209 protein-coding genes, 2 tRNA genes and 2 pseudogenes (1 of these 213 cut by a window edge) are annotated in these 230,686 nt (G+C 42.7%); 84 read left to right on the top strand and 129 right to left on the bottom strand.

All coding sequences use genetic code 11. The features are described 5' to 3' along the window. On the top strand, positions 1-1,320 hold the 3' portion of the coding sequence (locus LKO26_RS11380; RefSeq protein ID WP_227587992.1) for a TonB-dependent receptor domain-containing protein. 1,239 nt of this gene lie to the left of the window's left edge; only the last 1,320 of its 2,559 coding nucleotides appear in the window; its start codon lies beyond the left edge, outside the window; the stop codon is at positions 1,318-1,320. 67 nt (positions 1,321-1,387) lie between these two features. On the opposite strand, the gene galE is transcribed toward LKO26_RS11380, so the two are convergent. The 3 genes from galE to LKO26_RS11365 form a co-directional block, all read right to left on the bottom strand. Further along, positions 1,388-2,407 (bottom strand): UDP-glucose 4-epimerase GalE, encoded by a 1,020-nt coding sequence (gene galE, locus LKO26_RS11375; protein WP_227587990.1) that lies wholly within the window; start codon positions 2,405-2,407, stop codon positions 1,388-1,390. A gap of 71 nt (positions 2,408-2,478) precedes the next feature. After that, positions 2,479-3,057: a hypothetical protein gene (locus LKO26_RS11370; RefSeq protein WP_227587989.1), complete on the bottom strand. Its 579-nt coding sequence runs from the start codon at positions 3,055-3,057 to the stop codon at positions 2,479-2,481. A 71-nt stretch (positions 3,058-3,128) separates the two neighbouring features. Then, positions 3,129-4,256: a DegT/DnrJ/EryC1/StrS family aminotransferase gene (locus LKO26_RS11365; protein WP_227587988.1), complete on the bottom strand. Its 1,128-nt coding sequence runs from the start codon at positions 4,254-4,256 to the stop codon at positions 3,129-3,131. 54 nt (positions 4,257-4,310) lie between these two features. On the opposite strand from LKO26_RS11365, the gene LKO26_RS11360 reads away from it, so the two are divergent. Further along, positions 4,311-5,918, top strand: a complete 1,608-nt coding sequence (locus tag LKO26_RS11360; RefSeq protein ID WP_227587987.1) for a S8 family peptidase — start codon at positions 4,311-4,313, stop codon at positions 5,916-5,918. A gap of 3 nt (positions 5,919-5,921) precedes the next feature. Here the strand turns inward: LKO26_RS11360 and LKO26_RS11355 are convergent, their stop codons facing one another. Both LKO26_RS11355 and rsmG read right to left on the bottom strand, forming a co-directional pair. Continuing rightward, on the bottom strand, positions 5,922-8,642 hold the full coding sequence (locus LKO26_RS11355; protein ID WP_227587986.1) for a PD-(D/E)XK nuclease family protein: 2,721 nt from the start codon (positions 8,640-8,642) through the stop codon (positions 5,922-5,924). A 41-nt stretch (positions 8,643-8,683) separates the two neighbouring features. Then, positions 8,684-9,319: a 16S rRNA (guanine(527)-N(7))-methyltransferase RsmG gene (gene rsmG / locus LKO26_RS11350; protein WP_227587985.1), complete on the bottom strand. Its 636-nt coding sequence runs from the start codon at positions 9,317-9,319 to the stop codon at positions 8,684-8,686. Between the two features lie 85 nt (positions 9,320-9,404). Here rsmG and LKO26_RS11345 point away from each other — a divergent pair, with 85 nt between their 5' ends. The 4 genes from LKO26_RS11345 (at position 9,405) to LKO26_RS11330 (ending at position 11,951) form a co-directional block, all read left to right on the top strand. Beyond that, positions 9,405-10,610, top strand: a complete 1,206-nt coding sequence (locus LKO26_RS11345) for a pyridoxal phosphate-dependent aminotransferase (protein WP_227587984.1) — start codon at positions 9,405-9,407, stop codon at positions 10,608-10,610. Positions 10,611-10,736: 126 nt separating this feature from the next. Continuing rightward, on the top strand, positions 10,737-11,375 hold the full coding sequence (locus tag LKO26_RS11340) for a peroxiredoxin (protein WP_227587983.1): 639 nt from the start codon (positions 10,737-10,739) through the stop codon (positions 11,373-11,375). A gap of 19 nt (positions 11,376-11,394) precedes the next feature. After that, positions 11,395-11,703, top strand: a complete 309-nt coding sequence (locus LKO26_RS11335) for a thioredoxin family protein (RefSeq protein WP_227587982.1) — start codon at positions 11,395-11,397, stop codon at positions 11,701-11,703. After that, complete coding sequence (locus LKO26_RS11330) at positions 11,703-11,951, top strand: DUF6952 family protein (RefSeq protein WP_227587981.1); 249 nt, start codon at positions 11,703-11,705, stop codon at positions 11,949-11,951. The genes LKO26_RS11335 and LKO26_RS11330 overlap by 1 nt, the downstream gene beginning before the upstream one ends. Positions 11,952-12,036: 85 nt before the next feature. Here LKO26_RS11330 and LKO26_RS11325 read toward each other — a convergent pair whose 3' ends face one another. Next, on the bottom strand, positions 12,037-13,071 hold the full coding sequence (locus tag LKO26_RS11325) for an acyl-CoA reductase (RefSeq protein WP_227587980.1): 1,035 nt from the start codon (positions 13,069-13,071) through the stop codon (positions 12,037-12,039). Between the two features lie 62 nt (positions 13,072-13,133). Here LKO26_RS11325 and LKO26_RS11320 point away from each other — a divergent pair, with 62 nt between their 5' ends. From LKO26_RS11320 to LKO26_RS11300, 5 genes are all read left to right on the top strand, one after another. Continuing rightward, positions 13,134-13,484 (top strand): 4Fe-4S dicluster domain-containing protein, encoded by a 351-nt coding sequence (locus LKO26_RS11320; protein WP_227587979.1) that lies wholly within the window; start codon positions 13,134-13,136, stop codon positions 13,482-13,484. A gap of 107 nt (positions 13,485-13,591) precedes the next feature. Then, on the top strand, positions 13,592-14,656 hold the full coding sequence (gene serC / locus LKO26_RS11315) for a 3-phosphoserine/phosphohydroxythreonine transaminase (RefSeq protein WP_227587978.1): 1,065 nt from the start codon (positions 13,592-13,594) through the stop codon (positions 14,654-14,656). A 21-nt stretch (positions 14,657-14,677) separates the two neighbouring features. After that, positions 14,678-15,637: a D-2-hydroxyacid dehydrogenase gene (locus LKO26_RS11310; protein ID WP_227587977.1), complete on the top strand. Its 960-nt coding sequence runs from the start codon at positions 14,678-14,680 to the stop codon at positions 15,635-15,637. Between the two features lie 5 nt (positions 15,638-15,642). Continuing rightward, positions 15,643-16,884, top strand: coding sequence for a DUF1015 domain-containing protein (locus tag LKO26_RS11305; RefSeq protein ID WP_227587976.1), 1,242 nt, complete (start codon positions 15,643-15,645; stop codon positions 16,882-16,884). 70 nt (positions 16,885-16,954) lie between these two features. Beyond that, positions 16,955-18,304 (top strand): M28 family peptidase, encoded by a 1,350-nt coding sequence (locus LKO26_RS11300; RefSeq protein ID WP_227587975.1) that lies wholly within the window; start codon positions 16,955-16,957, stop codon positions 18,302-18,304. A 91-nt stretch (positions 18,305-18,395) separates the two neighbouring features. Here the strand turns inward: LKO26_RS11300 and LKO26_RS11295 are convergent, their stop codons facing one another. After that, positions 18,396-19,433, bottom strand: a complete 1,038-nt coding sequence (locus LKO26_RS11295; protein ID WP_227587974.1) for a peptidylprolyl isomerase — start codon at positions 19,431-19,433, stop codon at positions 18,396-18,398. Between the two features lie 190 nt (positions 19,434-19,623). Further along, positions 19,624-20,697, bottom strand: coding sequence for a branched-chain amino acid aminotransferase (locus LKO26_RS11290; RefSeq protein ID WP_227587973.1), 1,074 nt, complete (start codon positions 20,695-20,697; stop codon positions 19,624-19,626). 84 nt (positions 20,698-20,781) lie between these two features. On the opposite strand from LKO26_RS11290, the gene mnmD reads away from it, so the two are divergent. Next, positions 20,782-21,468 carry a tRNA (5-methylaminomethyl-2-thiouridine)(34)-methyltransferase MnmD gene (mnmD, locus tag LKO26_RS11285; RefSeq protein ID WP_227587972.1) on the top strand — a complete coding sequence of 229 codons (687 nt, stop codon included), beginning with the start codon at positions 20,782-20,784 and terminating at the stop codon, positions 21,466-21,468. A gap of 37 nt (positions 21,469-21,505) precedes the next feature. After that, positions 21,506-21,925, top strand: a complete 420-nt coding sequence (locus LKO26_RS11280; RefSeq protein ID WP_227587971.1) for an NUDIX domain-containing protein — start codon at positions 21,506-21,508, stop codon at positions 21,923-21,925. Here LKO26_RS11280 and LKO26_RS11275 read toward each other — a convergent pair whose 3' ends face one another. Next, positions 21,926-22,627 carry a DUF4294 domain-containing protein gene (locus LKO26_RS11275; RefSeq protein ID WP_227587970.1) on the bottom strand — a complete coding sequence of 234 codons (702 nt, stop codon included), beginning with the start codon at positions 22,625-22,627 and terminating at the stop codon, positions 21,926-21,928. 51 nt (positions 22,628-22,678) lie between these two features. Between LKO26_RS11275 and LKO26_RS11270 the strand changes: the two genes are divergently transcribed. Both LKO26_RS11270 and rpe read left to right on the top strand, forming a co-directional pair. Next, a complete protein-coding gene (locus LKO26_RS11270; RefSeq protein ID WP_227587969.1) occupies positions 22,679-23,755 on the top strand; it encodes a M42 family metallopeptidase in 1,077 nt (358 codons plus the stop codon). A 32-nt stretch (positions 23,756-23,787) separates the two neighbouring features. Further along, complete coding sequence (rpe, locus tag LKO26_RS11265; RefSeq protein WP_227587968.1) at positions 23,788-24,438, top strand: ribulose-phosphate 3-epimerase; 651 nt, start codon at positions 23,788-23,790, stop codon at positions 24,436-24,438. Positions 24,439-24,508: 70 nt separating this feature from the next. Here rpe and LKO26_RS11260 read toward each other — a convergent pair whose 3' ends face one another. Then, entirely contained in the window at positions 24,509-24,718 is a 210-nt protein-coding gene (locus LKO26_RS11260; protein WP_227587967.1) for a hypothetical protein, read from the bottom strand. Between the two features lie 201 nt (positions 24,719-24,919). On the opposite strand from LKO26_RS11260, the gene LKO26_RS11255 reads away from it, so the two are divergent. Then, on the top strand, positions 24,920-25,312 hold the full coding sequence (locus LKO26_RS11255) for a hypothetical protein (protein WP_227587966.1): 393 nt from the start codon (positions 24,920-24,922) through the stop codon (positions 25,310-25,312). Between the two features lie 11 nt (positions 25,313-25,323). Here LKO26_RS11255 and LKO26_RS11250 read toward each other — a convergent pair whose 3' ends face one another. The 4 genes from LKO26_RS11250 to LKO26_RS11235 form a co-directional block, all read right to left on the bottom strand. Continuing rightward, complete coding sequence (locus tag LKO26_RS11250) at positions 25,324-25,743, bottom strand: nucleoside-diphosphate kinase (RefSeq protein WP_227587965.1); 420 nt, start codon at positions 25,741-25,743, stop codon at positions 25,324-25,326. 177 nt (positions 25,744-25,920) lie between these two features. Then, positions 25,921-26,847 (bottom strand): ribosome small subunit-dependent GTPase A, encoded by a 927-nt coding sequence (rsgA, locus tag LKO26_RS11245; RefSeq protein ID WP_227587964.1) that lies wholly within the window; start codon positions 26,845-26,847, stop codon positions 25,921-25,923. 8 nt (positions 26,848-26,855) lie between these two features. After that, the gene (locus tag LKO26_RS11240) at positions 26,856-27,935 is read right to left on the bottom strand and encodes a chorismate mutase (RefSeq protein WP_227587963.1); all 1,080 of its coding nucleotides are present in this window, start codon (positions 27,933-27,935) and stop codon (positions 26,856-26,858) included. Positions 27,936-27,950: 15 nt separating this feature from the next. Further along, the gene (locus LKO26_RS11235; protein ID WP_227587962.1) at positions 27,951-28,259 is read right to left on the bottom strand and encodes a hypothetical protein; all 309 of its coding nucleotides are present in this window, start codon (positions 28,257-28,259) and stop codon (positions 27,951-27,953) included. A 27-nt stretch (positions 28,260-28,286) separates the two neighbouring features. Here LKO26_RS11235 and LKO26_RS11230 point away from each other — a divergent pair, with 27 nt between their 5' ends. Beyond that, positions 28,287-28,478, top strand: coding sequence for a hypothetical protein (locus tag LKO26_RS11230; protein ID WP_227587961.1), 192 nt, complete (start codon positions 28,287-28,289; stop codon positions 28,476-28,478). Positions 28,479-28,561: 83 nt separating this feature from the next. Here LKO26_RS11230 and dnaX read toward each other — a convergent pair whose 3' ends face one another. The 7 genes and pseudogenes from dnaX to LKO26_RS11195 form a co-directional block, all read right to left on the bottom strand. Then, a complete protein-coding gene (gene dnaX / locus LKO26_RS11225) occupies positions 28,562-29,647 on the bottom strand; it encodes a DNA polymerase III subunit gamma/tau (protein ID WP_227587960.1) in 1,086 nt (361 codons plus the stop codon). A gap of 107 nt (positions 29,648-29,754) precedes the next feature. Next, entirely contained in the window at positions 29,755-29,991 is a 237-nt protein-coding gene (locus tag LKO26_RS11220; protein WP_227587959.1) for a YdcH family protein, read from the bottom strand. A gap of 292 nt (positions 29,992-30,283) precedes the next feature. Next, positions 30,284-30,559, bottom strand: a pseudogene (locus LKO26_RS11215) (type I restriction-modification system subunit M N-terminal domain-containing protein); the annotation flags it as partial. Beyond that, on the bottom strand, positions 30,556-30,747 hold the full coding sequence (locus LKO26_RS11210) for a helix-turn-helix transcriptional regulator (protein ID WP_227587958.1): 192 nt from the start codon (positions 30,745-30,747) through the stop codon (positions 30,556-30,558). The gene LKO26_RS11210 and the pseudogene LKO26_RS11215, both read right to left, overlap by 4 nt. A gap of 247 nt (positions 30,748-30,994) precedes the next feature. After that, a tRNA-Arg gene (locus LKO26_RS11205) sits at positions 30,995-31,066 on the bottom strand. A gap of 94 nt (positions 31,067-31,160) precedes the next feature. Next, positions 31,161-31,727, bottom strand: coding sequence for a hypothetical protein (locus LKO26_RS11200; RefSeq protein WP_227587957.1), 567 nt, complete (start codon positions 31,725-31,727; stop codon positions 31,161-31,163). Between the two features lie 65 nt (positions 31,728-31,792). Then, positions 31,793-37,678, bottom strand: a complete 5,886-nt coding sequence (locus tag LKO26_RS11195) for an alpha-2-macroglobulin family protein (RefSeq protein WP_227587956.1) — start codon at positions 37,676-37,678, stop codon at positions 31,793-31,795. Between the two features lie 187 nt (positions 37,679-37,865). On the opposite strand from LKO26_RS11195, the gene LKO26_RS11190 reads away from it, so the two are divergent. Both LKO26_RS11190 and recF read left to right on the top strand, forming a co-directional pair. Further along, positions 37,866-38,558, top strand: a complete 693-nt coding sequence (locus LKO26_RS11190; protein WP_227587955.1) for a hypothetical protein — start codon at positions 37,866-37,868, stop codon at positions 38,556-38,558. Between the two features lie 79 nt (positions 38,559-38,637). Next, positions 38,638-39,747 (top strand): DNA replication/repair protein RecF, encoded by a 1,110-nt coding sequence (gene recF / locus LKO26_RS11185; RefSeq protein ID WP_227587954.1) that lies wholly within the window; start codon positions 38,638-38,640, stop codon positions 39,745-39,747. Between the two features lie 30 nt (positions 39,748-39,777). Here the strand turns inward: recF and LKO26_RS11180 are convergent, their stop codons facing one another. Genes LKO26_RS11180 through LKO26_RS11170 form a run of 3 tightly spaced genes read right to left on the bottom strand, consistent with a single transcriptional unit; the run spans position 39,778 to position 42,641 of the window. Beyond that, entirely contained in the window at positions 39,778-40,572 is a 795-nt protein-coding gene (locus LKO26_RS11180; protein WP_227587953.1) for an alpha/beta fold hydrolase, read from the bottom strand. 47 nt (positions 40,573-40,619) lie between these two features. Next, positions 40,620-41,339: a pyridoxine 5'-phosphate synthase gene (locus LKO26_RS11175; protein ID WP_227587952.1), complete on the bottom strand. Its 720-nt coding sequence runs from the start codon at positions 41,337-41,339 to the stop codon at positions 40,620-40,622. 42 nt (positions 41,340-41,381) lie between these two features. Beyond that, entirely contained in the window at positions 41,382-42,641 is a 1,260-nt protein-coding gene (locus LKO26_RS11170; RefSeq protein ID WP_227587951.1) for a mechanosensitive ion channel family protein, read from the bottom strand. 181 nt (positions 42,642-42,822) lie between these two features. Here LKO26_RS11170 and LKO26_RS11165 point away from each other — a divergent pair, with 181 nt between their 5' ends. The 3 genes from LKO26_RS11165 to LKO26_RS11155 all read left to right on the top strand — a co-directional run bounded on the left by LKO26_RS11165 (position 42,823) and on the right by LKO26_RS11155 (position 45,072). Then, complete coding sequence (locus tag LKO26_RS11165; protein ID WP_227587950.1) at positions 42,823-44,013, top strand: carboxypeptidase-like regulatory domain-containing protein; 1,191 nt, start codon at positions 42,823-42,825, stop codon at positions 44,011-44,013. Between the two features lie 91 nt (positions 44,014-44,104). Further along, positions 44,105-44,590 (top strand): DUF456 domain-containing protein, encoded by a 486-nt coding sequence (locus LKO26_RS11160; protein WP_227587949.1) that lies wholly within the window; start codon positions 44,105-44,107, stop codon positions 44,588-44,590. Positions 44,591-44,601: 11 nt separating this feature from the next. Next, positions 44,602-45,072: a hypothetical protein gene (locus LKO26_RS11155; RefSeq protein WP_227587948.1), complete on the top strand. Its 471-nt coding sequence runs from the start codon at positions 44,602-44,604 to the stop codon at positions 45,070-45,072. Here the strand turns inward: LKO26_RS11155 and LKO26_RS11150 are convergent, their stop codons facing one another. Further along, on the bottom strand, positions 45,073-45,714 hold the full coding sequence (locus LKO26_RS11150) for a uracil-DNA glycosylase (RefSeq protein ID WP_227587947.1): 642 nt from the start codon (positions 45,712-45,714) through the stop codon (positions 45,073-45,075). It abuts the gene before it with no gap. 155 nt (positions 45,715-45,869) lie between these two features. On the opposite strand from LKO26_RS11150, the gene LKO26_RS11145 reads away from it, so the two are divergent. Further along, entirely contained in the window at positions 45,870-48,011 is a 2,142-nt protein-coding gene (locus tag LKO26_RS11145) for an endonuclease MutS2 (RefSeq protein WP_227587945.1), read from the top strand. Positions 48,012-48,105: 94 nt separating this feature from the next. Here the strand turns inward: LKO26_RS11145 and LKO26_RS11140 are convergent, their stop codons facing one another. Both LKO26_RS11140 and ychF read right to left on the bottom strand, forming a co-directional pair. Beyond that, a complete protein-coding gene (locus tag LKO26_RS11140) occupies positions 48,106-48,897 on the bottom strand; it encodes a glucose 1-dehydrogenase (RefSeq protein WP_227587943.1) in 792 nt (263 codons plus the stop codon). 154 nt (positions 48,898-49,051) lie between these two features. Next, complete coding sequence (gene ychF, locus LKO26_RS11135; RefSeq protein WP_227587942.1) at positions 49,052-50,143, bottom strand: redox-regulated ATPase YchF; 1,092 nt, start codon at positions 50,141-50,143, stop codon at positions 49,052-49,054. Positions 50,144-50,348: 205 nt separating this feature from the next. Here ychF and LKO26_RS11130 point away from each other — a divergent pair, with 205 nt between their 5' ends. After that, on the top strand, positions 50,349-50,819 hold the full coding sequence (locus tag LKO26_RS11130) for a hypothetical protein (protein WP_227587941.1): 471 nt from the start codon (positions 50,349-50,351) through the stop codon (positions 50,817-50,819). 252 nt (positions 50,820-51,071) lie between these two features. Here the strand turns inward: LKO26_RS11130 and LKO26_RS11125 are convergent, their stop codons facing one another. The 4 genes from LKO26_RS11125 to LKO26_RS11110 all read right to left on the bottom strand — a co-directional run bounded on the left by LKO26_RS11125 (position 51,072) and on the right by LKO26_RS11110 (position 53,993). After that, a complete protein-coding gene (locus LKO26_RS11125) occupies positions 51,072-51,410 on the bottom strand; it encodes an RNA recognition motif domain-containing protein (protein WP_227587940.1) in 339 nt (112 codons plus the stop codon). A 161-nt stretch (positions 51,411-51,571) separates the two neighbouring features. Beyond that, the gene (locus LKO26_RS11120; RefSeq protein ID WP_227587939.1) at positions 51,572-52,492 is read right to left on the bottom strand and encodes a ribonuclease Z; all 921 of its coding nucleotides are present in this window, start codon (positions 52,490-52,492) and stop codon (positions 51,572-51,574) included. A gap of 75 nt (positions 52,493-52,567) precedes the next feature. Then, on the bottom strand, positions 52,568-53,149 hold the full coding sequence (gene rdgB / locus LKO26_RS11115) for an RdgB/HAM1 family non-canonical purine NTP pyrophosphatase (protein ID WP_227587938.1): 582 nt from the start codon (positions 53,147-53,149) through the stop codon (positions 52,568-52,570). Positions 53,150-53,153: 4 nt separating this feature from the next. Next, complete coding sequence (locus tag LKO26_RS11110; RefSeq protein WP_227587937.1) at positions 53,154-53,993, bottom strand: CPBP family intramembrane glutamic endopeptidase; 840 nt, start codon at positions 53,991-53,993, stop codon at positions 53,154-53,156. Between the two features lie 76 nt (positions 53,994-54,069). Here LKO26_RS11110 and LKO26_RS11105 point away from each other — a divergent pair, with 76 nt between their 5' ends. Then, positions 54,070-55,662, top strand: coding sequence for a peptide chain release factor 3 (locus tag LKO26_RS11105; RefSeq protein ID WP_227587936.1), 1,593 nt, complete (start codon positions 54,070-54,072; stop codon positions 55,660-55,662). 81 nt (positions 55,663-55,743) lie between these two features. On the opposite strand, the gene LKO26_RS11100 is transcribed toward LKO26_RS11105, so the two are convergent. Next, positions 55,744-57,558: a T9SS type A sorting domain-containing protein gene (locus LKO26_RS11100; protein ID WP_227587935.1), complete on the bottom strand. Its 1,815-nt coding sequence runs from the start codon at positions 57,556-57,558 to the stop codon at positions 55,744-55,746. Positions 57,559-57,793: 235 nt separating this feature from the next. Next, positions 57,794-58,480, bottom strand: a complete 687-nt coding sequence (locus tag LKO26_RS11095; protein ID WP_227587933.1) for a TetR/AcrR family transcriptional regulator — start codon at positions 58,478-58,480, stop codon at positions 57,794-57,796. A gap of 198 nt (positions 58,481-58,678) precedes the next feature. On the opposite strand from LKO26_RS11095, the gene LKO26_RS11090 reads away from it, so the two are divergent. Together LKO26_RS11090 and LKO26_RS11085 are read left to right on the top strand one after the other, a co-directional pair. After that, positions 58,679-58,888 carry a hypothetical protein gene (locus tag LKO26_RS11090; protein WP_227587932.1) on the top strand — a complete coding sequence of 70 codons (210 nt, stop codon included), beginning with the start codon at positions 58,679-58,681 and terminating at the stop codon, positions 58,886-58,888. Between the two features lie 218 nt (positions 58,889-59,106). Further along, a complete protein-coding gene (locus tag LKO26_RS11085; protein WP_227587931.1) occupies positions 59,107-60,288 on the top strand; it encodes a DUF4349 domain-containing protein in 1,182 nt (393 codons plus the stop codon). A gap of 30 nt (positions 60,289-60,318) precedes the next feature. Here LKO26_RS11085 and LKO26_RS11080 read toward each other — a convergent pair whose 3' ends face one another. The 6 genes and pseudogenes from LKO26_RS11080 to LKO26_RS11055 form a co-directional block, all read right to left on the bottom strand. After that, positions 60,319-60,795 carry a DinB family protein gene (locus tag LKO26_RS11080; RefSeq protein ID WP_227587930.1) on the bottom strand — a complete coding sequence of 159 codons (477 nt, stop codon included), beginning with the start codon at positions 60,793-60,795 and terminating at the stop codon, positions 60,319-60,321. A 62-nt stretch (positions 60,796-60,857) separates the two neighbouring features. Next, a pseudogene (locus LKO26_RS12820) lies at positions 60,858-61,604 on the bottom strand (DUF6994 family protein). Between the two features lie 146 nt (positions 61,605-61,750). Then, positions 61,751-62,824, bottom strand: a complete 1,074-nt coding sequence (locus LKO26_RS11070; RefSeq protein WP_227587928.1) for a DUF2891 domain-containing protein — start codon at positions 62,822-62,824, stop codon at positions 61,751-61,753. 42 nt (positions 62,825-62,866) lie between these two features. After that, positions 62,867-63,118: a hypothetical protein gene (locus LKO26_RS11065; protein ID WP_227587927.1), complete on the bottom strand. Its 252-nt coding sequence runs from the start codon at positions 63,116-63,118 to the stop codon at positions 62,867-62,869. A gap of 100 nt (positions 63,119-63,218) precedes the next feature. Further along, entirely contained in the window at positions 63,219-63,560 is a 342-nt protein-coding gene (locus LKO26_RS11060; RefSeq protein ID WP_227588203.1) for a hypothetical protein, read from the bottom strand. A gap of 89 nt (positions 63,561-63,649) precedes the next feature. After that, positions 63,650-64,792, bottom strand: a complete 1,143-nt coding sequence (locus tag LKO26_RS11055; protein ID WP_227587926.1) for an acyl-CoA dehydrogenase — start codon at positions 64,790-64,792, stop codon at positions 63,650-63,652. Between the two features lie 133 nt (positions 64,793-64,925). Between LKO26_RS11055 and LKO26_RS11050 the strand changes: the two genes are divergently transcribed. The 7 genes from LKO26_RS11050 (at position 64,926) to LKO26_RS11020 (ending at position 71,441) form a co-directional block, all read left to right on the top strand. Further along, positions 64,926-66,704, top strand: a complete 1,779-nt coding sequence (locus tag LKO26_RS11050; protein WP_227587925.1) for an AMP-dependent synthetase/ligase — start codon at positions 64,926-64,928, stop codon at positions 66,702-66,704. A 329-nt stretch (positions 66,705-67,033) separates the two neighbouring features. Then, a complete protein-coding gene (locus LKO26_RS11045; protein ID WP_227587924.1) occupies positions 67,034-67,597 on the top strand; it encodes a Crp/Fnr family transcriptional regulator in 564 nt (187 codons plus the stop codon). 66 nt (positions 67,598-67,663) lie between these two features. Beyond that, positions 67,664-67,990, top strand: a complete 327-nt coding sequence (locus tag LKO26_RS11040; RefSeq protein ID WP_227587923.1) for a DMT family transporter — start codon at positions 67,664-67,666, stop codon at positions 67,988-67,990. Between the two features lie 88 nt (positions 67,991-68,078). Continuing rightward, positions 68,079-69,338: a CPBP family intramembrane glutamic endopeptidase gene (locus tag LKO26_RS11035; RefSeq protein ID WP_227587922.1), complete on the top strand. Its 1,260-nt coding sequence runs from the start codon at positions 68,079-68,081 to the stop codon at positions 69,336-69,338. Positions 69,339-69,853: 515 nt separating this feature from the next. Next, the gene (locus LKO26_RS11030; RefSeq protein WP_227587921.1) at positions 69,854-70,693 is read left to right on the top strand and encodes a hypothetical protein; all 840 of its coding nucleotides are present in this window, start codon (positions 69,854-69,856) and stop codon (positions 70,691-70,693) included. A 160-nt stretch (positions 70,694-70,853) separates the two neighbouring features. Beyond that, a complete protein-coding gene (locus LKO26_RS11025) occupies positions 70,854-71,063 on the top strand; it encodes a hypothetical protein (protein ID WP_227587920.1) in 210 nt (69 codons plus the stop codon). Between the two features lie 210 nt (positions 71,064-71,273). Next, positions 71,274-71,441: a hypothetical protein gene (locus LKO26_RS11020; RefSeq protein WP_227587919.1), complete on the top strand. Its 168-nt coding sequence runs from the start codon at positions 71,274-71,276 to the stop codon at positions 71,439-71,441. A gap of 430 nt (positions 71,442-71,871) precedes the next feature. On the opposite strand, the gene LKO26_RS11015 is transcribed toward LKO26_RS11020, so the two are convergent. Continuing rightward, positions 71,872-72,657: a zinc ribbon domain-containing protein gene (locus LKO26_RS11015; protein ID WP_227587918.1), complete on the bottom strand. Its 786-nt coding sequence runs from the start codon at positions 72,655-72,657 to the stop codon at positions 71,872-71,874. A 4-nt stretch (positions 72,658-72,661) separates the two neighbouring features. Next, complete coding sequence (locus LKO26_RS11010; RefSeq protein ID WP_227587917.1) at positions 72,662-73,759, bottom strand: Nif3-like dinuclear metal center hexameric protein; 1,098 nt, start codon at positions 73,757-73,759, stop codon at positions 72,662-72,664. A 48-nt stretch (positions 73,760-73,807) separates the two neighbouring features. Between LKO26_RS11010 and LKO26_RS11005 the strand changes: the two genes are divergently transcribed. Then, a complete protein-coding gene (locus LKO26_RS11005; RefSeq protein WP_227587916.1) occupies positions 73,808-74,671 on the top strand; it encodes an ion transporter in 864 nt (287 codons plus the stop codon). Between the two features lie 183 nt (positions 74,672-74,854). On the opposite strand, the gene LKO26_RS11000 is transcribed toward LKO26_RS11005, so the two are convergent. From LKO26_RS11000 to LKO26_RS10960, 9 genes are all read right to left on the bottom strand, one after another. Next, the gene (locus tag LKO26_RS11000) at positions 74,855-76,969 is read right to left on the bottom strand and encodes a T9SS type A sorting domain-containing protein (RefSeq protein ID WP_227587915.1); all 2,115 of its coding nucleotides are present in this window, start codon (positions 76,967-76,969) and stop codon (positions 74,855-74,857) included. A gap of 103 nt (positions 76,970-77,072) precedes the next feature. Further along, entirely contained in the window at positions 77,073-79,493 is a 2,421-nt protein-coding gene (locus LKO26_RS10995) for a GEVED domain-containing protein (RefSeq protein ID WP_227587914.1), read from the bottom strand. A gap of 188 nt (positions 79,494-79,681) precedes the next feature. Next, positions 79,682-81,235 (bottom strand): GEVED domain-containing protein, encoded by a 1,554-nt coding sequence (locus LKO26_RS10990; protein ID WP_227587913.1) that lies wholly within the window; start codon positions 81,233-81,235, stop codon positions 79,682-79,684. A gap of 169 nt (positions 81,236-81,404) precedes the next feature. Further along, entirely contained in the window at positions 81,405-85,043 is a 3,639-nt protein-coding gene (locus LKO26_RS10985; protein WP_227587912.1) for a fibronectin type III domain-containing protein, read from the bottom strand. A gap of 214 nt (positions 85,044-85,257) precedes the next feature. Then, positions 85,258-88,752, bottom strand: coding sequence for a fibronectin type III domain-containing protein (locus LKO26_RS10980; RefSeq protein ID WP_227587911.1), 3,495 nt, complete (start codon positions 88,750-88,752; stop codon positions 85,258-85,260). Positions 88,753-89,011: 259 nt separating this feature from the next. Further along, positions 89,012-92,167 carry an efflux RND transporter permease subunit gene (locus LKO26_RS10975; protein ID WP_227587910.1) on the bottom strand — a complete coding sequence of 1,052 codons (3,156 nt, stop codon included), beginning with the start codon at positions 92,165-92,167 and terminating at the stop codon, positions 89,012-89,014. A gap of 20 nt (positions 92,168-92,187) precedes the next feature. Further along, positions 92,188-93,243, bottom strand: a complete 1,056-nt coding sequence (locus LKO26_RS10970) for an efflux RND transporter periplasmic adaptor subunit (RefSeq protein WP_227587909.1) — start codon at positions 93,241-93,243, stop codon at positions 92,188-92,190. A gap of 4 nt (positions 93,244-93,247) precedes the next feature. Then, the gene (locus tag LKO26_RS10965; protein ID WP_227587908.1) at positions 93,248-94,579 is read right to left on the bottom strand and encodes a TolC family protein; all 1,332 of its coding nucleotides are present in this window, start codon (positions 94,577-94,579) and stop codon (positions 93,248-93,250) included. A gap of 2 nt (positions 94,580-94,581) precedes the next feature. Continuing rightward, a complete protein-coding gene (locus LKO26_RS10960; protein WP_227587907.1) occupies positions 94,582-95,175 on the bottom strand; it encodes a TetR/AcrR family transcriptional regulator in 594 nt (197 codons plus the stop codon). A 647-nt stretch (positions 95,176-95,822) separates the two neighbouring features. Here LKO26_RS10960 and LKO26_RS10955 point away from each other — a divergent pair. The 6 genes from LKO26_RS10955 to LKO26_RS10930 all read left to right on the top strand — a co-directional run bounded on the left by LKO26_RS10955 (position 95,823) and on the right by LKO26_RS10930 (position 101,322). After that, positions 95,823-96,806, top strand: a complete 984-nt coding sequence (locus tag LKO26_RS10955) for a hypothetical protein (RefSeq protein ID WP_227587906.1) — start codon at positions 95,823-95,825, stop codon at positions 96,804-96,806. 64 nt (positions 96,807-96,870) lie between these two features. Continuing rightward, positions 96,871-97,278 (top strand): hypothetical protein, encoded by a 408-nt coding sequence (locus LKO26_RS10950; protein ID WP_227587905.1) that lies wholly within the window; start codon positions 96,871-96,873, stop codon positions 97,276-97,278. Between the two features lie 10 nt (positions 97,279-97,288). Next, positions 97,289-98,008 carry a curli-like amyloid fiber formation chaperone CsgH gene (csgH, locus tag LKO26_RS10945; RefSeq protein ID WP_227587904.1) on the top strand — a complete coding sequence of 240 codons (720 nt, stop codon included), beginning with the start codon at positions 97,289-97,291 and terminating at the stop codon, positions 98,006-98,008. A 5-nt stretch (positions 98,009-98,013) separates the two neighbouring features. Beyond that, positions 98,014-98,424, top strand: a complete 411-nt coding sequence (locus LKO26_RS10940) for a curli production assembly/transport component CsgF (protein WP_227587903.1) — start codon at positions 98,014-98,016, stop codon at positions 98,422-98,424. A 23-nt stretch (positions 98,425-98,447) separates the two neighbouring features. Continuing rightward, positions 98,448-99,821 carry a CsgG/HfaB family protein gene (locus LKO26_RS10935; protein WP_227587902.1) on the top strand — a complete coding sequence of 458 codons (1,374 nt, stop codon included), beginning with the start codon at positions 98,448-98,450 and terminating at the stop codon, positions 99,819-99,821. Positions 99,822-99,825: 4 nt separating this feature from the next. Continuing rightward, on the top strand, positions 99,826-101,322 hold the full coding sequence (locus tag LKO26_RS10930; RefSeq protein ID WP_227587901.1) for a carboxypeptidase-like regulatory domain-containing protein: 1,497 nt from the start codon (positions 99,826-99,828) through the stop codon (positions 101,320-101,322). A 114-nt stretch (positions 101,323-101,436) separates the two neighbouring features. Here the strand turns inward: LKO26_RS10930 and LKO26_RS10925 are convergent, their stop codons facing one another. Beyond that, the gene (locus LKO26_RS10925) at positions 101,437-102,090 is read right to left on the bottom strand and encodes a response regulator transcription factor (protein ID WP_227587900.1); all 654 of its coding nucleotides are present in this window, start codon (positions 102,088-102,090) and stop codon (positions 101,437-101,439) included. A gap of 142 nt (positions 102,091-102,232) precedes the next feature. Continuing rightward, complete coding sequence (gene dnaE / locus LKO26_RS10920; RefSeq protein ID WP_227587899.1) at positions 102,233-106,870, bottom strand: DNA polymerase III subunit alpha; 4,638 nt, start codon at positions 106,868-106,870, stop codon at positions 102,233-102,235. A 337-nt stretch (positions 106,871-107,207) separates the two neighbouring features. Between dnaE and LKO26_RS10915 the strand changes: the two genes are divergently transcribed. Next, complete coding sequence (locus LKO26_RS10915) at positions 107,208-107,960, top strand: 4-hydroxy-tetrahydrodipicolinate reductase (RefSeq protein ID WP_227587898.1); 753 nt, start codon at positions 107,208-107,210, stop codon at positions 107,958-107,960. Positions 107,961-108,081: 121 nt separating this feature from the next. Then, complete coding sequence (locus LKO26_RS10910) at positions 108,082-110,157, top strand: thiamine pyrophosphate-dependent enzyme (RefSeq protein WP_227587897.1); 2,076 nt, start codon at positions 108,082-108,084, stop codon at positions 110,155-110,157. A 27-nt stretch (positions 110,158-110,184) separates the two neighbouring features. Here LKO26_RS10910 and LKO26_RS10905 read toward each other — a convergent pair whose 3' ends face one another. Together LKO26_RS10905 and LKO26_RS10900 are read right to left on the bottom strand one after the other, a co-directional pair. Next, positions 110,185-111,186, bottom strand: coding sequence for a glycosyltransferase (locus tag LKO26_RS10905; protein WP_227587896.1), 1,002 nt, complete (start codon positions 111,184-111,186; stop codon positions 110,185-110,187). Between the two features lie 27 nt (positions 111,187-111,213). Continuing rightward, positions 111,214-112,371 (bottom strand): class I SAM-dependent RNA methyltransferase, encoded by a 1,158-nt coding sequence (locus LKO26_RS10900; protein ID WP_227587895.1) that lies wholly within the window; start codon positions 112,369-112,371, stop codon positions 111,214-111,216. Positions 112,372-112,483: 112 nt separating this feature from the next. Between LKO26_RS10900 and LKO26_RS10895 the strand changes: the two genes are divergently transcribed. Beyond that, positions 112,484-113,254 (top strand): class I SAM-dependent methyltransferase, encoded by a 771-nt coding sequence (locus tag LKO26_RS10895; protein WP_227587894.1) that lies wholly within the window; start codon positions 112,484-112,486, stop codon positions 113,252-113,254. Then, the gene (locus LKO26_RS10890) at positions 113,254-113,955 is read left to right on the top strand and encodes a ZIP family metal transporter (RefSeq protein WP_227587893.1); all 702 of its coding nucleotides are present in this window, start codon (positions 113,254-113,256) and stop codon (positions 113,953-113,955) included. The genes LKO26_RS10895 and LKO26_RS10890 overlap by 1 nt, the downstream gene beginning before the upstream one ends. 105 nt (positions 113,956-114,060) lie before the next feature. Here the strand turns inward: LKO26_RS10890 and LKO26_RS10885 are convergent, their stop codons facing one another. Next, on the bottom strand, positions 114,061-115,503 hold the full coding sequence (locus LKO26_RS10885) for an OmpP1/FadL family transporter (RefSeq protein WP_227587892.1): 1,443 nt from the start codon (positions 115,501-115,503) through the stop codon (positions 114,061-114,063). A 39-nt stretch (positions 115,504-115,542) separates the two neighbouring features. After that, entirely contained in the window at positions 115,543-116,523 is a 981-nt protein-coding gene (locus tag LKO26_RS10880) for a prolyl-tRNA synthetase (RefSeq protein WP_227587891.1), read from the bottom strand. Between the two features lie 143 nt (positions 116,524-116,666). Between LKO26_RS10880 and proS the strand changes: the two genes are divergently transcribed. From proS to LKO26_RS10865, 3 genes are all read left to right on the top strand, one after another. Next, positions 116,667-118,142: a proline--tRNA ligase gene (gene proS / locus LKO26_RS10875; RefSeq protein WP_227587890.1), complete on the top strand. Its 1,476-nt coding sequence runs from the start codon at positions 116,667-116,669 to the stop codon at positions 118,140-118,142. 123 nt (positions 118,143-118,265) lie between these two features. After that, entirely contained in the window at positions 118,266-119,528 is a 1,263-nt protein-coding gene (locus LKO26_RS10870) for an OmpA family protein (RefSeq protein WP_227587889.1), read from the top strand. 112 nt (positions 119,529-119,640) lie between these two features. After that, a complete protein-coding gene (locus LKO26_RS10865; protein ID WP_227587888.1) occupies positions 119,641-120,984 on the top strand; it encodes an Nramp family divalent metal transporter in 1,344 nt (447 codons plus the stop codon). On the opposite strand, the gene LKO26_RS10860 is transcribed toward LKO26_RS10865, so the two are convergent. Together LKO26_RS10860 and LKO26_RS10855 are read right to left on the bottom strand one after the other, a co-directional pair. Continuing rightward, the gene (locus LKO26_RS10860) at positions 120,916-121,488 is read right to left on the bottom strand and encodes a thioredoxin family protein (RefSeq protein WP_227587887.1); all 573 of its coding nucleotides are present in this window, start codon (positions 121,486-121,488) and stop codon (positions 120,916-120,918) included. The genes LKO26_RS10865 and LKO26_RS10860 overlap by 69 nt on opposite strands. Further along, positions 121,488-123,587, bottom strand: coding sequence for a TonB-dependent receptor plug domain-containing protein (locus tag LKO26_RS10855; RefSeq protein WP_317206385.1), 2,100 nt, complete (start codon positions 123,585-123,587; stop codon positions 121,488-121,490). The genes LKO26_RS10860 and LKO26_RS10855 overlap by 1 nt, the downstream gene beginning before the upstream one ends. A gap of 150 nt (positions 123,588-123,737) precedes the next feature. Here LKO26_RS10855 and LKO26_RS10850 point away from each other — a divergent pair, with 150 nt between their 5' ends. The 3 genes from LKO26_RS10850 (at position 123,738) to LKO26_RS10840 (ending at position 126,395) form a co-directional block, all read left to right on the top strand. Further along, on the top strand, positions 123,738-124,277 hold the full coding sequence (locus tag LKO26_RS10850; protein ID WP_227587886.1) for a nucleotide exchange factor GrpE: 540 nt from the start codon (positions 123,738-123,740) through the stop codon (positions 124,275-124,277). 63 nt (positions 124,278-124,340) lie between these two features. Further along, a complete protein-coding gene (gene dnaJ, locus LKO26_RS10845; protein WP_227587885.1) occupies positions 124,341-125,456 on the top strand; it encodes a molecular chaperone DnaJ in 1,116 nt (371 codons plus the stop codon). 66 nt (positions 125,457-125,522) lie between these two features. Next, complete coding sequence (locus LKO26_RS10840; protein WP_227587884.1) at positions 125,523-126,395, top strand: alpha/beta hydrolase; 873 nt, start codon at positions 125,523-125,525, stop codon at positions 126,393-126,395. A 24-nt stretch (positions 126,396-126,419) separates the two neighbouring features. Here LKO26_RS10840 and LKO26_RS10835 read toward each other — a convergent pair whose 3' ends face one another. From LKO26_RS10835 to LKO26_RS10820, 4 genes are all read right to left on the bottom strand, one after another. Further along, positions 126,420-127,112, bottom strand: coding sequence for a DedA family protein (locus LKO26_RS10835; protein ID WP_227587883.1), 693 nt, complete (start codon positions 127,110-127,112; stop codon positions 126,420-126,422). 219 nt (positions 127,113-127,331) lie between these two features. Beyond that, on the bottom strand, positions 127,332-128,444 hold the full coding sequence (prfB, locus tag LKO26_RS10830; RefSeq protein WP_227587882.1) for a peptide chain release factor 2: 1,113 nt from the start codon (positions 128,442-128,444) through the stop codon (positions 127,332-127,334). A gap of 89 nt (positions 128,445-128,533) precedes the next feature. Next, positions 128,534-129,655, bottom strand: coding sequence for an NAD(P)/FAD-dependent oxidoreductase (locus LKO26_RS10825; protein WP_227587881.1), 1,122 nt, complete (start codon positions 129,653-129,655; stop codon positions 128,534-128,536). Then, a complete protein-coding gene (locus LKO26_RS10820; RefSeq protein ID WP_227587880.1) occupies positions 129,655-130,998 on the bottom strand; it encodes an AAA family ATPase in 1,344 nt (447 codons plus the stop codon). The genes LKO26_RS10825 and LKO26_RS10820 overlap by 1 nt, the downstream gene beginning before the upstream one ends. 243 nt (positions 130,999-131,241) lie before the next feature. Here LKO26_RS10820 and alaS point away from each other — a divergent pair, with 243 nt between their 5' ends. Continuing rightward, positions 131,242-133,899 (top strand): alanine--tRNA ligase, encoded by a 2,658-nt coding sequence (alaS, locus tag LKO26_RS10815; RefSeq protein WP_227587879.1) that lies wholly within the window; start codon positions 131,242-131,244, stop codon positions 133,897-133,899. Between the two features lie 174 nt (positions 133,900-134,073). Continuing rightward, the gene (locus LKO26_RS10810) at positions 134,074-134,949 is read left to right on the top strand and encodes a hypothetical protein (protein WP_227587878.1); all 876 of its coding nucleotides are present in this window, start codon (positions 134,074-134,076) and stop codon (positions 134,947-134,949) included. 61 nt (positions 134,950-135,010) lie between these two features. Here the strand turns inward: LKO26_RS10810 and LKO26_RS10805 are convergent, their stop codons facing one another. Further along, complete coding sequence (locus LKO26_RS10805) at positions 135,011-135,442, bottom strand: hypothetical protein (protein WP_227587877.1); 432 nt, start codon at positions 135,440-135,442, stop codon at positions 135,011-135,013. Between the two features lie 62 nt (positions 135,443-135,504). Continuing rightward, complete coding sequence (locus LKO26_RS10800) at positions 135,505-136,104, bottom strand: DUF5715 family protein (RefSeq protein ID WP_227587876.1); 600 nt, start codon at positions 136,102-136,104, stop codon at positions 135,505-135,507. A 92-nt stretch (positions 136,105-136,196) separates the two neighbouring features. Between LKO26_RS10800 and LKO26_RS10795 the strand changes: the two genes are divergently transcribed. Together LKO26_RS10795 and LKO26_RS10790 are read left to right on the top strand one after the other, a co-directional pair. After that, positions 136,197-138,641: a DUF5686 family protein gene (locus tag LKO26_RS10795; RefSeq protein WP_227587875.1), complete on the top strand. Its 2,445-nt coding sequence runs from the start codon at positions 136,197-136,199 to the stop codon at positions 138,639-138,641. Positions 138,642-138,658: 17 nt separating this feature from the next. Continuing rightward, entirely contained in the window at positions 138,659-138,895 is a 237-nt protein-coding gene (locus LKO26_RS10790; RefSeq protein ID WP_227587874.1) for a hypothetical protein, read from the top strand. A gap of 41 nt (positions 138,896-138,936) precedes the next feature. Here LKO26_RS10790 and folP read toward each other — a convergent pair whose 3' ends face one another. Next, the gene (folP, locus tag LKO26_RS10785; protein ID WP_227587873.1) at positions 138,937-139,764 is read right to left on the bottom strand and encodes a dihydropteroate synthase; all 828 of its coding nucleotides are present in this window, start codon (positions 139,762-139,764) and stop codon (positions 138,937-138,939) included. Between the two features lie 96 nt (positions 139,765-139,860). Here folP and LKO26_RS10780 point away from each other — a divergent pair, with 96 nt between their 5' ends. The 4 genes from LKO26_RS10780 to tpiA are packed head-to-tail and all read left to right on the top strand — an operon-like array spanning position 139,861 to position 142,713. Next, on the top strand, positions 139,861-140,406 hold the full coding sequence (locus LKO26_RS10780) for a DUF1599 domain-containing protein (RefSeq protein ID WP_227587872.1): 546 nt from the start codon (positions 139,861-139,863) through the stop codon (positions 140,404-140,406). A 26-nt stretch (positions 140,407-140,432) separates the two neighbouring features. After that, entirely contained in the window at positions 140,433-141,515 is a 1,083-nt protein-coding gene (locus LKO26_RS10775) for a BT_3928 family protein (protein WP_227587871.1), read from the top strand. 44 nt (positions 141,516-141,559) lie between these two features. Further along, a complete protein-coding gene (locus LKO26_RS10770; RefSeq protein ID WP_227587870.1) occupies positions 141,560-141,910 on the top strand; it encodes a TerB family tellurite resistance protein in 351 nt (116 codons plus the stop codon). 41 nt (positions 141,911-141,951) lie between these two features. After that, positions 141,952-142,713, top strand: a complete 762-nt coding sequence (tpiA, locus tag LKO26_RS10765; protein ID WP_227587869.1) for a triose-phosphate isomerase — start codon at positions 141,952-141,954, stop codon at positions 142,711-142,713. Between the two features lie 124 nt (positions 142,714-142,837). On the opposite strand, the gene clpP is transcribed toward tpiA, so the two are convergent. Further along, on the bottom strand, positions 142,838-143,521 hold the full coding sequence (clpP, locus tag LKO26_RS10760; protein WP_227587868.1) for an ATP-dependent Clp endopeptidase proteolytic subunit ClpP: 684 nt from the start codon (positions 143,519-143,521) through the stop codon (positions 142,838-142,840). 79 nt (positions 143,522-143,600) lie between these two features. Continuing rightward, complete coding sequence (dnaG, locus tag LKO26_RS10755; protein ID WP_227587867.1) at positions 143,601-145,517, bottom strand: DNA primase; 1,917 nt, start codon at positions 145,515-145,517, stop codon at positions 143,601-143,603. 146 nt (positions 145,518-145,663) lie between these two features. On the opposite strand from dnaG, the gene tsaE reads away from it, so the two are divergent. From tsaE to LKO26_RS10740, 3 genes are read left to right on the top strand one after another with little or no spacing between them, the layout of a single operon-like run. Further along, the gene (gene tsaE / locus LKO26_RS10750; protein ID WP_410681713.1) at positions 145,664-146,065 is read left to right on the top strand and encodes a tRNA (adenosine(37)-N6)-threonylcarbamoyltransferase complex ATPase subunit type 1 TsaE; all 402 of its coding nucleotides are present in this window, start codon (positions 145,664-145,666) and stop codon (positions 146,063-146,065) included. A 57-nt stretch (positions 146,066-146,122) separates the two neighbouring features. Next, positions 146,123-147,316: an alanine dehydrogenase gene (locus LKO26_RS10745; protein ID WP_227587865.1), complete on the top strand. Its 1,194-nt coding sequence runs from the start codon at positions 146,123-146,125 to the stop codon at positions 147,314-147,316. Positions 147,317-147,319: 3 nt separating this feature from the next. After that, positions 147,320-147,691, top strand: coding sequence for a hypothetical protein (locus tag LKO26_RS10740; RefSeq protein WP_227587864.1), 372 nt, complete (start codon positions 147,320-147,322; stop codon positions 147,689-147,691). A gap of 68 nt (positions 147,692-147,759) precedes the next feature. Here the strand turns inward: LKO26_RS10740 and LKO26_RS10735 are convergent, their stop codons facing one another. The 8 genes from LKO26_RS10735 to LKO26_RS12740 all read right to left on the bottom strand — a co-directional run bounded on the left by LKO26_RS10735 (position 147,760) and on the right by LKO26_RS12740 (position 155,999). Further along, positions 147,760-149,178, bottom strand: a complete 1,419-nt coding sequence (locus LKO26_RS10735) for an L-serine ammonia-lyase (protein ID WP_227587863.1) — start codon at positions 149,176-149,178, stop codon at positions 147,760-147,762. A 91-nt stretch (positions 149,179-149,269) separates the two neighbouring features. Further along, the gene (locus LKO26_RS10730; protein ID WP_227587862.1) at positions 149,270-149,953 is read right to left on the bottom strand and encodes an alpha/beta hydrolase; all 684 of its coding nucleotides are present in this window, start codon (positions 149,951-149,953) and stop codon (positions 149,270-149,272) included. A 231-nt stretch (positions 149,954-150,184) separates the two neighbouring features. Beyond that, entirely contained in the window at positions 150,185-150,778 is a 594-nt protein-coding gene (locus tag LKO26_RS10725) for a YceI family protein (protein WP_227587861.1), read from the bottom strand. A 225-nt stretch (positions 150,779-151,003) separates the two neighbouring features. Continuing rightward, a complete protein-coding gene (locus LKO26_RS10720; protein WP_227587860.1) occupies positions 151,004-152,056 on the bottom strand; it encodes a glucokinase in 1,053 nt (350 codons plus the stop codon). A gap of 97 nt (positions 152,057-152,153) precedes the next feature. After that, entirely contained in the window at positions 152,154-152,747 is a 594-nt protein-coding gene (locus tag LKO26_RS10715; RefSeq protein ID WP_227587859.1) for a hypothetical protein, read from the bottom strand. A gap of 251 nt (positions 152,748-152,998) precedes the next feature. After that, positions 152,999-154,675, bottom strand: coding sequence for a formate--tetrahydrofolate ligase (locus LKO26_RS10710; protein ID WP_227587858.1), 1,677 nt, complete (start codon positions 154,673-154,675; stop codon positions 152,999-153,001). Between the two features lie 109 nt (positions 154,676-154,784). Continuing rightward, on the bottom strand, positions 154,785-155,702 hold the full coding sequence (locus LKO26_RS10705) for a hypothetical protein (protein ID WP_227587857.1): 918 nt from the start codon (positions 155,700-155,702) through the stop codon (positions 154,785-154,787). A 174-nt stretch (positions 155,703-155,876) separates the two neighbouring features. Beyond that, positions 155,877-155,999: a hypothetical protein gene (locus LKO26_RS12740; RefSeq protein WP_262907438.1), complete on the bottom strand. Its 123-nt coding sequence runs from the start codon at positions 155,997-155,999 to the stop codon at positions 155,877-155,879. Positions 156,000-156,290: 291 nt separating this feature from the next. Between LKO26_RS12740 and LKO26_RS10700 the strand changes: the two genes are divergently transcribed. Together LKO26_RS10700 and LKO26_RS10695 are read left to right on the top strand one after the other, a co-directional pair. Then, a complete protein-coding gene (locus LKO26_RS10700; protein ID WP_227587856.1) occupies positions 156,291-157,670 on the top strand; it encodes a tyrosine phenol-lyase in 1,380 nt (459 codons plus the stop codon). A gap of 60 nt (positions 157,671-157,730) precedes the next feature. Then, positions 157,731-157,880, top strand: a complete 150-nt coding sequence (locus tag LKO26_RS10695) for a hypothetical protein (protein WP_227587855.1) — start codon at positions 157,731-157,733, stop codon at positions 157,878-157,880. Positions 157,881-157,966: 86 nt separating this feature from the next. Here the strand turns inward: LKO26_RS10695 and LKO26_RS10690 are convergent, their stop codons facing one another. Then, positions 157,967-160,288 carry a polyribonucleotide nucleotidyltransferase gene (locus LKO26_RS10690; protein WP_227587854.1) on the bottom strand — a complete coding sequence of 774 codons (2,322 nt, stop codon included), beginning with the start codon at positions 160,286-160,288 and terminating at the stop codon, positions 157,967-157,969. A 160-nt stretch (positions 160,289-160,448) separates the two neighbouring features. Here LKO26_RS10690 and LKO26_RS10685 point away from each other — a divergent pair, with 160 nt between their 5' ends. Further along, complete coding sequence (locus LKO26_RS10685) at positions 160,449-160,799, top strand: DUF4260 domain-containing protein (RefSeq protein ID WP_227587853.1); 351 nt, start codon at positions 160,449-160,451, stop codon at positions 160,797-160,799. Here the strand turns inward: LKO26_RS10685 and LKO26_RS10680 are convergent, their stop codons facing one another. Both LKO26_RS10680 and rpsO read right to left on the bottom strand, forming a co-directional pair. Further along, positions 160,800-162,005: an acyloxyacyl hydrolase gene (locus LKO26_RS10680; protein WP_227587852.1), complete on the bottom strand. Its 1,206-nt coding sequence runs from the start codon at positions 162,003-162,005 to the stop codon at positions 160,800-160,802. Between the two features lie 173 nt (positions 162,006-162,178). Beyond that, positions 162,179-162,448 carry a 30S ribosomal protein S15 gene (gene rpsO / locus LKO26_RS10675; protein ID WP_227587851.1) on the bottom strand — a complete coding sequence of 90 codons (270 nt, stop codon included), beginning with the start codon at positions 162,446-162,448 and terminating at the stop codon, positions 162,179-162,181. A gap of 175 nt (positions 162,449-162,623) precedes the next feature. On the opposite strand from rpsO, the gene LKO26_RS10670 reads away from it, so the two are divergent. The 3 genes from LKO26_RS10670 to LKO26_RS10660 all read left to right on the top strand — a co-directional run bounded on the left by LKO26_RS10670 (position 162,624) and on the right by LKO26_RS10660 (position 165,320). Beyond that, a complete protein-coding gene (locus LKO26_RS10670; protein WP_227587850.1) occupies positions 162,624-163,193 on the top strand; it encodes a pyruvate decarboxylase in 570 nt (189 codons plus the stop codon). Between the two features lie 81 nt (positions 163,194-163,274). Beyond that, positions 163,275-164,594 (top strand): magnesium transporter, encoded by a 1,320-nt coding sequence (mgtE, locus tag LKO26_RS10665; RefSeq protein WP_227587849.1) that lies wholly within the window; start codon positions 163,275-163,277, stop codon positions 164,592-164,594. Positions 164,595-164,600: 6 nt separating this feature from the next. Next, positions 164,601-165,320 (top strand): ABC transporter substrate-binding protein, encoded by a 720-nt coding sequence (locus tag LKO26_RS10660; RefSeq protein WP_227587848.1) that lies wholly within the window; start codon positions 164,601-164,603, stop codon positions 165,318-165,320. Positions 165,321-165,325: 5 nt separating this feature from the next. Here the strand turns inward: LKO26_RS10660 and LKO26_RS10655 are convergent, their stop codons facing one another. Both LKO26_RS10655 and LKO26_RS10650 read right to left on the bottom strand, forming a co-directional pair. Then, complete coding sequence (locus LKO26_RS10655; RefSeq protein ID WP_227587847.1) at positions 165,326-165,775, bottom strand: GAF domain-containing protein; 450 nt, start codon at positions 165,773-165,775, stop codon at positions 165,326-165,328. Positions 165,776-165,785: 10 nt separating this feature from the next. Continuing rightward, positions 165,786-167,222, bottom strand: coding sequence for a TonB-dependent receptor (locus LKO26_RS10650; RefSeq protein ID WP_227587846.1), 1,437 nt, complete (start codon positions 167,220-167,222; stop codon positions 165,786-165,788). Positions 167,223-167,401: 179 nt separating this feature from the next. Here LKO26_RS10650 and LKO26_RS10645 point away from each other — a divergent pair, with 179 nt between their 5' ends. From LKO26_RS10645 to LKO26_RS10610, 8 genes are all read left to right on the top strand, one after another. Further along, positions 167,402-168,166: an MBL fold metallo-hydrolase gene (locus LKO26_RS10645; protein WP_227587845.1), complete on the top strand. Its 765-nt coding sequence runs from the start codon at positions 167,402-167,404 to the stop codon at positions 168,164-168,166. A 95-nt stretch (positions 168,167-168,261) separates the two neighbouring features. Continuing rightward, positions 168,262-168,342: transfer RNA gene (locus LKO26_RS10640), tRNA-Leu, on the top strand. 139 nt (positions 168,343-168,481) lie between these two features. Next, complete coding sequence (locus LKO26_RS10635; RefSeq protein WP_227587844.1) at positions 168,482-169,330, top strand: alcohol dehydrogenase catalytic domain-containing protein; 849 nt, start codon at positions 168,482-168,484, stop codon at positions 169,328-169,330. Further along, the gene (locus LKO26_RS10630) at positions 169,330-169,521 is read left to right on the top strand and encodes a hypothetical protein (RefSeq protein ID WP_227587843.1); all 192 of its coding nucleotides are present in this window, start codon (positions 169,330-169,332) and stop codon (positions 169,519-169,521) included. Before LKO26_RS10635 ends, LKO26_RS10630 begins: the two co-directional genes overlap by 1 nt. A gap of 450 nt (positions 169,522-169,971) precedes the next feature. Then, complete coding sequence (locus LKO26_RS10625) at positions 169,972-170,817, top strand: DUF2911 domain-containing protein (RefSeq protein ID WP_227587842.1); 846 nt, start codon at positions 169,972-169,974, stop codon at positions 170,815-170,817. Between the two features lie 516 nt (positions 170,818-171,333). Continuing rightward, on the top strand, positions 171,334-171,864 hold the full coding sequence (locus LKO26_RS10620) for a YceI family protein (protein ID WP_227587841.1): 531 nt from the start codon (positions 171,334-171,336) through the stop codon (positions 171,862-171,864). A 29-nt stretch (positions 171,865-171,893) separates the two neighbouring features. Continuing rightward, positions 171,894-173,228, top strand: a complete 1,335-nt coding sequence (locus tag LKO26_RS10615; protein WP_227587840.1) for a hypothetical protein — start codon at positions 171,894-171,896, stop codon at positions 173,226-173,228. A gap of 65 nt (positions 173,229-173,293) precedes the next feature. Continuing rightward, positions 173,294-173,794, top strand: coding sequence for a hypothetical protein (locus LKO26_RS10610; protein ID WP_227587839.1), 501 nt, complete (start codon positions 173,294-173,296; stop codon positions 173,792-173,794). Positions 173,795-173,815: 21 nt separating this feature from the next. Here the strand turns inward: LKO26_RS10610 and LKO26_RS10605 are convergent, their stop codons facing one another. Together LKO26_RS10605 and queG are read right to left on the bottom strand one after the other, a co-directional pair. Then, positions 173,816-174,493: a TIGR02117 family protein gene (locus tag LKO26_RS10605; RefSeq protein ID WP_227587838.1), complete on the bottom strand. Its 678-nt coding sequence runs from the start codon at positions 174,491-174,493 to the stop codon at positions 173,816-173,818. 357 nt (positions 174,494-174,850) lie between these two features. Next, complete coding sequence (gene queG / locus LKO26_RS10600; protein WP_227587837.1) at positions 174,851-175,783, bottom strand: tRNA epoxyqueuosine(34) reductase QueG; 933 nt, start codon at positions 175,781-175,783, stop codon at positions 174,851-174,853. Between the two features lie 65 nt (positions 175,784-175,848). Between queG and LKO26_RS10595 the strand changes: the two genes are divergently transcribed. Next, positions 175,849-176,139, top strand: coding sequence for a rhodanese-like domain-containing protein (locus tag LKO26_RS10595; RefSeq protein ID WP_227587836.1), 291 nt, complete (start codon positions 175,849-175,851; stop codon positions 176,137-176,139). 57 nt (positions 176,140-176,196) lie between these two features. On the opposite strand, the gene LKO26_RS10590 is transcribed toward LKO26_RS10595, so the two are convergent. From LKO26_RS10590 to mutY, 5 genes are all read right to left on the bottom strand, one after another. After that, a complete protein-coding gene (locus LKO26_RS10590; protein WP_227587835.1) occupies positions 176,197-177,135 on the bottom strand; it encodes an NAD(P)H-dependent flavin oxidoreductase in 939 nt (312 codons plus the stop codon). Positions 177,136-177,218: 83 nt separating this feature from the next. Then, entirely contained in the window at positions 177,219-178,586 is a 1,368-nt protein-coding gene (locus tag LKO26_RS10585) for a peptidylprolyl isomerase (RefSeq protein WP_227587834.1), read from the bottom strand. Positions 178,587-178,686: 100 nt separating this feature from the next. Next, positions 178,687-179,607, bottom strand: a complete 921-nt coding sequence (locus tag LKO26_RS10580) for a PfkB family carbohydrate kinase (protein WP_227587833.1) — start codon at positions 179,605-179,607, stop codon at positions 178,687-178,689. Positions 179,608-179,651: 44 nt separating this feature from the next. Further along, complete coding sequence (gene gldD, locus LKO26_RS10575) at positions 179,652-180,209, bottom strand: gliding motility lipoprotein GldD (RefSeq protein ID WP_227588201.1); 558 nt, start codon at positions 180,207-180,209, stop codon at positions 179,652-179,654. Between the two features lie 47 nt (positions 180,210-180,256). After that, positions 180,257-181,291, bottom strand: a complete 1,035-nt coding sequence (mutY, locus tag LKO26_RS10570) for an A/G-specific adenine glycosylase (protein WP_227587832.1) — start codon at positions 181,289-181,291, stop codon at positions 180,257-180,259. 47 nt (positions 181,292-181,338) lie between these two features. Here mutY and LKO26_RS10565 point away from each other — a divergent pair, with 47 nt between their 5' ends. The 6 genes from LKO26_RS10565 to LKO26_RS10540 all read left to right on the top strand — a co-directional run bounded on the left by LKO26_RS10565 (position 181,339) and on the right by LKO26_RS10540 (position 186,132). Then, complete coding sequence (locus LKO26_RS10565; RefSeq protein ID WP_227587831.1) at positions 181,339-181,635, top strand: HU family DNA-binding protein; 297 nt, start codon at positions 181,339-181,341, stop codon at positions 181,633-181,635. A 302-nt stretch (positions 181,636-181,937) separates the two neighbouring features. Continuing rightward, positions 181,938-183,497, top strand: coding sequence for a ribonuclease E/G (locus LKO26_RS10560; RefSeq protein ID WP_227587830.1), 1,560 nt, complete (start codon positions 181,938-181,940; stop codon positions 183,495-183,497). Between the two features lie 183 nt (positions 183,498-183,680). Further along, positions 183,681-184,310, top strand: coding sequence for an NUDIX hydrolase (locus LKO26_RS10555; RefSeq protein ID WP_227587829.1), 630 nt, complete (start codon positions 183,681-183,683; stop codon positions 184,308-184,310). A gap of 27 nt (positions 184,311-184,337) precedes the next feature. Next, a complete protein-coding gene (locus LKO26_RS10550) occupies positions 184,338-185,141 on the top strand; it encodes a lysophospholipid acyltransferase family protein (RefSeq protein ID WP_227587828.1) in 804 nt (267 codons plus the stop codon). A gap of 2 nt (positions 185,142-185,143) precedes the next feature. Further along, positions 185,144-185,584 carry a hypothetical protein gene (locus tag LKO26_RS10545; RefSeq protein WP_227587827.1) on the top strand — a complete coding sequence of 147 codons (441 nt, stop codon included), beginning with the start codon at positions 185,144-185,146 and terminating at the stop codon, positions 185,582-185,584. Between the two features lie 5 nt (positions 185,585-185,589). Further along, positions 185,590-186,132, top strand: coding sequence for a hypothetical protein (locus LKO26_RS10540; protein ID WP_227587826.1), 543 nt, complete (start codon positions 185,590-185,592; stop codon positions 186,130-186,132). Between the two features lie 85 nt (positions 186,133-186,217). On the opposite strand, the gene LKO26_RS10535 is transcribed toward LKO26_RS10540, so the two are convergent. From LKO26_RS10535 to LKO26_RS10325, 42 genes are all read right to left on the bottom strand, one after another. Further along, positions 186,218-186,601 (bottom strand): septal ring lytic transglycosylase RlpA family protein, encoded by a 384-nt coding sequence (locus LKO26_RS10535; protein WP_227587825.1) that lies wholly within the window; start codon positions 186,599-186,601, stop codon positions 186,218-186,220. A 333-nt stretch (positions 186,602-186,934) separates the two neighbouring features. Further along, a complete protein-coding gene (rimO, locus tag LKO26_RS10530; protein ID WP_227587824.1) occupies positions 186,935-188,236 on the bottom strand; it encodes a 30S ribosomal protein S12 methylthiotransferase RimO in 1,302 nt (433 codons plus the stop codon). 185 nt (positions 188,237-188,421) lie between these two features. After that, positions 188,422-188,967, bottom strand: a complete 546-nt coding sequence (rfbC, locus tag LKO26_RS10525) for a dTDP-4-dehydrorhamnose 3,5-epimerase (protein ID WP_227587823.1) — start codon at positions 188,965-188,967, stop codon at positions 188,422-188,424. Beyond that, complete coding sequence (locus LKO26_RS10520) at positions 188,942-189,934, bottom strand: MraY family glycosyltransferase (RefSeq protein ID WP_227587822.1); 993 nt, start codon at positions 189,932-189,934, stop codon at positions 188,942-188,944. Before LKO26_RS10520 ends, rfbC begins: the two co-directional genes overlap by 26 nt. Continuing rightward, positions 189,934-190,833, bottom strand: a complete 900-nt coding sequence (locus tag LKO26_RS10515; RefSeq protein ID WP_227587821.1) for an NAD-dependent epimerase/dehydratase family protein — start codon at positions 190,831-190,833, stop codon at positions 189,934-189,936. Before LKO26_RS10515 ends, LKO26_RS10520 begins: the two co-directional genes overlap by 1 nt. Continuing rightward, positions 190,830-191,645 carry a glycosyltransferase gene (locus LKO26_RS10510; protein ID WP_227587820.1) on the bottom strand — a complete coding sequence of 272 codons (816 nt, stop codon included), beginning with the start codon at positions 191,643-191,645 and terminating at the stop codon, positions 190,830-190,832. Before LKO26_RS10510 ends, LKO26_RS10515 begins: the two co-directional genes overlap by 4 nt. 5 nt (positions 191,646-191,650) lie before the next feature. Continuing rightward, positions 191,651-193,096: a hypothetical protein gene (locus LKO26_RS10505; RefSeq protein ID WP_227587819.1), complete on the bottom strand. Its 1,446-nt coding sequence runs from the start codon at positions 193,094-193,096 to the stop codon at positions 191,651-191,653. Next, positions 193,083-193,991, bottom strand: coding sequence for a hypothetical protein (locus LKO26_RS10500; RefSeq protein WP_227587818.1), 909 nt, complete (start codon positions 193,989-193,991; stop codon positions 193,083-193,085). Before LKO26_RS10500 ends, LKO26_RS10505 begins: the two co-directional genes overlap by 14 nt. A gap of 1 nt (position 193,992) precedes the next feature. Then, on the bottom strand, positions 193,993-194,820 hold the full coding sequence (locus LKO26_RS10495) for a glycosyltransferase family 2 protein (protein WP_227587817.1): 828 nt from the start codon (positions 194,818-194,820) through the stop codon (positions 193,993-193,995). After that, a complete protein-coding gene (locus tag LKO26_RS10490) occupies positions 194,821-195,855 on the bottom strand; it encodes an EpsG family protein (protein ID WP_227587816.1) in 1,035 nt (344 codons plus the stop codon). Beyond that, entirely contained in the window at positions 195,852-196,919 is a 1,068-nt protein-coding gene (locus tag LKO26_RS10485; protein ID WP_227587815.1) for a glycosyltransferase family 4 protein, read from the bottom strand. The genes LKO26_RS10490 and LKO26_RS10485 overlap by 4 nt, the downstream gene beginning before the upstream one ends. Further along, positions 196,916-198,175: an O-antigen translocase gene (locus LKO26_RS10480; protein ID WP_227587814.1), complete on the bottom strand. Its 1,260-nt coding sequence runs from the start codon at positions 198,173-198,175 to the stop codon at positions 196,916-196,918. The genes LKO26_RS10485 and LKO26_RS10480 overlap by 4 nt, the downstream gene beginning before the upstream one ends. 16 nt (positions 198,176-198,191) lie before the next feature. After that, positions 198,192-199,301 carry a DegT/DnrJ/EryC1/StrS family aminotransferase gene (locus tag LKO26_RS10475; RefSeq protein ID WP_227587813.1) on the bottom strand — a complete coding sequence of 370 codons (1,110 nt, stop codon included), beginning with the start codon at positions 199,299-199,301 and terminating at the stop codon, positions 198,192-198,194. Beyond that, positions 199,294-199,794 (bottom strand): acyltransferase, encoded by a 501-nt coding sequence (locus LKO26_RS10470; RefSeq protein WP_227587812.1) that lies wholly within the window; start codon positions 199,792-199,794, stop codon positions 199,294-199,296. Before LKO26_RS10470 ends, LKO26_RS10475 begins: the two co-directional genes overlap by 8 nt. Further along, positions 199,787-200,206 (bottom strand): sugar 3,4-ketoisomerase, encoded by a 420-nt coding sequence (locus LKO26_RS10465; RefSeq protein WP_227587811.1) that lies wholly within the window; start codon positions 200,204-200,206, stop codon positions 199,787-199,789. The genes LKO26_RS10470 and LKO26_RS10465 overlap by 8 nt, the downstream gene beginning before the upstream one ends. Further along, entirely contained in the window at positions 200,199-200,603 is a 405-nt protein-coding gene (locus tag LKO26_RS10460) for a sugar 3,4-ketoisomerase (protein ID WP_227587810.1), read from the bottom strand. Before LKO26_RS10460 ends, LKO26_RS10465 begins: the two co-directional genes overlap by 8 nt. 8 nt (positions 200,604-200,611) lie before the next feature. Continuing rightward, positions 200,612-202,969 (bottom strand): GumC family protein, encoded by a 2,358-nt coding sequence (locus tag LKO26_RS10455; RefSeq protein ID WP_227587809.1) that lies wholly within the window; start codon positions 202,967-202,969, stop codon positions 200,612-200,614. A gap of 15 nt (positions 202,970-202,984) precedes the next feature. Continuing rightward, positions 202,985-203,806: a polysaccharide biosynthesis/export family protein gene (locus tag LKO26_RS10450; protein ID WP_227587808.1), complete on the bottom strand. Its 822-nt coding sequence runs from the start codon at positions 203,804-203,806 to the stop codon at positions 202,985-202,987. A gap of 89 nt (positions 203,807-203,895) precedes the next feature. Further along, complete coding sequence (locus LKO26_RS10445) at positions 203,896-204,915, bottom strand: Gfo/Idh/MocA family protein (RefSeq protein WP_227587807.1); 1,020 nt, start codon at positions 204,913-204,915, stop codon at positions 203,896-203,898. A 198-nt stretch (positions 204,916-205,113) separates the two neighbouring features. Further along, positions 205,114-207,045 (bottom strand): nucleoside-diphosphate sugar epimerase/dehydratase, encoded by a 1,932-nt coding sequence (locus LKO26_RS10440; RefSeq protein ID WP_227587806.1) that lies wholly within the window; start codon positions 207,043-207,045, stop codon positions 205,114-205,116. A gap of 72 nt (positions 207,046-207,117) precedes the next feature. Beyond that, positions 207,118-208,257, bottom strand: a complete 1,140-nt coding sequence (locus tag LKO26_RS10435; protein WP_227587805.1) for a DegT/DnrJ/EryC1/StrS family aminotransferase — start codon at positions 208,255-208,257, stop codon at positions 207,118-207,120. Positions 208,258-208,270: 13 nt separating this feature from the next. Continuing rightward, positions 208,271-208,480, bottom strand: coding sequence for a hypothetical protein (locus LKO26_RS10430; RefSeq protein WP_227587804.1), 210 nt, complete (start codon positions 208,478-208,480; stop codon positions 208,271-208,273). A 275-nt stretch (positions 208,481-208,755) separates the two neighbouring features. Further along, the gene (locus LKO26_RS10425; protein ID WP_227587803.1) at positions 208,756-209,307 is read right to left on the bottom strand and encodes a sugar transferase; all 552 of its coding nucleotides are present in this window, start codon (positions 209,305-209,307) and stop codon (positions 208,756-208,758) included. 36 nt (positions 209,308-209,343) lie between these two features. Continuing rightward, on the bottom strand, positions 209,344-210,513 hold the full coding sequence (locus LKO26_RS10420) for an ATP-binding protein (RefSeq protein ID WP_227587802.1): 1,170 nt from the start codon (positions 210,511-210,513) through the stop codon (positions 209,344-209,346). Between the two features lie 96 nt (positions 210,514-210,609). Further along, complete coding sequence (locus LKO26_RS10415) at positions 210,610-211,773, bottom strand: ATP-binding protein (RefSeq protein ID WP_227587801.1); 1,164 nt, start codon at positions 211,771-211,773, stop codon at positions 210,610-210,612. A 195-nt stretch (positions 211,774-211,968) separates the two neighbouring features. After that, entirely contained in the window at positions 211,969-212,265 is a 297-nt protein-coding gene (locus tag LKO26_RS10410; protein ID WP_227587800.1) for a hypothetical protein, read from the bottom strand. Positions 212,266-212,373: 108 nt separating this feature from the next. Beyond that, a complete protein-coding gene (locus LKO26_RS10400; RefSeq protein WP_227587799.1) occupies positions 212,374-213,021 on the bottom strand; it encodes an acetyltransferase in 648 nt (215 codons plus the stop codon). A gap of 129 nt (positions 213,022-213,150) precedes the next feature. Then, on the bottom strand, positions 213,151-213,339 hold the full coding sequence (locus LKO26_RS10395) for a hypothetical protein (protein ID WP_227587798.1): 189 nt from the start codon (positions 213,337-213,339) through the stop codon (positions 213,151-213,153). A 24-nt stretch (positions 213,340-213,363) separates the two neighbouring features. After that, positions 213,364-213,972, bottom strand: a complete 609-nt coding sequence (locus LKO26_RS10390; RefSeq protein WP_227587797.1) for a sugar transferase — start codon at positions 213,970-213,972, stop codon at positions 213,364-213,366. Position 213,973: 1 nt separating this feature from the next. After that, positions 213,974-215,107 carry a glycosyltransferase family 4 protein gene (locus LKO26_RS10385; protein ID WP_227587796.1) on the bottom strand — a complete coding sequence of 378 codons (1,134 nt, stop codon included), beginning with the start codon at positions 215,105-215,107 and terminating at the stop codon, positions 213,974-213,976. Beyond that, positions 215,104-216,276 (bottom strand): glycosyltransferase, encoded by a 1,173-nt coding sequence (locus LKO26_RS10380; protein WP_227587795.1) that lies wholly within the window; start codon positions 216,274-216,276, stop codon positions 215,104-215,106. The genes LKO26_RS10385 and LKO26_RS10380 overlap by 4 nt, the downstream gene beginning before the upstream one ends. A gap of 2 nt (positions 216,277-216,278) precedes the next feature. Further along, positions 216,279-217,364 (bottom strand): glycosyltransferase, encoded by a 1,086-nt coding sequence (locus LKO26_RS10375; RefSeq protein WP_227587794.1) that lies wholly within the window; start codon positions 217,362-217,364, stop codon positions 216,279-216,281. Beyond that, positions 217,364-218,470, bottom strand: coding sequence for a right-handed parallel beta-helix repeat-containing protein (locus LKO26_RS10370; protein ID WP_227587793.1), 1,107 nt, complete (start codon positions 218,468-218,470; stop codon positions 217,364-217,366). Before LKO26_RS10370 ends, LKO26_RS10375 begins: the two co-directional genes overlap by 1 nt. Continuing rightward, positions 218,457-219,533: an EpsG family protein gene (locus LKO26_RS10365; RefSeq protein ID WP_227587792.1), complete on the bottom strand. Its 1,077-nt coding sequence runs from the start codon at positions 219,531-219,533 to the stop codon at positions 218,457-218,459. Before LKO26_RS10365 ends, LKO26_RS10370 begins: the two co-directional genes overlap by 14 nt. A 134-nt stretch (positions 219,534-219,667) precedes the next feature. Then, the gene (locus LKO26_RS10360) at positions 219,668-220,189 is read right to left on the bottom strand and encodes an acyltransferase (protein ID WP_227587791.1); all 522 of its coding nucleotides are present in this window, start codon (positions 220,187-220,189) and stop codon (positions 219,668-219,670) included. Next, entirely contained in the window at positions 220,170-221,051 is an 882-nt protein-coding gene (locus tag LKO26_RS10355; protein WP_227587790.1) for a glycosyltransferase family 2 protein, read from the bottom strand. The genes LKO26_RS10360 and LKO26_RS10355 overlap by 20 nt, the downstream gene beginning before the upstream one ends. Before the next feature lie 9 nt (positions 221,052-221,060). Then, complete coding sequence (locus LKO26_RS10350) at positions 221,061-222,170, bottom strand: polysaccharide pyruvyl transferase family protein (RefSeq protein ID WP_227587789.1); 1,110 nt, start codon at positions 222,168-222,170, stop codon at positions 221,061-221,063. Beyond that, positions 222,167-223,603 carry a lipopolysaccharide biosynthesis protein gene (locus tag LKO26_RS10345; protein ID WP_227587788.1) on the bottom strand — a complete coding sequence of 479 codons (1,437 nt, stop codon included), beginning with the start codon at positions 223,601-223,603 and terminating at the stop codon, positions 222,167-222,169. The genes LKO26_RS10350 and LKO26_RS10345 overlap by 4 nt, the downstream gene beginning before the upstream one ends. Before the next feature lie 77 nt (positions 223,604-223,680). Next, positions 223,681-225,087 carry a nucleotide sugar dehydrogenase gene (locus LKO26_RS10340; RefSeq protein ID WP_227587787.1) on the bottom strand — a complete coding sequence of 469 codons (1,407 nt, stop codon included), beginning with the start codon at positions 225,085-225,087 and terminating at the stop codon, positions 223,681-223,683. Between the two features lie 733 nt (positions 225,088-225,820). Beyond that, a complete protein-coding gene (locus LKO26_RS10335) occupies positions 225,821-226,795 on the bottom strand; it encodes an SDR family oxidoreductase (RefSeq protein ID WP_227587786.1) in 975 nt (324 codons plus the stop codon). Continuing rightward, positions 226,795-229,143, bottom strand: a complete 2,349-nt coding sequence (locus LKO26_RS10330; protein WP_227587785.1) for a GumC family protein — start codon at positions 229,141-229,143, stop codon at positions 226,795-226,797. The genes LKO26_RS10335 and LKO26_RS10330 overlap by 1 nt, the downstream gene beginning before the upstream one ends. Positions 229,144-229,147: 4 nt before the next feature. Continuing rightward, a complete protein-coding gene (locus LKO26_RS10325; protein ID WP_227587784.1) occupies positions 229,148-229,951 on the bottom strand; it encodes a polysaccharide biosynthesis/export family protein in 804 nt (267 codons plus the stop codon). Between the two features lie 483 nt (positions 229,952-230,434). On the opposite strand from LKO26_RS10325, the gene LKO26_RS10320 reads away from it, so the two are divergent. Then, a partial coding sequence (locus LKO26_RS10320; RefSeq protein WP_227587783.1) for a hypothetical protein occupies positions 230,435-230,686 on the top strand: 252 nt, incomplete at its 3' end.

The following is a 230,686-nucleotide window of genomic DNA, read 5'->3' as shown; positions in this document are numbered from 1 at the left end:
AACGGCCAGTTGCTTTCCGTGGCGACCAGCTACCAGACGAGCAAAAGCGACGGTACGTCCTTCATCACCGAGAATGGTTTTGACAATGAACTGGACCTGCCCACACTGCTGAGAAACAATATTCTGACCACGTCTGAAAACAAAAAATTCCTTGCAAAAGCTGATTACGAACTCCCGATTGGTGAGAACTCCAAACTGGAAGCCGGCGCAAGATTCGACTCCAATAATAATGATTATGATTATTATGTAGACCAAAGTCAGGATAACGGTCCCGCCGAAATTCTGCCGAACTTTACCAGCAAAACGTTCTACGACGAAAATATCCTTGCCGGATACGCCCAGTTTAAAAGTAAAATTAATAACTTCGGATATCAGGTGGGTCTGAGAGCAGAAAATACCGACATTGCCGTTAGCTTCCAAAGAGTGAACGACCCACAGCAAATCACGGTAGAAAAAAATTACCTGAAGTTCTTTCCGAGCGTTTTCATGAGCTATGACCTTGGGAATAATAACCAACTCCTGCTGAACTACTCAAGAAGAATCAACAGACCGCGGTCTTTCTTCCTGATTCCTTTTATGTCTTACAATAATAACCGTAACCTCTTCAGCGGAAACCCTGATCTGGATCCTACCTATGAAAACTCCTTCGAACTGGGATACAGTCTTGCCAAGTCCAAAATCACCTTCAACCCGACTCTCTATTTTAAAAAGTCTGAAGATGAGGTGAATATGTACCAGTACAGCGGAGTGAACGAAGACGGAAATACGGTAATTTATACCATGCCCGTAAATGCCGGAACCGAAAGCCAGTACGGACTGGACTTGAATGCAACGTTTGACCCGTTCCGCTGGTTGAAAATTATGGCCAGTGCAGATATCTACGGATATCGCTCAGAAGGTTCTTATGAAGATTTCGACTTCTCCGGTGACGGATTCTCCAACAGATTCCGCCTGACAACCACCTTCCGGCCAACGAGAACCACCAATATTCAGCTGCAGGGACACTACCGTGGTGCGCAAAATACCGTTTCCACTCAGCGTGAGCCTTCATACTCCGTAAACCTGGGAGCCAGCCAGACCATCTGGGACGGAAACGGAACCATTTCCTTTAATATACAGGATATATTCAACACCCGTGCTCGTGAGAATTTTGTGACGACACCTACCTATTCACAATACAGCTACCAGCAATGGAGCCCGCGGCAGTTCAGCATCTCTCTGAGCTACCGTTTCAAACAAGGTGAAAAAGTGGAACAGCCCAGAAGAAAGAAAGACATTAACAATAACGCCACCGGCGATGATGACGATATGCCAATGTAATGGAACCCCAATTATATACCAAAACAGACCTCATTTTGAGGTCTGTTTTTTTTTGCTGAAATTGCTATTATTGTGTTCTGCTCTCCAAATATTTCTGCCATTCCCAGGTAGTGCGGAGCGCCTCCTCCAGCGACGTATCGGCTTTCCAGCCCAGTTCTTTTTCTGCTTTATCGGCATTGGCGTAAGCAATGGTGATATCTCCTGCTCTTCTTTCGCAAATCTGGTACGGAACTTTGACGTCGTTTGCCGTTTCAAAAGCTTCAACGACTTCTAAAACTGATGAACCCTTTCCGGTTCCCAGATTGTAAATATCAATTACGGTATCCTGTTGCTCCGCCATGAGTTTCTTCAAAGCCGCTACATGTGCCCGGGCCAGATCTACCACATAAATATAATCTCGAACGGCAGTGCCATCTTCGGTAGGATAATCATTTCCCCAAATATTCAGCTTTTCGCGGATTCCGGATGCAGTTTGGGTAACGTAAGGAACCAAATTATTAGGAATTCCGATAGGCAATTCGCCCAGCAAAGCTGTAGGATGTGCACCAATCGGATTGAAATACCGCAACAACGAAACTTTCTTTCTATACGCCTGGGCGAAATCTTTCAGAATCTCCTCGCCCATCTGCTTGGTTTTACCATAAGAGGATTCCGGGGTCTTCAAAGGCGTATGTTCATCAATAGGCATCTCATCTGCCTGCCCGTACACCGTACAAGACGAAGAAAAAATAAAGTTGGAAATATTCCGTGATTTGAATTCCTGCAGAATATTTATCAGCGAGAATAAATTGTTTTCATAATAATCCAAAGGTTTCACCTGACTCTCGCCCACTGCTTTGAACGCAGCGAAATTGATACAGCCGTCTATCTGATGCGCATCAAACAGCTGAGTAAGCAATTCTTTACGCTTCAGATCAAAAGGATAAAATATTGGTTTTTTACCGGTTATTTTTTCAATATTCTCCAGAATAAACCGCTCAGAATTAGAGAGGTCATCTACGATGATTACCTCGAAACCGTTATGAAGCAGTTCTGTCACAGTATGGGAACCGATATATCCAAGTCCGCCAGTTACAAGTATGGTCATGATTAAGTGTTTTAAGGGGACTTTGTCAAAGCTTTCAGAAGTACTTTTGTGCTTTGACAAAGTTTTTTAGTTTATATGAATTGATGATGGTTAATAAAATTTTCACGGGTCCCGAAGATTGCCGCTATCCCGGGGTTTTCAGTCCATTCATTCGCTGCCAGTCCTCTATAAGTAGAATACGAATAACGCTCCCAGTCGAAACCGCTCTCAGAGGGTTTGCGATGAACCGCACAAATGGCGTCCCTGATTTGCTCTTCAGAATGCAGCGTAATTCTTTTAAACGGAGATTCAAAAAGGTTACCGGTTCTCGCCTTATTGAATTTATTAAATGCCTGAGTATAAGAACTGATGAGTTTCCCAAACTGCTTATTGATGGCGGCTGTAGCAGAATGCAGACCGTTTTCCTGAAACGTATGAGCGTGATTTCCTTTGGGGAATTCCTCCTGGCTCCTGATCTTAACGACAAAATAAAAAGCATGAGGCAAAAGACAATGCGCATAAATTTCACAAAAAGGAACAATATACAACTGAACTTTAGCCATAAAAAACCGATAATTTTCGTTTGTCACAAAAACATGCTCCCCATTCACACCCTGGTTGTAGATGTGATAAAAAGAACCGGACTGCAAAAAATCCTTTCTTGTTTCCATGGTGACGTTCCGGTCAATGCAAAACTTTGTCAAAGTATCTCCGCACCGCACAAAACTTTGACAAAGTCCCGTTACAGATTCATAAATTCCAGTACGGCTTCAGAAATATAGCTCAGCTGTTCGTCATCCAGTTCGGTATGCATAGGCAGTGAAATCACCTCATCCAGCAATTTATCGGTATTCTGAAAATCATCGGCATTACTTTCCTGGTAGTAGGCTTTTTGCTTTCGGAGAGCCACCGGATAATAAATCATGGCAGGAATTTCTTTATCTGCAAGAAACTGCTGCAATTCGTTTCTCTTACCATTGAGCACCCGAAGGGTATATTGATGAAACACATGTGAAGAATATTCACTTCTGGCGGGAATCAGCAGGTTTTCCTGACTGGAAAAAGCTTCATCATAGAAATCGGCTGCTTTTCTGCGGGCTTCATTATAGGAATCCAGCAGCGGCAATTTTCTCCGCAGCACGGTGGCCTGCACACTATCCAGGCGTGAGTTCACACCGATCTCATCATGATAATATCTTTCGTACATTCCGTGGTTTACAATTCCTCTCAGGCGGTGGGCTACATCATCGTCATTGGTAAAAAGTGCACCACCGTCCCCGTAGCAACCCAGGTTTTTAGATGGAAAAAACGACGTTGTACCGATGATTCCCATGGTCCCGGATTTTTTTACCGTTCCGTCTGAAAAGGTATAGTCTGCGCCAATGGCCTGTGCATTATCTTCTATAACATGGAGGTTATGTTCGGCGGCAATTTTCAGAATTTCTTCCATGGGTGCACACTGCCCAAACAGGTGCACGGGAATAATGACTTTTGTTTTTGGGGTAATGGCTCTTCTGATGGCTTCCGGACTGATGGTAAAGGTATCATAATCCACATCTGTGAGCACAGCTTTGAGTTTGAGAAGATGAATCACTTCTACCGTCGCCGCAAAAGTAAAATCTGCGGTAATGACTTCGTCTCCTTCTTCCAGTCCCAGTGCCATCAGTGCTATTTGCAAAGCATCGGTACCATTTGCACAGGGAATCACATGTTTTACGTCCAGATATTGTTCCAGTTCACTCTGAAAGGATTTCACTTCGGGTCCGTTTATAAATGCGGCAGTGTTCATGACATTCTGTACGGCATTATCCACATCTGCTTTTATTTTATAATATTGACTCTGAAGGTCAACCATCTGAATTTTTTTCATAGACTTTTACATTAAGTCGTAAATTTACATATATTTAAATACTTAAAAAAATTTATGAGAAAGTTTACTTTTTTATTTTTCTTGATATTTTCTGTGGGCATATGCGCACAGACGGAGTTGGTATTCATTTTTTTTAATGACAAACCCAACAAGGCCGCTTTTTATGCAAATCCCCTTTCAGAACTGACGCAAAAGTCGCTGGACCGGCGTACAGCATTGGGTATCCCCCTCAATGATCAGGATGTACCGGTAGAACCTTTATTCATACAATCTATTGAAAATCTCGGATTTACTGTAACCGATATTTCCAAATGGCTGAATGGTGTAGCGGTACAGGCCAATGCTGCGCAGATCAGCATCATTCAGAATCTTCCTATGGTGCAAAGTGTTGAAAGTTTTGCTAAAATTAGCGGTCCGGGAACCAAAATGGCGCCACAGCATCAGAACAAGTTCGGTAATTTTCAAAAATCTGCGCTGGCCAGTTTCAATTATGGGAACGGCTCTGCCCAGATCGACCAGATTAACCTTCGGAATCTGCATGTAGCCGGATTTACAGGCAGCGGAATCACCATTGCCATTATTGACACCGGATATCCGGCGGTGGATACTGCGAATGCCTACCAGCGGCTATGGGCCAACAATCAGATAAAGGGCGGATATAATTTTGTATCCAAAAATACCGATATTTACAACTCTGCACTCAATCCTCACGGATCGGTAGTACTGGGTGCAATCGGCGGTTACATAGACCATGTATTTGTAGGTTCTGCTCCGGATGCAGATTTTTATCTGTACATTTCAGAAAACACGGCAGTAGAAATTCCGGAGGAAGAGTTGTACTGGATTATGGCTGCGGAGGAAGCGGACCGAAAGGGCGCAGACATCATCAACACGTCGCTGGGATATAATACCTTCGATGATCCCAAATACAGTTATACGTACTCAGATATGAACGGCACTGCTTCCTTCATTGCTCGCGGTGCGCAGATTGCTGCAGAAAAAGGGATCATCGTGATGGTCGCAGCGGGCAATTCCGGGGCCTCTCCGTGGCATTATATTACGACTCCCGCAGACAATCAGATGGTTTTTACCGTTGGAGCAGTAGACGATGCCGGAAATTCCTCCACATTTTCGTCCTACGGGCCTAACGCCGCGGGAATAATCAAGCCGGATGCGGCAGCCAGAGGTACGGCGGCGGCTTCGGTATCGGTAAACGGACCCATTTCTTCTAATGGCACTTCGCTGGCCACACCTATTGCGGCGGGCGGTGTAGCGTGTCTTTTACAGGCCGTTAATCCTGCCACACCCAGAGCTCTTATTCGTAGCAGACTGAGGGAAACAGCATCATTGTTCCCGGCGCATACCGACCAGATGGGGTATGGCATTCTGAATTTTGGCGGCATACTGCAAACATTCCTAAGCACCCATGATGTTGAGAACCCTGCTGTAAAGGTTTATCCAAATCCGGTGGTTGATTATATTTATGTGGAACATACTATAAAAATGCGTACAGCCGAAATCTATGACCATCTGGGCAGAATGGTCAGAAAGTTATCGCCGGTACAAAATAAAATCTATGTCGGCGATTTAGTTTCCGGAGTTTATTATCTGAAAGTTCAGAGTGAAGGGAGCAGTTTTGCAGAAGAATTCATTAAAAAATAAACATTAGCGGTTAAACTCCACTTTCCGGTTTTCCGTGAAAGGAATTTCGGGATTCAGGATTTCCAGAATCAGATTCCGCAGGGAGATCATGGCATCATCCAGACTGCCTTTTTTAAATTCCAGACCTGCCACACCTCTGTTTACTTCCGCAAAGCTCCAGATTCCGGTAAGGATTTCTCTTCCGGCAAACTCCGGCATATTCTTTATGACATAGTGATAAATGCAGAGTTGCAGCGCCTGTTTTTTATTTTCGTTAAAGAAATAATGGTCCACATTTTTCTCGTCTATGGACACCACAAGATCTTTGGTTTTTCCCGTTTTATAATCAATGATTCGCAGTTTGCCGTCCAGCTCATCAATCCGGTCTATAAATCCGTAGAAACTGATTTTGTCCGTACGGTCCTCATTCAGATAAAAATCCACTCCTTCAAAATTCCGTTCCAACCCTATAATTCGCAGGCGATGTCCCGCTTTCACAAGATTCAAGTCATGTTCCACAATACGCTGCAGCGCTCTGGTAGCTAAAGATTTATGAATAAAATTGATTCCTTTCTCATAAAACTCCGGCTGGTGGTTGAGTTGATGAATGGATTGCAAAATAGCCTCATCAAAAGCACTTTGTGGCAAGGCAAGGTCTTTCTCGGTTAAAAAATCATTACCCAAACTTTCATAAATTACCTGAAGGGCATAGTGCACCAGATTTCCGTAATTCATGACCGATAGTTCTTCTTCGATTTGTTTGGACTCTCGGGTGTTCAGAATCTTAGACAGATAGAAGCTTATAGGGTCGTAGAGGTAAGACGTGAGATGTGTGGCCGCTACCCGATGCTTCCAGATTTGGAGCTGCTCCATCACCGCGGAAGTTTTGGCAATTTGCACCGGTTGCCGGGTCAGCGGGGTGGCAGGATTCTCAATGACAATATTTTCGATTTCGTGGTGACGGTCTTCAAACTGTAATTGGGTTACGAAGCGGCTTTTCTCGCCGGTATTCACACCGGATCCCAAGGCATTAAACAAGAGATGAACCTGCTCTGACTCCTGCAGCAGCCGGTAAAAATGGTAGGCATAAATGCTGTCATTTTCCAGAAAAGTATGCAAATCAAACTGTGCCCGCACATCAAACGGGATATAGGTATTCTGGCTGTTTCCCAGGGGGAGTTTACCCTCATTTACCGACAAGAGAATAATATTCTTGAAATTGAGAAGACGGGTTTCCAGAAGACCCATTACCTGCAACCCCTGCAATGGTTCACCCTCAAAATCAATAGTTTCAGAATTCACAAGTTGCTGAATCAGAACCTCCAGAGTTTCCATATTAACCAGAAACTGGTAGGGAGCCAACTGATTTTTGATGATTTTAAAGGACTTTTCAAAATGCGAAATATTCTCGTACTGAATATCGTCCAGTTCCTGAAATTTTAAATTAAAACAAAACTTAATCAGCAGATCCAGATAGGTCGGAATATCCTTCGGCACCAGCAGCAACGGAAAAAAAGAAAGCTCACCCAGCAATTCTGCAAGCAGTTTACCGGAGAGGTAAACGATATTCCGTTCTTCGATGAAAATTTTGAATTTTGCCACAATTTCCCGGTCCGGAGCTGTATGGGGAAGTTCGTCCAGAATGGTAAGCAGGTCATTATAATAATAAGAGCCCGGATTTTTTTCGAGTTGTTTTTGGAGATGAAAAAGGTATTTTACTGCATTACTGAAAGCAAGATTCTTCAGGGGAAAACCCATGGTAATATTCAGGTTCGGAACCGAATTTAATGAATCCAGTGTGGCCGGCAGTAGATTTTCATCCAGCAAAACCACGGCAGTATCAGACAAATCTGCAGATTCCTGTTGTAAACCGGACAGAATTCCCGGCAGAACTTTAGTCTGAGATACATTACCGGAAACCTCGTAAACTTTTATTTTTTTTGGACGAGAAAACTCATCTTCCACCCAGCTAAAAGGCCGGTGATCATTGAATTCCTTCCAGGTGCGGTGGTGTCTCATAAATTTACCTGCCTCTTGTCTTTCATCATTCACATAATATTCATCTGCATGGAAAAACACCTGCGCCTTGTCCCATTGCAACAAATTTCTCACCAGCAACTCTTCTACTTTGGTGAAGGCATTAAACCCGCAAAACACAAATATTTCTCCGGTGTTTTGGGCAAAATCGGCTATTGTACCGCGTACTTCCTGATGGATCATTCCGGATGTAGCCCAGTTTCGTTCACTCAATGCCTGCTTCAGTTCCGGCAGAAAAATGCGCATATTTCTCCAGAATCGCAGGTATTTTTTGCGAACTTTCCCTTCATCATCCGCATCATCACCCAGATGCTGAGCCCAGTCTTTGATCCGTTCTTCATCTACCAGATAATCCAGCACAGCGAGGTCTGAACCGGCAAACTTCAGCATATCATCCCAGTCTTTCATCACCGTAGGAAACCATTTCAGAAAACCTGAAAAATCATCTTTGGGGTGAAGTCCGGTATTGCTGTAAACCTCATAACCAAAGAGCCACAATGCAATGCCCTCCAGTTTCTGCCGGCCGGAAATTTCATGAATCAGGTCTTCTACGGTATAAAATTTGGGCAAAAAGCCGGAGTATTTTTTTTCTTTCAGAATCCTTTTGATGAAAACCACAGGACGCTTACCCGGCAGCACAATATTAAACCCCGATAAATCAGGGTTTTGACTCAATAATTCGGTGAAAATCTTCTCTAGAAACTTCAAAACGCAAACGTGAGATTAAAGGTTAAAGGGCGAAAAGGGAATTATGAATTGAAATTACCTTTGGATAAATATACCACTTTTTTAGTTTCAAAAAATTCACCGTCAAAAAATTTCTTTAAATCGAAAATCTCACAGCGCAATCCTGCAAGTTCCTCGGCCAGATCGCCGCCTTTCAGATAGAGAACACCATTGTGCTTGTCATTCAGTTGTTCTTTTTCAAATTTACCCTTCAGCCAACGTAAAAACTCCGGCATTTGCGTCACTGCCCGGCTGATGACAAAATGAAACTTTTCTTTCAGTTTCTCTGCACGGCCATGTACGGCAGTTACATTCTGAAGCCCTATCCCTTCTGCCACCGCCTGCACCACCGTAATTTTTTTTCCGATGCTGTCTATCAGGGTAAAGTGTGCATCCGGGTAGAGAATAGCCAGGGGAATTCCCGGAAACCCACCGCCCGTTCCCACATCCAGCACCCTGGTACCCGGCGAAAATTCCATCACTTTCGCTATGCCCAGTGAGTGCAATACGTGCTTTTCATACAGAGAATCCATATCCTTTCTGGATATGACATTGATTTTCTCATTCCATTCCCCATAGAGGGATTCCAGTTTCCGGAACTGGTCTTTTTGTGTTTCCGTGAGGTCCGGAAAGTATTCTAATATCAGGTTAACGCTCATAATTCAGCTAATTCCTACAAAAATAGTTTTCCTTTTATAACCCTCAAAATAAAATAGATATTACCTTTGCTATTTGCATTATTTTATGAACAAACTTTCAGACCGGATTCAGCGCTTAGGCTATTCCCAAACTTTTGTAATGAGCAATAAAGCCCGGGAAATGAGGGCTGCAGGTATAGATGTCATCAGCCTTACACTGGGCGAACCGGATTTTAATGTTCCGGATCTCATAAAACAAGCGGCACATGATGCGATAGACCAGAATTTCAGTCATTATTCGCCGGTTCCCGGATTTCTGGAACTGCGCGAAGCTATTGCCGAAAAACTGCATCGTGATAATAACCTGCAGTACAAACCAGGTCAGATCTGCGTTTCAAACGGTGCCAAACAAGCCATTCTGAATGTCTTGGCAGCGCTCATCAACCATGAAGACGAGGTTATTCTGCCTGCACCGTACTGGGTAAGTTATGCTGAAATGGTCAGAATGATGGATGGCGAACCCGTAATTCTGGACACTTCCTACCACAGTGATTTCAAAATTACTCCGGAACAGCTGGAACGGGCAATCACGCCGAAAACCAAAGCGGTTCTCTTCAGTACGCCCTGCAACCCTTCCGGAAGTTATTATACTTATGACGAATTGCAGTCACTGGCACAGGTTATTGCCCGAAATCCACAGGTTATCGTTATTTCTGACGAAATTTATGAATACATTAACTATGAGACCAAAACCCAGTCTATAGCAGCGTTCCCGGAGGTGTATGAACAAGTGGCCGTCATCAACGGGCTCTCTAAGGGCTATGCCATGACTGGTTGGCGCATCGGATATTCTGCCTGCCCGGAATGGCTGGCAAAGGCATGCGAAAAAATTCAGGGTCAGATGACCAGCGGACCAAACACCATTGCCCAGCGGGCAGCCATTACCGCACTGAAAACAGATCCGGCAGAATTTCAGTATATGATTGATGAATTCAGAAAAAGAAAAGACATTGTCTACGAATTACTCAAAGAAATCCCCGGATTCAAAGTCTTGCTTCCAAAAGCGGCTTTTTACTTCTTTCCGGACATCTCTTTTTATTGTGGCAAGCGCATCAACGGGCAACTGATTCATGATGCAGATGATTTTGCCATGTTCCTTCTGGATCATGCACATGTAGGCAGTGTAGGCGGAACATCCTTCGGAAGCCCGGACTGCATTCGTTTTTCATATGCCACATCTGAAGAAAATCTGCGCGAGGCCATCCGCAGAATAAAGGTTTGCCTGGAAGAATCCGTCATCACCCCTGCATAAAACTGACAAATATCAGCCATCATTTTCATGAGACCGATAGTTTTTATAAATGAAAATGAGTTGTTATAATAGATAAATTCCCGTACTTTTGTACTACGAATTTAATAACAATAAAAAATATTTATTATGTCATTAGTAGGAAAAAAATTCCCAAACATTACAGTAGATGCAATGTCTGAAATGGGAGACGATCTGAAGATCAACATTTTTGAAGAAGCCACCAAAAACAACCAGAAAGTATTGCTGTTCTGGTATCCGAAAGACTTCACTTTTGTATGCCCTACAGAATTGCACGCTTTTCAGGAAGCCCTTCCTGAGTTTGAAAAAAGAAATACCAAAGTAATTGGTGCATCTTGCGATACCAATGAGGTGCACTTTGCATGGCTGAACACCTCCAAAGACAACGGAGGAATAGAAGGCGTAACCTATCCGATTCTTGCCGATACACACAGACAACTGGCCAATACACTGGGCATTGTAGATCAGGATTTTGAATTTGATGAAGAAGGAAACGAAATCTTTACCGGTTCCAATGTAACGTACAGAGCTACTTATCTGGTAGACGAGGATGGAAAAATCTTCCACGAATCTGTAAACGATATGCCACTGGGCAGAAACGTAAAAGAATACCTGAGACTGGTAGATGCTTACACACACGTACAGAAAAACGGTGAAGTGTGCCCTGCAAACTGGGAAGAAGGTAAAGAAGCCATGAGCGCAAACAGAGAATCTACTGCAGAATACCTGGCAAAACACCAGAACTAATTATTAAAAAGAAGAAGCAATGTACGAAGAATTAAAAGAAGATGTCCTTCAGAATTTAGTAGCACAAAACGACAAAGTAGTGGTGCAATATGGTGCAACATGGTGCGGTAACTGCCGTATTATGAAGCCTAAATTTAAGAAACTGGCATCAGAAAACAGCGACATCCCGTTCTATTACGTAGATGCGGAGAAACTGCCGGAAAGCCGTAAACTGGCAAAAGTAGACAATTTACCTACCTTCGCCATTTTTAAAAATGGAGAACTGGTCAATCAGACACAAACCAACCAGCAGGAAAATTTAATTAACCTATTCAAAGAACTGAACTAATGAAATTACCCGTAATCAGACAATTTTACCAGAATCAGACGGTAGAAAATCTGGAAACTACACTGGAGGTTTTAGAATCTTTTTCAGAATTCAGAGGCACCTCAGAAGAAGAGCTGAATGTAGTAGGAGAATTGATTACCAATATTTGCGGTGCGCTGGAAACTCATCAAAATGTAAAAGATGGTATGACCGAGAGAGATGCTCTGAACGGCTTTGCACAAAAAGTTCTGGGATCAATAGACAAATAAAACACTTCCTTTTCATGATGAAACCGCGTCAGCAATGGCGCGGTTTTTTTTGTCGCCGTAACACGATACGGATTGCGATACTGTTTTAAATCACCTCCAGAAACCTCATGGTGTCCACATGATCTGCATACGTGTCCAGACCGGGATGCTGCGCCTGGCCGGGACTCACAGAATCCAGCTGAAGAGACGGCTTTGCCACCACCGCCTGGATATCTTGCTGATGATCATTCAGAAACGCTTTCACTTCTTCCAGATGGGTGTATCTTGTAAAATTAATGACGGATAAGGGAGAGAACAGCGCCTCATCCTCTTTCAGCATCACAAAATTATTATCCCAGAACTGATCCTGATTCAGCAGGTAAATCGCGCGGTTGTATTCGTAATTATTAGCGTATTTATTATGGTTAATAATATCCTGAAACGGAATAAAATTCTCAAACAAACGATCCAGTTTAAAATCTTCAGGCATCAAAATTCTGGTCACATTTCTGCATCCCAATCCGAAATACCGGAAAATATCTTCTGCCAGAAGTTTCAGTTCATCATCTGTTTCATCACCCTTCAACACAGCCACAGAAGTTCTGTTTTTCCGGATGATGCTCATATAATCTTTAAAATAAAACTCCAGATATCTGGCGGTATTATTACTGCCGGTGGCAATGACCGCATCAAAATCCTGCAACCGCTCGGTCAGTTCATACTCCACCTCTCCTTCAGCATATTCATTCCATTTTTTCAGCAGAAACGGCATCATCAGCTTATCTTTGGAAGACAATTTAATCACCGGGATATGATTGCTGAAAACCACAGACAGCACGTCATGAAGTCCTACCAGCGGGATATTTCCGGCAAGGATTAACCCCACCCTTTTGGATACTCCGGAAGGCTTATAACCCGACAGCCATTTGCGCAATGGTTCTTCTTTCAGCAATCCGGTCCACTGCTTCAGTGCAAATCTCTGATTTTCCTGCGTAAACCATGGATTTTCACTCTCAGATTTTTGCAGTATCGCAGAAAATTCCGCATCGGTATCATCATACAAATCAACCGCTTTATTCAGAAATTCCTGCAGGTAAATTCCTAGTTTACAAAGACCTAAAATTTGCTTTTCTATATTCATTTTGATGGAGAATTGGAGGATTTTTAGTAATTTTGTGCAAATTTATAAAATTAAAATCAGCAATGGCGATTAGAATAACAGATGAGTGCATTAATTGTGGTGCCTGTGAACCGGAATGCCCGAATAATGCAATATATGAAGGAGCTGTAGACTGGAAAGCATCAGAAGGCACTGCCCTGAAGGGAACGGTGGTCATGACTTCCGGACTCACCATAGATGCAGATGCTCCTCAGGAACCCGTAAGTGACGATGTTTATTTTATAGTAACCGATAAATGTACCGAATGTAAAGGCTTTCATGAAGAACCACAATGTGCCGCAGTATGTCCCGTAGACTGCTGTATCCCGGATGAAGACCATGTGGAATCTGAAGAAGCCCTCCTGGAGAAAAAAGCATTCCTGCACGGAGAATAATTCAATCCGCTCACAATTTGTGGGCGTTTTTTTTACAATTGATTTAGTTACAATCTGAAGACAAAACACTTTTATCACGGCTAAGCAGCCAAATAAACAGAAACAATATGAGCAAAAAACATAATTTCAGTGCCGGTCCATGCATCCTGCCTCAGGAAGTTTTTCAGAAATCTGCAGAAGCCATTCTGGATTTTAACGGAATGGGACTTTCGCTGCTTGAAATCTCACACCGGAGCAAGGATTTTGTTGCGGTAATGGATGAAGCACGGGCTATTGTAAAGAGATTATTAAAACTGGGAGATGATTACGAAGTACTTTACCTGGGAGGCGGTGCCAGCCTTCAGTTTCTGATGGTGCCCTTTAACCTTATGAAAGCCGGAAACGGTAAAGCAGCCTACACCGACACCGGCACATGGGCTGCCAATGCGATAAAAGAAGCTTCATCTTTGGGAACCGTAGAAGTGGTCGGCTCTTCCCGCTCAGAGAACTATTCATTTATACCAAAAGATTACCAGGCAGGCAGCGAATATGATTACTTTCACTGTACCTCGAACAATACCATTTACGGAACACAGATGAAATCATTCCCGAAAGTGGACACCCTCATGGTTTGTGATATGAGTTCTGATATATTCTCCCGGGAAATGGACTTCTCACAATTTGACCTTATTTATGCCGGAGCCCAGAAGAACATGGGTCCTGCCGGTGTGACCCTGGTCGTGGTAAAAAAAGAAATACTGGGCAAAACCGGTCGCCACATTCCGTCTTATCTGGACTATGCACTGCATATTGCCAAAGAATCCATGTTCAATACCCCACCGGTATTTCCGGTGTATGCCTCCATGCTCACCCTGCAGCATCTGGAAAACAACGGTGGTATTGCCGCAGCAGAAGCCAGAAATGAGGCAAAAGCCGCACTTTTGTACGGTGAGATAGACCAGAATCCGCTGTTTGAAACCTTTTGTGTGAAAGAGGACCGCTCGCTCATGAATGTATCCTTTAAACTGACGGATGAATCTAGAAAAGAAGCCTTCGACAAGGCATGGAAAGAAGCCGGAATAAACGGACTGAACGGTCACCGCAGCCTGGGCGGCTACAGAGCCAGCCTGTATAATGCTTTACCTCTGGAAAGCGTACAAGTCCTGGTAGATGTAATGAAATCTTTAGCCTGAATATAACAAAACAATGACACGATGAAAGTTTTAGCAAATGATGGAATTTCAGAATCCGGGAAAAATACACTGCTGGAAGCCGGAATTGAACTGGTAGAGGTCCGCGTGGCTCAGGAGCACCTGCCAAAGTTCATTAATGACAACCAGATTGATGTTTTGCTGGTAAGAAGTGCCACCAAAGTGTACGAAGAACTGATAGACGATTGTCCGGGACTGAAAATCATCGGCCGCGGCGGTGTAGGCATGGACAATATAGCGGTAGAATATGCCATTGAAAAAGGCCTGTATGTCATCAATACGCCGAAAGCATCGGCAAGATCTGTTGCAGAACTGGTATTCGCGCACTTCTTTTCTCTGGCCAGATTCCTGCATGAATCCAACCGCATGATGCCCCTGGAAGGCGATACACAGTTTAATGCGCTAAAGAAATCATACGCGGCTGCCGTAGAACTGGAGGGAAAAACTTTAGGCGTTATCGGATTTGGCGGCATTGGCCAGGAGGTTGTAAAAACCGGTATTGCACTGGGCATGAAGGTAAAGGTACTGACCCGAAAACCCCGCACAGAAACCATTTCCCTGTCCTTTTTTAACGGGCAGAAGGTGGATTTTGACATCACCTCCGGCAATGATATGGAGGCATTTTTAAAGGAGGTGGATTTCCTGAGCATTAACACCCCAAAAGCCACCAGCTACATCATAGACCGGCCGCAGTTTGAAATGATGAAAGACGGTATTTTTATAGTGAATACCGCCAGAGGCGGAGTGATTAATGAAGTAGAGCTGATTCATTTTATAGATGATGGTAAGGTAGCCGGTGCCGCGCTGGATGTTTTTGAAAACGAACCGCAACCGGAACTCCCCCTGCTCATGAATCCACAATTGTCACTATCTCCACATCTGGGCGGCAATACGCTGGATGCACAGGAGAAAATAGGAACAGAACTAGCTTCCCAAATTATAGAGATTAAAAAGATACTGTAGTACTTATGCCGATATTTAAACCCTTTCGTGGAATAAGACCCACAGAAGATTTTCTTGATGTTTTTCCCACGCACCCGCTGGATAATTTCACCCAGGAAGAAATCAACAAAAAAGCACAGGAAAACTCATCCTATATACAGATGGTGAAACCATATGTAGTTAGTAAGTCCAAAGATATAGACCGGAATCTTCGCAAAATCAGAACTAATTTTGAAGAACTCCTGCAGGAAAATGTGCTCATGCAAGATCCGTCTTCCTACTATTTATATGAACAGATCAAGCCGGACAAAACCGTATTCCGCGGACTACTCGGACTGGTTTCCGTGGAGGACTTCTGGAGTGGAAAAATCAAACGTCACGAGAGCACCATCCCCCGGAAAAAAGCAAAACTGGCGCATTATCTGGAAAAAGTAAGTCTTCAGGCAGAACCTGCACTCCTTACCTATCCTGCCAATTCCAAAGTGGAACTGCTCATGAATCATGAAGAAAAAAACATTCCGCTGCTCAGCTATCTGGACAGCAAGGGAATCCGGCACAAAGTATGGCGCATAGACAACCGCCTAAAGATGCAGCAGTTCAAGGAAGTTCTGGAGCAAATTGACTCCTTTTACATTGCAGACGGTCACCACAGAATAGGTTCCACCGCCCTGCACGCCAAAAACCAGAAGGAAAAAAATAAAAAACACACCGGAAACGAGCCTTACAACTATATTTACAGTTTCATTGTTTCTAATCAGTCCATTAAAATTCACGATTATAACAGAATTGTGAAGGACATGAACGGACTAACTGCCACTCAGTTCCTGAAAAAACTGCAAAAAAACTTTGACATTCACGAGAAAGGAGAAGCGCCGTATTATCCTTCAAGAAAATTCCATATTTCTATGTATCTGGAGGGTAAGTTTTATTCACTTCATGTGAAGCATGAACTCAGAAGTCCGGAGGTTTCTATGGACCATCTGGACCATCACCTGCTGGGCAAACACATTCTGCAGGATATTCTGAAAATAGAAGACACCGATAATTCTGAGAACATAAAATATGTAAAAGGCAACTCCAGCGTGGAAGGCATTCTGAAGATGAAAGAAAAAATAGATGCCGGTGAAGGCGTTCTGGGATTCGGAATCTACCCGGTAAGCTTTAATGAAATGATTAAAATTTCCGATAATAAAATCAGCATGCCGCCCAAGTGCACCTATATAGAACCGAAACTCATCACTGCATTGATTATGTACGACATGAAATAAAAATTTAACTATTTTTGATTCCTTAAAGGCTGATGTAATGACAAAACTCCTCTATATAATTCCACTGATAATGGGTGGAATTTTATTTTCTCAGAGCAAAACCACCGCAAAGCCCCGGACCGACCATGCCGGACAGTTCAAAAAAATATCAGATGAAATACTGCTGAACAGTAATGCGTATGACAATCTTCGGGAACTGGTAAAGGGAATCGGACCCCGCTTTTCTTCCACACCGGCTTATGACAAAGCAGTAGCCTGGGCAGAAAGAAAATTTGCAGAAAATGGTGGTGAGAACATCCGGAAAGAAGATGTAAAAGTTCCCATCTGGCGCCGCGGACGTGAAAGCGTGCAAATGAAAACCGGAAACGGAAGCTGGAAAACAATTCCGGCGCTGGCACTGGGCGGTTCAGAAGGCACCGGAGGCAAAGATCTGACCGGCGAGGTTCTCTTTGCCAAAGATCTGGCAGAGTTTAACAAACTCCAGAACCGCGATGTAAAAGACAAAATTGTATTTTTCAACTTTGCTTTTGACCAAACCGTTATCAACCCGGCAGAAACTTATCTTGTTGCCGGAAAATACCGCTGGTCTGCCCCTTCTGCCGCCAGCCGCAAAGGTGCAAAAGCCGTTATTACCCGTTCGCCTACCTCTGCTTTTGACGATGTTCCGCATACCGGGAGCATGTATTATGACCCTCTGGACAAGAACAAAATCCCGGCACTCTCCATCGGAGCGCTGAGTGCGGACAAGCTGGAAGAACTGGCAAAAAAGGAGAAGGTAATGCTGAAAATCAACACCACCTCCGGAACCACCGGCGACATGATTAACCACAATGTTATTGCGGAAATCCCCGGAAAGAAAAGCAAGAGCGTCATCGTAGTTGGGGCTCACCTGGACTCATGGGATATTTCTGAGGGCGCACATGACAATGGTGCCGGCGTGGTACAGGTGCTGGAAGTGTTGCGTGTTTTCAAAAAACTGGATTACCAGAATAATCATACCATTCGTTTTGTTCTTTTTGCCAATGAAGAAAATGGGGTTAGCGGTGGTGAAACTTATGCGGCCAATGTAAAAAAATCAGGCGAACGGCATATTTTTGCCATTGAAAGTGATGCTGGCGGTTATTCACCCAGAGGGATTTCCCTGGACATGATTCCGCAGCGCAGACGGCTGGTCTTTGCCTGGAAACCGCTTTTCCTGCCTTACGGCGTGTACGATTTTACCCAGGAAACCTCCGGACAGGACATTGCACCCCTCAAAAAACTGGCAGTTCCTCTGGCCGAGCTGGTACCGGATATGCAACGTTATTTTGACATTCACCATACCAGCCTGGATACCTTTGACAAAGTAAACCGCCGGGAACTGAATCTGGGTGCGGTAGCCATCGCACAAATGGTGTACATGGTAGATCAGAACTGGTAGCCTGCATAGAAGCCACACCATTCAGGTTATTTTACAAACAAAAAATTCGCCCCGTTTCCGGAGCGAATTTATTTTTATTCAGTGATGATGATCAGGGTACTTTTACCAGTTCCACATCAAATACCAGCCATGCATTCGGCGGGATCACCCCACCGGCACCATTGGCACCATATCCCAGTTCAGAAGGAATCAGCAATGTAGCGGTTTCGCCTTCTTTCAGCAGCATAATGCCTTCATCCCATCCTTTAATTACTCTGCCCATGCCTACGGGGAATTCCAGCGGCTGGCCTCTTTTGAAAGAACTGTCGAACTCCGTTCCGTCTACCAGTTTGCCCGCATAATGTACAGCAACATTGTCCCCTGCTTTCGGAGCTTTTCCGTCGGTCGTTTTAGTAATTTTATAGAATAATCCGGAAGCAGTTTTCTGCATCCCTGCAGCCAGCTCATCTGCCAATTTCTGCTGATTCGCTTTAAATTCTTCCTCTTTTTTCTTTTTCTCAGCAGCCTCTTTTTCCAGATACGCCTTATTGTTCTCGGCTATTTTGGATTTTCCTTCGGTAAAGATTTTTGCCGCATCATAATCTTTATAAGCATCTCCTTTGCCGAATACCGATACCTTCTGCAGAACTACATCGGTTTTCGGTTTGTCCTGAGGCCCTTTTTCTACTGCGGCAATGGTATCTACCACGTCTACGCCTTTCACAACTTTGCCAAAGATTGTATGACGGCCGTCCAGCCAAGGCGTAGGAACTTGAGTGATGAAAAACTGCGACCCGTTGGAGTTCGGTCCGGAGTTCGCCATAGAAAGTACCCCTTTCACATCATGCTTCAGGTCATTTTTTTCATCTTCGAATTTGTATCCTGGATCTCCCATGCCGGTTCCCTGTGGATCACCACCCTGAATCATGAAATTCTCTATCACCCGGTGAAAAATAGTTCCGTCATAAAAAGGCACTCCTTTCGCTTTGCTCTTGTTATCTATTTTTCCTTCTGCCAGTCCTACAAAATTAGCCACTGTAACCGGAGATTTCTGATCTTCTAATTTTACGATCATGTTTCCTTCAGAGGTCTCCAGATTAGCATAAAGACCGTCATTCAGTTCTTCGTACGTTTGTTTGTCTACATTCATTTTTTTATAAATTGGTGTACAGCTCAGCAGTGAGACACTTGCCAAACCTAAAATTAAATTCTTCTTAAGTAATGATGATTTCATAAATATGTAATTGGGTGAACAAGTTGCGAAAATACGGAATTCGCTTCACATATTAAAACAGAAAAAGCCAGACATCTGCCTGACTTTTTATGGTACATTTCAGAAATTAAACAGTTTCCAAAATGTTTTTCTCTACTTTTTCTCTCCACCCGAACGGATCCGGAGCTGCATTGGTCTGGATATCTACCAGATCCTTTTTCAGAATCATTGCATAACTGTCTTCAGGAGCCAGTTCAGGCAAAGCATAACGTGTATTTTCATAACCGAAAGCTTTGAAAGAAGTAGTCACTACAGCAGTTCCCACACCCCAGATTTCTTTCAGGGTTCCCTGTTTCTGCGCTTCCATTACATCTTTTACGGCAATTGGCTCTACACGAACATCCATCCCTCTGTGCTTGGCCAGCTGAAGAAAACTGTCACGGGTCACCCCATCCAGAATTTTCTCGGAGGTAGGCGGTGTGTATATGGTATCGTTAATTCTAACAAAAACATTCATGGTACCACTCTCTTCGAAATATTCGTGCGTAGCATCATCTGTCCAGATAATCTGCTCGTATCCTTCTTCTATAGCCAGTTGAGTGGGATAAAAAGAAGCCGCATAATTTCCGGCAGCTTTGGCAAAACCTACACCACCATTGGCAGCTCTGGAGTAATAATCAGAGATTTTCACCGATACAGGTTCAGAGTAATAACTCTTGGCCGGTGAAGCCACGATGGCAAACATATACTTATTAGAAATTCTGGCCTTCAGACCTTCTTCTGTAGCGAAAATCAGCGGGCGGATATACAATGAATTTCCTTCTCCGGAAGGAACCCATGCTCTGTCTACATCCATCAGGACTCTCAGACCATCTACAAAAACGTGTTCCGGGATTTCCGGCATCGCCAGACGCTTGGCAGATTTATTAATCCTTTCAAAATTCTTGTGCACGCGGAACAGGAATACCTCTCCTTCTGCATCTTTATAAGCCTTCATTCCTTCGAAGCAAGCCTGACCATAGTTAAAAGCCATATTGGCCGGCGAAAAAGGAAGCTGTCCGTAAGGCATTAATTTTGGCTCACTCCATTTTCCGTTTTCATACTCACAAATAATCATGTGATCAATAAAATGATCACCGAAAGAATAATTGTCCTGATCAAAAGTTGAAATTCTGGAATTCGTTGTTTTTTGGATTATCATATCTTAATTTTTAAAACGATTTTTTTATCGGGAAATTTATTCTCTAAATATACAAGTTTTAGTTTAATTTTGGGGGAAATTCATATGAAAAGAGAAATAAAAACAACCGGAGATGGCAGTAAAACCCTGTACATCAGTGAATTGAACGAAAGTTACCACTCGCAGCACGGTGCCCTGCAGGAAGCCAGACATGTATTTATCAACAATGGATTTATATTGATAAACGATTACGAAATTAATATTCTGGAACTCGGATTCGGAACAGGTCTTAATGTTTTCGTAACATTAGATGAATTTTTAAAAACTGATAATAATCATGTAGTCCATTATTATACGTTGGAAAAATATCCCGTTTCGGCAGCAGAAATTTCAGAATTGGGATACGATTCTTTATTTCCCGACCAGAAAATGAAAGGTTTATTTGAAAAAATCCATGCGGCCGAATGGGAAAAACCGGTTGAAATCACTCCCGGATTTCACCTCACCAAACTGCAATGTGATTTTTTTGATCTGGAGGACATGGAACTGCCGCCGGTCAATCTGGTGTACTTTGATTGTTTCGGAGCCAGAGTACAGCCCGATTTATGGGAAGAAAGACTGTTCAGTATGGTAGCTCAGAAAACAGCAGCAGGCGGATTACTGACCACATATGCATCTAAGGGCAGCGTGCGCCGCATCCTTCAAAAACTGAATTTTGAAGTTCAGAAAAAGCAAGGCCCACCCGGAAAACGCGAAATGATTAATGCCTGGAAGATGAAAGATGATTATTAAAAAATGTGTATTTTTAAATTCTTAATCTTTACAAATAATGATAGATAAAACAAACATCAGGATTTATGCCTGTGCGGTAAAAGACCGTAAAGTTTTGGTGCTTCACGAAGAATATGCCGGCGAATTACTGATGAAACTGCCCGGAGGCGGACTGGAATTCGGAGAAGGGATTCTGGACTGTCTGCACCGCGAATTTGAAGAAGAACTGAATGCCAAAATCCGGATTGTAGATCACTTATATACTCAGGAAAACTTTCAGCAGTCACGGTTCCGAAGCAATGAGCAACTGCTTGCCATTTATTATATTGTAGAAATTATAGACGAAACAGATTTCATCATCCTGGATCCCTGCATAGAAAAAACCGAATGGATTTCTATAGACACACAGGAGAATAATTTTCCGCTCCCGGTAGATCAAATTGCGTTTGAAAAACTAAAAGAACGATTCCGGAACTGATTATTTTTTCACGGTATAGGTGGAAGCCCCGGGATACGGCTGAAGGTACCCGTAATTCCAGTTGCTCTGCAGCAATGACTCAACAAAAAGATCTGTACGGTTTCTGTACGGATCATACGGATCTTTCAGATCCACATCTGCTATATTTCCTTTTACATTCCACCAGAATGCACTCCAGCCACCTCGTAATTCTTTAATGATTTCAAACACGGTTTTGCCGGTGGCACGGCTCATTAATTTTGCAAAAACACGCCCCTCGCTCACCGTAAGATCTCTCAACTGAGCCTCGTACTGGGAAGCCAACTCATTCTGCCGTACTTTCATGAACTTCTTCTGGTCCGCTTTACTCATAGAGTTCAGTTCACTCTGTACATCACGATACTGCTCCAGTGCCGTGAGAAACAGCGGATACACCCTGTTTAATTTTTTATTCAGAAAGTAGTAGTAATTGCGGTCCAGTTGATTATTGAAACGCGGGTTCTTACGAAGGAGTAATTCATCCATGACCACAACGGTCTCACCATTGATGTCATAAATTTTTGCTTTTTGCCTTTCATCATAATAATATTTCTGGCCAAACTCATCGGTCTTCAGCTGATCTTCGTCATAAGCACTCAGAGGTTTGGCTATTATGGTATCCTGCGCAGCAGCCATCCCACTGTACAAAACAAATAAAAGAAAAAAGTTTCTAAAAATTTTCATTAATTTTGCAATTCCAAAATCCTTAAGCAACACCAAAAATCATTCCTTTCTATGAAATTTAACAAAAAATCAATCAACTTTCTGGAAAAATACCTGAATACCGCCTCACCTACAGGTTACGAACATCGGGGACAGCAGGTATGGATGGATTATATAAAGCCTTTTGTAGACAAAGTGGAGTTTGACCATTACGGGACCTGCTATGGCATCATCAATCCCGAGGCAGACTTCAGAGTGGTCATTGAGGCCCATGCAGACGAAATTTCGTGGTATGTGAACTACATTACCGACGACGGTTTGATTTACGTTATCCGCAACGGCGGCTCAGATCAGATGATTGCACCGTCCAAGGTGGTATATATTCACGGTGAAAAAGGAATTGTTAAGGGACTCTTCGGGTGGCCTGCCATCCACACCAGAGGGGCCAACTCTAACGAACCGGTGCCCAAAATTGAGAATATTTTCATAGACTGCGGGGCCACCTCCAAGCAGGAGGTACTGGATCTGGGCGTTGAAGTAGGCTGCATGATCACCTATCCCGATGAATTCTTTGAACTGAATGACCGCTATTTCGTATGCCGCGCGCTGGATAACCGCATGGGTGGATTCATGATTGCGGAAGTTGCACGTCTTCTGAAGGAAAACAAGAAAAAACTACCCTTCGGACTTTACATTACCAATTCGGTGCAGGAAGAAGTGGGACTCTATGGTGCCGACATGATTGCAGATACCATCAAACCCCACATTGCCATTGTGACAGATGTGACGCATGATACCAGCACGCCCATGATTGAAAAGAAAAAAGAAGGCGACCAGAAATGCGGCAAAGGCCCGGTGGTATTTTATGCACCCAGTGTACACCATAACCTGCGTGAACTGATTATAGAAACTGCCAAAAAGAAAAAAATCCCCTATCAGAGAGCAGCCGCCAGCCGGTCTACAGGAACCGATACCGATGTATTCGCGCATTCCAACGGAGGGGTACCTTCTGCGTTAATCTCTTTGCCACTCCGCTATATGCATACTACCGTAGAAATGGTAGCAAAAGAAGATGTAACCCATGTCATTCAGCTGATTTACGAAACGCTTCTGAAAATCACCCCGGATATGAACCTCAAATACCATTAATCCGGAATAACGCTCAATCTAATTTTTTGAAAATGAAAACCAAATTAATTGCTCCTTCCCTACTTTCCGCAGACTTCGGGAACCTGCAGCGTGACATAGAAATGCTCAATAATTCCCAGGCAGACTGGCTGCATGTGGATGTAATGGACGGGCGGTTTGTCCCCAATATTTCCTTTGGATTTCCGGTTATGAAAACCATTCAGCAACATGCGCAGAAGTTTGTGGATGTTCACCTGATGATTGTGGAACCAGAAAAATATGTGGAAGAATTTATACAGCATGGAGCAGATTTGGTATCGGTGCATTATGAAGCCTGCACACATCTGCACAGAACCATCAAGCTGATTCAGGATCTGGGTGCCAAAGCGGGCGTTGTACTCAATCCGTCTACACCGGTACTGATGCTGGAAGACATCATTGCCGATGTGGATCTGGTACTGCTGATGAGCGTAAACCCCGGTTTCGGCGGACAGAAATTCATTGAAAACACCTACAAGAAAATTGCGGAAACCAAGGACATGATCCTCTCCAATAATTCTACTGCGCTGATAGAGGTAGACGGCGGTGTGAATCTGGACAACGCAGCAAAACTCTTTGATGCCGGCGCCGATGTTTTGGTGGCCGGAAACGCTGTTTTCTCAACAGAAAACCCTGCTAAGACTATTGAATTACTGAAGATTTAATGCAGAACCACAATCAATAAAAGGCAGATTCACCCGTGAATCTGCCTTTCTTCTTTAAAGAAATCTAAGGTCAGGGAATTTGTTGAAAATCAAAACTTAAATCGCCTGCATAGTAATCCTGAGGCCAATACTGTGGGAAAACCTGTAATGTTCCTGAGGCATAACCATAATTATGAATCACAATATTTCCGGCATGGATGGGGTAAGAAATCGTACCCGAACTCTTCTCCCGCATATACCAGTCATTGGAATTCATGGTAATCATATACTCTTTATCCATTTGCAATTCCAGCGGACTTATAGATTTGTGAGGCTTTTTGCGAAAAAATCGCAAAATTTAAAGTTTTCATAATAATTGGTTTTTATGGTTATTAGTACTACAAAGTAAAAAAAGTTCACAAAACCAAGAAAGGGAAAAACACTGTTTTATCAAAAAAACTGATGCGCTCATGTGAATTATTTACTTGTTTTTTGCAAGACAATGTACAGAAGCACAATACCTTCCGTATCCGGAGGTTTTGAAATCTGTAACTTTATCGGAACAGATATCGTATATTTAATAAAGACCCGTATGTTTGCTAAATTCATAGAATACATTTCTTTCTTCAAAATTGTGCTTTCGCCGCTGCTCATAGGCATCATCTGTGGATTTGCTTTGTATAATTATTTTGACGGGGACCGTACCGGATCCATCCTCTTTGCAACGTGCACACTCGCAGGTTTGGCCGGCGGAATAATCTGGGCCGTAAAAATTTCAAGAAAAACAGGTGCCACCACCTTCATTGCGCAGAAAGATGCCAGTCCGGATATTACAGATGCGGTGAGTGACCGGCATAAAAAAAGTCCGGAAAACTCCGGACCTGACTTATTCTGAAAAAAGGTCTTTTAGAAAATCTCTCTTCCTGAAAAGTGAAACTGCGCTTCAATCAGTGCATTCTCATCAGAGTCTGAACCATGAACTGCATTTTCTCCTACGCTTCTTGCAAACATTTTTCTGATGGTACCTTCTGCAGCGTCGGCAGGATTGGTAGCTCCAATCAGTGTTCTGAAGTCTTCCACAGCATTATCTTTTTCCAAAACTGCTGCTACAATAGGACCGGAAGACATAAAGTCTACCAGTTCACCGTAGAACGGTCTTTCGCTGTGTACCGCATAGAACGCTTTGGCATCAGCCACAGTAAGCTGGGTAAGTTTCATGGCTTTAATTCTGAACCCACCCTCAGTAATTTTGTTAAGGATAGCACCAATGTGGCCGTCTGCTACAGCATCCGGTTTGATCATGGTAAAAGTGATTTTTCCTGACATATATCTTTTTTATTTGAAAGGCAAATTTACGAAAACTTTTATATATTTGCACTGAAGGCTTAAACAAAATGAGTTTCGAATTATTTTTGGCACGCTTGTTGCAACATCTGTTTCGATTCTCATGTTTAATTTGAGTTTTCATGGTTATTAGTTTTTACCCAGCTTCGGCTGGGTTTTTTATTTGGCAGCATTCTCTTCTGCTTCTTCCATGAGTTTCAGGTACGTGATGTAGCGGGACTCTTCTATAGCGCCATGCTCCAGACCTTGCAGTACCGCACATTTGGGCTCGTTGATATGGAGACAGTTGTGAAATCTGCAATCGTGACTGGTTCTGAAAATCTCCGGAAAATAATGCTGTATTTCTTCTTTTCGCACATCTATCATGGCAAATTCACGTACACCGGGCGTGTCTATAACGCTGCCTCCAAAATTCCAGAAATGCATCTGTGCAAAAGTGGTGGTATGTTTACCCTTCAGGTGGGTTTCAGAAATTTCTGTAGTTTTCAAATTCAGGCCGGGCTGCAAAACATTGACCAGTGTAGATTTTCCCGCACCGGAGTGCCCGAAAAACACCGCCACTTTGTCTTTCAGTTTTTTCTTCAGCTCATCCAGATTCAGTGTGGAATAAGCCGAAATCTGTAAGGTCTGGTAACCAATTTCACGGTAGATGGTTTCAATAGCTTCCACTACCGTCTTATCTTGCTCATTCAGGGTATCCATTTTGGACATCAGAATCAGGGGCTCTATATTATACGCTTCGCAACAAGCCAGGAAACGATCCAGAAAACCGAGCGACGTTTCGGGAAATTTCAGGGTAAAAATGAAGCAGGCAATATCTACATTAGACGCAATAATATGTGCTTCTTTGGAAAGGTTTACTGATTTTCGGATTAGGTAATTTCTGCGGGGTTCAATCCGGGTAATCCAGGCTACGCCGTCCGGCTCCAGTTCAAATTCCACAAAATCCCCGACTGCCAAAGGATTGGTAAGTCTTGTTTTAATGAGTTTAAACTTGCCGCGGATCCGAGCCTCATATATTTTTCCGGTATCCTGCTCACGAACCTGATACCAGCTGCCGGTAGATTTAATGATGAGTCCCTTCATACTTCTGCTTATCTGGTTCGCATAATATTGTTCTGCACATCTACAGATTGTTCATGTATGGTTTTGAATATGCGCTCTATGAAATCTGCAGACATGCCGGTTTCTTCGGCTTTGCGCACCGCATATTCGGTAATAATCTTCCATCTTTCCGGTTGAAAAATGGTAACATTGTGATCGGTTTTCAGTTTTCCGATTTGTGCGGAGACATTCATCCGCTGGGAAAGCAGATCGATCAGCTGATAATCCAGCTCTGAAATCAGCGTCCGGTAACGCTCCAGCTCTTCATCAAAAACCGGCGCATCATTGTTTCTGACCTGTAAATTCCGGAGCAGCTCTGCCAGTACTTCGGGCGTAATCTGCTGTGAGGCATCACTCCAGGCGGCATCCGGATTACAGTGCGTTTCAATCATGACGCCTTCATAACCCACATTCAGTGCCTCCTGTGCCACCGCTTCCAGACCGGTTCTGTTGCCGCAGATATGTGACGGATCCACAATGAGTGGAATATCCGGATATTGATTTTTAAAATCCAGTGCAATCTGCCAGTTGGGAACATTGCGGTAATTGGTTTTCCGGTAGGTAGAAAACCCACGGTGTATGGCGGCCAGATTGGTTATACCGGCATTAGCAAGTCTTTCCAATGCTCCAATCCATAAGGCAAGATCGGGATTAACCGGGTTTTTCACCAGCACCGGCTTTCGGGTTCCGCTCAGCGCATTGGCAATTTCCTGCACAGCGAAAGGATTCACGGTAGTGCGCGCGCCAATCCACAACACATCCACATCTGCATCAATTGCGGCCTGTACATGATGCATATTCGCCACTTCCGTTGCGGTTTGAAAGCCAAAATCTTCTTTCACCTTCTTCAGCCAGGACAGCCCGATGACTCCTACACCTTCAAAACCATTGGGTTTGGTTCTCGGTTTCCAGATTCCGGCCCGGAATACAGATACGCGGGCCTCAGATTTCCGGATGCGTTCGGCAGTTTCCAGCATCTGGCTTTCAGATTCGGCACTGCAGGGGCCGGCAATAATCAAAGGTTGCGCAAATTGTGAAAACCACTCGTTTTGTATATTTTTTAAATCCATCAGGAATGATTCGTATTAATTAAAATCCAGTTTAAACTTCTCGTCCAGCTGTTTCAGCACGGGATTTATTTTGGCAAACTGCTCAAAAATGCTGCGTTTGGTCACAATTTCTTTCTTCAGTTTCACAGCATCCATGTGGTACTGAACCTGAATCCGGTAGTGGTGCACCTTGTGTTTGAAATGACTAAAAAAATCATGCGATACTTTGTCGAATTCTGCTTTTGCAGTAGAAGACGGATAGGTTACTCTGATGGTATTTTCATCCTCTTTATGCATGGTAAAGCCATGAATCGCATTAAAAACAACCACATCTCTGGTCTGCATTTTTTTCAGAAATTCTTTCCACTCGTTTTGAAGATCCGTTTCGCTGAAATGATTGGCGGGCAGATTTTCTTCCTGTGGCGCACCGGAAACCTGCTCTTCTTCCTCCTGTTTCTGGAGTTTTTTCTGAATACTGAAGCCGGATACCGGTTCTGCTACCGCATTCCTCAGTGGTACTGTAGCTTTTTGAATGACAATAATTTCCTTTTCAGAGGATTCTGATACAGCCGGTTTCTCAGCCCCGGGCTCAGCAGTTTCGGTGGACTGAGGCTTTTTTGCCTGACTACTGAAGAGTGGCGGCAGAATCAGATATTTTTTTTTTTTTCTGAAGTACCTGCGGCAGACAGACTTGCCAGTTGCATCAGTGCAATTTCTACGGTGAGTCTTGGATTTTTGGAATTTTTATAGTTGATGTCCGCATGATTGCAGATCTCAATTGCAGCAATCAAATTCTGGGGCGTCCATTTTTTGCTTTGTTCCCCGAATTTTACTCTGGTTTTCTCCCCTACCTCAATCAGATTCAGGGTAGAAGGATTCTGGGCCATCATCAGATCCCGGAAATGACTTCCCAGTCCGCCAATGAACTGATGGGGATCAAATCCTTTTTTCACAATGGCATCAAAAGTGGTCAGCACTTCAGGAATATTATTATCCAAAGCGAGATCCACAATATTCAGATACTGATCATAATCCAGAATATTCAGTACCTCTGCAGCTTTCTCCAGCGTAATATTTTTCTGGGAAAATGTGGAAAGCCTGTCAAAAATAGAAAGGGCGTCGCGCAATGCTCCGTCGGCTTTCTGTGCGACGAGATATAAGGCGTCATCTTCATACTGAATTCCTTCGGCATCCGCAATTTTCATCAGATGTTGCTGGATATCCTCAATGGTAATTCTTTTGAAATCATAAATCTGACACCGGGAAAGAATGGTAGGAATGATTTTATGCTTTTCTGTGGTCGCCAGAATAAAAATGGCATGAGCGGGTGGTTCTTCCAGCGTTTTCAGGAAAGCATTAAAGGCCGCCGAGGAAAGCATGTGCACCTCATCTATGATGTACACCTTGTATTTTCCGGTTTGCGGGGCAAAACGCACCTGATCAATAAGCGCGCGGATATCATCTACCGAGTTATTGGATGCGGCATCCAGTTCATGAATATTATAAGCAAATCCATCCTCTGAAGTGGCACCGTCCTTCTCATTGATTTTTCTGGCCAGAATTCTGGCACAGGTGGTTTTCCCTACTCCGCGTGGCCCGCAAAACAGAAGCGCCTGTGCGAGCTGGTTTTCTTCTATAGCATGATCCAGCGTATCGGTAATATGGGACTGCCCCACAACAGTATCAAACTCCTGCGGGCGGTATTTACGGGCTGAAACTATGAAGTTTTCCATTTGCCAAAAATACACGAAAAAAAACTCAAAACCAAAATCTCCCGTTCAAAAATAGAAAAAGCAGCCTTCTGCAAGCTGCTCTGAAAATTTTGTACCGGTACCTGTGCTTACTCTGCATGCAGAATGGCATACAAATCGTCTTTCAGGCGCACCCTTTTCTTCCTCAGTTCAGTAAGGTGTTCATCTGTGGTGTGGTTGATTCCGTCTTCTTCGTAATGCTGAATGAGCGCATTTACTTCTTCATAATTCACGTAAAGACGAAGAAACTCCGGATGCGCAGCCTTCAGTTGCTTGATTTTTTCTGCATACTCCGGGAATTCATTGGTAAGGATGTGGCTTTCCATAGCATGAAATTTAATGGATGAAACTGAGAAACCGTTTTAATTTCTCATCATAAAGATACTATTTTTTACCATTGCAGATCACATGAAAATTGTCATCTCTCTTTTGCAGATCAAAAATCGAAATGAAGATTATTCTAGTTCGGATTGCTGGATAGGGTCTGTCATAAAACACCGAAAGGTGCCCGCCATTTCCCGACCGGGAACATTCTCATTCAACAACTCGTTTTTGCCTTCCAGGAAATCATCGCTGCAAATTGCTTTTTTCTGGAGATTCATTATCAGAAAATCTTCAATTCACAAAAAGTTGGCTTGGATAAATGAAGTAACCTTTTGTTTTTATGGCATCGTCTTTTATTTCGGGAGATATTACATCATCAGATAATTTTGCATAATCAATACTATCATCACCACCTTCGATGTAATTGGTGAAGTTTTCACTAATGAAGCGATAGAATAGCGCACCTAAAACAAACTGTTTAAAGTCCCATCCATCCACAGAGCCACGAACATCGTTGGCTATTTTCCATATTTTGGTTTGTAATTCTTGTCGTTGTGCGATGCTTGTCATTTGTTATCTTTTAGTAATTCTTGTGGTTTAACGCCTAGTATTTTGGCAATTTCAAAAAGCACTTCAAGTCCAGGTTGCTGCCTGTTCCGGGCATTTCCATTAACAATGTTAGAGCTTTTGCCAAGTTGCTCTGTAAGCCCCGTTTGTTTAATGCCTTTTTGTTCTAACACCTCTTTAATCCTATTCATATGTAACTCATTATGAGTAGCTTGTTTGTTTTGAAATAAAATTTATAAAATATGCAATATACTGTATTTCGGTGTAATAAAGCACTGTTTTAAGGTGCGAATTTAACTTTTCAGCACTATTTCCTTAAACAGCTTCGTTGATCGGTCCGCCCGAATTAATGTAATCGCAAACCAGATATTTCAGATAAATAACGATTACTCCAAAAAAGAACAGGATAAACGAAAACACATTTCATTTATCCTGTAGTAGGCCCATGAGGAATCGAACCTCAACCTAAAGAACCGGAATCTTTAATTCTATCCATTAAACTATGGGCCCGGTTTGTGGCGGCAAAAATAGTTATTATTTCTGAATTACGCACGGAATTCTACAATTGCTTCAGAAAATACCTGATGCAAATTCACCGCGCTACTCAGTCCTGCCATCCCCACGGTCTTGCTGAGGATTGCACGGGTTTGGTAAGATCAAATTCTACCGTGAAAAGCAGGTCACTGCCAATGCGGTGCAGATTATAACTGAAGGTACTGTCCGTGAGGGTCATCCACCACACATTGGTACTGGCATAAGGAATACTGCTGGCTGTTTGGCGGTCTGCCGGAAACATCTGCAGGTGCGCAAATCCCTGATTGGCACTTTGCCCACCGTACTGCGTCACCTCCTCTTCCGAGCCGTCCCGGTGCCGGTGATCATGCTTCAGGGTGATGATCTGGTCTTCATTTTTGGTTAAAACCCAGGTGCGTGAACGGTCTGCACCTACATAAAACGGAATTCTGATCCGTCCCGGTTCGCAGGAAAGCACGTGCATTACCAGCTTTTCACCGGTAAAACCGTCACCTTCTTTGGCTCCGGCCGTAATTTTTCCTTCGTAGGATTTTCCGCAGTGTTGCCGGAGATTCTGCCAGAATTTTTCACTTTCTGCAACCTGGGCACTTAGCGAGCCCGCCATGGCCGTCATTAAAAACAATACAAAATATTTCATGGAATTTTCTTTAAATTTGATTAGAAATAACCCTTCCGCATCATGATCCGGAAGGGTTTTCTTATTTATTCAGAAATTTCTACGCGGCTTCCTGTGGTATGTGCGTTCATCTGCGGTGCATAGTAATTCTGCAACGTGGTAATTCCGTTGCTGAAGGTTCCGGAGGCATTACAGATATAATCATACTCAAAGACGTATTTCCCTTTCGGCATATACTGGATATAGAAATTGGTTGATGCGTCCTTGGTAGACTGATAATAACCCAGTCCGTTTTTCCACTGGTAACCGGAAAGCACATTCAGCGGCTCAAAGCCTGCGGCACGCATATCCTTGAGATGAATAAATTCCATATTGCGGTCGGTATTCAGCATCATGCGCACCGTAACCCGGTCCCCTACCTTCAGCGGAGTTTCCGGTGAAATTTTCATCAGTTCCTCGCCGTTTACGGTTTTCACCTTTTTATACAGTTCCTTAGTAATGGAAATATAGGATTCGGAGGATTTTATTTTATCCAAATCTTCATAATATTGCCAGAACAAACCGCCCTGCACCACGCCGGGACCCGGCTTAGTAACCGTAACCGTTCCGAGCGACGGATTTACCTCATCGTTTGTCATTGCAGATTTGATATATCCCGTAGCCGAAGTATCGGGTTCTATAAGCGGCTTGCCGCCCCAGATGACGGTGGCCCGGTCTGCTTCTGCACCTGTCCACGCTTTACCGGAATTGAGCAGGGTAAAAATAACTTCGGCGGTACCACGTGAGCTGCCCCAAGAATTGACTTCTTTCTGGGTAACGAGCCAGATTTTCATCTCTTCTATAAAGCGAAGATCACCCGGTACAAGTTTATTGAATGCTTCCAGTGCGCCGGCATGATTCACGGTTTTAGAAGTGTACCAGCCCCAGTCATTCAGATTCTGTTTCCAGTACACGCCCTGCGTTTCGGACTCCACGGCGGTTTCCTTCAGGTAGGTTATCAGTTTTTGGGAAACATCTTTCAGTCCGTATGCATCAAACAACAGCGCCGCGCGGTGAAGGCCGAAAAAAGTATATTCTTCATGTTTTGCACTGCGTGCATTAGACTTTATGTGTTTTTTCAGCTCTTCGCCTTTGCCTTTCAGCGGGAAATCCTTTTCCCAGTATCTGCGCGTATCCAGATAATCCAAGACGTAATTATTCCACACATTTTCTTTCTTCACATCCCAGTACTGATGTACTTCCCCATCTACATAATGAATAAGTTTTGAAACCAGTTGCTGCTGATTGCCGCTTTGGTATTCACTCAGATTTCCTTTCAGCCATTCATTGATTCTGCCTAAATTTTTTAAAATATACAATGAAGTATAGTAAGAACTCGGATAACCGGAATACCAGGAGAATCCACCATCAGGATTCTGAAGTTTGCGGAGTTCATCCCAATCGGTGTTAATGGAATTGCGCATGGTATTCACATCAAACAAACGGGCGAGCTTCTGCATCTGATCCTGCTCATTCTTGCTCTTCAGCACCCATGGAGTTTCTTCCAGAAGCAATTGTTTCAGCTCCTGATTTTTTTCGAGGTCAGACGTAAGGAGCCCTTTGCGCTGGTACTCATCAAACACCGTTTTCAGTTTCGGATTGGACTTGAAGATTTCTGCGGCCAGCACATCTGCAAACCATTTATTAAATACCACATCTGCAGAATTGTTCATGTCATTCTTCAGTGCGGGCAAGGCAAACATGATTTCCCACACCGGATTGGTGGTAAGTTCCAGTGTATTGGCCACATTACTCACGGTGGTGGAAGTGTTTTTTGTCAGATTCTGCAGAACAAAAGTTTTGGTTTGACCTTCTTTTACAAAAACCGGAACCGCGTCCGTTACCAACATTCTGTTGGGTAAAACTGCGACCGCTTTTTGCTCCCCGTCAGCGAAGTTTCCGGCTTTTGCCACTACTTTAATAATGATGGATGAAACATCTTTTGGAGCTTTTAATTTCCATGTTACAACACCATTGCCATTTTCTTCCAACTGAAAGGTTTGCTGCGCATGAGTCAACCCGAAGCGGGCAGAAATATCATCGTTGGTAAACGCATCCAGAATCTGCAGTTGTGCTGTACCACTGAGTTTTTCATTCACGAGACTCGATAGTTTGGACTGGAGATTCAGTTCATCGCCTTCGCGCAGGAATCTGGGATAGTTCGGCGTTACAGAAAACTCTTTCCGGGTGATGACTTCTTTCTCCAGCACCGCGGCCCGGGCATCCTTAGTATGCGCCAGAAACATAAGTTTCCAGGCGGTGAGCGCCTCCGGGGACGTAAATTCAAAGGTGACATGACCTTCCTCATCGGTAAGCAGATTTGGATAGAAAAATGCGGTTTCGTTGAGGTTTTCGCGAACCGGAATGTGATCCAAATTTTCCTCCTGCATAGTCGCATCATCGTCCAAACTGGATTTTCCACGGATAACCATATTGATACTTTCTGCTTGTGCATTTCCCTTCGCCTGAGTTGCCGTTCTTGAGTACCCCAGTACAACTACCTCTTCAATTTCGCTAACATTTGCGGTATCTGTAGCTTGTGCCCGGGGTGGCGCATACACAGGATTGGATCTGCCAGATCTGCCCACCTGCCCAAAAAAAACACCATTAAACCAGTCAAACCTCGGGAATTGAATCTGTTTCTGGCTTACATACCCGGTTTTCCCGGTAAAATATCCGTTAGCCAACCGGTCTGATACCGCATACCCATTGATTCTGAAATTGGGCTGATACAATTTTTCCCAGCGGTAACTATTCACCGCAAACTTATCCAGCGACTTATCATACATATTGGCAAGGACTTCTGCATTGATTGTCTCCAAGTCTTCTCCCAGAATTTTTACTGTCCATTTTTCCTTTTGTCCCGGTTCCAGACGATCGCGGAACGTCACCGTTTCTATACGCAAAGGTTTTTTATCTGAAACAATTTTCAGGTTCACCGATTCGGTAGCCACATCATTAAATGCCACCATCTGAAACTGTACATTCATCTGGTGTATGTTTTCGTCTTTTGGCAATGCCAGTTCATATTTCAGCACTCCATTTTTCAGATTTTTCTGTTCGGTATGGGTCTGGCCGTTTCCGTTTTGCACAAAAACATTTACAATACCATCCGGCACTGCAGAATAGACATACAGTTCCGCTTTTTCGCTCCGCTTATACTCGGGTTTTGGCAGCAACACTTTCAGGAAGGGTTTCTGACCCGCTGCCAGGGATTTTTTATTGAACAGTTCAAATGTCTGTTCGGTACGGATGGTATCCGTGCCTTCTTTATTGTAAATTTCCAGGGTATATTTGCCGGCCGGCAGTTTGCCGAGTTCCAGCATTGCGCCGCTGCGCTGTACGCCATTCAGCACAATGGTATGCACCTCTTTTCTCTTCTCGTCTTCACTAAAGTAATCATGCGGGAATTTCCGGATGAATTCCTCTTTGGAAAGTTTTGGCAGATCCTGAATATCATCTTCGAATACCGAACGGTAAATCCGCTCATCGGGTGTCAGCTTCGTCAATTTCACATGATAGGATTTATTCACCGGCTGTTCGTTGTAATTTTTAGTCTGCACTTTAATGCGTACCCGCTCATCGGCAAAGGCATCTCCTACTTCATCTGCCTGAATATAATGGGAAACTGAAGCGACTTTCACATTTTCTGTGGCACTCTGGGTTTCGCCGTTGATGTCTGTCACTGAAGCATTGATCTGATAATTATCGACTTGTATTCCTTCCTGTTTTTCATCTTTTTCCAGATTCACCTCAATCGTAAATTCTCCTTTTTCGTTGGTTTTCACCTCACCCAGAATGGAATTGACATTGTCATTTCCTGGCGGCAGCCACCAGAAATACCGCGAGCGGATGTCCTGTTTTTTAATTTCATATTGTACCGTGGCATTACTCAGCGCTACTCCGGAAAACATCATGGCTTTTCCATTCACCGCAATGGTTTGACCATATTTGTACTCCCCTTGCACAGGGTCAAAACTGACTTCAAACTTCGGACGTTTATACTCTTCCACACGGAAATACTGTTGACCGGTTGCCCCGGATTCAGTTCCTACTGATATGTGGAATTGTCCGTTCAGTTTCCCTTGCGGCAGGGTAAAACTACCATGTACAGAACCGAAATCATTGGTCACCAATTGCTCGGCACTCAGTTCCTCACCATTTGCATCATGCAATCTGACCGTCACCTTATCCCCTACCCGCAAACTTTCTTTTTTGGTTTGGCCGGCAAGACCCGTCACAATGGCTTTAAAATAAACCGTTTGCCCCGGTCTGTATATCGCCCGGTCCAGAAAAACCTGTGCCTGCCGGCGCTCACGCACGGGCTCCTCACCATAATTCCGGTTTCCATACAATTGCATCAGATTAAAATCATCTGAATCAGGCTGATGAACCAGGATATAGCGGTAGTAAGCACTTTCTTTAGTTTTGGGCAATGAAAATGATGCGGATTGACTGGTGACTGCTGCCGAACTGGTGAAAAGATCGCCCCGTGCATATTCAATAATCCGCAGGCTGTTTCCTGCCATTGCCTTGCCGGTTTGCCGGTGCACCAGTTTCAGAAGGTCGTCCTGAGTATTGCGTTCATCCTTCCGGGAGTACACGATTCTGCTTCGGGTGGCAATCATATAAAAATGGTTCACAACGGCACCATCCACCACATACTCCATCAGGTAGATGCCGGCCGCCAAAGGCTGAAGCTCCAGAGAAGTTTTATGACTGAGGAAATCAGCACTTTCAGGAAGTTCAAAAGTTTCTTTTCGCAGAAGCGATTTTTTTACGGCAGTGAATGCATTTTTCTCATTCGGACTGGATACATACTTCAGGAAACCCTGAACATCATTCTTAACTGCATATATATTGAGGGTAAATTGTGTCGCATTTTTGGCCTCTGCCACCAGATGTACAGGCAAATCTGCCTGCGTATGGGTTTGGTACCTGATATTCAGCACCGGCTTGGTAATGGCCTGTTCGCGGTTGATAATATGATTAAGAAATGGAGATTTCGGATATTGTTTTTTGGCCTGCACAGCCCGGGACAAGGCTTCCGGGTTTTTCTTTAAAGCAATGAGCTGATCCATAATTTCGGCAGCAATGACCAGCTTATAATCACCATCTGTGGTATTATTGTACAATGCTTCCAGTTTTTGAAGTTTGTCACTGCAATGATGATAAGCGCAATCATATTCCAGTTTTTGATGTTGAAAATAAAGCCTGGCATTTCCTGCATTAGCCAAAATCAGCCGCTCATATTGTCCTGAAATGAAGGCGTGATTTTCTTTTCTTTCATTGGGCGTGAAAAGATCCTGATCTTTTAAAAACTCGATATGATTTACCGCATTCCACTCCAGAAGTGTCGGGAAAAAGAGATAATCTGCCCCATTCTGAAATAAACTTTTGTAGGGCAAAAGGCTTACCTTCTTCAGATCTGCTTCCCGGGCGCTTAGTTTCTCATAATATCCTTTCAGGTAATTCTTAAAATCCAGCCGGCTCCAGGTTTCCATCTGGGCAAGATCCTGATTATTGATATTTGTCCGCTGCAGAATTCCCCAGCGTTCAGTCTTGTAATAATCATGGATAAAGTGACCCAGAAACACGTCAAATACCAACCTGGACTCCCCTTTCAACTGACCGGAAAATTCTGAAATTTTGGTATAAAATCTGGATGAATTGTCATTGTCTTCATCATCATCGATCATTTTAGTGATGCTGAATTCTGATTTCAGCGACTGGATAAGTTGCAATACATTGTCTTCTTTCATGGCATGGTTCTGAATTTCTAATATGAGCGGTAAAGTTGTTTTAAACTTCCCGGCGCGCAGCCCGTCTTCCACTTTTTTCCACTGGTTTTCATAGGAGAAATTCTGAGCAAAGAAAAAAGAAAAACTCAGGAGGCTGAGTAAGGTGAGAAATTTCTGATGAATATGATGCATAATTGTTTTTTATAAGATTTGGATTGTCCACCGGATAAACGGTTAAAACTGTGCCAAAAAATCCGGAAAAACCGTTTTACCCGGAATCTGTGATTCTAAATTTAAAATTACATTTAAATTTGCACCGATGCAGATTCTAAAATTAGCAAAAAAATATCTTATAAACAGTCAGATTTACGTTTCATTGATGGGAACTTTACTGGCCGTATTTTTTATGCTGCAACAGAACATCGTGAAAGCCCCCACCATCGCACTTATTTTCATCACCTTCCTGAGCGGTTATCTGTACACAAAATTTCAGATGAACCGCAGGTTGCTGTGGAAAATCATTGCATTCAATGTACTTTGCGGACTTATTTCTGCTGTGCTTATCATTCACAATCACAATATCGAAAGGCTTTTCCGGTGGGCGGTCATCGTACTGCTCGGATTATTGTACAACAGTTTTTTCCTGGACCGGTTCATCAGAAAAATTCCACTGTTAAAGGTCTTCTATGTGGGTTTAACCTGGGCACTGATCAATTCATGGCTGATTCTCCCGGAATTTGACGCCGCTGTTTTCACCATCAGCCTCCTCTTTGTTACCGCACTCGTGCTGCCGTTTGACATCCGCGACATGAAGGTGGATCATGTAGTGACTTTTCCGCGGCTGATTGGAGTCCAAAATACCCGGTATCTGGCGTATGTCCTGATTTTTTTCAGCCTGATGATCTCGGCTTTTCACCTGCAGACGGTTTATGCTGCGGCGCTGTTCATTACGGCGGTATTCACCTTTATCCTCATTTACTTTGCCGAAAACAGCAATCACGACTCCTATTTTTCAGTTTTAGTGGAAAGTTGCAGCGGTCTGCCGCTCGCTGTCCTGCTTTTGATCCAATAGATCCACCGGTAGTGCAGATCGGCACAGTCCATTCATTCATGATGCTTCAAATCAGACAATTTTTGAGTAATTTTGGCGCATGATCATCCAGAAACTTCAGCTCATCAATTTTAAAAATCATCCTGCTGCCACTTTTGACTTTTCACCCCGGATCAATTGTCTGGTGGGCAATAACGGCGCCGGTAAAACCAATATTCTGGATGCGCTGCATTACCTGTCTGTAGGCAAAAGTTTCCTGGGCAACACAGACGTGAACAACATCCGCAGCGGCGAAGATTTCTTCAGCATAGAAGCTGAAATTCACGATGGTGAAAAACTGAACATTCTGAAAATCCAGCAACCCCGCGAAGCAAAAAAAATCATTAAAAAGAATGATAAAGCCTACGACCGTATAGCAGATCACATCGGTTTTCTGCCGGGTGTGATGATTTCGCCTTACGACTCGAATCTGATTTCGGATTCCGGAGAGAGTCGCCGCAAGTTTCTGGATGCCATGATTTCACAGACAGATTCCGGGTATCTTTTTAATCTCATTCAATATCAGAAAACCGTACAGCAGCGAAATGCCCTGCTGAAAAACTTTGCCAAAAACCGCTATTTTGATGCTGAAAGTTTAGAGATTTACAACGAACCGCTCATCAAATACGGCACGGCTATTTTCACCCGGAGAAAACAATTTATGGAAGCCATAATGCCCCTGATTCAGAAGTATTACGAACTGATTTCCGGCGGAAAAGAGGCGATAACGGTGAACTATCAGTCAGATCTGAATGATGCCGGAAACGGAGACCTGCCTGCCTATTTCCAAAGCATCCTGGAATCTCATCTGGAAAAAGACCGTATCCTGACCTACACCTCACGCGGGATGCATAAAGACGATCTGATTTTCGGAATGAACGGTCATTCCTTAAAAAAAACAGGAAGCCAGGGACAGCAAAAGTCGTTTTTAATCGCCCTGAAACTCTCACAGATGAACCGCATACGGGAACTGACCGGCAAAACACCGGTTTTACTGCTGGATGACATCTTTGACAAACTGGACGACTTACGGGTTTCCCAACTGATTGAGCTGGTAAACCACGAGCATTTCGGGCAGATTTTGATCACCGATACTCATAAAGAAAGAACGGAGAACGTGGTGAAGAACATTAACGAAGAATCCCGCATTTTTGAAATCGGAACGGCGTAAATATTTTTAATTTTCCGGAAAAAGATTCTTTCAGGCTTTCCGCGTTTCCAGCAGGAAATCCTGAACTACGGAATTGAACTCTTTAGGATTTTCTGCCTGCACCCAATGTCCGGCATTGCTCACCTGCACTACAGAAGAGTCCGGGAACTGCTGCTTGATCTGGAAATTATCCTGCGGTAAAATATAATCTGATTTGGCACCCGAAATAAAAAGTGTTTTACCGCTGAACACACCAAACTTCACGGCATTACTTACAAATTCATCGTACTTTTCTGATAAAACGGGCAAATTGAACCTCCATGCCAGTATTTTATCATCGGTCCAGTACAGATTTTTTGTAAGAAACTGAATGACAGACATTTCGGGGATATAGATTTTCAGAGCTTCTTCCACTTCCTGGCGGGTGGTATCTTCTTCGAACTCCACACTTTGCAACGCCTTGATGATGCCCTGATGGTGTGGCGGATAGGCCTTCGGGGCAATATCTACCACAATCAGTTTTTCCACCTTTACGGGATACTTGATGGCAAACTGCATGACCGCCTTGCCGCCCAGTGAATGTCCCAGCAGATTTACTTTGGCCATGCCATGATGATCCATATAGTGGGTAATGTCATGCGCCATGGCATCATGGGACATCTCTTCGGAATGAAAACTTTTGCCATGGTTTCTGAGATCAATGAGGTGCACCGGGAAATATTCCCCGAAAATTTTTCCGAAACTCCCCCAGTTATCCAGCATGCCAAAAAGACCGTGAAAAACCAGCAGTGGTGTTCCGGGTTTGTCTTCACCGTAAATCTTTGAATGTAAAATATTGTGTTCCATGTTTTGTTCCGTTTGATGTGTTAATGATGTTCAAATAAAAGAGCAGGTTACCATTTTGCCAACCGCTTCAGATAGCCCTGCACGGTGTTTTCCATTCCCAGGTACAATGCTTCGGAAATGAGTGCATGACCAATGGAAACTTCGAGCAGATTGGGAATCTGTTCTGCAAAATAGCGGATGTTTTCCAGACTGAGATCATGTCCGGCATTGATGCCCAAATTGTATTTTGTAGCTTCCAGTGCAGTTTCATAATAATCCTTGATTGCTTTTTCCGGAGATTGCGGATATTCCCTGGCGTACGCCTCGGTGTAGAGTTCTATGCGGTCTGTACCGGTTTCTGCTGCAAATTTCACCATTTCCGGATCGGGATCCAGAAAAATGGAGGTCCTGATGCCTGCGTTTTTAAACTCACCAATAACGGATTTCAGAAACTCCTGATGCTTCCGGCAGTCCCAGCCGGCATTAGACGTGATGGCATCGTCTGCATCAGGCACCAGGGTTACCTGCTCGGGTTTCACCTCCAGAACCATATCTACAAACGGGCGGTGCGGATTTCCTTCGATATTAAATTCTGTGGTAATGAGCGGCTTCAGGTCGTACACATCCTTGCGGGTAATGTGTCTTTCATCTGGCCTGGGATGAATGGTAATGCCCTGTGCGCCGTATTCCTGAAGTTTTACAGCTGCCATGGTCACACTGGGAAGTTCGCCGCCCCGCGCATTACGAATGGTGGCTATTTTATTGATGTTTACACTTAGTTTCGTCATGACTGAAATCCGCAGTGGGATTATTTTATCTTTAAAAAAGGGTTATACTTTGGTTTGCATAATCTCCAGATCAAAAACCTTGGCAGAAGCCAGCAAATGGTCAAAAATATTGGCCTGAATATCTTCAAAATCTGCCAGAGCTGCCTGATTGGCAAAGCAGTAAAGCTCCAGGGGCATTCCCTGCGGCGTAATATCCAGCTGCCGCACCAGCACGATTTCATTCTGGTCAATCTGGGGATTTTGTTTCAGATACCGATGCACGTACTTCCGGAAGACCCCGATATTGGTAAGCTGCCGCCCGTTAATGAGGAGATCTGCATTGGGCATATGCTGACTTTGCGGGAAAATTTCAGCTTCCCGTTCGCTCAGGTAATCTTCAATGAGATTAATTTTCTTTAACTGATCAAAGGAATCTCTGTCAATAAATTTAAAGGAATTGATGTTAAAGTAGATTGATTTTTTAATCCTTCTCCGGTTGCCCTCGGCCATTACCTGCAGGTTTTTTATTTCAGTACTGAGCAGGTCATAGGTAGGAATCGTAGAAACCGTTTTATCAAAATTATGAATTTTGGTAGTGAGCAGGTTAATGTCTGCAATGGTTCCTTCAATATTGTATTTGGGAATCCCGATCCAGTCTCCCACCTTCACATTTCGGGAGAGCGATACATGGATTCCGGTGACAAAGCCGAGAATGGTATCCCGGAAGATGAGAATAATGACCGCTGTCATGGCTGTAAGGCTGGTCCATATGGAAGTTGTACTCACACCGAAGATTGCAGAAATTCCCAGGAATACGAAAATCAGACCACCAATAATAAGCAGTGTGGACGTAATAGCGCGTATGGCTGTAATGCGGTAGAAATCCTGGCGAAGAACGTAATACCTTTCAATGGAATGAAGCGCCCGCTTGTACATCACATAGCCGGCAATTATCATCAGCACTGTAAACGTGCGTTCCAGCAACGTATGACTGTTGGGATGCCTGCCCATGATGGGTTCTATAAGTTGCTGCCCGAAACCGAGTGCCATAAAATTGGCCACCGAATTCAGTACCTTACTCTCGTACAGAGATTGTATGACCGGCGTCTTTTTAAACTTCCGGTAAAAAGCAGAGTGAATTGCCTTAAAGAGTGTTTCGTAGATGAAATTCAGTACCACAATGATGACTACGAAAAACAACAGTTTCGCAGCAATCTGAGCAGTCAGCACCAATGCATCCGGCACATTCTGGGCTATAAAACGATGAATTTCATTGCTTAATGCCTCAAAAAAGCCCTGGGTTTCTTTCAGTTCATCTTTCATTCCCGCAAAATTACTAATAATCCCCGCACTTTAAAACAAAAAACCATTTTAATAACCATACAGCCAATTCGCATCATATTAAAATTATTGAAAATTTTAAGCGCCCTTTTATGATTAATTCATCATGAATATGTACATTTGTTATCAAATTAAAAAAACTAACCCTAAAACTCCACATCACATGAAGAAAATCTCCTACCTTTTTATGACGTGTGCGCTCCTGTTTCTGTACAGTTGTATCCGCACAGAAGACAACAGTGTACTGGTAAGCCACCCTGTTGAAGTCGAAGCAAAAAAAGCATCGGTTACCGGTAAAGTTTTTTCAAAGAATGGCATACAACCCGTGGGCGGCGCCTTGATTTTCACCTTTGATGCCCAACACAAAATGTACTTTACGCACTCTGATGCGCAGGGCGACTTCACTCTGGAAACCGTTCCCGGTTCACACACGGTCTATATCCAGACCGGCGACGGAACCAATTTTCGCACCGAGTTCAACATCAACCTGCCGGAAGGTCAGAATGTAACTGCAGATGCATCACTTACAAAATTGAACCAGATTGCTAATATGGCTTATGTAAAAGGCAGTTATGATGAAATTGAAGACATTGTACAGAACCTGGGATACACCATCACAGAAATTGATTATGATGACCTGAAAAACATGAACACCATCGCACTGTATGATATTATTTTTCTTAACTGCGGATCGCGCACCCAGACCAACTCCGGAACCAGCACGCCCAATTCCGATACCATGATTTATGACAATCTGGCGACCTTCGTGACCAACGGTGGTTCCATTTATGCCTCGGACTGGGATGTAGCCTACCTCACCGGCGGCCAGTCCAATTCCAATGGTTGTAATATCCCGGGTGGCTTCCTGCCCGACCCCCTGCTTTGTTCTACAAATAACGGCTCAGCCACTACTTACAGCAATGCAGATGTGACCAATGTGAATCTGGCCAACGCCATCGGGTTTAATACTTTGGACATCCAGTATGACCTGGGCGCCTGGCAGCGGATTACCGCTTATGAACCCACCTTTTGGGACGTAATGGTTCAGTACAATAATGAAGCGTTGATGATCCGGTCTAACAATTTTCAGAACCCGACTTCTCCCACCCTTACGGTAGGAAATCCGGCCAACAATAATATGGTGACCATCTGCCATGTGGCCGGCGGTACTCCTGTGACCATCACCATCAACCAGAATGCTCTCCCGGCACACGTGGGTCATGGTGACTCACTGGGTCCATGCTCCGGCACCTCAGCCAGCGGAACCATTTTCTATACCACTTTCCACAACCATGCTTCCGGAAATATAGGCAATACAGCACCGATTCTGCAGTATGTTATTTTGAATCTTTAATTCAGATTTTAAATATTTTTTAGTGAAAGGCGACGGAAATTTCTGTCGCTTTTTTATTTTTTTGATACATTTGATTCATCAATACAGCATTATGGACCACGGACTCATTACACTTGTTTGTTTTATTCTCCTCATTCTGGGCATGGCCGGAACCATTTTGCCCATACTTCCGGGTTTGCTGATGAGTCTCTGCGGGCTGCTGATTTACAAATTCGGCACAGAATCTGAGCTCTCCATGGTTTATATCTGGATTTTTTCTGCGCTCACATTGTTGTCCATTGTGCTGAATTATGTGATACCCGCCAAAACCAACAGGCGCTATGGCGGCACCCGCTGGGGAAGCATCGGGTCGGTCATCGGGACATTTGCAGGAATGTTTTTCATTCCGCTGCCCTTCGGATTTCTCATCGGAATGTTCCTTGGCGTTTTTGCAGGCGAGCTGCTGCACGATTCCAAAGACCCGAAAAAGGCTTTCAACTCCATGAAAGGTGCATTTGTAGGCTTTATTTTTGGCACCGGATTCAATTTTCTGGTGGGATTGGCAATGTTTTTGGTGGTTTTATTTGATGTTATTTAAAAATCAGCATTATGATTAACCACCTTTTCATCACCGGATTACTGACCATGTCGCTGATGTCCTGCCAAACCCAAAAAATCGCATCTAGCGATCCTGAAGCCGCTGAAACTCACGTAAATTCACAGAAAAATTCGGAATACATAGTTCTGAAAGAAGGCGAGAGGAAATTTCTGGATCAACAACAGATGAATATTGCTTTCAAGAAAGTTACAGAAGACAGCCGCTGTCCTGAGGGTGCCAATTGTGCCTGGGAAGGCGTGGCCACTGTAGAAATTGAACTGATGGGTGTGTACACAAGACCAAAAACTGTTCTGCTTTCCACACAAAGCAATGCGCAACGAGGTTATGTGGAAAACTTTGATTTTGCCGGATACCGGTTTACCCTTACCGAAATCACTCCTGAACCCACCACCCGGAGACCTGCAGAAGAAAACCGCGGTGAGTATGTCCTGAAACTGAAAGTCAGCCAGCTCTCCAAATGATTACCACTTAATTTCCGGGTGACCAGCATCCGCAAGATAATTGTTGATTTTGGAAAACGGTTTACTTCCGTAGAAACCCCGATATACCGAAAACGGAGAAGGATGTGCAGACTTAATCACCAAATGACGGGATTCATCAATCAGGACCGATTTTTTTTGAGCAAAAGCCCCCCAAAGCACAAAAACCACCTGGTCCCTGCGTGCGGAAATTTCACGGATGATGAAATCCGTAAACGTTTCCCAGCCCAGATCCTTATGCGAATTAGGTTTGTGTGCCTGTACGGTAAGCGTTGCATTCAGCAGTAACACACCCTGCTTCGCCCAGTCATCTAACTCCTGTGCAGAGCGCTCTATGCCCAAATCTGATTTCAGTTCGGTAAAAATATTCTTTAATGAAGGCGGCGCCGCTACGTGTTCGGAAACGGAAAAGCACAAACCATTGGCCTGGCCATCATTATGATAAGGATCCTGGCCGATGATGACCACGCGCACCTCCTCGAAAGGCGTTAGATCAAGAGCACGAAAAATCTGGTTTTTTGGTGGAAAACACTGGTATTGCGCATAATTTTCATTCACCTTCTCCCATAAATCTTTGAAGTAATCAGAATTATTTACAGGCGCAAGAATTTCGGTCCAGGTCATGAAAAAAGATTTTAAAATTGATGCGGGACAAATTTAAACTTTTAAAAGAAATAAAAGTTTCACTTCAAAATGAAAAACTCCCCTTCCTCATACAGAATGGCAAAGTTTTGATGCTAATCATTGTCATTTCATCGGTTTAAAACTAAATTTGCACCGTGCACATAGATCAAGAAGACTTAGACGAACTGGAGTTTCCGATTTTACTTTCGGAAATCACTCCCTATGCTTACTCACCTCGCACTGCAGAACACCTGATGCAACTGCGTCCGGTGGCGGTAGAGGAAGCAGAAATTTCTTTAAAAAAGACCGCAGAATTCCTGACCAGTTTTGAGAGTTCCAACGCCATACCCTTTCATGAATATGAGGACATAGAAACCGAACTGAAACTGATGGTGATTGAGAATTACCGGCTGGAAAACCAGGGATTCATGAAAATAAAAGCCATCACCGAACAAATAGGCAGACTGCAGAAGTTTTTTCCGGCGTTCGCAGAAACATTTCCCACGCTTCTGGGCGAGGTACAGCAACTGGAATTCCGGAAGGAAATCATTGACAAAACAGATAAGGTTTTCAACCGTTTCGGGGAAGTTAAAAGTGAAGCGTCGCCTGTACTGAAAACCCTTCGTGCAGAAATTCAGCATGCGAGGAAAGCCATTGATGAAAATTTCAACCGCGCCATGGGTCAGTTTTCCGATTTTCTGGAGGACATCCGCGAAACGGTGATTGATGACCAGCGGGTTCTTGCTGTAAAATCCGGGTTCAAAAAGCGGGTTTCCGGGCGGGTGCTGGGAATTTCCAAAACAGGCTCCATCACCTATATACAGCCGGAATCTGTGGTTCGGCATTATTTCAAATTGCGGGAAAATCAGGAAGAAGAAAAAAAGGAAACCGACAAAATCCTGCGCAGACTTACCGCTGAGATTGCCGAATATGAACCCCAGCTTGCAGCTTATCAACAGTATATTTTTGATCTGGATCTCACCCGCGCTAAGGCCAAATTTGCGGAAAGCATCAATGGCGTTTTGCCCAAAATAAACCGGCATAAAACCCTGAGACTGAAAGATGCCTATCACCCGCTGCTCTGGCTGCAAAACAAAGCAGAACAGAAGAAAATATTCCCTCAAACGCTAACTTTTACGGAACACAACCGCATCATCTGCATTTCCGGACCCAACGCGGGTGGAAAATCCATCACCCTGAAAACAGTGGGTTTGCTCCAGTTGATGATTCAAAGCGGAATACTGGTGCCGGTGCATCCCAAATCTGAAATGTTCTTTTTTGACCGGATCATGACGGATATCGGAGACAATCAGTCCATTGAAAATCACCTGTCCACCTACTCTTCCAGGCTTAAAAAAATGGCCGGCATCATTCGCGATGCAGATGCCAGCACCCTCTTGCTTATAGACGAATTCGGGACCGGGTCTGATCCTGAACTGGGCGGTGCTCTGGCCGAAGCTTTTCTGGAATATTTCTATGACAAGAAGAGTTTCGCCATCATTACCACCCATTACACCAACATTAAGCTCGTGATTGAGCAGTTGCCCAATGCACAAAATGCGGCAATGCTCTTTGATGAATATTCACTGGAACCGCTGTACAAACTGGAGGTAGGCCAGGCCGGAAGTTCATTTACATTTGAAGTGGCCGAAAAAAACCGCATCCCGCGATTCATCATTAAAAAAGCCCGCGAAAAAGTAGAAAAAGACGTGGTGAATCTGGATAAAACCATCGTAAAACTTCAGCAGGAAAAATTTGAAGTAGAAAAATTAAAATCCAATCTTACCGAGCAGAAGGAATCTGTGGAAGACAAGCGTGATAATCTGCAAAAACTGAATGAGCAACTGCAGCACAAACTCTTTAACTTTCAGAAACTTTATGAAGAGGAACACCGCAAATTACAGTTCGGAAACAAAATTGAAGGCTTTATAGACTCCTATGTCAAAGGGAAATCCCGCAAGGAAGTGGTAAAGGATTTCGTGAAAATTCTGGAGCAGGAAAAATACCGGAAACTGGGAAGTGATAAGGACGAGAGCAAGCGGCTGCAAGTAGTAAAGCGGAAGATCACCCAGCAACTGAAAAAAGACGAAGTAAAAGAAAAAATTGCTGAAGTGCAGGAGCAGATCGAAGAGAAAAAACAGCAGGAGCGGGCAGTCTGGCTGAAAACCGGTCAGCGCGTGCGGATTAAAGGATCGACGTCTGTGGGCACTATTGAAAAGATTTCAAAGGACAAAGTGACGGTGAATTACGGCACGTTTAAAACCCAGATTTCAGCCGATGAACTGGAGCGGATTTAAGCTGGCACCAGTTCGTATTGTCCAAAAACATTCCCCTAAATAAAAAACGGCTCCGCACATTACGGAGCCATGATCTTACTGCCAAGTCTGGAACTTACGGATTTCCGTACATATTGGACTCACCACCGTCTATGGCGATAATCTGCCCGGAAACGTAACCGTTTTCATCGCTGAGCAGATAGGCTACCAGGTTCCCTACTTCCTGAGGCAATCCCAGTCTGCGTGTAGGGTTGTGCGATGCGTATTCTGCTTCTGCAGCCTTAGGATCGTCCGGATTCACCTGCTTGAAAGCCTCTGCCACCATAGGCGTCAGAATTGCTCCCGGCGCAATGGCATTGGTGAGAATTCTGTCTTTACCATATTCCAGTGCGGCATTTTTGGTAATTCCCGCCACGGCGTGTTTGGTCGCGACATACGCAGTCTGGTTCAGCACACCCCGGATTCCACCTACGGAGGCCGCGTTCACGATTTTACCACCCCCGTTTTTCTGCATCACCGGAATCACATAGCGCAATCCGTAATAAACGCCCATCAGGTTAATATCTACCACTTTTTTGAATACATCAATATCATAGTCCACCATCGGAGCCTGGCGGCCTTCTATTCCGGCATTATTATAAAACCCGTCTATGGTTCCGAAAGTTTCCACAGTTTTGTTTACATAATTTTTTACCGCCTCTTCATCAGACACATCTGCCACTACGGTGACGTATCTGGCATCCGGATAACGGGTTGCAAGTTCCTCTCTGGCTTTGTTCAGTGCTTCTTCGTTGTAATCTACCAGGACAATATTGGCACCTTTTTGTGCCAGCACTTCTGCTGTTGCAAGACCAAGCCCCATAGCAGCTCCTGTAATAATGATCGTTTTGTTTTTAAAATGTGACATTGTAATTTGGTTTTAGTTGGTTTTTTATTACTACAAAGGTACCATTTATAAACATCATACCCATTGATTCAGGTCAATAAATCTGATGAGAAAAGTCACAAAAAAAAAGGCCGGAAAAATTCCGGCCTGGTGATATGTTTTAAAATATTCAGCGTTACACATTAAACCGGAAATGCATCACATCTCCGTCCTGCACAATGTATTCTTTTCCTTCTACGCCCATTTTACCGGCTTCTTTCACTTTGGCTTCAGAACCGTAATGTACGAAATCCTCATAGCGGATGACCTCTGCACGGATGAAACCTTTTTCAAAATCCGTATGGATAACGCCGGCTGCCTGCGGTGCAGTCCATCCTTTTTCTATGGTCCATGCACGCACTTCTTTTACTCCGGCGGTGAAATAAGTCTGCAGATTCAGCAAATCATATGCTTTACGAATCAGACGGTTTACGCCTGGCTCCTGCAGTCCCAGTTCTTCCAGGAACATCTGGCGCTCCTCGTAGGTTTCCAGTTCGTTGATATCGGCTTCAATTTGTGCCGCAAGAACCACAACCTCGGCAGCTTCTCTGGCGGCCATTTCTTCAATTTTAGGAATCCACTCATTGCCATTTTTAATGGAATTTTCATCTACATTGCACACATAGAGAATCGGCTTTTTGGTCAGCAGATGTACCTCATCCAAAATGGACTGTGTAAGATCATTCGTTTCAAACTCGCGCGCATTTCTGCCGTCTTCCAGGAATTTCTGTAACGCCTGAAGCGTTTCATAGGTCAGAATATCTTCTTTTTTTCCGGATTTGATGAATTTTTTGGCTTTTTCTACCGCTTTTCCCACGGTTTCCAGGTCTTTCAGCTGCAGTTCTATATCAATAATTTCCTTATCACGGATTGGATCCACGGAACCTTCTACGTGTACAATGTTCCCGTTATCAAAACATCTGAGCACATGAATAATGGCTTCACATTCGCGGATATTGGCCAGGAACTGATTTCCCAGACCTTCACCTTTAGAGGCCCCTTTTACCAGTCCGGCAATGTCCACAATTTCTACTACGGCCGGCAGCACACGCTCGGGTTTCACCAGTTCTTGAAGTTTATTAAGGCGCTCATCGGGCACGGATACGGTTCCCAGATTGGGTTCTATAGTACAGAAGGGATAGTTGGCCGACTGTGCTTTGGCGTTGCTCAAACAGTTAAAAAGCGTTGACTTACCCACATTCGGCAGTCCTACGATACCACATTTCATAGATGAAAATTTTGAATAATCCGGGCATCATCATTGTGATTCTTCTGCCCTGTTGTTTTAGTGAGCGCAAAGATAGTGATATGGATTGTGACTGGAAAATAAAGATGGAGTATGGAGAAAAAATAAACACATACCAGCCGGGCAAGGAATTCACGATAAAAAACAGTTTCGTTTTTTCCTCGCCAACCTCCGAAAATGAGTATCTTTGAATTTTATCACGGCCATGAAACTGAACACACACAATTTACTGAACAGACTGCTGACGCTGAGCGCGCTTATTCCTTCATTTTATTTATTATGGGTGTCCATTTTGTTTTTTCCGTCCATTTTACAGGATTTTGTGGATGATTTCAGGCTGGAATCCATTTTCATTCTGATTGCAGTACTCTGTGGCATCTGCGGATTTATAGCACTCGTGGTACAACTGTTCTCGCGGGTAGAGCGCCACATCAAAATCAAAACTTTGCTGCTGGCTCTGGGAATCGTAGGTTATGTCACCTTTTTCAGTACCATAGGAGGGATTACGGCGTGGAAAAACATGTATGATTCTCTGGTAAACACCCGGGATATTGTAGATAGTTTTCTGGTGATCTGGCCGGTAGTGGGAACTTTCATCCTGCTTATTCTGAATCTGAGGATTCTCCTCACCAGAAGCAAGACAATCGTACAGATGTAATTTTCGGTCGCATGATTCTGAAATCTGTACTCCTCCTGATTTTGTTTGTTACCGGCAATAGCAGCGCACAGGATTTATCCAAGAAGAATTTAAATATTTGCAACGAAGAGCGATGACTTCAATCTTCTACCTCTGCGACAAGGTGATGTCGCATTTTTTATTTCAAGAGATTTACAATTTAAGATTCCACAAAGCAGCACCAAAAAAGCCCGGCAAAAACCGGGCTTTATGTTTAGCGTAAATATGCTGTGATTACCACTCTCTTCTTCTGTCGTTTCCGCCACGGTTGTAGCCTCCGCCACCATTTCCGCGGTTGAAGCCACCACCACCAAAGTTTCTTGGCTTTTCTTCACGTGGTCTTGCCTCGGTTACGTTCAGTACTTTTTGTTTGAATTCCTGCTGATTCAGCTCTTCAATTGCTTTTAATGCTTCTTCGTTATTCGGCATTTCCACAAAACCGAAGCCTCTGCTTCTTCCTGTTTCTCTGTCTGAAATAACTTTTGCCGAATCTACTGCACCGTAATTTTCGAATAATGCCTGCAACTCGGACTCAACTACTGAATAGTTAAGATTTGAAATAAAAATGTTCATAAAAAAAAATAATTAAAATGTTGATTATGTAATCTGAAATCAAGAAACGAACATATGAACATTGATTGAATTCCGCATTAAATAATTGGGTGCAAGATACAATTTAATTTGGTTTGTCAAAATTAATTTATAGTAAACCTGAAATGAATTTCCTGAAATGCCTACCGGCTGATTTTCACCGCCTCCAGTTGCTTTGGGAGATACGTATTGGGGAACACCGTGCGGGCTTCATCTGTAAAAACCGAAAGGTTGCCATACCGGTTGGAAAAATGCCCCAGTATCAGCTTTCCTACATTGGCCTTGCGCGCAATTCTGGCAGCTTCCAGTGCGGTGGTATGCCCGGTATAATCTGCCATTTCCTTTAAATCATGCAGAAAAGTGGCTTCATGATACAGCACATCTACACTTTCTATAATAGGCACGATGCTTTCCAGATAGCGGGTGTCACTACAGAACGCATAACTTACTGGCCGGGTGGGCTCCAGTGTCAGCGATTCATTTTTGACCACATATCCGTCACTCAGCACAAAATCATGACCTTGTTTGATCAGATGATAATCGCAGGTCTCAATTTCGGGATACTTCGCTACTTCCTTCATATTCAGGTGCCGCTCTCCGGGCTTCTCGCGGAAGAGATACCCATTGCAGTAAATCCGGTGATCCAGCGGAATAGTAAATACCTCCACCCTTTTATCTTCATAAATTTTCTCTGAAACGGTATTGCTCAGTTCATGATAAATTATTTCAAAGCCGCGGTGGGTTTCGCTTATCCGGAAAATGGTCTCCAACATCTCTTTGATGCCTTTCGGGCCGTAAATATGAATCGGGGTTTCCCTGCCCAGCAGGCGGAAACTGGCAATGAGTCCCGGTAAACCGAAACAGTGGTCGCCATGCAGGTGGGAAATAAAAATATGGTTGATTTTGGAAAACCGGGCCTTCGCTTTGCGCAGCTGCACCTGGGTTCCCTCGCCGCAATCAATCAGAAAATGCCGCTCTTCCATTTCCAGAAACTGTGCGGTGGGCGATGAATTCACGGTGGGAATTGCAGAGTTGAATCCGAGGATGGTTAGATAGGTACTCAAGGTGTTTTGAAAATTAAATCCGAAAAGGTACGGTTAAAGGTAAAAAAGTTATTTATTCTGCCAATGCGCCTTGCATCAGACGCGGTTTTTCAGATGATCCAGGAATAAATCCAGCGCCTTCTTCCGGTGGCTGATTTTATTTTTTTCTGAGGCGGGCATCTCGGCAAAGGTCACCTCATGACCATCGGGCACGAAAACCGGGTCATACCCGAATCCCTGCGTGCCTTTATTCTCGGTTAAAATATTTCCGTACACCCTGCCCTCAAAATATTGGGGACCATCTGCCGTCATGTAGCACAATACCGTCACGAAATAGGCCTTCCGGTTAGATTCTCCTTCCAACTCATCAAGTACTTTGGCAATATTCTGTGCAAAATCATGGTCTGAGGCATATCGGGCAGAGTAAATTCCGGGTCTGCCATCCAGCGCTTCCACTACCAGTCCGGAGTCATCTCCCAGGCTGGCTACTCCGGTTTTGCTGTAGCAATACTGCGCCTTGATGAATGCATTCTCATGAAAAGTAAGGCCGTCTTCCACTATTTCATCATGCAGGGCATAATCGGTGAGGCTTTTCACCAGAAATTCGCCCTCCAGAATCTGCTGGATTTCCTCTTTTTTATGCAGGTTGTGAGTAGCAACCAGTAATTCTTCAGTCATAAATTTAATCTTCTGCGTGTGCAATCTCGTATTTTTCTGTGAAAAAGTAATAAAATATTCCAAACAATGCGATTCCGGCGGCCAGCAAAATATAGGATGAAACCCCGAAGGCATCTGCAAAACTTTCTGTATCCGTATAATGGATCAGAAGAAGCGAAACGAAATTATTAAAGGCGTGCAATAAAATAGGCATCAGTAGGGATTTGGTCCGGTGATACACCAGTCCCAGCACATATCCCAGCAGCACCGCACCGGTAAACTGCCAGATATTGGCATGTACCAGACCAAACACAATGGCCGAAATCCAGATCGCAGAGGTGGGTTTCATGCCTCCGTTAATCATCCCTTTCTGCATGATCCCGCGGAATACAATTTCCTCAAAAAGTGGTGCCATGACCACCGCCAAAATAAACAATGTGGCAGTATCAGATGTCATCTTCTCCATCAGCTCCGAAAAGAATTCATACATGGGTCCGAAGAACGGTCCGGTTACAGGAATCTGTGCGGTTACAAAATCCGCAATCAGCATCATACCCGCCATCAGAGGAAAAACAAAGGCGTAAGTGGAGAAATTTTTAGCCGATAAATTAAAATTAAGCTTCATGCCCGTTTGTTTTCGGCAAATAAAATAATCAAAGGCGAAAATGGCCGCCATCCAGATGACTGCGTTGCTGATGATGAGATACGCATCATGTGCAACAATGGCTTTCCCGGACATTAAGCTCAGGCTTAAACCGGCTCCGTTCATCACAAAAACCGCGACCAGTGCTCCCAGAAAAAGTGCGGCAGCGCCCTGCATACCGAAGGTGAAGTGTGGCAGTCCGGCTTTGAATTTTCTTTTCATTTAAGCATAATTTGCACAAATATAGTATTTTCACATGTCATAGAAAATCCCGATTTTTGCACCCATAATTTTCACTATGTCAGATTTACTTAAAGAAATTCAGAAAAGAAAAACCTTCGGGATTATCTCTCACCCCGATGCCGGTAAAACCACGCTTACGGAGAAGCTCCTTCTTTTCGGGGGCGCCATTCAGGAAGCGGGAGCGGTAAAATCAAACAAAATAAAAAAAGGGGCTACATCTGACTTTATGGAAATTGAAAGACAAAGAGGAATTTCCGTAGCCACTTCTGTACTTGCCTTTGAATATAAAGGATTCAAAATCAACATTCTGGACACGCCCGGACACAAGGATTTTGCCGAAGACACGTTCCGCACGCTCACTGCAGTAGATTCTGTGATTGTGGTCATTGATGTGGCCAAAGGGGTGGAAGAACAGACCGAAAAACTGGTTCAGGTGTGCCGCATGCGGAACATTCCCATGCTGGTCTTCATCAACAAATTGGACCGCGAGGGGAAAGATGCCTTTGATTTGCTGGATGAAGTAGAACAGAAACTGGGACTTACCGTAACTCCGCTTTCACTGCCTATTGGTATGGGAAGCGACTTTCAGGGAATTTATAACATCTGGGAAAAGAATATTGAGTTTTTCCTGGAAGAAAAGAAGCAGAAAGTAGGCGAATCTGTAAAAGTTTCAGACATCAACGAAGCGAATATTGATGACATGATTGGTCCGAAAGCCGCTGCAACCCTTCGGGACGAACTGGAACTGGTAGAAACGGTGTATCCGGAATTCAACCGGCAGGATTATATGGACGGAAATCTTCAGCCGGTATTTTTCGGATCGGCGCTGAATAATTTCGGCGTCCGGGAACTACTGGATGCTTTTATTGAAATTGCGCCAATGCCTCAACCCACAGAGTCCGACGTTCGCCTGGTGAAACCGGAAGAAAAAAACTTCACCGGATTTGTTTTTAAAATCCACGCCAATATGGACCCCAAACACCGGGACCGACTGGCATTTGTGAAGATTGTAAGCGGCACCTTTAAGCGCAATGAAAATTACCTGCTGGTGCGCGAAAATAAAAAAATGAAGTTTTCATCTCCCAACGCATTTTTTGCCGATAAAAAAGAAGTGGTGGATGAAAGTTTCCCGGGAGATATTGTAGGATTGCACGACACCGGAAATTTCCGCATCGGGGATACGCTTACCTCCGGCGAAAAATTATCCTTCAAAGGCGTACCAAGCTTCTCTCCGGAACATTTCCGTTACATTAACAATGACGATCCCCTGAAAGCGAAACAACTGGCCAAAGGAATTGATCAATTGATGGATGAAGGTGTGGCACAGCTCTTCACACTGGAAATGAACGGCCGGAAAATCATCGGGACGGTGGGGGCGCTGCAGTATGAGGTGATTCAGTACCGTCTGGAGCACGAATATGGAGCCAAATGCACCTACGAACCGCTTTCCATACATAAAGCCTGCTGGATAGAGGCCGATGAAAAATCTGACGAATTTAAAGAATTTGCCAGGCTGAAACAACGTTTCCTGGCCCGGGATAAATTTGACCAACTGGTATTTCTGGCAGATTCATCGTTTACCATTCACATGACTCAGGAAAAATTCCCGAATGTGAAACTGCATTTTATCAGTGAGTTTTCGCAGTAGAATGCTCTGTTTTCGTGAAAATCAAAAGGCGACTCCAAAAAATGGAATCGCCTTTCTTTATTAAATTAAAACCGACAAAAATTACTTCTTAATTATTTTCTGTGTCCAGGTTCCGGTTTTGTTTTCTACTTTCAGTACATAAGTGCCTGTACGCAGGAATCCGACGTTGATTTCACGGTTTCTCGCATCGGTCTTGCCCCACAGCACGCGCTGACCCGCCATATTGTACATCTCAAAGGATACAGGTACATCTGCTCCGGAAATGTAAATTTTATCACTTGCCGGATTGGGATAAACCACCAGTGTGTTTTTCCCCGGCGTTTCTGTAACAGAAAGAGCCTCCAAAAATTCGTAAGCACCCATATCAATCGTGCTGCCCATGAGACGGACATTTCCAGCAAGGTCAAAATCATTGGAAGGATCACCAATAATGGTATTGTACAGCGTATTGCTGCCTGCATTAATCCCGGCACTGTTGGGCTGCAGTGACAGGTCACCGTTTGAAAAAGCCGTAGTACCCATCGGAATGTATTGCGTGAATGCCGGCATGGCTCCGGAATTGCCGCCGCCATCTACCCCATAATCAGCATTCCATACCCCGCCGGCATCATACGCATCCTGAATGATGCTGTTGCTCACCACCAGGTTGGGATTTCCGGTACCCAGCATATTTACATAATTTCCGGCCCGCTTATTGCCCCAGATGATTGAGTTTACAATTTGTACATGGGCATTGGTAGCCGTTAAGCCGGACAATGCTCCCGTACCTGTTTGCCAGTCGTAATTGTTATAATTGCTCACAATGGTACTGTTCACAATTTCCACATGGGTAATGATGCTCTGGTTGAGCGTATTCAACCGCAAAAACCCTGACTGATTTCCGGAAGTATTTCCCATAGCTACTATATTGCTCATTCTTAAATGACCTCCATTATTCTGAATAATACCATAGCTTGGAGCCTGATTTCCCAAAAATGCAACTTTATCCATATTCAGGGTAGCGGCTTTCTGAGCATCGCGCCAGATTCTGATGGCACCGGCAGTATTTCTGGCAAAAGTGGCGTTTTTCAAATTTACAACGGTTTCAATAGGTAAAGTATAATCAGAATCCAGTCTTAAGTTTCCAAGATTATCTGAGAAATTCAGGTTTTCCAAGGATAGAACAGAGCCGTTTACTTCGAACTGATAGTAACTGTTGGTGATGGAAATGTTTTTCATGGACGCAGTAGAGGTTTTCATATAAATGGGCTTACCGGTCTGGAAGATTCTGATGTTTTCCATCTTCACATTGGCTTCCACAATGGCCAGTCCTCCACCCATGCCCTGTTGCACCTGCACACCATTGATCACGATATAATCATAGTCATCGGCCGTCGAATGGGTTCCGCCTGTGATGGAGAATCCGTCAAATATGGTTTCTGCGGTAAGTCCTGCGGCCACTACAGCGTGATAATGATTATCTATATAGCTGGCCGGGAAATCAAAGCCGGCATCATCTCCCAGCACATCGGTGGTAATCAGGCTCACATGCTGGTCAAAATCCCGCAGGGACAAATCGGTCACCGGCGCGGTAGCAGAAAATCCGCCATATACGGCCACCCCTTCTTTCAGTACAAAAGTTTTGGCTTTATCATTGGTGGTGCCGCGCGGGTTATTGGTAAGCCACTGGAACACATCATTGCTGGCTTTGTGTGCCGCAAGATAGGTTCCTTCGGCTACGTAGACCTTGTCCCCGGCAACCGACGCATTAATCATCAGCTGCAAATCACCGGAGGCATCCTGCCATGAGGCTCCGGATCCGGTGGCATTCTGTTTTACGTATCTGGTGGTCTGTGCCTGCAACCCGGCCGACAATCCAACAGATGTCATCAAAAATAAAGAATAGATTTTCTTCATAAAAGAATATTAAAAGGTTAAAAAAATATGCTGTTCCAAATGCCTTCATCAGCTCGGTTGGGCGGCTGCCGCCACACACCGTTATTCTAATCCTCAATTATTTCACATAAAGCCAAACAAATATATACATTTATTCTCATACGAATGAATTATATTTAAATAAAAACAAAAAAAGCGGCTTTCTGTAGAAAACCGCTTTCAGGTTGCTCAGAAGATCTGAGCGTTTTATGTATTTTTATTTTTTCTTTTTTGGGATTTCATCATAGCACATTTCCATGATTTTATTCAGTGCATTCTCAATCCGTTGTTTACCTTCCGGCTGCAGCACGTCTATGCCACAGAACAAACTGCCATTAGACTGCGCATGAAGTGCCAGATAGTACAGACCGCCCACCTGCAGTGCGATGACGGCCCGCAGGTCTATTTCTGAATTTTCAAACGACGGTTCAATCAGTTTAAAAAGTTCTTCGCCCAATTGTTCCCGTTCGTCAGAAATTTTGCGCAGAATTTTATTATCTTCTCCCAGTTCCCAGTGGATTAATCTCTGCAGCACCTTGTCATCATAGACCGCTTCAAACTGTCCGCGGAGCAGGGCGGCGGCATCTTCACTGGTTGGCGCTTCTTTATTCTCCACCAGATTTACCGCAATATCCTTAGCCGAAGAAACCCAATAATCCTTCTGAACGATATAGGTTTCAATAAGGTTATTCAGTCCCCCGAAATAGGTGTAAACCAGCCTGCGGTCTACCCCGGCTTCCTTACAAATGGACGCCACATTGAGTCCGGCGTAGCCTTTTTTCTTGAGCACTTTGCCCACAGAGGCAACCAATTTATTCATGGTCCGTGCTTTCTCTCTAATAGGACCCGAGGTCACTTTGCGTGCGGGTTTCTGAGTTTCTTTGGTGTTTAGTTTTGGTGTCATGATATTTGCGTTTTAATTACAAATCTATACTTATTTTCTCAATTACGTGAGTTATCGTGAGTAATTTCCGGAATTTTTGTTTACTTTGTACCGGAATCATCATGGCCACATTTGGACGGGTTAATTTTTCAACTGATTAACTGTATTCTGTAGGGTCTGATATTTCCGAACTGGTTTCACCAGATAAAATTACACAAAATGAAGAAGAAAATACTCACAATTCTTGCGGTTTCTTTTATCATCACGATAATTGGCTATGCAGTGGACAGCGATCCTGCTCCACACAGCGTTTTCCTGCAAATTCTGGACTTCGCGGGCATGTTTACCATCATCACTTTGCTCACTTCTTTTTTGTTTGTAGCCCCGTCTCAGATTCTAAAAAGCCTGAAACGGCCGGATTCCATTTAAAAAATATATTTCCGGGAAAAACTTCACTGTTATAACTGCATTATTTGCATTTTATTCTGTAGAGGTAGGCATTTCCTGACAGGCGGCGGGACATCCGGCCCTCACCCATTTGAAACATCAACTGCAGATTGCTCATTTTCAGCATTTTGATGAAAACCGGAACGCTTTTCTGTTTTAAGGAATATATTTTGCAGAATCCCCGGAGAAATACCTGTACAATGAAAAACTTAGTCGTATATATTTTGATGATCATGCTGACCGTTTCGTGTTCAAAAACCGAACTGAAGCAGACTTCAGACACCATAAAAACCGCCGACAGCCTTTTTACCAAAGCCAACAGCGGCCTGAAAACCCTGGATTCTATTTCCAAAATCGTAAATGACACCGCAAAGTTCAACAAAGTGGTGGCTCCGCATATCGAAAAAACAAAAAAAACGGTGGAAAAGGCTATTCAGGAGAATGCCTACACGCTGGATTCTGTGAATGCGGTATTGCAGAAGGCCAAAAGCGAGATTGAAAAAAACACAGACCTCATCAAAACAGTAGATTCGGCGGGGCAGATCATTAACCGGAGCAATAAGCCTTCAGAAATTCTCTCGGCCATTTCCAAAACCCTGGAAAAGGTATCGTCTGCAACCACGCGCAGCGAAACCCCTCAGACACCATCTGCACCAGAAACTGCTCCCACAGAGCAACAGCCACTATCTGAACCCACGGCACAAGCCGAACGAAAGGTGCAACCACTGGTCAAAACGGCTGAACTCAGCATTTCTGTCACCGATCTGAATCCGTCAAAAAATCTGCTGGAATCAGAAATCCGCAGGTATGGCGGACAGATTATTTCAGAGAACTTCGGCGAAGAAAACGGCTTCCGGAAGCAAATCATCCGCGCACGCATTCCCACCTCATCTGTGGACATTGCCACCCGTGAGTTGCCGGGAATGCTGGGTCAACTCACCATGCGCAGTGTCATTTCCAGCGGTACTGATCCGGTTCCCGGCCAAATGTCAGATCTGCAAATCACGCTCACCGAAAACCGCATAGCAGCCGGAGCAGAAAGCATGCAGACCGACGGTGCACAAGGCATCCAAAAAGAAGAAAGCAGTTATGGCTCCGCGTTTATGAAAGGATTTGACGTGCTGGAAAAGATTTTTCTGGCGCTGCTCCCCTTCTGGCCAGTATTGCTGATTCTGCTCCTCATCTGGTATCTGGTTCGCAGAAACCGGCGGAAAAAAGCAGCAACAACCGTTACGCAGGAGCGTTTCCCAACCGTGGAAACTCCATCACAGGAAACTCACAAGCAGCAGGAAGCGTCGCCGCAAACCGATGCGCAGAACCCCGAACCCGATCAGCAGGACTCCCCGCCTGAAGATCCGTATGAAAAGTACCGGCCGAGGTAGGGTGACATGGATTTTTTTCATTAGTCTTGCTTACCCCTCACCCTCTGCAATTAATTTCCGGATTAAGGAAATTTGCCCCAGGTGATAATAGCTGTGTTCTATGACGCCTTCTATATTCCGCAAAAAGGTTCCGTATTTCTCATCAATAAATGGCTGATCAAAAACAGCATCGTCCATTTGCTGAACGGTCTGAGCAAACTTTTCTGCGTTATCTAACAATGTAGTTACCAAATGATTCCAATCCGCTTCCGAGGTAATTGGTGGAAGATCAAAACTGTACCGGTCCCTGATTTCGAGTTTTCCGGTTTCAAAAGCGCTTAAAAGTCCGGCCAGGTAATAGTTGATGTGGAAAGTGAGCGCTGCAATCGTGTTCAGATCGCCCACTTTTTGTGTGGCCTGCTGCCAGTTTACGCTTTGTAACTGCTCCCTGTAATTGGTCGCGGCAATCCAGTGCCCGTTCAGGAATACCTCTCTTAATCTGCCCGCAATGGTGGTGTTTCTGGTCATGGTGATCTTGCGTTTTACAGTTTTGTAGTAATCAAAGATAAAAAAGGGCAACGCAATTATCTTTATTTCACCTCATTTTCTTTTACTAAAAGAAGAACCTCATCAGAATGGTCATGGAAAGCGTTTAATATGCGGCTATTTCTTTTAAGTATTAAGTTTATGGTGTTTGATTTATAAGCTTTGTATTCTTCAATATTTTGTGGTAAAGGAGATCGCTCAAAATTTTCAAATGGCAAACAAAATATGATCTGATAATTTTCATCGACAAAATCCTGAAGAAGAAAAAATTTAATGTAATTTTTGAAATCTTTGAATAAATAAAAGAAGTTCTCATATCTTAAAATCGCATCATACAATGGACTTTGCTCTCCAATATAAAAAAGTCTTATACACTCTAAAGTCAAATCGAACCGATCACATATTTTTTTGTTCACACCTCTGGCTTGATTTATTGTAAATCCATTTTTTTTGTGTGCAGGAAAAACGATGTGTCCTCCAATTGTTCTCACAATATGTTTAAATTGTTCTTTTTCTTCTTCAGACAACCAATCATCATATCGACCTTTATATTTCCCAACGAAATGTGGACACATTCTGTCGCTTGATAAATTATCGGTTAAATTGTTTTTTAATACGATTCTACCATATTTACCGCCAATTTTGAAAGTTTAAAATGAAAATGATTGTTCTGAAGGAAGCCTCTTACTCCACAAATACTTATGCATTTCATATAGTTTTGGACTATCAGAATCGGGGTCACCACAAACGCTATCATTTCTAAAATCGAAACTTATGTCAAGGTCTATCATTTTTACAAAAAACTTTTATATGTACAATGTTATTCGTGCTCTAAAGCAGGTTGACCTTTTTTAGTTATAAGTCAAATATAAACATAATTTTTTGCTAAAATCACCATCAATTAAGAGGGAATAGCCCATCATCAATCAGCCAAACTTCACTCCCCATCAGACAGAGCGTACACAGCGAAACTGGCCAGCCAGTGGTCACCGCCGTAATTGCCCTGAAACACCAGCGGCAACGCATGAGCTAGAAACCGGTCGGCAGAGGCCGTAAACCGTTTCCTCAATTTGTGATTTGCCGGGAGTGCGGCCGCAACGCCCTTCATGCACCACGCGCGGGTAAGCGACAAACCTACCAAATGCACCGTCTGATAGTCATTGATATCACTGATGACGGGCATCAAGTCCAGATTATCCAGACTTTGCCGGGTGTAGAAACGGGTCAGCCATTTCTGAAATTCGGCCTGTGGCAGTACCCGGCGCATTAAATCTGCTATCTGAAGGCTGGGCGAGAAAAAATCACTGCCATCCGGCTCCAGATATGCCGGGGTCTTCCGGTCATTCAGATAAAACGTTCGGGCTTTATCACTGAGCTGCTTTTCAAACGCCTTATCGCCCACAGCACGCGCCCAGTCCAGCGCAAATGCCAGTGCAAATGCTGAATTGGGATGAACTCCGGTACGGTTCGGGTAGGTTTGATTAGGCAGGTAGTTTTTCCACAGCCTCAGAATTTCATCGGTGAGCGACTTCAGATTCCGGTGCCAGATTTTGGCCTGCGGATGGTTCCACGTGACCAGTTCTTCGTCCAGTTTCAGCAACCATGCCCAGCCATAGGTCCGCTCAAAATTCTGGGCAATCTGAAAGCGGGTGAAGTAGGCCGCTTCAGCCTTAATTTTTTCGGGTGAAAAAGAATGGCTTAACAATTCGAAAATCTCTTCTGCTTTCTCCAGTCCGGGATGCGTTTTCAGCAGCCGCACCAGCATCCAGTGGCCATGCACCGACGAATGCCAGTCGAAACAACCATAAAAACTGGGATGCAACTCACGGGGAGACATCACCGCGTCTGCAGCCCCATTGATCACATGAGCGGTTTTATTGGGATACTCCTGACTGATGCAGTGCAAAGGCTTTTCTGCCAGAGCCGCGGCCGTAGCGTTGTCCAGTACCGGAACCTGCTGTGCAGCGGTGACTGAACAAATCAGTATCATCAAAACAGATAATTTTCTCATGATTATTTTAGTAATTAGGTATGATTTGCGGTCGTGATTACCTTAAGGATTTTTCAGGACCAGGCTGCCGTTTTGCACAAACCAGAAGCCTGCCAGGCCCACAATCAGCAAAACAATGTACAGGATAAGCTGTATTTTCTGACCTTTAAAATACGAAACAGCAATCAGTCCGCCAATGCCCAGGGTGAGCAGGGCAATTTTCAGTTCTACATCTTTCATAAAGACCGATACGGCTACAGCACCCAGAGAAAGCAACCGTATAATGCCTTCCCGTTTCAGAAAATATTCTTTCATAATATTCTATTCATTATTTTGTTTAAAATTGTCGGTGTGTCCCCCGTTAAACAGGCTCTAAATTAAAAAATCCTTTCAAGAAACTGAAAGGATTTTGGATTTATTTCATATTTACCACCTTATCTACAATGTACCGGGTGTTGCCCCGCCACGGTATGGCGCCGTTGTATTCTTTATAATGCAGATCAAACTGTTTGCCACTGTTCTCCTCCAACTGTTTGAAGATTTCCGGATCTTCCACCGAAAATTCAAACTCGTAACTGGTAATGCTGCCGGTTTTTCCCCGGCCAAAGCCTTCCTGAATCAGTTTTCCTTCATAGGTTTTGAAGACATAGCCCTTCTTCACTGCATAGTTCAGATACCCGGACTTCACGCCTTCGCCAAACACGAAATAGTATTTGTACCAGATGAAGATTCCGGCAAAAAGTAGTACCACGAGCATCAGCCAGAAAAGAAAACTTCTGAAGATGCCTTTCTTTTCGTCTATAGGATAATCTGCCATGGCCATTGTTTTTTTAAGGTGAAATTGAATTATTTTTTTGAAATGCTTCTGGAAATCACAATTTTCTGGATTTCAGAAGTTCCTTCATAGATCTGGGTAATCTTCGCATCACGCATCATACGTTCTACGTGGTATTCTTTCACATATCCGTATCCGCCATGAATCTGAACGGCCTCTATGGTAGTATCCATGGCTACCTGAGAGGAGTACAGTTTTGCCATTGCACCACTTTCGGAGATATCCAGTCCCTGATCTTTTTCGGCAGCCGCTTTAAAGCACAGCATTCTGGCAGCCGTAATCTGCGTAGCCATATCGGCCAGTTTGAATGCAATCGCCTGATGGTTAATAATTTCTGTACCGAAAGCTTTTCTTTCTTTGGCATATTTCAGTGCCAGTTCATAAGCTCCGGAGGCGATTCCCAATGCCTGGGAGGCAATCCCGATACGTCCGCCGTTCAGTACGCCCATGGCAAAGTTGAACCCGAAACCATCTTCCCCGATTCTGTTTTCCTTGGGAACTTTCACATCTGTGAACAGCAGTGAATGGGTATCACTCCCGCGGATTCCCAGTTTATCTTCTTTCGGTCCTATTTCAAAACCTTCCCAACCTTTTTCTACGATGAAAGCGTTGATTCCCTTATGTTTTTTCTCGGGATCGGTTTGTGCAATCACGATATAGTATGCTGCATTTCCACCGTTTGTAATCCAGTTTTTGGTACCGTTCAGCAGGTAATGGTCGCCCATATCTACTGCGGTTGTTTTCTGTGAGGTGGCATCAGAACCGGCTTCCGGCTCAGAAAGTGCAAAGGCTCCAATCACTTCACCGCTGGCCAGTGGCTTCAGGTATTTTTGTTTTTGTTCTTCGTTACAGTATTTTTCCAGTCCGGCGCACACCAGTGAGTTGTTCACAGACATTACGACGGCTGCAGAAGCATCTACTTTTGCAATTTCTTCCATAGCCAGCACATAGGAAATGCTGTCCATACCGGCGCCGCCGTACTGCGGATCTACCATCATTCCCAGGAAGCCCAGTTCGCCCATTTTCCTTACCTGCTCATGCGGAAACTTCTGTTCATTATCTCTTTCAATTACCCCCGGTAAAAGTTCAGCCTGTGCGAAATCTCTCGCAGCCTGCTGTATCATTAGATGTTCTTCTGATAAATTAAAGTTCATAATCGATTTTTCTTTGCCTGCGAATTTACGGATTTTGATACAATGACGAAAATAACTTTTGCACTTGGAGAAATAATTAATTAATTATATATTTACTTTTCGTTAACCAATAGTAAATATATAACTTCCGCTTATGGCCATTAAAAGATTATTTGATATAGCCCACCACGCCCACGCAAAATTTCCGCTGGACGATATGTTTGTAACCAAATACCATGGTGAATGGAAGAAAACCTCATCACTGGAATACATCAACCTGGGCAATAAAGTCTCGCGGGGATTGCTGAAACTGGGAATCAAACCCGGTGATAAAATTGCCCTCATTACCACTGCTACCCGTACAGAATGGGCGGTGATGGATCTGGGAATTTCACAGATCGGTGCCATCAGCGTGCCGGTGTACCCTTCCATTTCTGCTACAGATTACGTTTACATTTTCAATAATGCAGAGGTGAAATATTGCTTTGTATCAGACCGTGATCTACTGGAAAAAGTAAACCTGGCCAAGCCTGAAGTAGAATCACTGCAGGGAGTGTTCACGTTTGACAGTATAGAAGGGGCGGCCAATTGGCAGGAAGTTGTGGATCTGGGCGAAAATCCGGCCACACAGAATGAGGTGGAGGATCTCATGAAAACCATCAATTCGGAAGATCTCGCCACCATCATCTACACTTCCGGAACCACGGGAAAACCCAAAGGTGTGATGCTCACTCATCAGAATATTGTATCGAACGTACTGGCATCAGACCACCGCATACCGCGGCGCCGCGGACTGGATTATAAGGATGTAAAAGTGCTGAGTTTCCTGCCCATCTGCCATATTTTTGAACGGATGCTTTTTTATCTGTTTCAGTTTAATGGTTTCAGTATTTATTTTGCCGAAAGCATAGAGAAAATGGGCGAAAATGTGAAAGAAGTGAAACCTCATTATATGAGTGTGGTACCGCGACTGATAGAGAAAGTTTATGATAAGATCTACGACAAAGGTACCAGCAGCGGCGGACTGAAAACCAAAATTTTCCTCTGGGCACTGGGCATTAACAAGAAAAAAACAAAAATCGGGAAACCTTCTACCCTGTCAGAAATCATTGCAGACAAACTGGTTTTCTCTAAATGGAGAGATGGTCTTGGCGGAAACATTGTGACCCTGGTGTCCGGTTCGGCAGCGCTTTCTGAACGCCTGAACAAGATGTTTCAGAATGCAGGAATTCCGATTCTGGAAGGCTACGGACTCACGGAAACCTCACCCGTAATTTCTGTAAATTCTGTGGACCGCATGAAAGTGGGCACCGTAGGTCATCCGCTGGACAATCTGGACGTGAAAATTCAGGAAGACGGAGAAATCACCGTAAAAGGACCTTCTGTATTCAAGGGTTATTTTAAAAATGAAGAAATGACCAGCGAAGCATTTACCGAAGACGGTTATTTCAGGACCGGCGACATTGGCCACATAGACAACGAAGGATTTTTGAAAATTACCGACCGCAAGAAAGAAATGTTCAAGACCAGCGGCGGAAAATACATTGCTCCACAGGTTATTGAAAATCAAGCTAAAGCATCAAAATTCATTGAACAGATTATGGTGGTGGGCGATGGTGAAAAAATGCCGTGCGCCCTGGTACAGCCGGATTTTAATTTTGTAAAGAACTGGGCAGAGCGCCATAAGCTTCACGTAGGTTCTACGCCCGAGGAAATTGTTGGGAGCAAAGAGCTGAAAGAGCGCATTGGGAAAGAAATTGACTATCTGAACACCAAACTCGGCAGTTGGGAACAAATCAAACGCTTTGAACTCACGCCTCTGGTTTGGTCCATAGATGATGGTTTGCTGACCCCCACTCTGAAACTGAAACGGAAAGCCGTAAAGGAAAAATTTATGGACCTCTACAACAAGATGTACGGTCACGATGAATAAATAATTTCAAACACGAAAGCTCCCGAAAGGGAGTTTTTATTTCCAGAATGGCGGTTAGCGGCCGCATTCAGCGGTATGACTACTCCTGATCCCGCATCATATGGAATGTGGGATTTTCAATAATTTTGATATAACTTTCTCCAATGGGAATTCTGCTTCTGTAGTTGCAAAGCTAAGACTGCAATTTTATTACCTGGTTACAACACTGGAAATTGTACATCAGCCTGTTCAGCATCCTGAAAAAAGCAGGCAACGTCTGACTTTATGCGTAATATTTTTGATACACTGGAACTTCCGGTTTTGTATCTTTGAAAGAGAAATACCACAACGTGACGATTGATCAGATTATAGACTCGGTTTACCCGGTTCCTGCCGAAGTGCGGATTGAACTGCTGCAGCTCATAGAAGAGGTAAAACTGCCCAAAGGTCACCTCCTGCTTCGTGCGGATAAGACAGAAACGGACATTTACTTTATTAAAAAAGGCATTGTGCGCGCATTTGCAACAGCAGACGCCGCCGAAATCACCTTCTGGTTTGGCCGCGAAGGAGATGCCATTATCTCCATGAGAAGTTATGTTGCCGGAGAAAAAGGCTATGAAGACATCGAATTGCTGGAGGATTGTGAATTATACAAACTGAGCACTCCGGATCTGCAAAGGCTTTACCGCAGAGAAATTCACCTGGCCAACTGGGGCCGGAAATTTGCCGAGCAGGAGCTCATTAAAACCGAAGAAAGACTTATTTCCAGGCAGTTCCGCAATGCTACGGAACGCTACCGGGAGTTACTGGAACACAATCCGGACCTCATCCGCCGGGTATCACTGCGGCATATTGCCTCCTACCTGGGCATCACCCAGGTAAGCCTGAGCAGAATACGCGCCGGCCGCAATTGATTTTTTTAACATTTGTAAAGCCGGTTCTGAATCCCTTTTCCGATTTTTGCAAAAAATATATCATTCATGAACTGGATTCTTTTAATTATCGGCGGATTATTTGAAGTAGCATTTGCCTCATGCTTGGGCAAGGCCAAAGAAACAAACGGCACCGAAATGTATCTGTGGTACGGTGGATTTCTCATTGCACTCACCATCAGCATGGCGCTGCTCATTAAAGCCACTCAGACGCTGCCCATCGGAACTGCTTATGCGGTATGGACGGGAATCGGTGCGGTAGGCAGTGTTCTGGTGGGGATTTTCGTGTTCAAAGAACCGGCCACGTTCTGGCGTATATTCTTCATCACCACCCTCATTGCCTCCATTGTAGGATTGAAATTTGTTTCGAACTGATCCGACTTCCGCCGGAAATCAGTTTTCATGACCCGACTTCAGGTTGCGATTCCGCTTCAATTGTGTATATTTGAAAAACTTCAGCACAATGCGGGAAATTACCGATACTTTCAGGGATTTAGTTCAATTCTTAAAATCACCGGAGCAACAGCAGGACATTATACAGACGCCCGCACGAAAAGTCAGGAGGCTGCTCATTCTTCTGCTTGCTGAAATCCCGGTCATGTTTGCGTTGTCCGCACTCATCAATCTCTTCAGTAATCTGGGTTGGGTCCAAATTGAAAAACATCAGGTTCAGACGCTGGTGGAACTGTTTCCTATACCAGTAGTGCTTATGCTCGCCGTGCTCCTGATCCCGTTTATAGAAGAACTGATTTTCCGGTTTCCGCTGAAATACAAGCGCAATTATCCGCTGCGGGCAGTGGCCATGGCTGTAAACGGACAAAATTCAAGAACTGAGGGGAAAGTCCGCCGGTGGTGGCTCCGGAAATATCCGGTAATTTTTTATCTTTCTGCCGGCATATTTGCAGTCATACACTTTGTGAATTACGATTCCGAAACCACCCTGGTTTTTATTTTGCCGTTTCTTGTTCTGCCCCAATTCATACTGGGCCTGCTGATGGGATATTTGAGGGTGCGGTATAATTTTTTTACCGGATTCCTGATGCACGCCCTGCACAATGCCCTGTTTATGACAATAGCCATTCTGTCTCTCACCTCTTCCGAGCCTGTTCTCAGTATAGAAAATGAGCAGTATCGCCTGCATATTGAAAAAGTAAGCCACAGCCGGGAATCCATGATGTACAATGGTACAGACTCCATTCACATACAAGGCGTCAGCCTGAAGAGCACTCTAAGTGTCCTGACCGGACAACCGGAGTTCCAGATGGTAGACAAAACCCAGACAGGGAATCAGAAGATTAACCTCCGCTATCAATCGGTGAATAGTAGCTCACTGAACAGTGATTCTCTGATTACCGGCCACCTGCTCAAAGAATTTTCACTAAGGCTGGAGCACACAAACAAAACGACTCAGGTATATATACTTCAAGTTGTGGATGAAAAGAAACTTTCTGCAGCCTATTCCAACAGCACCGAAGACTCGTCCGTAACCAGCTCTGCAGAGGGCATCACCATAAAAGGAATGACCCTGGAGGACACAGCAAAGTATCTGAGTGAGGAGTTTAAAATCCCGTTTGAAACTCAGTCCGGGGGAAATCAGAAACTCAATATTTCGCTGACCCGGGATCTGGAATCTTTAAATAAAAAACTGCTTGTTGAGTACGGCATCAGCATGAATGAGGCCACCAAAACCGTCGAATATCTGATAATGAAACCTGCTGAATAAGAGCATCGTCTTGGCTACGCAGATTTTGAACCGGAATCAGAAAATTTTGTTGCAGTGAAAGCAAAGATGATTCCGCTTTAAAATATGAATACCATTACGACGATTTCCAAATCATCAGATCCACTTATAAAGATGCTTACCGACATTATTCGATCGATTTCAGGTATAAGTATGACAAAAAAAACAATTGAACAGAAATTATTAAAATCATTAATGGTATACCCTCTTATAAATGGATTCGGGAGATTGAATATTACCCATAACAAGTACTGCAACAAGAGTATTATCCCTATCGAATAGTATGACAACCCAGCGCTTCAGAAGCGATGCAGAAGAGTTTTAATTTCAGAGGCGAAGCAAAAAAATAATGGATTTTCCGGCACAATGACGTTTCAGGAACTCACAAATATTCCGTTAAAAGTTTTCATGTTTCAAATACTGAAAATTATGTGTACTTTTGAATGTATCAACCAGAAAATTCAGTCTGTTACAAGAATAAAAACGATAACATTCTTATGAAAAACATTTACATTTTTTTATTAATATTGGTGAGTTTCAATGCAAATTCACAAAATCTCGATAAATTAACACAACCGATCATTGAAGAAGGAAAAAAGCTGTATAAATCTGAAATGGCCTCATGGCACGGAACCGATTTATTCTTAGAAAAATATGCTGACCGTGAAAATATCGGTGGTTACTTTTCTTATTCTGAAAATAATGAAAACATAAATGTATTTTTCTCTAAAGCTGAAAGTCCCAAAATTATAGGAACTATAAAATTTAATGATGATTTTGACTTAAAGAAAGCAAATATCAATTTAACTGAACGAAACCTAACAGAAACTGAAAATGAAATTCTGACCTTAAGACAAAAAGCATTAAAAATCATTCAGAACGACACCATTTTCAAAACATATACGAACACAAAACTCAATCTGATTCCTTTGGTTGAAAAAAAAGAAAACAAAGTTTATGTTTTAACAGGTCCTTCCATAAGTGGCGTGGTGATTTTTGGTAATGATTATCTGTTGACATTTGATAAAAAAAACAATCTGAAAAATATAAAACAGCTTCATCAAAATATAATTCCTATTGAGTTCCGCAAGGGAGACAACACCGAAATGACCGCACATACACATCTCCCGGAAACAGGAGATTTCATTACTGCAACAGATATTTGCACCTTAATGTTGTATGGGAAATTTACTGGCTGGAAACAACACAATGTTGTCTCTCAGAAATACATGAACATTTGGAATATAAACACTGATAATCTGTTTGTGATGACCATGGATACCATCAAAAAAATAAACGAAGATCAAAAAGAAAGACGTAAAAATGATGATGAATAACAACCATCGCAGTTAATATCTGTAACAGTTAAACTACCCAAATTATTGAGGCCTCAAGGAATCGAACCAAGAACCAGTCCGATATAAAATTTTGTAAACTCAGGATCCGGCAACGCAAAATCATGAATACCACATTTTTTCTTACTATTATACAATTATTTTGAAAAACATATACACTTTTGCACTGTTGTTTTCCTGTGCCTTTTGCTCCGCACAAATTCTCATTGAATCTACCCGCTCACTGGAAGGAAAGAAATATTCAATTAATATTGACGAACAAGACCGGGATTTGTTCATCAGACTTCACATGCGCGACAGTATATCCGGCTTACCGGGCTACCAGAGCAGACTGGACTTGCTGAGGCAGTAGTACAAAAAAATTGATTTTAAAACAACAGACAGCATAAAAGAGAAGGTCCTGTTTCAAGAACTTCATCAACTTATTGAAGAATACTCCTGCTATTCTACATACGAAACAACAATACCAAAATCCCGCTATCCCGCTTATGATGCCCTGATTTCCTTCCTGAAAACGGCAAGTACAGAACAGCTGGAGCGAAACGAACAAAATAAACACCGAATGGTAATTCACGGAAAATTTGTCACCTTAACCATTGTGCCCGATAAAAAAATCACCGTTATCAGCCCGGATGCCACCGCCTATCCGGAAATTTACCAGTTGCAACACCAGACGATGGAAATTTTGCGCAAAGAAGGCGTCATACCAGAAAACACCCGCCTGTACTGATTGTTCGATTTGTCAAATTCATCTTGTCAAGCATAGAGGAATCACACTTAATGTCGGTATGCCGGCGGTCTGTATCACAGATCAACACATTGCGACCGCCTCACCTGCAAATCCATCCCCTTGCGGCGTTATTCTTACGCACTGAACTCAAAAAACAGGCTGCTGGGCTACTTTCAAGATTTATATTTGGGCATGCCCCTTCGGGTCGGGCTATTCGCTGCAAGTCCTCGCTGCGCTGTGGGCTTTCCGCTGCTATCCCTCACGCAACCTTCGCAGGAGGGGTGAATTTTCAGCACAATGCCATTCCCTACGAGCCATCCTCCGATTGAGAAATACTCTGAAAACTCAACCTTAAATCAAATCATGATCTCGTCACTCCACAAAAAAACCACAGAAAATTCTGTGGTTTCATGTATTTTCAGAGATGGGATTAAGCCTTGAATCTGATGACTTCTGCCATCTTTTCGTTTTCTTCCTGTACCATTTCATCGTCTATCAAAATCTTTCCGGAATGCTCATCAATGATGATTTTCTTGCGCTGAGCAATTTCCATCTGCTTCTGTGGCGGAACTGTGAAGAATGATCCTACCGGCGCCCCTCTTTCCAGACCTACCACAGCCAGACCGGTGGTGGAGTTGGAACGGATTCTCTGGTAAGAAGCCAGCAGTCTTTGGTCTATGTTTTTGGAGAATTCTTTTGATTTTTCCATCAGAAACTCTTCTTCCTTCTGCGTTTCGGCTATCAGGTTGTCCAGTTCTTCTTTTTTGAACTTCAGGTGGTTCTTAAATTCGTCAATTTTGCTGTTCAGTTCATCCAGCATTTCTTTTTTATGCGAGATTTTTGCCTCGTACTCATTGATCCGCTTATGCGCCAGCTGAATTTCGAGCTCCTGAAACTCTATTTCCTTGCCCAGCGCTTCAAATTCTTTATTGTTCCGAACATTATCCTGCTGAGTTTTGTACTTGTCAATAAGCGTAGCCGCATGATTCATTACCTCTTTCTTGGTATTGATCTCGTCATTCTGCTCTTTGATTTCGTTCTGAAACTTCTCTGCTCTTTTCTCCAAACCTTCAATTTCGATCTCAAGATCTTCCACCTCTATCGGAAGTTCACCTCTGGTATTGCGGATTTCGTCTAATCTGGAATCAATAATTTGCAGATCGTACAGCGCTCTCAGTTTATCTTCAACAGTAATTTCTACGTTCTTCTTTGCCATATTTTTATAAAAAATAGTTTACAGGATTGGTTTTCTCAACAGATTTTGAGACTGCAAATTTACGAAATTTTTCCGAGAGTATCTCAAATAATTGCGGAACCACAAACTGTTCAGATTCATAATGCCCGATGTCGCAAATCAGCATTTTTTCTTCCGCCTGAAAAAAGTCGTGGTATTTCACATCTCCTGTGAGATAGGCATCGCACTGCGCTGCTTTGGCCGCAGCGATTCCGGAGGCTCCGCTGCCGCCCAGCACTCCTACCCTGCGCACTTTTTTGCCCCGTGTTGCAGAATGGCGGATGACAGACAGATTAAAAGTTTGTTTCACCATTTGAAGAAACTCCGCCTCACCCATTTCCGTTTCCAGATCACCGTACCGGCCCAGTCCGGCATGCTGGTTTTCATTTTCCAGGGCATATACCTGATAGGCCACTTCTTCATAAGGATGTGCGCTGCGCAGCGCCGCCAGTATGGCATTGAGTTTAAACGATTCGAAAATTACAGAAATCATATCCTCTTCTGCTTGTTCCCGCACATTCAGCTCACCGGAAAAAGGCCGGGCATTTCCTACCGGCCGGAAGGTTCCGCTGCCCTGCAGGGTAAAACTGCACTCATCATAATCCCCGATGCTTCCGGCTCCGGCAGCAAAAAGTGCTTCTTTCACCTGAGCGGTATGCCCGGCGGGAACATAGGTTGTAAGCTGATTCAGCATCTCCCGTTTAGGCATCAGAATTTTTTGATTCTTCAGGCATAATGCTTCGCAGATGCCAAAATTGACTCCCAGTGAATCATTGTCAAACGCCGTATGTATGGCATAGATGGCTATTTTATTCTCGATGGCTTTCAGTACCGCCCGCTCCACGTAGTTTTTTCCCGTAAGGGATTTCAGTCCGGAAAAAATAATGGGGTGAAAACAAATTATCAGGTTTAGATTTTGTGCAACAGCCTCATCTACAACAGATTCCAGTGCATCATGAGCAATCAGAATCCCGGTAAGATTCCGATCAGGATTTCCGCAGAGAAGTCCCACATTATCAAAATCTTCGGCCAGTTTCATGGAAAAAGTACTTTCCAAAACAAAAACAGCATCTTTTAACTTCATTTCCTTAAGTTTGTAACGAAAATAAGAATTATTTCTAACAACAACAGTATGGAGCCAGAGTACACCCCGGAAAAGGAACACGATTTCATACCGGAACGAAAAAAGTGGAAGCGCCAGCTCTTTCGCATCATTTACCGTGCAGATACGCCGCTGGGAAAAATATTTGATATCAACCTGCTGATTCTTATTTTCCTGAGCACCTTCATTGTCATGATGGAAAGCGTGCCCTCTTTTGATCTGAAATACCACACCATTTTTGTGGTACTGGAATGGATTATTTCTCTGTTTTTCACAGCAGAATATATTATGCGGATTGTCACCATCCGCAATAAAAAAGATTATATTTTCAGTTTCTTCGGAATTATTGATTTGCTCGCCATTCTGCCTTTTTTCCTCAGCCTGCTCTTCCCGGTAACCAAATTTTTCCTCATCATCCGCATGCTCAGAATGCTCAGAGTTTTCAGGATTCTGAATCTGCTGGACTTCATGAACGATGGCTATCTCATTGTAAGGGCTCTGAGAAACAGTTCAAGAAAAATCTATATATTCCTCCTTTTTCTGATGATTTTCTCTGTAGTGGTGGGCTCTATGATGTTCATGGTAGAGGGTCACCGGGAGGGTTTTGAGAGTATTCCTCAGAGTATTTACTGGGCAGTAGTTACGGTAACCACTGTAGGTTATGGCGATGTGGCGCCCACCACCGGTCTGGGAAAATTCTTTGCCATCATCCTGATGCTCGCCGGTTACTCCATCATTGCCGTTCCCACCGGAATTGTAACCGCCGAAATGCGGAATAAAAGACAAAATCTGGAGAAAACATGCCGCCGGTGCAAGAATGAGGACATTGATGATGACGCGCATTATTGTAAACGCTGCGGAGAGCCGGTAGATCCATCTTCGGATTCCCCATAATGCAGGAAGCAAAACCGCACATCTGTTTTTAATTGATCATTTAGAAACAACACGATTGTCCATAAGAAAATTCACAGCATTCGCCACACTGCATTTCCCTTCAATTCAACGGTTTATCAGGTTCTGTTGATGCAAAAAAAGGACTGCAATTGCAGTCCTTAGAAATAAAATCAGGCATTTATTTTACTTCCTGATCGCTTTGGCTGTTTTCACAGAACCATCTTTGCAAGTCAGTTTCAGGAGATACATTCCGGATTTCAGATCACCTAAATGAAGCTGTCTTGTCGGATTGTCAATGATTTTCACGATTCTCCCGGCCATATCCATTACCGTCACACTCTTTACATCCTTAATGTCTGAAACATTCACCACATCTGTGAAAGGATTCGGTGAAATGGTCACGGTTTTATCCTTGCCTTCCACATCTACAACGCTCATCTGGCAGTTCGGATCCACAGTCACCACCACTTCCTGCAGTGCAGATTCACATTTGGTGGAAATCTGCCAGTCGTAGAAATAGTAATACAGATCGTTTCTTGCCGTATTGCCTGGCGCCGCGGCAAGCGTACTGGTATTGATGGAAAGTAATCCCGGCACTACAAACGGGTATCCGTAATTTCCGTTCGGAGCATTGGCAGACGGATCAAAATACAATTGTGAGATTCCATTCATATTTCTGGGTCTCATCTTATAATTGGTTCCCGGTACCATCTGGAAATTCAGTGTTGCCACATGAGGCTGGGCAGACCCTGCAGGAGCTCCCTGCACCGGTATAGTTGCCGTATGTATGATATTACTGCTGCCATCAATTACATCAATCACCACAGTTCCGGAATTACTGCTGGAACTCACCGGATAGATCACCACGGATTCCAGCGTGAACGGAGCCAGCACGTCAAATACCAGTCCGAAGTTTGTAGTCCCTGCACCATTAGACGGGTTTGCATCCGGCTGCGCCTTACCCCCTGATGCGGTTTGTCCGGTAGAAGCACTCACCCAGTAAGATGTGGTTGCCGTAAGTGCAGGAGTTGTAAAAGTAGCTCCCGTAGCTACAGGAGTACCACCCGTAGCAGCAGTATACCAGTTAATGGCAGTTCCTGCATCTGCGGTGGCTGTAAGATCAGCAGTATCTCCCACGCATGCCGGAGCAGGCGTTACCGCCGTGGTGAGTATGGCAGGAGGCAGACAGTCGGTAGTGAAAACTACAGGCAAAGCAGACCACGAACTGAGATCTGAAGCTGTGCAATTGGAACGGATCCATGCATAATAAGTGGTACTTGGGGTCAACACACCATTCAGGTTGTGGGAAAGACCCGCCACTCCCGGAACTGTGGGTGCGGTAAGCGCCGAAGGAGCTGTATTGGTAGTGCTGTAATAGATATCATATCCGTTTGCTACCGGCGTAGAAGACGCATTCCAGTTCAGCGTGGCGCTGTCATAAGACGTCACATTTGCCGCAAATCCTGATGGAGCCACACAGGTAGGCGGATTCCAGGTATAGACCAGTCCGGATGGCGGCATTCCCGGTGTGGCATTCATGGTATTATAAGCCTGCGAGCTATTATTGGCAGTTCCTGCGGCTGAACTGTCAAAATTAGTAGATGTGGTGCTCAGCCTGTTGTTATAATCCGTATTTGAACTTCCGCGAAGCCCCACCTGTCTTGTTCCCGATATTGTAGTGCTACCCAACTGATAACCTGCACTTCCATAGTGTACAGAGACCGCATTAGTTGTTTCGGCAAGGCGGATCTGGAAGTCCATTAAATAGATATTGGTAGTGGATGTACTGTTGGAAGGTCTGAAGTTTTTCCATTGGATTACAATTTCACGGTTGGGAGTTGTACCCACTGTTTCCATACGGATATCTCCGGTCATGGTTCCATTGACCGTATCAAAATATGAATTTAAATCACCCCCAAACGCTGCTACTGCACCATCGTACCCTGCAGTATTACTGATGGGCGTTGTATTGGTTGTAGCGGGAGCCGTAGCACCGAAAGTAATGAACCCATTGGATGACACATTGATGGACGTGTAACCCTGTCCGTCAAAAAAAAACGTGAACGGCAACGTGGCATTAAATACATTACTGTTCAGGTTGCCGGCCGAAACATTGCTTACCGCAACACCCAACTGGGTGCCTCCGGATATTTCCGTGAAAGTTCCGGATGACTGCGTGAAACTGTACAAGCTTACCTGGGCATCCATGGTTCCGCAGGCCAGAAAAGCTCCTGCTGCCAGCAGACTCCTGCTCCACTGCATCGCTTTGTTCTTAACAAAAAAATCAATTTTTCTCATAGATTATAGGTATAAATTTTTAAACAGTTAAAGATAATACTTTTTCACAACGAAAAATAAAAAAAGAGCGGCAAATGCCGCTCTCATCAGTAAAATTATTGAATTACTTTTTTATCACTTTCGCCGTTTTCACGGAACCGTCCTTGTAATCCATTTTCAGGAGATACATTCCGGATTTCAGGTCACCCAAATGAAGCTGTCTGGCAGGGCTGGTGATTACTTTCACCATTCGTCCGGACATATCCATCACGGTCACACTTTTCACATCCTTAATATCTGAAATATTAACAACATCAGTAAACGGATTCGGATATACTTTTACCTCTTTAGCATCGGTAAGTGTTTCCACCACAGATAATGCAGCAGGAAGCACGCTGAAGTTGTCTACAAAGAACTCAATATCTTCAGGATCACCTACCGATCCGTCTGTGGCGTAGATGGCAAAACGGGTTTGGGCGGTACCTCCGGTAATGGTGTAACTGTATTGGGTTGCAGTGTTTGAAATTGAGGAACTGGTATCCCAGGTCTGCAACACCTGCCAGGTTGCTCCATTATCTGTGGACATCAACACTTGTACCAGGTCATCACTTCCCAAATTACCGCCGGTAGTAGAGGCATACAAGGTAAGACCATAATCAAAAGTCAGATCAAAATCGCCCGCTGTAAGATCAAATACTGGCGACATCAGCCATCCGGTTCTGCCGGTGGAGTAGAGGTTTATTTTTGCTGCGCCAGTAGAACCACTGTTCAGGAAGCCATCTGCAAACCAGTATTGACCTGTTCCTGCAGGACCTGCTGAGGCAGAACCTCCGGAAGCATGAGACCAGCACGCACCAGGGAAGGTACCAAAATCATTAGTATAAGCCGGTACGTAAGCTGCACACTGGGTGGTAAAGGTTAATGACGGAGACCAGGTGCTCACATCCGAACTTCCACAGTTGGTTCTTACCCAGACATAGTAGGTGGTAACCGGCGTCAGATTCTGAATCGTGGCCGTAAGTGCCGGAGCTGCCACGGTAACAGAGTTGGTATTATCCAGCACGGTAGAAGCATTCGGCGGGGTACTGCTGGTACTGTAATACAGCGTATATCCAATAGGCATTCCGGCCATCGGTGCTGTCCATGATAAATCAGCTGTAGTAGAACCTATGGTTCCCAAAGCAAATCCGCCAGGTTCCAGACAAGTTGGAGTATTGATCACCTGAATATCATCCAGCAGCACATTATCATAGAAATAGCCATTTCCGCTGACATCTTTGTCCACTATAAATCTTAATTCAATAGTAGCGTTCAGTAATGAAGCAGGCAGCGCAACCATTTCGGTACGCCATCCGGCACCATTGGTATCTGAGGCAAAAATTTCGGTCCATGTCGCTGAATTCACATCCCGTACCTGCACAATCAGTTCATTATGGTCGTAAGCAGGAACCGTTCCTCCCACACCGGTAAGGTGATTTTTAAACCATCTGAACTGCAGCAACGGAGAAGCGAGTCCGGTGAGCGATATCTGTGGCGACTGAAGGGTCACATCATGAATATTATCGTAAGGAACAGATGCATCTACCCAGGCAAACTGACCTGCAGCACTTCCGTTGCCGCTCGTACCATAATCTGGTGTACCCGTAAATAGCCATAGTGCATAGCCGGTATTATCTGTACTGAATGTAGACCAGCAATTTGGTATTCCGGTTCCGGAGAAATTCTCTGTGAATGGTGCTGCAAAAGGTACACATGCGGTTGTGAATGACCCACCGGACTCCCAGACACTCTGATCTGTCCCACAGTCGGATCTCACCCAGAAATAATAGGTAGTAGCCGGAGTAAGTGAAGACAGATTTGCTGGTGAAGCAGCAGTGGAAACTGAATTGGTTGCATCCAGAGTTGTGGCAGCTGTTGGTGCCGTATTTACCGTGCTGTAATACACCTGATAGCCTGACGGTGTAGATGTAGAAGGAGTCCATTCTACCACCGCGGTTACTGAACCTACAGTAGTAGCCGAAACGCCCGTAGGAGGCAGACAGGAAGGAGCTGCGGTAATGGTTACCGTATAGTCATGAGCTTCTCCCCAACCGGCAGTTTCACACGGTATGGGAGCAGTTGAATACCGGGTAGCCACACGCATACGGTAGTTTCCGGGAGCCACAGTAGCAGGCACGGTAATGACACCAGTACTGGTATTCAGAGAGCCGCTGGAGGCAGAGCCTACCAATTCTGCGGCAGGATCAAAATCATAATTATTATCAAAATCGATCCAGACCCTCACCTGTTGGGAACTGAACCCATGGGTTACACTAAAACTATAATTAATGGTAGGCTGAAGTGTAATCGTGTGCGTAGATGAAAAATCTTCATAAGAAGTTGCGGAGCAAGCGGTTCCTGAATGAGTAAAACCGGCAGATGAAATGACAAAATCGTCAATTGCGTCACCATCACTACACCCACTGGCAAAGGACGGAACACAATACGTTTGAGCCATGGCGCCTACTCCTATTGCGAGCAGGCAGGTGATAAGAAATTTTTTCATAATTATAAAATTTAGTAATTAATGCTAAATTAATAAATTTTAGCATACAAACATCAAAATTATCACACCTATTTTGAATATAATATATCACATATATGATACAAATAAATATTTAATAATTCTCTATCCACAAAAAAAAGGGATTGACCCTTACCGTCAACCCCTTTCCTGAAGTCTATTAACAAATGTTATTTTTTCAACACTTTTGCCGATTTCACCGAACCGTCTTTGTACTGCAACTGAAGCAGATACATTCCGGGTTTCAGATCACCCAGCTGCAACTGACGTGAAGGAGCAGTAATATCTCTCACCACACGACCAGCCATATCTACAACCTTCACAGATTTCAGGTCTTTGATATCACTGATCATGACAAACTCCGTAAAAGGATTCGGATACACCTGAAGATTCTTTTTGTGGTCTGCAACTTCTACCGTCGCAAGACTTGCCGGCGTCACGCTGAAATTATCCACGAAAAATTCATTATCCTCCGGATCATTCACCAGACCATCGCTGGCATAAAGTGCAAATTTTGTCTGTGCAGTTCCATTGGTTACGGTATAACTGAACTGTGTAGCAGTAGCCGGTATATTAGATGCAGCATTCCAGGTATGTAACACCGTCCAGGAAACCCCATTGTCCGGTGACATCACCAACTGTACCACATCATCACTTCCCAGGACACCGGCGCCACCTGTGACCCAGTCCAGCATGTAATAATCCAGTGAAACGGTATAATCACCTCCCGAAAGATTAAACACCGGCGTAATCAACCAGCCCTGTAGAAAATCCGAATAGAGATTCACCACCGCAGCACCACTGCTTGAATACCAATAATCCAAAGTTCCGGTTGGACCTATAGCAGGCTCACCACCAGAAGCTTGCTCCCAGCACGGCGGTTCAAAGTTGGTAAAGTTCTGTGTATAAGCCGGAGTAATCGTTGCACAAGCAGTTGTAAACGAAGAACCGGATATCCACACTCCCTGAGACGTTCCGCACTCTGACCGTACCCAAACATAATAGGTGCTGGCCGGGGTTAAATTGGAAATTGTTACCGGTGACGCAACGCTGGTTGTAGAATTGGTAGCATCAAGCGTAGTACTTGCTGTGGGTCCTACACCGGTGGTATTATAATAGATGGTGAAGCCGTTTGATGGTGCCGGGCTTACCGCACTCCAGCTTACCTCTGCAGTACTGCTGGTAACATTGGCAACCCCAACCGTTTGTGGCCCTGCACAGGATGGCGGAGCAACCACAACCAACGTATAATCATGCGCTTCACCATAGCCGTCATTATAACAAGGCACCGGCTCCTGGTAATATTGGGTAGCAATCCGCATCCGGTAACTTCCGGGAGCTACCGTACCGGGAACCAGTATATTCCCCTGACTGATCAGCTGCATATCACTGAATGCCGAACCTATAAGCTCCGTGGCTGTATCAAATGTGCCGTCATTATTAAAATCTGCCCAGATTCTTACCTCCTGGTCACTGTAACCGTGGGTAACACTGAACCCAAACGGAACTCCTGCATTAACTGTGATGGAGTGCGTTGCACTATAGTCTTCGTAGCTGGCACTGGAACACAACGTATTCTGATGAGCAAAACCCACAGAGGATACCATAAAAGAGTCAATCTGATCTCCATCAAAGCAACCTTCTTCAAAAACAGGAGTACAATAGGTTTGCGCATAAGCCAAAGCTCCGAGCGCCATTGTACATGAAAGTAATAATTTCTTCATAGTATATTTTTTTATATTACAGCTAATTTAGCAAAAATTAATATACATAAAATAAAAATCTTGCTTTTCTAATCAATTTTCTATACGAAAACTATTCAACACATATATAGTCCATAAAAAAAGAGGCTGGTTCTTTTTCAGAACCAGCCTCTCCATATTTAATGATCAATTATTTCTTAATCACTTTCGCAGACTTCACTGTTCCGTCTTTGTAATCCAGTTTCAGGATGTACATGCCGGATTTCAGATCGCCAAGCTGAAGTGCTCTCGCAGGATCAGAGATTGTTTTCACTACTCTTCCCGCCATATCTACCACCGTTACCCGTTTAACATCTTTGATGTCTGACACATTCACAATGTCGGTAAAAGGATTCGGATATACTTTCACTTCCTTGCCATCGGTAATGACCTCAGAAGTACCCAGGAAGGACGGATCATAAGCCGAAACCTGGAAATCTCCGGAATTAGCTGCAGTGGCATTGTACCGGGATACCCTTACGTACAATACTGAGCCAGGAGTCTGACCCGTTACATTAAGCAGCGAGAAATTGCCATCGCCATCATCATCATTACATCCTGCAGCACCCGGAATCTGGGTAAGTCCCGTAGTACAATCCCCTGTATAGGCAGAAATTACAGAATCTGTATAAGAACTACCGGTAACCGCTTTCGTTTCCAGTGTTACATTTCCGGATGAAGGAATAGTCACCGTGTACCATACATCCATTCCTGAATTGCTCTGACAAGATGCAACCGTTTGCGGCGAATTGGTTGCCGCAACATTGGTTCCTACAACCGCTCCGGAAACAAAATCTACTCCGCCAGGAAGTGCTATAGCACCACCACAATCATCATTAACAGGTGGCGGGAACGGAATCGTATAGGAAATAGGGCCTGCAACAGCTGTCGCAGTTGCGCAATTGGCTACCACCCATACATAATAAGTAGTTCCGCTGACACCCGGAATCACCTGGCTGGTTCCTGTTACTCCGGGATAAGTTGGCGTAGCAGGTTGTGTATTCGTTGTATCTACATACACATCATAGCTGGAAGGATTAGAAGATGAAGCATTCCAGGTTATGGTAGCATCAGCAGGCGTAGTTGCTGCAGTAAGTCCTGAAGGCGCAATACAAGCCGGAGCTTCTACAAAAGCAATATCATCAATGGCCATATCTCCATAGAAATCAGTACCACGTAAAGCTCTGAAGCGCACCTGGATATTTCCTGTAATCGTCAGTGAACCGAGATCTACTATTGCAAGTCTCCATGCATCTGCTGCTGCAGTCTGCTGTTGTCCGGTAAGCACAAACAGGTCATTATTCCAGGCCGCACCATCATAAACATCTACATGCAACTCTCCCATGGTAGAGCCATACATATGGTAATAGAACTGTACAGAAGGTTCCGTCAATGCACTTACATCTACAAATGGAGAAAGCAATTCTGCAACCGCTCCGGTACCTCCACTGGAAGCCTCAGTATAGAAATATTTCGTTCCACTGTACGCTGCAGACGGACCGGTACTGGAAGAAGGAGTAGATCCACTACCATCAAGATCCCATCTGAAAGCGGAAGAGGTTGCTGTAGGAGTAGCTGTCCAGCAGTCTCCAATAGATGCATTTGTTGTAGCAGTTCCTGTTTCCACATTATAAGTCCACGGCGCAGTGAATACCGAACAAGGTGTGGTAAACGATGGAATCACCACCCAGTCACTCACATCCGTTCCTCCACAGTTAGAGCGTACCCATACATAATATGTAGTATTAGCAGCCAGTCCAGGCAGTGTAGCCGTAGTAGTTCCCGCAGGTACATTTATTGAATTGGTTGCATCAAGTACCGTGGTACCGTCTGGTGCTGTACCTGTAGTATTATAATAAAGATGATATCCGTTTGAAGGAGCAGTAGCCGGAGCCGTCCAACTGAAATCTGCAGTTCCTGCACCCACCGTTACTACCGTAGCCTGAGTGGGTACCAGACAAGATGGCGCTTCTTTCACTTCTACATTATCCAGCAGTAAATCATCATAGAAATATGGATTGGTTCCTGTATTTTTATCTACGGTAAATCTTAACTGAATGGTGGCTCCCACGTAAGATGCAGCCAAAGCAATGCCTTCTGTTCTCCAGATTTGCGCATTGGTATCTGAGGTGAAAATAGTCACCCATCCGGTTCCGTCATTTACATCTACGGTCAGTCTGTTATTATCATAAACAGGTAACGTAGGTGTTGTTGATGTAGTACTGGAGTGATTTTTAAACCAATCAAACGACACATATGGCTGAGCAAGACCGGTAAGATCAATCAAAGGTGTGAGCAATTCCACATTATGGAGATTATCATAAGGTGAACTGGCATCTACCCATGCAAAAGATCCGGCAGGTCTGCCGTTGTTGGCAAGGTTTGCCCCATAATCTGCATTACCACTGAATTTCCACAGTGCATTAGCCACTGAAGACACCGGGTTCTGATTGGTCCAGCATCCCGGCAATGAACCACCACTAAATTCCTGCAGGAAAGGAGCCGCTACAGGAGCACAAGCAGTAGTCACTGACCCTACTGATACCCAATTACTTACATCTGAAGCACCGCAGTCTGTCCTTATCCAGAGATAGTAAGTGGTTGCTGAAGTCAATCCGGTAATATCCACACTGGTGGCTGCAGCTCCGGCAGTAACCGAATTGGTAGCATCCAGCACCGTAGTAGCATCAGGTGCTGCATTCGTAGTACTGTAATAAATAGTGTATCCGGAAACGGCCGCCGACGGCGACACACCCCAGGAAACCGGAATTGTCGTCATCGTTACAAGTCCGGTAGAAATACCTCCCGGTGCCACGCAACTTGGCGGCGTCCATAAATAAGTCAGACCAGGAGCAGGAAAATTTGTATTATTCCTTGCAACAGTGGAAGAATTACTGGTTCCAGCTGTAGAATTATCCCATGGCGTGCTGATACTGGCAGTTCTGTTATTGTAATCCGTATTTGTGGCACCTCTTAAGCCCACCTGATTGGTTCTGGATGTAGTACTGATGTTATACTGAGGACCATATACTATTGCAACGGTATTAGCAGATTCAGCAAGTCTCACCTGAAAGTTAAGGTGATTACTTCCCGATATAGCCGTACTGTAATCATTATACCCGATCCATTCTATAACAAACGTACGGTTAGGAGCCGTTCCCTCTACCGCCGTTAAGATTTTACCTGAACCATAACGTACGACCGCCGAAGTGGAACTTCCGGTTGCTGGAGCAGACATTGTAATAGTACCTGCCACTTCATCAAATGCAGTTACTGTAGCGCCACTCGGGATTCCGTTCACATTGTTCAGCTGTTTTCCGATTTCAATACCGGGCATTGCAACCACATCGGTAATCACATTTGATCCGCTAGTAGTTACCCCTCCGGTAATAAATACGCCCCAAAGGTCCCGGTTCATCGCAGCAATAGCACCATTATATGCGGTACTCGAGGAGATTACTGAAGAGGATGTACTGGTTGTGCCAAAGGTTGCTCCCCCATTGGAATTGACATAAATGGAGGTATAATCCGCTCCGTCAAAATTAAATGCGAAAGGAATGGTGACTGTCCAGCCGGATCCATCATGTGTGGTTTCTGTGGTAGCCTCACTTCCAGGCACTAACGTACCAGTAGAACTAATACTGGTAAAAGTTCCGCTTGACTGCGAAAAGGAATAAGCATTTATCTGCGCATCCACCCCTTTCACAGCTCCAAAGAACAGAAGGGCAGCTAATCCTGCCTTCCTAAAACCATGGCGCCAGCGCCAGGGCTTCCTGTAATTTTGTTTCATAGGTTAAAATTTAAGTGAGGATAAAGGTACAGTATTTTTTCAATTCTGCAACAAATTGTGGAAAACTATCACTTTATCCACCTTATTACAATTAAAAATTATCTGACACCTAACAAAAACAAACAAATGTTTAACCCTCCACACCGCTCTATTTTATAAAAAAAGAAGGCAGCTTCGAAAAGCTGCCTTCAACATAGGTCGGTTAAAAGAATATTTATTTTTTAATCACTTTCGCAGAACGCGAAACTCCATCTTTATAATCCAGTTTCAGAATATACATTCCGGATTTCAGATCACCCAACTGAAGTGCTCTTTCCGGATCAGAAATAGTTTTCACTACTCTTCCGGCCATATCCAGAACGGTTACACGCTTCACATCTTTAATGTCTGAAACATGTACAATATCGGTAAACGGATTCGGATAAACCTGAACATCGTTTTCACCTGCAACCTCAACCGTAGACATCGTACAGTTCGGATCTACCGTAGCAATAACTTCCTGACGAGGAGATTCACATCCAGTTACAATTCTGAAGTTATAGAAGAAGTAGTAATACTGCGGATAACCATTAAAGTTGTGTCCGGTGATGCTTAATTCCGGTGTGGAATAAGGGAACGATGCACCAGTGGTATTTCTAAGCAATGATACAGAAGTTCCGGCCTGCTTGATGTAATAATCTCCTGCAGATAACTGAACATTCAAATCTACGGTCTCTGCAACCGGGCTGCTTGCAGACCCTGCCACTGTAGTGGTGAACGGTATAGAATGAAGCAATGCATCTGTAGCCGCATCATAAATTCCAAGCACACCACTGGCACCCGATACGGTAGGGAAAATATCTACCGCTGCGAAGGTAAGATCCGTATTTACAGTAAAGAATATTCTGTAATGATCTGTTCCGTATGCAGAAGTTGTACCCATGGACGGATCTACAGGTCCCACATATTGTGTACTCGTAGTTCCTATGCTCGCTCCTACATAATAGCTGGTAGTTGCAGAAATGGTAGGAGTTGTAAAGGTATTACCCGTACCCAGAGCAGTACCGCCTGTTGGTGTGGAATACCAGTTCAGCGTAGCGCCCGCTTCTCCCGTAGCACTTAAATTCGCTGTACCTGTCGCTCCACACACGGTACCATTAACTACAGATAAAATGGCCGGTGCATCACACATGGTTGTAAATGATACTGCCTCTGTCCAGATACTTACATCACCCGCACCACAATTGGATCTTACCCACACATAATAAGTGGTAGATGGCGTCAATGGCGGTGTACCCAGAGAAGTACTGGTTCCCGATACTCCGGAAATAGTTGGCGATGTTAATGCAGAAGGCGGCGTATTGTTCGTGGAGATATAAATATCGTATGTCGCCGGTAATGTAATGGCATCTACCCAGTTCAACGTTGCATTGTCTTCCAGAATATTGCTGACGGTCACACTGGTAGGCTCTACACAAGTTGGCATATCTTCTACAAAGACATCATCTATATAAGCGTTACCTGCAGCTGAAGAGGAGTTATTGAAAGCAAAATACGTATCGGTTCCCACAGGCAAGTTCACGATATATTCTTCGAAGGTATTGGTCAGCGTGAAAGTCTGAATCACCGTAAAACCGGATGGGTTTGCCGGATTATCCATAGTTCCTACCTCCAGTGTTCCGGAGTTGGTACTTTTCGCAGAAAATCTTACGCGGTTTGTCCCGTCACTCAGCGCTGTGGTATTCGGCGAAATCAGCATCATTTCTCCTGTAGTGCTGGAGGAACGATACAGATAATATGAATTTGGAGGCGACAATACATTGGTGGCGGTTCCATAAACATATCCGTAACCGGTAGATCCCGGCGCTTCATAATACGTCCAGCAGGTAGGCGCATTATTATTTGATGATGAACCAGTGGCTGTTGTATCAAAATTCTCTGCATAAGGCACAGCAAATGCCAGACAAGCGGTGACAAATGATGGCGCTTCCGCCCATGCACTCAGGTCACCGGCTCCACAATTGGATCTCACCCATACATAATAAGTAGTCGCAGGCGTAAGTCCGGGGATGGTTGCGGTAGTGATTCCGGCTCCTACAGAAACTGAATTGGTAGCATCCAGAACAGTACTTGCTGTAGGCGCAGTATTCACCGTGCTGTAGTACACATCATATCCATTTGCAGGAGCTGGTGTCGGTGCAGTCCAGGTCACATCTGCAGTGTTTGCAGCAATGGAAGCAACGGAAGTATTTTCCGGAACGAAGCAAGTAGGAACAGGCTCCCAGTATACATCATCCCAATAGTAGGATTTGGCATCACTAGGATTTCTGATAGCCAAACGTGCACCTGCAGGCACTGTATTCGGCACTATCACTGTATATTCTGAATCCGGTGCCGTGTATACGGTGTTCGTAATAGACAATACACTAAGCGTAACGAAACTATTATAATCAGCAGCATCCGTTACATAGCCCACTTCCAGATCTCCCGGTAATGAGCTGACTCTTGCTTTGAATCTTAGCCAATGAGTTCCCGCATTCACATTAGTGAATTCCGGCAATACCACAATTACTGCATTTTGGGTTGCAGAAGCATACTGATAAATATTTCTGGTTCCCGAAGCGGGGGTGGAAGAACTGATGGTCTGAGATCCGCTGGAAGCCGGTGGAGTAAGTCTCACCCAGCAATCCGGCACAATACTTCCGGTGGCATAAGTGTCAAAATCCTCAAACATCGACGTTACCGGGCCACATAAAGTTTTGAACGTATAAGGACCTTTCCACACACTATCTCCGTCTGTTCCGCCACAGTTGGAACGAACATAAAACTCATAATTTGTATTGGCAGTAAGCTGAGTGGTCAGCGTAAGAGAAGGCGTACTGATCTGGGTTCCTGCCGTCGGAACTCCCGCACCGGCAGGTTGCAGCACATATTCCCATAATGTTTCTGTACCACCCGCTACCCAATCAATCTGAGCGCCTGTCTGAGTAACAGCAGAAACCACCACATTGGTAGGAGCATTACAACTAACCGGGAAGTCAAATCCGATATAAGCTCGTCTGGCATTACTTGTACCCAGCGAGGTTGGCAGGGTGCCGGTCGTATTATTGGAATATTTTGTTGCCGTACCGCTAGTAGAGGGAATACAGGGAGTGGTGTATTCATAAGACCATGTAATAGAATTGCTTGCTGTAGAATTATGATATTCCGTAAATACGGCAAGATTCTGGGTACCCGTGTAGGTGAATGGAGCAGTGAGTGAAAATTCTTTCCATCCGCCGCCGGTTCCTATGGCAGCAGCAGGGTTACCATCGTAAACCAGTGTTGCGGTGGCTATTTCTGTAGCCCAATCCACTGCTGAAGATCCCCAATCATCCTGGGTAACTTCTTTCAGGTAAATCTTCAGGTTAGGCGTACCCAACATTCCGGATGCATTCCCTGCGCCGGTGTGCCAATAGATACTGGTAAGCTGCTGGGCTGCAATCCCTGCCAGCTGTGCAGATGGATAAATGGATGCAGTTCTGTTCGTTGCGTTAGCCGAAGCAGTGGAATACATAGGTCCGTACGTACTACTCTGCGTTACAGATGGCAGACCAGAACAGTAATTAATATTCCATAACTGCGCTTTCAATCCTATACTTGCTGTGACAAACAGCAGCATAAGCATCATACTTCTAAAAGTGGTAAACCACTTCTTTCCGGGTGATTCTTTCATGTAAAAATTTGTCATTGTTAATTTTTTAAAATTTATGTTATAAATATATAAAAAAAATTATAATGCAGCCTATTTTTTGCCGAAGCCCTATTGCAACAAAGCTCGCACCACATTCTCACTATTGTGACAAAAGCAGCTAAAATCACCGTGAGCAACATTGATATGTATTACATGGCATAAACACACCAGATTTCGGATCATGATTCATCCCGCCACACCCCATTAAAAAACCCCGGAAAAAAATCCAGGGTTTCTACTAACTTTCTAACTGTTTTTAAAAATCAATTTCCTGATCAGGATGCAGATGTTCATAGTCTGCAACCATCTCCTCTTCATAGTTGATTTTCTCTTTATGCGAAAAACGGTTTTCTATTTTCACCACAATATAATATACCACCGGCACAATAATCAGGGTAAGGAACAATGATGAAATCAAACCTCCGATAATTACGATGGCCAGACCATTATTCATCTCAGCTGCAGCTCCCGATGCCATAGCAATAGGTAACATCCCGAACACCATGGCAATGGTCGTCATCAGAATAGGACGAAGACGTGCATGGTTCGCCTGGATTAATGCATTCTCAATAGACTCACCTTTATCTAATCTGTGATTGGCAAAATCTACCAATAAAATCGCGTTCTTGGCCACCAGACCAATGAGCATAATAATACCGAGAATGGTAAAAATATTTAAACTTTGATTGGTTAAAGCCAACGCCCACAAGGCTCCGATAAATGACAACGGAATAGAGAACAAAACAATGAACGGCTTCACAAAATCATCATACAGCACCACCATAATCATATATACCAGCAGGATGGCTGCAAGCAATGCGACCCCCAGGGTTCCAAATCCTTCACTCTGGTTCTCCATATTTCCGCCCCAAACCCACTCTACTCCAGCGGGTTTTTTCACGTTTTCCATTTGGGCTTCCCACTCTCCTGCGATGGTACCGGTGGTTTTACCAACCACCTGAGCCTGTACCGTTACAGAAGGCGTTCTGTTATAGCGTTCCAGCAAAGCAGGCCCTGAAGAGAAATTAATATCTGCGAACTGTGACAACTGCACCCACATTCCGTCTGCATTCACAAAAGTAATAGCCCGCACATCATCTATACTGGTTCTGTTGGCTTCATCCAGAATAATATTGATGTCATATTCATTGGATCCGGTACGGAACTTATTGTCATCATTGCCACTAAAAGCAGTTCTCAGCGTCTGCCCCACTGTGGCTACATTCAGTCCCAGCGTTGCCATTTTATCCCGGTCTACCGTAACAGAAATTTCAGGATTTCCCTCTTCCACACTCAGCTTAATTTCTGACGCACCGTCTATGGTTCTTAGTTGTGCTTCCGCTTGTTTTGCATATGCCATAGCATCTTCAAAGGTTGCACCGGTCACGGTCATTTGCAGTGGAGCCATCTCTGCACCCATAAATCCTACCGGCACTGTAGTTACCTTGGCTCCTACCAGTTCCTTTTCAAGTTCTCTTTTCAGCTTTGCAGAATATACCTTGGTGGTTTCTTCCCGCTCACTTTTATCAATCAGTTCAATATTAATTTCAGATTTATATGCGGTAGACTGCATGGCACCCATACCCCCACTTACTTGACCTACAGAAGTAATCATGCTCACAATTTCCGGTTTTTGCGCCAGATAAGCCTCTGCTTTCTGAGTCATGAAGTTGGTTTCTTCTATGGATACATCTTTCGGCATTTCAATCTGTACCAGGAATTCTCCTTTGTCCGTTCCTGGAAAAAAATCTGAACCGATATAGCCGAAAACTGCAAGCAAAATAGAACTTACAAACAACAGAAATACCACAGCAAATGTCTTGATCTTGTTATGAAGACTCCATTTCATAATGCCTTCAATTTTACCGGTAAACCAAGTAAGTCCCGCTTCAAATTTCTCAATAATTTTTCCGAAAAGGGTTTTGTTGCTGATGGTTTCCAGTTTTCCGTAACGGGAAAACAGCCACGGCACCACCGTAAAGGAAATTAAGAGCGACAGCAATGTGGCAATTACCACCGTGACACAGAATTGCTTAATGATATTGGACACCATACCGCTACTCATGGCAATAGGAAGGAACACCACCACAATTACAAGGGTAATGGCCGTTACTGTGAAACCGATTTCCTTGGCCCCGTCATAGGCTGCCCGAACTTTATTTTTCCCCATTTCCATATGGCGGTGAATATTTTCAATCACCACAATGGCATCATCCACCAAAATCCCTACTACCAGAGAAAGTCCCAGCAAACTCATCAGGTTCAGACTGTAATCCAGCAGGTACAGACCAATGAATGTTGCAATAAGCGACGTAGGAATGGCCACCATTACAATAAGGGCGTTCCGGAAACTGTGCAGGAAAAACAGCATTACAAATGCCACCAGCAGAATTGCAATCAGCAAGTCTTTAATTACCGCATTGGCTGCTTCTAGCGTAAATACAGAAGTATCATTAGCCAGGTTAATCTGTACATTTTGGGGGTTATACTGCTCCTGTATGCTGGCCATTTTTGCCTGTACCAGCTCACTCACTTCCACCGCATTGGCTTCGGTCTGTTTCACAACCTGCAGCATGATGGTGTTTTCCTGATTGATCCGGGCAATTTTATCTACTTCTTTCTGGGTATCCTGCACCTCGGCTATATCTGAAAGGCGGATATTCTGACCGTTTCTAGACGAGATCATCAGATTTCGCAATTCATCTACGGAAGATATCTTTCCGGAAAGACGGATCAGTGTACTGTTCTCTCTGGTTTTCAGGTTACCGGTAGGAAAGTCCATATTGGACATGGAAATAATCTGCTGCACCTGAGGAATGGTCAGTCCATACCCTTCCATTTTGCTCTGGTTCAGGTTGATACGGATCTCACGCTCCTGTCCGCCGATGATGTTTACCTGCGCCACACCGGGAATTCTGGAAAGCTCCGGCTGAATGCGCTGGTCTATCAGGTCATACAGTTCATTCTCCGTAAGACTGGCCGTAACCCCCATACTCATAATCGGCATGTCCGACAGTGAGAACTGAGAAAGTGACGGTTCATCTATATCCTCCGGTAAATCAGAGCGAATGGCATTAATCTTCCGCTGGGCATCATTCAGTGCATAATCTACATCAGCATCCGAGTTGAATTCTATAATCACAACGGACAAACTCTCGTAGGATTTTGCCTGGATTTTCTTAACCCCTTCCAGGGAAGAAACGGCATCTTCTATTTTTCTGGAAACCGTGTTTTCTACCTCGGCCGGAGAAGCCCCCGGATATACGGTAGCCACGGTAACTACTTTAACTTCAAACTTTGGTATGAGCTCATAACTCAGCTGGGAATAACTGAATAACCCGCCTATGATGAGCATCACCAGCATGACGATGACCAAACTTGGTCTTTTAATCGATACTTCTGCTAATTTCATTGATATTTACTCTTCGGTTATTACTTCAGGACTTTCACTTTGGACTTATCCGTAAGGTTAATCTGTCCGCTGGTTACCACCTGATCGCCGGCCTTCAGACCGCTGATGATTTCTACTTTTTCCCCAAAGTTAACGCCGCTCTGTACCTTGGTAAGGTGGGCCCTATCTCCGCGTACCACAAAAATCTGATTATCACTTACACTTCCCACAAACGCCTCGCGCGGTACGGTAAGCACATTACTGGATCCGGAACGGTTAAAAACAGCTGTTCCGTACATCCCGGCCTTTAACTGACGACCTGAATTCTGGACCGTAATTTCCACGGGGAACTTCAATGCTCCGGATGAAGACGGGGCAATAAAAGTAATTCTGCCATCTACAGTTCCTTCTATCACATCCGGCTGAACCTTCACAATATTGCCTACTGCCAGTTCACTGACCAGAGACTGATCTACATCTACCTTCAGCTTTACCGAAGAGATATCCACCACTTCCACAATTGGGGTTCCTGCACCCAGCACAGTCCCTACTTCTACAAACTTCTGGTTTACAATACCACTTACCTTGGAAATAATATTGGTGTCGCCTGATGTTAAGTTAGCAGACTGCAACTGCGCTTTGGCATTGGTTACCTGCAAACGGGCCTGATCCAGCTGTAATGCGGTTACACCACCCGTTTTATACGCCTGCTCATACCGGTTGAGTGCCATCTGTGCATTATCCAGATTGGCTTTGGCACTGGATACATTGACATTCACTTTGTCACCGGATAAACGCCCGATACTTTGACCTGCGCTCACATAGCTTCCTTCTTTTACGTAAAGTGCAATAAGCTGCCCGCCCATCTCTGCAGAAATCTGCGCCTGACGGTTTGGCAGAAAGGTACCATTTACCAGAAACTCACCGCTGACATCTTCTGCAGCCACTGTAGCCGTACGCACCGCTATATTGGTGTTCTTTTCGGCAACAATCGCCACCTGTTCATTATTTTTCTTCTTATTGTTCTGAAGAATGAAGTAGAATGCTGCGCCTATTCCTAATACGGCAAGGATGGATATAATTACGTTCTTTTTCATTGATTTAGTTGTTTAATGTTTTAAGTTTTCCCTGCGATTTCAGCAGGTTAATTTCTGCAAGTTTATAGTCTAATTTAGCGGTGGTAAGGTTATTTTTGGCCTCGGTAAGATCCCGTTCCGCATCCAGGATATCATTTAATGTAGCCAGACCGTGCTGATAATTGCTGCGGGTATTAGAGAGAACCTCTTCTGCCAGCTTCACATTTTCTTCTTGAGTTTCTATCATGGTCAGGTTATTCTCCAGCTGAGTCACAGCATTTTTATGCTCAAGACTCAGTCCCAGTTTGGTTTCGCGAAGATCTGCCTGTGCCTTCTCAATCTCAATCTGGTTGAGTTCAATTCTGGATTTTGTAGCAAAACCGTTAAAAATAGGCACATGAATATTAAGACCTATGGACGCCATATCTGACCAGTACACACCGTTTTTCTGACCATTCCACCAGGGCATTTTATCCCCCTGCCCCAGGAAACCGTAACTGGCAGAAAGTGATGCCACGGGATAGTATTCTGCTTCTGAAGCCTTCTTTTGCCAATCCAGCAATTCCAGTTGTTTATTCATGAGCTTCACCTCGGTCCGGTTTTCCAGATCCGCATCGCGGTCCGGCAGGACAGCAGGGTCAAAACTTTGTTCCGGCAGTTCAATTTCCTGGTTCATATCCATCCCGATCATAAACTTCAGCGCATTCTCTGTAAGATCTACTGCATTTTCCAGTTGCTGCACGCCGGAGCTCACATTATTACGGGCCACTACCACACGGTCATAGTCAATCTTGCGGGCCAGGCCGGCATCATATAAACCTTTAATGATGTCAATGGTCTGATTGGTAATTGCGAGGTTACTTTCGGCATTATTCAGCATCTGATCTGCCTGATAGACCTGAAAGTAGGCATTGGCCACTTTTTCAATGATTTGCTCCTCTGTCAGTTCTGCATTAATCAGATAAAATTCTTTGGTAGATCTGGCCGCTTTCAGTCCGGTAAAGACCGACTGGTTGAACAGGGTCTGAGACAGCTGCACCATATTACTGGATGTCCATTTCTGTCCGAAAGCCACCTTCATCTGCTGACCCGGCATCCCGAACATTTCTCCTGGCAACACGGTTTCCTGAAGCAACGGATTGTAAGACGTATTGCTATTGAATGTGATATTAGGATATGCATTGGCCTTTACTTCGGCAATCTGAGCATCTCCTTTCTTGATGTTGAGCCTGGCTTTTTCGGCGTCTGCTTTGTGCTGAAGCGCATGAGTAATGGCTTCCGGAAGGGTAAGCAATCGAGCCTCCTGTCCATATACAAGGCCGCCGCACAAACCGAGACTTAAGATTAATTTCTTCATTATTATTGGGTATATTTTTCTAAGTATTTTTTGCCTTTTTCTGTGGTGATTGCATTCATATACATCATCATAACTTCATCTTTGTATTCAGAAAAAGGATATTCTGAAGTGTCCAGCATGGGTGAACTGTGATAAGACATAATGAGCTGAAAGAAAATTTTTGCATAGATCTTCGCATCAAAATTGGTTCTGTAGTAACCCTGCTCTCTGCCCCGCTCCACATTATTAACCATTACATCAGAGAACTTTTCAGAAAACTTCCGCATATGTTTGGTAAAAATCATGGGATAGTACCGGATGAGCTGTCGGATGAGTAAAGAATTATTGGATCTCACCGCATTTTCTATATGTTCATCCCGGCAAAACATCCGTTCTATGGCATTCTGCACCTCTTCATCCAGCTTATTCAGCTTGGCAATCACCAGTTCCAGTTGGTAGGTCAGCACATCCTCCAGTAAGGATTCCTTATTGGCGTATTTTTGATAAAGTGTTTTCTTGGACATACCAAACTCCCGCGCAATATCATCCATGGTGAGGGTTTTTGCACCATTATCTATAAACAGCGCCGAAACTTTTTCTAAAAAAACTTGATCCATCTGTAATTTTTGTGGTGCAAATATAAAACAAAGGAAACTAATAAACCAAAATAGTTTCCTGGTTTATTTAAAAAAATAATATGTGATGCACAATATGTATCACAGAGTTGTCGCAAAACAGAAAAAAGTGAAGAATTGAAGTAAAAATATTCCGGGAATTACATGAAAAATCACACAGGAAATAAAATATACGAAAAAAAGATGATCTGAAATCGTGAAATATTTAATCCAAAATGACTCATCAAGACTCAAAACATATCCTTCAAAATCACTTATTCACTATAAATTTTAAAGTAAATACACCACCAAAAGCTACTAAATCATCTAAATAAACAGTTGTTAATTAAAAGTATAAATCACAATGTTGAGAGTCGATATTTCCAACCATAACATTCTGATTTGCAACTAATTAAACATTAATACACTCGTGAGAATAAATAAATATTTTTTAATAAATTAAACGTTACGCTGTACCATTAATAACACAAAGGGTGTTTTCCCCCATCTTTCTCATTGATTTCCGTGATTTTTATAATTTCATTAAAAATAGTGATTGATTGCCTTTCGAAACGAAATACATTTGTATCACAAACTAACCAAAAAATTTTTTAAACATGAAAAAACTATTTGCAAGTGCAATCGCACTTATGACAGTAAGCGCTGCTTACGCACAGATGAATGTGGACGTTACTACCCAGGACGGTAACCGTAACAATGCCACCATTAACCAGACCGGTTTCTTGAATACTAATGTATTAACGCAGGATGGTAACCGCAACGTGGCAACTGTAGATCAAACAGGAGCATTCAACCTGAACCTGGGCTTAAGCCAGGGTAACCGCAACAGTATTGATGTAGATCAAATGGGAGTCGCAAACTTCAACACAACTACTCAGATGGGAAACAGAAATGCTGCTCAGACTTATCAGGATGGAATGTTCAATTCTGTAGATCAATTACAGGTAGGAAACCGTAATGAAGTTTTCGCCGGACAAATTGGTGATTTCAACGAAATTGATCAGGAACAACAAGGAAACAGAAACAGTGCCTGGGCCGGACAATTAGGTGATGGTAACGCAATTGATCAATATCAGGATGGAAACAGAAACGTAGCTGTAGCCCTTCAGATAGGAGATGACAACGAAATTGATCAGGATCAACTTGGAAACAGAAACGATGCCTGGGCAGAACAGTGGGGTGATGACAACTACATCCAACAGATTCAAGACGGCAACGATAATGAAGCAGAACAACGCCAATACGGGAACAACAACCATGCAGAATCATGGCAGTATGGAAACCGTAACAGCACACTGGGTGTACAAACAGGAAATAACAACCTGCTATGGCAAGATCAGTACGGTAATGACAACTCCGCTACACACACCCAAACCGGAGACGGTAACTTTGCTTGGTCTGAACAAACTGGAAATGATAACACTACTTTTGGATTACAACTCGGCGACAATAACGAATTACGTCAATTCCAAGATGGCAACTCCAATCAAGCTTATGATTTCCAAATTGGAAATGATAACTACACAAGAGTACAACAAGATGGTACTGGTCACTTCCATTTAGGAACTCAGTTGGGTAACCTGAACGTGATGAACGTAAATCAGTCTAACTAAGCTGTAAATAAACCAATAATGCAGGAGGAAAATTTTTCCTCCTGTATTTTAAATTCATTAAACAATGAAAGCATTATGGACCATAATGATTTGTTTAATGTTCTGCCCTTCAGCTTACACTCAGGCTACAACGTTAACACAAATCAACAGCAGTAATATTCTGGATTATTACGAACGCGCTCAGATTCTGCAGCAAAACCCGGATATTAAAAGTATTGATATTGTAAACCAAACCGGAACCGGCAATATCGTAGAAATGGCAGACCGCTCTCCCAACTACATAGAACTGAACCAGACCGGAAACTACAATACCACTTACTACGTCAATCCCAACAGCCATCCTACCAACACCCAGGTGAACATCACAGGATCCGGCAACTACATTGACATCACCGGAAGCAACAGCATCTCAGACGGAATGAAAATCAATGTTCGGGCCAATGACATGACCATATTTGTGAGGAATTATTAATCCCTTGAAAATGAAAACTCTTTTCTCACTCTTACTGGTACTAACGTTGGTAAACAAAATATCCGCACAATCTACAGACATGGTAAGCGCAAAAATCATCACCAATAAAAATCAGGGGCTTACCAAAATTCAGGCATTAGCCGTCAGTAATTCTGCAACTTTTCACGATTTGAATTATATTCTGGTTTCGGTAAAAAAAGGAAAATCCGGCACTTCATCCAATAAACAAAGTGGCAAATTTTCTCTGAAACCAAATGAAACCAAAATCCTTTCGGAAACAAACCTCAACATAGACAAAGATGATGCGCTGAAGGTTTACCTGTTTCTGAAAGATGAAGAAACAGACGAAGTCATCTCCAAAGACAGTCTGGAGGTACATACCGAAAAGTTTGCCTCAGAAACTGTAGATTATATCCCGGAACACGATCTCGAACTCAGCGGAATCACCATAGATGACACCCGCACCAAATTTGGACAGTTCTTTTACGATTCGTTTTATAAAAAATACAATCAGATTCCTAAGAAATTTGAAGGAACCATTACCATTTCTGAACTCCCTTCCTTCGGGCGAAGCAGCAGAATTGTGGTCACCATAGATGACCAGACCATCTACAGCTTCCTTACACAACCCAATGAAGAACTTCTGGAAGGCGAGGCAGACCGTACACTGGCCATACTCATAGAGTACAACAGCCGCAATTCCCTTCGGAACAAGGAATTTAAATATTAAAAACCATGAAACTTTTTTATATACTCACCCTGCTCCTGACCGGCTTTATTACAGCCCAGGCGCAACAACTTGTGTACAAGCCCATCAATCCGGCTTTTGGAGGCGACACTTTCAATTACCAGTGGCTTCTGAGCTCCGCAAGTGCCCAGAACCAGTTTGATGGAGGAGATTCCCGTTTTGATCTACTTCGGGATCTCAATTCACTGGACAGTTTCACCGAAAGTCTGAACCGGCAAATCCTCAGCGAATTGTCCAGAAAGCTTTTTGGTGAGCAGTTTGGTGACGGTGAAATTAAACCCGGAACCTACATCTTCGGATCTATTTATCTGGAGGTGATTCAGACATCCCAGGGCCTGCTGATCAACATCCTGAATACCAGCACCGGCGAGCAGTCTGAAATTGTGGTCCCCGGCTAAGGTTAACACTAAAAGAAAAACCCATGAAAACACACCATACATTAAGAATCACTCTTCTTTCTCTTATTGTTCTGCTTCTCCACAGTTGTAAGTTACTCAACATTCCTACTACAAAAGAGAAATCCACAATGGGAGAAATTACCCCATCTACTCCTGTAATACAGAGCCTGCCCGCTCCCAAAGATAAGATTGTGGTAGGCGTTTATAAATTCAGAGATCAGACAGGCCAGTACAAAGCACTGGAAAATGGCGCCAGCTGGAGCACCGCCATCCCACAAGGCACCACCGCTATCCTGCTGAAAGCACTGGAAGACAGCAAGTGGTTTACCGCCATAGAACGCGAAAACATCGGGAATCTACTGAATGAGAGACAGATCATACGCAGTACCAGAAAGGAATACTCCGAGATGAACCGGTCTGAAAACGTCCCATTAGCACCTTTGCTGTTTGCAGGGATGATTCTGGAAGGCGGCGTAATCTCCTATGACACCAACGTGATGACCGGAGGATTAGGCGCCAGATATTTTGGGCTTGGTGCCAGCGCACAGTACAGACAGGACCGCATTACCGTATATTTACGGGCAGTTTCTACCTCATCCGGGGAAATCCTGAAAACTGTTTACACTTCAAAAACCATACTTTCTACCAGCGTAAGCGGAAACTTCTTCAGATTTATAGACACCGAAAGATTGCTGGAATCTGATGTCGGCATTACCCAGAACGAACCCGTACACCTGGCGGTAACAGAAGCCATAGAGAAAGCAGTTTACTCTCTGATTGTGGAAGGCGTAAAGGATAACCTGTGGGCCAACAAACTGCGGAACCCCAATGATTTCAATAAAATCATTACCGCATACCGTTCCGAACAACAAGTAAACAACAACCGGTTTATTGAAGACAAAATCCATGAAAATCACCGCCAGAAAAATTCCATCTTCGGATACCTGGAAGGCTATCAGATCAAAGGGGATTATACCGATGCCAGAATGACCCTGGGCGGAAAGGTGGGTTATAAACACTTCATCACCAACCACATCAATGCCGAAGTAAATTTCGGGTATGCCACCATAGAAAACAGAGACATCATCAAGAAATCCGGAGTAATGACTGATATCAACATCGAGTACATGATTACACCGAAGTACAAATTGACACCATTTGTATACGCCGGTGCCGGATCTTTCCTGCTGCCGGACAAAACAAGATTCAAAGTTCAGTTTGGCGGTGGCCTCGAATACCTTGCAAAACCCAACCTTGGAATCCGTGCCGTAACACAATACGACCTGGGCTTTACCGATGACTGGGACGACCTGATTCGCGGAAGCCGCAAGGACCACGGAATACATGCAGGAATAGGTATCAATTATTATTTTAGTTCAAACAGCAAAAAAAATTAAAATCATGAAAACTATTATACAATATATATCTGTCTTGTTGCTGCTGCTCTCCCTGAGTTCGTGCAGCGAAGAACTGGTGGGCAAGGTAGAAACCGGAACCGTAAAAGGTCTTGTCGTAAAACAAGGCACCAATGAACCACTGAAGAATGTAAAAGTACACACCTCTCCCACTACCGAAACAGTATTTACCGGGGACGATGGCAGCTTCATCATCGAGAATATTCCGCTGGGTGATTATTCGGTACGTGCAGAACTGAACGGGTACATCACCAGCTTTCAGGGGGTAAACCTGAAAACAGAACAGCAGGTAGTGACCGTGGTATTTGAAATGAGCGATGACAACTCACTGAACTCGCCACCCTCTGTACCAGTCCTCATCAGTCCTATAGACAATGCGACAGACCAGCCACTGGAAGTAGATTTGAGCTGGAGCAGCACAGACCCTGATTCTACAGACATACTGAAATACAAAGTAGTGATCAAAAATGATTTTGACCTGAACGTCATTACGGTAAACGACCTTACCGACACCCATTATTACCTGGACAGCCTGAAATTTGGGGTCACTTATTACTGGCAGGTTGAGGCGAATGACGGTATTAATCCGCCGGTAAACAGTCCGGTGTTCCGGTTCAAAACCAGCACCACACCCAATAACAGATTCCATTATGTGAAAAAACATGCCAATGGTAATTACTATATCGTATCTGCCAATGAAACCAATACCAATTTTCCGTTTACCACGTCTAACAGCAACAGCTGGCGGCCCAGACTCAACCAGAATGCAGGACTCATTGCATTTCTGAGGACCGTAGGCGGTAATGCACAAATTTTTACCGCAAAACCCGATGGTTCTCAGGAATTCCAGGTAACCACAGTGCCGGTAGCTGGCTTTGATAACGCTGAAATTGATTTTTCCTGGAGCACCAACGGACAGGACTTCCTGTATGCCAACTTCAATAATCTCTATAAAATCAATAAAGACGGCAGTGGCCATCAGCTGATTTACAGTACACCGGACGGCAGCTTTATCTCGGAAGTAGACTGGAGTTATGACAGCAGTAAAATAGCCATTAAAACCAATGATGCCAATGGCTACAGCGTAAAAATCTACATCATAGACATGCTGGGCAATACCATCAAAACCATACTGCAGGGGGTAACCGGTGCTGCCGGCGGACTGAACTTCTCTGTAGATGGCAACCAACTGCTGTACACCCATGATGTCTCCGGCCATCAGGAGCCAAGTTACAGACAACTAGACACCCACATCTTTTCTTACAATTTACTCACAGATGTGGTGACAGACTGGTCCGTAGCCTCCAGCAAACCAAACGGAACCAATGATCTGGATCCCAGATTTTCACCGAATAACGCAGAGATCATCTTCATGAACACATCCAATGACAATATTTCGCCCAGAAATATAGAGAAGATTACCATGCAAACTAGTGACAGAACAGCTTTATTCCCCGACGCAGAAATGCCAGATTGGGAGTGATGTTTTCAAGGGGGTTGAGGAATTTATTCCTCAACTTTCTTTTTTGCTGTCAAAATAAAATGCAGAGCACCATATGGCACTCTGCATTTTTGTTTTCATACGGGACAGCTTCTGCTACCCTACCAGACTGTTTTCTAAAGCATACTTCACGAGCTGTGAAGAATTATTGATATTGAACTTCAGCATAATATTCCGGCGGTGAGAATCTACAGTATGAATACTGATGAAAAGCCGCTCGGCTATTTCCTTACTGCGCAGTCCTTCACAAATCAGATGCAGCACATCCAGTTCCCTTGCCGTCAATTCGGACCTGTGAACCCCGTCATGCTTTTTCTCATCTACATTGCAAATGGAATCTACCATCGCTGCTTTAGAATCATTGCTGACATATACATGGCCTTCCAAGACCCGGGTGATGGCCAACTGAAATTCCTTGTAATCGGTATATTTACCGAGGAAGCCTTTAATGCCCCTGTCAAAAAATTTCTTGATGATTTTCACCTCAGATGAAATGGAGACAATGATCACATTCATTTCCGGATTCCGATGAAGACTTTTATCAACCACATCCAGCGCTTCTGCACTGTTTAATCCGTTAATACATAGTATTAAAAGTTCAGATTTTGGATTAACTAAATGTTCAATTTCATCCGGTTCAACAGAATTTAATAAATCGTAATTATTTTGGAACCCCTGTTCCTCCAGAAATCGAAGCATAAAACTCAATGACAGCCCATGTCCATTGTAAATAATGATGTTTTTTTTCATGTGTTTATAGTTTGTACTAAATTACGAAAAAATATCGTTTCACAGATAAAAAATCATTAAACATTAATATTTATTGAATATAATTCAAAAATATACCCCGAAATACCGTTAGAATAAATTCATATATAGATTTATGATTGAATTAATTCAAAAATACTTCATATTTATGCAAATCACTAAAAACCGCTAACAAATTACCGGTAATGCTTACAGAGGTGCATAAACTCACGACTTCAATAAAACTCTCATCTGCAGGATTTTTGATAAAGAAATTCAACTTCTTACCTCCACCCTGCTCTCCCAGCAAATGCTGCTCAAAGAACTCCACATCCTGTGGCCGGAGATGGTTGATATCTACCACAACCGTCAGACTCTTGGCGAACTGATCAAAAGCTTCCTTCAGTTCGAAAACATCATTCACATTCACGAAAACCCGCCCGTCTTTTGCTATAGAATATTTAATCTTAAAAATAAGAAAACGCTGCAGGTCTATTTTATCTTTCAGCCGCAGATAATCCCGGTCTCCCAGGCGGAAGGAATAACTGCCGGAATAATCCTCAAGGGTAATGAACGCTATTTTTTCGCCGCTGTTTCTCCCATCCCGGATGGTATATTCCGTGACCAAGCCGGCCACCATATATTCTTTGGCATTGGCATTGAAATTCTGCTTTTCTTTATAGTCCTTTATTTCATTAAACAATTTGATTTGCTCCGCTCCAAAATTCTGCTCACGAAACAGATCAATTTCATCCAGAGTCAGGAAGTTAAAACTGCCTTTGGCTACGGCAATTTTCTGTTCTTCTTCCACTATTTCGCCCTCTTCATCCACCATCACGAGATCCGCTTCTGCATCCTCATCATCTGCCTCTACCGGGAGAATCACTTTCTCAATTTCGGGAATCACCTGTTCCGCAACCTGATCTACCACCGCCATTTTACTCAGTGCACCCTGTATGAACATATATTGGTATTTAAACTCATCCAGCGGATGTGCAGAAAGATAAAACCCGATGATTTCCTTCTCTTTATTCAACTTATACATATTTTGCCATTCCGGGGCGGGATTGATCTTCGGCGGTTCAATTTTAACCTCATCAGCAAAATCTGCAAAAAGAGAATTCTCGATTTCATTTTTACTCTCCTGAAAACTCTGCCCGTACCGGATCAGCTTTTCCAGATTGGTTTTCCCCGATACATCAATATCAAAATATTGTGCCCGGTGGTATTGGTCTACCTCATCAAAAGCACCAGCAATCACCAAACTTTCAGCTACCCGTTTGTTCATCTGTGAAGCAGGAACCTTTTCAAAAAAATCATAAATGGTGGCAAAACGTGACGTTCTTCTGGCCTCCACAATGGCTTCACTGGGACCTTCACCAATCCCTTTGATGGCCCCCAGTCCAAAACGAATCTGGCCTTTGTCATTCACAGAAAATTCGTACTGACTTTCATTCACGTCCGGCCCCAGAACATCAACACCAATCGTTTGGCAATCTTCCATGAACATGGTAATCTGCTTGGTATTATTCAGGTTATTGGTCATCACACTGGCCATGTATTCTGCAGGATAATTTGCCTTCAGATAGGCAGTATGATAGGCAATGAGTGCATAGCAGGTAGAGTGAGACTTGTTAAACGCGTACTCTGCAAAGGCTTCCCAGTCTTTCCAGATTTTATTGAGTTTTTCTTCATCCAGATTATTGGACCGACCCCCTTCCAAAAATTTCGGATACATTTTATCCAGAACATCTTTCTGTTTTTTACCCATCGCTTTCCTCAGGGTATCTGCTTCGCCTTTCGTGAAATTGGCCAGTTTTTGAGAAAGCAACATTACCTGCTCCTGATATACGGTAATTCCATAGGTTTCCTTCAGATATTCTTCGGTCTCCGGCAGGTCATACACAATTTCTTCCAGCCCGTGTTTCCGGTTAATGAAAAGCGGAATATATTTAATGGGACCGGGCCGGTAAAGTGCGTTCATGGCAATAAGATCCGCAAAAACCGTTGGTTTCAGTTCTCGCATATATTTCTGCATACCTGGGCTTTCATACTGAAAAATCCCTACGGTACGGCCTTCCTTAAAAAGCTGATAGGTTTTGGCATCATCCAGCGGAATTTCATCCGGATTAATTTCTATACCATGCCTTTGTTTGATAAGTTTAATGGCATGCTTAATAATGGTTAACGTTCTGAGTCCCAGGAAGTCCATTTTCAACAGGCCGGCATTTTCTGCCACCGAGTTATCAAACTGTGACACCAGGATATCTGCATCTTTGGCGGCAATGGTGATGGGCACCAGGTTCGAAATGTCTTCCGGCGTAATGATGACCCCACAAGCGTGGATCCCCGTATTGCGGATGCAACCCTCCATACGTTGTGCTGCAGAGAGCACCCCATAGCGCTCATCTTCCGGATTTGCCAGAATATCTTTCATTTCCTGAGCCAGAATCTTATCTTCATCACTCAACTTGTCAAATTTCGAAAAAGCCTTCGCGATGTTCATGCCGGGTGTGGAAGGCACCAGTTTTGCGATGTTATTGGTTTCCGGAATGGGCACATCCAGCACCCTTCCGGCATCCTTTATGGCAGATTTACCGCCGAGCACAGAGTAGGTAATGATTTGAGCCACATTACTTTTACCATATTTCTCTACCACCCACTTTATGATTTTATCACGGCCTTCATCGTCAAAATCAATATCAATATCGGGCATAGAGATACGCTCCGGATTGAGGAAACGCTCAAAAAGGAGGTCATATGCAATGGGATCCACATTGGTAATTCCGGTACAGTACGCTACGGCAGAACCCGCTGCAGAACCCCGTCCTGGTCCGACCCAGACCCCCATTTTCCGGGCTTCATTGCAAAAATCCTGCACAATGAGGAAGTACCCGGGATAGCCCGTATTGGCAATTACTTCCAGTTCAAAGTCTAGCCGCTCCCGTATTTCATCGGTAATCACTTCATACCGTTCTTTGGCTCCTTCGTATGTTAAATGCCGCAGGTATGCATTTTCGCCCCGCTTGCCGCCATCGGCCAGGTCTTCTTCACTCTGAAACTCCTGCGGAATGGCAAATTCCGGAAGCAGCACATCACGCTTAAGGGTATAGGGTTCAAACTTGGCCAGCAGCTCAGTGTAAGCCTCAAAAGCATCCGGAAACTGCCTGAAACTTTGTTTGATTTCTTCGGCATCTTTAATGTAATACTGATTTCCGGGTAATCCTCTTCTCTTCCCGAAGCCCTTGCCTATGGGAGAAGACAGCTTTTCACCATCTTTTATACAAAACAGAATATCCTGAATATTGGCATCCTTCTGCGCGGTGTAATAAGTTTCATTCTGCGCCAGAATTTTCACTTCATATTTTTCGGCAAATTCCAGAAGAATCTCATTCACGTGTTCCTCTTCATCCACTTCATGGTTCTGAATCTGCACATAAAAATCGTCGCCAAAGATATCTTTCCACCACCGGAAAACCTCTTCGCCTTTCTGCTCTCCATATTCCAGTATGGTACTGGGCACATCTCCGTTGATTCCTGATGTGAAAGCAATCAGATCTTCCCTGTACTCAGCAATCATCTTTTTGGAAATCCGGGGAACTCCAAAGTAAAATCCATTCACATAACCAAGGCTGGAAAGTTTTGCCAGATTTTTATAGCCGTTGAAATTTTTGGCCAGCAGCACAACATGGGTCCGGCGGTCGGGATCATCTTTTGTAAACTGCTTTTGCTCCGGGCGGTCAGAAAGATAAAATTCACATCCTATGACCGGAATCAGGGGATCTTTGCGTGGTTCTTCCCCACTGAAATTAATCCCTTCATCTTCAGCCTTCTTTTTACTTTCCAGAAATTCCTGGTATTTCTTTTTGATGGTACCGTTGGTTTTTTCAACTTCTGTCACGAACTTGAAAGCGCCCATCATATTGCCCAGATCTACCAGACCAGCTGCCGCAAAATTATTGTCCAGTGCTTTGGCCACCAGGTCATGAATGTGACTTGATGCCTGCAGGGACGAGTAGATGCTGTGGTTGTGAAAATTAAAATAATCTCCGATTTCTATGTCATGGGTATCTCCGAAATCAACTTTTTTCTTCTTCCGGGAATCAGCGACCTGCCGACGGATAATGATTCCAAACGGCTGTATGGGATCAGGATGCCGCTGCTGATATGTGCGCAGTTCTTCCTCAGAAATCTTTACTTTTTCTGCCGGAATCACGCCAATTCTCATCATTTCAAAAAAGACCTGTGCGGTCGCATTCACGTCGGCGGCAGCATTGTGCGCTTCATCAAACTGATGCTGGTATAATTTTTCAAAAAGTTCTGAAAGTTTCGGCGATTTATATTTCCCGTTTTTTCCACCGCCCAGCTGGCAGAAATCGGTTCCCAACTGCATGGTATCTGCACTTGGAATCTGCGCAAGAACATTGTCCATCTGCTTGCGGTGAAACTCTGCTCCCACAATATTGTAGTCGAATTCTATATTATGTCCGGCCACCACTTCAGCTTTCTTCAGAACCTCCTGAAATTCCAGAAGAACTTCCTGTAAATCCCGGCCCTCGGCATGAGCCATTTTGGTAGAAATACCATGAATCCGGGTGGCATTAAACGGAATATCATATCCTTCAGGCTTTATCACATAATCCTGATTTTCAATAAGGTTTCCATTTTTATCGTGCAATTGCCAGGCGATCTGCACCATTCTGGGCCAGTTGTCTGAATCCGTCAGCGGTGCGTTGAAATTTTTAGGTAATCCCGTGGTTTCGGTATCAAAAATCAAGTACATTTTACAAAGAATTTTGGTAAAAATAATGCAATTTTTCGTGATAAAAAAGTGGTCTTTTCTTCTGTGAATCTGTTAAAAAAACCATATAGAAATCTCCTGTTGATTTCCGGACATGATCTGAATTACATCCCGAGTCATGCATGTTTCCGCTGCTTAAATTTAACCAAAATATAATGTTGACCCGCTTTCATTTACCCCTTTTTAATTTTGAAAATTGTATCTTTAGCATACTAAACTGGCAACTCCGCTACATAAATCATCTGATTTCACTTCTGAATTTCAACTGTGAGACCGCCAGTTTCTTCTTTTTAAATGTTTTACGCAAAAAATAAAGACTATGAAAATTGGATTAATCGGATTTGGAAAAACAGGAAAAGCAGTAGCTAGTGTAATTCTGCAGCATGACCGGCATACGCTGGCATGGGTATTTAAAGAAAGTTCCCTATTGCATGGCAGAAACACCGCCGAATTCCTGGGACTTGAATCTGATTCTGACGCCACTATTTTCTCTGCGAAGTCTGTTGCCATAGAAACTTTACTGGATCAGTATCCGGTAGATGTCCTCATTGATTTTTCTTCAGAAAAAAGTATTGAAAATTACGGTCCGCACGCTGCAGAGCGAAAAATCATCATCGTAAGTGCAGTATCTCATTATGGCGAAAGACAGCAGGAATTATTAAAACAGCTTGCTGAGAAAACAGTGGTATTCTGGAGTCCGAACATTACCCTGGGCGTCAATTATCTGCTCTTTGCTGCAAAATTCCTTCAAAAAATCGCACCGTGGGTGGATATTGAAATTAACGAAGAACATTTTAAAGAGAAAAAAGGAGTTTCCGGCACTGCACTGAAAATTGCCGAAGAACTGGACCTGGAAAAAGACGAAATCAACTCCGTACGGGCGGGCGGAATAGTGGGCAAACATGAAGTGATTTTTGGATTTCCGTTTCAGACGGTAAGACTGGTTCACGAATCCATTTCCAGAGAAGCCTTCGGGAATGGTGTGCTCTTCGCCGTCGAAAACCTGAAGCATAAAAAACCGGGACTGTACCATTACGAAGACATCCTGGAACCCTATTTCTCGCTGCAGTAAGAGCACCTGAAGTCTTTTATCTAAAGGATCTGTGTCCGCTTTCAACCATCACCAATGACCGTTGCCGCCCTGCCTGCATCCGGTTTTGAATACCATGCAGGATTTAGTATATTTGCTCACTATGGAGACAACCGCAAAAGAAAAAATATCACAGGAAATCTTATTAAAAGCTTTTAACCACATGATGCTTGCCAAAGCCATGGCAGACATTTATGAGGAAAACAGAAGCATTACCAAGTACGTGCACAGCACCTCACGCGGGCACGAAGCAATACAGCTGGCAGCCGCCTACCAGATGACCCCAGATGACTGGATATCGCCGTACTATCGTGACGAGAGTATGCTGCTGGGCATTGGTTTTGAGCCTTACAGACTTATGCTGCAATTACTGGCAAAAGCTGAAGATCCTTTTTCCGGCGGGCGCTCCTATTATTCCCATCCTTCCAGTCTGGAAGAAGACAAACCCAAAATCATTCATCAAAGTTCTGCCACCGGCATGCAGGCCATCCCGACAACCGGTGTGGCACAAGGCATTCAATATATTGAAGAATTTAACCTTAGAAATTTTGATAACAACCCGGTCGTTTTGTGCAGTTTCGGTGATAATTCCATTACTGAAGGTGAAGTCTCTGAAGCATTTCAGTTTGCAGCGTTGCACCAACTTCCCGTTATATTTCTGGTTCAGGACAATGAATGGGGCATTTCTGTGACCAAGGATGAAGCCCGAACTTCTGACGCCTATGATTTTGCTGCCGGATTTGTGGGTCTGAACCGCATGCGGGCAGATGGCACTGACTTTGTAGCCAGCTACGAAGCTATGAAAACGGCGGTAGATTTTGTGAGAACAGAACGAAAACCGATGCTGGTTTGCGCCAGCACCGTACTCATAGGCCATCATACGTCGGGTGTACGCCGCGAATTTTACCGGGACGAAGCAGATCTGGAAAAACACCGCGCCAAAGACCCCGGAAACATCCTGAGACAACACCTTCTGGAAGAAGGAGTAGATGAGGAATTACTGAAGCAGATTACCAAAAAAGCCAGAATAGAAGCCGAGGAAGCCTTTGAAAAAGCCATTCAGGCAGATGATCCTGCTCCGGAAACCGTTGAAAATCACGTTTTCGCGCCCACTCCTATTACAGAAGAAACCGGAACCCGTGTTCCCGCCGGTGCTGCCGAGAAAATTGTCATGGTAGATGCGGCCATACACGCCATTCAGGAGCTGATGTGGAAACATCCTGAAGCGCTGCTCTATGGCCAGGACGTGGGCGAAAGAATCGGAGGCGTATTCCGGGAGACGGTAACCCTTGGAGCCAAGTTCGGAAATAAAAGGGTGTTCAATACCGCCATTCAGGAAGCGTACATCATTGGTTCGACAGTGGGCATGAGCGCCGTAGGACTGAAACCGATTGTAGAAGTTCAGTTTGCAGATTATATCTATCCCGGCATTAACCAGCTGATTACCGAAATCTCCAAATCATCTTATCTGTCTCACGGCAAATTCCCGGTGAGCAATATCATCCGGGTTCCGATTGGCGCTTACGGCGGCGGTGGCCCGTACCACAGCGGAAGTGTAGAGAGTATTTTAGCCAATATTAAAGGCATCAAAATTGCCTATCCCAGCAATGCAGCAGATTTTAAAGGTCTGCTGAAAGCAGCCTACTACGACCCCAATCCGGTGGTAATGCTGGAACATAAAGGCTTGTACTGGAGCAAAGTTCCCGGCACCGAGGACGCCAAAACCATAGAGCCGGCAGAAGATTATATTTTGCCATTCGGGAAAGCCAATATCATAGAGCAGGCATCTGAAAGTGAAACAGAAAAAGGGCGCACCGCTGTGATTGTCACCTACGGAATGGGCGTTTATTGGGCTAAAGAGGCGGTAAAAAGTTTTGAAGGCCGGGTAGAAATCATCGATTTGCGAACGCTGATACCTTTGGATGAAAAATTAGTCTTTGAACGGGTGAAACTTCATGGAAAATGCGTCGTCCTGACCGAGGAACAAATTCAGAATTCATTTGCTGAGGCTTTTGCACACCGCATTACAAAAGCATGTTTCAGGCACCTTGATGCCCCTGTGGAAGCTATGGGCTCACTAAATCTTCCGGCAGTACCCATCAATCTGGTTCTGGAAAAAGAAATGCTGCCAAATGCCGAAAAATTAAAAGAGAAACTGAAGGAACTTTTGAATAATTAATAGGGAAGCACTGAGCAATCAGTGCTTTTATTCTTTATGAAAATGCTTCGGGAAGGCATCTTCGGGTTTCATGCGCATTACATTCATCAAAATCCAGGATTTCAGAAAGCCATAACCGTAAGAAAACATCTGGATATACGTAGCAATAATGGCCATGGCCGCAATGCTTACATTACCGGTTTTCAGCAATGCATGAAAAAATACCACAAAAGTGTACAGACCGTACATGGCCAGGATAAATCCGCGCTCAAAAAAGAAATATTCAATAAATCCCAGCACATACCCAATTAAAAAAAGTGACGGAAAAGCAAATGAAATTTTCACGTACTGCGGATGGCGCTGGTTCAGAATAGGTCGCGCACAGCCAAACTGATACACTTGCTTTGAGAATTTACCAAAATCTACCCGGCGCTTATGATACACGCCGATATCATCAAAAAAAGCAGTGGTAAAACCATTTTCCCAAAGCGTCATAGACAAATCCGGATCTTCACCAATGCGCATTTCAGAAAAACCGCCCACTTTCTCAAAAGCAGATTTGCGCACGCCCATATTAAAACTTCTGGGCTGAAATTTGGTAACCGCCTTCTTACTCCCGCGAATGCCACCGGTGGTAAAAACCGAGGTCATGGAATAGGAAATAGCTTTCTGCATCAGGTTGAAACCGCGGTGTGCTTTATCTGCTCCGCCGAACGCATCACACGGTACCTTCGCGATATTTTTTTTTATGTTCTGCACATAATCCTGCTCCACTATCACATCTGAATCCACAAACACGAGCCAGTCGTTTTTGGCTCTCCGGGCTCCGTAATTCCGGCTCAGTCCCGGACCTGAATTGTCTTTCCGGAAAAACTGAATATTCAAACGATCATGAAACAACTCCACAGTAGGCCTTAGATCTACCAGCGAACCATCATCTACAATAAGGATTTCAAAATCTTTATCGGTTTGCAGGGATAAAGAAGTCAGCAACTCGAAAAGTTCATCTTTACGATTATAAATGGCGATGATAATGGAAAGTGTATTCAAATCTTTGGTATTTTAGAGACAACTGATCTACTGCAATTTATGCACTTTTTTAGTTCCTTCGTACATTTCAAACTGCAGAAACCGGCATTCCAGTTTTCCGTTGAACAGCTTAATTTTCCGCGAAGGTCTCAGTCCTACTTTTTTGGCTGCATCCAGATCTGAGGAAATGAACCAGGCCAGCGTGTTCGGATAGTTTCGCTTAAAAGTATCGCCCACTTTCCGGTAAAAATCTTCATCATTAATGGCAATTCGCTCATCATACGGGGGGTTAAACACCATCAGCAAAGGAAACATATCTTTTTCAGACTCGAAGAAATTTTTCTTCTTCACCTCAATCACATCTTCCATTTCTGCGGCTTCTATATTAATGCGGGCTGCGTTCAGCATGGCAGAATCTATGTCATAACCTACAATCTTCCCGGAAAATTCTTTTACCCGGTTGATGCGGACTTCTTTTATTTTCTGAAAAAGTTCCTCATCATAATTTTTCCAGTTCTGAAAAGCGAATCGCTTCCGGAAAATCTGCGCGGGGAGATCCATGGCAATCATTGCCGCCTCTATAAGCAAGGTTCCGGAGCCGCACATGGGATCCAGAAAGTTTCCTTTTCCGTCCCACCCTGCCATTTGCAGCATGCCGCTGGCCAGCACCTCATTGATGGGCGCCTCACCCTGCTCTCTGCGGTAACCCCGCTTAAACAAGGGATCTCCGGAAGAGTCCAGAGAAATGGTCACCAGTTCTCGGTCTATGTGCAGATGAAATTTGACATCGGGGTTTTGGGTATCTACATCCGGTCTTTTTCTATGCTTGAATTTAAAATAATCCACAATGGCATCCTTCATCTTCAGGGACATGAACTGTGAATGCTTAAACCGCTCGGAATAGACCGTAGCATCTATGGCAAAAGACTGGTTCACATCCATATATTCATCCCAGGGGAAGTTAAAGAGTTTGTCATAAAACCGGTTTTCATCCCAGGCCTTAAAGGTGAGTACGGGGATGAGAATCTTCAGGGCGGTTCTTGCACTAAAATTAATTTTATAGAGGAATCCCAGGTCTCCTTCACAGTTTACAGCACGGTTTTTCACCACCACATTGCGGCCGCCCAGTTTTTTGATTTCTTCTGCTAAAACATTCTCCAGTCCGAAGAGGGTTTTAATCTGTATCTGAAGGTTTTCTGTATCCATGCTGCAAAAGTACTGAATGAAATTTGATTATTGAAGAAACCACCCCGGTGCTCTTGTATTAATTTTTGGAGGGAAGGCTTCACCTTAGCGCCAAAAGTCCTATTTTTGCACCATGGCTTGGTTTGAAACTTGGTTTGATACACCTTACTATCATATTCTGTACAAAGACAGAGACTATACAGAAGCAGAAAACTTCATTACCCGTTTAACTGAATATTTAAAAATTCCGCAGCATGCCACTATTATAGATCTGGCGTGCGGCAAAGGAAGACATTCCGTATTCCTTAATAAAATGGGGTACAATGTGCTGGGACTGGATTTATCCAGAGAAAGTATTCTGCACAACAAACAATTTGAAACTCCGGGTGCGCCTCAGGACTCACAACCTTTTCTGAAGTTTGATGTGCACGACATCCGGAATGAAATTTATCCCGGCGTTCATCCAGAAAAAGTAGAGGGCGTTTTTAACCTTTTTACCAGTTTCGGCTATTTTGAAGATGAAAATGACGATAAGAAAGTATTCGCTTCCGTACACAATTCCCTGAAAGACGGCGGTTATTTTGTGCTGGATTTCCTGAATGAAACCTGGGTGCAAAACACCCTTATTCCTGAAGAAACACAAAGAAAACAGGAGATTGACTTTCACATCAGAAAAAGAATAGAAAACCGGCATATCATTAAAGATATTCGTTTTCATGATCAGGGAAAAGAGCACCATTTCTATGAAAAGGTAAAACTACATTCTCTGGAGGAAATTGCTGCGTATGGTTCCGCTTTTGGCTTCGAACAGGTATCGGTCTTTGGCGATTATAATGTGGGAGCATTCAGTGCAGAAACATCTCCCAGATGCATCAATATTTTCAGAAAAAAAACTGAATACTAATGCACACCTTTTACATTATTGTATTGCTCATTGCAAGTGTGCTGGCAGGCGTGCTTCTGGGGAAATTCTTTGGTGAAAAGGAAAAATTCGCCAAAAACCTGCTGATACTGAGTGCGGGATTTCTCATTACCGTTTGTGTCAATGAAGTATTCCCTGCCGTTTACCAGTCTGGCGACAGCCATATCGGGCTCTGGGTCATTGCCGGCGTCATTATGCAAATGCTGCTGGAAAGCCTTACCAAAGGTTTTGAGCACGGACATTTCCATCATCATTCTGATTCACAGATTTTACCGGTGGCATTAATTTTGGGAATGTTTGTCCATGCTTTTATAGAAGGATTCCCGCTGGCTTATGAAACGGAAGTATTTTCGCCTTATCTGCAGGGGATTATTTTTCACAACCTTCCTATTTCTTTTATTCTGGGCGCCTTTCTGTTTAAAAATAAAAATTTCTCCGGCTATTCCTGGCTGGTCATCACATTATTTGCACTGGCATCTCCTTTGGGAGTAGTGGCAGGTCACTATTTTGATGTAAGCCTGCAACCTTATTTTATGGCGGTAGTGGGCGGAATTTTCCTTCATATTTCGTCGGTTATCATCTTTGAAAGCAACCGCAATCACAATGTAAACTGGTCAAAAATTGCCTGGGTGATTCTGGGGGTGGCACTGGCTTTTTTCATTCACAGTTTTCATGCGCACTAAAGTGTGAGTGTTCATTACGCCTAAAAACTTTTGGGAATATCTCTAAATAAAAATACTCCGCCGTGGCGGAGTATTTTGCAAAGGAACGTTTCTGATATTCCGAGGCTAGAATTTCCAGCCTACGGTAAGATAAACGTTATTTTCGGTATGTTTTACCTGAGACACGGCTGATGTTTCTTCTGAAACATCAAAATCTCCAGAATGATATCCGGTCGTATAACGCGGACTTGCATTGGCCACGCTTCCGAACAGGAACGGATTACTGTATTCAGAATTATGGTTCTGATATGCTAAATCTATATAAAAGGATCTGAAATCATACCCGACACCCAGTCCCACGGTATTTCTTTTGCCCAGAATGAAATCGCTGAAGGAATTATTACCAATATTTCCGCTTTGGTTATAAGATGAAATCGTTACAGCATCAAAAGGACTGGTAGTATGGGCATAGCCTCCTCTCAGTCTCAGTGATTTGATGCGGTACTCCGCACCGACCTTAATTTCAGAGGTATTATTGGAAAATTCAGAGAAAAATTCATTCAGTTCGGTCTCGGCAGCACCCTGTACTTTGTATTTCGGTTTGGTAAGGCCAATGCCGTAATCCAGGTTGATGGAGAAATTTTTATTCGGAACAAAAGCTGCACTCAGCATTGCTTTCATAGGCGATGTAAACGTGCGGTCTTCCGCCAGATCTTCGTAGCTGATGTATCCGCTGGTATCGGTATAATAATCCCGGTACACGCGGTCTATACCCCACCATGTAGGGGTTTCTATAGCTGCGCCCAGCCGGAGCTGGTTATTAACTTTTCCGATTACCCCCAGACTTGCCGAGAATCCGTTTGAAACCTCGGTAAATGGAGTGTACTGCTTGCTGAAATAATTTACAGAATTATCCAGATCCAGACCCATTAATGCGGTATCGTATTGCTCCAGTGTACCCGAATGAAAATTCAGTCCGGCACCAAAGTACAGTCGGTTATCGTAGTTTGCTCCTACCCCGATTCCCATTTTGGTCTGAACTCCGGTGCGGTCATAGCCATGCCCCATATAGGTCATATTGCCCACTACCGGCGTATTGCTTTGGTCTACCAGATCTTTCTGAATGACGATATTATTATTGCCCGGGCTTTCTATATATTGATCCAGATTCCGGGTACTGATATTCACCCCTACATTCACAAACTTCCAGGGCGTTTCGGTAAGCAATTGAAAAGCGGCCACACCATTTACGTTGGACAGTTCGGCCATTGTTTTATTGAAATCTACCGCCGAGTTTCCCATGGCAGCAGATGTTTTATAATTCTGGATGCCGAGCGTTGCCCCAATATTACTGGAAATAGCAACACCAAGACCGGCAGGGTTAGTCAGCAAAGATGTGGCATCGCCACCCAGCGCTCCGCCGGAACCGGCCATCGCATTAAGTTTTGCGGAACCCGGAAGTGAATAGCCGGAATAAACATCAACAGAGTTGCGTACGGTAGATACATCCTGCGCCTGTGCGTAAAAGGCTGCAGCAACGGTAAGTATTACTAAAGATCTTTTAATCATATTAAATAGGTACGTTTAAATTTGATTTGAATCATCATTTTATCTTCCGCCGGATCTCATGCCACCACCGGTAGAACCTCCGGATCTGAATCCGCCTCCGGATGAAGAATTATTGTTAAATCCTCCCGAACGGAATCCGCCACTGTCATTAGATCTTGTTCTTGGCGCTTGATATCTTGGCTGATTATCTCTTACAGGTGCCTGCCGCGGATTGCTCTGCGGACGGTAACCCGGTGTGGGTCTCACCTGCTGAGAAGGTGTACTGCTCGGCGATACATTCCGGATAGAATTATTTCTCGTTCTGGGTGTAGTATTCCATAACGGCTGACTGGAGGATTTCACGCGTGAATCCGACATGGATCTGAATCCGCCCTGCGTTCCTTGCTTATATAAGCCTTGTCCGCCCTGGTAGGAGTTATATAACCTGCCATTGGCACCACTTCTCTGGTAACGGTAAGAAGGACCATAGTAATAAGGATTGTATCCGTAATATCCGTAACCGGAATAATACCAATTGCTGTAAGGATACCCCCAATAGGAATAAGGACCGTACCCCCAATACGGATCATACCAACCCCAGCCGGACCAACTGTACGGGTGGCCCCATCCCCAGGACAATCCTACGCGCCAACCACTGTAATAAGGGCTGTAATAACCCCACGGACTTCCCCAACCCCAGTTATCATGGTAATAGTTGGTTTCAGATCCTGCATATGCTCCCCAGTCTGAAGCTGATGCATTGTCATCCCAATATTTACTGTTCTCCTGCCAGTCTCTGGATCTTACATCTTCCAGATGTTCTGAGTTATAGTTATAGTATTCACCTACTGCATTACCTCTGTCATCAATCACCACGCCTTCCGGCAGTGTATCATTATTGGGGTCATAATATACGCCGTCTGTTTCACTGTATCCACCCATCTGGGTGCCGCAGGAAACCAGCAAGAAACTTCCGACTACAGCCAAAATTGCTTTGGAACGGCAGAGGGAAGAAAAACTTTTATGGATATAACTTTTCATAGTATTTGGAAATTTTTATTTAAATATCTTTGCATTGCCGTAAAAACACAGAATAGTGCAAATAACACCGCTAATATACGTGTTTTAATTTAGATTATTAAGTTACAAAAAAGTTAAAAAGAGATTCAAAATAAAGTCGCATCATGGCAAAATTAACATCAAGAAATGAAGATTATAGTAAATGGTATAATGAACTGGTTGTAAAGGCAGATCTGGCAGAAAATTCTGCCGTCCGCGGTTGCATGGTCATCAAGCCTTATGGTTTTGCCATATGGGAAAAAATGCGTGATGAACTGGACCGGATGTTCAAGGAAACCGGTCACCAGAACGCTTATTTCCCTTTGTTTGTTCCTAAAAAACTATTTGAAGCAGAAGAGAAAAACGCAGAAGGTTTTGCAAAAGAATGTGCGGTGGTAACCCACTACCGGCTGAAAACAGATCCGGATAATCCGCAGAAACTCATCGTAGATCCGGAGGCCAAACTGGAAGAAGAACTCATTGTAAGGCCCACATCTGAAGCCATTATCTGGAACACCTACAAAAACTGGATTCAGAGTTACCGGGATCTGCCCATCCTCATCAACCAGTGGGCCAATGTGGTACGCTGGGAAATGCGCACCCGTCTTTTCCTGAGAACTGCTGAATTCTTATGGCAGGAAGGTCATACCGCCCACGCTACAAAAGAAGAAGCGATAGAGGAAACCGAGAAAATGCTTGAAGTTTATGCCACATTTGCCGAAAAATTCATGGCCATGCCGGTGATTAAAGGAATAAAATCTGAGTCAGAACGTTTTGCCGGTGCGATAGAAACGTACTGTATTGAAGCCATGATGCAGGATGGCAAAGCATTGCAGGCCGGAACTTCTCACTTTCTGGGGCAGAATTTCGCGGAGGCTTTTGATGTGAAATTCACCAATAAAGAAGGTAAAATGGAATATGCCTGGGCTACATCCTGGGGTGTTTCTACACGTCTGATGGGTGCATTGATTATGGCACATTCAGATGACCATGGCCTGGTGCTTCCGCCTACACTGGCGCCCATTCAGGTCGTTATGGTACCGATTTTCAAAGGAGCAGAGCAATTGGAGCAAATCAGGGTGGTAGCCGATGACATTCAGCAGAAACTGAAAGCAAAAGGCATTTCGGTAAAATTTGATGATGACGATCAGAACAAACCGGGGTGGAAGTTTGCAGAATACGAACTGAAAGGGGTACCGGTAAGAATTGCCATGGGAGCCCGCGATCTGGAAAACCAAACCCTGGAAATTGCCAGAAGAGATACCCTTACCAAAGAAGTAAAACCGATTGAAGGCATCGAAAACTACATTGAGGAACTGCTGGCAACCATACAGACAGAAATCTATACCAAAGCGCTGAACTTCAGGAATACCAATATCACCAAAGTAGATACCTACGAAGAGTTCAAACAAATTCTGGAAGAAAAAGGCGGATTCATCTTTGCTCACTGGGACGGTACGCCCGAAGAAGAGGAACAGATTAAAGCAGAAACCAAAGCCACCATCCGTTGTATTCCTCTGGATGCCGCAGAAGAAAACGGGATTTCCATGATTTCGGGAAAACCTTCCGCAAGAAGAGTGATCTTCGCCAAAGCTTATTGATGCTCCGGCCGGAAATCTTTCTTTAACACACTGTTAACAACATTATAAATTATGGAAAAATTTTGTTTTTTCCATAATTTTTTGTATAAATTTGTAATAATCTAATCACAAAATTAAACTATTATGTCATTAAACATTCTTGACCTTATCAAAGGACAACTGGGACCTGCATTGGTTTCACAAGCTGCCACACAGTTAGGCGAAAGCGAATCCGGCATCTCAAAAGCCATCAGCGGACTTCTGCCCGCAGTGGTAGGAGGTCTGGCCAATAATGCCCGCAATCCTTCCGTACTGGATGCCATTACCGGCGCAACCTCCAGCGGAATTTTGGGCAATCTGCTTAACGGATCATCCGGAAACTCACTGATTACCACTGTACTTTCAGCTATTTTTGGAGATAAAATTGGTGGACTCGTCAACACAGTGGCCAGTTTTGCAGGCATCAACAATTCATCTGCAAATTCGCTGTTGAATATGGTAACCGGTGCTACACTGGGATCTGTAGGCAAATATGCGGTTGATAACAATCTGGGGGCTTCCGGTATCAGTTCTTTGCTTGAAGATCAGAAGGGAATCGTCTCTACACTCCTGCCAGCGGGACTTTCCTTAGGTTCGTTAGGTTTAGGAAACCTGTTTGGTGGCAGCGACCCGGCAGATACCGCCAGAGTTACCTCCTATGAGGAACCAAAAGTTGAGGTAAACAGAGGCGGAAACACTCATGTGAACACAGACCGGCACGATGATAATGCAGGAGGCGGATCCATCTGGAAATGGCTACTGCCACTACTGCTACTGGGTCTTGCTGCCTGGTTTTTATGGAAACAGTGTGACAAGCCTGCCACAACCACTACAGACAGCACGGACACCCTTAGCGTAGTAGAAGATTCCGCAGCTATATCCGGAACCGACACCATGACTATGGAAAGACAGTCTACCACTGTTACACTTCCGAATGGCACCGCACTCAATGCCTATGCAGGCGGTATAGAAGATCAGGTGGTCATGTTCCTGAATTCTGACGAATACACCAACGCTACAGAAGAAGAACTAAAAAACAGATGGTTCAATTTTGACAACCTGAATTTTGAATTCGGAACTACTACACTGACAGCGGAATCTCAGGTTCAACTGGAAAATCTGAAAGCCATTCTGGCTGCGTATCCGGATGCAAAAGTGAAAATCGGAGCATACACCGACAAAAAAGGTGATGATGCTGTGAATAAAAAACTGTCTCAGGATAGAGCTGATGCAGTGAAAAATGCACTGAACTCTGCACAGGTTACGGCAGCAGAAGGTTACGGTGAAGAATTTGCCACGGTAGATGAAAATGCTTCTGATGAAGAAAGAGAAGCCGACAGAAAAACGGCAATCCGCTTCGTGAAATAAAAAGCAAACTATAATTCTTCCGCTTCCCCACCCGGGAAGCGGATTTTTTTTGCAGAAAATTTGCAAATTAGATGAAATGATGTACTTTTGTTAGGTTAATCTAACATTCAAAATGAATAATCCGTTTAGAAAAGCGTGGCGGTCAGAGCGCAGTTCCAATTCCTTATCTGAATCTTTTGCTTCTGTGGAAATCCCTAAAGATGCAGGATTCTGGAAAAAACTTTTTGCGTTTGCAGGTCCGGGTCTGATGGTGGCGGTAGGCTATATGGATCCTGGAAACTGGGCTACAGATATTGCCGGGGGTGCGCAGTTCGGGTACACCCTGCTGTCGGTGATTCTGATATCCAACCTTTTTGCCATCATCCTGCAGCATCTGTCCGTGAAACTGGGCGTAGTGGCAGAGCGGGATCTGGCTCAGGCCTGTAAAGATCATTTTCATCCCGTGGTGAATTTCATTCTTTGGCTGTTCTGCGAAATTGCCATTGCCGCCATGGACCTTGCCGAAGTCCTGGGAACGGCCATTGCCCTGAACCTCCTTTTTGGCATCCCCCTCAGTTGGGGAGTTGCCATCACTATCGTAGATGTTTTCGTAATTTTGTTGCTGCAAGCCCGGGGTTTCCGCTGGCTGGAGAGCATTGTAGGCGGTCTCATTTTCATTATTCTGATTTGTTTTGCCTATCAGATGGTTATTTCCCAGCCGGAAATTTTCCCGATTCTGAGGGGGCTGGTTCCGGACAAGGAAATTGTCACCAATCCCTCTATGCTGTACATTGCCATCGGAATTCTGGGAGCTACCGTTATGCCCCATAATCTGTATCTGCACAGCAGCATTGTACAGACCCGAAATTATGACCGCACCACACCCGGAAAACGCGAAGCCATTAAATTCGCCACCATAGACAGTACTGCATCTCTGTTTCTCGCCTTTTTCATCAATGCGGCCATTCTCATCGTGGCAGCCGCTACTTTTCACACCAGTGGCAATCATGACATTGCAGATATTCATGATGCACACCGCATGCTGGAACCGCTGTTGGGCACCAGCCTTGCCAGTATTGCATTTGCCATCGCCCTGCTGGCCTCCGGACAAAATTCTACCCTCACGGGTACGCTGGCAGGACAGATTGTAATGGAAGGCTTTCTCAACATCAAACTCAAACCATGGCTGCGAAGACTGATTACCAGGCTTATTGCTGTGGTGCCAGCTTTTTTCGTGACCATCATGTACGGCGAAGGCGGTACTGCTGATCTGCTGGTTCTCAGTCAAGTTATTTTGTCCATGCAACTGAGTTTTGCGGTGGTTCCGCTGGTCATGTTCACCGGAGATAAACTGAAAATGGGAATTTTTGTGAACAAACCATGGCTGAAAATCGTGGCATGGATTATTTCATTCATCATTATCGTGCTGAATCTGTACCTGCTCTATCAAACTTTTTTTGAAGACGGATTTGTTTAACCTTAAAACAAAATGCTGATAAATACTACCCCATTTCAGAAACTGCCGCAGTATTTGCTGCAGATCTTCTGCAGATAAAAAACCACTGTACTGAAACTGTATTTGGTAATCTTTGTCCAGAATGTTTATTAACGGATAAGAGCCTTCTTTCTGAGCCAGCTCAATTGCCAGCTGATGCGTGCCGGTACCCCTTCCCGTCGGTTGATACCGGAACCACTGATGATTCCATAAAACTTCTGCTCTTTCTTCTGCATTGAAACGGATGAAATAAAACTGATCACTGAGGATTTTTAGGAGACCCTTGTTTCTAAACGTGGTATGCTCCATCGCTTTGCAATACGTACACCAGTCGGTATACACAAAAATAACCATGTTTCTTTCCTCCTGTTTCTGAAGTTGCTCAATGTCCGCAATCTGGTGATGCGGCAACTGAGCAGCAGCTGTTTGCGCAAGCACCAAACTGCCCGCTACAATTATTTTGAGGATGTAATGCTGAAGTTTCATCACTGATCTAATCTGAATCTGATGCCTAGAAACCCTCTGATTCCCTGATTGGGTGCATACATATAGGCAGTGTCGAAAGTGAGCGCATACGGATTACCCGGTGTAGCAATCACCTGACCGCCCGGACCGTATTCCACCTGCTGATTAAAAGGATCTTCTGTGCGGGAAATTAAAAAAGGAGTATGTCGGCCTGGCGTCCAGTTCAGCAGATTTTTGACGCCACCATACACCTCAAAATTTTTAAATCCGCTAAACGTCATCTGAACATTCTGCAGGCTCCACCACGGTGACATTGCGGGTCTGGGATCCAGCTCACCGGCAAGTGGCAATCGCATCGGTCCGAAGACATTTCCGGTATAATCCACCGTCAGATTCCATGGTCGTATTTTGTAGGAAGCCGCCCAGGTACCGCTAAATTTTTCAGTGAGCATCTGCTGTGTCCGTTGACCATTTACAGTGGTTTCATTTTCCATAAAGGTGCCGCCAAGAATCAACTTTAAACCTCTTGCAAAATTCAGGTCTGCATTAAGGCTCAAGCCTTTGCTTACCGCATGTCCATTCATATTATCATACACAATGCTTTGCGGGTTTTCATAATCCGGGACTATCCTGTTGGTAAAATACGTATAAAATGCGCTCGCTTCCAGAGCAAGAGAACTTCCTGTGTCCAGATAAATTTTCCTAATGAAATTCAGGTTCACATTATACGATTTCTCAGGCTTCAGATCATTCAGAATAATAACTTCCCGGGCTCCGGTGAGTGCCGCATGATCCTCGGTAAACAGATTCACCACCCGGAAACCGGTTCCTGCGTTGAATCTTAAGATACTGGTATCATTCAAAGACCATTTATAAGCCAGTCTGGGCGTAAAAACAGATCCATGATGGTAATGGAAATCATAGCGGGCTCCCAGTAACAGTGTATGCCCGGAGGCCAGATCCATTTCATTTTGTAGAAAGATGCCGGGAAGCCAGGTCTGTTCCGCCTCATGAGCAGTGGCAGCTGTATTATCCTCATAAAATGAATATCTGAGTGCAGCACCGGCCAGCAGGTCATGTTTTCCATACTTTTTATCCCAGGTAACCTGTCCGAATGCAATGTTCTGATGCGCAATATAAGACGTATCCCCATAGCGGCTGTCCTGATTATGGCTGATGAATGAAAACCCGAAAAACACAGGATCTTTCACCGGGAGCTGGTACATTCCTATGATTTCGGCTCTGCCGGTATAGATGCTTTCGCCATATATTTCACTGCCACCCCTGTAGGATGGATTCCACCGTACATCTCCGCCCCACCGGTCTTCATACACGTATCTGCCAGCAAGACTGAACAAACGGTTTTCCCTCCGACGGAAATTCCATTTCTGAAAAACGGAAATCCGGTCCTGCAGCGTGACATCGGTAAAATGATCGTGGTTATCATCTGTTATATTCTGATAATTAAAATAATTCAAACCCGTTAAAACAGATGCTTTATCACCGGCATGGATTTTAAAACCTACATCTGCATTATACTCGCCCCAGGCGGTGGACATCACATCTGCCGAAAAAACCGGTGCCTGCTGCGGATTCCGCGTGATGATATTAATAAGTCCGCCTACCGCCTCACTGCCGTACAAAGATGAAGCCGGCCCCTTCACGATTTCAATCCGTTCTACCATTGCATTAGGAATTCCGGAAAGTCCGTACACCGTACCCAGCGAACTCACAATGGGCATTCCGTCAATTAAAACCATGGTATAGGGACCCTCCAGACCATTGATGTGGATATCTCCGGTGTTGCAGATATTGCAGTTCAGTTGCGGACGGACGCCATTGACATTCTGCAGTGCGTCAAATATTGTGGGAGTAGGGTTTTTCCGGAAGAATGCAGCACTGTACACCTCCACCGGAACCGGACTTTCCAGTCTGTTCACCGCTTTCATGGTTCCGGAAATCACAATTTCATCAATGTCGGAAGTTTTAAATTGCTGGTCTGAAATCCGGATTGAATCCAGGGAAGACGTAGCAATGGAATCACGCTGAGCGAACAACTGACTCTGCCCCGACCACAAGAGGATGCTGAATGCTGCGAAAATAGAAAAAACAGGTTTCATGGAACAGTAATTATACTGCAAATATAGAAATGTTAGCCCAGTCTAACAAATTTAATTATCAACACCTAATTCATCTTTAAAACTGCCGAAATGTCCATCTTTGTTATTTGGCAAAAATTTTGAGAACCTATGCTAAAGAAAATAATCATTATGTCAGAAAATAAAGATATACACGAAGAAAATCTGAATCTACAGGAGGAAAATCATACGGAAGAGAACGTCATTCAGGAGGAAAAAATGGCAGAAGAACCTACTGCCGAAGAACTTTTGGCAGAAGAGCGTGACCGCTATGTAAGGTTATTTGCAGAATTTGAAAACTACAAAAAACGGACTTCCAAAGAGAAAATGGAGTTTTTTCAGTATGCCAACCAGGATCTGATGATTTCCATGCTGGCAGTTCTGGATGATTTCGAACGGGCCATCAAAGAAATTTCAAAACGCGGTAACGAAGCAGATCTGCAGGGGGTGGAACTTATTTACCAGAAACTGAAAAACAAACTGGGCGAAAAAGGCCTGAAGGAATTGGAAGTAAAATCCGGAGATGACTTTAATGTGGATTTCCATGAGGCTATTACCCAGATTACTGCTCCGTCTGAAGACCTGAAAGGGAAAATTGTAGACGTCATAGAAACCGGATATACGCTTCACGATAAAGTCATTCGTTTTACAAAAGTAGTCACCGGAAATTAATTAAAATAAATATGGAGAACCGGCAGCACAGACTGCCGGATTTCCTTTTTTGAAGAAAAAAATATGGCAAAAAGAGATTACTATGAAGTGCTAGAGGTATCTAAAAGTGCTTCAGCAGACGAAATAAAAAAGGCCTACAGAAAAATGGCGCTGAAATATCACCCAGATAAAAACCCGGGTGACAAGGAAGCCGAAGAAAAGTTCAAGGAAGCTGCAGAGGCCTATGAAGTGCTGAGCGACGAAAACACAAAAGCACGCTACGACCAGTATGGACACGCCGGTATGGGCGGTGCCGGTGGTTTTGGTGGCGGCGGTTTCGGAGGCATGAATATGGAAGACATTTTCAGCCAGTTCGGAGATATTTTTGGCGGACATTTTGGCGGCGGCGGTTTCGGCGGCGGCCAAAGACAGCAGATGCGCGGGTCTAACCTGCGGGTACGCATCAAACTGAACCTGGAAGAAATGGTAAACGGAACCCAGAAAACCATCAAGGTAAAACGCATGAAACTGGCTCCCGGTGCTACTTCCAAAACATGTACCACCTGTAACGGAAGCGGGGTTCAGGTAAAGGTAATGAATACCATGTTCGGACAGATGCAGACACAGACCCACTGCGGAACCTGCCAGGGTACAGGAAAAATAGCCGATAAAATTCCGGCCGGAGCCAATGCACAGGGACTCATCAAAGAAGACGATGAAGTAACCATCAACATTCCGGCAGGCGCCAGAGAAGGCATTCAGCTGAACGTGCGCGGCAAAGGAAATGATGCCCCTTTTGGCGGTACTCCGGGCGATTTACTGGTGGTGGTAGAAGAGGAAACAGATGCCCAAATCAAGCGTGAAGGAGATAACCTGCATCAGGAACTTTATGTTTCGTTTGCAGAAGCGGCTCTGGGAACGCAGAAAGAAATTCCTACCGTAGGCGGCAAAGTAAAAATCAAAGTCGACCCGGGCACCCAGTCCGGTAAAATCCTGCGTCTGGCAGGCAAAGGCTTACCCAGCATAGACAGCTACGGCAAGGGCGATATGTTTGTACATATTAATGTATGGACCCCTCAGAAACTGACACCCGAGCAGAAAGAATTTTTTGAAAATCAATTGAATAAGGGTGAAATGGTAGCTGAACCCTCCGGGAAAGAAAAAACATTCTTCGATAAGGTAAGAGATTTATTCAATTAATCATATTCAAGAGGCGCTGAGCCTCTTTTTTGTTTTACAGTACGTACCTTTGTCATGACCATGCGTATGAAATCTTTTTTGCGAAAAATACCGGTGCTGCTTCTGGGAGCAGCGGGTCTTACGGCATTTACCTCCTGCAATAATAAATACCGGGTGTGGGTAGGTGATAATGGTGATCAGAAAATCTATAACCTCCCCTATGGCGAAGACCCGAAACAGGTTATGGATGTGTTTTTGCCAAAAAATGCCCCGTCGGAATCGCCTGTAGTGATGATTGTGCACGGCGGTGCGTGGAAGTATGGCCGCAAGGAACACATGATCATGATTCAGAAATATCTGCACGAGCATCAGGTGCCAACCGTCAATATTGATTACCGGCATGCCTCCCGTAAGAAGCAAATCACCTACCGCGAGCAACTGCAGGACTTAGACCTGGCAAGACAGCAATTCAACACACTGGCTCCCAAAGCCGGCCTGTTGCCCGACCATTATATTCTTCTGGGTGAAAGCGCAGGTGCCCATCTGGCCCTGCTTTACGGCTATCAGCATCCGGAATATGTGAAACGCCTGATTTCCATGAGCGGACCGGTAGATTTTCACAGTTCTACTTATCTTTCTTCTGCTCACTCGTGGTACAGCGCACCTACTTTACAAACCGTGGTCGGCGAAAAATTTAACCGAAAAAATCTCTCCGAAAAATTCAGGGAAGCCAGTCCGGTAAATTATGTGAGCCATGTGCCCACGCTGATATTTCAGGGGGATTCAGATTATCTGGTGAACCGGAATCAGGCTCTGAAACTGGACTCGGTATTGAAGGCGAAAAAGGTACCTCATCAGTTGGTTTACATGAAAAACACCGGACATACTCCGCGTTTTTTCAGTAAGCATAAGCGGGACAAAATTATCTTTCCGGCCATTCTGAACTGGGTAAAAAAATAACCCGCTTGCGAAGCGGGTCAGTATTTATTCAGGATTCTGAGGATCAAAATCGCGGTCTTCATGTTTGTTAAAAATCATTTTCAAAATCAGCGGCAGTGTGGTTACCGCCACAATGACCAGAATAATGAGTTCCAGATGTGCCTTCAGGTCAATTCCGAACTGGTCTATGAACAGTTTATCCAGATAATGTCCGGCAAAAATCAGTGAAAATGACCACAGGATACCGCCGATGATATTATCTACCAGAAATTTACGTCTGTCCATATCTACAATACCTGCCACGATGGGGGTAAAGGTACGCACTACAGGGAGAAATCTTGCCATAATGATGGCCAGGGATCCATGCTTCTCAAAAAAATCATGGGCCTGCAGCAGGTATTTCTTTTTAAAGAAAAAGGTATCTTCCTTTTTAAACAATGCCGGTCCGGTACGGCGCCCGAACCAATACCCTACCTGATTTCCCACTACAGCTGCAAATGCAATGCAGGTGGCCAGTAATGTAGTATCCCAGAAATCGCTGCCGGTGGAGCCAACACTCTGTGTCACCAGTTCTACTGCATAAATCCCCGATACAAAAAGAAGACTGTCGCCGGGCAGAAAAAAGCCCACAAATAAACCCGTTTCTGCAAATATGATAAATAAGACGAGCCAGAAACCACCCATTCTTATATAAAATTCAGGATTCAGAAGATCCTTCCAACTTTCATAATGTTCCATATTTGCAAAGATACAAAACGGGCATTTTTTCGGGGAATGATTTACTGTTAAAGTTTGCCAATTTTAAAGCCCGTTTTCACGCAACTTCCGGAAGGTTTACCCGTGCGATGCACCACCTTCCTGATTGGAGATGATGACTAAATCATGCACACAGGAAACCTGCCGGATTCTCACCCTGTAGTTTAGACCATCCAACATTCTGCTTTGCCACAAAAATTGCTAAAACTCGAGATCGTCATCTGAAACTGCCGTTCCATCAGCCATCAGGAAAGATTTGAGGAAGGGTGTAATTTCGCCGTTCATCACCGCATCTACGTCCGAAGTTTCATAACCGGAACGCACATCCTTCACCAGTTTGTACGGATGCATCACATAATTCCGGATCTGGCTGCCCCATTCTATTTTCATTTTCCCCGCTTCAATTTCGTTCCGCGCTTTCATTCTTTCTTCCAGCTCAATTTCGTAAAGTCTGGAGCGTAAAAGCTGCATGGCTTTTTCTTTATTCTGCAATTGGGAACGGCTCTCTGAGTTTTCGATGATAATCCCGGTAGGTGCGTGTCGCAAGCGAACTGCCGTTTCCACCTTATTCACATTCTGTCCACCGGCACCGGAACTCCGCATGGTTTCGAAGGAAATATCGGCAGGGTTTATGTGAATCTCAATGGTATCATCTACCAGCGGATAGACATATACGGACACGAAACTGGTATGGCGTTTCGCGTTAGAATCAAATGGTGAAATCCGAACCAGGCGGTGTACCCCGTTTTCGCCGCGCAGGTATCCAAAGGCAAATTCGCCTTCAATTTCAAGGGTGACGGTTTTCACACCGGCCACATCACCTTCCTGATAGTTCAGCTCTCGTACTTTGTAGCCATTTTTTTCTGCCCACATATTGTACATCCGCATGAGCATAGACGCCCAGTCGCAGGATTCCGTACCACCGGCGCCGGCCGTAATCTGAAGTACTGCAGAAAGCTCATCGCCTTCATTAGAAAGCATATTCCGGAATTCCAGATCTTCAATTTTACTGATGAGTTCGGGGTAGGCTACATCCAGTTCCTTGTCTGAATCCGGATCTTCCCGGGCAAACTCTGCCAGCACCTGAATATCCTCGAATCGGGAGAAAATCTCATCATAATCATCTACCCATTTCTTTTTGGACCGGAGCTGCTTCATGAAGACTTCAGCCTCTTTGGGGTTATCCCAAAATTCGGGTGCCGCCGTCTTTTCCTCGTCGTTGGCGATTTCTATTTTCTTTTTCTCAATCTGTAAAAACCGGTATAAATCCGCAATACGGGACTGAGTTTCTTTTATTTGTTCCTGACTAATCAATGTGAATATTTAATCTGCAAATTTACTATTTAAAAATAAATTCCGGATGCATTCAGCAGTTTTAGATGCAACATATGCAACCAAAGAATCTAAAGCATATCTGCTGCTTTTTCACCCATCACGGGTGCCAGTGCCACGCCCATTCCGGAAAGCCGGGCCACTAGAAGCTGCCGGTTCGTAAGCCTTTTCATCACCGGAAATTTCTCTGCACCCATGGCCATAATGCCACTCCACCGCTGATCCACACGAACAGTTTTGCCCGGCAGAATAACCGTTTTCAGAAAATCTTCCAGATGATGCTGAAGGAAATCTGTCGTGACCATCTCCAGGGTTTCCTCCGCCTTAAAGTCCTGATTACGTCCGCCTCCCAGCAAGATGCGGTTACCCACATTCCGGAAATAATAAAATCCTTCGTCATAATGGAAAGTACCCTTCAGTTTCAGATTTTCTATGGGTTCTGTTAAAAGAATCTGCCCCCTCGCCGGAGTAACCTCAGCATCAGGCACCAGGTTTTTGGCAAAAGCGTTGGTACACATGATGATTTGGGCCGCTTCCACCCGGAAATTTGTGCCTGTGACGATTACTTGACTATCCTCCTCATTCACTGCCGTTATTTCTGTTCCGAAAAGAAATTCAATATCCTGATCCTGACAGCGCTTCATCAAATTCATCAATAATTTGCCGGAATGTAAGGCTCCTTCAAAAGGATTTTCAATAAGGTACTCTGCCTCTGCGAAGCCGAATATGTCCTTTTTCTGCTCATTCAGCACAAAGGTTTCTGCCACTCCGGTAATGGACGAAAGTTTTTCATTAACCTCATCCAGATGCTTCAAAACTGCTCGGTCTTTCAGCAGTTCATAGCCGCCGCACTGCTCATAATCAATCTCATCTGCCCCGAAAAATTGCTGAATTTTCTGCAAACCATCAAACCGCATTTTCACCAGATTCAGCGTCTTCTCCCAACCCAGCAATTCCGAATCTGCCAGAACCTCGGTAAGGCTGCCGAAACAGGCAAAACCGGCATTTCTGGTGGAAGCACCCAGTGGGATAGCACTCCGCTCGGTAACCAGCACGGACTTTTCCGGAAATCTTTCCTTTACAGACAGAGCGGTCCACAATCCTGTAAACCCGCCGCCTATAATGACAACGTCCCTTTTCCGGAAGAATGTTTCTTTCTCCCACAAGCTTATGGCAGGAAATTCAGGCTTCATTATTTATCATCGTTTTTCCCGAAACCAATCTGCCGGCGTGGCATTTCTACCACTTTGTAGGTATCCAGTTCGTGTTTCAGATTCTCTATTCTGCGCGAAAACACATCATAATCATTGGCAGAAACTTCATAGATAAACTGCTGCACAGAATTCAGATAATCTTCCGTCAGTTTGCTGGCCGCTTCTATAAGGCTGTTCTCCAGAATGGATTGGTCAATGACAAAATCGGAGTTTTTCACCTTCAGATAATGATTTCGGAGCCGCTTTTTCACGCCCTGTGTAAAATCAATCACCATGGTATTGCTGAAGAGTTTCATGCGCGAGGCGTACTCCTTCCAGAACGGTTTGTAATCTGCCCCGTTATGCTCCAGGATACGCATCAGAAGGGCGTCTTTGTCCAGATTCATCATCAGATAACGCATAATCATTTCGGCCCGCTCGCTGGCATTCGGTGGGAATACCGGAATTTTCACATCAAACCTTCCGGGCGCGAACACTTCAGAATCCATACCCAAAAGGTTATCGGCAGCCACTACCATCAGTAATTCTTCATTCACAAAACGATGAATGCTGTGCAGAATAATTTCTTTGGTCTCTTCAAATTCCGAATACTGAGTGTTTTCTGAAGAGCGGTCACGTGCAATCTGGTCAAAATTTTCCAGAAACAGCAACACCTTGTCCTCTTTCATCATGGTGGTGAGGTAATCGTTGAAATCTGCCTTTTCGCCGTTAATAAAAGAAGTACCCAGAAACGAGTTTTTCACTTCCTTGAATTCATAACCGATGATTTCGGCAATTTTCCTTGCCCAGAAAATCTTGCCGCTGCCTTTGGGACCATACATGATGATTCCTGCAGGTTTATAAATCCCCCAGTCTCTGGCCTGTTGCCCGTCTATGAAAGGATTCAGCATCTCGGTGATATAAAAAAACAAATCCCGGTAACCTATGAAATCCCGTTGGGTGAGTGAGGTTTTTTTTCCAAAGTAATTATATACAAAATTATAATTCCCGCCCAATTCATGATCTATTCCATAACTGGATACCGAGGATTTGTACATGCCGTTTTCAAAGAGGTTCGGCTTCTGCTTTTTAATCACTTCCTCCACTTTCTCTACCGGTTGGTTAATCTGTTCTGCAATATCTTCCGAGGTCTTTTCCTCCACCAGATCCCTTTCATAGTTCAGCAGGAACTTTTTGTTTTCACGGGCAAACTTCAGAAAATCATCCTTCACTTCCATATTCGGATAGAGGCATTCTGAAAGTTCCAGATCAAAATCATCGATAAACTGCTTGATGCTGTATGTGGAAACCCCGAGTTCCAGGGCCAGTTCGGTAATATTCATAAAAGCTGATTTAAAAATAAGATTTAAAGATACGCATTTCCGGCGAAAACTTTCTCCCGCTCGATCAGCAGAAATAATGCCGTGCGGGGAAAGTTCTATAGGCAGCCTTCGCAGAACCTCACAATTTTTACATCTAAAACTTTGTTCTCATAAGTTCCGGCAACGTTTAATCAAGTAAAAATCATTAAATTTGCAGTCTTAAAAAAGCAGAAAGCCCAGAGCCGGACGCGCAAAGTTTACACTATGACCTCACAACAGATACGCCAGCAATTTCTGGATTTTTTTCAAAGTAAAAATCACCTCATCGTTCCCTCGGCTCCCATCGTTCTGAAAGACGACCCGACGCTGATGTTTTCCAACTCCGGAATGACTCAGTTCAAGGATTATTTTCTGGGATACAAAGAACCTAAAGCACCGAGAATAGCCGATACCCAAAAATGCCTGCGGGTTTCCGGAAAACACAATGATCTGGATGATGTAGGTCGTGATACCTACCACCATACGATGTTTGAAATGCTGGGAAACTGGTCATTTGGTGATTATTTTAAAGAAGAAGCCATTCATTTTGCATGGGAACTGCTGACCGAAGTATATAAAATTCCGAAGGAAAATCTCTACGTGACCATCTTTGAAGGTGATGCATCCGAAAATCTGGGTCGTGATGAAGACGCTTATCAATTCTGGAAAAAGCATATAGATGAAAGCCGAATCATTAATGGAAACAAGAAAGACAATTTCTGGGAAATGGGCGAAAGCGGACCCTGCGGACCTTGTTCCGAAATCCATGTGGATCTGCGTACAATAGAGGAAAAAGCAGCCGTACCCGGAATAGAACTCGTGAATATGGATCACCCGCAGGTGATTGAAGTATGGAATCTGGTTTTCATGGAATTCAACCGCAAGGCAGACGGTAGCCTGGAAAAACTTCCGAATCAGCATGTAGATACCGGAATGGGTTTCGAGCGTCTTTGTATGGCACTTCAGGGTAAAAAATCCAACTACGACACCGATGTTTTCACACCGCTGATTGCCAAAGTAGAAGAACTTTCCGGTAAGAAATATACCGGCATTCTGGAAGACGGAAAAGACATTGCCATCCGCGTGGTGGTAGACCACATCAGAGCAGTAACATTTGCCATTGCAGACGGACAACTTCCCGGCAACGGAGGCGCAGGCTATGTCATCCGCAGAATTCTGAGAAGAGCCATCTCCTATTCTTATCGTTTTTTAGGAATGAAAGAGGCCTTCCTCTATGAAATGGTGGCCATTCTGAAAAAAGAGATGGGAAGTTTCTTCCCTGAGCTGGAGAAGCAGGAAAAACTGGTTACAGAAGTCATTAAGGAAGAAGAAAATTCTTTCCTGAAAACCATTGAACTCGGACTGAAACGCATTGACCTGATTATTAACGAAACGCTGGCCAAAAATGAAAAAACACTGCCCGGTTCTGCTGTATTTGAACTGTACGACACCTTCGGCTTCCCTGCAGATTTATCCAGGATTATTGCCGAAGAAAAACAACTTACTGTAGATGAAGAAGGATTCAATGCGGAAATGGAAAAACAGAAACAGCGTTCCAAAAAAGATTCTGCTGCCAAAGTTCATGACTGGGTAGTTCTGGAAGAAAAACCTGAAATATTCGTAGGTTATGACCAGACAGAAACCGAAACCTATATCACCCGCTACCGGAAAATTGAAAATAAGGATGGTGAATTTTATCAGATTGTACTCTCCAAAACACCATTTTACCCGGAAGGTGGAGGCCAGATAGGTGATAAAGGCATTCTGATTCCGAGTTATGTGGAAGGATTCGACCTCTCCAACCCCAGCCTTACCGATGTAAAGGATTGTTCCGAACTCATAGAAGTACTGGAGACCAAAAAGGAAAACAACCTCATCATCTCGCTCATAAAAGAGTTACCAAAAGATGCCGGCGCGGTTTTTTATGCCAAAGTAAATACCGAAGAACGCAGAAACACCCAGGCCAACCACTCTGCTACACACCTGCTGCACGAAGCCCTGCGCGAGGTACTGGGCACGCATGTGGAGCAAAAAGGTTCTTATGTGGGACCCGAATATCTGCGGTTTGACTTCTCACATTTTTCAAAAATGAACGAAGAAGAACTGAAGCTCGTCGAACATAAAGTGAATGCAAAGATCAAAGAAAACATTGCGCTGCAGGAATATCGTGACATTCCGATTGCAGAAGCTATGGAAAAAGGAGCCATGGCACTTTTCGGTGAGAAATACGGGGACAAAGTGCGCATGATTCAGTTTGGCACTTCCAAAGAACTTTGCGGGGGAACACACGTGAAAACCACCGGCGAAATAGGCCATTTCAAAATCTCCGCAGAAAGTTCCACTGCCGCCGGAATCCGCAGAATAGAAGCCATCTCCGGTGACCAGTCTGCCGCATATTTTAAAAATCTGGAAACACACCTGGCTGAGCTGTCTCAACTGCTGAAATCCAAAGACATTACCCGATCTGTAGAAAAACTGATGGCAGAAAATGCTGAACTGAAAGCAGAGGTTGAAGCCATGAAAAAGGAAAGAGCCAAAGCGGAAACGGCCAACTGGAAAAACGAATACCAGGATCATGGTGATAAAAAACTGCTGGTGAAAAAAGTCTCACTAGATGCCGGTTCCATCAAGGATCTGGTATTTGGACTGAAAAAAGAAATTCCGTCTTCTGTAACGGTCATCATTACAGATGCCGGTCAAAAACCACTCATTTCCGTAGGAGTATCAGAAGATCTGGAAGGGAAATACCATGCCGGAAACATTGTAAAAGAGCTGGCAAAAGAAATCCAGGGCGGCGGCGGCGGCAATCCGGGATTTGCTACTGCAGGCGGCAAAAACCTGGCTGGTATTGATGCCGCAGTACAGAAAGCAATGCAACTGTAAGATCTATTTGACTTAAATACAATATGCTTCTTTTTTTTAAGGAGCATTTTTTTTGTTTCAGAGAAACGTCCGGATTTATTTTTTTATTAAATTTGCTATACCGTTTGAAACGAATCATTTAGACCAACAAATGCATTTTCTATCAGGCAAAAACTAAAACTAAAAACCATACCTATGAAAACCAAAACCACGCTCACAGCCATGGCTTGCCTAGGCGGGCTACTGATTTGCGAAGCTCAGGTTCTCAAAAACCTGGACAAAAGAATAGAATCCAAGGTCAATCAGCGCATTGAACGCAAAGCCAATCAGGCCATAGACAAGGGGCTAGACAAAGTAGAAGAAGCGGCGACTCCCGGCAAAAAGAACAGCACTAAAAAACCCGGGACTACAGCCACAAAACCTGCTTCAGAACCCGAATTCTCTGCAGCCACCGCTTCAGATTTCATTCCGGGAACCCGAATTATTTTCTCCGATGACTTTCAGACCTATAATACCGGCGACTTTCCTTCCCGGTGGAACACCAACAGCTCCGGCTCCATTGCCACTGTAAAAAATCAGTCGGGGAAGTGGCTTCGGGTAACGGACAATGCACTTATATTTCCGGAAATTAAAGGAACACTGCCGCAACATTTCACCATCGAGTTTGATTTGCTGTATCCACCCACAGGCCTTAGACCACCGGTAACCTTCGGATTTACCGAGGTGAGCAATCCTGCTAAAACACCGGTACAGCATAAAAGCATTTTCTATTTTATAATTCCGTCTTCCGTGAATCAATGGGTAGGCTATTCTACCAGTTTATATTCCGGAAGGGAAACCACCAGAGAATGGCCGGCAGACCGCAAGGTCAATAAGAAAATTCCGGTAAGCATTGCCGTAAACGGCACCCGTATCCGGCTGTATATGGACGGAGAAAAGTTGTTTGATCTGCCCCGTGCTTTTGATAAAAACAGCTACCGCAACAATTTCCACTTCCGTTCAGCACCCCTGATTCCCGAACCGAAAGACGGGTTCTATATCTCAAATCTGCGCATTGCGGAAGTAAAATGAACCTGATCCCAACAAAAATCCCGGCCGCCGGCCGGGATTTGCATTTTCATGAAGTGCAGCATTACTTAGCTTCCACAAATTGAATCTGGTGGTTCAGTTCAGCGATTTTGCTTTCTGTTTTTTTAATATTCTTTTCCAGATTTTCAATTTTTTTGGCACTGCTGGTTACATTTTTATTCGCTTTCTGTGCCGCCTTCATTTTTTTAGCTACTTTTTTCGCTTCCTTAGCATTGGATGCAGTATCTGCACTTCCTTCGAATCTTGTTCCCAGTTTATCTGCAGTTCCGGTAACATCTTTGGCTTCCTCCAGATACTTGGCATGGTTTAGTTTTTCCCTCTCCAGATCAATTTTATAGTTGGCCAGTTTCGTATTCAATTTCAGGACTTCTTTTTTAGCCTTAAGTTCATTAAGCTGATCTTTAGACTGTGCTTGTGCCACTCCGAACATAACAGTTCCCATAAAAAGAACCGTAGCAATAATCATTTTTTTCATGCATTTATCTTTAAAATTTGCGGCAAATGTACTACAAAAAATTTCGCCCGCCCTATTTATCGTCAGGCCCTTACCGTGATATGGTAGCAATTCTGTTGTTTTTCTTTGATATAATATATTTTGCCCTGCTTCTCCAGATCCTTCAGCACGTTTTCCAGAATTTTGTCCAGTCGTGCATTGGCAGCCAGCCTGTCATTAAACCGAACATACGACACATCAAAGGAATTTCCGTAATTATGCGAACTCAGACCCGCAGATGCATTGGGATTCACCTTCCGGAGGCGGCACTGATCTTCCAGCGTGCGGGTAAGAGATGTATAAGTTAGGGTACTCCCCTTACTTCTGGCGCTGAAATTTTTGGCTATCTCCTTCAGAACGGTCTGCGCCCTGGGCACGAGTACCGGTTTACTGAAATTCAACTTTTGAATACGGTAGCCCTTGCCCAGCGTTTTCACGGTAATCAGTTTGCCCTGCTTCTTATAACTGGCAATTGAAGTAGAATTTTTCAAAACCTTCATATTGAATTTCCGGGAGGCCTGCAGATGTTTTTCGTAGACGGGATGGTATTTCATCTTCATCATTCCATTCAGGTCATAGCATTTTTGGGCGCTAATGAAGCTGCCAGACATCATCGTGAGTAAAAATAATATCGCTTTCTTCATACTTTAAAATAAAAATTAATAACGGACGTTTTTTAAATTTGTTGCTTATTTTTGTAAGTTGCCTGCAGATTTTTAAAGCAAAAACACGGCCTATGAAAAAAAAACTGTCACTGATCCTGCTGATTCTCTTTACGATATATAAATCTCAGTCTGTGCTCACCGTGTACCAGTCCGGAAGCGAAATTCCGGTAGCCGGAGCAGCCGTAACGTGTAACGGTACTGTACTGGGCTATACACAAAACAACGGAACCCTGAGTTTTACCACAGACTGTCTGCAGGTAGAAGTGAGCAAGGATGGTTACTATACAGAAAAACCCGTTACAGATGCTGTAATGCAGGTATATCTGGCCAAAACCGACCTGAAAACCCAGAATATTGAAACCGTCATCATTAATGAAAGCAGTGACCCCCGGGCATTGGCGATTTTGAAAAAGGTACGGGAAAACTACAAAAATAATTCGCCGAAAAGCCTGGATTCCTACCGCTACAAATCTTATGAGAAAATCTCCATTGACATAGACGAAGACAGCCTGCAGCATTACAACCAGTCCCTCAGCGAGATGACCCGTCTCATGGACCGGCTGTCCCTTAAAAAAAAGGATAAAAAACAAGAAGAAGACACTACTGTAACGGTGAAAGAAGTTTTTGCCAACAGTAAATTATTCCTGTGGGAAAGGGCTCAGGAATTTCTGCATTCCAGCAAATACGGTGAAAAAATAAACGTACTGGATAACCGCGTGGCCGGACTTTCTGAACCCTTCTACGAAATGATGGCCATTCAGAGCAACCGTGACCGCATGCCACGGGAAATCCGCGAAGAAAACCAGAACCTCTACCGCTATTTCCTGACCGACTCCATAGACATAGAAGGCAGACAGAATTACGTCATCAGCTTCCGTGAAGTCACCTACAAACAAGCTGTACAACGCAGAAAATTCAATGGCTATCTCTATGTAGATACCGAAACCTATGGTCTGAGAAAGATAGAAAGCCATAACAAGGAAAAAAGCGACGGCAGCATGACCAGCATCTGGAAACCGCTGTACGGAAAATGGTTCCTGGAAAGTGAATCCATCAAAATGAAGCTTACCAATATGAGCATGGAACCGGATCAGGATAATAGTGCAGACGAACAAGATCCGGAGCGCAGACAAACCATGCGCACGGTAGACAATTTCCGGACCTACGGCATGATAACCGCCACTTATTTCGATCACGAATCCCCGATAGAAGAAAACCCCAAAGACTTCCGCGGTTATACTTTTTCAGTAAAAAATGCAGACGGCAGCCTCATGGATCAGTACAGAACAGAAAATCTGACACCGAGGGAGCAAAACACCTATGTGGTAATAGACAGTCTGGGACAGAAAATGGACATCAACAGCAAGGCGAGCGTACTGTCTGCACTGGTACGAGGTAAACTAAGGGTAAACAAAGTGGATATTGACCTTGGAAAAGTCATCGGGTATAATCTGTATGAAGGTGCCCGTGCCGGGATTTCGGTGAAGCTGAATGAAAAATTCAGTCCGGTATTCTCTCCGGATGCTTATTTTGCGTACGGCTTCAAAGATGGCGATGTGAAATACGGAGTGGGCGCAGATTATCATTTATCCCGTAACCGCACCGCAATATTACGTGGCGAATATTATCATGATGTAATGGCTGCAGGACGATTCAGCGAGCATTTCTGGGATTTCAGAATGAAAATTAACAATGCCGGAATTGCCCTGAATAATGATCGTTTCTACCACTTCGAAGGCGGGAAAATTACTTTTGAATATGACCTGACCAATAACCTGAGCATGAAACTGGCCGGAAGACTGCAGACGGAGGAAGCGTGCTTCAACTATACCTACCGGAATGCCATTGCAGATTTCACGAATTTCAGCACGCTGCTTTCTTTCAAATATTCCCCTTTTTCCAGAAATATGATGACGCCTCAGGGCAAATTTACCACCCGGAAACGTTACCCGGAATTCTTTCTGAACTTTGAACAGGCGTGGGAAGGACTGGGCGGCGACTTCAAATACAGCAAAGCAGATGTACTTATTAATCATCAGTTTAAAACCAAACTGGGACTCACGGGGATCCGGGTATATGGTGGTAAGCTTTTCGGCGAAGCACCGGTGTGGCATCATTTTACCATGAACGGTCTTTCCGGAAGCAACAATTTCAAATTCAACCTGACTTCCTATCTTGGATTTGCCACCATGAAAGGCGGCATGTATTACAATGACGAATTTGTGGGCCAGTATTTCACCCACCGCATTCCGTGGTATTTCCGGAGCATCGGGCAGAACTCATCCAGTTTTGATATCATTCACCGCAGCGTCATCGGCAATATGAGAAATCCCGAGTACCATCAGTTCAACTTCCGCAAGTTGGATCACCTGTATCAGGAAGTAGGCCTGGAATGGAATAATTTCCTTTCCAGCTATTTCAATCTTGGACTTTTTTACCGCGTGGGCTATTACCATACACCAAAATTCTCAGACAACTTTGCAGTACAGCTGAAATTTAAACTCCTTGCTTTTTAACTTTAATTTATATTTTAATGAAAGCCATACAAATCAAAGCAACTCCTTTCTTTGAAATGCTGAAAACCAAAGACACCTCCATGTGGGAAATTTTCGCCCAACTGATGGATGGCGAAGAAAAAGAACTGATTTTCACAGATGACCAGGATCAGATTCTCTTCAGCTATACACTTCCCGATTCTCTGGAAAAACTGAATGAAGACCGGGAAAAATTTGCACAAGAATATGCAGAGAAACTTTCGGGGATGAACTGATCATCAGATTTCCTTAGATAATTCCTGCTCAGTATAGAATTTCATCTGTGATTTTCAATGGTGCTGCGGGTGGTTTCCACATCGTGCACCCTCAGAATTCGGGCTCCTTTGTCCAGCACTTTGCGGTGCAGGTTCTGCGTTTCCTCTGTAATATCTGCAGGTTTTTTGCCTAATGGTTTATAGATAAATGATTTCCGCGAAATCCCGATCAGCAGCGGGTACCCGTTGAATCCTATATACTCCAGTTCATCAATCATCTGGTGTTGCTGCTCCACTGTTTTCCCGAAGCCGAAACCCGGATCCAGAATAATGTCCTTTACGCCTGCAGCCAGCAGAAGATCACACTTTTCGGAGAAATACCGGTTAATGTTGAGAATAATATCTTCCTCAATCACTTTATCATGCATGGTGTCATACGTAGAATTTACATGCATCAAAACATAGGGCAAACCTGTTTTGGCAGCCATTTCAAACATCTTAGGGTCAAAATTACCCCCCGAAATATCGTTAATGATGTCCATGCCCTCGTTCCAAGCAAATTCTACCGTTTCAGAATAGAAAGTATCTACAGAAACAAGCACATCACTGAACTCTTTTTTCAAAACCGAAATCAGCGTTCCAATTCTCCGTATTTCCTCTGCACTGCTTAGAAAATCTGCGCCCGGGCGGGTAGATTGCGGACCCACATCTATGATTTTTGCACCCTCACGCACCATTTTTTCAGCCTGCAAAAGGGCAGCTTTCTCATTGTTAAACCGGCCGCCATCTGAAAATGAATCCGGGGTGAGATTCAGAATTCCCATAATGAGTGGAGGATCCAGGGTGACCAGTCTTCCGCGGCAGTTGATTAAAGATTTGGTTGCGTTCATGCGGCAAAGTTACGAAATTGCCCGGCAGCGCTGTGCTGCAGGCTGTACTTCTTGCTTCCGTTCAAAATTCTTATCTTTGAAACATTAACTGAAACTATGACAAAAACCTCTATACAGTTTGATGAAGTGATTGCGGAATGCCGTGATCTTTTTTATAAAAAACAGTCGGATTATGGAGCTTCTTTCAGGGTTTTGCGGGCGCTTTCCGTCATAGACCAGATTCTGATTAAAGTAAAAAGTCTGCGAAATTTCCAGATGACCGGTGTCTCCCGGGTAGGCGAAAGTGAAACCGAAAACTTTATAGCGATTGTCAATTATTCGATCATCGGGCTCATCCAGATTCAAAAAGGTTTTGCAGATGATTTTGAAGCAGACCGGGACGAAATGATGGAGTTGTATGACCATTTTGCGGCCGCCGGAAAAGCATTGATGGAACGCAAAAACCATGACTATGGAGAAGCCTGGCGCGACATGGAAATTTCTTCCATCACCGATATGATTTACCAGAAAATCCTGCGCATGAAGATGATTCTGAAAAATAATGAAAAAACAGAAGTTTCCGAAGGCCTGGATGCCAACTTTTATGATATGCTGAACTATGCAGTATTCAGCCTGATTAAAATTAACGAAGAACCATCCTGATATTTAACCGACCCCAAAACAAAAGTATGAGAGCCATTTTACGCATCATCATTGCCCTGATTTTTATTGCTTCCGGATTTGTGAAAGCCGTAGACGCAGTAGGATTTTCCTTTAAACTGGAAGAATATTTCTCGCCATCGGTATTCAATATGCCATTTTTTGAAGAACTGGCTTTGCCCATCGCTATTTTTGTAGTGGCGCTGGAGCTGATTCTGGGTTTCATGCTTTTACTGGGAATTCGGCTGCGCACTACCCTGCTGTCCCTCATTGCCCTTTGCGTATTTTTTGCATTTCTCACTTTTTACTCTGCGTATTTCAATAAAGTGACAGACTGCGGATGTTTCGGAGATGCCATCAAATTTACCCCGTGGCAGAGTTTCCTAAAGGATATTATTCTCCTTGCGGGACTCATCATTCTGTGGTTTTTATACCGAAAGGATTTCAGGCAGCTGAAAACCGGAAAATTAAGTACAATTACCTTAGGTGTTCTGGCAGCGGCCATGGCCTGGGTTACGGTACACGGCATCCGCCATGAACCGGTGATTGATTTCAGACATTATAAAATAGGGACTGATATCAACGCAGAAAGAAAGAAAATTGACGCCAACCCGTCCGTATACAAAACCTTTTATTCCCTGAAAAACAAACAAACAGGAGAAGTGCTGGAAATCAACCAGGACGATTTTGTGAGCGATAAAAAATACTGGGAAGAAGGGACACCATGGGAAATCCAGGAAGATCTGACCACGACCAAAATGGTGCAGGAAGGCTATGCCTCTGAAATTGTAAAATTCCGGATTGAAGATGAAAACGGAAATGATCTGGTACAGCAGATTCTGCAGGCGCCAAATGCGGTAATTCTCTTCGCGTACGACCCAAAAAACATTGACCCGAAGATTGCTGCGGCCGCAGAGGCCAAAATCGAAGCGATGCCAGGTACTTACATACTGGGAGTATCTACAGACATCAGCACATTCAGGACCCTGCCGGCTGCCACCATGGATGGCGTAGCCATTAAAACCATCGCCCGCAGCAATCCTTTCGTACTGGTGCTGCAACACGGTAAAATAACTGATAAAAAATCGGCAAAAGACTTTTTAAATGATTAAATTTGAATCATTAATATCAACATTAAAACGACAAAATAACTGTAATGCAAAAATCCAACAAATCCATTGCCGGCTATCATTTACTGATGATTCTTTCTGCTATAGACGACGAATTTGCGCCGGAAGAAGGATTAAAAATTCAGGAATATCTGGCAGATGAATTTCCGTTTCGCATGAATCTGGACAACGAATTGGACATCATTGCTTCTCTGAACCCGGAAGACTGGAAAGATCACTTTGAGTTTCATGCAAGATGTTTCTATGACGACTCCACCGCAGATGAAAGAAGCAGCTTCATTTCATTTGCCAAATCGCTGATTAAAGCAGATGATGCAGTAAGTGAAGATGAACACCGTTTCTATAAACTTCTGAAAAACATGTGGAAAATAGCTTAACAAGCACTCCCGAAACAACAATCTAAATCTAAATATACCTTATGAGAAGAAAAATTGTAGCCGGAAACTGGAAGATGAACAAGAATGTAATTGATGCACAACAATTGATGTTTCAGTTACTGCAGTATAAAAAGAATAATCCGGCTTCGTGTGAAGTATGGATTGCCCCGCCGGCTCTTTATCTGCTGATGGCTAAAGATCTGTACGAAAATAATGAAATCGGCATCTTTGCGCAGGATATGAGCGCCCATGAAAGTGGTGCCTATACCGGTGAAATTTCTGCCGATATGCTGGAGTCCATAGAGGCTACAGGAGCCATCATCGGGCATTCTGAGCGCAGACAATACCATGGTGAAACAGATGCTCACTGCAATCAGAAAGTAAAACTGGCACTGGACAAAGGACTGACGCCCATTTACTGCAACGGCGAAACCCTGGAACAGAGAAAAGCCGGCCAGCATCTGGAAGTGGTGAAAAACCAGACAGAAGTTGCCCTCTTCACCCTTTCTGCAGAAGAGATAAAAAAAGTAGTGATTGCTTACGAACCCATTTGGGCCATCGGTACGGGGGAAACTGCAACACCGGCGCAGGCGCAGGAAATTCATGCCCACATCAGAAGTTTAATTGCTGCCAAATACGGACAGGAAGTTGCCGATGAAATCTCCATTTTATACGGAGGCTCTGTGAAACCTGACAATGCGAAAGAAATTTTCTCGCAACCCGATATTGATGGCGGACTTATAGGAGGTGCCGCCCTGAAAATAGACGATTTTGCAAAGATTATTGAAGGGTTTAATGCCTGATGAATTTTCTGAATACAAAAGCCGCCGCAAAAAATTTTGCAGCGGCTTTGTTTTGCATAGAAATGTAATAAAATCCGTCCCCCAAATTCATGCAAGACGGAATCTTATGCATTGGAAAACGCGATTACGCTTCTTTCTTTCTTTCCAGCACCTCATCTACCATGCCCATTTCTTTGGCCTCGGCAGAGGTCATCCAGTAATCACGGTCAGAGGCTTTCTCCACCCATTCATAAGGTTGTCCGGAGTGGTGAGAGATGATGTCATATAATTCTTTTTTGAGTTTCAGCATCTCACGCAGGTTGATTTCCATATCGGAAGCCACCCCCTGAGCGCCACCGCTGGGCTGGTGAATCATAACACGCGAATGCTTCAGCGCAGAACGCTTGCCTTTCTCACCTGCTACCAGTAACACCGCTCCCATAGAAGCTGCCATACCGGTACAGATGGTGGCCACATCCGGCTTTATAATCTGCATGGTATCGTAAATACCCAAGCCGGCATATACGCTGCCCCCCGGCGAGTTGATGTAAATCTGAATATCCTTGGATGCGTCAGAACTTTCCAGAAACAGGAGCTGAGCCGTCACAATATTGGCCACCTGATCATCAATTCCGGTTCCTAAAAAAATGATTCTGTCCATCATCAGACGCGAAAAAACGTCCATCTGAGCTACATTCAGACGTCTTTCTTCCATAATATAAGGAGTAAGGTTGGTGGGGTTAAACATGCCCATGTACTGATCGGTCGCCAGACCGCTGTTTCCTAAATGCTTTACAGAGAAATCTCTGAAATCTTTTTTTATATCCATAAATTCGTTGTTTAAATAGAAATTTTCCTATCCTTTGCAGGGCACAAAATCCGTTCCTCTTTCAAAAATAGTCAATTTGTCACAAAATGCGGTATAAGACGGTATCCATTTCCTTCCGGAGTTCGTTCAGTTTTACAATTTTCATATAATTTTCGGTCTGATCTCCGTCTTCTGCCAGTGCGTTTTTAATTTTGCGGATCATGGCCATTACAAATTCTCTTTTGTGCCGGATCATCACATCATGCACCAGTTTCGGCACCACTTCTTCTTCTTTTTGAAAGAAAATATTGTGTTTGCTCCAGTCACTGTTCTCATGCGGATTAATGAGCACATCTGCCACCTTGCCAGTCAGTTCTTCGTCCATAAGGCTGAAGAAAAAATGACCGGAGCGCAGTTCACTTTTGGCAATACCCTCAGAGATTTCTTGTACAATACGCTGATTGAGCGGCGACTGGATTTCGTATTCATCTTCACCCAAATGCGCCAGAATTTCCTCTATGACCGTGATTTCATACGTTTCACCGGCTTCATTCCTGCGTTCTACAATCTGATCACCGTATTTCAGCATCAGTTCTACCAGTTTTTCCTCCAGCACCAACAGCGGATCTATGGTCTGCCCGGGACCCTGAACCACTTCCATACTGGGTTTTACCGGCTTCACTTCGGGTCGGGTTCCCTGCTGTTTTACCTGCTTTTGTATGCCCAGTTCGCTGAATAAACTCTGCTCACTGAGTCCGAATCTGGCAGAGATTTCTTTCAGATAGACCTCCTGCTTCAGCGCATTGGGAACATAGGCCACAGATTTTACAATATCCCGTATTGCTTCTGCCGTTTTTATGGGATCTTTTCCGGCATCTCTCAGCAGAATTTCGGATTTAAAGTCAATGAAGTCCTTCGCTTCGGTCTCTATATAGTGCTCTGTATATTCCTGCGGATGTTTTCTGGCAAAGGAATCCGGGTCATCACCGTCCGGAAATAAAAGCAAACGGATATTCATTCCCTGAGACAGAAGCATATCTATACTTCTGAAACTCGCTTTAATGCCCGCTTCATCGCCGTCAAACAGAATGGTTACATTTTCGGTAAGCCTTTTAATCAGGCGGATCTGATCATGGGTCAATGATGTTCCTGAACTGGAGACTACATGCTCGATGCCGCTCTGGTGCAATGCAATCACATCCATATACCCTTCTACCAAAAGGCATAGATTCTTACGGGATATGGCCTGTTTGCTCTGATTGAGACCATACAACACAGCAGATTTGTGGTAAATCTCGGTCTCCGGCGAATTAAGATATTTGGCTGTTTTTACATTATTTTTTAAAATCCGTGCTCCGAAACCCAGCACCCGGCCGGAGAAACTGTGAATGGGGAAAATCACCCGCTCGCGGAACCGGTCTACGCCTCCGGGGCTATGTTCGGGGAAAATGGATAAGCCGGACTTCTCCAGAATTTCTTTGGAATATCCTTTATCCAGCGCATAGGTGGTAAAGGCATTTTTCTGTTCCGGCGAGTAACCCAGCTGGAACTTCCGGATGATCTCGTCTTTCAGTTCACGCTCCTTGAAGTAGGCATATCCGATGGCTCTGCCCTCTGCGGTTTCATGCATCTGTTGCTGATAATAGTCATTGGCAACCTCATGAATTTTATACAGCAGTTCTTTCTCAGACTGTGCGGCTTTCTGCTCTTCAGACGGTTCAAAAACCGTTTCTTCAATTTCTATTCCGTACTTTTTTGCGGCGTGACGTAATGCTTCGGGATAGGTAAAACTTTCAATTTCCATGAGGAACGTGATGGCAGAACCGCCTTTGCCCGTAGAAAAATCTTTCCAGATCTGTTTACTGGGAGAAACGACAAAACTTGGCGTCTTTTCATCTTTAAAAGGGCTTAATCCTTTGAAATTGGAGCCGGCACGCTTCAGCTGCACATATTCACCAATTATTTCCTCTACTCGGATTGTAGAGAAAATACGGTCTATGGTAGCTTTTGAAATCATGGTGTAAAAGTAAGGAATTTAAGGAAAACAAACTACAACCGGCAGGCTTCAGATTCCCATGAGTCATATGCCAGCATAAAACACCTGACCGAGTAATTAAATTCGTATTTTTGACCCCATAAAACTTACCTGATTCAAAAAAGATGATGCACGTAGTTACCATGACCGACTGGGAGAAAGTTACCGAAGAAATCCTTCCGCAATTAGAACATAATATTTTGCTTCTGAAAGGGAATCTGGGTGCCGGCAAAACCACCTTCACGCAATTTCTCATCCGGAAGCTGGGCAGTACAGATGAGGCCACATCCCCTACCTATACCATTGTCAATCAATACAATTCGCCGGCGGGAGACATTTTTCATTTTGACCTGTACCGGCTGAAAAACACCGGTGAAGTACTGGATATCGGGATTGATGAATATCTGGATCGTGCAGCCCTGTGCATCATTGAATGGCCGGAGGTATATGAAACTGAATTAGAAGGCATTTCGCATCACGAAATGCGTATTGAAAATACCGGGGAAGGCCGGACTGTCTTTTTTAAATAAGACTTATCTTTGTATCATCATTTCAATTGCCAAAATCATTGATCAACTTACTTTAAAATGAGCAGCGGAAATATTTTTACACCCTTTCGGGAAGAAGATCTTCTTCCGTTGGAAGAGAAGCTGGAAATCCAGAAAAAAGAGCCCAAATTCACCATCGGGATTCCCAAAGAAACCTGTCTGGATGAACGGCGTACCTGCATTACACCAGATGCGGTACAGGTTCTGGTAAACCATGGACATGACATCATCATTGAGTCCGATACCGGAAAAGCCTCTTTCTTTACTGACCTGCAGTACGCTGAAGCGGGCGCACGCATTACCAAAGATCCCAAAGAAGCCTTCGGGCAGGATCTGGTCCTGAAAATAAACCCGCCTACAGAGGATGAAATTGACTATCTTAAAAACAATGCGCACCTTATTTCTGCACTCCAGATCAACCTGCGGAATCCGGAATATTTTAAAAAACTGGCCGTCAAAAAAATCAATGCCATTGCGTTTGAATTTATAGCTGACGAGTACAGACAACTACCTCTGGTAAGGCTCATCGGCGAAATTGCCGGCACCGCTTCCATATTGTACTCGGCGGAGTTGCTGGCCTTGTCCAACGGAAATATGCTGGGTGGCATCACTGGGGTGCGGCCTACCGAAGTGGTCATTATAGGCGCCGGAATCGTAGGTGAATTTGCTGTGAAAGCGGCACTGGGACTGGGAGCCAGTGTGAAAGTTTTTGATAATTCCCTCTCCAAACTCCGAAGACTTCACATGATGATTGACGGCCGCGTGCCCACATCCATCATAGACCCGAAGGAACTTACCAAAAGCCTGCGGCGTGCAGATGTACTCATAGGTGCATTGCCCAGAACCAGCATGGAACCCATTGTTACCGAAGAAATGGTGCAGATTATGAAGAAAGGAAGTGTCATCATAGACGTCACCGTAGATTATGGAAAAGTAGTTGAAACCACTGAAATCACTACCCTTTCTGATCCTTACCTCATCAAGCATGATGTGATTCACTGTGGACTGCCTAATCTTACGTCCAGAATTCCTCGCACTACCAGTAAAGCCATATCCAATTTTTTCCTGAGCTATTTACTGAGTTACGACAAAGAGGGCGGCATAGAAAATATGTTCATCCACAAAAACGAAATCAAACAAAGTCTGTATATGTATAAAGGCCGGCATACCAAAAAAATCATTTGTGATCTTTTCGGGTTGCCCTATCATGACATCAATCTTTTAATGTTTTAAATCTTGAGAAAACTAAAATTCTTCCTCATCGGTCTGGTACCGGGACTGATTATTGTATTTTTTATTCTGAACCAGAAAGGGGTAAGCTGCAGTGGTTACTTGCCCAACAGCCGGGTAATAGCCGAAACCCTATCCAAAAATTTCATTTATGCAGATGATTTTCAAAAAGACATGACCGCTGAAAACATCGATAAAAACTTTGTGCGGGACAGCATTGTCACTGCAGGCCATATAGATTTCAGCCGCAGTGAAGCTCAGAAAAAGCCCTGCCCGGACTATATCCTGGTGTACCCCAAGAAAAACCCGAGGTACGAAGTTCACTTTACCAAATGTAAGGATGCGGCGACATTTAACAGTCTGAAGAAACTCAGGTAGAACAACTCTTTTTTATCCGCTAAGGATGCGGGCAAAAAACGGTGGTAAACAATCTTTTTGTCAGTTCATCAGCATTCGGCTACGTTTACCGCGATGGCCAGTCCGCCTTCAGAAGTTTCCTTGAAGCGGTCGCTCATGCTCTGCGCCGTTTCCCACATGCTCTGAATAACTTCATCCAGTGTGACTCTTGCTTTCGCAGGATCTGATTCTATGGCAATATTGGCTGCAGTAATGGCTTTCATGGCGCCCATGGAATTTCTTTCAATACAAGGAATCTGTACAAGTCCGGCAATCGGGTCGCAGGTAAGTCCCAGGTGGTGTTCCATGGCTATTTCTGCAGCCATCAAAACCTGTCCCGGGGTTCCGCCCATAATCTCTGTAAGTCCAGCGGCGGCCATGGCTGATGATACACCGACTTCGGCCTGGCAACCACCCATGGCTGCAGAAATGGTGGCATTCTTTTTAAATAACGTGCCTATTTCGCCGGCCACGAGGATAAACCGAATGATGTCATCAAGGTTCCGGTGTTCTGTAAAAGCCTGGGAATACATCAGTACCGCAGGAATCACGCCGCTGGCACCATTGGTTGGTGCCGTAATAATGCGTCCGAAACTGGCATTTTCTTCATTTACGGCGAGCGCAAAACAGGAAACCCATTTATTGATATTGGTAAAAGTGCTTTCTGCTTCCATCACCATACGGTACCATTCTTCCTGATCCCGGTACAGTTTTCCGCCCAGAAGTTTTCTGTTCAGATCTGCTGCCCTGCGTGTCACCCGAAGTCCTCCGGGGAGAATCCCGTCTTTGTTAACTCCTTTATAAATACATTCTTTAATCTGATCCCAGATATACAATGCTTCCTTTTCGGTTTCTTCGCGGGGCCGCCACGATTGTTCATTCAGAAAAATAAGGTCTGAAATCCGCTCCAGATTCAGTTTGCGCATATACTCCAGCACATCCTTGCCACTATGACAGGGATACAGGGTCCGGATGCACACTTTTTCCATGGAATTTTCGTTCTGAGTGGCTATAAAACCGCCACCGATGGAGTAATAATCCTGCTCAAGTTCTGTTCCGTCGTTAAACACCGCCCGGAAAATCATCCCGTTCGGGTGAAAATCCAGATTTTTCTTCATATTGAGTACTAGGTGCTTGCCATACACAAATGGAACAAGTTTCTCGCCCCCCAGCATCAACTGATTATTGACTTTAATATGCTCTATTTTACTGTCAATCTGTGTGGTATCAATAGTTTTAAAATTCTCACCGGAAAGTCCCAACATGCCGGCAATATCGGTTCCGTGTCCGATACCGGTTTTGGCCAGTGAACCGAAGAATTCTACAAAAACTTCCCGGACATCCTGAAGATTGTGATGGGTGCGAATCTGGATAAGAAAATTTTCTGCGGCATTCCAGGGACCCATGGTGTGGGAGCTGGAAGGGCCAATACCTACTTTTATAATTTCAAAAACAGAAATAGACTGCATATGGATTATTTGAAAGACAAAGATAATGGTTTACAACGGATAAAAAATGAATTTTAAATGAAGAAAATCGTCAACTGTACAGAATGTCTGCTTAATTTTTCTCCGGCGTACCGGTCTGTTGTTCAGGCTGAAAAACTTTTTCCAGAATCAGCGAAACTTCTTTATGCCGGGTAGCGGGAAACAGGTGCGAACCACCTTTTATAATATAGTCCGGTCTGGAATTGGCCACCGGAAAAACCATATCGCGGTCTGCAAGAATCTGAATAACTCCGGGAATTTCTGTTCCGTTCCACTCTACCACCTGAGCAATGCTCCATTTCAGATAATACGGATGCCGTACATTAAAATACTGCAGAATTTTAGTGTTTTTTTCGGTAAAGAATTTTCGCAGATAGCTGTACGCAGACATGGTACGCTGTGTATAAAAAGCGGCCGGCATCAGTTTGGGAATTCGGGTAAGGCGACCCAGTTTCAGCATGCGTGATTTTTCTTTCGCCGATTTTATGCTTCCTAAAATCACGACTTTCTCTGCCGGTTTCAGCTGATGAATTTCCTGCACAATGATTCCGCCAAATGAATAGCCCATTAAATAAAAGGGTTCGGAGTCATCTATAAAAGATGCCATTCTTTGTACATAAGCAGAAAAAGGCTCCTCTATTTCAGGAATCAGCCACTCCAGAAAAACTATTTCCAGATGCTCCGGAAAGCTGAGGCGTTCCAGTACTTTGAAGTCTGCTCCCAGACCACTGACGATGTACAGTTTCTTTTTCGTCATCCTGCAAAATTAAGAATCGGTTTTAAAATATGGCCTCTATTTGTAAAATAACATGCATCCGGGATGATCCATTTTAACCGTTTTTCTTTCCTGATATTGATGGAATTTGCTTTGTAATGTAAATACAAAATCAAAAATCAACATTAAAGTACTGATAAAAATGAAGTCATCACCTTTAACTAAAAAAGAGCAGAAAATCTGCTCTTGTATCACTTGTAAAAAGTGTAAAAATTAGTTAGCGGTCAGTTTCACCTGTATGTCCATCTGATCCTTGATCAGATAATCTCTGATGGATGACTTGTAGAATGCTTTATAATCTTGTCTGTTCAGCGAGAACTTGGCAGATTCAAACTCTACAAAACGGTCATTGGTCCGGATTTTTGCAGGGAAAGAAATGGTTTTTCTTTTTCCTTTTATGGTTAAATTACCATATACCAGATAGTTATACTCCAGGTTTTTTGAAGGAAGGATTTTTGTGATGACAAACTTCGCCACAGGAAATTTCTTTACTTCAAAGAAATCTGTACTGCGCAGGTGGTTGGTCAGTTTTACCTGATCTTCACCGGTTAAATCGGTATTGGTAAGGCTTCTCATATCAATAGTAAAATCGCCACCCACCAGTAATTTATCTTTGAATATAAATTTACCGTTTTTCAGCTTTACGAATCCGGAATGTGTGGTCGCTTCGCTCTTCACTACCTTATAACCCCACCATCTGATGTCTGAAGTCTTCACCTTTGAAATTTGTACACCTTTGGTTTTTGTTTTCTGTGCCAGTAAGAAAACACTGCACAGCATTAACGTCAGTAAAAATAATTTTTTCATTTAATCTTTTTTATCAATTAACAAATATAACAATTCTCCTTAATAATTCGGAACCTATTTGCGTCCGCACCTATTTATTTTTTGAAATTCACCCTCTTATTCTGCTGTTCTCATCAGGATTTTTAGAGTTGGTGAATATATCCATTTTTTTTGAACCGGAGAAAAAGCCAAAAAAAACTTCAACCGTTTGATTGAAGTTTTTACATTATGTTAAATCAAAAAATATTAATTCTCCGAAAAAGCGGCATAATAAGCGGCACCCGCAAGAATCATTTTTTTATTCAGCAGCATATAAATCGGGATATCACGCAGTACGCGCTCCATTTTATCGCTGATCATAAATTTCTGGTATAATCTTTCCTTATCGATATACTCTTTCAGCAGCAGCGGCAATTCGCCACCCAGCAACAAACCACCGGTAGCCTTCAGTTTCAGGACAAGACTATTGGCTTCGCGGGCCAGAAATTCCAGATAGGTATTGAGGGCTATGGTACTGATTTGTTCTTGATCTTCCATGGCAGACTCGTAAATCACGGTAGAAAAATCGCGGCCTGCTTTCAGTCTTTCAATCAGTCTTTCGGACTGCGGATGTCTCTTTTCGTCTCTCAGAAACCGGAAGATATTGAAAAGACCATTTTTGGACAATACATTTTCCCAGCTCACAATTCCGTAGATCTTATTGAGAAACTGATAAAATTCCACTTCTACAGTGGTGCGTGGTGAGAATTCAGAATGCCCGCCTTCTGTTGCAAACGGTCTCAGGAATTTCCCGTCATAAAACAAACCAGCCTCTCCCAATCCGCTGCCGGGAGCCAGAATGGCCACATTACCGGTCGTTCTGTTCTCGGATTCGTAAATGGTGAGTAAATCCTTGTCGGTAACATCTGCAAGTCCGTATGCCATAGCTTCCAGATCATTCAGCAGGAAAATATCTGAAACACCGGTACCCGCCGCAATTTCTGCTTTGTCCAGAATCCATGGTAAACGAATGGATATTCCCTGGTCGTGAATTACGGGCCCGGGAACAGCTACCGCAATACGATTGATTTCTGAAAGTTGATGCTCCTCCACAAATAATTTTACAATGTCTGAAAAAGATGCAAATGCGGTGGTTTCATACGATTTTTCTACAGTACTTTCTGCCTTTTCTCCTGAAACGGTGTAGAATGCCAAAACGGTTTCTGCCTCACGAACGTCAGCAGAAATGATGGAAATATTTTGATTACTGTCCTTCCGGACACCGGGAAGAAACAGCGGAAATTTTGCGTTGCTGACCATAGTAGGGTATTTCAACCAAAGATAAAAATGTTTCGTAAAATAAAAAAACCTTTTCATAAAAAATAATGAAAAGGTTCTGTTTATCGCCTGGCAAAAATTATTTACCCAGCGGAATGTTGTAAGAGGCTCCTACACCTATGGAACCTGCATTGTAGCTTTGATTTCCGATATTCCCGGTATCTCCTGTAAATACTTTCTGATACTGCAGGAAGAAATTCCAGTCATTATTATGGTATCCTATTTCGGGTTTGATATAGAAACCGCCATCTGGTCTCTGCGTTTCTGCCGCATCGTTTGACGCAACTTCATCATCTCCAACAATAAAACCGTAACCTAAGTCTGTTCCGAAATAGAATCCGGTATCACGCGGATAGATTCTGATTAGCGCTGCTGCAGGCACCACGCCAAAATCGTTATTATTCAGTCCGTCATTTTCTCTTGCAAAATAATGGGTATAACCCGTCGCAATACCTAAACCAAAACCTGGAGTCACCAGATTCTGATATGCTACATCCAGCCCGAGTGACCATGCCGCATTTTCTGCCGGCACTGCAAGACCTACTGCACCGCCAATTTTAATCATATTGGTCATCTGCGGATTGTCATACTTAGGCTGTGGCTGCTCTTGTGCAAAGAGCATCCCTGATGCTAAAATTCCTAAACTAAGGGCTGTTGTTTTAATCGCTTTCATAATGTTGAATTTTAATGTATGTTGTTTTAAATTTTACTGACTGATAAGGTGTAAAAACTGTGCCATATTCTATCTGACATTTACCATTTGGCGCATAGAAATTCACAACTATATCTGATTATCAATCATTTAAAATATCATTAATTTAAACAATCATTTAAATTCTATAAATAAATCAAGGAATTATGAAAAAACAAAAAAGCCATTTCCTGCTGAAAATGGCTTTACTTAGATTTGGTTGCTGAACGAAACTAACTCAGACCAAAGATATTTCCATCCTTGTCAATATCCATTCCTTCGGATGCAGGCACAGCGGGAAGCCCCGGCATCCGCATCATGTCTCCCAATACCGGAATGATGAAGCCGGCACCGGCGGCAAATTCAAATTCGCGCACATTGATTTCAAAACCGGTGGGTCTTCCTATTTTCTTTTCATTATCTGAAAGCGATTTTTGGGTCTTGGCCATGCACACCGGCAGTTTATCCAGTCCCAAATCATAAATAACCTTCAGGTCTGATTTTGCTTTTGCCGAAAACACCACACCATCTGCACCATACATTTCCCGGGCAATTTTTTCTATTTTGTCTTCCACTCTTGCATTAACATCATACAGCGGCTGGAAATCATTGCCATAATTTTCGGCAGCGTTTACTACCTCGGCAGCCAGTTCCTTCATGCCTTCGCCTCCCATAGTAAACTCATCTGCCAGAATGGCTTTTACACCAAGTTTCTCACACTCTGCTTTGATGAAATTGATTTCTTCTTCAGAATCTGTTGCAAAATGGTTAATGGCCACCACCGGTTTCAACTGAAGTTTCAAATAGTTTTCAATATGTTTTTTCAGGTTTTCAATCCCTTTGGTCACCGCTTCGTAGTTCGGGTTTTCATACTCCCCTTTTTTGGCACCACCATGGTAGCGCATGGCACGCACCGTAGTCACAATCACCATGGCTGCAGGCTTAAATCCTGCGTAATGACATTTGATGTGGAGGAACTTTTCTGCACCCAGATCCGCCCCGAAACCAGCCTCAGTCACCACATAATCGCAGAGCGACATCCCGGTTTTGGTTGCAATAATCGTGTTCGTGCCCTGAGCAATATTGGCAAAAGGCCCGCCGTGCAAGATGGCCGGATTCCCTTCCAGGGTTTGTACCAGGTTAGGCTTTACGGCGTCCTTCAGTAAAATGGCCATAGCCGCCTCGGCCTTCAGGTCTCTGGCGTATACCGGTTTTTTGTCCATGGTATAGCCTATAAAAATATTACCCAGACGTGTTTTAAGGTCTTCAAAGTTTTCACTCATGCACAGAATGGCCATAACTTCTGAAGCCGGCGTAATGTTGAAACCGTCTTCACGGGGAATACCATTGGCGGTACCGCCCAGACCTACCACAATTTTGCGAAGGGCACGGTCGTTCATATCCATCACCCGTTTCCATACGATGGTTCTGGGATCTATATTGAGCGAATGTTTTTTATTCTGAAGATTATTGTCAATGAGTGCGGCCAAAAGATTATTCGCTTTCTCTATTGCGCCGAAATCACCCGTAAAATGCAGATTGATATCCACCATGGGAATTACCTGCGCATAGCCGCCGCCGGCAGCACCTCCCTTAATGCCGAAAACAGGCCCCAAAGAAGGCTCGCGCAATACCGCAATTGCCTTTTTCCCAATTTTATTGAGACCGTCGCAAAGTCCTACGGATACGGTCGTTTTTCCTTCTCCGGCCGGTGTAGGATTAATGGCTGACACCAGAATGAGCCTGGATTTTTTCACTTTTTCTTCGTCAATATACTTCAGAGGAATCTTGGCCTTGTATTTCCCGTAGTATTCCAGATCATCTTCTTCAATGTTAATTTTTCCGGCAATGTTTCTGATGTGCTGAATGTCCGCATTTTGTGCGATTTCTAAATCGGTAGGAAAACTCATAATTGTATAATATTTTTATTAATTCCGTATTGGTTCCTAGCAAATTTAGCCAAATATCTTCACATTTCACGTATAATTTATATCATATAAATGATCTGATATTTTGTACTCAGGCAAAAATATAGTCCTGCGGTTTCATATAATATTGAGCATTGCGAACCAGAGCAGCCTCCTTGTCGCGCCGAAGCAAAAGCCCTCTCATATTGGGCTTCCCCGCCCACAGCCGTTTCATGGAAATGATTTCGGAGGCTATTCTATCCAGATTTTTAGCCTTTACCCACTGTACGATATTTTTCATTTCAGTACGGGTAGCACCGGTGAGACTGGCACCCCGGTTATACACCAGGGAGAGCAGCGCTCCCTGAGCATCGGGTGGCAGCAGTTCGATTCCGGGATAAGCTTTTGCGGCTGTTCTGGCATAGACCGGCACAGAAGCGGTATAAAACACCTCCAATGCATCCTCATACGGAATCTCAACAGATTTTACAGAAGCACTCAGTGCATTCCGGGCCGGCTCTCCTTTCTTCCCTACGGCCGGTTTCAGCTTATTGAACCGTGCATCGCCCAGGAGTGCCCGCCAGTCTCTTTCGAACTGCGCCGGGGTGGTATAGCCCAGATCATAACCTATTCCGATGGTAATTCCGCTGGAACCGTGCGGCCATGTGGGAAATTTATACCTGGAATTGTACATGGCTTTTGATGAAATTTCACTTTCGAGCACCAGCTGGAGTGAGTTTTTAGACACAATCATACTGGCTCCTTTAGGAAGCGGCGGAATTCGTTCATCCACAAACATTTCAATGCGCGTGGTGGTATTGACACCAAAGATGCCGTCTACATCTCGCCCTGTGAATCCAAGTTTCTTCTGGATATTCATTTTTCGCTGTTGCAAATTTGAGGACGAACCGGAAGTTCCAAGTAATTTTTCAAGTTCCGAAACGGTGGCAACATCGTATAAGCCGGTTTGCGGCAGGGATAATTTAGACTGAATCATTTTGATTCTGGTCTGCAAAGGATTTGAAGGCATGGTATTCGTTTTTTGGGTTAATTTTTTAATCTGAAAAAGCATTATGTACTGACCATGAAGCTTTTACATAGTAAAATTACGTAATATCAGCCATTGCAGAGCAGGAAAATCACCCTTTTTCAAAAAAAAATCCCGGAAACAACTGTCCGGGGAGGTGGTGATGTGCAAACGGTATTATTTCACAAGGCCTTTCTGCTGTTTTTTCTTCGCTTGTTTTTCCTCATATTTCTTTACAATATAACCGATGGCAATTGGAGCCACCCACATCAGAATTCTTCTTAAAAGCGTTGCATTCATAATATTTTGATTTTTTCATTTAATTACAATTAGTACGCCAAAACTATGATTTAAATCATCTGTTTCATTCACAAATCTTTACTAAATTTGAGAATAAATTCGTTCATGAAATATTCCTGGTTAATGATCTTGCAATTTTCCGAAGTATACATGGACGAATTTTCTATGATTCTGTACAAAAAGTTTCTGCGAAAACCTACCTGATTTTAAACATCATACCACAACAAAAATAGAGATTTCTGTATGGGAGTCTCTGCAACAACTATGTTCAATTTTAAAATCAGAAAACTGATGTTACCCAATAAAAACAGCTGGGCAGAGCCCTACAAAATAAAAATGGTGGAACTCCTGAAGATGACCACCGCAGAGCAAAGAAAAAAGGCTTTGGAAGACGCAGGCTATAATACCTTCTTACTCAAATCTGAAGATGTCTATATTGATTTGTTAACAGACAGTGGCACCAGTGCCATGAGTGACGAACAGTGGAGCGGCATGATGCTGGGAGACGAGGCCTACGCAGGAAGTAAAAATTACTATAATCTGGAAAAAACGGTGCAGGACATCTATGGATATAAGTATCTGGTTCCAACCCACCAGGGACGCGGAGCAGAAAACATTCTCTCTCAGGTAATGATTAAACCGGGAGATATTGTGCCCGGCAATATGTACTTTACCACCACCAGACTGCATCAGGAACTGGCGGGCGGGGACTTTCATGACGTGATTGTTGATGAAGCCCATGATTCTGCTTCAGCATATCCGTTTAAAGGAAATATAGATCTGAATAAAGTGGAAAAGCTGGTTCAGGAATATGGCGCAGCGCGCATTCCCTATATCTGCGTGGCCGTGACCGTGAATCTGGCAGGCGGGCAGCCGGTGAGCATGGCAAACCTGAAGGAACTGCGCGCATATACACAGGAAAAAGGCATCAAAATAATGCTGGACATGACCCGCATTGCGGAGAATGCCTATTTTATTCAGCAAAAAGAAGAAGGCTACCGGCTGAAAACCATAGCAGAAATTGTAAACGAAATCTGCAGCTATACGGACGGCGGAACCTTCAGCGGGAAAAAGGATGCCCTGGTGAACATCGGTGGTTTTCTGGCGTTGAATGACTGGGATGTCTTTGAGGAAGCCCGGAATATGGTGGTGGTGTACGAAGGGCTGCACACCTATGGCGGTCTGGCCGGGAGAGATATGGAAGCCATGGCCATCGGAATCCGTGAGAGTGTGCAGGATGCGCACATGAAAGCACGAATAGGTCAGGTGCTGTATCTGGGCGAACAGATGGAAGCCTTTGGGATCCCCATTGTGAAACCCATTGGCGGACACGGAATTTTTGTTGATGCAAAGCAGTTTTTGCCACACATTCCTCAGGATGACTTCCCTGCCCAGACCCTGGCGGCAGAAATTTATCTGGATGCGGGGATCCGGACCATGGAACGAGGAATTGTTTCTGCCGGAAGAAAGGCCAATGGTGAGAATTACTATCCGAACCTGGAACTGGTGCGGTTTACCATTCCAAGGCGTGTATATACGCAGGCGCACATGGACGTCATTGCCGAATCCACTGCCCGGGTTTATGAAAGAAGAAAAGAAATCAAAGGTCTGAAAATGGTCTACGAACCGAAGTATTTACGGTTCTTTCAGGCGAGATTCCAGCCGTTATAACCGCATTTCGTCATCGATCCCTCCGCTTTTTGCAGAGGGATTTTTATCTTCAAGCAGCGAATGCTGATAATTCTGAGCAGCTGTACTCAGTTTCCAGGCGATACGTTTCCGCAGACGCCGCGGCCGGTGAACAGTGATGCTTTCTCCGAAACCCAGAATCAACTACTGGAAATCACAAAACCTTCTGCTACGATGATGCGTTTTACCTGAAAGATTTGACACCGGTGCCGGCAGCAGAACACATAACAAAAAAACCACCGGAAATTCGGTGGTTTCATTATAATAAGGTCTGTTGCTTAGAATCCTTCCGGCTTCTCGTCAGTTGGGTTTTCACCTTCATTCAGGGGTTTGAAGGTATCTTCACCCGCCGGTCTTTCGTTGGTTCTGCCGCTGTGGTGAGGACGGTTGTTTCCGCCTGGTCTGCGGTCGCCACCCTCTCTTCCTTCACCTCTTGGCGGACGGTTTTCACGGTTTTCACGCTGTTCTCCATCCTTTCCTTCCGGTCTCGGAGGTCTTGGCAGCAATACCTTTCTGGAAAGTTTCATTTTCTTGCGGTCATCATAACCCATGAATTTCACTTCCACTTCATCACCTTCTGCATAAGGCACTTTGTCCAGTCTTCTCCATTCTATTTCGGAAATATGAAGCAGACCTTCAGTACCTTTGGCAATGGCCACGAAGGCTCCGAAATCCATCACTTTCACCACTTTACCATTATACACCTCGCCCACTACAGGAACAAAGGTAATTTCGTTAATGGCTGCAATAGTTGCGTTGATGTTTTCGCGGCTTACGCCGGAGATTTCAATTCTTCCGATTTCACCAATTTCCTCAATGGCAATCACAGTATCAAAATCTTTTTGCATTTGCTGAATAATCTTACCACCAGGTCCGATTACGGCACCAATGAAGTCCTTCGGAATTTCCAGAATTTCCATTTTCGGAGCGTGAGGTTTCACATCTGTTCTCGGTGTGTCTATGGTTTTCATGATTTCATTCAGGATATGCAGACGTCCGTCTTTTGCCTGATTCAGCGCTGTGGTCAGGATATCCATGGTAAGGCCCTGGATTTTAATATCCATCTGGCAGGCCGTAATTCCGTCTGCTGTTCCGGTTACTTTGAAATCCATATCTCCCAGGTGATCCTCATCACCTAAAATATCTGAAAGTACGGTGAATTTTCCGGATTTCGGATCGGTAATCAGACCCATTGCAATCCCGGAAACCGGCTTTTTAATTTGTACTCCGGCATCCATCAGCGCCAGCGTACCGGCACAAACGGTAGCCATAGAAGAAGATCCGTTGGATTCCAGAATATCAGAAACAATACGTACGGTATACGGATTCTCGGCAGGAATCATATTCTCCAGCGCTCTTTGCGCCAGGTTTCCATGACCCACTTCTCTTCTGGAAGTACCTCTGAGTGGTCTTGCCTCTCCTGTGGAGAATGGCGGGAAGTTATAGTGCAGGAAGAATTTCTGATCATGCTGTGAAGCTACAGAATCTACCATATTGGCATCTTTAATGGAACCCAGGGTTACAGCAGTTAGCGACTGCGTTTCTCCTCTGGTGAAAATTGCGGAACCGTGTGCGCCCGGCAGATAATCAATTTCGCTCCAAATCGGGCGGATTGTTTCCGGGTCCCGGCCATCCAGACGGATTTTGTCATTCAGAATCATCTGACGCATCGCTTCTTTTTCTACGTCATGATAGTAAATTTTGGCAAAAGGCTCTACTTCTGCTCTTTCTTCTTCAGAATATTGTGCAAGGAATTCCTCCAGTACTGCTGCAAAATTCTCGTGTCTTTCTTCTTTTGCAGAAGGCGTTCTGGCTACTGAATATACTTTATCATATGTTTCTTTCCATACTTTCTCCCGAATTTCTTCGTTGTGAACCTCATGGCTGTATTCTCTTTTTGGTAAAGATTTCCCTACTCTTTCTGCCAGTCTTTCCTGCGCTGCAATCTGAACCTTAATTTCATCATGCGCATACTGAATGGCTTCAATCATTTCCTGCTCAGAAATCTCGTCCATAATTCCTTCTACCATTACAATGGAGTCTTTGGTAGCTCCCACCATGATATCCAGATCTGCCTTTTTCAGGTTTTCAAAACTTGGGTTTACAGACAACTGTCCGTCTATTCTTACCACTCTTACCTCAGACATAGGCCCGTTGAACGGGATATCTGTAAGAGCGATGGCTGCAGATGCTGCGAGACCGGCCAGATCTTCCGGCATGGCTTCTTTGTCATAAGAAATCAGGGCAATCATCACCTGAACCTCGGCATGGAAATCTTCCGGGAACAGTGGACGCAATACGCGGTCTACCAGTCTCATGGTCAGAATTTCCTCGTCTGAAGGTCTTGCTTCTCTTCGGAAAAAGTTTCCGGGGATTTTACCACCGGCATAGAATTTTTCTCTGTAATCTACGGTAAGCGGAAGGAAATCCACTCCCGGGCTGGCTTCTTTATTGGCCACCACCGTTGCCAAAAGCATGGTGCCGCCACATTTTACCACTACAGAACCGTTGGCTTGTTTCGCCAGACGTCCTGTCTCTATGGAGATTTCTCTCCCGTCTTTTAATTGAAATTTTTCAATAATTGCTTCCGGAGCATTCATAAAATTGTTTCGTCTTGGGCACTCCGTATTGAGTGCGGTTAATATTTAATCTCTTTAAATTTTCGTGGGCAAAGATACGTTTTTTTGTTGGTTCACGATTTATTTAAAGGAAAACGTAACTTTCTGCTCTTCATTCTGACTGATATTTAAAGATTTTGCCATGCAACTGATCCTGAAAATTGAATATGCTGCTTTTTTACTGCTGGGCATCATGGCCTTTGCACAAACCGGTCTCTCCTGGTGGTGGTTTGCGGGACTGTTTTTTCTGCCCGATGTTTCAATGCTGGGATATCTGGCGGGGCCCAAAGCCGGAAGCTATTTTTACAATCTGTTTCACCATTTCGGCATCGCAGTGCTCTGTTATGCAGCCGGCATGTATTCCGGAATGCTGCATCTGGAAGTTGCGGGAATCATTCTCTTTTCGCACGCTGCATTCGACCGGATTATGGGATACGGACTTAAATATCCGGATCATTTCAAGCATACCCATTTAGGCAAAATCGGCAAGTAATCAGTCTCTGATTTTTTTGCTGATGACGTAACCCAGTTTCCATTCCAGATAATTAGCCCGGTGGAAATCAAAAGCATTGATCCCGAATGAAGCAAACATCCGGTTATTGAATTCATACTGAATCCCAACCCTCTGGAAAAAACGGAATTCATCATACTGGCGGGTCTTTTTAAAGGGATAATAACCTGCCTGAACATTTACGTGAAGATTATTGATGCTCAGCCTGTAAGAGGGCAACACACTGAGTAACAGGTGGGTGTTTTCAAATCTTTTTCTTTTACTTACCACCGACCCGTCCACAAATAAATCATAATTATAGCTGTCATCATACGTAATTCCCACGCCAAGACCTGCAGACGATTTATAACTGATTTTACGCATATACAATCCTTCCATTCCGGTAATGGTAAAGTTAAATCCATCATAAGGATCTGCAAGCAACTCGCGGTTTACTCCGCGGTAGAAGACATTCTTTCTGCCGTAAAAAGCAGACAGTTCTATTTTATCAGCTTTCTCGAATGGCAGATTCCGGCTGGAAATTTTATGCACGGGTGCAAACCCCTCCGGATGATAGGTCAGAGATAACTGCGGGGCAAGCACATTCAGTCCTTTGTTGGGTGTTTTCATGGCACCATTGGACAAGTGATTAAATGAAAGTCCCAGTCCCAGATCAAACTTATCTGCCAATTTATATTTGAAAGCACTTCCTACACCAATGTACATATTGGTTTTGGTGCCCAGCGTGGGATTCGGATTCATTTCCATGTGATAGGGATTTCCGCCGATGGCAATACCGAAACTCACCCAGTAATCCCACTTCAGTTTTTCCCAGCTTCTGGCCGTCGTATTAAAGGTTCCGTACACAGCCAGCGGTCTGGCAATATCCCGGTCTGCGTGCAGATCTGCAGCAAAAACGCCCAGTCCGAAACTTGGATTGCCAAAAACCTGTTCCCACTCGCGGCTCCCGTCGGTCTGATATCGGGCACTGATATGATATCCGGTGTATTGTTTGGGGGTCTCCAGTTCCAAAAGGTAAAAATTGGTTGGTAAAATTTTTCCATGCTCCAGTGCGGCAGAAAAAATAATATCCGCATTGCGGATACTGTCTGAATGCTGGGCAACCACGGATTCCATTCCTGTCCATGTCAGCAGAATGAATGCGGTTTTCTGAATCAGTCGGCCTGAGGATTTTAATATATAGGACACTTCAATTTTTTAAGTTCACAAAAACTGGCGAAGCACAAAAATAGAAATACTTAGCGGAAAACAAAATATCCCGCGCATGCGAAGTATAAAAAATCAGGATTGTAGTGCTGCAGGAATAACCAAAAAGGCAACACCCTGCGGTGCTGCCTTAAAATTTCTGTAGTGGAAAAGAATTATTTTCTTAAACCCAGTTCAGCAATAATTGCTCTGTATCTTGCAATATCTTTTTTCTTAAGATAATCCAGTAAGCTTTTTCTTTTACCTACCAGTCTTACAAGAGATCTTTCTGTATTGTAATCTTTGTGATTCGCCTTCAGGTGGCTTGTAAGGTGGTTAATTCTAAAGGTAAACAATGCAATTTGACCTTCTGCAGAACCTGTGTTTTCTGCTTTTCCTCCGTGCTTAGCGAAGATTTCTGCTTTTTTCTCTGATGTTAAGTACATGCAAATATTATTTAATGATTATTATGTAACGAGGTGCAAAAGTACAACAATTTTATGAACCAGCAAGTGCCGTGCTCCTCTTTAGTTGCAATACGGCTTGTAATTATGTTAAAATTTTCTTAAATTTTGCATTAAAATTGCTTTTAAAGACTGTATCTTTGCCCATAATTAACAAATGCTGACTAAAAACGTTCATTTTCTCGCCGGTTTTCTGCTTCTGGTTCTGTGTTTTCAGAATCTGGAAGCGCAAATTCTGGTCCAAAACGATGAGCAGAACAGCAGGGAAAAAATATCCCGGAACGTAGTCTATTTTGCTCCTGAAATTTTTCCTCCCGTAGAAGAAATCCGTTCAGCCACCTATGATGCGTTTTTTTCTGCCGTAACAGACCGTTTTGCAAACGCAAAAAACAGTCGTATGGTACGGGTAGATATGCCGGTAACTTATCAGGATACCGATGCAGAAGTCATCCGTGAAATATGCCTGAACAATGATGCGTCCCATGCGGTAATACCGAAGGTCAGGTTTTTCAAGGTCGGACTGGGTCAGTTTGTGTTTTCCAGCCAGGTGATTGTGAGCATGAAATTATACGATGCCCGGGGAGTTCTCATAGCCGAAAACAAGTATGACACGTTCAGGAAAAACGCCAGAATACTTGGTTCTGCCCAAAATTCCATTAAAAAAGGCACTGATGGCGTTATGAAGCTGATGTCTAAAGATTTGAAAAGGGCCAGAAAAACAAATTAACCTGTTGCAAAGCCCTAAAAGCTGCCTGCTTCTTAGGTTATCCAATAATTTCAGCTATTTTTGCACCATAAAACCTGTGTTGTGGATACGGAAGAACTATTAATAAACCCTGCTGATATTGCTGAAAAACTGAGCGAACTCCGCGCAGATGAACGGCTGCTGGAGTTTCTGAAAGTTCCCAAAGCGTATAAATCTGCCGTTTTCACCCACCTGGATCCCGATTTTCAGGAAGAAACGATTCGCAGCATCGGCAATGAAGAGGTCTCCAACATTCTGAACGGAATGACTCCTGATGACCGAACCCTCCTGTTCGAGGATTTTCCGGATGAGCTCATCAAACACTCCATTAACCTGCTCAATCCGCAGGAACGGAGAATTGCACTGAAACTGCTGGGGTATCATGAGAACAGCATTGCCAGAATGATGACCCCCTACTACATTCAGATCAGAAAAGAATGGACGGTAAAAAAATGTTTTGAACAGATTAAAAAAGTCGGGAAAAAGGTAGAAACCCTGAACTATCTGTATGTGGTAGATGAACGGAATCATCTGATTGATGACCTGGACATCCGAAACCTCCTGCTGGCCGATGAGAACCAACTGGTCTCAGAACTCACAGACAATCATTATGTAGCCATACAAACCACCACCAGCAAGGAAGATGCGGTACAATATTTTGAAAAATATGACCGGAACGCACTGCCCATCATCACAGAAGCGGGGGTTTTGGTAGGCATTGTAACCATAGATGACATTCTGGATCAGATTGAACTTCAGAACACGGAGGACATTCAGAAATTCGGGGGTATGGAAGCGCTGGACGAGCCTTATATCCAGACCCACTGGTTTGAGATGATTAAAAAACGGGCGTTCTGGCTGGTCGTTCTGTTTTTCCTGCAGCTGATTACTGCTTCAGTAATGGGTTTTTATGAAAATGAAATAGAAAAAGCGGTAATGCTTGCCCTTTTTATCCCCCTTATTATATCCAGCGGCGGAAACTCCGGTTCACAGGCGGCTACCTTAATTATCCGCGCCATGGCTTTGCAGGAAATCACCCTGAAGGACTGGTGGAAAGTCATGCGAAAGGAACTGGTTACCGGCCTGTTTCTGGGTTCATTGCTGGGCATACTCGGGTTTTTACGGATTTTGATCTGGCATAAGCTGGGATGGTTCGATTATGGCGCATACTGGATATTTGTGGGCATCAGCGTGGGAATTTCTCTGGCGATGATTGTGGTTTGGGGTACCCTTTCCGGCTCCATGGTTCCGTTTCTGCTCAAAAAATTCAATCTGGATCCTGCCACCTCATCAGCCCCGTTTGTCGCCACTCTGGTAGATGTCACCGGACTCATCATCTATTTTTCTATTGCCGGTTTATTTCTGGCGGGTAAAATACTGTAACTGTTTATGACCATTGTTTCACTGGTTCCGTCCATCACCAAAACGCTCTTTGATTTCGGGCTGAGTGCAAAGGAAATTGCCGGCAGGACCAAATTTTGCATCCACCCTGCTCCAGCGGTACATCAGATTCCGGTGATAGGCGGCACCAAGAACATCCATATTGAAAAGATAAAAGCGCTGAAACCGGACCTTATCATTGCCAATAAAGAAGAAAATGTAAAGGAACAGGCAGAAGCACTTATGAAGGATTTCAAGGTGTGGGTCACCGACATTAAAAATATGGAAGACAACCGACAGTTCATCACTGATCTGGGAAGCGTGCTGGGTAAAGAAAACCGGGCCGCTGAATTCAACAGTGAACTGGATGCCATCTTTGAGCAACCCTCAGTGTTGCCAGGCAAAAAAGCAGCTTACCTCATCTGGCAAAACCCATTGATGACCATAGGGGGTGACACGTTTATCCATGATATTCTGGTAAGAACCGGTTTTGAAAATATCTTCGGACACCGGACGCGCTATCCGGAAATTGGAGTGCAGGAACTGGCAGGCGCCGAGTATATTCTGCTTTCCACAGAACCGTATCCGTTCCGGGATCAGCATGTAAAAGAATTCGGTAAAAAGTTTCCGGAATCAAAGATTACCCTGGCAGACGGCGAAGCTTTTTCATGGTTTGGCACCCACCTACTGCAGTGCAAATCCACATACAACACCCTGAGGAATCTCTGAGAACATCAGATTATTTCAGCAACCTTGCCACAAAGCCATTCCAGCATTTCGCGATCTTCCGGCGTAAAAGGATCGGGCGTGTGCGAATCTATATCAATCTGACCCACATTTATGCCGTCTTTGAATATAGGAACCACAATTTCAGCCTTGGTTTCCAGTGAGCACGCCAGATAATTATCCTGAGCGTGAACATCCGGCACCACAAATGTTTCGCCAGACACGGCTACCTGCCCGCAGATTCCTTTTCCGTAGGGAATGATGGTATGATCCGTTTCGGCACCCACATAAGGACCGAGAATCAGCTCATCCTTGACCCCGTTTTTAAAATAAAATCCGGTCCAGTTGAAATATTCAATCTCCTGATCCAGCAAGGTACAGATTTTCTGCAGTTTTTCTGTGGGATTCATTGCAGGGCTTTCCAGAATGGTCGCGAGTCTTCTTTTTATTTCGGACATGATATTAATTTCAGGTAAATTCTTTCAGTTCTACTTCGTTTTTATAGCCGAACATTCCTCTTTCCTTAATGAGTTCTGCCACCCCGTCCGGGATTTGCTCTTCCCAGCCACTTTCGTTATGGGTAATTTTTCTCAGGATTTCCCGCGAGTAGATTTCGGCGTATTCCGGATTGTAGGAATCAATATCTTTTATTCTGTTATTCAGTTTAAAGAATTTATACAGATCCTTCAGGTGATCCGTTACCTTCAGGTTTTTGGCCGTAAGTATATCTCCGGTTTCTGGATCTTTGTAGGGATAAAGATAAACCGTGGTATCATTCCGGAAAAACTTCCCGAATGCCTCCAGAATTCCACCGGAAAGATCTTTATAGTATTTTTCATCAAATACCATGAGCAGATTATTCACCCCCATGGCAATACCGATGTTCTGCCCGGTATAGCCGGCAAAATAATCGATCAGACGATAATATTCTGAGAAATTGGAAATGATGACGGTGTATCCCAGATTGGCCAGGACATCTACCCGGTCCAGGAAGTCCCGTTCGTCTATATCCCCGTCGCCCTTCAGGTTAGAAATAGTAATTTCAAAAAGTACCTCTGTATCTTTTTCGCTGCACTGATTGTCATTCATAAACAGTTTCAGTCCGCTTTCAAACATATCGATGTTCACCTTGGTCACCGGTCTGAAGCTGCCCCGCACCGCAAAGATATTCTTTTTGTACAGCATATCTGCCGGCAGCATATTTTTCCCGCCCGGTGTAAAGATCACGGCATCCGTCATACCGTTTTTCACCAGTTGCAGACTCATTAGTCGGTTGTCCACATAAGGGAAAGCAGGGCCCATGAAATCTATCATATCAATCTCTAGATCATCCAGCGCAATATCATCATAAAGGGAATCTATGAGTTGTCTTGGGTTATCATGATAAAAGTAGGCTCCATAAATGAGGTTCACCCCAAGATTCCCAAGCGTTTCCTGCTGCAGAGTCGTATTATTCTCTTTAAATTTCACATGAAGCACCACTTCACTGTAATCTTCTGTTTCTTCCCGCTGAAAACGCACGCCTACCCAACCGTGACCTTTAAAGGTTTTCTCAAAGTTGATGGTAGTCACCGTATTGGCATAGGAAAAGAATTTTCTGCCCGGACTATCTTCACGGGAGAGTCTTTCTTCTATCAGAGCCACCTCATAGCGCAGCATTTTGCGCAGGCGGTGCTGGGTAACATACCGGTTATGGGGCTCTTTTCCGTAAATGGCATCAGAGAAGTCTTTATCATAGGCAGACATCGCTTTGGCAATGGTCTTGGATGCGCCTCCTGCCCGGAAAAAATGACGTACCGTTTCCTGTCCGGCTCCAATTTCGGCAAATGTTCCGTAAATCTTGGAATCCAGATTGATGGCTAAAGCTTTCTGTTTGGGGGTCAGTTTGGGCTGATTTAAAGACATGAAGAAATTTTTTGCAAAAATACGAATTCTTAAGGGGTAAAGCAAATCCGTCGACAACGCAAATCCGCCGGAAATCACAGATCCTGAATTGACAACAGCCACACGGTTTCCGGTGGATCATAACAAAAAACTTTTCAGACAACGCATTTTTTTTTAGCTTTACACACAATCTGCAAAACATGACATTAAAGTTTTTAGGAACAGGCACTTCTCAGGGAATTCCGGTAATCGGCTGCCATTGCCCCGTATGCAGCTCTGCAGACCCGCGGGACAAGAGAACCAGGGCCTCTGCCATGATCACCACTGACAGCGGTCACAAAATCCTGATAGACTGCGGACCGGATTTCCGCCAACAGATGCTCAGCAACAATGAGACCCAGGTAGATGCCCTGCTGCTGACCCACGAACATAATGATCACGTCATTGGCCTGGATGATCTGCGGCCACTTATTTTCAAAAATAAAAAAGAAATACCGGTGTACTGTAATGAACGTGTAAGCCATGAAATCAAGCAAAGATTTCCTTATGCTTTTACAGAAGAAAAGTATCCGGGAGCGCCGTCCTTTGACCTTCATCTGATCAATGGCGACCTTCATTTGTTTGGCACACAGATTCTTCCCGTAGAGGTCATGCACTACCGCATCAGCATCTATGGATTCCGGTTCAGAAACCTGGTGTACATTACCGATGCGAGTCTGATTCCAGAAGAAGAAAAAGATAAACTGCGCGGCCTGGATCATCTGATTCTGAATTGCATCCGGAAAGAAAATCCACACCCGGCACATTTTATTCTGGAAGACGTGCTGAAACTGAATGAAGAACTGAAACCCGCCAATATGTACCTGACCCACATCAGTCACCAGTACGGCCTGCACAGCGAGTCCCACACAGACTTGCCGGCGAATGTACAGCTGGCGTACGATTCTTTGGAGATTGAGTTCTGATGAACACGTACTCCCAAAGGAAGCACGGAGGATAATTTTTACATTTTTTTTCTTTCCGGATTTAATTTTTATATTATATTTGCACACCAATTTAAGCCCAGATGGCGGAATTGGTAGACGCGCTGGTCTCAAACACCAGTTCCTTTGGAGTGCCGGTTCGATCCCGGCTCTGGGTACAAAAGCAACCGCCATGGTTGCTTTTTTTGGTTTTTCACTCCTGCTTCTTTCCTTTTACAACATTTCAAACATATCTAACAAGATTTACCTGAATCGTTTTTTAGTACATTTTTGCTCTTTTTTTTCAACCAAATTTTTATGTATTCCGGCGGTGTACCCCAGGCACGTCCCATAGTAATGGGCCACGAATTCATGGGTATCGTAGAAGAAACAGGTCCGGATGTTCACCATTTGAAGAGAGGCGACCGCGTAGTGGTTCCCTTCCCTATAGCGTGCGGCGGATGTTATTTCTGCGAGCACGACCTGCCCGTGGCCTGCGAAAACTCCAATCCGAAAATGTATGGTCCCGAGGGGGGCATTCTTACTGAGAAAGGGGGCGGACTTTTCGGATACAGTGATTTGTATGGTGGTTACGATGGCGGACAGGCACAATATGTGCGGGTTCCCTATGCCCAACACGGACCCCGAAAAGTACCGGATTCCCTGACCGATGAGCAGGTATTATTCCTCACCGATATTTTCCCCACCGGCTATACAGGCGTAATGTGGGGTCAACTGAAACCGGGTGAAACCGTGGCCATTTTTGGTGCCGGACCTGTAGGTGTCATGGCTGCCAAAAGTGCTGTATTGCATGATGCCGGCCAGATTATTGTGATTGATACCCTGCAATACCGGCTGGATAAAGTGAAAAAGCAAACCGGCTGTGAAACCATTCTCTGGACCGATGCTCCAGAAACCGGAGAGCGCATCCGAGAACTTACAGATGGCCGCGGTGCAGATTTATGCATTGATGCAGTAGGCTTTGAGCCTGACCGTAATTTTATGGACCGTGTAAAAGCCACCGTGAATTTTGAGAAAGGCTCCATCAAAGTGCTGGATGCATGTTTCAGTGCTGCGCGCAGAGGCGGCCGGATCAGTATTCTGGGGGGGTGTACCCGGTACACTATGATAATTTCAGGCTGGGTCAGATATTTGACAAAGGACTGATGATCAGGGCCGGGCAGGTGCCGGTGCATAACATTATTGATCAATTGCTGGGTTATGTGGAAGCAGGCCGGGTAACGCTGGAAGATGTCATTACCCACCGGATGCCGCTGACCGAGGTGAGCAGGGCGTATGAAATATTTGATAAAAAAGAAGGCGGTTGCGTGAAGGTGGTTCTGGATCCATGGAGCTAAGTCTCAGCACATTCCACAAATGGCTTTACGCCATACAAATGGTAGCGCATGGTACCGGTTTACAAGACGCTAATGACTTACGAAGAACCAACAAGCCTGTGCTGCGAAAGCATCACTTAACAAGGCAAATAATAAGTTTACCATTCCGTAACAGTTCAGGGAAATTACAAACCTGGCGGCCGGGGGAAGCTTGCTTGCTCCGGCTGCTTTTCTGCACACGCTCTGCGTCTGAAAAATTACAGGACGCGAGCATAGTCCGGATGCGAGCGGCTACCCCGCACAGCGTGCCAGGGAATCGGGCGGCGGACAAGCTGGAGGAGTAATAGCGGGCAGCCGGGTAGTAACGCCGGATAAAGTACAAAACGTGTACTCCTAAAAATAAAAATCAGGCACCTGGAGTTTCCGCACACGAAGAAAAATTGTATTTTAGACGTTTGAAATAAACCCTTTATGAAAAAATTACTGACTCTTTTAAGCATAGTGGCCGTTACCATCTGGGCCGACGCACAAGTAAAAATTCCAGCGGCTTCCGTGGCAGCCGAATATGAGGTAAATGTAGGACTTACCGAATTTGACCTGGAATACAGCCGGCCTAATGTGAACGGCCGGAAGATTTTCGGCGGGCTGATTCCGTACGGAGAAATGTGGCGCACCGGGGCCAACAAAAACTCAACCATACAGTTCAGCGATGATATTGTAATAGACGGACAAACCGTAAAGGCCGGAAAATACGCCATCTACACCAAGCCAGGTCCAAACAACTGGGAAATCTTTTTTTACAGCGACAACGAAAACTGGGGTCTGCCCGAGAAGTGGGACGATGCGAAAGTCGTTATGAAAACAAAAGCTAAAGTCCACCAATTGCCTATGAGTGTGGAATCGTTTTCCATTTCCATAGACGAGATTAAAAATGATGAGGCCAAGCTGAATTTTCTGTGGAGCGATGTTTATGCAGAAGTAAAAATGAAGGTACCTACTGACCGTAAAGTGCAGGCATCCATAGACGCAGCTCTGCGCAACCAGCCGAAACCGGAAGATTATATGGCTGCAGCCAATTATTATTTCACTACCGGCAAAGACATTCAGCAGGCTAAGAAATGGATTGATTTGGGAATAAAGGACATCAAAGAGCCCAAGTTCTGGCAACTCCGCCAGCAAGCCCTTATTTACGCCAAAGCCGGTCACCAAAAAGAAGCCATCTCACTGGCGAGGAAATCGTTGGAAGCAGCAAAAAAGGCAGGCAATACCGATTATATTAAGATGAACGAAGACTCCATCAAAGAATGGAGTAAATAAACCACTGACCTGAAATCATGAACCGTCCCAAAAGCTTGCTTTCGGGGCGGTTGTATTTAATGGAATAAGTAAACATTCCTGTCCTGCCGCGACTCAGCAAAACCATATGCTGCACATATGAATCAGAATACTGTATTTAATACCAATATGTTAAGTCCCCGAAATTATGATATTTCAAAAAAACTATCCATTCTATATGAATCCATCCAAATAATATAGCGATTTTGGAATAAATTAATGGAAAATGAGTACTGATTTTCATCATAATGACTTCCGTCATGTTTCCATTTAATGCAATAATATCCATGGTGATTTACTGAAATAAATATCAGAATGGAATTTCATATAAAAAAACTCAATAATAATTATTTATTAATATGTAATTAATAATTAATTAACATAGTTTGATATATATCATATATTAAACAACTGTAATTATTGACAAATATTTAAAAAAGGATGTACATTTGTATAAGAAAAATGAATCGAAATAATAACAATTTAATATTAGAAATCATGAGAAATTTCAGAACATTCAAAATCGCATTGGTAGCTTTAGGATTAATTGGAGGTTTAGCATCTGCGCAGAGCATTGCGGCCAAAACAGTAAAAGTTACCGTAGAAGGCACTTCTCCTATGCATGACTGGAACATGAATGCCAGTTCAGGATCTTTCAGCGGAACCGTGAGTGGCAACAGCATTAACAATGTGAAATTCACCATGCCTGCTAAAAACCTGAAGAGTACAAAGGGTAAAATAATGGACAATAAAGCATATGCAACCCTGAAGGCAGACAAAAACGCCAACATCAGTTTTACAGCGACTTCCGTAAATATAGGAAAAGGGAATATGGCCGGCAGACTGACCATTGCAGGAGTGACCAAGAATGTTTCCATTCCGGTTAATGTAGTAAAAAGCGGAGCTGCTTACACCATTACCGCAGTAGAAAAAATGAAATTGTCTGATTACGGTATGGAAAGACCCGGCTTCATGGGTGTAAAAACAGGTGATGCAATTACCGTAACGGTAAACGTAGTGGCACAATAACTTAATATAGACATTAAAAAAATAGAAAAATGAAAACTTCAATCTTAAAATCATCAGTTTTAGCGTTCCTTATTACCGGAGGTGCCCTTATGGCACAGGAAGACGCTACCCCATCTATGCGCGACTACCTGGCGCCAGAAAAATCTCAGCGTAATATCTTTGAAGACCCGAAAGGTGAATCGCCGGCGTATGACGGTGTAAAAGTATCCGTAGGAGGTGACTTCGCACTGCAGTTCCAGTCTCTGGATCACACTACCGAAGCAGCATCACTGGGAAATGTAGGTGCAACCACTACGCCCAACACGCTGATAAAAATGGGAAGTGACTTCAACCTGCCTACGGCCAACCTGGATGTAAATGCGTACCTGGCAAAAGGTGTAAAGTTACATTTAAGAACCTACCTGTCTGCCCGTCACCATAACGAAGCGTGGGTAAAAGGAGGTTACCTGCAGATTGATGATCTGGATTTCATTAAAGACGGATTTGCCGCAGACATCATGAAGCACGCCCGTGTGAAAGTGGGTATGGACGAGATTAACTACGGGGATTATCACTTCAGAAGAACCGATAACGCAGAAGCCATCAACAACCCGTTCGTAGGAAACTTCATCATGGACAATTTCTCTACAGAGGCATTTGGGGAAGCGTATGTATTCTATAACGGATTCATCGGGATGCTGGGTATCTCTAACGGTAAACTGAACCAGACGGCCGTAAAAGGAGAAAACTACAACTCACCGTCTGTGTATGCCAAACTGGGCTGGGACAAGCAACTGAACCCTGATCTGAGAGTACGTCTTACAGGATCTTTCATTCAGACTAACGGACTGAGTACCGGTGGCTATCTGTACAACTCAGACAGAGCAGGATCCAGATACTACTACGTACTGCTGACTCAGAACGATGCTATGGGAACTTCCAATTATGCAACCGGAAGATTCAACCCAGGCTTCAAAAAAATGAAAGCGGTTCAGATTAACCCGTTTGTCAAATACCAGGGACTTGAATTCTTCGGAGCCATAGAGCACGTAAGCGGTAACAAAGCCAGCGGCATGAACATGAGAGACACAGATGGTAACTATACGCAGCTTGCAGCAGAGTTACTGTACAGATTCGGCGGAAAAGAGCAGTTCTATGTAGGCGGACGTTACAACACCATCAGCGGTAAAGATGACGAAACTGCAGACGAAAGAAAAATTGACCGTTTCAATATTGGTGGCGGATACTATATGACTAAAAACATCCTGGCCAAGATTGAATATGTGAACCAAAAATACAACAACAGCCCGGTATGGGGTGCAACCAGTGCACTGCAGGGAGGCGAGTTCAAAGGCTTAATGATTGAAGCAACCATAGGTTTCTAATTATTAAATTCAATTTTTCATGAGGAAAGGGACCTGTATTGAGTCCCTTTCTTTATCTTTATGCTATGAAAAAAATAATAATTCTTCCGTTCCTCGTCCTCTTCAGCCTTGGGTTTTCGCAGGAAAATATGGTTGAAATATTAGGCAAAACAAATGTGAATTCATTTAAATGCACCAATTCACAAATCAGCAAACCCGGCGGAAGCTTCCGAACCGAAACCCAGCTGCCCGTGATCCAGCTGAAAGTCACCGACTTCGACTGCCACAACCGGATGATGACCAATGACTTTCGCAAGATTCTGAAGGCAGACCAGCATCCTTATTTCAGCGTCAGGTTCATCAAATTCACAAAAGCCAGCGGAAACGCATACGATGCCATCGTGGAAGTAAAAATCATGAACAAAAAACGTTTCTACACTCTGAACCTGCACGAAAGCAAGGGGGTGCTGAGCGGTTTACAGACAGTACGTTTCAGTGATTTTGGCATTGTACCGCCCCGCAGAATGGGTGGTGCCGTAGTGGTGAGGGATCACCTGGAACTGAATTTGCGGCTGAATCATTTCTAATTCTCCCCGCACCTGGCCCGACTATCTGTAATGGCGGAAAATCCCGAAATCCGTAGGAGTCCACAGTGCCGCTTTCTGTCCGGCAACTTTTAACCCGTCATTGGTCCAGGTATTACAGGTATAGAGAAAGCTGTAACTGCCTTTGGCATCATAGAACACATCATTACGACCATAGACGGCCTCTGTTTCTATAAAAACAGGTTTCCCGGCTGCATCGCGGTCAAACTTATCTTTAATAAAAGCCACGAGATTGCGGTACTGTGTTTCTGTGAGCATGATTTTCCGGCAATCATCCCCCACGGTCATTTTTTCATAAAATGTACAGTGCAAAGCAGACTCGCTCATCCAGAAAGCTGCACGCAATGCAGTTCCCGGTTGCAGTTCTGCCCATGTAGGCGTTTCCAGATAGAACCCTTTGTCGCCCCAGCCTATTGCAAGGTAATTGAAATCTGTGCGTTTGGACAGCGTATGATCAAAAGAAACCTCGGCAGACCAGTCCATGATGTCGTTTTTCACAGGCATCACCAGATCCGTATGAACGCCATTGGTCAGAATATACAGTTCTATCACAGCAGGTTCATTGGTTTCTTCGGCTTGCACCGGAATGAGCGGCAACATAAGGCCGCATATCACATACAGTACTACCAACCCCAGCAAAACACCAACAGCCTTTATAATACGCATCAGAAATTTTATCATGCGGCAAACTTAATAAAAAGTTAACTTCAAAAAAGTTGAATGTATGATTTTTTTTCCTAAATTTATTAGCACAAAGATTACATTTTATGCAAAAGAAATCCAAATCTCAGAAAAGATTCAAATTCCGGGTAAAAGTAGCCCCGAAAAGAAACCAAAAAAGATATTGATTTTCATGGAACGCTTTCTGTTCTGAAAATCATTTTTTATTTGTAACCCATTCACATTCTGTCCATAAGCCTTTTCCGCCGAAAAGACTCACCACAACAACCCTCTCTGAAACCGGGAATTCATCATGGCAAAGTACCGGATTTCTTTCGGTGCCCATTGTCTGAAACTCCAGGCAGCTTCCTTTCCAAATCACTTTGACAAAAATTCAACATTCCTTTTCAGACCGGCAAATTTGGTCCGCTTTACGGGAGATTTGCGGAATATTTCTGAGAACAGTTCCTGACTCAACTCCTGCCAGTCTTTCCGGGTAAAAGATTTCAGCCTTGAGTCCGGGCGAAATTTTTCCTGCTGATGCGGACTTGCAAAACGATTCCAGGGACATACATCCTGGCAGATATCACATCCGAACATCCAGTCTTCCATCTTGTTGCGGAAATGGTCCGGAATTTCATCCTTCAGCTCAATCGTGGCGTAGGAAATACATTTGCTGCCATCAATCAGTCTTTCATTTACAATAGCATCTGTGGGACAAGCATCGATACACGCGCGGCAGGTTCCGCAGTGATCGGTAACCGGCTGGTCTTCTGCCAAGTCCAGATCGCAGATGATTTCTGCCAAAAAATAAAAAGAGCCATTTTGTTTGGTAATGAGATTGGCATTTTTGCCTACCCAGCCAATGCCCGATTTACGGCCCCAGCTCCGCTCCAGCACGGGAGCAGAATCTGTAAATACCCTACAATCAAAGTCCCCGATTTCATCTTTCAGCTCTGCCACCATCTCCACCAGAATTTCTTTAATGATTTCATGATAGTCCTTGCCGTATGCGTATTTTGATATTTTAAAACCCTCCTCAAAACTCAGTTGCTCTTCCGGAAAATAATTATAAGACAAGGAAATGACCGATTTTGCACCCGGCACCAGCAATGCAGGATCCAGGCGTTTGTCAAAGTAATCTTCCATGTACTTCATCTGTCCGTGATAGTCCTTCTTCAGCCAGTTTTCCAGTGGTTGCGCATCCTCTTCCAGAAAGCCTGCTCTGGAGATGCCACAATTCTGAAAACCAAACTTCTGAGCTTTGGTCTTGATGAGTGCGGCGTACTTTTCTGCGTGTGACTTCAACATATGATTGCAAAACTAACATTATTTCATAAATTTGTCTCATTAACAAAAATCAAACTTCAGAAAAAATGAAAACTCTGGAAGAAATACTGAAAGACGGCCACTACGCACTGATTGATGTGCGCGAGCCTATGGAACTGATGATGGACGGCGAAATAGAAGGTGCTGCCAATATACCGCTGGGAGAAGTGGAAGAAAGACAGGAAGAAATCCTGAGCATCGATAAGCCGGTCATTCTTTTCTGCCGAAGCGGCAACAGAAGCGGCAAGGCACTGGAATACCTGCAGAGCCAGGGGCTTGAAAACGGTTACAACGGTGGTGGCTGGGCTGAACTGAAGAACACCCTGCAAAACATTTAGAATTAAATCCCGCAGCCATGGCTGCGGGATTCTTTATCTTATTTCGATCTGCTGATTCTAAAACTCACTGTAAGTTGCCTCATGAAATTCTTTCAGGAGGTTGCGGAACACCTGCTCTACCGGGAGCACTTCATCTATGAGTGCAGCCACCTGCCCTATTTCCAGTTCGCCCTGCTGCAGATCCCCTTCGAACATGCCCCGCTTGGCTCTTGCCCGACCCAACACTTCCTTCAGAGCTGCTGCATCCCGCCCGCTGTCGTACAATTTTTCCAGTTCATGGAAAAATTCATTCTTCACCATTCTCACGGGTGCCAGTTCTTTCAGGGTAAGGTGGGTATCGCCCTCGCTCAGCGTTGTAATTTTTTGCTTCCAGTCTGCATGGGAACTCGCTTCTGAAGTAGCCGCAAACCGGGATCCGATCTGCACGCCGTCTGCACCCAGAATCATGGCTGCTTTCATCTGCGAACCCAGTGCGATACCACCGGCGGCAATAAGTGGGGTGGAAATATGCTTTTTAACATTGGGGATTAACACCATGGTGGTGGTTTCGTCCCGTCCGTTGTGCCCTCCGGCTTCGAAACCCTCAGCCACAATAGCATCCACGCCGGCCTCTTCGCATTTTATTGCAAATTTCGTAGAGGAAACCACGTGCCCCACCTTCAAACCTTCTTTCTGCAGAGTTTCGGTGTAGGTTTTAGGATTTCCGGCAGAGGTAAAAACGATTTTCACCCCTTCCTCCAGGATGATGTTGATGATTTCTTCCAGATTGGGATACAGCATGGGTACATTAACCCCAAAAGGCTGATCTGTGGCCGCTTTACATTTCTGAATATTTTCCCGCAGCACATCCGGATACATGCTGCCAGCGCCTATGAGCCCGAGCCCGCCACAGCGTGACACCGCTGAAGCCAGCCGCCAGCCGGAGTGCCAAATCATTCCTCCCTGAATCACAGGATACTTTATCTGAAACAACTGCGTAATTCTGTTTGAAGCCATACAAGTCTAATTTTCTGCTAAAATAGTGAATTCAGCAGTGATTATGGGTATAAAAAAGCCTCCGGATGCGGAGGCTGAATAAATTATTTACTTAAAACTGATTTTTGAAGATCCGGATCAAACTGGCAGTTTGAGTAACGGTTGTCTATGGATAAAAAGATATTTGGAATTCTTTGTTTTACCCATTTCTCTACCATTTCGTTACGCTTTTTGTTCAGAGCCATTTGCTTGATACGGTCGTAGTCGGTTTCTATGGTAAGCTGATGCGCAGGGATTACCTCTTCTACTTTTACGATGCTTACCGATTTTTTACGGTTCAATTCATCTTCGAAAACCTCTGTAATGTCGCCTTTGTTCAAGCCAATAATCTGATATCCCAGTGTAGGCGGCAGATTTATTTTTTCCATTTTATCAGAACCTTCATTATCGGTCAGGATACCGGCATTGAATTTTGTTCTTTTATCATCCGAGTATTTATAAGCCGCTTCTTTAAAAGTAATTTTACCGTTTGAAATATCGGTTCGGATTTTATCCAGATCGCGGCGAGCCGTTTCAATTTCCTCGGCAGTAGGAGTCGCCATAATGAGTATATGGCGTGCATCGTATATTTTCCCGGCCTTTCTTTCCAACTGAATAATGTGGAACCCGAATTCAGATTCTACCGGATCGGAAATTTCACCTTCCTGCAGGTTCAGTGCAGCAGCTTCAAAAGGTTTCACCATCTGGCCTTTGGAAATATTTTTAATGAGGCCTCCGGCAGCGGCAGAACCCGGATCTTCAGAGTAAATCCGTGCCTGGCTGTCAAAGCTTTCGCCGTTCAGAATGTCCTGTTTTATTTTCTTCAGCCGGTCTATGATTTCCTGTTTATGGGCATCTGTAAGTTTCGGATGGATACTGATCTGTGCCAGGGTTACTTCATCTCTTACCTCCGGCAGTTCCAGACGGTACATGTTGTAGAAATCGGTCACTTCATTTGGAGTAACATCCGCTTTATCTGTGATGCTCATGTATTTTGCCTGTCCGTAGTACTGGTCACTGTCTATTTTTTCTATGGCACTTCTCATTTCGAAACCGGTACGGAATTTATAGGCGGCGAGCATGGTTTTTTCATCCGGAAACTGCGCCATAATCTGGTTGTACTTCAGTTGCGCATTTTCTTTGATGGCTGCCGAGCGGTTTTCAATCAGGGTATCTCTTTTGGCTTCGTACACAATAATTTTATTGGTCAGAATACTCTCTATCACCTGGCATTTATCGGTCATCTGACCTTGTCCCTGTTGTGCGGCATAGTTCATTTGCTCCGCAATATCTGACTCCAGGATGATTTCATCCCCAATTACTGCTGCAATTCCATCTACCAGTTTTCCTTTTTCCAGTTGTGCAAATGCAGTCACGGAAAAAAATGTAAAGAAAACGCCCAACAGAAAGGAAAATTTCAATTTGTGTGTCATATCTATTAAATCAATCTGCAAATTTAGAATTCTTCGCGGATTACGCTTCATATTTTATTATAATAATTTCTTAATTTTTAACGCTTCGGGGAGCGGTTTCTCAGATCTCTACTTCAAAAGTAGTCAGTTCCTTGAACTCCTGAATTCTGCCTGCCAGTTCGGCTTCAGAAATCTCCTGCAGACGTTCTGTCCCGAATTTTTCTACGGTAAAAGATGCCAGAGCAGAGCCGGCAATCAGTGCAGATTTCATGGTATCAAAGTCAAATTTTTGTTTTTTGGCCAGGTAAGAGGCAAATCCACCAGCAAAGGTATCTCCGGCACCGGTAGGATCAAAAACTTCCTCCAGTGGCATAGCGGGTATAGCAAACACCTTTCCGTCATGAAACAACAGTGCTCCGTGTTCCCCTTTTTTGATGATGACGTATTCCGGTCCCATTTCATGGATTTTCTTTGCTGCTTTTACCAGAGAATACTCTCCGGAAAGTTGTCTGGCCTCCTCATCATTAATGGAAATCACATCCGTTTTTGCGATGGTTAATTTCAGTACATCCATGGCGGTGTCCATCCAGAAATTCATGGTATCCAGAATCACCAGTTTTGGTCGCTGCGGCATATTTTCCAGCACAGAAAGCTGCACACCCGGATGAAGATTTCCCAGCAGCAAAACTTCTGCGTCCTGCATGGATTCTGGGATTACGGGATTAAACTGCTCCAGCACATTCACTTCGGTAACCAGCGTATCGCGGGAGTTCAGGTCATTATGATATTTACCGCTCCAGAAGAATGTCTTTCCTTCTTTCACAATTTCCACGCCGTCCAGATTCACATTTCTGGAGGTCAGCAAATCAAAATATTCCTGCGGAAAATCGCCTCCTACTATGGATACGATTCCTGATTTCACATTCATTAAAGAAGCTGCCAAACTGATGTATGTTGCCGCCCCGCCCAGAATTTTATCGGTTTTTCCAAAAGGGGTTTCTATGGCGTCAAACGCTACACTTCCTACAACTAATAGTTTCATTTATTTCTGAATTTTTTATTGGTTAATGGGATTCATGCCGGCCTTTATTTCCACTCGAAAGTATCTATAAGGTGCATTAAATCTTTTTTTACATAATCTACGGCCGGTCCCAGGGAATCCGGTTTCGGTCTGCTGTTGAAGTACAGGTACCCGGTTACAAAATGGCGGGTACTGTCTGTGATGAAGAACTGAAGATTGGCTGCGCTCTGCCCTTTCAGTTCATAAAAATTACCGTACACGCGGCGCTCGGGATATTCAAAAAACTTGGTATCTATGGAACTGGCCCGTATGGTATGTTCATACACCATTTTTTCTGACTCCTTTACATGTTCTTTAAAATCATTATTCACCGGATAGTACGTAAAAAACACCTTCCCTTTCATTTCCGGATAGTTGATGTAGTACCAGCACGGTTTCTTTTCCGCATCCGTAATCACGGAAAAGTCAGAATATTCAAAGGTAAAAGGACAAGGCCCGTCAAACTGCACATAATTCGGTGCGGGATATTCCAGACGCAGTTCACCGGCAGGTTTCGGCACAGTGTCCTGACCACAGGAAAGCAGGATTGTGCTTAAGAAAATGAAAATGAGTTTTTTAAACATTGGGCAAAAATACGAATTTGATTTCAGATTCCGGTCAGGAGATTCGCTCATATAAAAACCTGTTGTAAATAGTTCTCCAACGGTTTGGGGAATGATTTCCTGTGAGAAGATTCCAGTGTTGCAGTACTGAATCCCTCAATAGTTGCAAAATTCTGAAAATCAATAACATCATCCAGTTCAATATCATGGATGTATATGGTCAGATTTCTATGAGTCAGTTTATGTTTTATAGTGATCACGGGGGTATCTGCGTGCAGCCATTCCGGCGGCACAGCATCGGGAAAGTCATAGAGGTTTTTCCAGATAAAATCATCGCCGCGGCGGCGGATGAGGAATTCTTTCTGATGATGGACGAAATAATAGTTCAGTTCCAGTGCAGAAACCTTCACTTTTCTTGATTTCACAGGAAAATCAGCAGTTTTTCCCAGCGCAAACGCCAGGCAATCCTGCTGAAGCGGACAAATACCACATTCGGGATTCCGTGGCTTGCAGACTTCCGAACCCAGATCCATGACCGCTTCATTAAAACTTCCCGGGTTCTCATCCGGCATCATGCGGAGTGCCAGTTCAGAGAAATAAGAGAACGCTTTTGGCGAAGCGGTATCAAAATCATCGGCAAAAACCCGCGAGAGTACCCGGTAGAAATTACCGTCTACTGCCGGAATTTTTTCACCATAGCAAATACTGACCACTGCTGCAGCGGTGTACTTTCCCACACCTTTCAGTTTCAGGATATCCCGATGATCCTTTGGGAAAACACCATTAAATTCATCCACAATCTGCCGGGCTGCTTTGTGCAGGTTAATGGCCCGGGAGTAATATCCCAGTCCTTTCCAGTAGAGCAAAACCTCGTCCTGATCGGACTCTGCCAGAGATTTCACATCCGGAAAGCGCTGCACGAAACGGTGATAATGATCCAGACCCTGTGAGATTCTGGTTTGCTGAAAAATAATTTCACAGATCCAGATGAAGTATGGATTCCGGGTTTTTCTAAAGGGAAGATCCCTGCCATTGATTTCATACCAGGCGAGCAGTTTGCCACCAAGGTAAAGAAAATCAGGGTTTTGTTTGTAAGTTTTCAAAAATAAGTTTTATATTTGCACACCAAAATTAAAAGAAAAAAAAGAAAATGACAAAGGCAGAATTGGTCAATACCATTTCCAGTAAATTGGGAACCGAGAAGGGTGAAACTCAGAAAGTTGTGGAAGCTTTTATGCATGAAATCAGAAGTGCAATGTACAAAGGCGATAATGTTTATTTGAGAGGATTTGGCTCTTTCATCATCAAAACCAGAGCCGCAAAGACTGGTAGAAACATTTCCAAAAACACTGCAATTGAAATCCCGGCACACAATATCCCGGCTTTCAAGCCTTCCAAAACATTCACAGAAAAGGTAAAAGCTAAAGTAGCTGTAGAGAATAATTAACGAGTAATAATATTTAAAAATTAATTAAAAATGCCAAGCGGAAAGAAAAGAAAAAGACACAAGGTGTCTACGCACAAAAGAAAGAAAAGAAGGAGAGCAAACAGACATAAGAAGAAGAAATCTTAATCTCTTCGTTTTTTTTTAAATAATATACAATATAGTTGGTGTTTTTGTTTTAAAAACGATCACCAGCTATATTTTTGTTTTTAGCCAAAAAGAGAATGTAAACCAACTGATAATCAGTATGAAAACAATCAACTAAAACCAAAAAATTATTTAGAAGAGAACACTGAAATTTTAAAATGAAAAAAGAACTGATTATATCACAGGAAGGCGGGGATACCAAAATTGCCCTGCTGGAAGACGGCCGTCTCTTTGAGCTTCATAAGGAAGAGGGAGACAGTGCCTTCGTTGTAGGAGATCTGTTTATCGGTAAAGTAAAAAAACTGGCGCCTAACCTCAATGCTGCATTTGTAAACATTGGGTATGAAAAGGACGCATTTCTGCACTATCAGGATCTGGGGCCACAGTTCCTCACTTATAAAAAGTTCCTGAAAGACACTGTTTCTAAGAAACAAAAAAACTCATCGCTGAAGAACTTTGACATTCAGCCGGAAATTAACAAACACGGAGTTATAGACAAAGTAACGTCCAAGGATGACAGTGTGATTCTACAGATCACCAAGGAGCCTATTTCTACCAAAGGCCCGCGGATATCCACACAGATTTCCCTCACCGGGCGTTTCCTGGTGCTGATTCCGTTTGATAAAAGTGTTTCCATTTCCAAAAAAATAGCGAGCGCAGAAGAGCGCGAACGCTTACGAACCCTGATAGAAAGTATAAAGCCGGAAGGTTTTGGCGTGATCATCAGGACAGTAGCAGAGGGCAAAAAAGTAGCCGAACTGCATAACGATATGAACCAGCTGGTTCAGAAATGGGAAACTACTTTTAAGAACATCCAGAAAAATAAAGTTCCGGGAAAAATTCTGAGCGAAGAAGACAAAGCATCTGCCATTCTGAGGGATAATTTCAACTCAGATTTCGTATCCATTATCTGTGATGACGAGCAAATGGTAGAAGACATGAAGGCGTACCTGGAAGTCATTGCGCCCGAACGCAAAAACATCGTTCAGTACTATGACAAGCCTACTCCACTACTGGAGTATTACAACGTAGAAAAACAGATGAAACAAAGTTTTGGCAAACATGTGAACATCCCGAGTTCTAAAGGAGCTTACCTGGTAATTGAACATACCGAAGCCCTGCACGTGATTGATGTGAACTCCGGGAACAATATCTCTTCCGGCGGTGCCGGAAACAAAGAACACGCACTGAACGTGAACAAAATGGCAGCCACAGAGATTGCCAGACAACTGAGACTGCGCGATATGGGCGGAATCATTGTTGTAGACTTTATAGACATGGTGAATGCAGAACACCGAAAAGAATTGTACGATCATTTCCGCAGTGAGATGAGCCGTGACAAAGCCAGACATAAAATTTTACCACCGAGTAAATTCGGGCTCATTCAAATCACAAGACAGCGAAACAGACCCGAAAAACAGATAGAAACCAAGGAAGAAAACCCTAATGCCACCGGCGAAATCCTAGCTCCCATCGTAGTTGTAGAACGCATGGAAGAGGTAATCCGGAATATCATTCAAAAAGAAAAGGGAAAAATCTTTCTGCACGTGCACCCGTTTGTAGAAGCCTATTTAACCAAAGGTTTAATGAGCATCCAGATGAAATGGTATCTGAAATACAAAAAATGGGTAACGGTAATTCCAAGAGATTCTTTTAAGTATCTGGAATATAAAATTATAAATGCCAACAAAGAAGAGCTGATGAGTTACTCTAATTAGAAAAGGCAAGATATGTGTAATAAATCTCCCGAGCGTTCCGTGCGGGAGATTTTTTTTTAAACAACCGCTTCAGCCAAAACAAAAAGCCGGGAAAATAAAAAACCGGTTGTATTTCTAAAGCAGAAACAGGAATTTAACTTTCCTTTAGAACAGAATTCAGCGGGTAATGAGTAACTTTGTAAGATGGAATTTTTCGGAAGAGATTTAGTAAAAAAAATACAGGATTCGGAGTTGGAGGGCGAGCTTGCCCACGCCATTTATTCGCCGCCGTATCGTCAACTTTTTACCTATGAAGAAATTTTACAAAAAAATCCCAAATTTGCTGCCGTAAATATTGTGTTATACCGGAAGGAAGACGGGTGGCACTTTCCGCTCATTGTACGCAGCAAGAACGAACGGGACCGCCACAGCGGACAGATTTCACTGCCGGGCGGCAAAAAAGAAGCCACCGACCGGGATTTTGAACATACCGCAAAGCGCGAAACTTCGGAAGAGTTGGGAATAGAAGAACCCTACATCCGCATCATCCGCGAGATGTCTCCCATCTACATCCCGCCCAGCAATTTTTATGTACGGCCTTTTATATCTTATACCAAAAGAAACCCACAGTTTTTTCTGCAGGAATCAGAAGCTGTAGAACTCATAGAGTTTCCGCTGAATTCTATTCTGAACCTCACGGAGCAGCCTCAGATGATGGTATTGCCCAGTTCACAGGGAACAGAAGTACCGGTGATTGATTTTAACGGTTATCTGATCTGGGGAGCAACTTCCATGATCCTGAGCGAGTTCAGCAAATTGATGAAAAAGTTGTAATTTCGCACATTATGTTTACCAGAAAAAATGAAGAAGAAAAGTATTTTTACTGACGCCTTTGGCAATTTATATATCATCAAAAGACTGGTCATTTTTGTGGTGGGTCTTATTTCCTACAGAAGATTTAACGGTTTTAACAAACTGAAAATTACCGGTACAGAAAATCTTGAAAATCTGCCGGACAGCAATGTGCTTTTTGTATCCAATCACCAGACGTATTTTGCAGATGTAGCTGCCATGTACCATGTGTTTTGTGCGGTAAATAATGGTTTTCACAACACCATCAAGAATCCGGTTTATCTGCTGAATCCCAAAGTAGATTTTTACTACGTGGCCGCAGAAGAAACGGTAAACAAAGGTGTTCTGGCCAGAATTTTCAAAATGGCAGGAGCCATTACCGTAAAAAGAACCTGGCGTGCTGAAGGCAAAAATGTGAACCGGAATGTGGATCTGAAAGAGGTAGACAACATCATGAAAGCACTGGATAACGGCTGGGTCATCACCTTCCCTCAGGGAACTACCTCTGCCTTTGCACAGGGAAGACGGGGTACGGCCAAGGTGGTTAAAAACCAGAAACCTATAGTTATTCCCATAAAAATAAACGGCTTTCGCCGTGCGTTTGATAAAAAAGGGCTGCTCATTAAAGTTACCGGTGTAAAGCCTACACTGGAATTCAAAAAGCCTCTGGAAATTGATTATGAAAATGAAAATGCCCAGCAGATTCTGGATAAAATCATGACCGCTATAGAACAAACCCAGGAGTTCAACGTGCTGTACGATTACGAAGAGCAACTGAAGGAAAAAAAACAAGTCGAAAATCAAACAAACTGATCATGAAAAACGCAGTGAAATTACTCCCCATACTACTGCTGTGGATCCTGGCATCCTGCAACAGCCAAAAGGTTTATTCTGACTATGATTACAGCTACTCCAGAAACGGAGGTGTAAATCCGGTGTACGAAAACTTTCTGATAAAAGATGGACACGGGCACTATTCCTATGAAGCCAATGGCAAAAAAACCACCAAAAAAGTGAAGATAAGTACCGCCGACCTTCAAAAGCTGGAGCAGGCACTGACGGCCAATAACTTCCGGATGATTCAGGAAGATTATAAGAAGCTGTACGACCAAGTATCCACCTCTATCCGCGTGAAAAAAGGTGCCAATGCCGCCAGCAAATCAGACGCCAGCCAGATTATGCCGCAAGATCAGGAAAGATGGGATAATGTGGTGCGTGTTTTTCAGGAAATTATGAATTCTAAAACAGGTCAGTAAACATCGTGACAGTCCCTTATCTGCATCAGCACTACCGCAATTCTACCCGGATATTACTTACAGACCCTGCCCTGCAGGAACTTTTTCTCCATATTTTAACCTTTCACGGAAAAGCCACCACCGTAGTATCCAGTGAGGAGTCTGAGGAAACACCAGAAGATTTCGCTATGTTCAGCACGCGGCAAATGGAAGAAGGCGCCTTATTTCAACCCAATATCGTACTCCATTCGTCGGCATTAAGTCCGGAAAGCACTTTACTGCTCAGCAGCATTGTGGGAGGCGGTGTTTTGATTTTTCCCGAGAAGGACAGCACGGTGCTGGAGCACATGGAAGGAATTACCAATTTTTTCCGGAAAATCCCTTATGACAGACCTGATTTTGAGGTAAACGGCAATACACTGACCCTTCATACGGAAATCGGGAGCGTACCTATCCCTTTTCAGGACCCTGCAGTAGCGGAGAATCTGGAAGGCCTGCGTCTGCTTTGTCAGCAGGCAGGATTAATGGAAGAAGAATTTTACGAGGCACTGATGAACTTTAATTCCTGATTTCTGCGCCAGTACAGACACTATTTATATTCATAAAAAATGCCGGCCCACATGGACCGGCATTCTGAATTTTAATTGTAAACTCTTATCCTTCTACAATCTGGTACTCTACAGGCATGGTGCCTCTGTGCAGACTACCAATCTCATCAAACGCTGCTTTGGATAAATCCAGGGCGCGGGATGCATGGAAAGGACCTCTGTCGTTAATGGTAACCACTACACTTTCACCGTTTCTAAGGTTGGTTACTTTCACCTTAGTTCCAAAAGGAAGAGTTCTGTGTGCTGCGGTAAGTTTCGAATTGCTGAACACTTCTCCGCTTGCGGTTTTTCTTCCATTAAACTTGTCGTGGTAATACGACGCATAACTTGTTTTCACCTCATCGTTATCATTGGTACTGGTGTTCTTAAAAGAACTGAGACCAAGAGCTGAAATCATCATTATGATTACGAGAACAAATCTTTTCATCATGTTGAATAATTTTATTGGTTTTTGACGGGGCAAAGGTAAACCGAATCTGTACAGAGCCACAACCCAACCGTTAATATTTCTTAACAAAACGTTAATTTTATGTTAACACCATCGCAAACCCGCTCAAAATAGGGCTTTTAGAAAGTTTGTTAAAAAATGTTAATTTTTAACGATGAATGTTAACATAATTAACGAAGTTTTACATAGTACCTTCTGCTGTACCCCTGCTAAAACCCTCACCATCAGGGATTAGCCAAAAAGAAAAGGCTTTTTTAAACCCCAAAAGCCTCTTTCAATTATTGATAAAAACAAGTGCAGAATTCTGATGATTTGCTACACCAGTTCTCCATACAGGTCAAATTCTTCGGCGGCGGTAATTCTGATGTCTGCAAATTCACCGATGGACAGATACACATCTGTGGCTTCCACCAGCACGGTATTATCTACATCGGGCGAATCAAATTCTGTTCTGCCTACAAAATAGTTGCCTTCTTTGCGGTCAAAGATACAGCGGTACACTTTGCCGATTCTTTCCTGATTTTTCTCCCAGGAAATCTGTGACTGCAGTTCCATAATTTCCTCTACCCGGGCTTCTTTTACCTCCTGCGGCACATCATCTTCCAGCGCATAGGCAGAGGTGTTTTCTTCGTGAGAATAGGTAAAGCATCCCAGTCTGTCAAAACGCTGGGTACGAACCCACTCTTTCAGTTCCTGAAAACGCTCCTCAGTTTCTCCCGGAAAACCAACAATCAGGGTCGTTCTGATGGCCATATCCGGCACTTTCTCCCGGAATTTATCCAGCAAAGCATTGGTTTTTCCGTGTGTAGTTCCCCGTTTCATGGCTTTCAGAATATCGGAATTGATATGCTGCAGGGGGATGTCTATATAATTGCAGACTTTGGGTTCGTTTTTAATAATCTCCAGCACGTCCTCCGGAAAACCTGTAGGAAATGCGTAATGCAAGCGGATCCACTCAATGCCTTCCACTTTTACCAGGCGAAGCAGTAAATCTCCTAACGCCCTTTTTTTGTACAAATCCAGACCGTAATACGTCAGATCCTGAGCAATCAGGATTAACTCTTTCACGCCTTTTGCGGCCAGCTTTTCCGCTTCTGTCACCAGATCTTCTATTGGGGTAGAAATATTTTTACCGCGCATGAGCGGAATGGCACAGAAAGCGCACGGACGGTCACAGCCCTCGGCAATTTTCAGGTATGCATAATGTCTGGGGGTGGTGGTAAGCCGCTCCCCTACCAATTCATGTTTATAATCTGCGCCCAGATGTTTCAGCAGCAGCGGGAGATCCCGGGTACCGAAATACTGATCCACATCGGGAATTTCACGTACCAGATCCGGTTTATATCTTTCAGAAAGGCATCCGGTAACGAAAACCTGTTCTACTTCTCCCCGGTTTTTGGCTTCCACAAAATCCAGAATGGTATTGATGGATTCTTCCTTGGCATTGTCTATAAATCCGCAGGTATTGATGACCACAATATCGCCGCGGTCCTCATGCACCACCTCCTTACCATTGGCCTGCAGCTGCCCCATCAGGACTTCTGAATCGTATACATTTTTGGAACATCCAAGTGTTACAATGTTGATTTTTTTCCGGCCGGTTGATTTTGTTCTCATGAAAGTTGAATGTCTGTTTGCGGGTGCAAATTTAGGAATAAAAAAGGGATTTTCTGATGTAGCAAATCCGGGATATTTCGCGGCTCTAAAATATGCAGATTTATTCTTCCGGACGCCTGTGCAACCGTGATAACATTTGATAGACTGATGAAAAATTGCCGTCTGGAATGCAGATGGCCAACTGATCAGAAATTGCCGCTGGCAAAAGTAGGCTGTACTTTATCTTTCTCTGAAAGGATAACATCTTCGGCGGGGAGTTGCCAGTTGATGTTGAGTTCGGGATCGTTCCACAAAACGCCCCCTTCTGATTCTTTATTATAAAAATTATCACATTTATAGGCAAAAACAGCCGTTTCTGAGAGCACGGAGAATCCGTGTCCGAATCCACGGGGCACATAGAACTGTCTTTTGTTTTCAGCGGTAAGCTCTACTCCGAACCATTGACCGAAGGTAGGCGACTCTCTGCGCAGGTCCACCGCCACATCGTACACCCGGCCCTCCAGGCATGAAACCAGCTTGGCCTGTGCATGTGCTCCTTTTTGCAGGTGCAGGCCACGGAGGACGCCGTAAGAAGATTTCGAGATATTATCCTGCACGAAATGCCCGTTCATGCCGGTAAGTTCTTCAAATTTTCTTTCATTAAACTTTTCGAAGAAATAGCCCCTCTCGTCCTCAAAGAGTACAGGATCTATAATATAACAATCTTTAAGCGGAGTTTCTGAGATGGTCATTGGCAATCCTTTTTTTTAAGTTATACTTCAACAAGACATACAGAGCAGCCGCCGTGATGATGACTGCAGGAATGAGCAGGTAGTCTGAGATTTGCACCTGAATAATCAGGATACTGATTACCAGTTGCAGACCGGCATACAGCGTACTTACAGACAGATGCGGCATATGAAATTTATTGACCAGCAACTGATACAAGTGCTTGCAGTGCGCTTCCATAATATTCTCTCTCAGCCGGATCCGCTCCATGATGGTGACTACCGTTTCTACGCCATAGACGGTGAGGAGTAAGATCCATTTCAATTCGCCGGTTTTCATCATCAGCAGTCCGATGAGCACTACAATCCAGAATGCGATTCCCATACTGCCCACGTCTCCCATAAAGCATTTGGCTTTCTTTCTGAAATTAAAGAAGAGAAAAACGATACTGGCCAGGGCAGGATAAACAATAAAATCTGTATCTGCAAATGAAACGACATACTGATTGATGTACAAAAGAGTCCCCAGGGTTACCAGGCTGTATAAGCCGGAAATCCCGTTGATTCCATCCATAAAATTAAAGGCGTTGAGGATACCGATGATCAGAATCAGCACTACGGGGAGCCACCAGAGAGATATGACCTGGAAAACGCCCAGGAAATACAAGAGGGGAATGACAGAGAGAAACTGGAAAACGAGTCTTATTTTTGAAGAAAGTTGTTTCACATCATCCATAAAACTCACGGTGCACAGCATCATCATCCCGGTGCCCAGGATCAGATAATTCTGAATGAGTGCGGTGCCGAACCACAGTTCATACAAGATGAAAAGAATATAGGCAAACGGGTACAATACCCCACCGCCACGCACTGTAACTACCGAATGTGCACTTCTTTGGTTTGGGGCATCCGTAATATTATAATGGCCGGCGATTCGGAAATATATAAAGGAAAAAATGAGTAATAAAACTGTAACTATACTATATTCCATTAACTTTTAAAACTTTTTATGGTAATCTCTAAACCTTCTTCTGCTGATAAAGGGAGCTGCTCAATTTCCAGCAAATCCTTGATTTTCTGATTACTAACCACATAATTTTCTGTCAGTTTCTGTAATCTTTCAGTGTTCAGAGGCAACCCAAAAACATCTCCGGTTTTGGCAGCGAAAGATATAAGTTTTCGGGGGATTTTCCAAAGTTTTATGGGTCTTTCTGTAATACGCCCTATGATTTGTATGACGGTATTGGTGGAAATAGTCTGGTCATCGGCAAAATGATAAACTCCGGAGGGGACGCCACGGGTCAGCATTTGCTCCAGCAGGGCATTGAGGTTTCCGATGCTTAAAAATGATCTTCGGTTATCAAAGGCGGCCAGTGGCCAGGGAAGTCCCTTTTTCACTACCTGAAAAAGCAGGTTCAGATTTCCCTTGTTTCCCGGTCCGTGAATCATACATGGGCGGATGATGAATAATCTTTTACCTGCGGGCAAGTCCTTACTAAGTAGATATTGCTCGGCAGCCAGTTTCGATTTTCCATATGGAGTTTGCGGATTAGGAATAACATCTTCGGTTAATGCACCAGTTACCTGATCTGCAGCAGCTTTTACGGAACTGAAATAGTAAAATTCCCGCACATTGGAACTCAGAAACCAATCAAAAAGTTCTATGGTCAGATCTCTGTTTACCCGGAAATAGTCTGCCTCATCTGCTGTGTGCTGGGTATCATGTGCTTTACCTGCGAGGTGAATAATGGCATCACTTTCACCATTCAGTCCGTTTTTCCACAACTGATCTCTCATGGAAACACCGTGCACCTGCATGCCTCTGCCCGAGAGATATTCGGCCAGATTGCTTCCTACAAAACCTGATATTCCGGTGATGGTGATGTTCACGAGAATTGGTTAAGTGTTTTTCGATTAATCCTCCTTCTACCTTGGTCACAAATCCAACCCCATTTATTGAAATATGCGATTGCAGATTTCACAAAAATAACAAATAATCTTTTATTCTTATTCGCTCCAGATTCATATCCATGTATCACAGAAACAAGTGGATAATAGATGGTTTTATATTTCATGTGCATTCTTCTGGACAAATCCCAATCTTCAAAATACATGAAAAATCGTTCATCGTAAAATCCAACCTCCTTTAATGCGCTGTTTCTCAACAAAGTAAAACAACCTGACAGTACAGGAGCATTATAAGTAGTTTGCTGCGGCACAAATCTTAATTCATAATTTCTTATAAAATTGTTATATAGAAAGGCTGGCCTGCGCAATTTTCGCATAAGCAGAGCATACGGCGACGGCAACAATTTTGGCAGGTTCTGCACAGATCCATCATTATTAACAATTTTAGGCATCAGCATACCTACATCGTGATGTTCTTCCATATACCTTATCATTTGTTTGATCACATTACTATTAAAACATACATCTGGGTTTATTACGAAATGATACTGACAATCCAGTTCCATGGATCTTCTAATTGCGATATTGTGCCCTGAACCAAATCCGGGATTGCTAGGATTATGAAAATAATCCATTTTATTATGGAGATTAATTTCTTTTAACCTATCTGTTGGAGAATTATCAATTAAGAATATATAGATATCATTTGCATTTATGCTTTTTTCAATACTTTTTATAGTGTCGTTCAGGATTTCTATATTATTTTTATACAGAACAATACTTGCGGAAATCATGATAATTAATTTAATTTTTTTGTTTGAATTTCCTTTAGATTCACATCAAATATTTCAATATTTTCTATTACATCATTCTTAAATATATTTTTTACATTGGAACGACTGATACGGTACTTTTCTTTTGTTATAGAACTATCAGGAAGTTTGAAATTAATCTGTTCTTTTCCCGTAACTCCTATCAAATCATCTATTTCCACTTCTTTTACTCCGTAAAATTCAACAGTCCCCCCATTAATTGTAGCCTTCCCGAAAGACAATTTGGTTTCAATCTTGGACAATGGCATCATCGCAAACATGGCCACTGCCTGCTTGTAATTGCCTGAGATTACAATATTATTAAATCTTATGTTGTTCTTACCAATAAATGAACCCCGCAATCCTTTATTTAGCATATTACCGCTGATAGTAAGATTGTTGATATTTGCTACGGAATTAATACCAAAAATATGAAATGCAGAACTGTCAAATAGCAAATCACGGGAATCACGATTACGAATAGTAATGATGACGTCCTCCATGGTGATTTGCGAGGTTCCTTCAAACCACATTGCTGCAGATGGATTATTTGAGAAGGTTTTGTTCGAGAAATTTTCGATATTTATTAGTTCTGATTTAAAAATCGTGTTCCTATCAGATGTAACCCCGGAAGAACCATAATTTTTCACTGTGGCTTTCTTTAAATAATACTCTCCAAAGCTAACAATAAAATTAAACGAAGCTTGAGGCATTTTTTGAATGTTCTGATGATTAATCACTTTATTATTTACTTTTATTCTTTGCGGAAAAATTCCTATATCTTCTGCGAATACTTCGCCCACTATCGTTTTTCCATATTGATACTTACCTTCATCTACAGAATGATAAACATGATACGTCTTGTTACTAATGTTCTTAAAGTATAAGTTATTTAAATATACTGTTCCGAAAGTTATCACTGTAAGGCAGGATGATGCATGAATATTTTTCATATTAATTTCTTCAAACAACATTTTTGATTCTTTCTTCAAACTCACAAAATAGAATAAATCATCCGGAACTGGATAGATACTTACAACATTACTTTCCTGCGCAAAATCTTTCCAGCTTTCTATATCTGTTTTATAAGTGCCTCGCCCTCCATCAAAATTTACATTTAACATATATACCTCCTCACTATCTACCTTCATGGAAAATTGATCAGCATACTTTTTGGAAGTTACAAAGTTTATATTCTTTAACAGAAAATGATTAAGGGTTATTTCTGATTTTCCGGAAACGAAATAAGTGAGATTTTCACCATCGATGGTATCTTTATTTACCTGACTGTATCTTAAAGCAGTTTTCATTGCTTCGACATCATCTGTGATACCATCACCCGCCGCTCCAAACATCCGAAGCGTAATTATGCCCGCAGAAAGGTTAACTGAGGCCATACAAAATAATATAAATAAGATGTTACGTAATTTCATTAATCAAATTGGGTTTTTTTAAGAAAAGTCTTACGTCAGTTTTCTTCAATGTCCATCGCTTCCATCCGTTATCAGTTGCAGAATTCTGACCGAATTTGAAAACTGAACCATCATGCTGAGTAACTGCAAGATTATAACCAAGTTTTAGTGCTATCCTAGAAATCTTTATCTCACCTTCTCTTATTAGCAATAATTTATGATTAATTCCCGAGCCCGGAAATTTATTTCCATTTGCTTCAACAATCTCTTCCAACACTTTTATTGTAGTGAGTAGAAAAAAACTCTGTAGATGAGGGGTAAAATTGTTTCGTACCAGAGTTTGCATTCTTTTTGCGCAATAGGACACACCTAATATAGCAACATCGGTATTCCTCTCCATATACTGGACATACGTATTCAAAAATATTGTTTGCTCCTTATGTACAGAAGAATTTGTTAAGATAACGAAAGCATTCGGCTCATATTTAACGTTATTATAAAAATACTCATAACCAGAAAAGTCCATTCCTTTGTTTGAAACTGACTCGACATTGCACCCATACTCTTTCACTTGGTCTAAGTATTTAAATTTTTCAATTTCCGAAATAGTGACATTTATTACTTTCTCATATTTACATTGATTATTTTTAAATCTTTCAAGTTGATGTTTTAGTCCGCACTTAAACGGAATTACACCCTTTATTTCCTTTTTCCTTTCATAATCATACCCCCCCCATTCATGTATATTTATAAAGATCCTTTTGTTCTGAACTATTTCTCTCCTTTTTGTTACATTCAAGGGCTTTCTGGAACTAACTATTTTTTTATATTCTTCATAAATCATAAGAATAGGCAAAAAAACAAGTTCATAAATCATTATCAGCAAAAACTTCAGTTTATAATAATTATTTATCATATCAATAATTTCTCTGAATTGTATATAAAATTTTGTAAAAATAATATTGTACAAAATTTAACCCTTCAATATCATTTAAAAAATCTAATATTTGCTTTTGTCCTCGTAAAGTGGAGAATATGTTCCTCATTTTATTCCTAAAATATGATAAACCTACCTTCCTTGCGCCTACCTCGTTACTCATATGTTGTCGATATAAAATTGTGGATTCTGGAACATGCTTTATTACACCACCATATCGTAACGTATTTAGGGCTAGCCACCAATCATGCATTGGAATAGAAGAAGGATAAGGAAATGCTATATCCTTAACCCGGTGATTGCAGACCATTGTGCAACCCGTAACACAATTAAAAACTTGTATCAAGTTCTTATTTTCCAATATTTTGGGTTGTATTTTAGAAAAATTCCAAAAAGAATCCGAAATTATATTGAGATCTTGGTCTGCGACTGTTAAATCCGTATGAACAATTACCGGACTTTTACTAAATTCTAATTCAGTGGAAATCATCAATTTTAACGAGCGTTCTATTTTAGTTGGCATCCAAACATCATCATGATCGCAAAAGAAGTAGTAATCAGCTTCGGTCACTGTCAATAATCTCATAAAACTTACCTTGGGACCTAAATTCCTATCACCATCTTGAATTAAATGGACATTAGAAAATTTTGCCTGGTATTCATGAATTATTTCAATGGTATCATCAGACGACCCATCATCTCTGATTACCAGGTCCCATTTCTTTTCAGTTTGCGCAAATAAAGAATCCAATTGTGCTCGTAAATACTTAGAAGAATTATATGTTGCTAAGAGTATAGAAATTTTCACTTAACTAAGAATTAGCTGATTATAAAATACATTCATACAAAGAAAAATTAATGCTAAAGCAATCGCAAAGCAATAGCCTACAATTCTCACCTTAAAAATATAAATAACTAAAGGAAATAAAATCAATTCCACAATACCAAACAATTCATGTACCCTATAGGCAATGGCAGGTATTAGAGATAAACTAGGTAATGCACAAAGCGCAATGCCCTCAATTTTCACTAATAAGTAGAAGTATTTGTTATATGGTGCTATATTCTTATGATTGATTAGTATCAAATAAAACATTGCAACCTTTACCAAATAAAATGCATTAAATACATTAATTGTATCATACCCTCCCACACCTTTACGTGAAAGATCTTGATAAGCTTCCAGTTTTGTTTGGAAGTAGGGAATTGGAATATTCTGAATAAAATTAAAACCAACAAAATATAATATATATCCAGCAGGAACTATAAAATATAGAACTTTAATTTTGCTATTATTCTTGAGCAACCACAAGGTGAGAATAAGTATAGCTGAATAATGAAAAAATGTAGCAATAGCTACAAATAAAACAAAATATTTAAAATTTCGATCGTAAAGAGGCTTTATAGCAAGTAATATAAAACCAGCTGCAACACCGGCTCTTATCTGTGTCAATTCATGCAGTATATAAAAATGACTCACATACATGAGAATGGACAAATAAAATAAATTTGTCATGTTTCTTATCGCAATCACTTTCGATGTTACGCCTAGAATAGCATATAGCACGAAGATACTTATATAGGAGAATTCAAAATTATCCCGTAATAAATTCCGGATAAAAATATAAGAGATTTCGATTTGGTTTGCTGAATAATCTAGTCTATTCCACGCCTGAACATACATTCCATAGTCGTTAAACTTTTTACCATCTCGGAAACCTGCAAACGCTATTAATATAAGTACTAACACAGACGAAGTAATCCTATTAATAGACTTAATTTTAGAAGGATGGACCAGAAGTACAAACGAAACAAAAAAAACAACGAAAATACCTACAATCATTCTTTGAAATAATTAATCATTTTTCTTGCTAATAAACTCCATTCAAATTCTTTTATGGAATGTAGACCACGCTCTACCTTTTCTAGCACTAATTCCTTATTGCTTTGCAAGTCCATTACCTTATCAACTATTGATTGTACATTCTTTATCTCGATTTGCCAGGAATTATACTCGTTACTTGGATAATAGCCTGTTGTGATTACCGGCACTCCACATGCCATAGATTCTATGATGGGATAGTGCACGGCATCAAGTTGAATATACTGCGCACATACATAACAATCCAAACTTCTGTAATATTCTGCCAGCTCCCGATCTCCTTTCGGAAAATGCATCGTCACCCCATCTATATTTGACCAGTTTTCATCACCAAATGCGATATGTAATTCTATAGAACTGCCGAGTTGCAATCGCAGTTTCGAAAAAGCTTCCAGAATTATATGAGTTCCTTTAAAAATCTCCATTCTGCCTATCGTTCCCAAGATGAATACTTCGCGGTCTGTAATGCCTTTAGAATTAGAATAAAATAGTTCCATATCTAAACCAGGATACACAACCTTGTCAGAAATGATTTCCTTATAATTTTTATACATAGGGGCATTGACAATGATATTTAAACCCTTTTTGTAGGAATTTTTTGCTATCTGCTTATAAATTTTATATCTTAAAGGACCCGAATTATAGAAATCAGGCTCATATGCCTGTACATAATAAAACTTTTTAGCTTTAATCGTACTTTTCGCAACCGGATCTGCAGTGAAATGTTGTGTGGCAAGTACGACATCAGCCTCGAGTTTATTTAATGCTTTTCTTAGTAATATACGTAAAATGAATGGCCCGCCGATGGGCGCTGGATAATCCTCGTCTCCTTCTGTGACTACGTTTCCACTGTTATCATAATAAATAATGCGTGCCTTGGTAGGATAATACGGTGGTTTTAATTTTTTGTGAGACAGAAATATGACTTCATGATTAAAATCCATCCATTTGTTAGCCAATTCAGAAAGTACGCGCCATCCTCCCTCTTTACTGAAACTACCCACTAAAGGAATTAATATCTTCATAACGATTTACCAAGCAAAAGTTTTCTAAATATAATAACCATAATTCCCAAATATAAAAAATAATTTAAACAATAAGCCTGGGTAATACCTAAGAGACCAAAATGGTACATAAATTTCATGGCGAGGACTACAAAGAGCAGCGAAAACACAACCTCTGTTACAATATATACCTTTGTCATAGATTTCGCCACCATGATAAATGCTAAAATCCAACTCATGATTTTGAAAAAATCCCCCAGTAACTGCCAGAAAAACAAACCCAGCATGGGTCTGAACTCATCTGAAAACAATAATGTAATTACAAAATCTTTTGTATAATAAATAAAGATTAAACTTACTATAATAACCGGAGTTATAATCTTGTAAATTTTAAAAATTTCCCGGCGAAGCATCAGTTTGTCCTGTATTTCTGATAGTATGGGCAAATAGTAAACTGTAAAAGAAGTAGTAATAAACATTAAATATAAAGCTGAAACTCGATTCATAGCCTCCCAGTACCCAGCATCAGTAAGTGATAGATTATTTATAATTTCACTTCGGATAAATAGCTGAGCCAGCGGCAGCGTGAGTGCAGAAACTACTGCCATCAGGGAATAGGATAAATACTTCTTTACTATCACTCTATTCCAAGCCCCCCATAATTTAGTTCTTTTAAACCAAGGGGTTTTTCGTACAAATAAATACGTAATGAAAATGATGATACTTTGATAAGTCACCAAAGATAAAAGCGCTCCTTCGAGTTTATAAATATAGACAAGGCAAACCGTAAAAAACAGCCCCACTATGCTTGTTATAATATTTAACGTAACAAACTTTTTGAATTCTTTAAAGCCGTTAAGGATAGAAACAAAATAATTATTTAACGAAATGAGTATTAAATTAATTCCCAGGCAAGTAAAAACATATGAATACTTATCATCAAGCAGCAATTGGATACTAAAATATTCTGCAGCTAGAATCAGAAATGCACCCAAAATCAGAGAAAAGATTATGGTTATTCTTAAGCCAATTTGAATATATTTATCGAGAAGGGTTTCATCATCCTTATACTCAGCTACATACTTTACTACTCCATTATTAATTCCGCCACCTCCCAAAGCCGTCATAATTCCAACTAAATTCTGTAACTGACCTATCAGAGCAATGCCACCAGGTCCCACCACTGATGCTACCACTTTAATGGTGACATAGCTGGTAAGCATCTTTACCAAAGTAGAAAGACCTGTAAAAGAAAAAACTTTTATCAGGTCAGTCATCAATAAAGATTTTATCTTACTTAACATTAAATGAATTGATTACCGTAATCACTGCACTCACCTCATCATCACTCATTACCGGACTGATGGGCAGACTCAGCACTTCGCAGTGAATGGCTTCTGTAACGGGAAACGCCCACTGGTTCCATTCTCGATACGCTTGCTGGTGATGCGGCGGGATGGGATAGTGAATTAAAGTCTGCACCCCGTTTTCCTGCAGGTATTGCTGCAGCGATTCCCGCTCCTTTGTACGGATTACAAACAAGTGCCACACGTGCTCTTCCTGATTTTCAGGTAATTGAGGAAGCGTGATATTCTTATTATTGATTTCTGTAACGTATCTGTTGGCAATTTCTCTTCTTCTTGCGTTTTCAGCATCAATATATTTCAGTTTCACATTTAAAACCGCAGCCTGAATTTCGTCTAAGCGCGAATTTAATCCCTGGTAAATATTGACATATTTCTGATTGGAGCCATAGTTAGCCAGTGCACGGATGGTTTTGGCCAGTTCTTCATCGTTGGTGGTCACTGCTCCTGCATCGCCCAGAGCACCTAAATTTTTACCTGGATAAAAACTAAAGCCTGCAGCATCTCCCAGATTTCCGGATTTGATGGCGTTCCACTTCGCTCCAATGGCCTGTGCATTGTCTTCAACAATCTTCAGATTATGTTTCTTTGCCATTTCTTTAAGTTCTTCAGAAAAGACAATTCTACCGTACAGATGTACAATCATAATCGCTTTTGTTCTGGAACTGATTTTTTCCTCGATTGCAGAAATGTTGATGTTAAAAGTTTCACGATCCGGTTCTACCAAAACCGGCACCAGACCATTATCTGAAATGGCAAGAACCGAGGCGATATAGGTATTGGCAGGCACAATGACTTCATCTCCCGCCTGCATCACACCCATTTCAATATAACCACGAAGAATCAGCCGCAGTGCATCCAGACCATTGGCAACTCCGATGGCATGATGGGCACCGATATAGCCGGCAAGATTGGTTTCAAAATTCTTCACTTCATTTCCCAGCAAATACCAACCTGACCGGAAGGTATTGACCATTCGTTCTTCTATTTCCTGCTGATGCGCCAGGTTTATTTTTTGTAAATCTAAAAACTTAATCATTGTTCTTGTTTGTGTAAGTAATGGTACCCGTTTTATCTATGGTTCCTCTTTGTTTTGCGGGATTTCCGAACCACACCGAGTATGGCGGAATATCTTTGGTAATCACACTACCGGCACCAATTAAGGCATATTCGCCAATGGTGTTTCCGGCAACTACCGTGGCGTTGGCGCCTATGGAAGCTCCTTTTTTCACTACAGTTCTTTCAAACTTCTCCGGATACTGCTTGGATCTCGGAACCAAATCATTGGTAAAGGTCACGTTCGGGCCTATGAAAACATCATCTTCCAGCATGACTCCATCCCAAATCTGCACGCCGGGCTTAATCGTGACATTGTCGCCGATGTTTACATCATTTTCAATAAAAACCTGGCAATTGATATTGCAGTTCCTGCCGATGACCGCATCTTTCAGAATCACTGAAAATTGCCATACCATGCTGCCTTCTCCGATATTTTCTGACTGCACATCTGCAAGCGGATGAATCTTAACCATGTTTGAGATATTTTAAATAATCATCATAATTCCGAATATAATCTGCCTCGTTATACGCATGCGATGCCAGAACCAGACAGATCGCTCCGGAAGAAAAGTTCATTTCTGATGCCCATACGCCCGGCGGAATATGCAAACCTAAATCGGGCCGGTTCAGAAATACTTGTCTTTTGTACTTTCCATCATCCAGACTTACTTCAAAACTTCCGCTGGCTGCTATAAGAAACTGGTGACACTCTATATGTGCATGCGCTCCCCTGCTTTCGCCACCGGCAATGTCATAGAGATAAAAGACTCTTTTAACATCAAAAGGAAAAGCCGACTGATTTTCTACAACGGTCAAATTTCCTTCTGCAAAGTTCACCTTTCCCAGATCAATCACCGAGCAGTCAAAAACTGTAAGTCTATCCATTCCGTAATGCTTTAAATTCTTCAAAATCCCTGATGTAATCACCGGCATCATACAATTTATCTGACACGATGAGTGCCAGTGAATTGGTGGAGAAATTTTCCATGCGGCGCCAGTACATTTTCGGCACAAACAATCCGTAATAAGAACGATTCAACTGAAATTTCTGCTCTTCTTCCCCGTCATGAAGTACCACATCAAAACTTCCGGAAAGCGCCACAATGAATTCCTGCTGCTCTCTGAAAGCGTGGCTGCCGCGGGTTTCACCACCCGGCACATCATAGACCCAGTACGTGCGGGCGATCTCAAAAGGCAACTGTTTCGGATGCTCAAAAAACGAGAGGTTTCCCCGCGCATCCAGAATCTTCGGTACTTGTATAATTTGTGGAACGATCTTCATCGGGAATGCTAAAATCTGCTTTTCAACTTACTTAAAAATGACTCGTCTCTGGCACTATACCCATATCCATACTTATTCCCATAGCCAAAATACTCTTTGGACACATCATTCAGCACGAAAGCTGCATTTTTAACCCTTTCTGATTCAAATTGTTTATTGGCAAAATCAATCAGAGGCTTCTCTGTATAGCCGGAACGGGTTACATAGATGGTGGCATCGGCAAGCGCTGCAATCAGCGCCGTATCGGTAACCAGCATCATTGGTGCAGTATCCAGAATAATATACTGATAGCGGTGTTTCAATTCTGCCAGCAATTCTTCATACCGGCCATTAGTAAGCAGTTCGGTAGGATTTGGCGGAATGCTTCCGGAATAAATCACATCCAGATGCGGGTTATAAACAGATTGGTGAATAAGCTCTGAGACCGTTCGGGTATCATCATATAAATATTCTGTAAGTCCGTCGACTCCTTTACGTTCTTTATTATAACGCTGCAACTGCGGGTTCCGTATATCAGATCCAATGATGATGACCTTTTTGCCGGGACCCGCCAAAGTCAGCGCCAGATTCACTGACACAAACGTTTTTCCCTCACCCTGCACAGTCGATGTTACAAATACCACATTCCCCTGCTCCTGCTTCGGCAGCATAAAACTTAGGTTGGTAATAATGATTCTGAAGGCTTCAGCCATAGGTGTCAGATCATTTACCTGGACCAGTTCGTTATCGCCACGGCGTAAGCTCGGAACTTCACCCAATACTGGTTTTTTATCTGATAGGGTAAGAAGATCTTCCTTGGACCGCACTTTATTGTTCAGTAAATCTTTAAGATAGATCAGGGAAAACGGCAGCAGAAGCCCCATGAGCAAAGCACCTCCTAAAATCATTATCTTCTTGGGAGATACCGGTTTTTCTGATGCATAGGCCGCATCCACCACTCTGGCTTTTGAAGCTGTAATTGCCATGGAAATGGCGGCCTCTTCTCTCTTTTCCAGCAAAAGAAGGTACAAACTTTCTTTAATTTGCTGTTGTCTTTCAATATTCCGGAACATTTTTTCCTGCGCAGGTATTTTTGAAATATTAGCCCGGGCAGTTCCCTGTTCGGACATAATCTGATCTCTGGCTGCGGAAAGTGCTTTTCTGCCATTTCGCAGATTTTCCATTACCAGTCCTTTAGTAGAATTCAGTTGTTTTGTAAGTTCCACAACCAATGGATTTTCGGGCGTGGCATTTTCCAGTAACCTGTTGCGTTCCAGCACCAGAAGGTTATATGCCGAAATCGCAGATTGTACTCCTTCTGTCTCCAGACCAAGTCCCATGGGTAAGGTCTGATTAATACCCTGCCTTTGGATGAAGCTACTCAGATCATTAATCAGTTGCAACTTCGTTTCTGTTTCCAGTAATTTGGCTCTGGCAGCCTCAGAGGTACCATAATTTATTCTAGCCTCGGTAAGAAGGTCTACAATCTGATTCTGGGTTTTGAACCGTTCCTTCTGCCCTTCCACATCTCCCAGTTCTTCTGCAATAATGGCTATTCTTTCATCAATGAAGTCTTTGGTTTTCTGTGACTCAGAATTTTTGTCTTCCATCGCATCCTCATTATAAGCTTCAACCAGTTTGTTCACCATCTCCTTGGCTTTGGTTACATTGCCATACTTCAAAATGAGATCAATTACGGTTACATCTTTATTGGCCAGATCAATGGACATTTGCTTCTGATACTGAGACACTCTGGAATCTGAAGATGCATAAGAAAGCAGGAGCTGTCCTTTTACCGGATATTTTTTTGCATCATAATCTTTGTTACGCAAAATCATGATATTCGCATATGGCAGGCTGATGGTCTTGCTGAACGTAGTCACCAGCGGTTTGCTGAGATCTTCTGAAACCAGGGTGATTTTGTCGCCGGCCAGCGTCACTTCCAGCGGTTGAATTTCATCTTCATAATCTTTTTCTGATATTACCGTAACCACCACCGGTGCACTTTCTTTGTAAAGTTCTGTTGTCAGGAAACCTTCCTTATCATATACATGAACCTGCAAGCCAAGGTCGGTCACCACTTTGTGCATCATTTTCTTTGATTTGAAAACTTCTAATTCGTTTTCGATGCTGTTGGTAGCCATTCCTCCAAAACCGGACAAATCAGTGAGCATACTTAAATCTCCGGACATCCCTTTTTTGGCATCTTTTATCAGTACCTGTGATTTGATTTCATAAGAAGGTGCGGTATTTTTAATATAAAAAACAGCCAGGGCCAGAAATGCTAAAGCAGATAATACAAACCACCACCATTTCCGGATATATGGTTTAATAATTTCATTAATATCCACCTCCGCAGATGGTTTTGAAACTGAGTTTTCGCTCATGATTATTGGGTATGATTAATTTTTAAAGATGGTTACAAAAATCCCGGCAAGGCCTATAATTGTGCCGGCTACGGCAATATAGGTTCCGGTGTTGGGATTCAGACGAGCGGCTTTTTCCTTGGTCTCATTGGCAGAAATGTAAATCACGTCATTCTGCTTCAGCTGATAGTACGGTGAATCAATGAAATCCACATCCATCAGATTGATGCGCTCTTTCGTGATCTGGCCATTTTCGGTTCGCACCAGCAAAACATTGTCCCGCTTCCCGTACATCGTGAGATCACCTGCCAGACCCAGCGCATTGAGCACCGTAGCCTGCCCGTCCGGAATCGTGTACTGCCCGGGTTGGTTCACCTCACCCAAAACCGTTACTTTATAATTAGTAATTTTGATGCTCACCGAAGGATTCTTAACATAGCGCGAAACTTCATCCCGCAGTTCATCCTGAAACTCCACCAGCGTTTTCCCCGTGGTATTCATCTTGCCAATGACCGGAAAGTCGATCTGGCCCTGCGAATTGACCAGATAAATGGGCGCCGTAGCTTTATCCAGAACCTGAGCCATGGGCGCATTGGTGCTGGGTGTTGAATATTGGGAGGCTTCTGCAGAAGAATAATTCTGATTGAAAGGTGCCACTACCGTCATGTCTTTGGCGGTAATGAAAATGGCCAGCTGGTCGCCTTTCTGAATAGTGGTCACCGCATTCCGCAGCGCCGCATCCGTAGCCAGCTGTTCCACATTCTGTAAATAATTGAGTTCACTGGGTCCCTGCTGGGGTGTACAAGCGGTGAGACCCGCAATTAAAGTTCCTAAAATCAGCAATTTATACCGGTTCATATGTTTTTCAGGATTTGAGTTTTGCAAATATACAATATTGATTTTTTAAGGCGGGCTGCAACATCACCAGGAGTGCAACATACCGTGAATTAAATTTTTTTTCCAGCAGCGTAGATTCTGCAAATGATATCGGTGACCTGCACGCCGTCTGAGACTTCTACCGCCGGACGGCCATTCTGAGTAAGCACCTCTACAATATTATCCAGAATATGCTGATGGTTGGCCGCCGAGCCTTTATAATGTCCATAATCTGTTCCCGGATTGGTGGGGATCAGCTGTGGCATTTCATAATCCTTTACAGTACACACTTCTACCTTGTCCATATACTGGCCGCCTATTTTTACCGATCCGTTCTGCGCAATGACCGTCAGCGAACTTTCCAGATTCTGATTCCACACGGCGGTAGAAAAATTCAGCGTCCCCATTCCCCCGTTCACAAAATCAAAATGTACCGTACCGCTGTCCTCGAATGCTGTAAGATGCTCATGGTTAAAATCGGCGAAGCGGGCGCTGATGTTCTCTATATCGCCAAACAGCCAGTACATGATGTCTATAAAGTGAGAGAACTGCGTGTACAGGGTTCCACCATCCATATCGCTGCGGCCATGCCAATCGTGGTGCAGGTAGTACCGCTCATCGCGGTTCCAGTAACAGTTCATCTGTACCATATAAATATCGCCCAGCGTTCCGCTGTCCACCATATTTTTCAACCATTGTGACGGTGGCGAAAATCGGTTCTGCATTACCATGAAGACGCGTAGATTTTTTTGCTGTGCCAGGTTCATCAGGTGTTCTGCCTCTTCTTTTTTCAGGGCCATCGGCTTTTCAATCACCACATGGCGGCAGGCCTCCAGCACCTGCAGGGCCTGGCTGTAATGAAGTCCGTTTGGCGTGGCCAGTGTGATGACATCTGCCACCTCACCGGAGTTCAGATACGCTTCCAGACTCTGAAAAAACGGAGCCTGAAAGGCTTCCAGATTCAGGGTTTCTTTCATTTTAATATCGATCAGCGCGGCAAGTTCACAGCTCTCACTCTGTTCTATAATTCCGGCGTGTCTTTTCCCGATCTGACCGCAACCTACTACGGCAAATGATATCTTTTTCAACATCTACGTACTAATTAAAGCCCGCTGCGCAGGGCAGAGGGCGGCAGAATTTCCAGTTCCTGTATTCCACCGTGAAAATGGGGTCTAAAATAGTGAAAAATTACGGTCTGACTGCATGAATTGGTAAAAAACTATCATCATCATAAGAAAAAATGCCTGTCATCAGAAAATTGACAAGCAAAAGCGGTAGATTGCTGTATTTTAATCCAGAATTTCGTAGATGGAATTATTGCTGATGAATTCGGGTACAATTCTCTTCAGGCCACTCACCACTTCCAATTTATCCCGTCTCAGAGCGGCTTTCACCACCAGAGTGGTATGTCCGTCTATCACGTCATATGGCATACTGGCATCTTTTGAAATCATGATTTTCTCATGGTGGGTAGGCAGCGTTTTGGTACCATCAGAAAGGAGTTCCTCATAAAGTTTCTCTCCCGGTCTCAATCCTGTATAGATGATGCGGATGTCGCCATGCGGCTCCAGTCCGGAGAGTTTGATCATTCTTTCGGCCAGATCCAGGATTTTCACGGGCTCGCCCATATCAAACACAAAAATCTCACCACCATTGCCCATGGTTCCGGCCTGCAGCACCAGTTCACAGGCTTCGGGAATGGTCATGAAATACCGCACAATATCCGGATGGGTGATGGTTACCGGCCCGCCGTTGGCAATCTGTTTCTTAAAATGAGGGATTACAGAGCCGTTGGAGCCCAACACATTACCAAACCGGGTGGTAATAAACTTTGTTGTATTGCCTTCCTGTTCCTGCAATGCCTGAACGATAAGTTCTGCGGTTCGCTTGGACGCTCCCATCACATTGGTCGGGTTCACGGCCTTATCGGTAGAGATCATTACAAAACGGTTCACCTGATATTCACTGGCCAGCGATGCCAGGTTTTTACTACCCAGCACATTGACCAAAACGGCCTCATGCGGGTTTTCTTCAATGAGGGGAACATGTTTATAAGCCGCTGCATGATACACCATAGAGAATCGATACTTTTCAAATAACGGCACCAGCCTATGGCGGTTGGAGATATCGGCGAGGACAAATTTAAAGGTCACATTCGGGAAGGCATCCCGCATTTCCAATTCCATTTCGTGCAGCGGAGTTTCTGCCTGATCCAGCACCACAATCATGGCCGGGCGGAACAGCGCTACCTGCCTTACTATCTCACTGCCAATGGATCCTGCACCCCCGGTAACCAGCACAGTTTTGCCCTCGTGCCGTAATTTCACCTCGGAATTATCAATTTTGATGGGCTTACGGTTCAGTAAATCCTCAATCTGCATGGATTTGATGGTCATTTCAGAATCATTGTTCTGCAACTGCTGCACCGTAGGGGTTTTATATACCTTAAGGTCTTTTTCCAGAAAGAAGGACACCCAGCGGTTCAGTTCTTCTTTAGACATCATTTCCTGCACCACCAGAATACCGTCCAGCATCAGGTCTTCTTTGGTGAACGTTTCCAGTTTTGATTTGGAATAAATGGGTTTGCCCAATAAAATGGCATGGTTGGAATCGTGTCTTTCGGTGAGGAATCCGGAAATATCATATGGCATATTCGGATTATCAATAACCGCACGGGCTACGGCTACCGCCTGCTCGTCTATACCCAGCACCCATATTTTTTTGCGCAGGGCGCTTCTTCGGAACTCGCGGGCATAGTGAAAAAATTCTTTCACCGTGAGCCGGAAGATGAAGAGCAGAATAAAGGAGGACGAAAAGAAAATGGCCGAAAACGGAATCAGCATATAAATGAGCCGCTCGCCGGTAAACAGATAATACGAAAAGCAAATGAGTCCGTTCACTACCGTAGTGCAGAAGCACGCCATAAACAGTTTGAAGAGATCTATGAACGTGGAGTGGCGTATAATGCCCGCATAGGTGCGGAACATGAACATGAACAACATACTGAGCCCGATGATCAGCAGATAGACCACATCAAGATACATGAAAATGGACTGTCCGTAGGTCAGTTTTCTGAGGAGATAGTTAGAAAAGTAAATGGCTATAGAAATCAGAATCACATCCAGCACCAGTACAACCCATCTGGGCAGATACCGGATGTCGGTAATGCTTAACAAATTATCACTGTTATATATCCGGTTAAAAATATGCTGTCCCTTCATGAAGCTGTTCGGTTCTGGTCCGGTAATCCCGGGGCTGATGCTCTGCTTTTCTTAAGCAAATATCACCATTTTTTAATTACGATTTAGTTTTTTGTTCACGGTTTCAGAAATCCGCTGCTTTTCATGCTCCTGAAGATTGGATCCGGAAGGCAGACACAAGCCTATACGGAACAAATCCTCGGCTACGGTACCGCCGTAGTAGGCAGCATCTTTAAATACCGGTTGCATATGCATCGGCTTCCAGAGCGGTCTGGATTCAATTTCCATATTGAAGAAGCTGTTGCGCAGATCTTCCCGGCTGAAACCCGTCTTTTCTTCATCAATCAGAATGACCGACAGCCAGTGATTGGAGAAAAAATCTGCATCAGGTTCCGTGAAAACAGTAATGCCCGCTGCATCTTTGAAAAGCTCGGTATAAAACTGATGATTGCGGCGGCGTCCGTTTACCCGATCCTGCAATACTTCCATCTGTCCGCGGCCTATCCCTGCAGAAACATTGCTGAGCCTGTAGTTGTACCCGATGTGGGAATGCTCATAGTGCGGTGCATTATCCCGTGCCTGGGTGGCATAAAATATCGATTTGCTTTTATATTCTGAATTTCGGGTGACCAGCGCACCCCCTCCCGAAGTGGTAATGATTTTGTTGCCGTTAAAGCTCAGCACCGCCATATCGCCAAAAGTCCCACATTTCTGTCCTTTATAGGCAGACCCCAGCGCTTCGGCGGCATCTTCTATCAGGGGAACTCCGTATTCGGCGCAAATTTCTGTAATCTCCTTCATTTTGGCTGGCATTCCGTAGAGATGAACTACAATCACGGCTTTCGGAAGTCTGCCTTTTGCCGCGAAAGCCTGCAGTGCTTCACGCAAAGCATCCGGACAAAGATTCCAAGTATCCGGCTCACTGTCTATAAAAACGGGACGGGCACCCAGATAGGCAATAGGATTGGCAGAAGCCGCAAACGTCATGGACTGGCAAAAGACATCATCGCCAGCTTCCACACCCAGCATCAGCAACGCCAGATGCAGGGCTGCTGTACCGGAGCTGAGCGCCGAGACATAACATCCCGCTCCCAGATAGCGTTCCAGATCACCCTCAAAACCATTAACATTGGGACCCAGTGGTGCCACCCAGTTATTACTGAAGGCTTCGTGAATATACTTGAGTTCATTGCCGCCCATGTGCGGAGATGATAGCCAGATTCTGTTGCTCATAGAATGGAAGATGCTAAATTAGGTTCATGCCGAAGGCGAGTATGAAATTTTGATCATTGTGTATGGCAGAATGCCCTTGCGACACCCGCTTTATCCCTGCAAATCCAGGAACTTCAATGCGCAGGTTGCTGCATGCATCTGCAGCAAGGGCAACGTTAAAAATACAGCGCAGCATCAATACCTCATGGGTTTTGCAATGCCCTGCAAAGTGTGAAGCACTCATAGTGTTTTTTTTCGTGTTTTTTCAGGCAACTCCCTTCCGTATCATCCATCAATACTGGACTTAAGCGGTATGGCGAGAGACCGGCCCACGTCTTTCTGGGAGTTTCGTTGGATACAAAAATAGGGAATTTTAGTACAGGTAATGGTTTTCTGCTAGATAATTTTACTATTTTTTTCAAATTTTAAGCAGCGGAAGAGTAACCAAATTTCATGCCAACCCTCTGTTTATACCGGTTTCAGCGGTGAAAAAACATCGCTAAATCACAGAGATGATACTTATTTACGCCATACCGTGCGCAGCATGATCTGCAAATCCAGCCAGAAGGAACGCCGGTGGTAATAGTCCAGGTTCATCTTTACCTTATCCGGAAACAGGACCTCATCATTGTACTTCAGCGGGTTCTCTTTAGCGGCCAGCAAAACCTCTTCATCTGCATATTTAATGCTCGCTTCCGAGGTAATTCCCGGTTTCAGCTCCAGCACCTTCCGGTCTTCGCCGGTAAGGGTATCATAATAACCGGGCAGATCCGGCCGGGGTCCTACGAACGACATCTCGCCTTTCAGCACATTCACCAGCTGGGGAAGTTCATCAATCTTGGAGCGGCGCAGGAAACGACCCAGCGGGGAAATGGTGCGGGTCACCGGATGCACGGTTTTCAGTTTATAGATGATGAACAGACGGCCATACTGCCCCACTCTTTTCTGGGTAAAAATACCGCCGGAGCGGGTATCCAGACTTGCCGCCATATAACCGGCAATCAGCACCGGACTCAGCAGCACCAGAAGCACCAGCGATAAGATAAAGTCGAAAAGTCGTTTGACAAGCATTCTTTTTTGGTTTATGGGTGCAGGCAGGAAAAATTTTTAATACATCAATCCAAAATGCCATAATGGTATCGTATTGAGATAACCTTTTTCGATATCGGCTTTGACTACAAAGCCTTTTTCAGCATTTTTTATTTGTTTTAGTCCTTTGTTTTTTCCTCCTACTTCAAATTCCACATGGTCAATTCTAAAATCTGCCAATGATGATGAAACCACTTGATGAGCAATCCTTAACTGATTCAGAAAAAAAGTTTCTCTGACGTTTCCTGTGTTCTGGTTTTCGCTGGCTAAGTTATACACCAAATTGGTATTGTCCAAATAAACTTTTTCCAACTTTCCTAATCCACGGATTCCTCCCGTTTCATTTCTCAACTGTGCCACCATTCCTGCCTCTTCCATATAAAGGAGATAATCTGCGATGTTGTTTCGGCTGACATTGAGCATTTCAGCAATTTTGCTCATATTGGGTTTAAACGGAACACTCTCTGCCACAACGGCTAACAGTTGCTTTAGCTTTCTGCCTGTTGACACATTCATATCTGCATAAGTCGGGATATCGCTTTCCAGGGTCTGACTCACCACCTGCTGTAAGCGCAGATCAAAATCATCTTCTATGGCAAAGGGATAATACCCTCTTTTCAGATAATCATCAAACAACGGCAATGGATGCGGAATTTGCGGCAAATCAACTTGATGATTCAGAATTTCTTCTAAACTGAATTTCGAAACTTCTAACTGATGAAAAAGCCCCAAATATTCCCGAAATGATAATCCCTGCATGGCATAAACCACTGCTCTGCGGCTTAAATCGGAACTGCCTTTTTTGATATCAAGCACCGAAGAACCTGTAAAAACCATTTTCAGCTCTTTGTGATAGTCATAAATCAATTTCAATTCTTTCGACCAATCCGGGTATTTGTGTATTTCGTCTATAAGCAAATATTTCCCTCCTGATTTCACAAAAGCATCTGCCAAATCGATCAGCCGATTTTTGGCAAAATAAAAATCTTCGGCGGTAACATATAAAGTCTGATGAATGTTGAGATTATTTTTGATGTACTGTAAGACCAAAGTTGTTTTTCCGACACCCCGGGGACCGATGAGTCCAACCAATCTGTTTTGCCAATTGATCTGATGATAGGAATAACGGATAAATGCCGTATCTACCCCGGAAATCAAACGATTGGAATATTCAAATAAAGTGTCCATTTCTACTTTTTATACAAATATAGTATATTTTGCACTGTCACAGTGCGTTTTTCATGATAATTTGCACTGTCAGAGTGCAAAATTAACCAAAACCGTTCACTCCACCCCAAATTCTTTCCAGGGGATTACTTTTCCTGCTGTCCGGTTTTGCCGGTCATTTCCGCCGTAAACCAAAGCTTTGTCCAGATCTTTCCAGCCCGAAAGTTGCTGAAACTTTTCCATTCCTTTAAACATATCAGGCATCACCGTCATAGAAGCTTTGAACTCCACAATCCGGAAACCTTTGTCGTTTTCAATTAAAAAATCCACTTCATTGCCCGAAGAATCTCTCCAAAACCAAAGGTCGTCCACCACGTTTTTGTGCGACATCTGTTTGATGTATTCGGCGATCATCATATTTTCAAACAGACATCCTTTCAGAGAATGGGTTCGCAGTTGTTTCTCATCGGTTATTTTCAACAAATAGCACAACAATCCCGAATCATAAAAATACAATTTTGGGGTTTTGACGATGCGTTTACTAAAGTTTTTGTAATACGGATACAACTGATAAACGATATAACTGTTTTCCAAAGCCGATAACCACGCTTTTGCCGTAGGCTGAGTGATTCCACATTCGTTTGCCAACGCATTCAGATTGAGCAATTGCCCTGCCCGGGTAGCACATAAAGCCAGGAAATTCTGAAACAAACGCATATTGCGAATGTTGATTAATTCGGTTACGTCCCGTTGAATATAAGTCTGCACATAATTCGCATAAAATGTTTTTGACGGAATGCCCCGGTCGTAAATGGCAGGATAAAACCCTTTGACTAAACTGTATAAAAAATCATCTTCGTTGAGCCAACCGGCTGATTTCATTTCATTGTTATCAAAAGGAAACAACTTAAAAATCGCCACCCTACCTGCCAAACTTTGGGTAATACTCTGCATCAAATGGAAGTTTTGAGAACCCGACAAGATGAACTGCCCCATAATTCCCGAATCATCTACAATGGATTGTATGTACGAAAACAAATGCGGTACTCTTTGTGCTTCATCAAAAATCACAAACTTGTCAAACTCTGCCAAAAAACCATTCGGGTCTTTTTCGGCATACGAACGCATATCGGGGTTCTCGAGATTGACATAACGATAATCGGGGAATTCGGTTTTGAGCATCGTTGTTTTGCCGGATTGCCGAGGTCCGGTAACAGCAACAACAGGATACTTACCTAACAAATCCTGTATGGGAAATTTTATATTTCTGAATAATGACATAGTACATTGAATTTCAATACAAATGTACAATTAATTTTAAAATTACACAGGACAAATTTTGAAATTACAAGAGGCTAATTTTGAAATTACATGAAGTAAATTTTGAAATTAAAAGCAATGAATTTTGAAATTACAAACCGTGAATTTTGAAATTACATGAAGTGAATTTTGAAATTACAGGGAATCATTTGCAGATTATTTCAAAGTCTGAAGCCTTAAACGAGCCAGGACTTCAGGACTGGCGCTGCAGGGTTTACACACTTTGCATGCGGTATAGCCGGCACGCAAAGCTTTTGTACGGTCTGTTTTAATTTTACTGGCTCTCAGGTGGTGACAACTGCTCGGGTGAAATTTCTTCCCTGTTTTGGTAGTGTACACTACTTGTTCTTTGACCGCAACTTTTTCTACAAGTAGCTGACTTCCTGCAACGGGTGCAATACCTGAAAAAGATACCCAAAGACTAACAACGAAAAGAAAGAAAACGTTTTTCATGGTTGTTTTATTTTGATGATTCTGCTGGGGTTACCTACAACGGTTGCCCCATCAGGAATATCATTAATAATAACAGTACCTGCACCAATAGTAAACTACTTCCCTATTTTATTCATGAAATTTAATAGGCTTAGCAGGGATGCCCACAGCTGTACATTTAGCAGGCAAAGATTTTGAAACAACAGCACCAGCACCTACAATAGTTTCTTGTCCAATTTCTAATAAATTAATGATTTTAGCTCCTGTACCAACATATACACTATGGTGTAAATATACTTCTCCTGAGATATTTACACTTGGCATAAAAGCACAATAATCGTCAATTATTGTGTCGTGTCCTACTGTACACAGTAAATTAAAAATTACGAAATCTCCAATTTTAATATTACATGTAATTATTGTTCCTTCGCAAATAATTGTTCCCTTACCAATTTGAACATCATCTGACGAGACAGATGCGTTTGGATGAACAATTGCGGGAAATTTAATAAATGAATTTTCTATTTTATCGAGAATGATTTTCTTTATTCTGGGATCACCTACTGAAATAATTAATGATAATTCAGAAGTGACTTCATTTAATTCCTGAATTCCTCCTAAAACAGGGTAACCGTTTACAATCGTTCCTTTTTCGATACCATCATCATAAAAACCTACAAAATTATAAGTATTAGGCTCTGCTTTATTAATTGCATCAATAATGGTTTTAACTTCTCGACCAAAACCACCTGCGCCAAAAATTGTTATATTTTTCATTATATGTTTTTTTAATTATTTCCGTTAAAAGGTTTATCTTTCCTAACCAATGCTTCGTTTTTAATTTTATTTATAGAGAATGACTTCTCTGACCCATTGAAATCAGCAAACATTCGAAAACGTTTCATATTACTTCTTTAGCTTAAAGATTCTCTTTTTTACTTTAACAGTGTCGTATTTAGGCTTTCCTATTTTTATTTTTGTTCCATCTGTATGAACTTTAAGCAATTCTCCGTTTTCAACGATTATGTAGGGTAAACCTAATGCTTTATTTTCATGTATAGAATTTTCTACTGCTTTCTGTTGTAGATAATCCAAACCTTCTTTTTTATATCTACCGCTTTAATTATCACCATTAAAAGGCTCTGCTGTCGCTTGTCCTTCCTGACTAATTCCCTCGCTTCTAAAAACTTTTTTAAAGGTCATTAAAAAAACCTTTATATCTGTGGCAAAAGAAAGGTGATCCACATACCAGACATCATATTCAAATTTCTGTTGCCAGCTGATGGCATTTCGGCCATTGACCTGTGCCCAGCCGGTAATTCCCGGACGGACTTCATGTCTTCTTTTCTGCTCTGCATTATACAAAGGTAAATATTGAGGCAATAACGGCCGCGGACCAATCAAACTCATATCTCCTTTCAGCACATTGATGAGTTGGGGGAGTTCGTCTAAAGAGGTTTTCCGCACGAATGCGCCAATTGATGTCAGGCGATCGGCATCAGACAGTAAATTACCATGTACATCTTTTTTATCGCTCATGGTTTTAAACTTTATGATTTTAAAGATGCGTTCGTTTTTACCCGGACGAGCTTGAAAGAAAAACGGTTTTCCTTGATTGGCAAAATATAAACCAATCGTTACCAAAATAAAAATTGGAGATAAACAGATTAACCCAACTAAAGCGATTAGGAAATCAAAAACTCGCTTGATATAGTTTTGATATAACATATTATTTATTTATCAATTTTTTATAAATACTCAATTGTCCATCCCAAATTTTATCATGTGAAAAAAAATTCAATATCCTTTCTTTGCTAGATTGACCGAATTTTAATCGTAAATCTTTTTCTTTATATAGCAAATCCATTTTGGATACTAAACTTTTTACATTTTTTGATTCTACTAAAAATCCTGTTTCACCATCTACAATTGTATCTTTTAGTCCTGGAATATTCGAAACTAAAGCAGGTACTTCCATTAATCCTGCTTCAATCACAACGTTGCCAAATCCTTCTCTATAAGAAAATAATATAAAAACATCCATTATAGAATAATACTCCTCTATATTTTCTGTATAGTCAATTAAAATAATTGAAGTATCATTTATTATTTTATTTAATAAATTTTTATCAATACAATCCGCTTCATTGTAAGAACCTATTAACAATAATTTTACATTTTTATGTTTAGCTTTAAGTAATTGAAAAGCATCGAATAACTCTCTAATACCCTTATCATTAACTAATCTACCTACATAACCATAAACTATAGTGTCTTCTGATATTTTTAGAACCTCTCGTAAATTATTATTAACTTTTCTAAATTTATTAATATTGATTCCATTACTACTACCCTTCAATACAACTTCACTCTTAGATTTAGAAAATAATTTTTTATTAATTGCATGTTGTTCTAGCGACGGAGAAATTACTATAATTTTGTCGGCTAAATAACACGTTATTTTTTCTGTTAAAAATACTATTCTATATTTTAGGCCAGTTAATGTATCTGATCTTAACCCTCTTAAAGTGAAAATAGTTTTGATTTTATTTCGGAAAAATAATTTAGAAATTATAGTAAATAATAATGCTGCTTTTGGTGTACTAACATTTATTACATCTGGTTTTAATTTTTTTAACAGGAAATATATTTTAATTAAAGAAATAAAATCTTTGATAGGATTTATTTCTCTTTCCATTTCAATAGGATAATATTTTCCTAACTCTTTTTCAACTTTATCTTTTGTATTTTCATTAAAAGAGGAAACAAAACAAACTTCATTTCCTTTATTAACAAGATAATTAATCTGTCCTTCAATTAATTTATAACTTAAATATGAAGTTACACCAATTAATATTTTCATTTTACTTCAATATCTTCATTCATTAATGAATAAAATTTTTTTCTTCTATTTATTAAGTTATCTAATAAATAATCTTCTGCCTTAATAAGACTACGATTTGATTCTTGTTTTAATAATTTCCTATTATTATATAGCTCCAATATATGTTTAGAAAGCAATTGATAATTACCACTATCATGTATAAAACTATTTGTTATTAATTCAGGTATTCCCCCAACATTACTACCAATAACAGGACATCCCATTGCCATAGCTTCAATTGTAGCCCTAGGCATACCTTCAGTAAATGATGGCTGGACATACAAAGAAAGATTTTTCAACATTTCATTTATCTCATCACCTGGCATTAAAGCTCCTATAAATTTAATATTGTCATTCAAGTTATAGGATTTTGCCATTTCATTAATCCAGTCAAAATTGCCTTTTCCAATAAAATATATTTCAATATTAGATTTTATATGTTTTGGAAGTTCATTTATAGCCTTTAATAGTATGTCTTGTCCTTTATATCTAACATCAAAACCACCTATCAAACCAATCTTAAGAATTTGTAAAAAAAAACGTTGATTATCTATTTCTGAATTATTTAAAATCTTTTTGATAATAACATTTGATAGATTTGTAACAATGGCTTTATCATTATGAGGATAATCTTTTTGTAATTTATATTTTGTTACATAAGTAATATAATTTGCTTTCGAAACATATTTACGATTAAATTTATCGAAAATAGGTGCAGCAAATTTTCCTAATAATGAACCATGCATACCTAACGCCTCACTAGCATTTCCTACTTGTTCAACCCAAATTTTTTTATTCAATTTCATTGCAATTTCAGCTGTAATAAATCCTAATACACTCGGAAGTCGAACTAGTATCACATCATTTTTAGTAATTAAATCTGTAAGCTCTTTTTTTATTAAATTGTAATTTTTAAATAGCCCTGATACTGAAGAATATAAATCTGTTAAAAAAAAATTGACATTAACATTACCGGAGCTAATCGCTTTTTTCGAAGCTAAAGATTTAGAACGTCTTGCGTATATGTTAATTTCGTCAAAATTCATCAAATAATTATTCCATATACTATCAGGAAATGCACCACCTGTATAAACTTTATTATCATTATCCTGATAAAATGGATGATCATGTACAAATAATATTCTCATTATTATAATTCTTTATAAAATTCATCAAATAATAATTGATGATTAAATTTTTCTATAGTTAATTTTTTTAATTGTGAATCCGATTGAATTTTACTTAAAGAAGCATTTTCAATTTGCTTAATAAATGCATTTTCGTCCAACGGATCAAATAAACAATGATAATATTTTTTATATACGGTTTCTTTAATAGAAGGTATGTTTGATGCTAAAAAAGGTTTACCTAAGATCATCGCTTCAATTAAAGAATTGGGTTGTCCTTCGGTAATGGATGGAAAAAAATACAGATTCATCGTATTTAAAAAGTCTGGAATGTCATTCCTGTTCTCAAATAAAAGAATATTTTTTCGTTCTTCAGAAGTAAGAGTCTTCAATAAATTCTCTTTTACCCCTTTACCACATAGAATAAAATAAATAGTTGTATTCTTATTTACAATCTTTTTTGCAACATTTATTATAGTCTGATGATTTTTTGCTTCGTTAAATCGACCTGTATGCCCCACAATAAAACCATCGTCTGGTATATTAAATTCATTTCTAAGGTTTTTTAAATTACCATCGAAAATAGTAGCATCTATTCCATTATAGATGACCTTCATTCGATTATCTTTTAACTTTTCTCCAAAGAAAAATTGTAATCCATAAGAGGAATTTGCCAATATGTGAGTGCTGTATTTTAATACCAGCGAATTATAGAACTTATTAATTTTCATTTTAAAAAAAGATTCTTTAAAGCGATTGGAAGAAGATCGATAAAAAACAATCCTTTTTTTTATCCCTGCTTTTTTAGCAGACCATAGTACCGGGCCTGCAAAATTTCCGGTAAAATCACAAATTGAATAGTCAGAATAACCTTTTAACCATTTATATAAATTTATATAATCTTTTGGATGTACAGTACCTATCGTATTTTTAATAATTTTAACATTAGGAATTTTTTTATACTCTTCTTCAAGTATACCACCTTTGCCTCCTTTACAATAAACAATAATATCTGAAAATTCAGTATGTTTATATTTAAGAAATCGTAATAAATAATTCTCCAATCCACCAGAATCTAACCCTGTTACAAAAAATATGGTTTTAGTCATTATTTAGCTAAATTAATTATAATATTCTTTCTGTCTTTTGTAACTCTCAATAATTCTTTATTATGTGCATTTTTATTTAAGGGGTTTTTTATATTGACATCATTCAATTTTATATAAAAATGCTCCCATTCATTTCTTCTTATCTGTATAGGCTTTAAATTCCCTTCCACTTCTAATCCATTAAATGTAATACCTCCTTTAATATTTTTAAATCCTGAAGTTATCTGAGCAATTAATAACCCAGTATTTTTTGAACCAATATCTTTAAAATTTGTAACTTCAAAATTTACTTCTTTAGTAACTGTTTTACTTCCTTTTGCATTCAATCGATCAAAAGATATCATCATCCCTCCACTTTTGTTGTAATATGTAATAATATTATTTAATTTGATATTATTCATTTCGTCTCGAGAATCATTTGCTTCAAAATCAATCCCATATTGAGGACTAGTTCCTTGATTAAATGCTGAGGTAATATTATTCATTAATAAACCATCAACACTTGTTATACTAATACCATTCCTTCTATTGTTATAAACAATACCATTTTTTAGGGTAATATTAGAGGAAAATTTGTTATTATCTCTACCTATATAAATACCATCTCCCCAACAATTAGAAATATTAAAATTAGAGATTAAAACATTTTTGCTACCTAAAATATTAATTCCATGTCCCCATTCACCTTTATTACCTGTGTGACTTTTACGATCTCCTATAATATTTGGGTTAATAATTTTTACATTATTAACATTAATAACATTGATAACCCCGTATCTTTCCAAATCATTGGATTCCATTACTAACTTTGTGTATTTTTGAAAAATAATAGTACTGTTATCTTTCAAAAACAATCCTTTTTTTGATATGTAAATTTCTTTATTTGGTAAAATTATTTCCTTATTTTTATCTATATAATCTTGTATAATTCTTGTCGATTCTTCGCCTTTTTGGTTTTTATTAATTCTTTTCTCTAAATTAGATTTTAAATTTGTACTATAGGAATTACTATAAAAATTATACTGCGCAGGAATCTTATCTTGTGCAATTACTAAACTAAAATTAAAAATTAATAACAGTAATATTAAATATTTAGAGAAAGTCATGAGGTGAAATTTTATTTGTGATTAAAAGTATAATATTCCACATTTCTTTCATTTTATAAGATGCAAGAATATTATATCGCAATACATTTATATCTACAACAAAATTTATAAAAAATAGAATTCCTAGAATGTACAAATATTTTAATTGATTTTTTGAATGTAAACATCTAATAAAAATTACACTTAAAAACAGTACTTTTAATACAATAACGTATCGATTAAAAATTATAGGTACAGAATAGGTAATATTTACAAAAGCAGTAAATACAACTAAGATTTTAGTTAATAGGTCTTTTTTATCCTTATTAATAAATAAAATAAATACGTAGAGAAAATAGATCCAAGCATTTCTTAAAAAAGTCAGAATGATTGAATTTTTTGAAAATTCTACCTCATTATTTAAATAAGCATCTGCTTTATTTCCATAAGTTTCTGGCATTTCTAAGAACCCCAATATGTTAGCTAATATATTTTGGGGTAAAAATAGAAATATTAATGATATAGCTAATATTAATTTAAGATTTAGTTTTTTCTGAAAAAAGAACGTTATTATAATTGCTGGTATAAAAAAAGAAAAACTAAAATGAGTTGCAATAGTAACTACTAAAAGAAGAATTCCTTTGGTTCGATTTTTATCTATAAACAAAAAATAAATACTCCATATAAAAATGGATAATGCGAAATAGAATCTAACTCCTGACAATAAACCTGAATAGGATAAAGAAAAGATTGTAATTAACACCATAAATGGTGTCAATAGTAATCTTTTAGATTTTATTAAATTTATTTCTAAAATTTTATTACAAAAAGTTAATATTGAATAAACTACAAAAGTAGAAATGATAAAAAAAAGCCATTGTATATTTACTTTTGATTGCGCAAATAAATACATTAAGGTTTCAAATATAAAATCAGGCCTTTTGGTTAAAACTAAATATTGTAAAAAATTTTCTAAACTTATTTTTTCAAAATATTCAAATCTTATAAAATATTTAGCCTTATCATTTGTAATTGTAGGGATGTAAAGAAATCCTAAAAATCCAAATAATAGTGAAATTAACATTATCACATTTTTATCCCTTTTTATCGTCTGTAAAATAATTAACGGAACTGATAAAAAAGGTGAGAAAATGAATATGAACAATGTTTCTAAATATCCTTTAGTAAATTTCATTGAATTGAATTGAATTTATATTATTATTTTCTTATAAAATAATTATCTGCTAAAGCCAGTAATATTTTTTTCTTTTCCTTAGCTGATTTTCCATGAATTGGTATATTAAAATTTTCTATTTTATTTACAAAATCATCTATATTACCAACTATTTTAGCAGGATTTCCTGCACATATAACATTATCTGGTATTGATTTAGTTACAATTGAACCTGCTCCAACAATTACATTATTTCCTATGGTTATACCAGGCATAATTTTAGCATCATCTCCAATATATGTATAATTACCTATTTTTATTTTACCAAAATTTTCTAAATTCTTCTTATTATATTTTTTTCGTACAGACCATAAACCTCCATGTGTATAAAATGCTACATTATTAGCTATTCTACAATAATCACCAATTTCAATCAAATAAGCTTCTGTTGGAAATCTTTTAGTAGAAATTAAACAATTATCACCAATTTTGACTCCTAAAAATTTTGCATATTTTTCCGGACTATAAAATTTCTTTTTATATTTTTTAATTATATTTTTTAACATATTCTATATATATTTTCTTAGGAACAATCTTTAAAAATTTACGTTCATATTTATTAAAATATTCATTGTTTAAATACTCTTCTTTCTTTGTTTTATCCCACCTGTTATATAACGCAATTTTATTAATTTTATAAATAATAGATACTAAAATTTTTCTATCATGACAATTTATTAATTTTATATAATTCTTTAATCTATCAAGCATTGTTAAAAAAAATAAATTTTGATTAGTCCTTGTTAATGAATTTATATTATCCAAAGTATATATTGATAGACTTTTATTTATATAATATGGTGATTGATCAATACAACATAACTTATACCATACTTCTCTATCTTCTGAGTTGTTGATTCCTTCTGTAAAATATAAATCTTTGTATTTAATATATAATGATTTATTTATACACACTGCACTAGTATGGATTTTAATACCATTTAACAAATCAACGAATATATTTTCTAGTACACCTTTTTTATGGTAAATAAAATTATATTCTTTAATTGAGTTTCGGGATGTATAGCCAGAAAATAACCAATTTAAATTTTTATTATTAATTATTGCTTTGTTATATTCTTCCAAATGATTTTCTTTCCATAGATCATCTCCATCTAAAAAAGCAATCCATTCTTTGGTTGCTTCTTCTATTCCTTTATTCCTTGCACTAGATACACCTCCATTGGGTTTATCTATAATGCGAATACGTGGATCTATTATTTTTTCAACAACCTCCAAACTGTTATCTGTAGAACCATCATTTACTAGTACAATTTCAAAATTTGTATAAGTTTGGTTTAATACAGATTTTATTGTATTATAAATACTTTCTTGTTTATTATATAATGGAATTACAACTGAAAACATTTGTTCATTTTAAAGTTTAATATCAGTAAAATTAAGTCTTGCTTGCTCAAATTTTTGTTTAAGTTTTGTTGGTGTTTTATAACTACTATAGTCGTTACACCAGTCCAAAACTATTTTAGATTTTTCTTGTACATCAAATTCAGCATCGTATATTCTTGCTTCTTTACAATAACCTACATCTTCTAAAAAATCAGAACATTTTTTATGATACTCCACTAGTATAAATGGTGTTTGACCAAAACAAGCAAAAATCGCAGCATGTAACCTTGTAGAAATAACAACACTACATCTGTTTATTTCTTCCCAAATATATCTAGTATCTTTATTGTAATCTACTATGGTATATCTCTTAGGCTTAGATTTATTTATAACTTCTTTGGTTATTTTTAAATCACCAATTTTTGGATTACCATTGATAATAAAAAATTTGAATTCTACCTCTTCATTTTTATCAATTACTTTAATTAACTCTATTAATTGATTATTTCTTCTTTCTTCATTTGCAATATCACCACCTAAATGAACAGATTCATATGGACAAACACTAATTCCTATAATTTTTTTTTGCTTTTCTTTTGTAATAGAATAATTATAAATTTCCGGTATTAATGCAGCCATATCAAATGCATTAACAGGATCATAATTTGTTTCTAAACTTTTAACATAGTCATAAGATCTTTGATCTCGCAAAGCAATAAAATCTATTGATTTTAAATATTTTTGAACCGCTTTTTCATCTTCAATAGTTTTAAACGGACCAACAGATACTCCTATCGCACCAATTTTAATATTTTTACCTTTTTCTTTTAATTCTAATGCAATGTGTTTAGGATTATTAGGTTTCAGTATACTATGGATTGTTGAACCTCCAGATGATATTAGATATTGTGTATTATTAAGTAATAATTTTTTCTGGAAACCGTATGTTTTTGGAAACTGCAATGGATATCCTTTTACTAACTCTATTGTTTGTGGTAGGTTTTTTTCTATTGCTATAAAACGATTATTAGTTTTATTCCAATATTTTTTTGCTCCCCAAGAAGTTACCTCTACAAAGGCATCATCACCTGTATTTCTTTGACCATAAAATCCTGCGAATAATATATCTGTTTTTATCATCTTTTTAATACTAATTTTAAATCATTTAATAAAGCTTTATTAAATATATACACTAAAGGAATATACAATATCAAATATATAAAGATAATTCCTACAATTTCTAAAATACTGCTTGTTATGAATGTCTCTAATATATCTTTTATAAAATATATGATAAGCATAGGCAATACTGCAATCATAATAATGCTCAGACTATTCTTCACCTGTTGTAAAACAGAGTAATTAATAAATTTCCCACTAAAATAACCATTTAAATAAGCAAAGAATACATTGGTAATACACAATGACCAAACTATTGCATTTATACCAAATGGTATGCATATTAAAAGAGATGTAACTCCAATAATTTTTTTAATCACTTCTACCTTCAAAAACAAGTCACTTCTACCTTTAATTTTTAAAATATTTAGGTTATAAGTTCCTATTGGTAAAAAAATTGATGCAATACATAAAATTTGAAAATACGGTACAGATGGCAACCATTTTTCTCCAAAAACAATCAGAAACAAAGGTTTGGCTATTAATAATAAAATTAACATCATTGCAGCAGTAATTGATAAAACTAATCTCAACGCTGATTGATATGCCTTTTTAAGTTTCATATCATCATCTTGTATCGTTGCAAATAAGGGGAAAGTTACTTTATTTAAGATTGTTGATAATTGATTAACAGGAAAAAGTCTTAAACTATCTGCTTGAGTAAAAAAACCAACATTTGATGGTGAAAACATTTTACCTATAATAATTTTATATAAATTTTGATAAATTGTATTTAATAGACCTGATAATGTTAATTTATAACCATAATCAAAATGCTGTTTAAAAATTGATTGATCAAAAATTAATTTTGGTCGCCATCTATAAAATACTAATAAAATAATCGTAAAAGATAATGCCTGCACAATATTCAATCCTACTAAACTCCAAACTCCGAATCCCTTATAAGCCATCCATAAACCTGTCAATGCCCCAATAATTACGGAGGGTAATTGATACGTAAACTGGGATTTGAAATTTAGTTCTTTTGTAAACTTTGCAATTTGTACCACATAGAAAGAGGATATAATAAATATCAAAGCATACACTCTTAATATACTGGCTAATATTGGTTGGTCATAAAATTGAGCAACAAAAGGAGCAAGAAAAAATACAATTAAATAGATGAGAATACTTATTACAAAATTGGTTATAAAAACTGTTCCGTAATCGTTTTCCGTATTATTCTTTCCTCTAATTAAAGAAGAAGTCATTCCACTATCACTTAAACTTTGACCAATTGCGATGAAAATAGTTATCATAGCTATTAAACCAAAATCAGAAGGAAGTAATAGTCTTGCTAAAAAAATTTGGACTACAAAATTAATAATTTGAACACTAAACTGCTGTAAAAATGTCCAAACTACACCTTGTTTAGCTTGAGAAATAAATCCCATAGTTAGCTTGTTTTATAAGTACAAATATCTCTTTATCAAATTGACAAAGAGATATTGAGTACTTTATTAATTTATTCTTACAATCTATTATCTGCTTGCTCTAAAATCCCTTTCACATCATAAATCACACCACTTTCTTTTAGGTATTGGTTCAAATCAAGCTCTGCAAATTCTTTATGAGCAACAGTTAAGATGATGGCATCAAATTGGTGATGAGGTGACTGGGTGACCGAGTGACCGGGTGATGGGGTGATGGTGTCGAAGGGTTGCACTTCGAGAGCCTTAGTGCCCGAAAAACATTCGTTGATGTTTTGACAGCTTTTAATGCCGTATTCGTGCAATACCTCCGCTGGGTTTGCCCAAGGGTCAAAAGTGGCTACGTTAATGCCGTAATCTTCTAAACCACGGATTACATCTACCGCCTTCGTGTTGCGTACATCCGGGCAGTTTTCTTTAAAGGTAATTCCTAAGTTTAATACTTTGGCATTGCAGACATTGATGCCTTTTTTAATCATCGTTTTCACCACTTGAGAAGCAACATATTCTCCCATGGAATCATTTAAACGACGTCCTGCCAAAATAATTTCTGGATGATAGCCGTGTTCTTGGGCTTTTTGTGCCAAGTAATAAGGATCAACACCAATACAATGTCCTCCCACTAATCCTGGTTTAAACGGTAAGAAATTCCATTTAGTACCTGCAGCTTCTAATACCGCATGTGTATCAATATCCAATAAATTAAAAATTTTAGCTAATTCGTTCACGAAAGCGATGTTGATATCACGTTGTGAGTTTTCAATCACTTTAGCCGCTTCTGCCACTTTAATACATGGTGCTAAATGCGTACCAGCAGTAATCACTGATTTGTATAAATCATTCACAATAACTCCGATTTCTGGTGTTGAACCTGAAGTTACTTTTAATATTTTTTCTACGGTATGTTCTTTATCGCCTGGGTTGATGCGTTCTGGCGAATAGCCTGCAAAGAAATCTTGGTTGAATTTCAATCCTGATACTTTTTCTAATACCGGAATGCATTCTTCTTCCGTAACCCCTGGATACACGGTTGATTCGTAAATAACAATATCGCCTTTCTTCAGCACCTTGCCCACGGTTTCGCTGGCTTTGTAGAGCGGCGTAAGGTCCGGGCGGTTATTCTTATCCACCGGCGTGGGAACGGTGATAACGTAAATGTTGGCATCCTGGATGTCGTTCAGGTTTGCGGAACAGAAAAGGCCTGTTTGAAGTCCTTCGGCTTCGCTCTGGATGACAGAGAAAGGGTTTCCCTGCACGAGAACTGCCTGCAGAATATCGTCTTCTACTTCTAAAGTAGAGTCGGTTCCCCTATTTAATTCTTCAATGCGGTTTTGGTTGATATCAAAACCCACTACCGGGTATTGGGTAGCGAAAAGTCTGGCCAAAGGAAGCCCAACATAGCCAAGGCCAATGATGGCGATCTGGTGTTTTTTTGCAGTATCTGACATGTTTGTCATTTGTTTTTATAATGTTTTTTATTATTTCTATTCTTTTTGTCACAACGTGAAGCCGAAGGATCTCGTTCGTCTCACAGCGTGTTTTTTTTTCAGAGATTCTTCATTCCGCTGCGCTTCATTCTGAAATCGAAGATTCGGCGTAGCCAATGACAGAGGTCGCTTTTTGTCATCCTGAGCGAGCGCAGCGGAGCCGAAGGATCTCTATTTCATTCTTTTGTCTTGATACAAAAGAATCAAAAAATCAAGACCTGGAAACTCGGCTAAAAAATGGAACTGAATCCTGATGATTCTAAACTCGCTCGCTCATAGTACGAAAGTTTCGTTAGTTGATGATCAGGCTCGCTTTACATGCTGGTTATTTTGACTTCTGTAGAGTAAAGCATTTTTGCCTCTCTGCTGGTTTATTTTTTTAATGGAATCGGCGAACCTTCGGTTTTTTAACGCCTCCGTTTCCTATGTCATTTTTTTTGCCGGGTTTTCATTAATTCGTGTCGTTATCCTAAGAGTCGAACATTGTCATCCTGAGTACAGACGTAGTCTGCGAGCGTAGCTCAGAAGCGTAACCGAAGGATCTCATTTGTTGTTTTTGGTTTTCGCTTCATCGTTTTGTCATCGCTCCTCATCTCCCACTCCCCCAGTCTCCAGTCTCCAGTCTCCAGTCTCCACTCTCTAATCTCTAATCTCTAATCTCTAATCTCTAATCTTCTGGTCTCGAGTCTCAGAATCACAGCCTCTCCTGATGTTCCCAATACCATTGAACTGCTTCTTTCAGACCTTCTTTAATTTTATGGGTCGGTTCATAGCCCAACAAGGTTTTCGCCTTCTCTACCGCTGCCAGTGAATGGGGAATATCCCCTACTCTGTTCGGACCGTGTTTAATTTCTATCGTGGCGATGGCCGGATCAAACTCCGTGAGGAATTCTTTTAAATAAGCAGCCAGTTCATTTAAATTGGTCCGGTCGCCTACGGCTGTATTGTAAACGGTATTTACCGCTTCGGCATTTTCCGTCAACATAGCACGTTCATTCATCTGTATGACATTGTCGATATAGGTAAAATCTCGAGAATTTTCACCAGTGCCGTTAATCGTGGGGCTTTCGTGTTGAATGAATTGTTTGGTAAACAATGGAATAACCGCTGCATACGCTCCACGAGTATTTTGGCGACGACCGAATACGTTGAAATACCGCAGTCCGATGCATTCCATGCCATAGGTTTTGGCAAAGACATCGGCATAGAGTTCATTTACATATTTGGTAATGGCATACGGCGAAAGTGGTTTCCCGATGACATCTTCCACTTTCGGGAGCGAAGCCGAGTCGCCATAGGTAGAAGAACTGGCGGCGTAGATAAAACGCTTCACGCCGGCATCCCGCGCTGCTACCAGCATATTCAGAAATCCGCTCACGTTCACCTCATTGCTGGTCACAGGGTCATTGATGGAGCGTGGCACCGAACCCAGAGCGGCCTGGTGCAGCACATAGTCCTGACCCTCGCAGGCGTTTTGGCAGGCAGTCATATCGCGGATATCGCCCTCCATGAGGGTAAACTGGGGATGCGTCAGCAGGTGTTCGATATTGTGCCGGTACCCGGTGGCAAAATTATCCAGACAGGTTACCGTATAGCCTTTGTTAATAAAATGGTCACACAAATTGGACCCGATAAAACCGGCCCCTCCGGTGATGAGAATGTTCTTCATTATATTTTCAGTTTAGAAAGGAAACTTTTCTTTTTTACACCTTCTGTATAATAGCCGTAGCCATATTTATTGCCGTAACTTAAATTTAAAGCATTTACATCATTCAGAACGATTCCTATTTTTCCTTTGGCCTTGTCCTGCATCAGATGTTTTGCAAACTCCAGCATCTCCTTATCCGTATGACCGGCACGCATTACAAAAACAAGCAAATCTGCATAATCAATCAAACTGAACGAATCACTCACCATCATAACCGGAGCACTGTCTATAAGAATGACGTCATACAGGGGTTTTAATTCCTCCAGCATCGTTCCGAATTTTCGATCTTCTAGAAGCTCTGTAGGATTTGGCGGAATGGTCCCACTGTGAATAATATCCAGTTTTTCTGAAAACGGAGAGGGAGACACAATGTCCAGCACCTTCATATCCGGATCTGCCAGATAATCTGAAAGACCAACCGTCTGAACTTCCATAAATCTTTTCAATTGGGGATTCCTGATATCAGCACCTATTAAGAGTACCTTTTTGCTTTGAGCCAGCGTAAGTGCTGTATTGATGCTGATGGTGGTTTTCCCTTCACCCTTCACGGCAGAAGTTACCAACAAAACAGGCGTTTGTCCTTTCGAAATTTTCTTGAGCATAAATTTCATATTGGTGTGGACAATCCGGAAAGCTTCGGCAAAAGAAGAAAAGTCATTTTTTCCGATGATGCCTTCATTATCCTTACCTGCATTGGGAATTTCACCCAGAATAACCGCCTCGGGAATTGCTTCGGCAATCTGTTTGCGACTGTGGATGTAGGTATCCAGCAGAAAACGAACATAAAGGAATATGAACGGGAGCAGGAAACCGATAATGGCTGCACCCAGAAGAACAATATTCTTCTTGGGAGAAACCGGGATCCGGCCGGTAAAAGCCGGATTCACTACTTTCGCTTTCGGGGCCGTTACCGCCATCGCAAGGGAGGTTTCTTCCCGTTTCTGGAGGAGATAAAGAAATAAGGCCTCCTTCAGGTTTTGTTGTCTTTCAATATTTCTGAAGATTCGCTCCTGCTGCGGAAACTTGCCCAGTTCACCGGACGTTTTATTGATTTCCGTTTGCAGTTGAGAAATTGACACCTGCAGATTGGCTTTAGATTTCCGCAGGTTTTCTCTGATGACATCCCGCAAACTGGAAATATCTTTATTAAACTGCTGTATGGCAGGATTAGACGGAGTAGCTTGCTTGGCAGTTCTGTTTCTGGTAAGCACCAACTGATTGTATTCATTGATAACAGGATCCAGTCCCGAGGGCATGCCCAGATTGGTAGGGAGCAACTGATCATTAGAAGAAGAACTGGCCGCACGCAGGACCCCATCTACCATTTCCATTTGAGTATTGAGTTCCATCAGCTTTCTGGTGCTTTCACTTGCATTCTGTAAACTGAGCTGTGCCTGTGCCTGAAGATCTGCAATTTTATTGGCTTCTTTGAAATTTTCTTTCTGAGACTCAATGCCACCAAGTTCTGCAGTAATCAGGTCCAGCCTTTCATCTACAAATTTTGCAGTGGCAACTGCCTCTTCATTTCTTTCCTCAATGCCTTCTGCATTATACTGCGCCATGATCTCGTTCAGAATATCCTCTGAACGCATAGGATCTGCGCCGATTCTGCTCAGTTCCATGATGCTGGATTTCTTCTCAGGAATCTGAACATTCAGGGATGCCTCCAGGCCATCAGCTATAAGTTGCGGATTGCTTACGACAAGTTTTACAGGTGTGGTAAGCGGAAATTCCGTTCTATGCAACACGAATGAACCAAATTTGTCCTGCACAGGTGTACCATAGACACCCGTTATTTTGCCGGTTTCAGATTGAAGTTGAAACGAGTTGCCGCGCAGTGGTGTCAGGGTGTAAACACAGTTGCCAAAATTACGCGGATCCTTCAGGTGTAAAACGGTACCTCGCACCGGTGCGTTCACATACCAGTCAGTTTCCCGTATTTTGCCCTCCTTCACAAGCTTGACATCCAGATTCAATTTTTTGACCACTTTCAGCATCAAAGGTTTTCTCTGGATGATGGAAACCTCATTATCAACCTCATTGCTTCCAAATCCTGAAGGCAATGCCATACTTTGTATATCCGAAAGTCCGGTAAAGTCACCCTTTTTCCCCCCGGTGGATGATTGTACATAGAGAGAAGCTCTGGACAAATACTGGGGTGTGGTATAGCGCAGATACAACCACGCAGCGGCCAGAGCCAGAATGATGCAGATTGCAAAAAGGGGCCAGAAACGCAGGTATCTGCGAAGCGTACGTTTTAAATCAGCGGCATTTACTTCCTGTGCGGGAACGTCGTCTAAATATTCCATAAAATTAACGTAACAGAGTAATTAATAAAGAAGCTACGCCCAGTGCCACACCCCCAATCTGAAAGAGAAGGTTACGGTTGGGATCCACATTGGCAGATTTTTTCCGGATATCGTCCGGCTGTACATACAGTACATCATTCTGGCGCAAATAGTAATAGGGCGACGACACAATATTCTTATCCGTGAAATCCAGCGCATGGGTTTGTTCTGAGCCGTTTTCGCTGCGGATCAGCATGACTTCGGTACGGTTTGCATATTCCGTCATATCTCCTGCCAGACCGAGTGCCTGAAAAACTGTAATTTTCTCTGTAGGACTACTGTATTGCCCTGGTTTGCGCACTTCACCAATTACGGTCACATTAAAATTAAGCTGCCGGATGGACACCATGGGATCCGTGAGGTATTGCAGCAATCGGGCTTCAAGATCCTGCTTCAGTTGTTCCTTGGTCATACCCTTCACAAAAATTCTTCCTATAACGGGGAAGGATATATTGCCATCTGTATCTACCAGATAACCCTGAGGGGCAGTCTGTGCCGTTTGCTGAGTCGCAATGGGATTAGCAGAGGTAGATAAATTCATCGAATGAAGGTTAAATGGACGAACGGCATAGTCATCAAAAGCTGTTACTTTAATATCCAGCAGATCTCCTTCCTGAAGGCGTGACCCCGTGTAAACGGCTTGTTGTATCTGCTGCTCCGCACTTTGTCTCTGATGTTCCATATACACCATATTTTCTTTTGGTTTACAGGAGAACAGGGCCAGAAGCAGCACCGGTAAAATATATAAAAATCTGATATTCTTCATCATTAAAAATAATTCTGGCAAAGATACATAAAAATGAATTTTAATTATGTTAATTGAATAATAATTATGGCGGGGGAGACGAGAGACGAGAGACGAGAGACAAGAGACGAGAGACAAGAGACGAGAGACAAGAGATTGAGAGATTGGAGAATTGAGACAAGAGGCTGAGAGACGAGAGACTGAGAGACTTGGGGACTTGGTGAGGGGGAGATAAGGAGATGAGAAAACGATAACGTGAAACCCAGAAAAGAAGAATGAGATCCTTCGGCTACGCTGCGCTCGCTCAGGATGACAAGGGTCGCTTTTTGTCATTAGCTGCTCTTTTCTTTCCCTTAACCCCTATCTTGAAGTAAAATCACAGCAAAACTGATTTTCCATAACCCTTACCCCTGCCCTAAAGGGCGGATTAAGGAAAATCAGTTTCAATCTCTTTGCTGCTCCCTTTAGTCCAGATAGCTATCGGGAGGGAGCTGACAAAGCACACTCATGAAAACCCAGCAAAAAAGGACATCGGAAACGGAGGCGTTTAAAAACCGAAGGTTCGCCGATTCCATTAAAAAAATAAACCAGCAGAGAGGCAAAAATGCTTTACTCTACAGAAGTCAAAAAAACCAGCATGTAAAGCGAGCCTGTAAATGCTATACATTCACCACAACAACATTAGCGAGCGAGTTTAGAATCATCAGGCTTCCATTCCATTTTTTAGCTGAGTTTCCAAGTCTTGATCTTTTGGTTCTT

Source organism: Chryseobacterium sp. MFBS3-17, from assembly GCF_020687745.1.
Lineage (GTDB): Bacteria > Bacteroidota > Bacteroidia > Flavobacteriales > Weeksellaceae > Marnyiella.
Note: the sequence above shows the minus strand (reverse complement) of the source record. Positions and strands in the feature narration are given on the sequence as shown.

What these genes read in the sequence shown, in the direction of transcription:
- LKO26_RS10840 (WP_227587884.1), top strand. Translation starts at nt 125,523, where the DNA reads ATGAAATCTTTTTTGCGAAAAATACCGGTGCTGCTTCTGGGAGCAGCG.
- LKO26_RS10950 (WP_227587905.1), top strand. Translation starts at nt 96,871, where the DNA reads ATGAAAGCATTATGGACCATAATGATTTGTTTAATGTTCTGCCCTTCA.
- LKO26_RS11050 (WP_227587925.1), top strand. Translation starts at nt 64,926, where the DNA reads ATGGCCATTAAAAGATTATTTGATATAGCCCACCACGCCCACGCAAAA.
- LKO26_RS10325 (WP_227587784.1), bottom strand. Translation starts at nt 229,951, where the DNA reads ATGATGAAGAATATCAGATTTTTATATATTTTACCGGTGCTGCTTCTG.
- LKO26_RS11280 (WP_227587971.1), top strand. Translation starts at nt 21,506, where the DNA reads ATGATAGATAAAACAAACATCAGGATTTATGCCTGTGCGGTAAAAGAC.
- csgH (WP_227587904.1), top strand. Translation starts at nt 97,289, where the DNA reads ATGAAAACTCTTTTCTCACTCTTACTGGTACTAACGTTGGTAAACAAA.
- LKO26_RS10790 (WP_227587874.1), top strand. Translation starts at nt 138,659, where the DNA reads ATGAAAGCCATACAAATCAAAGCAACTCCTTTCTTTGAAATGCTGAAA.
- rpsO (WP_227587851.1), bottom strand. Translation starts at nt 162,448, where the DNA reads ATGTACTTAACATCAGAGAAAAAAGCAGAAATCTTCGCTAAGCACGGA.
- LKO26_RS10800 (WP_227587876.1), bottom strand. Translation starts at nt 136,104, where the DNA reads ATGAAGAAAGCGATATTATTTTTACTCACGATGATGTCTGGCAGCTTC.
- LKO26_RS10780 (WP_227587872.1), top strand. Translation starts at nt 139,861, where the DNA reads ATGACAAAAACCTCTATACAGTTTGATGAAGTGATTGCGGAATGCCGT.
- LKO26_RS10650 (WP_227587846.1), bottom strand. Translation starts at nt 167,222, where the DNA reads ATGTCTTTAAATCAGCCCAAACTGACCCCCAAACAGAAAGCTTTAGCC.
- dnaJ (WP_227587885.1), top strand. Translation starts at nt 124,341, where the DNA reads ATGGCAAAAAGAGATTACTATGAAGTGCTAGAGGTATCTAAAAGTGCT.
- LKO26_RS10940 (WP_227587903.1), top strand. Translation starts at nt 98,014, where the DNA reads ATGAAACTTTTTTATATACTCACCCTGCTCCTGACCGGCTTTATTACA.
- LKO26_RS10475 (WP_227587813.1), bottom strand. Translation starts at nt 199,301, where the DNA reads ATGATTAAGTTTTTAGATTTACAAAAAATAAACCTGGCGCATCAGCAG.
- LKO26_RS11160 (WP_227587949.1), top strand. Translation starts at nt 44,105, where the DNA reads ATGGACCACGGACTCATTACACTTGTTTGTTTTATTCTCCTCATTCTG.
- LKO26_RS10360 (WP_227587791.1), bottom strand. Translation starts at nt 220,189, where the DNA reads ATGTTAAAAAATATAATTAAAAAATATAAAAAGAAATTTTATAGTCCG.
- LKO26_RS10770 (WP_227587870.1), top strand. Translation starts at nt 141,560, where the DNA reads ATGCAAAAATCCAACAAATCCATTGCCGGCTATCATTTACTGATGATT.
- serC (WP_227587978.1), top strand. Translation starts at nt 13,592, where the DNA reads ATGAGCAAAAAACATAATTTCAGTGCCGGTCCATGCATCCTGCCTCAG.
- LKO26_RS10885 (WP_227587892.1), bottom strand. Translation starts at nt 115,503, where the DNA reads ATGATTAAAAGATCTTTAGTAATACTTACCGTTGCTGCAGCCTTTTAC.
- LKO26_RS11175 (WP_227587952.1), bottom strand. Translation starts at nt 41,339, where the DNA reads ATGACGAAACTAAGTGTAAACATCAATAAAATAGCCACCATTCGTAAT.
- LKO26_RS10690 (WP_227587854.1), bottom strand. Translation starts at nt 160,288, where the DNA reads ATGAATGCTCCGGAAGCAATTATTGAAAAATTTCAATTAAAAGACGGG.
- LKO26_RS10700 (WP_227587856.1), top strand. Translation starts at nt 156,291, where the DNA reads ATGTTACCCAATAAAAACAGCTGGGCAGAGCCCTACAAAATAAAAATG.
- tsaE (WP_410681713.1), top strand. Translation starts at nt 145,664, where the DNA reads ATGCACGTAGTTACCATGACCGACTGGGAGAAAGTTACCGAAGAAATC.
- LKO26_RS10585 (WP_227587834.1), bottom strand. Translation starts at nt 178,586, where the DNA reads ATGACACACAAATTGAAATTTTCCTTTCTGTTGGGCGTTTTCTTTACA.
- LKO26_RS10660 (WP_227587848.1), top strand. Translation starts at nt 164,601, where the DNA reads ATGACCATTGTTTCACTGGTTCCGTCCATCACCAAAACGCTCTTTGAT.
- LKO26_RS10880 (WP_227587891.1), bottom strand. Translation starts at nt 116,523, where the DNA reads ATGAAAAGTTATATCCATAAAAGTTTTTCTTCCCTCTGCCGTTCCAAA.
- LKO26_RS10355 (WP_227587790.1), bottom strand. Translation starts at nt 221,051, where the DNA reads ATGTTTTCAGTTGTAATTCCATTATATAATAAACAAGAAAGTATTTAT.
- tpiA (WP_227587869.1), top strand. Translation starts at nt 141,952, where the DNA reads ATGAGAAGAAAAATTGTAGCCGGAAACTGGAAGATGAACAAGAATGTA.
- rpe (WP_227587968.1), top strand. Translation starts at nt 23,788, where the DNA reads ATGAAAACCAAATTAATTGCTCCTTCCCTACTTTCCGCAGACTTCGGG.
- rfbC (WP_227587823.1), bottom strand. Translation starts at nt 188,967, where the DNA reads ATGACCATCTCAGAAACTCCGCTTAAAGATTGTTATATTATAGATCCT.
- LKO26_RS10915 (WP_227587898.1), top strand. Translation starts at nt 107,208, where the DNA reads ATGAAAATTGGATTAATCGGATTTGGAAAAACAGGAAAAGCAGTAGCT.
- LKO26_RS10935 (WP_227587902.1), top strand. Translation starts at nt 98,448, where the DNA reads ATGAAAACACACCATACATTAAGAATCACTCTTCTTTCTCTTATTGTT.
- dnaE (WP_227587899.1), bottom strand. Translation starts at nt 106,870, where the DNA reads ATGTACTTGATTTTTGATACCGAAACCACGGGATTACCTAAAAATTTC.
- LKO26_RS11110 (WP_227587937.1), bottom strand. Translation starts at nt 53,993, where the DNA reads ATGAAAAGAAAATTCAAAGCCGGACTGCCACACTTCACCTTCGGTATG.
- LKO26_RS11250 (WP_227587965.1), bottom strand. Translation starts at nt 25,743, where the DNA reads ATGTCAGGAAAAATCACTTTTACCATGATCAAACCGGATGCTGTAGCA.
- LKO26_RS10865 (WP_227587888.1), top strand. Translation starts at nt 119,641, where the DNA reads ATGAATAATCCGTTTAGAAAAGCGTGGCGGTCAGAGCGCAGTTCCAAT.
- LKO26_RS10615 (WP_227587840.1), top strand. Translation starts at nt 171,894, where the DNA reads ATGAAAACTTCAATCTTAAAATCATCAGTTTTAGCGTTCCTTATTACC.
- LKO26_RS10415 (WP_227587801.1), bottom strand. Translation starts at nt 211,773, where the DNA reads ATGTCATTATTCAGAAATATAAAATTTCCCATACAGGATTTGTTAGGT.
- LKO26_RS10420 (WP_227587802.1), bottom strand. Translation starts at nt 210,513, where the DNA reads ATGGACACTTTATTTGAATATTCCAATCGTTTGATTTCCGGGGTAGAT.
- LKO26_RS10410 (WP_227587800.1), bottom strand. Translation starts at nt 212,265, where the DNA reads ATGAAAAACGTTTTCTTTCTTTTCGTTGTTAGTCTTTGGGTATCTTTT.
- LKO26_RS10990 (WP_227587913.1), bottom strand. Translation starts at nt 81,235, where the DNA reads ATGAAGAAATTATTACTTTCATGTACAATGGCGCTCGGAGCTTTGGCT.
- LKO26_RS11195 (WP_227587956.1), bottom strand. Translation starts at nt 37,678, where the DNA reads ATGCATCATATTCATCAGAAATTTCTCACCTTACTCAGCCTCCTGAGT.
- LKO26_RS11275 (WP_227587970.1), bottom strand. Translation starts at nt 22,627, where the DNA reads ATGAAAATTTTTAGAAACTTTTTTCTTTTATTTGTTTTGTACAGTGGG.
- LKO26_RS10490 (WP_227587816.1), bottom strand. Translation starts at nt 195,855, where the DNA reads ATGATTGTAGGTATTTTCGTTGTTTTTTTTGTTTCGTTTGTACTTCTG.
- LKO26_RS11090 (WP_227587932.1), top strand. Translation starts at nt 58,679, where the DNA reads ATGAAGAAGAAAATACTCACAATTCTTGCGGTTTCTTTTATCATCACG.
- LKO26_RS10465 (WP_227587811.1), bottom strand. Translation starts at nt 200,206, where the DNA reads ATGGATAGACTTACAGTTTTTGACTGCTCGGTGATTGATCTGGGAAAG.
- LKO26_RS11295 (WP_227587974.1), bottom strand. Translation starts at nt 19,433, where the DNA reads ATGAATGTAGACAAACAAACGTACGAAGAACTGAATGACGGTCTTTAT.
- LKO26_RS10345 (WP_227587788.1), bottom strand. Translation starts at nt 223,603, where the DNA reads ATGGGATTTATTTCTCAAGCTAAACAAGGTGTAGTTTGGACATTTTTA.
- queG (WP_227587837.1), bottom strand. Translation starts at nt 175,783, where the DNA reads ATGTTGAAGTCACACGCAGAAAAGTACGCCGCACTCATCAAGACCAAA.
- LKO26_RS10655 (WP_227587847.1), bottom strand. Translation starts at nt 165,775, where the DNA reads ATGTCCGAAATAAAAAGAAGACTCGCGACCATTCTGGAAAGCCCTGCA.
- LKO26_RS11270 (WP_227587969.1), top strand. Translation starts at nt 22,679, where the DNA reads ATGAAATTTAACAAAAAATCAATCAACTTTCTGGAAAAATACCTGAAT.
- LKO26_RS11105 (WP_227587936.1), top strand. Translation starts at nt 54,070, where the DNA reads ATGTCAGATTTACTTAAAGAAATTCAGAAAAGAAAAACCTTCGGGATT.
- LKO26_RS10835 (WP_227587883.1), bottom strand. Translation starts at nt 127,112, where the DNA reads ATGGAACATTATGAAAGTTGGAAGGATCTTCTGAATCCTGAATTTTAT.
- recF (WP_227587954.1), top strand. Translation starts at nt 38,638, where the DNA reads ATGATCATCCAGAAACTTCAGCTCATCAATTTTAAAAATCATCCTGCT.
- LKO26_RS10930 (WP_227587901.1), top strand. Translation starts at nt 99,826, where the DNA reads ATGAAAACTATTATACAATATATATCTGTCTTGTTGCTGCTGCTCTCC.
- LKO26_RS10745 (WP_227587865.1), top strand. Translation starts at nt 146,123, where the DNA reads ATGAGCAGCGGAAATATTTTTACACCCTTTCGGGAAGAAGATCTTCTT.
- LKO26_RS11065 (WP_227587927.1), bottom strand. Translation starts at nt 63,118, where the DNA reads ATGAAAGAATATTTTCTGAAACGGGAAGGCATTATACGGTTGCTTTCT.
- LKO26_RS10460 (WP_227587810.1), bottom strand. Translation starts at nt 200,603, where the DNA reads ATGAAGATCGTTCCACAAATTATACAAGTACCGAAGATTCTGGATGCG.
- LKO26_RS12740 (WP_262907438.1), bottom strand. Translation starts at nt 155,999, where the DNA reads ATGAATGCAACGCTTTTAAGAAGAATTCTGATGTGGGTGGCTCCAATT.
- LKO26_RS11200 (WP_227587957.1), bottom strand. Translation starts at nt 31,727, where the DNA reads ATGAAATATTTTGTATTGTTTTTAATGACGGCCATGGCGGGCTCGCTA.
- galE (WP_227587990.1), bottom strand. Translation starts at nt 2,407, where the DNA reads ATGACCATACTTGTAACTGGCGGACTTGGATATATCGGTTCCCATACT.
- LKO26_RS10425 (WP_227587803.1), bottom strand. Translation starts at nt 209,307, where the DNA reads ATGCTTGTCAAACGACTTTTCGACTTTATCTTATCGCTGGTGCTTCTG.
- LKO26_RS11345 (WP_227587984.1), top strand. Translation starts at nt 9,405, where the DNA reads ATGAACAAACTTTCAGACCGGATTCAGCGCTTAGGCTATTCCCAAACT.
- LKO26_RS11330 (WP_227587981.1), top strand. Translation starts at nt 11,703, where the DNA reads ATGAAATTACCCGTAATCAGACAATTTTACCAGAATCAGACGGTAGAA.
- LKO26_RS10860 (WP_227587887.1), bottom strand. Translation starts at nt 121,488, where the DNA reads ATGAAACTTCAGCATTACATCCTCAAAATAATTGTAGCGGGCAGTTTG.
- LKO26_RS10895 (WP_227587894.1), top strand. Translation starts at nt 112,484, where the DNA reads ATGGCTTGGTTTGAAACTTGGTTTGATACACCTTACTATCATATTCTG.
- LKO26_RS10390 (WP_227587797.1), bottom strand. Translation starts at nt 213,972, where the DNA reads ATGTTATATCAAAACTATATCAAGCGAGTTTTTGATTTCCTAATCGCT.
- LKO26_RS10695 (WP_227587855.1), top strand. Translation starts at nt 157,731, where the DNA reads ATGCTGATAATTCTGAGCAGCTGTACTCAGTTTCCAGGCGATACGTTT.
- LKO26_RS10925 (WP_227587900.1), bottom strand. Translation starts at nt 102,090, where the DNA reads ATGAAAAAAAACATCATTATTTACAATGGACATGGGCTGTCATTGAGT.
- folP (WP_227587873.1), bottom strand. Translation starts at nt 139,764, where the DNA reads ATGAACGCAACCAAATCTTTAATCAACTGCCGCGGAAGACTGGTCACC.
- LKO26_RS11180 (WP_227587953.1), bottom strand. Translation starts at nt 40,572, where the DNA reads ATGGAACACAATATTTTACATTCAAAGATTTACGGTGAAGACAAACCC.
- LKO26_RS10485 (WP_227587815.1), bottom strand. Translation starts at nt 196,919, where the DNA reads ATGAAGATATTAATTCCTTTAGTGGGTAGTTTCAGTAAAGAGGGAGGA.
- rsgA (WP_227587964.1), bottom strand. Translation starts at nt 26,847, where the DNA reads ATGAAGGGACTCATCATTAAATCTACCGGCAGCTGGTATCAGGTTCGT.
- LKO26_RS10850 (WP_227587886.1), top strand. Translation starts at nt 123,738, where the DNA reads ATGTCAGAAAATAAAGATATACACGAAGAAAATCTGAATCTACAGGAG.
- LKO26_RS10470 (WP_227587812.1), bottom strand. Translation starts at nt 199,794, where the DNA reads ATGGTTAAGATTCATCCGCTTGCAGATGTGCAGTCAGAAAATATCGGA.
- LKO26_RS10500 (WP_227587818.1), bottom strand. Translation starts at nt 193,991, where the DNA reads ATGATAAATAATTATTATAAACTGAAGTTTTTGCTGATAATGATTTAT.
- LKO26_RS10960 (WP_227587907.1), bottom strand. Translation starts at nt 95,175, where the DNA reads ATGGATCAAGTTTTTTTAGAAAAAGTTTCGGCGCTGTTTATAGATAAT.
- LKO26_RS11015 (WP_227587918.1), bottom strand. Translation starts at nt 72,657, where the DNA reads ATGGCAAAGAAGAACGTAGAAATTACTGTTGAAGATAAACTGAGAGCG.
- LKO26_RS10900 (WP_227587895.1), bottom strand. Translation starts at nt 112,371, where the DNA reads ATGGATACAGAAAACCTTCAGATACAGATTAAAACCCTCTTCGGACTG.
- LKO26_RS10450 (WP_227587808.1), bottom strand. Translation starts at nt 203,806, where the DNA reads ATGAACCGGTATAAATTGCTGATTTTAGGAACTTTAATTGCGGGTCTC.
- LKO26_RS10775 (WP_227587871.1), top strand. Translation starts at nt 140,433, where the DNA reads ATGAGAGCCATTTTACGCATCATCATTGCCCTGATTTTTATTGCTTCC.
- LKO26_RS11125 (WP_227587940.1), bottom strand. Translation starts at nt 51,410, where the DNA reads ATGAACATTTTTATTTCAAATCTTAACTATTCAGTAGTTGAGTCCGAG.
- LKO26_RS10330 (WP_227587785.1), bottom strand. Translation starts at nt 229,143, where the DNA reads ATGGAATATTTAGACGACGTTCCCGCACAGGAAGTAAATGCCGCTGAT.
- LKO26_RS10365 (WP_227587792.1), bottom strand. Translation starts at nt 219,533, where the DNA reads ATGTTAATTTCACTATTATTTGGATTTTTAGGATTTCTTTACATCCCT.
- LKO26_RS10545 (WP_227587827.1), top strand. Translation starts at nt 185,144, where the DNA reads ATGAAAAACGCAGTGAAATTACTCCCCATACTACTGCTGTGGATCCTG.
- LKO26_RS10720 (WP_227587860.1), bottom strand. Translation starts at nt 152,056, where the DNA reads ATGGTCAGCAACGCAAAATTTCCGCTGTTTCTTCCCGGTGTCCGGAAG.
- LKO26_RS10380 (WP_227587795.1), bottom strand. Translation starts at nt 216,276, where the DNA reads ATGAGAATATTATTTGTACATGATCATCCATTTTATCAGGATAATGAT.
- LKO26_RS10605 (WP_227587838.1), bottom strand. Translation starts at nt 174,493, where the DNA reads ATGATAAAATTTCTGATGCGTATTATAAAGGCTGTTGGTGTTTTGCTG.
- LKO26_RS10555 (WP_227587829.1), top strand. Translation starts at nt 183,681, where the DNA reads ATGGAATTTTTCGGAAGAGATTTAGTAAAAAAAATACAGGATTCGGAG.
- LKO26_RS10550 (WP_227587828.1), top strand. Translation starts at nt 184,338, where the DNA reads ATGAAGAAGAAAAGTATTTTTACTGACGCCTTTGGCAATTTATATATC.
- LKO26_RS10855 (WP_317206385.1), bottom strand. Translation starts at nt 123,587, where the DNA reads ATGAAACCTGTTTTTTCTATTTTCGCAGCATTCAGCATCCTCTTGTGG.
- LKO26_RS10710 (WP_227587858.1), bottom strand. Translation starts at nt 154,675, where the DNA reads ATGAGTTTTCCTACCGATTTAGAAATCGCACAAAATGCGGACATTCAG.
- LKO26_RS10455 (WP_227587809.1), bottom strand. Translation starts at nt 202,969, where the DNA reads ATGAGCGAAAACTCAGTTTCAAAACCATCTGCGGAGGTGGATATTAAT.
- LKO26_RS11000 (WP_227587915.1), bottom strand. Translation starts at nt 76,969, where the DNA reads ATGAGAAAAATTGATTTTTTTGTTAAGAACAAAGCGATGCAGTGGAGC.
- LKO26_RS10890 (WP_227587893.1), top strand. Translation starts at nt 113,254, where the DNA reads ATGCACACCTTTTACATTATTGTATTGCTCATTGCAAGTGTGCTGGCA.
- rsmG (WP_227587985.1), bottom strand. Translation starts at nt 9,319, where the DNA reads ATGAGCGTTAACCTGATATTAGAATACTTTCCGGACCTCACGGAAACA.
- LKO26_RS10625 (WP_227587842.1), top strand. Translation starts at nt 169,972, where the DNA reads ATGAAAAAATTACTGACTCTTTTAAGCATAGTGGCCGTTACCATCTGG.
- LKO26_RS10795 (WP_227587875.1), top strand. Translation starts at nt 136,197, where the DNA reads ATGAAAAAAAAACTGTCACTGATCCTGCTGATTCTCTTTACGATATAT.
- LKO26_RS10340 (WP_227587787.1), bottom strand. Translation starts at nt 225,087, where the DNA reads ATGTCAGATACTGCAAAAAAACACCAGATCGCCATCATTGGCCTTGGC.
- dnaX (WP_227587960.1), bottom strand. Translation starts at nt 29,647, where the DNA reads ATGGAAAACTTCATAGTTTCAGCCCGTAAATACCGCCCGCAGGAGTTT.
- LKO26_RS10370 (WP_227587793.1), bottom strand. Translation starts at nt 218,470, where the DNA reads ATGACTTTCTCTAAATATTTAATATTACTGTTATTAATTTTTAATTTT.
- LKO26_RS10645 (WP_227587845.1), top strand. Translation starts at nt 167,402, where the DNA reads ATGACATTAAAGTTTTTAGGAACAGGCACTTCTCAGGGAATTCCGGTA.
- LKO26_RS10535 (WP_227587825.1), bottom strand. Translation starts at nt 186,601, where the DNA reads ATGATGAAAAGATTTGTTCTCGTAATCATAATGATGATTTCAGCTCTT.
- ychF (WP_227587942.1), bottom strand. Translation starts at nt 50,143, where the DNA reads ATGAAATGTGGTATCGTAGGACTGCCGAATGTGGGTAAGTCAACGCTT.
- LKO26_RS10610 (WP_227587839.1), top strand. Translation starts at nt 173,294, where the DNA reads ATGAAAAAAATAATAATTCTTCCGTTCCTCGTCCTCTTCAGCCTTGGG.
- LKO26_RS11150 (WP_227587947.1), bottom strand. Translation starts at nt 45,714, where the DNA reads ATGACCTGGACCGAAATTCTTGCGCCTGTAAATAATTCTGATTACTTC.
- LKO26_RS10385 (WP_227587796.1), bottom strand. Translation starts at nt 215,107, where the DNA reads ATGAAAATATTAATTGGTGTAACTTCATATTTAAGTTATAAATTAATT.
- proS (WP_227587890.1), top strand. Translation starts at nt 116,667, where the DNA reads ATGGCAAAATTAACATCAAGAAATGAAGATTATAGTAAATGGTATAAT.
- LKO26_RS10400 (WP_227587799.1), bottom strand. Translation starts at nt 213,021, where the DNA reads ATGAAAAATATAACAATTTTTGGCGCAGGTGGTTTTGGTCGAGAAGTT.
- LKO26_RS11030 (WP_227587921.1), top strand. Translation starts at nt 69,854, where the DNA reads ATGAAAAACATTTACATTTTTTTATTAATATTGGTGAGTTTCAATGCA.
- LKO26_RS10520 (WP_227587822.1), bottom strand. Translation starts at nt 189,934, where the DNA reads ATGGAATATAGTATAGTTACAGTTTTATTACTCATTTTTTCCTTTATA.
- LKO26_RS10670 (WP_227587850.1), top strand. Translation starts at nt 162,624, where the DNA reads ATGCTGACTAAAAACGTTCATTTTCTCGCCGGTTTTCTGCTTCTGGTT.
- LKO26_RS10580 (WP_227587833.1), bottom strand. Translation starts at nt 179,607, where the DNA reads ATGAAACTATTAGTTGTAGGAAGTGTAGCGTTTGACGCCATAGAAACC.
- LKO26_RS11255 (WP_227587966.1), top strand. Translation starts at nt 24,920, where the DNA reads ATGTACAGAAGCACAATACCTTCCGTATCCGGAGGTTTTGAAATCTGT.
- LKO26_RS11095 (WP_227587933.1), bottom strand. Translation starts at nt 58,480, where the DNA reads ATGACACCAAAACTAAACACCAAAGAAACTCAGAAACCCGCACGCAAA.
- LKO26_RS11020 (WP_227587919.1), top strand. Translation starts at nt 71,274, where the DNA reads ATGGTAATTCACGGAAAATTTGTCACCTTAACCATTGTGCCCGATAAA.
- clpP (WP_227587868.1), bottom strand. Translation starts at nt 143,521, where the DNA reads ATGGATATAAAAAAAGATTTCAGAGATTTCTCTGTAAAGCATTTAGGA.
- LKO26_RS10730 (WP_227587862.1), bottom strand. Translation starts at nt 149,953, where the DNA reads ATGACGAAAAAGAAACTGTACATCGTCAGTGGTCTGGGAGCAGACTTC.
- LKO26_RS11100 (WP_227587935.1), bottom strand. Translation starts at nt 57,558, where the DNA reads ATGAAGAAAATCTATTCTTTATTTTTGATGACATCTGTTGGATTGTCG.
- LKO26_RS10685 (WP_227587853.1), top strand. Translation starts at nt 160,449, where the DNA reads ATGCAACTGATCCTGAAAATTGAATATGCTGCTTTTTTACTGCTGGGC.
- LKO26_RS11140 (WP_227587943.1), bottom strand. Translation starts at nt 48,897, where the DNA reads ATGTCACATTTTAAAAACAAAACGATCATTATTACAGGAGCTGCTATG.
- LKO26_RS10350 (WP_227587789.1), bottom strand. Translation starts at nt 222,170, where the DNA reads ATGATAAAAACAGATATATTATTCGCAGGATTTTATGGTCAAAGAAAT.
- LKO26_RS11290 (WP_227587973.1), bottom strand. Translation starts at nt 20,697, where the DNA reads ATGATAATCCAAAAAACAACGAATTCCAGAATTTCAACTTTTGATCAG.
- LKO26_RS11300 (WP_227587975.1), top strand. Translation starts at nt 16,955, where the DNA reads ATGGGTGGAATTTTATTTTCTCAGAGCAAAACCACCGCAAAGCCCCGG.
- LKO26_RS11210 (WP_227587958.1), bottom strand. Translation starts at nt 30,747, where the DNA reads ATGAATAGGATTAAAGAGGTGTTAGAACAAAAAGGCATTAAACAAACG.
- LKO26_RS10335 (WP_227587786.1), bottom strand. Translation starts at nt 226,795, where the DNA reads ATGAAGAACATTCTCATCACCGGAGGGGCCGGTTTTATCGGGTCCAAT.
- LKO26_RS10810 (WP_227587878.1), top strand. Translation starts at nt 134,074, where the DNA reads ATGAAAACCAAAACCACGCTCACAGCCATGGCTTGCCTAGGCGGGCTA.
- LKO26_RS10705 (WP_227587857.1), bottom strand. Translation starts at nt 155,702, where the DNA reads ATGCCTTCAAATCCTTTGCAGACCAGAATCAAAATGATTCAGTCTAAA.
- LKO26_RS10375 (WP_227587794.1), bottom strand. Translation starts at nt 217,364, where the DNA reads ATGACTAAAACCATATTTTTTGTAACAGGGTTAGATTCTGGTGGATTG.
- LKO26_RS11060 (WP_227588203.1), bottom strand. Translation starts at nt 63,560, where the DNA reads ATGCTCGTGGTACTACTTTTTGCCGGAATCTTCATCTGGTACAAATAC.
- LKO26_RS10435 (WP_227587805.1), bottom strand. Translation starts at nt 208,257, where the DNA reads ATGAGCAACAGAATCTGGCTATCATCTCCGCACATGGGCGGCAATGAA.
- LKO26_RS11335 (WP_227587982.1), top strand. Translation starts at nt 11,395, where the DNA reads ATGTACGAAGAATTAAAAGAAGATGTCCTTCAGAATTTAGTAGCACAA.
- LKO26_RS10970 (WP_227587909.1), bottom strand. Translation starts at nt 93,243, where the DNA reads ATGAAAAAGAACGTAATTATATCCATCCTTGCCGTATTAGGAATAGGC.
- LKO26_RS10995 (WP_227587914.1), bottom strand. Translation starts at nt 79,493, where the DNA reads ATGAAAAAATTTCTTATCACCTGCCTGCTCGCAATAGGAGTAGGCGCC.
- LKO26_RS10910 (WP_227587897.1), top strand. Translation starts at nt 108,082, where the DNA reads ATGGAGACAACCGCAAAAGAAAAAATATCACAGGAAATCTTATTAAAA.
- LKO26_RS10985 (WP_227587912.1), bottom strand. Translation starts at nt 85,043, where the DNA reads ATGAAACAAAATTACAGGAAGCCCTGGCGCTGGCGCCATGGTTTTAGG.
- LKO26_RS10560 (WP_227587830.1), top strand. Translation starts at nt 181,938, where the DNA reads ATGAAAAAAGAACTGATTATATCACAGGAAGGCGGGGATACCAAAATT.
- LKO26_RS11360 (WP_227587987.1), top strand. Translation starts at nt 4,311, where the DNA reads ATGAGAAAGTTTACTTTTTTATTTTTCTTGATATTTTCTGTGGGCATA.
- LKO26_RS11170 (WP_227587951.1), bottom strand. Translation starts at nt 42,641, where the DNA reads ATGAAAGATGAACTGAAAGAAACCCAGGGCTTTTTTGAGGCATTAAGC.
- LKO26_RS10980 (WP_227587911.1), bottom strand. Translation starts at nt 88,752, where the DNA reads ATGACAAATTTTTACATGAAAGAATCACCCGGAAAGAAGTGGTTTACC.
- LKO26_RS11155 (WP_227587948.1), top strand. Translation starts at nt 44,602, where the DNA reads ATGATTAACCACCTTTTCATCACCGGATTACTGACCATGTCGCTGATG.
- LKO26_RS10965 (WP_227587908.1), bottom strand. Translation starts at nt 94,579, where the DNA reads ATGAAGAAATTAATCTTAAGTCTCGGTTTGTGCGGCGGCCTTGTATAT.
- rimO (WP_227587824.1), bottom strand. Translation starts at nt 188,236, where the DNA reads ATGAGAACAAAATCAACCGGCCGGAAAAAAATCAACATTGTAACACTT.
- LKO26_RS10620 (WP_227587841.1), top strand. Translation starts at nt 171,334, where the DNA reads ATGAGAAATTTCAGAACATTCAAAATCGCATTGGTAGCTTTAGGATTA.
- LKO26_RS10715 (WP_227587859.1), bottom strand. Translation starts at nt 152,747, where the DNA reads ATGAAAGCGATTAAAACAACAGCCCTTAGTTTAGGAATTTTAGCATCA.
- LKO26_RS10505 (WP_227587819.1), bottom strand. Translation starts at nt 193,096, where the DNA reads ATGAAATTACGTAACATCTTATTTATATTATTTTGTATGGCCTCAGTT.
- LKO26_RS10820 (WP_227587880.1), bottom strand. Translation starts at nt 130,998, where the DNA reads ATGAATATTACCGAACTGGCCCTGGAACTCGGGGTTTCCACATACAGC.
- LKO26_RS11040 (WP_227587923.1), top strand. Translation starts at nt 67,664, where the DNA reads ATGAACTGGATTCTTTTAATTATCGGCGGATTATTTGAAGTAGCATTT.
- LKO26_RS11305 (WP_227587976.1), top strand. Translation starts at nt 15,643, where the DNA reads ATGCCGATATTTAAACCCTTTCGTGGAATAAGACCCACAGAAGATTTT.
- LKO26_RS11365 (WP_227587988.1), bottom strand. Translation starts at nt 4,256, where the DNA reads ATGAAAAAAATTCAGATGGTTGACCTTCAGAGTCAATATTATAAAATA.
- LKO26_RS11055 (WP_227587926.1), bottom strand. Translation starts at nt 64,792, where the DNA reads ATGAACTTTAATTTATCAGAAGAACATCTAATGATACAGCAGGCTGCG.
- LKO26_RS10805 (WP_227587877.1), bottom strand. Translation starts at nt 135,442, where the DNA reads ATGAAAAAAATGATTATTGCTACGGTTCTTTTTATGGGAACTGTTATG.
- LKO26_RS10955 (WP_227587906.1), top strand. Translation starts at nt 95,823, where the DNA reads ATGACAGTAAGCGCTGCTTACGCACAGATGAATGTGGACGTTACTACC.
- LKO26_RS11165 (WP_227587950.1), top strand. Translation starts at nt 42,823, where the DNA reads ATGAAGAAAATCTCCTACCTTTTTATGACGTGTGCGCTCCTGTTTCTG.
- LKO26_RS10440 (WP_227587806.1), bottom strand. Translation starts at nt 207,045, where the DNA reads ATGAAGGGACAGCATATTTTTAACCGGATATATAACAGTGATAATTTG.
- LKO26_RS10445 (WP_227587807.1), bottom strand. Translation starts at nt 204,915, where the DNA reads ATGTTGAAAAAGATATCATTTGCCGTAGTAGGTTGCGGTCAGATCGGG.
- LKO26_RS10565 (WP_227587831.1), top strand. Translation starts at nt 181,339, where the DNA reads ATGACAAAGGCAGAATTGGTCAATACCATTTCCAGTAAATTGGGAACC.
- LKO26_RS11080 (WP_227587930.1), bottom strand. Translation starts at nt 60,795, where the DNA reads ATGACCAGAAACACCACCATTGCGGGCAGATTAAGAGAGGTATTCCTG.
- rdgB (WP_227587938.1), bottom strand. Translation starts at nt 53,149, where the DNA reads ATGACTGAAGAATTACTGGTTGCTACTCACAACCTGCATAAAAAAGAG.
- LKO26_RS11260 (WP_227587967.1), bottom strand. Translation starts at nt 24,718, where the DNA reads ATGGATAAAGAGTATATGATTACCATGAATTCCAATGACTGGTATATG.
- LKO26_RS11340 (WP_227587983.1), top strand. Translation starts at nt 10,737, where the DNA reads ATGTCATTAGTAGGAAAAAAATTCCCAAACATTACAGTAGATGCAATG.
- LKO26_RS10595 (WP_227587836.1), top strand. Translation starts at nt 175,849, where the DNA reads ATGAAAACTCTGGAAGAAATACTGAAAGACGGCCACTACGCACTGATT.
- LKO26_RS11085 (WP_227587931.1), top strand. Translation starts at nt 59,107, where the DNA reads ATGAAAAACTTAGTCGTATATATTTTGATGATCATGCTGACCGTTTCG.
- LKO26_RS11320 (WP_227587979.1), top strand. Translation starts at nt 13,134, where the DNA reads ATGGCGATTAGAATAACAGATGAGTGCATTAATTGTGGTGCCTGTGAA.
- LKO26_RS11035 (WP_227587922.1), top strand. Translation starts at nt 68,079, where the DNA reads ATGCGGGAAATTACCGATACTTTCAGGGATTTAGTTCAATTCTTAAAA.
- LKO26_RS11370 (WP_227587989.1), bottom strand. Translation starts at nt 3,057, where the DNA reads ATGGAAACAAGAAAGGATTTTTTGCAGTCCGGTTCTTTTTATCACATC.
- LKO26_RS11070 (WP_227587928.1), bottom strand. Translation starts at nt 62,824, where the DNA reads ATGAGAAAATTATCTGTTTTGATGATACTGATTTGTTCAGTCACCGCT.
- LKO26_RS11325 (WP_227587980.1), bottom strand. Translation starts at nt 13,071, where the DNA reads ATGAATATAGAAAAGCAAATTTTAGGTCTTTGTAAACTAGGAATTTAC.
- LKO26_RS11235 (WP_227587962.1), bottom strand. Translation starts at nt 28,259, where the DNA reads ATGCAGACCAGAGATGTGGTTGTTTTTAATGCGATTCATGGCTTTACC.
- alaS (WP_227587879.1), top strand. Translation starts at nt 131,242, where the DNA reads ATGACCTCACAACAGATACGCCAGCAATTTCTGGATTTTTTTCAAAGT.
- LKO26_RS10735 (WP_227587863.1), bottom strand. Translation starts at nt 149,178, where the DNA reads ATGCAGTCTATTTCTGTTTTTGAAATTATAAAAGTAGGTATTGGCCCT.
- LKO26_RS11310 (WP_227587977.1), top strand. Translation starts at nt 14,678, where the DNA reads ATGAAAGTTTTAGCAAATGATGGAATTTCAGAATCCGGGAAAAATACA.
- gldD (WP_227588201.1), bottom strand. Translation starts at nt 180,209, where the DNA reads ATGTTTAAAAAACTCATTTTCATTTTCTTAAGCACAATCCTGCTTTCC.
- LKO26_RS10590 (WP_227587835.1), bottom strand. Translation starts at nt 177,135, where the DNA reads ATGGCTTCAAACAGAATTACGCAGTTGTTTCAGATAAAGTATCCTGTG.
- LKO26_RS11190 (WP_227587955.1), top strand. Translation starts at nt 37,866, where the DNA reads ATGGGAACTTTACTGGCCGTATTTTTTATGCTGCAACAGAACATCGTG.
- LKO26_RS10725 (WP_227587861.1), bottom strand. Translation starts at nt 150,778, where the DNA reads ATGAAAAAATTATTTTTACTGACGTTAATGCTGTGCAGTGTTTTCTTA.
- LKO26_RS11240 (WP_227587963.1), bottom strand. Translation starts at nt 27,935, where the DNA reads ATGGATTTAAAAAATATACAAAACGAGTGGTTTTCACAATTTGCGCAA.
- LKO26_RS11220 (WP_227587959.1), bottom strand. Translation starts at nt 29,991, where the DNA reads ATGGAAAGCCACATCCTTACCAATGAATTCCCGGAGTATGCAGAAAAA.
- LKO26_RS10975 (WP_227587910.1), bottom strand. Translation starts at nt 92,167, where the DNA reads ATGAAATTAGCAGAAGTATCGATTAAAAGACCAAGTTTGGTCATCGTC.
- LKO26_RS10870 (WP_227587889.1), top strand. Translation starts at nt 118,266, where the DNA reads ATGTCATTAAACATTCTTGACCTTATCAAAGGACAACTGGGACCTGCA.
- LKO26_RS10430 (WP_227587804.1), bottom strand. Translation starts at nt 208,480, where the DNA reads ATGAGTGCTTCACACTTTGCAGGGCATTGCAAAACCCATGAGGTATTG.
- LKO26_RS11005 (WP_227587916.1), top strand. Translation starts at nt 73,808, where the DNA reads ATGGAGCCAGAGTACACCCCGGAAAAGGAACACGATTTCATACCGGAA.
- LKO26_RS10630 (WP_227587843.1), top strand. Translation starts at nt 169,330, where the DNA reads ATGATCAGGGCCGGGCAGGTGCCGGTGCATAACATTATTGATCAATTG.
- mnmD (WP_227587972.1), top strand. Translation starts at nt 20,782, where the DNA reads ATGAAAAGAGAAATAAAAACAACCGGAGATGGCAGTAAAACCCTGTAC.
- LKO26_RS10480 (WP_227587814.1), bottom strand. Translation starts at nt 198,175, where the DNA reads ATGACTGACCTGATAAAAGTTTTTTCTTTTACAGGTCTTTCTACTTTG.
- dnaG (WP_227587867.1), bottom strand. Translation starts at nt 145,517, where the DNA reads ATGATTTCAAAAGCTACCATAGACCGTATTTTCTCTACAATCCGAGTA.
- LKO26_RS10825 (WP_227587881.1), bottom strand. Translation starts at nt 129,655, where the DNA reads ATGAAGCCTGAATTTCCTGCCATAAGCTTGTGGGAGAAAGAAACATTC.
- LKO26_RS10510 (WP_227587820.1), bottom strand. Translation starts at nt 191,645, where the DNA reads ATGATTTCCGCAAGTATTGTTCTGTATAAAAATAATATAGAAATCCTG.
- LKO26_RS11010 (WP_227587917.1), bottom strand. Translation starts at nt 73,759, where the DNA reads ATGAAGTTAAAAGATGCTGTTTTTGTTTTGGAAAGTACTTTTTCCATG.
- LKO26_RS10635 (WP_227587844.1), top strand. Translation starts at nt 168,482, where the DNA reads ATGTATTCCGGCGGTGTACCCCAGGCACGTCCCATAGTAATGGGCCAC.